A 227,594-nucleotide genomic window follows, 5' to 3' on the forward strand; every position below is an offset into this window, starting at 1 on the left:
GCAGGCGTCGCCGGTCTTTCCGACCGGGAGAACATATCTCGATTAGAATGTTTCGCCATCAAGACCGCACCCAGCATGTTCCCGAAGCTCAGCGACGGCATTATCCGCTCGGATGCGGCATCCAATTTCCATAGCGGCACCGGCGCGCTAGGCGGCTTCGTCCAACACGTTTTTAGATTACCGGCGCACTCGCAGGGGCGCGCTTTGAAGCTTCGGTACCGCGCCGCCAATCTAAAAACGCTCTTTATTATGTCGTGCACCACATAAGGCCAAGATGAGCGGTCTGGTCGAAGCGCTCCGAGGAGGGCCGTGACTATCTCTCGCTCAAGCTCGACGACCCCTCGTTCAACGCCCCGATCTACGCGAACCTGTTCGATGAGGAAAGCGGGGAAGGCTACACCCTCCTTTGGTCGCGGCCGCGCAAGAGCGGAGAGTGAGAGCAAGCTCTCAGGTCCCGCCCGGTCTTCTCCGGGCGGGGCCTTCCTTGGATCCGTCAGCCCGTCAGGCTTTGCCTTCCAATCGCATTGCGACCTTGCCGGTCGGCCGCTCCGGCCTCCGTTTAACTTTTTCTTTACTCAGGTTTCGCGCAAACGATTCGGCGCAGAAGCTCCATTCCCGCGTCACGGAGCGCTCGTCTGAGTCGCTGAAGAGTCAAGCTCGCAACAGCAAATTAGGTCAATAACGATCGGCGCGACTCGCTCTATAACTCTGCCCACAGAAAGTCTGGATGGTATCATGGAGCGGAATGATGGCGCATTCGTTCAACGCGTTTCACGATGAAGGCGCAACGCTCAAACGCATCTGCGTCGCTCAAGCGATCGTCAGCCTTTCGGCGCTGACATCGACTGCCCTGCTGCTATCGAAGCTCTTGCCGACGATGATGAATGACTTTCACTAAGTGATTATGGTGTCACTGCGTTGAAGACCGCCATCGTTTGGCCCAATCAGCAGTCAACAAATCAAAAGCCGAACCGCATAGCGCAAGGCGTATGCGATTCGGCTTAGGTGTCTTCGTTGCTCATCTAGTCAGAGCGGTTAAACCAACTACACCGGTGGCTCACCGCCCGGAGCGCCTCGATAGATGATAGCACGTTGTCACGGAAAGCAGCTACTTTTTCTTCTTTTTAGCTTTTTTCGCAGTCGTCTTTTTGGCCTTCTTCGCTTTCTTAGCCATGTGCCCTCCATGATTCACATCTGAAATAGTGCAGGCCGAGAATCGGCATGCACTACGGAAATATAACATCAAATTTGCAATATTGACATTGAGACATATCGCTCACCCGCTTAGAGCTTCCGAACCGCTTGTCTCTTCCAGGAGGCAATGCACGGCGCAAAAGAACATTGCCGCAACGCAATCCCTGAGGGCCGTTCTCTTGCCCCATTTGGGCCGAAGGATCCTCGCCGAAAAAGCTATCTGCGGGGGCGGCTATTGAATCATTCCGTCGGTTCTTCGCGTGGTCGCACCGACGCGCTTTCCTGTGGAGCCGCCGATTACGATGGGGCCGATTGGGCGTGGGAGTTCTTACGCCGAAATCAGGACTATATCGCCGATTGGCGACGCTCCGTTCCGCGGCACCTGCCATGCATTACGTTGAAGGACGGCACGCGGCTGTTGCGCCTCAGGCAGCGATTTCCGCGTGCGGAGAAGTGGGGGCTTTACGCCTTCGCCGATCCGAGACGCTGCGCCCTTGACGCAACCGTGGTCTGGCATGCCAATGCCTTGAAACGCGTGGTCCGGCTGAGTGCTAGGATGCCGAATGAGCACAGTGGTGCCATGACGCGCGCGCTCGCCGATTTCAATGGCGATCGACTAGCGGTGATTGATACCGAAGGCGTTCAGCACGTTTCGATCAAAGGCATGGGCGTTCGCGTCAATGTCGAAATCAAAGGCCTTTCCGTCCTGACCGCGCCATTTGCTGCGATCTTTGAACTCCATGACCTCGACGATCTCTCAGGGCAGACCGAGGTCCTGAAGCGTCTTCATCGGTTCACTGATACCAATGTTACAGCCCTTCAAAGATCAACTTTTTCAGGCGACGAACGCCTCCGCCAGGCCCTGATCGCGCTCGATGAAAGCCTGAACGGCAAGACGTATCGGCAGATCGCGATTACTCTCTTTGGAGATAAGAAAGTTGCTGAAGAATGGCTGGGGCCTAGTCAATTCTTGAAGGACCGCACGCGGCGCCTCGTCGCGAAAGGCACCGAGTTGATGAAGGGCGGTTATCGCGATCTCCTGAGTTAGACGATTCCGCCATTCTCGCTTTGACGAGTTTTGCTCGCGTGGGATGGCGAAACAAGGTCCGCCATCTTCGCCACTCCAAAAACAGTCCCGATCTGACGACGCTTCCCCTTGCACCTCTTGCTTGTGCGAGATTCGATAAGGGGACGTTGGACGATGACAAAAAGTGACGACAAAGAACCGGAAAAGCCGTTCCTCAACACGGTGGAAGCCGCCGCCTGGCTCCGGCTTACCAAAAACACCCTAGAGAAGATGCGGGTGAACGGCAGAGGGCCCGCTTACCGCAAGCACGGACGCTATGTCCGCTACCACATCGAAGATCTCGTCGAATGGTCGCAGGCAAGCAAGCGGAGGTCGACCTCCGATGCAGATTGATCGCACAAGACTGTGGCGGCAGGCCAGCATTCTTTCGGCCATGTGCGCCGGCATCATCACTCTTCTGATGTCCTCTGCACCCTCGGTGCCGCTCTTGATTTACAATGCATCCGGCAGCGCTCCGCTGGGGTTCTATTATCTGGAGCAACGCTTACCAGTGCGCGGCGAACTCGCCGTCTTCAAGCCGCCACCCGCGATCGAACTCTTGATCATCGCGCACAAAATCTTGCCTGTGCCGGTACCGCTTCTGAAGCGGGTCGAAGCGAGCGGTGGAGACGAAGTCTGCCGCGCGAAAGAGCCGATCGGCACCATGTCCATCAACGGCAAGGTCGTCGCTGAGGTACTGGAGAAGGACCGGGAGGGGCTGCCGCTTCCCTCCTGGGAAGGCTGCATGAGACTGGTCGAGGGGGAATTTTTCCTGCTGCAGCCGCATCCTCATTCGTTCGACTCGCGATACTTCGGGCCGGTCCTGCGTTGCGATGTCTTGGGCGTGGCGCACCCGCTCTGGACTTGGAAGTCGGATATTTGAAAGTGGCTCACGACGACGATCGTGCGCGTCGGAAAACGGGCGCGCACCTCTTCACCCTTGCCGCCGGGCCGCCCGTTCGGGCAGATCGCGAGCTCACGGGTCAAGCAAGCTCTTCCATTTAGATCAACGGTTGAAACGAACGAAGCGGGAGAGCAAGATAAAAGCACTGGCGCTCCACTGACTTTAAGTCGTTGCCTGCACATCCAAGAGTTGGCGACAGCACGGAGTGCGATGCCGCCAATTGCAGCTTAAGGCAATGCTGTCGTTCGTTGATGACGTCTGCGGCTTGGCAGGGGTGCAAAGGCTTCACATATCGCGGTCTTCCTGAAGGGGAGCTCGCGTCATGGGGGGCGTCGACGAGGACGAATTCGAAGTAAAGCTCGGCCGGATCGGTGACCGCAAAGCCAGGAGGGCCAAGAGTTATCTCCGGCGAGTGCGCCAGGCAGCTGAGAAGGCCGGCGGCAGTTCGAAGCGTGCATCGAACTTTTCGGGCGGCCGGATCGGCCGCGGATACGCGCAAGGCGCGGTGCTGGCCGGGAGAGGGCGGAGCAAGGGCCAGCGCAGGGTCGTCATCAAGGCCCGCATCGTGCGCATCAAGGCAGGCGACCCCGGAGCTATTCGGGCGCACTTGCGCTATGTGCAGCGCGACGGCGTCACGCGGGATGGTGAGCCGGGCGAGCTTTACGATACCACAAGCGACCGGGCCGAGGGCAAGGCATTCACGGAACGAAGCGCCGGCGATCGCCATCAGTTCCGCTTCATCGTGGCACCTGAGGATAGCGCGGAGCTTTCCGACCTGAAGCCTTTCATCCGCGACCTGATGCGGCAGATGGAAAGTGATCTGGGCACCCGGCTCGACTGGGTCGCGGCGGATCATTTCAACACGGGCCATCCGCATAGTCACATCGTCTTGCGCGGAAAGGGCGATGATGGACAGGACCTCATCATCGCCCGCGACTATATTGCTCACGGCTTGCGGGCGCGGGCAGCCGATCTCATCACCCGTGAACTCGGTCCGGAGACCGAAATCGAGGCCGCCCGCAAGCTGCAGCAGGAGGTCACGGCCGAGCGGTTTACGCGTCTTGACCGGGCGATCTTGCGCGATGGGCTGAATGGTGTCGTCGAACTCAGTGCGCGGCCGAAAGGAGATCCAGTCTGGAAGACCGCGCGAATGGGGCGGCTGCGAACGCTTGAGCGGATGGGGTTGGCGGAAGAGGCCAGTCCCGGCCGTTGGCGGATCGACGCCGGGCTCGAGGCCAAGCTCCGGCGCATGGGCGAGCGCGGCGACATCATCAAGACCATGCATCGCGAGCTTGCCGCGGCAGGAATTGCGCGGGCCGCCGGCAGCTACACCATCTTCGATCCGGGACAGGGCAGCCAGCGCCTGGTCGGGCGCGTCGTCGGCGAGGGGTTTTCGGACGAACTCAGGGAGCGTCGCTATGTGGTCCTCGATGGCATCGACGGGCGGACACACTACGCCGAGATCGGCAGTCTCTCGGCTGGCGATGAGCCGCCTGTCCGGAACACCATCGTAGAACTCAGATCGCGTGTTGCTGAGCCGCGCGAGATTGATCGGACCATCGCAAGGATCGCCGCCGCGCATCGCGGACGCTACAGCGAGCACTTGCACCATGAGTTCGACCGTCGGGCTTCCGGCGAGTTCGTCGCATCGCATGTACGGCGCCTGGAAGCGATGCGGCAGGAAGGTATCGTCAGCCGGCTCGCCGACGGAAGCTGGACGGTGGGCGATTATCTTGATCGGGCGCTTCAATACGAGAACCGCCAGCGCTCCCGCAATCCGGTTCGCCTTGCGGTGCTGTCATGGCAGAGGCTCGAGGATCTGCCACAGGCGGTGGGCGCCACCTGGATCGATCGCCAGCTTGTCGCCAGGACGCCCGAGGCGCTTGGGCCGGGCGGAATGGGTGCGGAGGTCGACGTGGCAATGCGGGCGAGACGGCAATGGCTGATCGAGCAGGGGCTCGCGCGCGAACAGGACGGGAAGCTGCGCTATGCGCGGGACTTGCTGCGGACCCTCGAGGCTCGTGAACTCCGCCAGACCGCTGCGGAGATTTCGGTGCGAACCGGCCTTGAACATCTCGAGGTCAAGGCGGGTGACAACGTCAGCGGCGTCTATCGGCGTATGCTGACGCTGAACAGCGGACGGTACGCGCTGATCGAGCGGTCCCACGATTTTGCGCTGGTGCCTTGGCGACCGGTGCTTGAGCGGGCGCGCGGGCAGCTCGTCACCGGTAGCGTCGGCGGTGAGGGGATTTCCTGGTCGATCGGAATGAAGCGCGGCATCGGACGCTAGTGAAACGTATCCGTCTTCGCCCAGCGCTCGCTGGTTCTCTCGGCAAGGTCCCATTTGCCCGTAGGCTTTTTTTCCGAGAAACCTTCTCAGGAACATGCGCTAAGATTCTGAAATCACGGATGGTTATACTACTCTTGCGAACTAGTATAACTTGCCCTTGCAGTCGGTATCCGCAGTTCGGTTGACGGTGAGTGAATCCGCCCCTGCGCGTCGACCAACTTATCTCGCCAAGTCGCGTGCATACCCAACCCCCCAAATTGCCCCCGGATTGGCCGGCTCGACGGCGCCTCAGCCGGGCGCTACCGCCGCGCGAGCCGCCAAAACCAATCCTGATCCAGTTTGGTCTCCCGGCCGATCTCGCGGACCGAGCTGCGCGCGCGATCAAAGATTGCGAAGCAAAGGCCTTCATCGTCGTGCCGGGCATAGTAGGCGATGCCGTCGGGATGAAGCGGGTGGTCGAACAGCGCCTTCGACCAGGCTTGGGGTGCATCGTAAGGGCAGTCCGCCATGCACCACCTCCGCAGTCGCGCCGAGGACGGCAAGCGAGGGGCCAGCGAGCCTGATCAGTTCAATATCTGCTGTAATTTCGAGACTAACGTATGCTTTGCGCCGGAGCAGGCTGGCATCGATCAGCGTTCGTCCCGGCACGCGGAGGAACGTTTCTGCGAAGGCGCCATGTGCTTCCCGAGCGGCATAGAGGACGCCGTAGCTCCCATCGGGGGCGTTCAGTCTGCCGAGACGCGAAGTGTCGAAAAAGATCGGATCGTACTCGGCCGTGTAGAACCGATGCACAACCGTGCCCCGCCGCAGTCGGACCGAGCGGGGACGACGGCGAGCCAGATCGTCCGGCGGCAGCGGTGCACTCACGCGCCTTGCTGAGCCATTCGCCGGGCGGCCTCAACCGCGAGTTCGACTTTGCCTTCCTTGAGCAGATCGATGGGTTTACGGCCGTTCAGCCGGTCATCGGGCTGAGCCAGGAAGTTCAGGACGCTCCAGGGATTGTCGGTCGGCAGTGCCTCATGAATGGCCTTGAGGCCGTCCACGACGGAGCCGTCCAGGTTGAACTGAAGGGTCGGGTAGCTGCGGTGATTGCTTGGGCCCGGAACGGCAAGCAAGCTGCCTTCCTGCACCCGCTTGTCGATGGCTTGGCGGGAGATGCCCCTCATCAGCGTCCTGACCTGCTCCAGATCATAGGCGCCCCCCGATCGTCGCAGGTCTTCCTGGGCGATACGAACGCCTTCGAGAACGGCCAGCGCGCGTGCATCGGGTTCAAACGCAGCCTTATTGACGACGGTCGGCTTGGCTGTACGGGCCTTTGAGAAGTACCGGACTTCGTAGCCAAACAACTTCTTGTGGCGTCGACGGAGCTTTTGCAGAGTAGTTCCGCTCTTGGAGACAATCGCTACCGCCGCATCCGGAGGAAGGGCAGTATGCAACTTTGTCAACTCTTACAATAATTATAGGTATTATAAGACCTCCAACCTTGGCCTCCGTATCGGCAAAGCACTTAGGGTAGATTCGGTTTCCCAAGGCTGCGGTGAAGCGGCGACGGAGATTGGTGATCTCCATGGGTAAGTATGCGCTTTGCGGCGTGAGCATAGTTGAAGAAGCTCTGTCACGTCGCGTCTCGCTGTCGCGTTTCCGCCTGGAAGCGAGTCGCGTTGTTCTCCACCGTGCTGAAGTAGCGACGGCGCCCACGCCGTGACCAAACCGACAATGAAATCCCAGGTGCGCCAATAGTTCACGGGTTGTTGAGGCGCTTGATGATCCTCTCCCCAACTTGATGCTCAAACCCTCGGTCTGATCGAGCTTGATCAATCACGCTCTCGCTGACGGCGCGATTTTTTATTTCGATTGAAGGCCAGCCGCATTCGCCGTTTCTTCGCGCCGTCAACGTTGTGCGGCGAATAGGGCGGCGAATGTATCCAGCGAAAATCTATGTCGGTCAGATCACGATCGTACTCGGCATCGTCTTCGCGTCGAGCTGGGGGGCGACGCAATGGACCGCGGCAGCTCTCGGCTTTCAGGAGCGGCTCGGTGCGCCCTGGTTCCTGATTGCAGGCTATCCGGTTTATCTGCCCTGGCGGTTGTTCGAATGGTGGTTCGCTTACGAGGCCTATGCGCCGGAAATCTTTGAAGAGGGCGGTGCCATCGCGGCAGGTGGTGGCATCGCAGGCGCAGTGTTTGCCATCCTCAACTCCGTGTGGCGGGCGCGGCAAAATCAGCTGGTGACGACCTACGGCTCGGCACGTTGGGCGACGCCCAAAGAGATCAAGGAGGCCGGCCTCTTCACGACCAAGGGCGTCTTTCTTGGACGGCTTGAGGACAGTTACCTGCGTCACGATGGCCCGGAGCACGTCATGTGCTTTGCGCCGACCCGCTCGGGAAAGGGCGTGGGGCTCGTGCTGCCGACGCTGTTGTCATGGACCTCCTCGGCGGTGGTGCATGACATCAAGGGTGAGAACTGGGAGCTAACTTCCGGCTGGCGCGCAACTTTCTCGCATTGCCTGTTGTTCAATCCGACCGACTCGAGGAGCGCCCGCTACAATCCGTTGCTCGAGGTCCGCAAGGGCGCTGCGGAAGTTCGGGATGTCCAGAACATCGCTGACATCCTGGTCGACCCGGAAGGCGCGCTGGAACGCCGCACCCATTGGGAAAAGACCAGCCATTCCCTGTTGGTCGGCGTGATCCTTCATGTTCTCTATGCGGAGGAGCAGAAGACGCTCACCCGCGTGACCGAGATCCTGGCCGATCCCGCGCAGTCCTTCGAGAAGACGCTGCGGATCATGATGGCCACGAACCATCTCGGAAGCGAGGCCGAGCCGAAGGTCCATCCCGTGGTTGCCGCCACCGCGCGCGAGCTTCTCAACAAGTCCGAGAACGAACGCTCGGGCGTGCTGTCGACAGCCGTAAGCTTTCTGGGACTCTACCGCGACCCCGTTGTCAGCCGGAACACCGAAAGCTGCGATTGGCGCATTGCCGATCTGGTTAGCGCCGAGAAACCTGTCACGCTTTACCTGGTCGTGCCGCCTTCGGACATCAGCCGCACCAAGCCACTGATCCGGCTGATCCTCAACCAGATCGGCCGGCGCTTGACCGAATCCTTGAACACGAAAGCGAGCGAGGCCAAGCAGCGCCAGCTCTTGCTGATGCTGGACGAATTCCCCGCGCTCGGCCGACTCGATTTCTTTGAGAGCGCGCTCGCCTTTATGGCCGGCTATGGCATCCGCGCCTTTTTGATCGCCCAGTCGCTCAATCAGATCGCGAAGGCCTATGGCGAGAACAATGCGATCCTGGACAATTGCCACGTTCGCATCGCGTTTGCGGCCAACGACGAGCGGACCGCAAAGCGCATTTCGGACGCGCTCGGCACCGCGACGGAGCTAAGAGCGCAGCGGAACTATGCCGGTCACCGGCTCGCGCCCTGGCTTGGCCACGTGATGGTCAGCCGCCAGGAAACCGCGCGGCCGCTGCTCACTCCCGGCGAAGTGATGCAGTTGCCGTCCGACCAGGCCATCGTGCTGGTTTCGGGCCTTGCGCCGGTTCGCGCCTCTAAGCTTCGGCACTACGAGGACGCCAATTTTGTAGGGCGTCTGCGTTCGCCGCCGCAGCTTGCCGCGGACGAGTATCACGACCGTCCGTCGGCACGTCCTAACGACTGGGCCTGTCAAATCCGCAACCTCGATCTTCGGCTAGCGACCCTGCCGTTCCGCGACCTCATGCAGGCCGAGGACGGCGGCCTCAAGCAGCAACTGCCGCTTTTTGAGGAAACCGCTCCCCATGCGGAGGCTACGAGGTTCGCCGAGGAGCGCTTGCTCGATGATGACGCAGACGTAGCCGCGGATCGCAATCAGATGCAGCGCGCGGCTAACGCCTCAAGCACTATCCGCCGTGCCCACGCTGTGACCCGCGACGACGATGACCTCCTTCCTGCGTTCTGACGGGAATCTCCAATGAAACCGAAACTCTCTGCCTACGTTTCTGACAGCGTGGCACAGCGGCTCGAGCTCGCCGCCAGGCGACCTGGAACCAACAAATCGGCGATTGTCGAAGCAGCGCTGGATCGCTTCCTCAATCCGGAACGGGACGCAAGCGGCGATGCGGCACTAATCCGCAGGCTAGACCGCATGAGCCGGCAGCTCGATCGTTCGGACCGCGATCTTTCGATCATGGCGGAAACCATTGCGCTGTTTGTCCGCTACTACCTGACCATCACGCCGCCTCTGCCTTCGCCCGATCAGGATGCGGCGCGCGCGCTTGGACGCGAGCGCTTCGAAATGTTCGTCGCCCAGGTCGGCAAACGCGTCGCGTCAGGCGGCCGGCTCGTTGCCGACGTCATGGAGCAGGTCTCAACGTCAAACCCGGATCTCTTCATGCGGCATATCGAGGAGGGCGCCCCGCTCGGCGCCAGCCCTCGTGCTGATGACAAATCCCGTTCGCAAGACGCGACGGGCGAGCAGCCGGGGCCGTCTCCGGCAGGGCGGGAGGAGGTCGGTTATGTCTGATCTTCTCTCGCCCGAAACCCGCGAACGACGCCGCGGCATGTTGCGGACAGCGATGGGGCCGGCGATCGCGCTGGCTCTCGAAGAGGCCGATGTCGTCGAAGTGATGGTCAATCCCGACGGCAGGCTCTGGCTCGACCGGCACGGGTCCGGGCGTGCGGATACTGGCGTGGTGCTGACGGCGCAGGAGGCCGAGCGGATCATCCGCCTGGTCGCGAGCCATGTTCGGGCTGAGGCAGGCGGATCATCTCCGATTGTTTCGGCCGAGCTTCCCGAAACCGGAGAGCGATTTGAAGGCGTCCTGCCGCCAGTCTCGCTTGCGCCGTGTTTTGCCATCCGTAAGCCCGCAACAACCACCTTCCGTCTCTCCGACTACATCAAGGCGCAGATTGCATCGCCCGTGATGGCCAAGGTGCTCACCGCCGCGGTGACAGAAGGCCGAAGCATTCTGGTTGCGGGCGGCACGGGATCGGGCAAGACCACGCTAGCCAATGCGCTTCTCGCCGAGATCGCCCGCCTTGATGAGCGAATCGTTATCATCGAGGACACGCGCGAGCTCCGCTGCGAGGCCAAGGATGCCGTGACGCTCCGAACCAAGCCTGGCGTGGCAAGCCTTGCCGATCTCGTGCGTTCCACGCTTCGCTTGCGTCCTGATCGCATCATTGTCGGCGAGGTGAGAGGCGCCGAAGCCCTCGACTTGCTCAAGGCCTGGAACACAGGTCATCCGGGCGGCATCGCCACGGTTCACGCCAATTCGGCGCGCGCGGCGCTCTACCGAATCGAGCAATTGATCCAGGAAGCCGTCGCCACCGTGCCGCGCCGGCTCATCGCCGAGGCGATTGATCTCATCGTCTTCATCAAGGGGCGGGGACCCGCGCGCCGGATCGAGGCAGTGGCCGAGCTCAAGGGCCTCGATCCTTCCGGTGACTACCTCCTGGAAACCCCACCTGGCCTTCCGAACACCAGCCACCGGCCTTAAGACCCACGGAGAGTGCGACATGCTCGTTTCACTGCGTTCAACTACGCGTTTCTTTTTTCACTTGGCTTACAGACCACTCCTCACGGAGTTCGGGACCGTCACCTGCGTACTTTTTACGGCGTCGGCGGCCCATGCCGCCGGGTCGGGCATGCCGTGGGAAGCTCCGCTGGAGCGCATCCTAGAATCCGTGCAGGGGCCGGTCGCCAAGATCGTCGCTGTCATCATCATCACCGTGACCGGGATATCGCTGGCCTTCGGCGATACCTCCGGCGGGTTTCGCAAGATGGTCCAGGTCGTGTTCGGCCTCTCGATTGCTTTTGCAGCGAGCTCCTTCTTCCTTTCGTTTTTCTCGTTCGGCGGCGGAGCGCTAATCTGATGCGCCCCGATGGTTTCGAACTCGTGCTTCACCGCTCGCTGACCGAACCCATCCTGATCGGTGGCGCGCCGCGCGCCGCTGCTATTCTGATCGGCACTCTCTCGGCCGTTCTGGCGCTGGGCCTGCGGCTTTGGCTTGCGGGTCTGGTGTTCTGGATCGTCGGCCACGGCATCGCGGTCTGGCTTGCCAAGCGCGATCCCGCCTTTGTCGAGGTCGCCGTCCGCCACACCAAGCATAAGGGCTGGCTCGCATGCTGAACTTAAGAGAATTCCGCAGCCATGCCTATCGCCTGGCCGATTGGCTGCCTTGGGCATGTCTGGTCGCGCCCGGCGTGGTCCTCAACAAGGACGGTAGCTTTCAGCGCACTGTTCGCTACCGGGGACCTGACCTCGACAGCGCAACCGAGGCCGAGCTCATGAGCGTGGTCTCGCGGGTCAACAACGTCCTGAAGCGCTTTGGCTCGGGCTGGGCGCTATTCTTTGACGCCTCGCGGATCGAGGCGTCGGAATACCCGCGCTCGCAGTTTCCCGAGGCCGTGTCCTGGCTCGTCGACGAGGAGCGGCGGGCCGCGTTCGAAAGCACGTCTGATGCCTGGTGGGACGATCCTTCACGTCCGCGCGGACAGCATTTTGAGAGCGTTCTGCATCTTACCTTGATGTACCTGCCGCCGGCAGAGCGCATGTCGCGGCTGGAGGGACTGTTTCTGGAGCGCCCGCGAGAGAAGCAGGCCGGGAGACGGAGCCGGCGTCAGCAACGTGCTGAGGTAGCTGTTCAGGCCGGACAATTCGACGGTGAGCAAAACGGCCGTGTTTCTGAAACTGTCGTTGAAGGTGGTCGGCCCCAGCCGTCGGGCGAGCACAGCTATTGGGACCACCTTGAGCGCTTTGTCCAGGAGACGGACCGGGCGATCGATCTCCTGTCTTCCGTCCTGCCCGAGATCTGGCCACTCAGCGACGAGGAGACGCTGACCTACCTGCATAGCTGTGTTTCGACCAAGCGCCACCCGGTCGCCGTTCCCAAAATTCCAGCCTATCTCGATTGTTTCCTTAGCGACGAGCCGTTGACCGGTGGATTGTCGCCGGCGATCGGCCGAAACCATCTTCGCGTGCTGACCGTGCTCGGCTTACCAGCTGTGACCTTTCCCGGCTTGCTTGATGAACTGAACCGGCTTGGCGTCGCCTATCGCTGGGCGACGCGATTCTTGCCGCTCGACCGCACACAGGCCCACGCCGCGTTGTCGCGGTACCGCCGTCAGTGGTTCGCCAAGCGCAAATCGTTAGGCGCAATCGTGAAGGAGGTCATGTTCAATGAGCAGGCGGCGCTCATTGACACGGACGCCAGCAACAAGGCCATCGATGCGGACGCCGCGCTCACTGAGCTTGGTGATGATCTCGTAGCATTCGGTTACATGACCACAACCATCGCTGTCAGCGATGAGGACGCGCGGTTCGCCGATGACAAGATCCACCTCGTCGAACGCGTTATCAATAGCCGCGGCTTCACCACCATCAGGGAAAGCGTCAATGCGGTCGAGGCCTGGCTCGGCGGACTGCCGGGCCAGGCCTATGCGAATATTCGTCAGCCAATCGTTCACACGCTCAATCTCGCCCATATGTGTCCGCTGTCGGCAGTGTGGGCTGGGCCGGAACGCTGTGAGCACCTCGATGGTCCGCCGCTTCTGATCGCCATAACCAAGGGCGCCACCCCATTCCGGCTCTCACTCCATGCCGGAGACGTCGGGCATACCATCGTCGTGGGGCCAACCGGCGCTGGCAAGTCAGTGCTGCTTTCGATGCTCGCGCTGCAGTTCCGCCGCTACCCGAATGCCCAGCTGATCACCTTCGACAAGGGCCGCTCTGCCCGTGCGACAACGCTTGCCCTGTCAGGGGCCTGGTATGAGCTGGGGGCCAAAGGCGGCATCGCGTTTCAGCCGCTGAAGGATGTGGCGGAGGAGGGCGCGCGGCTATGGGCGCTCGACTGGCTCTGCGGCGTGCTTGCGCACGAGCGCGTCATCGTGACCCCTGAGGTCAAGGAAACCGTCTGGTCTGCGCTCAAGAGCCTCGGCACCGCGCCGGTTTCCCAGCGCACGATGACCGGGCTTGTGGCGTTGCTGGCCCGCGATGCCCTGCGACAGGCGCTCCAGCCGTATACCCTCGAAGGGCCATACGGCCGTTTCCTCGATGCGGACGCCGACCGTCTCTCCAGCGCCGACGTTCTGACCTTCGAGATGGAGGAACTGATGGCGCTGCCCGGCTTGATCGCGCCCGTTCTCACCTATCTCTTCCATACCCTGGACGCGCGCTTTGACGGCCGACCAACCTTGCTCGTGCTCGATGAAGCCTGGGTCTTTCTCGACGACCCGCTGTTCTCCAGCCGAATCCGTGAATGGTTGAAGACGCTGCGCAAGAAGAATGTGGCGGTGATCTTCGCGACCCAGTCGCTGACCGATATCGCCGACAGCCAGATAGCGCCGGCGATCATCGAATCCTGTCCCACCCGGATATTCCTGCCGAACCCGCGCGCGCTCGAGCCGACCCAGACCGAAACCTATCGGCAGTTTGGCTTGAATGACACGCAAATCCGCCTAATCGCGGAGGCCTTTCCCAAGCGCGACTATTATCTGCAGTCGCGCGCCGGCAATCGCTTGTTCGAGCTTGGCCTTGGGCCAGTCGCACTTGCGCTCGTCGGAGCATCCTCGGCGGAAGACCAGCGCAGCATCGAAGCGGTCTTGGCCCGGTCTGGCCTTCATCATTTCGCCGAGCGCTATCTCGCTGAACGAGACCTGCACTGGGCCGCGAACCTGATCAGCACCTTCGAACAGGCTCACAAGGCCTAAGTTCAATCTCAACCTTCGGAGTAACTCATGCTCAAGGGCATCTGCCGCCTATGCTCCAACACAACCGTAGGAGCAGCAGTAACAATAGTTCTATCTCTCATCATCGCCGTGAACGGATCCCGACGGCTCGGAGCGCAAGTCATCGTGTTCGATCCATCGAACTACAGCCAGAACCTTCTGACTGCCGCAAGAGCGCTTGAGCAAATCAACAACCAAGTCAGGAGCTTGGAAAATCAGGCTCAATCACTTCTCAATCAGGCCAAACACCTTGCCGCTCTCCCAACGAGCGTGGTCGGTCAGCTCGCTTCGACGATCAGTCAGATGAACAGCTTGATTGCTCAGGCGAAGGGCATCTCATTCGATGTTCAGCGGACCCAACAGGATTTTGCCCGATTCTATCCTCGCCAGTATGGAGCGGCCACGTCGTCCAACAAGATGGTGCAGGACGCCACCACACGCTGGGACAATAGCTATGAGGGGCTGCAGCAGGCGCTCACGCTTCAATCGGCGATCGTCAGTACCCTGAGCCAGGATGGCCAGACGCTTCGTACGTTGATGGCAAGCTCATCGGGAGCGATCGGCTCGCTGCAAGCCCAGCAGTCGGGCAATGAATTGCTCGCCCTGCAGATAAAGCAGACATTGCAGACGCAGGCGCTGCTGGCAACCCAGGCACGCGCGGACACGTTGAGAGCGGCCGAGCAGCAGGCTTCCGTTGCGGCCGCCCGGGAGCGCTTCATCCGCTTCATCGGCGATGGCCAAGCCTACGCCGGCCGCAGATAGGAGAGGGCGCCATGGCTGATCTCTCCGTCATCGATCGCTTCACCGAAACCTTCTCGAGGTACATTGACTCGGGCTTTGGCTTTCTGTCCGGCGAAGTCTCGTTCTTGAGTTCGACGCTCGTCGTCATCGATCTCACGCTTGCCGGGCTTGCCTGGAGCGTGCGGGCCGACGACCAGATTCTGGTGACGCTCGCGAAGAAGGTGCTCTATGTTGGCGCGTTCGCCTTCATTATTATCAACTTCAAAAGCCTCGCCGATATCATCTTCAGCTCGTTCTCGAGCCTTGGCCTGAAGGCATCCGGCGGTACCCTTAGTGCCGCCGACCTGACCCGCCCGGGGTTTGTCGCTTCCGCCGGGTTTACTGCGGCGCATCCGCTTCTGGAGGAGACGAGTCAGTTCTCCGGCTTCGATGTGCTGACCAATTTGCCGACGATCCTGATCCTGTTGTTTTGTTGGATCCTGATCGTGCTGGCGTTCTTTGTGCTCTCGGTCCAGCTCTTCGTCACCCTGATCGAGTTCAAGCTGACCACGCTTGCGAGCTTCATTTTGGTGCCGTTCGCGCTCTGGGGCAAAACCGCGTTTCTGGCCGAGAAGACGCTCGGCAACGTCGTCGCCTCCGGCGTGAAGGTGATGGTGCTGGCAATCATCATCGGCATCGGTTCGACCATTTTCGGTCAACTCGCGAGCACCCTTACACGGCCCATCGACATTGCGTCGGCCATGAGCCTTCTGCTTGCGGCCCTGTCTCTATTTGGACTTGGAATCTTTGGTCCGGGCATTGCCGCAGGTCTTGTTTCGGGTGCGCCTCAACTGGGTGCGGGTGCTGCGGCCGGAACACTGGCAGGCGCCGCCGCTGTTGCAATTGGAGGAGGCGCCGCGGCAATGGGCGGCCTTCGCGCCACGGCGAGCGGATCAATGACGGCGGTCCGGTCAGCAGCGTCGTTGGCGGGAACCGGCTCGATAGCTGGCAGCGCAGCACGTGGTTCGGCCGTCGACCAACTGTCGAGTCCAGGCGGTGGTGGTGCAAGCGGTGGAGCGGAGGCATCTTCCGCCCAGCCATCAGCATCAACTGGACGGCAGCGGGCCAGCGAAGCTGCACGGGTTGCCGCCCATACGCTGAAGGATGGTGACAAGGGCGGACATTCGTCGGGTCCGAAGCTGGGGGAGGACTGACACATGGCTAGTCATCCCTTTCAACGTGTTTCTGTTCGATACGGCGAAACGCCAGAACCCGTGACGCCCTATCAGAAAGCGGCCCAGGTTTGGGACGAGCGGTTGGGGTCCGCGCGGGTTCAGGCGAGCAACTGGCGGCTTGCGGCGCTGGCGGCGACCGCTTTGTCCGGCCTGCTTGGATTGACGCTTCTGGTCGTGATCGGTCGCTCGGGAGTCGTTCCTTACGTGGTCGAGGTCGACCGCCTTGGCGAGGTACGTGCCGTTGGCCCGGCGCTTGAAGCGTATCAGCCCTCAGATGCACAGATCGCGCATTTTCTGGCGCGGTTCATTGAAAACGTGCGTTCCTTGTCGATCGATCCCATCATCGTGCGAAGCAACTGGCTGCGGGCCTACGACTTCGTCACCGATCGCGGTGCACTTGCCCTGAACGACTACGCGCGTGAAGCCGACCCGTTCGCGAAAATTGGCTCGAAAACAGTCACGGCCGAAGTCACCTCGGTGGTGCGCGCGTCCAGCGACAGTTTCGAGCTCCGCTGGAAGGAAAATACCTACGAGAACGGCTCGATTGCGAAGACCGAGCGTTTCACCGGGCTCGTGACCACGGTGCTCAAGCCGCCGACAGACGCCGAAACGCTGCGCAAGAATCCCCTCGGACTCTATGTCCATTCCCTCAACTGGTCGCGCGACCTCATTGGAGACGCCAAATGAATTCTGCTGCTACTAGTAAACTTGCGTCGGCCAGCGTCCTCGCCTTGTCGCTCATGCTCGGCGGATGCGCGACCAAGCTCAATCTTGAGGCTCCTTATGACGACATAACCTTTGAGCAAGCGGCCCCAGAAACTGATCCGCCAAAGGCGGTCCAGGTGGTGGAGACGCCAAAGATCCTGCCACTGCCCGGCCAGCTAAAGCCTTATCCGACGAAGGGCGGCAAGGAGGAAAAGCTCCCGCCGGAGCAGGCAATCGCGAAAGCCAACAAGGCGGCGCGGATGGAGCCGACTCGCGCCGGATACATCAATGCCATCCAGGTCTATCCCTGGACGGAGGGAGCCCTCTATCGGCTCTATGCAAGCCCCGAGAAGGTCTCGACCATCGCTCTGCAGCCGGGTGAGGAACTGATCGACGTCTCGACAGGCGATACGGTCCGGTGGGTCGTTGGTGATACCTTGAGCGGGCACGGCGGCGCCCGGCGGGTGCATATCCTGGTCAAGCCCACGCTGCCGGATATCCAGACCAACCTCGTGGTCCTGACGGACCGGCGCGCCTATCACCTGGAGCTTGTCTCTACCAAGCAAACCTATATGGCCTCGATCTCCTGGACCTATCCGACGGATACGCTGGTTGCGCTCCGCAAACAAAACGCATTGGCGGAGGCGAACCAGGAGCGCGTGGCGGATCGCGGGGTACGGCTCGACAGCTTGAACTTCCGTTACCGCATCGAAGGCGACGACCCGCCATGGCGGCCGCTACGCGCGTTCGATGATGGCCGCAAAGTCTACATCCAGATGCCGTTAGGCCTGTCCCAAGGCGAAGCTCCGCCACTGTTTGTTGCGGGCGCCGACGGTCGTCCAAATCTCGTGAACTACCGCGTCCGCGGTTCGTACTACATCGTCGATCGGATGTTTGGCGCCGCCGAGCTCCGCCTTGGGGAAAATCCCCAGCGTATCGTCCGGATCATCCGCATCGACGCGCGGCCGGTGTCGCAGGCCATCGGCTTCGGAGGCGCGTCATGAAGCCTGGACCAGATCAGGATCCGCCGGAGCCGCTGGAGCTGCGGGCACGGCCGCGGCCAATTCGGCGTCTCAACAGGCGCGCCCTCATGATCGGCTGTGCCGTCGCGGCACTGTTCGTTGCGGGGGCGACAATCATTGCGCTTCGGCCGCCTGCGTTCAGACAGGCCGAACGGTCGGAGCTCTACAACACGGATCGGAAGCAAACGGCCGAGGGCCTGAACAAGCTGCCAAAATCCTATGAGGAGTTGCCTCCCTCAACGCCGCGCCTGGGGCCGCCGTCGCCGGGGGATATTGGGCGCGCCTTCGCTGAGAACGAAAAGAAGGCCGGCACAGCGTCATCGGATCCAGGCTTCCGCACCAATCCGGAGGAGGACGCCGAGAGAGCCGAGCGCATCCGCCAGGCGCGCATCGCGCAGCAGGCCAAGGAGTCCGGATTGTTCTTCCGGCTGTCGGAGAAGCAGGACAAGCGAAAACAGGCGAACACTGCCGAGGTGGCAGCCAGTCCGGCCTCCGCATTCCGACCGCCGGCGGCTGATCAGGGACTATCGGCTGAAGAGCTGGCACAGGCGGCCCGGATGATGGTCGATCGCTCCAACGAGATCATTCCATCGTCACAGGCGCGAAAGCTCGCCTTTGTGGGTGCTAAAGCGGATACGGCGACCACCAACCCTCACGGGCTTACGGCGGCGCCTTCCAAATACGCCGTGATGGCGGGATCGATCATTCCAGCGAGCCTCGTCACAGGGCTGAATTCGGACTTGCCCGGTGCCACGATCGGCCAGGTCACCGAGAACGTGTACGACACCGTCACGGGCGAGCATCTCTTGATCCCGCAGGGGACGCGGCTGGTGGGCAAGTACGATAGTGTCATCGCCTTTGGCCAGAAGCGGGCGCTTGTGGTCTGGACGCGGCTGATCCTGCCAAACGGCAACTCGATCGTGATCGAGAACCTTCCGGCTACCGATGTCGCAGGCTATGCCGGGCTCGAGGATGAGGTCGATTTCCACACCTGGCAGATGCTAAAGGGCGTGGCTCTGGCGACGCTGATTGGGGTGGGAACCCAACTGTCAATCGGCAATGACGAAAGCGATCTCGTCAAGGCACTGCGCCAAAGCACTCAGCAAACGACCAATCGGGCGGGGCAGCGCCTGGTGGAGCGACAGCTTGACGTTCAGCCGACGATCACGGTTCGGCCCGGATGGCCGTTGCGGGTGATTGTTTCGAAGGACCTCGTGCTGAAGCCATATCAGGACGTTCAGACAGTGGCGAAGGGCAGGTGACGCATGAAGCTTGCGAAATTGCCTGATCGGACGCCAGTCAAGGTGAATGTCGTGCTGGCGCCGAGCCTTGCGAAGCGGCTGCGCGAATATGCTGATTTCTATGCTGAGACTTACGGAAGCCGGGAGGAGGTGACCGAGCTAATACCGTTCATGCTCGAGGCGTTTCTCGACGGTGATGTAGCTTTCAAGAAAGATAAAAAAAGGGTCGACCCTGCCAAGTCATCATCAAGTGAATGATAGGGGTCAAATTGATCCCACGGAGTTACGATTCAGCGCAGGTCTGCGCGAGTGCGGTCTTTACATGTTCAATGGATAGCTCCAGCGATCTCAAGAGCCCGCGCAGCTCGCTTGTCGATGCTTCCTCCAGATGAAGGTTGTTCGTGCTGACGGTCTCGACAATCAAACTATCTATTGAGGCGACCGAACAAGGGCTCACCAGATCAAAACCGGATGAATCGACGATCCGACTCACCACTTCACCGGAGGGACTAACCGCTGTGACGAAGTCCAATCCGGCTGCGACCTCCCGTTCGAGCACATGAACAGGAACCTCAACACCTGCCAAAATGTAGCCCAATCCCTCAGCTCGATAACCAACACGAAAGTACCGCCCGTCGGGCAGGGAGACCCGGTGGACGAAGGGTTCGACTGATTGGGGGGGCCCATTGGTCATCTGAAAGGATCCTCAACCAAGCCACTATAATACCTAGTATACTAGGTGGAGATCAAGTGACGTTTGGTGCCGTCATGCCGCATGAAGTTGCGGCGGATGGTAGCCAAAAATCTTCGGCGTCTACGACTGAAGAGCGGCCTTTCTCAAGAGGAATTGGCTGATCGCGCGGGCCTGAATCGTAACTACATCGGAATGATTGAGCGCGAGGAAAATGCACCGACCGTTGACGCTCTCGAACAAATTTCGGAAGCGCTCGCGATTGACCCTGTCGTGCTATTTCAGGACCGGTAGCTAGGGGCCATTGCTTCAACCATTCGATGGCCGACGGAGTCGAAGACGGTCGTTCTCGAGATCCGTTATATCTACGAGGCACAGCAGGGTGTCCCCAATCGACTCGGCTGAAAAAGGCCGGATGTCCATTCAGGGACAATAGTATTTTGATCCATCCGAGTAAGACACGTTCCCGTCCGCAAACCTGCGTTTCGCGCGCCAAACTGTGCCGGCCATCTGCATGGCCATTGCTGTATCATCCGATACCGGCGCTTTGTGACCGGTCTGCCCGTAACCGCCATGCGAAACGGTTGCCTTTGGCAAGGCCAGCGCTGCGTGCTTGGTTTCTTTGATGACAAGCGCGAAGCTGTTGAGCGTGATGCCCTGGCAACCTCCGCGATACGCGACTGACATGAGCTTTTGACACCAAAGCAGATTTATCCGAGATGATGCCTGCTGAAGCGGTTTCGCACCAACGCGCCACGTCCTGTGATGTCGCCAGATCCATCCTTCCTGAGGTTCTGGCCGCGAACCGCTTCGCAACCGGTTCATACGCAAGAACGCAACTGTAGTTCCATCTATACTCTCGCACTCGAAACCCAACCCATCAACAAGAGCGTAGAAGGCGTCATATGATCCGTCGTCGTTAGAATATCCGTTAAACACCGCCTGAGGGACCCTCAAACCACATGATGGATTACAATCGCTGGGGACGTCGGTTCTGCATCGCTGTGCTCGTCGTAAGTCTAAAAGCCTGAATCGAACCATGGGTCTCTTGCTCGCGCCCAAGTTTCGACCGCAGTATGCAACGTCGCGATCTCTGCTATGAGCTCCTGATCATTGTGGGTCTGCATGAACTCATCGGCATGCTTGTTGGGACGTCAACTCATATCCCAAGATGGAGTTGATAGCTTTTCAGGCCCAGGTGTTGCTCAGTGAGAACTGCAATAGGGAGCGTTTCACATCGACGTTCTCTACATAGAATGGACTTTACGCCGCGTTTTGGACGCCGATTTCCTCGGTGCATGGGGCAGTATCGCCCGCAACTTTACGCGGCCGCCTTCTTCAAGTGAGAACGCCCACGGCTCATGGGTTTCCGATTTGGCGATTCTGGAGGACAGGCCGGACATGCAATGATGCTTTCCGATCCAAGTTCCACGGAGCCTTCGGTCAAGCTGTCGAGCTGACCGGCGAGTAGGGCAGCGATCTGTTGGTCAAAGGCTTTGTGCGTGACTGCATACATGCCGCCGCGAGCTCCTTCGAAGCCACAATTCCAAGCGGCGAGAGCCTGCCCATACCGCAACGCTCCGCGCAAGCCTTGCGCACCGGCCTGCCGCAGTCCCGTTCGACCTTGCGCGGCAATCTTCGCGATAAGGCCTGCCGTACACCAGTCGCCCGAACCGCAGCTGTCTGTAAGACGTGGTGCAGCAATTGCGCTGAGATGAAGCCAGTTCGAAGCGGATCGCCCTAAACGGTGCCGGTATCTAAGACCTTGCTCACCTAGAGTCTGAATCTCAACCAGCGTTGCCGAACCGTCTTTCATCACACCCTGAACGCCAGCAAGCCGCTGGTCAGAATACTTGACAATATGCGCAAGGCTGACCGCTTCGGCAAAAAGCTTATCGGTTGCTTTGCTCGATGGCTCGAAGATAACCACAGCGCCTCGCTCGGCCGCTTGCGCGGCGAGCGTTAGCGTCGCCCGAGACACACGGTCCAGGAAAAATACTGACGCTCCGGTCAATGCTGGGGTCACTTTTTCAACGGCTTCGATCGTGACAGCCTTAAAGCCCGGTAACCATTGCCCGCATTGCGGGCATGACCAGGAGAACCGATGTTTGGGGCGGCCGTCGCGTCCGCGTCGGATCTCCTGGATAATAATAGGCGTATGTGCTGTCGGGCTGCAATTTGCATAGTCCATATGAACGCCCCACCGCGCCATGTCATCGCGAACACGGACCGACGCTGGATCGCCGTTCAGCCGCGCGATCGGATAGCTGTCCCAGCCGAGATAAGCCAGCGCCGAAAGGACATTACCGCACGTTCCGCCGGCCCATGAGCGAATGGGAGCTTGCGGATCCAAGCCGACGACCACATCGAGCGCAATCAGGCCAGCTCCAAAAGCTTTTGGTCGCACCACAGCAGTCATTTTGCAGTCATTCCCTCTATGAGTAGTACCGGCCGGGGCTGAGGATAGACATCCCCTTCCAACCAAATATGAACAAGATTCGGCGCAGCGATCTCCATGGGAACCGCCGAGCCCAGATCGTAGCCGATCGGCTCAAGATGCGCGACCGGCAAATCGCGCTCAAGCGCCGCCATCAACGCTCCTAAAGCCATAACTTTGCTTCCGAAGGGCGAGAGCACTACGAGTGAGCCGCCTGTCTCGGCGAAAACTGGCTTTCGTAGATCGTCAAGCCGAAGAATGGTTCTGTAGAGATCGACGGGGTCGCTCTCGTCCGCATAGACAATGTTGCGCGTATCAACAGACCAGGCACTTTCCAATTCCGTCAGGTACTCTTCAGCCAGGGCATCGACCATACGGGGATTCATCGCCGGAAATGGAAGAATAGGGCAGGTATCGTGCGGCGCCACGAAATCGTGCAAGCGGCCAAGCGCCCTTCGACGCCCAGCGGCAAGCTGAGGCAGCCAAAGCTTGGCCGCAGTGGCGAAGCCGTCTAGAGTTGAGCCTCCCTTAAAACCGTGCACATAGCCCGGCGAGTCGCTCGGGACCGACCGGATGTCAGCATCGAGCTTTGGATCGTGTGCGACGAAAACATGGAGATTTGCTGGACCCTTCCGGCGCTCGATGCGCTCCAAGAAATAACGGATAATTGGGAAGCTGGTGCCAACCGACAGCGCGCTAATATCGATCACGATGTCCGTGATACTATCGAATTGCAGGCGATTGAGGACCGCGACCACATTTCGGCCGCCGGTGACGGCACCGTCAGCGCCAAAGATGTTCACGGGCACGACTTCGCGATCGGCGATCGCCGCAAGAAGCGCATCGGTGTTCGCGCTCGCACGGTCAATCAAGCCTTGCGCCGCATTTGGACGATTCTCCTGGAAAAACATCGCTCGCACCGACGCTCCCGCTGCTACCAATCGCGAAGCAACAGTCCTCGATCGGGGGTCGAAGCCAGCGCCCGCCACAAACATGACGCGTCGATCTTTCAGAGCGAAGTATTCCGCGACGAACGCGTCAGCTTGCGCGCCGTGATGGGCGATACACGGATCCCAGCGACGGTCCCGCGCCATTCAGTCCTCGCTCAGAAAGCGCAGGAGGTCGTCGGCACGCCGTTCGAGAAAGCCTCCTCGCTTCAAGGTCAGCCCTTGATGAAGCAGAAACACACCCCCCAATTCGATTAGGCACCAGACCCGTTTTTTGGTGCCGTGGTTCGGCACAAGCACGAAAGCGTTGTAAGCTACTCCGAATTGCAGGACGCGCGCCAATTGTGGATGGGTTTCGGGAATCGCCTCGAATTCATCTTGCGGAATGCCGAATGCTGTCGCGCCGCCACCCAGAGAGGCATTACCTTCGAGACTCTTGGCCAGGCACTCGGTTGCGATCCCGTCGGCCATCCGACGGACCTGCTGGTGTTGCGGAAAGTCCCATTCCCGCACCATCTCGCCGGCGCGCTCGCGCAACAGTTTATGCTGAATCCCGCTCTTGAGTGTTGCTGCCTTGGCACGGATAAGTTGAGTTTCCGATTGCGATACGAGGCGCGCAGCCAGCTGTAGAAATTGCTCTGCATTTTCAGAGCTTGCGTCGCAAAGCGCGTCGATGCCGAAATAATACGGCCGATCCTGACGGTGCATCAGGTGAATGCGCGCACCGTCAGCGACGCCTGCGTCAGCCGTAAGTGGCCGGTTTGGTTCAGCATCATCACCGCCTTCTTCGAACAGGCCACGCTGTGGGGTACGCTTGGCGTAGCGCTCGAGCAAAATCGCGAGCATGGCGAGCCTCAAATCCTCGCCATCTTCTTCAGCGCCGGCCAGATAGGTCTCGATCTCTTGTTCTAACCCTCGCCGTCGCTCGGCGGAGACGCCGTAGCGGTGTTGCAAGACCTCCACTTGTTGGGCGAGCTTTTCGCGCTTTCCGGGAGGGATCGTTTCAGGGGCGGTTGCGAGCAAGTCGCCGAGATTATGAAGTCGTCGCCGGTTAAAAACCTCCATTTGACTGAGGTAACGGCCGGCCATGTCCTTCGCCATCTTGCGAAACGCGCGACGCTGGCCAGCGCGATCCTCGCTGCTCTGCATCCAGATGTCTGTGATCTCGCGAGTGTGCTTGAGACCAGGTTCCTCGGGCGCAGAGATCTTATCCAGCAATACGTCTGAGGGCGTCAGCGCGTCCAGACGCGTTAGCACCCATCTGGCGACCTTCATTTCGCGCCGCGTAAGCCACCGACGTAAGGCGGCGAGTTGCGTTGGATGCAGGCTATGGGCATCATCGAAAATGACCAGCGGTCTGAGATGCAATACCTGTTCGCCGTCTGTAACACGAAATGACTCGATCACATCGAACGGCCGATACACGGCAGCAGCTTCGCGGTCGATGTCTACGATATTGGGAGGCATCAACGCAGCCGAGATCTTATAAATTGCAAGCTCGACCTCGCGCGCGCGCTCAAGCAGGACAGGGCCTTGCGTCCCGCCAATCGCGGTGAGCGCGGCATCAGCGTCAGCGCGCGGAATGATTGCCACGCGATCGAGCGACACGCCAGCGGCTTGAATGTTCCGCAGCCAAGTCAGAACGGTCCGCGCCTGCAGCAGCGCTATCATCAGACCCGTCTTGAAATCCTCAGGATACGGGAATTCCCAGAACTCGCGATACTCGGTTTCCAGGGGCAACCTGCCGCCGATCACTGTTGGGCGTTCGTCCTCGATCGCTCCGCAGGCCGTCAAGGTGTCAATCAGCGCCTTATAGGTGTTCAGACCGCGGTTGCGAAGCAAGGTGGTCAGTGTGGAGAACTGAAAGAGCCGAGCAAGAGTGGTTTTTCCGCTGCCCGGCGTTCCGACGATCATCGCAAGCCTGTCATACAGTCGTCCCTCTTTGGCAGGCTTTTGGAAGAAGGTCGCAAGCGGCTCTGGCGTTACGACCGCCAAGAAAGCCTCGTCGTCGCGGAGATATTCGGTCGCTCGTTTCTCGAAAGGATTTGCCATGCCGTCTCTTCTTTAAGCGTGCCGCTGACGGCGACGAAAGAGGGGACGCATCGCCGGCACGGTTGCGCCATCGTGTTCGCCACCGTCGGTTTCGGCCCACAATAGCGCGACCGCGTTGTTGGGCGTGTTGTGCTCAAGCACCAGCGGAAGCGCACATCCGCCATAGCCGAGACCCAGATGGGTAACGCCACCAACCTCAGTATGCTTCGTCTGGATCTTTGGATCATAGTACTTCTGCGTCAGCCGAATGAATTCCGCATGCCGCCCATCAATGTCGATTGGCAAGTTCTCGGGTAGGATCGTGCCAAAGGAAGCGTGGACCTGCTTCGCCCATCCATCGCCATTGAGTGCCGGCAGTGCTTCTTGATGGCGCTGGACAATAGCTTGGGCGGCATCAGCCGAAGCAATATAATGGTGGATGCACAGTTCCCAATCCGGCGCGAGAACCCGATCACCACCCAGCGCCGCTGCCGCACCTTCTATCGACTCGCGGAACTTAATGAGCTTGCCCTTCCACTTCTGCTTTTCCTGGTCATACCGCAGGAACGTGGTCCCGGTACCGGTGAAATCGTCGATCAGATAGACCAAACGAAAGCGCGCTTCAGGATCGCTTAGGTCGGAGCGAAGATTTGCGAGCAGGTCGGCCCATTTGTCCTTGTCAACTTGTGTTGCGAGAACCAGCTGTTCATTGGAGATCAGCCCGACATTGGCATGGCGCACGGTGTCGATCCGCGCGCCGTCGCTCAGACCCATGAACAAAGTCTGCCGCCGAAGCCGCTCAGCTGCCGCGCGCGCATCGGCGTCCGCGAGAACACGGTAAGTCGGGATGCCTCGCTCCGCTGCAACCATGCTGGAAATGCGATCCCGAACGGTCCGGGGATAGAGCTGCTCCACGAGGCGCTGCATTTCGCCGGGACCAATGTAGACGAGTGTATGCCGGACGAAAGCATACGCGGTTTCGCGTTTCGCGGGCGCAAATTGCTGCAGCCAGGTCGCGAGGCTTTCGATAAATCGCATGCCGGCCTGAAAATCACGGTAGCCATCATACTTGAGCCGAGCCATGAGTCGGAGCCATTGGAATTCCTCTCGCGCCCGTTCATCGGGCCAATCCATAATCTGGCCTAGTATCTTGAGACCCAGATCTTGATTCATGTGAGAGCGCCCTCGGCGAAATGGAGGATGCCGTCACGTGCTTCCAGCGATGAGAGATATTCCAACGTGGCCGCAGGCCCGCGTTGTCCCGGCTCCGCCAGGTTCCAGCAGGTGGAGGGATCGACGCTAATCTCGTCAACACCGAGTGCGTAGGGACCGCGCAACAGTTCGTAGTCATTGCCGGGCCAGCGTCCCCGGTCACCGATAGCGAGCACTGGCGCGGTGCCGACCAAATTACGAAGCTGGGTCACGACACTTAGCTTCGAGACGCCGGCGGCGACGATGTCGACCGAATGACTCGACCTAGTGACCGTGACATCGGCCGTGCCAGTCATGATGATGACCTGCCGCGCCAAGTCCCAAAGCCGGCTTTCGGGCATGACACGGGTACCTTCCAGCGTAATTTGATAGCGACGCTCGGTTTGCCGCGCGAGTTGCGCGAGTTCAGGCTGATTGCGCAGCGCTGCGGCGAGCGGCGCAAGCGCCGCGCATGTGCCCTCCGAACCATCGGGGGCGTCGTCGTCGTTCAACAGTGCGATTTCGGCTCCATTGTAATAGCCGACCAGAATTCTATCCCAAAGCGTCTTCGGGATCCGAGCCCGGAGGTCTCGGCGCACCGATGCGCCGCGGCCGGTCGCTATAGCGACCCAAATACCCGCCGCCGCTATCCGTTCTAGCTGGGCGCTCATCGGCTGGGGGGCTGGTATGAACCGGTCGCGAGTGTCAACGACGGTGCCATCGTAATCGAGAACGACGCCAGCAAACGCTGCCGCGCGAAGTCCATCGCGGAAACTGTCGAGCGCGAGCCGCCATCGATCGAGTTCCCCGGCGGCCGTCATATGCGCGGGAGCGACGCCAGCCTTGCGCGCTATGGCTGCGGCGTCTCGCGGCGAGAGCCCGTTGAGGTTTCTCCCGCGCGCTGCACGAGGAAGCGGCAAGTTGTAAAGCTTGCGGCCAAAATCAGGCACGCCTGGTCGGCCCGGGTCGATGCCGCGCGCGCTACCGGCCCAGCCGCTGACACGGAAGGCTGCAACAAGAGCTGACAAGGCGGTAGCACAGGCTTGTCCAGAAAAGCTCAAATGTGCCTGAGTGATCTCCCGCGGGATCAATGCCAGCGTGCGCTCGGCTAAGGATCGGTCGGCATCGGTGATGAGAGCAAGGACCCCGCTCATCTCGCCTCGCTTTGCCAGCCAATGATGGCGGCCATGAGCAAAGTTGCGATAATCGGCGAGCTGCAAATTTCCGAGCGCGGCTTCTGTGAACTTCGACTCCAGATCAATTGCGCCAATGCGGGTCGAGGGGCCATAAAGGACAAGCGTCGTCGGCCGCGACCATAGCGGCTTGGTCTCGTCTTCCCAGGCTTCAGCTACACTCGAACCCTCGGTTAGGAGCAGGCGCAGACTCGTCATGGCATCGACCCACTCAGCTTCGCACCCGAATTCGGCTGCGTACGCCCGGGCAAGAAGCGCCGAAAAACCGAGCAGCGAGTTCGTAGCAAGGAAACCATCCTTGCCGGCTGGCGGCGGGTAGATAAGCAGGTCCACGAAAGGGTGCGCGCGGCAGAGTTCGGCCAGCGGGCTATCCTCGCGCCCGCACAAGACAGCTAGCTGCCGCGGTTCACGTTCGATAAGCGCCTTGGCGGCTGCGACGATGTCAACGTTGCCGCCGCTGGCGCTCAGCAGCCAAGTGCTGACTGTATGTTCGAGCGGTTCTTCGACGGCTTCCAGAGGTGTGGAAACGGCCGCCATCCGGGCCGTGAAGCGTTGGTGGAAATTTGCAAGCGCGTGGGCGGCTGTAAGGGAGCCGCCGGACCCGACGGCGCGCAAGGCGGACAGTCCAGCAGTCCGGACCGCTTTCCGCAGTCGTTTGATATCGGTTGACGCCGCCCATTCAAAGGTTTCGGCCAGCTTTGTCATTTCACTTGCGTACGGGCGCGCCATAGCCTTCCAGAACCTTCCATGGCCTGTTTTGAGCAGACTCTGCGTGAACAAAACGGGAACATACCATATGGCGACTCGCCTATACAACATGCAACTTAGCACAGGTCCGAAGAATGTAGTCTTCTTCGGACATTGACACGTCCGAAATATCCGCAATTCTTCGGACGTGCCCGATTCACGCAGCTCTGACATTCGCTCGCGTTTGCTCCAGCGCATCCAATCCAGCGGAGATACCGTATGGACGCCGGCGGACTTTGCGGACCTTGGTGGACGTGCCGCGGTAGACAAATCATTGCAACGACTCGCCGCCGCTGGAGAACTGCGTCGAATTGAGCGTGGCCTATATGATTGTCCGCACCGAACTCGAGTGGTTGGAAGCGATACGGTTCCTGATTATCGCGCCGTGATCCGCGCCGTAACCCGCCGCGATCAGGCCCGCTTTGTTGTTGATGGCATGACCGCTGCCAACGATCTCGGACTGACTACGGCCCTGCCATCCCGGATCGAAGTGCTGGTTGATACACGTCTCAAGCCAATCAAACTAGGCGCCCGCGAAATCCGGTTCAAGTCGGCGGCGCCCAAACGTCTCTTCTGGGCGGGTCGCCCCGCCATGCTCGTGGTCCAAGCGCTTCATTGGATGCAGGACGCCTTGGCTAATGCAGAGGAGCACGAGCGTGTGGTGGCGCATCTTCGTCGTCTCTTCGCCGACCCCGAAAATGGACCTGCGCTCTGCGACGACCTGCGCCACGGTTTCTCGGCGTTGCCCATTTGGATGCAGAACTTCCTGCGCGACTTGATTTCACCGGGTACTGCCGAAACCCGGTGAGATACCGTTATCTCACAACGGTGTGAGCGGTGCAGTATGGGGCGTGAAAATCGGCGAGTTCCGCAAGGAACGTTGGCCTGGTATATCAATGTGGAGGGCGGCGTCTCGCCTGCTCGGAGCTCGGCTAATCTTTTACGAGCGAGCCAATGAGTGCCCGCAATTTATCCTGCGGCGTTCCCTTCCCATTGAGAAATACTTCAAGCTCGATATGATGAGTGTCGCGCTTATAGCCATTGTCGTGGCGCAAAGACGTTTCGTGCAAAACCGCGACGGCGCCGGTATCGCGGTCTAGGATGAGCGAAAACCACTGCTCATCTCCCATGCCCTTTTCACTATGGAAAAACTCTAGGCTCTTAAATGCCATGTCGAATCCAGTTTTTTGCCGTGCGCGGTATTGAAATAGGAGCTGCGACCGCGCCGTCAACCTTTTCGAACTGAGATGCGGCCTGGCACGGCGTAGCCGATCGTGTCAGCAGTCGCCCAAAACTTCAAACGAGTCCGCCGCCTCCGATTTCGGAGATAGACTCGCGCATATCGCCGACGGACATGGCATCGCGTCCCTTTGGGAACGGAGGCTGCGAATTTTGTTGCGATCAAAGCAGATAAATAACGACTCTGGCGGACCTGACGCGATCATCTTTTCGGCGGGGCTCAGCGGCACAGGGTTCTTCGCTCGGATCCGAACAGGCACATGGAGGGGTCTGCCCTCGTCGTCCATGGTTGCAGAGTAAAGGGGGGCTACCGACGACTGTCTGAAGTCGTTGGGCTTTCGCTTTTGTGTCCCACGGCATGACCGGTCCCATCAGAAGGCCGGGGAGGCGGCAGCGCAAAACCTTCAGCATTTCCAGTGCCTCGGCTTGGCGGATGTTATAGCGGGAAGTCGTCGCAACCGAGCTAGGCTGCGAGGTAGTGATATCAGCGCTCTCGCTCTTGGTGACGTTGATGCCCCAGAGCTTCGCAAGCCGGTGAATCTCGTAGTCGTTCTCTGCGGTGATTGTGATTGTGCGCTTAGTCTTATTCGGCATTCGTTGTGTGTGTCTTTGTTGGTTATCTTCAGGCCCATCTGCTTCGCCTTGAAGTCGCGGGCAGCGCGGGCGTCCATCACAAACTGCCAGAGAGGCACGCCGGCCTCCATGTGGGCGGCGAAGGTTTCCCGCGTCTTCCGCAGCCTGATACAGAGCCGCCAGTTTGGCGGCGCACGCATCATGGGTAGTGTTCGCGTCCACTAGAACAGGGTCTCGTCGTCGATGGAGCGCCGGTCTGCGCGACGGCGGCATCGATCGCCTTGCTATTCAGCGCCTGATCTGCCGGCGACTGCCGAATGACGTCCTTCATCTTCTCGCTAAGGCCGTCGGATACGGACCGGTCGATCTCGTTGACGCCGATTCCTCGTTCTGTTGTTCCGCTTTCCTGGACGACTTTTCCAAATTTTGGAGCGCCGACGAATTACACTTGCTGCGTCGGGCAAAAAAGTAGTTCATATAGATCGTCTCCTTCGTCCCGCATAACTCGTTGTTCTGATAGCGGAAAATGCCGCTGTACGGGCCGCTTCGTTGCTTATCGTTGGGGGTGGATGAAATAACCATTGGTGTCGGATGAATCGTCAAATGGGATTTGCAAACGTGCAAAACCGATGGCGGTAGGTTGATGCGTTGTTTGCGGTTGACGGGCTCTGCCAGACTTAGGTGGTTTGGGATTTGGAGGTTGCCGTGAAGAAGGCGGTTACAAGACGAAGGGACGAAGGGCCCACTAGACCAAAGCTGATTATCGGCTTGGCCAACGTGCTCGCTCAGTCGGAAACCGTGTCCAGGGCGTTCGGCCCTGGGTGGGATTCATCTTCGTGCTCGCCACAGTTCTAGCGGCGGCGGCGGTCAGTGTAACGAGCTTGTTCCTGTTGGCAAAGGGTGTAGGGCGCGTCCTGGGAGTGTGAACCAGCAAAGCCTGATAGGTTGTGCGGGTGATTTGCTGCAGCTCGTGGATCAACCGATGGCCAAACCAAAAGACGTGAACCTCCAGGACTTTTTCATGAACAGCAATCTGGCTGTTCCCAAAACTCCTCCATGGATTCACAGCACGGCCTCAAGCCGGCTCATTCCGATCCTAAGGGAAGAAAAGCTCCTCGCCGTCAAGTGCAACGTCTTCAAGGGCGAAAAGCTTTGTTACCTCTTCGTCGGCCGCGCGGCCTATAAGGGCAAGGACGCGCTGAACCCCGAACCGTGGCAGCTGCCGTCCGTGTTTGTTATGAGGTTCAATACCCCACCGCCACTGAAGCGGATACACCCCTTCGACACAGGGGCTTTCAACAGGGGACGGATGCCCGACTACCTAACGACGTTCAAATTGGATGATTTCAATGTCGGTACCGATCAGGACCAGATTGGAAGGCTGATTTCTCTCTATTTCGAAACACCGCGGCGGTACGTCGACCGGGACGCTAACGACCAAAAGAAGCTGAAAGACGAGCATTTGCTCACCATGAGCCATGCCAAGGTTCTGGCAGTGGCGAAGCTGTACAAGGAAGGCTCGACCAAAAACTATGACGACCGGGCGGCGGCTATCGAGCTTCAGGTCGAAGAGGACATTCCGCTCAAGAAGGAAAACCTGCTGGGTGTCGTCATTCCGGAAGAATACACGCGGACGCCTGGCGTCAGACAATCCCTGAAGGACCTGACCAATGTGGTCGAAACCTATCGGCTGTTGCCACTGAACATCAGCCAACATTACGGCCTGATCTATGAGTGCGTGGAGCAGGTCTACAAGCGGGCAGGCATCAACCTTTGACTCCCGACGATCTGTTAGTCTGCGCTGCGATTCGACTATCGCCGGTCGACTCGATTGGCGTGCCCGTCTTCTTGGCTGGCAATTCGATGTACCTTCCAGAAATGGATGCTGACTTCAATATCAGCGCCTTCCTGCACTTCGAGAACGCAGACGGTTACGAGCTGACCTCCCTGATTCCCGATGCCTACGGGCAGCGGATGTTCCGCATCGGAGATCCTGCGCCCATTATCTTCTGGGTGGACCAGGCGCCGTACATCGTGGAGGGCGACGCGGAGAAGGCGAAGCTGGATGAAATCTTCGGCATCAGGGCGCGGACCCATCCCGTTCTGAAAGACCTCGGCGGGATGTTGCACGACGCCCGTACAGGAGTTTTCAAGCGCCAGCAGGAGGAGTGGCTGGCCAAGGAACTGGAGGTGTCTTACGGCGACGTATTCCTGGAGGCGCCGAGCCGGACGAAGTACTGGATACACCGCTACCGGGTGGCCCTCGAAAACGCCCGCCAGCTCACACAACCACCGCATCCGATCGATGTGCGCCTGCGACGGGCGTCCACGGAATGGCTGCAGAAGTTCGCCACCAAGGCTGAACTGCCGATGATAGCGTCACTGCTGGGTGAGGCCTCGCAAGGCATTTACTCGCTCCGCCAAATCACTGAAATCATGTTTGCCTATCTCAGCAATAAGCTTTCGACCGCGCGCTCCGCCGAGATCAACAAAATCGCCGCTGACGAGACCATCAGGGCTCTGTTCGCTCACGGCATGCATGAGTACTACATCAAGAACGGGTGGCCCAACGCGCCGTTCAACTACGCCAAGTTGGACTTCGTCGAAGTAATGAAACAGCGATTGGCACAGGGAAAGGAAAGCGGGACGTGGGAGGTGGCCCGCCAGCTCTCGAAGGTCCTGTTTGGCGACAGGGACGCCCCGACGGAAGTGGATGATGTGGCGCTGATGTACATCAGGCCGATCCTGGGGACCTATAAGAGCCTGCTGGGTGAGGCAGAGAGTAGGTACGCCTACAACGGCATGAAGTTTACCAGTGAGGGGCTGCTGGGCCACTCAAGGGCAATTGTCGATTGCTTCGATCGCGTTCAGGAACTGGGCTGCATTATGAACGGCGACGACCGCAAGAACGGCTCGATGATGGATGGCCGTTTCCAGGTCGATCAGTATCAGGTCAAATGGTATCGGGAATACTTGGAAAGCTGAGGCGCACTTAGTGGGCGATACCAGAAACTCTTAAGATTAGATATGCGAAGCCACACATGAGGCCGTAAAGGTCAAGCCGCTCATATCGGTTCTCCAACAGTCGGTCAACGAACAGGACGTAGCTCTTGCCCGCGGTCCTCAACTTCCCCCTCACGGCCAGCGATATCGCATAAGCGAAGAATTGCACCTGCTGATGCTCGAGGCGTTCAATGCCACGAATTCCATGCAGCTAGAACAGGCCGACTCCTCGTCGCCCATCAAACCATCAACCGCTGAAGATTGACCACTCTAAGTTCTGTCAGGCGCTGAAAGACGGAAGTCGCCTCCAATATGGAGGTAGCCGTCCGGTTGCACGGCGCGCTCGGCTTTGAGTACGGAGCCCACGCCCATAAGCTGAAGGCAGTCAAATACAAGTACGGCAAGCGGCTCAAGGAGATCGCCGGAGAACTGAAGTTAAATCCGCACTTCCGCCAGTGCCTTACCATGCTCGTTCTTCGTAAGCGCTTGGATGAATTCTTCCAGCGATGGCTGCGGCTCAGTTTGTAGCTTATGAAGCTCTTCGGGCTTCAGTTTAGTGTAGCGGCGCAGCGTACGCCAATCCTTATGACCGGTAACTAAAGCAACCTTTTCGATCGATAGCCCGGCCTCGAAGAGCCGGCTAGTGCCTTCGTGCCGCAGATCGTGAAAATGCAGATCCTCGATCTTCAACTCGTCGCAGGCTCGCGTGAAGGCCGCGCTCACTGAGCGATGGTTGTAAGGGAATACACGACCCAAGCCCCGAGTGATGATGCGCTGCTGGAGCATGATCTCCCACGCATCGTAGCCGGTCAGATTGAGAAGCGGGACCTTCTGATCGTTGCCATCCTTGGCCCGAGGATCCTTGCGGTCGCGAATGATCAGGAGCCGCTTTTGCATATCGACGCGGGCCAGTCGGGCCGGCAAATCTCTTCCTGCCGCATGGTCGTCGCCACAGCGTACCGAACGATGCGGCCCATCGGGATGAACTGCCGACGATTGGTTTCGAAGTATTCAATGAGCTCATCGAGCTCATCTTGGGTTGGCCGTCGGTCTCGCTCCTCCGAATTACCAACGAGTCCCAAATGCTTCATTGCAAAGCGTGCTAATCGAACCTCTTCAGCCGAGATCTCAACCGCGCACGGCGGCAGCATGTGTGGCGACAGTTCTGATGAATGAGAAGTCGATCGCCAGCGTGGCCGGCCCGGCACCTTGCTTCGCCCGCTTTCGACCGAATTCGATCAGTCGCTCACGATTGAGCTGGGACAACTTCACTGCCCCCAAGGACGCTTTCAGCGCATCTAAGACGGCCGCCTTGGAAGGTCGGGGAGGGCGGCCGACCTCGTGCATATCTTCGACGTGCAGATCGATGATGTCGCCGAACGTACGGACCTGTGCCGCAGCCTTCGGTTTCGGTGATCCACGGCGGTCAATGTTGCGCTCCATATTGAGCGCCCAACTTCGCCGTCCTTGCGCCGGCGGAAGGTCTCTGACACGTAGCGGTTCTTGCGGCGGACTTGGACGCGCCAGTTCCGGAGGGCAACTGAGTGAAGCTGGCCATGGCCGTGTGCACTCCCCAATTCGTGTGCGCTACGTGTGCACCGAGAGGTCAAAACGGGTACAAACGTGTGCAATTTCGGCTAGTTTGAGTGCACACGTTCGTGTTTCATCCTATTGAGAGCATAGGGTGAATCATTGAAATCGCAACACTATCGCTTTTCTGTGGCTCCGATGATGAATTGGACGCACGCCTCTTCGCCATGGCAGATTGGGGCGTGCCGGCGGCCTCCCAAACGCCTATCAACGAACGTGGCGCGAACAAATCACGATTGGTTTCTGTGGCGGTAGCTGAGGCGGTATCAAATCGTCACCCTTCAGAAACGTAATAAGCTCCTGTAATGACTGGTGGGCCCGGCAGGACTCGAACCTGCAACCAGACCGTTATGAGCGGCCGGCTCTAACCATTGAGCTACAGGCCCCGCCGCGAGCGGCCGGGGAGGCGGCCGGCAACGGTGCTGGCATCGTTTACAGGCATGACAGCGATACGGCAATGCCGGCTCCGGGCCGAAAACAGGCTTTCCCAAAGCCTTGCGCTTGCCATACAACCTCTATTGCATCATTCGTCGGGATACGCTTTGAGGCCAAAAATGAAACTTGCCGCTCGGATTGCCTGTGCCTGTCTCCTTCTTTTGGTTTTGGCGGGTGGCGCCTCGGCGCAGGATGGAGGCAAGGCCATTACCAAAACCACAATCAGCCTGGGGACCGCGACGCCGGGCGGCGGTTTCCCGGTCTACGGCAACGCCTTCGCCGAAATCCTGAATGCGGCCGATCCGGGGCTCTCGATCGAGCCGCGCAACACCAAGGGCTCCAGCGAAAACATCCCGTTCCTTGAATCCGACCAGCTCGACATCGCGCTGGTGGCCGGCGAGCCGTCCTACGAAGCCTTCATGGGCATCGGGCGGGCGGCGACAAAACTGAAGATCCTCACCGCGATGTATTCCAGTCCCGGCATGTTCGTGGTGCGTGCGGACAGTCCCTACAAGACGATCAGGGATCTGGTCGGCCAGCCGGTTGCCTTCGGCGCCAAGGGGTCGGGTCTTCCGATCCTGTCGCGCTACATGCTCGACGGAATCGGGCTGAAGCAGGACGAGGATTTCAAGTCGATCTATCTCGATCGCGCCGGCGATGGTCCCGCTATGGTGCAGGACGGCCGTGCGGCGGCGCTGTGGGGCGCGGGCGTCGGCTGGCCGGGTTTTGCTACGATGGTGCAAAGCCCCGGCGGCGCACGGTTCATCGCGCCCGACGCCAGCGAGATCGCGCGCATCCGCGCCAAGCATGCGTTCCTGAAACCTCTGACGGTCCCCGCCAACAGCTATCCGAACCAGCCGGCAGCGATCGATTCCGTCGGTTCATGGAGTTTTGTGCTCGCGCGCGAAAGCCTACCCGACGACGTCGCCTACCGGCTGGCGCGCACGCTGCACGGGGCCGAAGCCGCGCTGTGCAAGAAGCTGCCGCAGGCCTGTGAGACCACGGCCGCGAACACGGTCGCGGCCGCGCCGAACGCTGCGCTGATCCATCCCGGCGTGATGAAATATTTCCGCGAGGTTGGGGTGGTGAAGTAGCTTCGCCATCCGCGCCGCGTCCGGGACGCGCTTCTATTTCTTTGCCATCGCGCAGGCCGGATCCGGCGGGCCGAACGCTTCTTCGCCCGGGATCTTGGCGAGGATCTGATAGTAGTCCCACGGATATTTCGATTCCTCCGGTTTCTTGACCTGCACCAGCCACAGGTCATGCACCATCAGATTGTCCTCGCGCAGTTTGCCGTTGCGGGAGAAGAAATCCTCGATCGGCTTTTCGCGCATCTTCGCCGCCACTTTCAGCGGCTCGTCGGTGCCGGCCTCCTTGATGGCGTTGAGATAGTGTATCACCGAGGAATAGACGCCGGCCTGCCACATCGTCGGCATCCGGTTCATCTTGGCGAAATAGCGTTTTGACCATTCACGCGTCTTGTCGTCCATGTCCCAGTAGAACGAGGTCGTCAGCAACAGGCCTTGGGCTGCCGGCAATCCCAGCGAATGGATGTCGGTGATCAAGGCAAGCAGCGCCGCCATCTGCTGGCCGCCCTTGAACACGCCGAACTCGGCGGCGGTCTTGATTTCGTTCATGTTGTTCGGCGGACCGGCGGCGATGCCGATGATCTTTGCTTTCGAGGCCTGCGCCTGCAGTACGAAGGACGACAGGTCCGGCGTCGCGAGCGGCGGGCGCACCGCGCCCAGCACCTTGCCGCCATTGGCGGTGACGACGCTGGAGGCGTCGCGTTCGAGCGCGTGGCCGAACGCATAATCGTCGGTGATGAAGAACCAGCTGTCGCCGCCGCGCTTCACCACCGCCTGCGCGGTGCCTGCGGCGAGCGAACGGGTGTCGATCACCCACTGCATCGCGTAAGGCGAGCAGAATTTGCCATGGAAATCCGCGGCCAGCGTCGAATGCGTGATGAACAGCTTCTTCTTGTCATTGGCGATGTTCTGCACCGCAAGACCGACCGCCGACACCGGAACGTCGACGATCAAATCGACCTGATCGACGTCATACCAGCGCCGCGCGATGCCGCCGCCGATATCGGGCTTGAGCTGGTGGTCGCCGACGATGATGGTGATTGGCTTGCCCAGCACCGTGCCGCCGAAATCGTCGATCGCCATTTGCGCTGATGTGACCGAGCCCTGGCCGGTCGGCGTCGCCGCCGGGCCGTTCATATCGGTGAGGACGCCGATCTTGACCACATCGTCGGAAACTTGCGCGAGCGCGGCGGTCGATGCCAGCATCGCGGCCGCGACTATTCCCAGCCTGGATAGGTTCCTGGCGAACATCTGTTTCCTCCCTGGAAGCGGCACGTTGGCCGTTGGTTTTTGCAGGCGGTTTGATCCGCCAATTGGTCTCATTTGCAACTATTTTCGGCCGGCGTCAACGTGGTTCCGGGGAAAGGCCCGACGACGGGTTGCCCCGGTTCTGTTTATTTCCGGCCCGATTCAGGGCATAGCCGGGCCATGACCTCGCCCCAGCGCCTGCCGACCTCGCTGACGCCGCTCGATGTGGCGCTCGACGCCCTGCTGAACGGATTGGAACCGGTCGCACCGGTGGAAGTAACGCTCAAGGAAGCGCTGCGTTGCATCGCTGCCGGGATGCCGCCGCTGCCGGCTCATCCGCCGCGCGATACCGCGGCGGCGGACGGCTATGCATTTTGCGCACGCGATCTCGTCGGCGCATCCTCCTATTCACCGCTGCTCTTGTCCGCGCCGCCGGTTTGGGTCGAGGCCGGCGAGGCCATTCCGGAGGAATGCGACTGCGTTCTCGATTCCGATTCGGTCGATTTCTCCGGGCCGATGCCGCAGGTGCTGGCCGAGGCGATCCCGGGGCAGGGCGTGCGCCGGGCCGGCGGCGATATCGCGGCAGGCAGTCTCGTCGCGGAGGCCGGGCGGCGTGTGCTGCCGCGCGATCTCCTGATGGCGCGCGCCTCCGGAATAGGGCGCATGAAAGTCCGCCGTCCGCGGCTCGGCGTCGTCGATGTTCCCGGCGGCGCGGTGACGGCGGATCTGATTGCGGAGAGTGCGCGGGCGGAGGGCGCCGACGTCGTGTCGTCGACCGCCGCGGGCCGCGATGCCGGACCGATTGCGGCGGCACTTGCTGACGGCGCATATGATCTGCTCCTGATCGTCGGCGGCTCCGGCGTCGGCCGCACCGACGCGGCGGTGACGGCATTGGCTGCGCGCGGCGAAGTTTTCGCCCATGGCATTGCCCTGCTGCCCGGCCGTACCTCGGCCGTCGGACGCGTCGGCAAGACGCCCGTCGTGGTGCTGCCGGGCGCGCCGGATCAGGCTTTTGCGGCATGGTGGACGCTGGCGCTTCCTGTACTCGATCGCCTCTCGGGCCGAGCCTTGCGAAAATCAGTCAATTTGCCGCTGGCGCGCAAGATTGCATCTCAGGTTGGCATGGCCGAGATCGTGTTGCTGGAGCGGAAGCAGGATATGTGGACCCCGCTGGCGGTGGGCGAATTGTCGCTGGAGGCGATCGCCCGCGCCGAAGCCTGGCTCGTGGTATCAGGCGGCTCGGAAGGCTTTGCGGCCAGCGCGCCGGTGGATGCCTATATGTTGCGGGACTGACGGGACTGATATGAGTTCGGGAATGATCAATACGACCTCGCCCAGAGATCGCGACACTAACGAGCAGGACCAGTTCCTGACGATCCTGTCGCGTGAGGATGCGCTGGCGCGTTTCGAGGCCGCCTTGTTCCCGCGTGCGGTGCCGGCAGAGAAGCGCCCGCTCGCCGACGCACTCGGCTGCGCGCTTGCTAAAGACGTGGTGGCGCCGATCGACGTGCCGCCGTTCGACCGTTCCAATGTCGATGGCTTCGCGATGCGTTCCGCCGATCTCGCTTCGGCCGGCGAGGCTTCGCCGGTGCGCGTGATGCTGAACGATGAGGTGATCGCCTGCGGCACCGCGCCGACGCGGCCGGTATTGTCGGGAACAGCCACATCAATCGCGACCGGCGGTCCGGTGCCGCGCGGGGCAGATGCTGTCGTCATGGTCGAGCATACGCAGCCGGCGGGACATCGCGCGATCGAAATCCGCCGCGCTGCGTCGCCCGGACAATTCGTGTCCTATGCCGGTTCCGACATCGCCCGCGGCGAGGCGCTGCTGCGCGCCGGCACCATCATCGGCTCGCGCGAGATCGGCATGCTGGCGGCCTGCGGCATCGCGCATGTCACCGTCGCGCGGAGGCCGCGCGTTGCGATCATCTCCACCGGCGACGAATTGGTGCAGCCTGGCCAGCCGCTGCGCCCGGCTGCGATCTACGACACCAACGGCGCGATCGTGACAGCCGCGATCTCGGAGAACGGCGGCGAGGCGCATTTTCTAGGGGCGATCCCCGACGACGAAGCGCAACTTGAATCCGCGATGCGCGAGGCGCTCGCGACCAGCGACATGCTGGTGCTGTCGGGCGGCACGTCGAAGGGCGCGGGCGACGTTTCCCATCGCATCATCGGCCGGCTGGGCGAGCCCGGCATCATCGCGCATGGCGTGGCGCTGAAGCCGGGCAAGCCGCTGTGTCTTGCGGTATGCGACGGCAAGCCCGTCATCATCCTCCCGGGATTTCCGACCTCGGCGATGTTCACCTTCCACGACATGATCGTGCCGGTGCTGCGGCGGATGGCAGGCCTGCCGCAGCGTTCGGACGCCAAGGTCAATGCGCGCGTACCGGTGCGGATCGCCTCCGAACTCGGCCGCACCGAATTCGTCATGGTGTCGCTGGTCGAAGGGGCGGACAGGTTGATCGCCTACCCCACAGGCAAGGGCTCCGGCGCCATCACGTCCTTTGCGCAGGCCGACGGCTTTCTGCGCATCGATGCGCTGGCCGATCAGATGCCGGCCGGCAGCGAGGCCGAGGTGACGTTGTTCACGCCGCATGTGCGGGTGCCGGATCTCGTCATCGTCGGCAGCCACTGCACCGGGCTCGATCTCGTCACCGCGCCGATGGCGCACGCGGGCCTCGTCGTGCGCTCGATCGCCGTCGGCAGTCTTGGCGGGCTTTCGGCCGCCAAACGCGGCGAGTGCGACTTTGCGCCGATTCATTTATTCGACGAGAAGACCGAGACCTACAACACGCCCTATCTCACTGACGGGCTCGAACTTGTGCCGGGCTGGCGGCGCATGCAGGGCATCGTGTTCCGCAAGGGCGATCGGCGCTTCGAAGGTCTGAATGCTGAAGACGCGGTGCGTGCGGCGCTGGCCGATTCCGCCTGCATCATGGTCAATCGCAACCAGGGCGCGGGCACGCGGATACTGATCGACCGGCTGCTCGGCGGCGCGCGCCCGGACGGCTACTGGAATCAGCCGCGTTCGCACAATGCGGTGGCGGCTGCGGTCGCGCAGCATCGCGCCGATTGGGGCATGACCATTGCGCCGGTCGCGCATGCGTCAAACCTGGGTTTCATTCCCTTTGCCGAAGAGCATTATGATTTTGCGCTGGTGAAGGCGCGCAAGCAGCGGCCGGCGGTGCAGGCCTTCCTCGATGCGCTGGCATCGGAAGAGGGTCGCGCGGCGCTGAAGCTGGCGGGATTTCGGCCGGCCTGACGCGCGACATGTAAGAAGCCGTCATTAGAAACGGTTCGGGCAGGGACGGGAATGGCAAGACCGCTATCGATTGCGATCATCGGCGCCGGCATGGGTGGGCTCGCGACCGCCGCGGCGCTGCGGCGGGTGGGCATCGACGTCACCGTCTACGAGCAGGCCACGCAATTCGCGCGGATCGGCGCCGGCATCCAGATCGGCTGCAACGCCATGAAGGTGCTGCGTGGTCTCGGGCTGGAGGCAAGGCTGCGTGCGCAGTCTTTCTATCCGCGCTCCTGGAACAACCGCGACTGGCGCACCGGCGAAGTCAAGTTCGACATGATCTTCGGCGAGAGCGCGGAGCAGAAGTTCGGTGCGCCCTATCTGCTCGCGCATCGCGGCGATCTTCATGCGGCTCTCGCCAGCGCCGTTCCAGACGAGTGCGTCAAGCTCAACCACAAGCTGGTCGGGCTGGAGGAAACCGGCGAGGGCATCCGGCTCGCCTTTGCCAATGGCGCAACTGCAACAGCGGATGCCGTGGTTGGCGCTGACGGGATCCATTCCCTCGTGAGAGACGTTCTGTTCGGCGCCTCGCCGGTCAGCTTCACAGGACGGATCGCCTATCGCACCACCTATCCGGCCGCGCTGCTCGGCGGTGAAAAGATTGACGATTGCACCAAATGGTGGGGCGAGGACCGGCACATCGTCATCTATTACGTCAAGCCGGACCGCAGCGAGATCTACCTCGTCACCAGTCAGCCGGAGCCGGAGTTTCGGATCGAGTCCTGGTCGGCGAAGGGCGACGTCAGGGATTTGCGCAAGGCGTTCGCCGGCTTCGACCGACAAGTTGAACAGGTGCTGGCCGCATGCCCCGACGTGCACAAATGGGCGATCGTCGATCGCAACTCGCTGGAGCGATGGGCCGACCGCAATGTCACGCTGCTCGGTGACGCCTGCCACCCGATGACGCCCTACATGGCGCAAGGCGCGGCGATGGCGATCGAGGACGCGGCGGTATTGTCGCGCTGCCTTGACGGCGTCGAAAGGGAAGGCGTTGCGAACGCGTTTCGCCGCTTCGAGGCGACGCGTAAAGATCGGACCGCGCGCATCCAGCAGACCTCGCGGGCGAATACCTGGCTCAGCGGCAAGACCGATACCGATTGGGTCTACGGCTACGACGCCTGGACCGTGCCGCTGGCGGCGTAATTTTCCCTTAACCCTGAATGCGCAACAGCTCGCTGATGATCCGTGGCTTCATCCAGCCGACGTTATCCACGATCTCCCGGCGCAGGATGTCGTGCTCCGCCTCGTATTGCTCCCGGGTGATGCCTTGGCCGCCTGTCGCCGTAACTCCGAATGCTTCCAGCGCGACGTCATGACGTTGCTTCCAGTCGATCACGCGCTTGGTCATGACTTCCGTGATCGCCGGCACCGTACCGGGATGGCCTGCCAGATCACAGGCCTCCTTGGTACGTACATCCCCTGCCAGCATAAGTACGTTCCACTCATCGAACCCTATGAGCTTCATCTGGGCATACAGGAACGCACCATGTTCGCCGTCCCAGATCGTGTGGTCGATGACCAGAAAAGGTACGGCATGGCAGTAGCCATAGCGCGCCCTCATGTCGCGGTTGAAGGCTTCAGTGCGCTCATGTAGCCGCTGCTTGGCCGCCGCGAAGAGAGCGATATAGTCCTCTGCCGTCGGCAGGATGTTGCGCGCATCATCCGGGGCAAGACCAACTTCCCGCAGGAAGTTGCCGATCTTTGGATCGTCCCAGAGTTCCCTGGAGAAGACGCGGGTCACACCATCTGCGTCCGGTGTCGCGCGCATTGTCTCCTTGAATTCGGTAAAGCTTTGCGGCTTCCTGCGTCCGAATATTGCCATGGTGCCTCGCGCCTAATCCACCGCGATAACCCTATGGGCAAGCACATTAAATTGCATTTAATCTGAATCTGAAATCACGACCGAATTCTTCAATCTCCAGGTAGTTAAGCGGATTGCTTACCGAGCCCGCGGTCGTCCCCGCGAACGCGGGGACCCATACGCCGCGGCCCGGCTGATGAAAGGCGGTGGTTGACGTCCTGCTTAACTCACAACGTCCTGTGGTTATGGGTCCCCGCGCCACGTGCGCAATTGCGCACTAGGCGGGGACGACGAGGGAGAGAGTTGAGTCAACCCCCGTCCAGCGCCGCCAGCCGTTCTGCCTCGGCGATGTCATCCACGGTGTTGGCGTTGAAAAACGGATCGAGCGGTTCGACCGGCCACGTCACGGTGGCGAGTTTGTAGCGCGCGGTCCAGCGGTCGATCTTCCTGACGTCTTCGACGACAAGCGCGTGACGCAGCTCTTCGCGCAAGCCGACGCTCCATAGTCCGATCACCGGATGCGACTGTCCATCGGAGGCGGCGACGGCAAGCTCGGCCTTCTCCGCTTCGAGCGCAGCCTGCAGCCGCGACACCAGATCGCGCGGCAGGAAGGGGCAGTCGGCGGCGGCGCTGAGAACGAGTTTTACATCTGGCCGGTTGGCCGCAGCCCAGTCGAGCGCTGCGAGGACACCGGCGAGCGGACCGGGAAAATCCGCAACGCCGTCAGCGACGACTGGCAATCCGAACGCCGCAAAGCGCGCAGGATCGCCATTGGCGTTGAGGATGAGGCCGTCGCATTGCGGTTTCAACCGCGCGATCACGCGGTCGAGGATGGTGCGATCGGCAATGGTGCGCATCGGCTTGTCGCCGCCACCCATCCGTCGCGCAAGGCCCCCGGCGAGCAGCACGCCGGGAATTTTGACGGTCCCCGTCGCGTCAGTCATCGCTTTCACCCTTGCGCTTGTGCCGCGCGGATTCTTCCTCGACATAGTCGAGGTTCTGGTCGAACACGATCCGCTCCTGTCCCGACAGCGCGATGAAGCGTTTTCCCCGCGTGCGGCCGACCAGCGTCAGCCCGACCTGCCGCGCCAGCTCGACGCCCCACGCGGTGAAGCCAGAGCGCGAGACGAGAATGGGGATACCCATCCGCACCGTCTTGATCACCATCTCCGAAGTAAGGCGGCCGGTGGTGTAGAGGATCTTGTCGGCGGGATCGACGCCGTGGCGATAGATCCAGCCTGCGATCTTGTCGACCGCGTTATGGCGGCCGACGTCCTCGGTGTAGCACACCGGCGTGCCTTCCTTGCACAGCACGCAGCCATGGATCGCGCCGGCTTCCAGATAGAGCGAGGGCATGGTGTTGATCGCGTGCGTCATCTGGTAGAGCCAGGACGTGCGCAATTCCGCCTTTGGCAGCGCCACGCTTTCGACCGCTTCCAGCAGATCGCCAAATGCTGTGCCCTGCGCACAGCCCGAGGTTTGCGTGCGCTTCTTCAGTTTTGCCTCAAAGTTGGTGTGGTGCTCGGTGCGCACTACCACCACCTGAAGGTCGTCGTCATATTCGACCTCGGTGACGACGTCGTCGTATTTCAGCATGTTCTGGTTCAGGAGATAGCCGAGCGCGAGGTATTCCGGATAGTCGCCGATCGTCATCATGGTGACGATCTCCTGGGCGTTCAGGTACAGCGTCAGCGGCCGCTCCACCGGCACCCTGATCTCGACGGCGGCGCCGGCCTGGTCGGTCCCGGCGACGCGCTCGGTCAGCCGCGGATCCTCGGGATTCGGCACGATCAGGGGGGCGGGGGCTTTCTCGATTTTCATCATGTCCGCAGGTTAGCATGACAATGGCTGTCAGCCGATATAAAGCACCTTTGGAGAATGCCTAGCCCGGTCCGGCCAGGACAGCGGAGAATGCGATGAAAGTAATAGGCCTCGCGGGATGGAGCGGCGCCGGCAAGACCACCTTGCTGACGCGGGTGATCCCGCAATTGCAGAAACGGGGCCTGCGCGTATCCGTGATCAAGCACGCCCATCACGCCTTCGATGTCGACGTGCCCGGCAAGGATTCCTGGAAGCATCGCGAGGCCGGTGCGGCCGAAGTCCTGGTGTCGTCCAGCCAGCGCTGGGCCCTGATGCACGAGCTGCGCGGGGCCCGCGAGCCGCGGCTGCCGGAACTGCTGGCAAAGATGTCGCCGGTCGATCTCGTCGTCGTCGAGGGTTTCAAGCGCGAGCCGCACCGCAAAATCGAGATTTATCGCGCCGCGAATGAAAAACCGCTGCTGTTCCCCGACGATCCCGGCATTGTCGGCATCGCGACCGATACGGCGGTTGAAACCACGCTGCCGACCGCCCATCTCGACGATATCGAGGCGGTGGCGGCGATGATGCTGAAATCGGCGATATCGCTCGAGGACGTGCTGGCGAAATGCGAAGCTGAGGGCTGATCAGGCACATGGCGCAATTGTCCGACGATTGCTTTGCCTTCGGCGGGCCGATGATGTCGGTCGATGAGGCCGTGGGCCTCATTGCGACGCGCGTGACGCCGGTCGTGGATGTCGAGACGGTCATGCTTGCCCGCGCCGATGGCCGCATTCTCGCGCACGATATTTTGGCGCCGCTGCCGCTGCCACCCTTCACCAATTCCGCCGTCGACGGCTATGCGGTTTCGAGCCGCGACCTGCCGCAAAAGGAAGAACAGGCATTTCCGGTGATCGGCCGCGTTCAGGCGGGTAGCTCCACGCCTGCGCCGCTCAAGCCGGGGCAGGCGGTGCGCATCTTTACCGGCGCGCCTATGCCCGAAGGCGCCGATACTGTGTTTATGCAGGAAGACGTGCGCGTTGACGGCGAGGAGGTCGTGCTTCCTGCGGGCCTGAAGCCCGGCGCCAATGTGCGGCCCGCGGGCGAAGACATTCCGTCAGGCTTTGCGGCGCTGCAGGCCGGCCAGCGGCTGCGGCCGCAGGATGTTGCGCTTGCCGCGGCCTTCGGCCTGACAGAGCTCGATGTCGTCAGGCGCCTTCGCATCGCCGTGTTCTCCACCGGCAACGAACTGGCGTCGCCGGGCGAAGCGCGCGCCACGGCGCAATTGTTCGATTCCAACCGTTTCATGCTGATGGCGATGCTGTCGCGGCTCGGCTGCGAGGTCAGCGATCTCGGCATCCTCAGGGACGACCGCGCCGCGCTCGCGCGCGCCCTGCAAGACGTGGCCGGCACCCACGACCTGATCCTCACCACCGGCGGCGTTTCGACCGGCGAGGAGGACCACGTCAAGGCGAGCGTCGAAAGCGTCGGCAGGCTGGTGCTGTGGCGGATGGCGATCAAGCCGGGGCGCCCCGTCGCGATGGGCATCATCGGCGGCACGCCTTTCATCGGATTGCCCGGCAATCCGGTGGCGAGTTTTGTCACCTTCGTTCACGTGGTGCGCCCCACGATCCTGGCGCTGTCAGGTGCGCGGCCGGAGCCGCTGATGCCGATGCCGGTTCGCGCCGCCTTCAGCTACAAGAAGAAGATCGCGCGCCGCGAATATGTTCGCGTCAACCTGCGCAAGGCGGCGGACGGCGCGCTCGAAGCGGTGAAGTTTCCGCGCGAAGGTGCGGGCCTGTTGTCTTCGCTGGTCGATACCGATGGCCTGGTCGAACTCGGCGAACAGGTGACGCTGGTCGAGCCCGGCCAGACGGTCGGGTTTCTGTCTTATGCAGGTCTGATCTAGGAATGTAGGGTGGGCAAAGGAGCGTCAGCGACGTGCCCACCATCTATCATCTGGCGCGCTTCTAGATGGTGGGCACGCTTCCGCCTTCGCTCTTCGAGCTACGGCGGACAAGTCGCTTTGCCCATCCCACGGACCGTCCGTTGACGAAGCAGTTCTGCTTCGCCATGGTCGGCGCATGACGACGACAAAACTCGATCTTGCCGGGCTGAAATGCCCGCTTCCGGCGTTGAAGACGCGCAAGGCGCTGAAGACATTACCGCCCGGCGACAGGCTGGAAGTGCTCTGCACGGATCCGCTGTCGGTAATCGACATCCCGAATCTCATTCGCGAGACCGGCGACAAGGTCGAAATCACCGAGCGCAGCCAGGACCGTATCGTGTTTTTGATAGAGAAAACAGCAGGTTCCGTGGAAAAGGCAAATGCCTGAGCGGGACGGCTGGGGCAAAATCCTTGCTCGTCAATTAGACGACCGAGCGATTGCCGGGTGCGACATTCGGTCCTAGAAACCCCGGCATGAACTTCCCGACATCGAAGGCGAGCGCAGCGGTATCCCCTGCCACGATCAATGAACCTGCGGCAAAACTCGGCAAACCGGCCGGCAGCCCCGAGTTCAGCGCGCTGGCGCAGGCCTCGATCCTGATCGTCGATGACGAGCCCGGGATGCGCAATTTTCTCGTGCGCACGCTGGGGCCGCGCTGCAAGCATGTGGCGGAGGCGGCCGACACCGACGAAGCCTCGCGCCTGCTCGACAAGAGCCGATTCGACGTCGTCATCCTCGACAACATCATGCCGGGCAAGAATGGCGTCGACTGGCTCGCCGAGCAGCGCGCCGTCGGCTTCTTTGCCGACGCCATCCTCATCACCGCCTATGCCGATCTCGACACCGCCATTCAGGCGCTGCGCGCCGGCGCGGTCGATTTCGTGCTGAAACCGTTCCGCTCTAACCAGATCTTGAACGCGGTGGCGCGTTGTCTGGACCGGGTCCGGTTGCAGCGCGAGAATTATGTGCTGCGCTATGCGCTGCGCGCTTCCTCCGATCGCACGTTCCTGCGCGACAATCTGATCGGGACGTCACCGGCGACCCGCGGCGTGCGGGAAACCATTGCCCGCGTCGCCCGCCTTCCGACATCAATCCTGCTCACCGGCGAATCCGGAACCGGCAAGGAAGTCGCGGCGCGCTCGATTCATTCGCTGTCCGATCGCGCTGACAAGCCCTTCGTGCCGGTCAACTGTGCTGCGATTCCGCCCGAGATGATCGAGGCCGAACTGTTCGGCCACATCAAGGGAGCCTTCACCGGCGCAGACAGCGGGCGCGAGGGCCTGTTTCTCTATGCGCATGGCGGCACGCTGTTCCTGGATGAAATCGGCGAACTGCCGCTGCCGATGCAGAGCAAGTTGCTCCGCGTTCTGGAGGATCGCCGCGTTCGTCCCGTCGGCTCCGAGCGTGAGGTGCCGGTTGATCTTCGCCTCATCTTTGCGACCAATGCCGATCTGCAGAAGGGAGTAGAGAAGGGGCGCTTTCGGGCCGACCTCTATTATCGCCTGAACGTCATGCAGATTCATCTGCCGCTGCTGAAGGATCGCGGCGACGACGTGCAGGAACTCGCCGCGATCTTCATGAACAAGCTCTCGATACAGCTCGGTATGCCGCCGGTTGCGATCGGCAGCGCGGTCCGCGCCGCATTGGCAAGTTACGACTGGCCGGGCAATGTGCGGGAGCTACGCAATCTGATCGAACGCACGCTGATCCTCGGCGCGTTCCCGGACGATTTCGCCGGGCCGCGAAGCGATGGCCAGCCGGCCGCCGCCGATAGCCTGGCCGATCTGGAGCGCCGGCACATTCTTTCTGTCCTGAAAGAAACCGGCGGCAACCGTGAGGAAGCCGCGCGCCGGCTTGGAATCTCGCGCAAGACCATCGACCGCAAATGCGCGCTATGGAATGTCTGAGCGGGCAGGCAGCATGAACGAGCCGGCGCGCGGGCGCTCCGTTCGTTTTCGGCTGCTGGCGATCGCGCTGCTGCCCATGCTGGTCATCCTGCCGCTGCTGCTCGGGGTCGCCATTTATCGCTGGAATGCGAGGTTCGACGCCACGCTGATTTCGAAGGTGAATGGCGATCTCACCATCGCGCATCAGTATCTGGCCCGCATTCTGGAAAAGACCGGCGTTCAGATCCGCGCACTCGGCCTCTCCGCCCGCTTCCGCGATGTGGAAGAGCACGATCCGCTGTCCGCCGTGGCCGACCTGCTCGAAACTTCCCGCAAGGAGCTCGGTCTCGACTTTCTCTATCTGATGGACTCGAGCGGAAAGATCCTCGCCTCGTCACCCGCGTTTCCGGGACGGCCAAAGCGCGATTGGCCGATCATTACTTCGGCGTTGTCGGGGGAAGCGCCGTCCGCCGGCATCGACATCTTCACCAATGACGAGCTCGCGGCGATTTCGCCCGCGCTTGCCGAACGTGCGCGCCTCGATCTGGTGCCGACGCCGAACGCGGTGCCGACCGATCGCAGCACGGAAACGCACGGCATGGTCGTGCATGCGGCGAGCCGGGCGACGACCCCTGGGGGAGCGCCGGCTGCGTTGGTCGGGGGCATTCTGCTCAATCAGAATCTGGAGTTCATCGATACGATCAACGACCTCGTCTACCAGTCGGCCAGCCTCCCGGAGGGCAGCCAGGGAACGGCGACGCTGTTTCTGGACGACGTGCGGATTTCGACCAACGTCCGCCTGTTCGAGGGACGGCGCGCGCTGGGGACGCGGGTATCGGCAGCGGTCCGCTCTGCAGTGATGGGTGAGGGACGCACCTGGCTAGACAGCGCGTTCGTCGTCAACGACTGGTACATTTCAGCCTACGAGCCGCTCGTCGACAGCTATGGCAAGCGCGTCGGCATGCTCTATGTCGGGTTTCTGCAGAAACCGTTCAACGACGCGAAGTTTGAGACGCTCCTGATTATCGCGCTCGCATTCATCGTGATCACGGCAGCAACCGTGCCGATCTTCCTGCGCTGGGCGCAGTCGATATTCATGCCTCTCGAACGCGTCACGACGACGATCGGCGAAGTGGAGAGTGGCAATCTGTCCGCCCGCACCAAATTGCCGGCGTCGGGCGACGAGATCGGCCGCGTGGCGTTTCACCTCGATACCCTGCTCGACCAGATCCAGGAGCGCGACCGGCAATTGCGCGAGTGGAACGAGGAGTTGAATACGCGGGTCCGCGAGCGAACCAGGGATCTCGAGCATGCCAATCTGAAGCTGGAGGCGACTACCAAGCAGCTCATCATGTCCGAGAAGCTCGCCGCGATCGGCGAAATTACCGCCGGCGTGGCGCATGAGATCAACAATCCGATCGCGGTGATGCAGGGCAACCTCGACGTCATCCGCAGCGTGATCGGCGACGAGGCCGACAAGGCCAAGGTCGAGTTCCGCCTGCTGGATGAGCAGATTCACCGCATCAGCCAGATCGTCATGAAGCTGCTCCAGTTTGCGCGACCGGAGGAATACGCCGGCTATATCGAGCGCCACGCGCCGGGGAGCGTCGTTCAGGATTGTTTGCCGCTGGTCCAGCATCTCCTGAACAAGACTGAAATCAGGGTAGTGAGAGAAGATCGGGCGAGCCGCCTGGTCCTGATGAATCGCACCGAGCTTCAGCAGGTGGTGATCAATCTGATCGTCAACGCCATCCATGCCATGCCCGACGGCGGCACGCTGGCACTCCGCTCGTTCGACGCCGATCGCGACGGCAACGCGGGCATTTCAGTAGAAGTGGCCGACACCGGCATCGGCATGAACGCGGATGTCATGGACAAGGTGTTCGATCCCTTCTTCACGTCGAAACGCCGGGAAGGCACCGGCCTTGGTCTGTCCATCAGTCAGACGCTGGTGAAGCGCCAACGCGGCCATATCACTGTCGAAAGCCGGATCGGCGCGGGGAGCACATTCCGCGTATGGCTGCCGGAAGCGAGCTGACCGGACATTTTGTCCAAGGCGCGTCCGGACATTTTGTCCATGGCTGCGAGAATCCCTCCACTAAGTGATTGATTTTCCGTATCGCGCCATTTGGCACGCGGATTGCTGTCCCTCCAACCTAAGAGTTGAAATGGGGAGGGGGCGCGATGGCCGGATGTTCGGTCGCAAAGGGGGCGACAGCGCGAGCGAAGTCGTTCGCTGCTTGCGTCTTCCTGACGCGCTCGCACCGCACTCAAAACGATTTTGCCTCGAGACCAACTCCGATCGGTCGCGTGTGCGCCACACGTGCACGCACAGCGATCGGCGTTTCGCGGCTCACCTCACGCAATTCCCCAACTTTCCAACCGATGTGCCGGTAAGGCCACGAACCCGGAGGTTTTTTCTATGAGCACTGCCGATGTCACTCTTGCACCATCAGGTGCGCTCGGACTCCTTGACAAGGAGCGAACAATCGCAACCGCCGGCTTCAATCGCTGGCTGGTGCCTCCGGCGGCGCTTTGCATCCATCTCTGCATCGGCATGGCCTATGGCTTCAGCGTGTTCTGGCTGCCGCTGTCGCGCGCGCTCGGGATGAGCGCGCCGAAGGTATGCTCCGACATGACGCTGGTGCAGGAACTCTTCACCACCACCTGCGACTGGAAGGTCGCCAGCATGGGCTGGATGTACACGCTGTTCTTTGTGCTGCTCGGTATTGCCGCCGCGGTGTGGGGCGGCTGGCTCGAGCGCGTCGGCCCGCGCAAGGCGGGCTTCGTCTCGGCGCTGTGCTGGTGCGGTGGCCTGTTCCTCGGCGCGATCGGCATCTACACGCATCAGCTTTGGTTGCTGTGGCTCGGCTCGGGCGTGATCGGCGGCATCGGTCTTGGTCTCGGTTACATCTCGCCGGTGTCGACGCTGGTGAAATGGTTCCCTGACCGCCGCGGCATGGCGACCGGCATGGCCATCATGGGTTTTGGCGGCGGTGCCATGATCGGCGCGCCGCTGGCGAACCTGCTGATGAACTATTTCAAGTCGCCGACCTCGGTCGGCGTCTGGGAAACCTTCGTCGCAATGGGCGTCATCTATTTCGTGTTCATGATGATCGGCGCGTTCCGCTATCGCATTCCGCCGGCCGGCTGGCGGCCCGAGGGCTGGACGCCGCCGGCAAAAGCCAATGCGATGATCTCGCAGAACCACGTTCATCTGAAGGACGCGCACAAGACGCCGCAATTCTGGCTGATCTGGTGGGTGCTCTGCCTCAACGTGTCGGCGGGCATTGGCGTGATCGGCATGGCTTCGCCGATGCTGCAGGAAATCTTCGCCGGCAAGCTGATCGGATTGCCCGACGTCGGCTTCAACCAGCTCGACGCCACGCAGAAGGCGACGATCGCCGGCATCGCGGCCGGCTTCGCCGGACTGCTCTCGCTGTTCAACATCGGCGGCCGCTTCTTCTGGGCGTCGCTGTCGGACAAGATCGGCCGCAAGAACACCTATTATACGTTCTTCATCCTCGGCATCGTGCTCTACGCGCTGGCGCCGACCTTCGCCGCGATGGGTTCGAAGCTTTTGTTCGTGCTCGGCTTCGGCATCATCCTGTCGATGTATGGCGGCGGCTTCGCCACCGTGCCGGCCTATCTCGCCGACATGTTCGGCACCCAGTTCGTCGGCGCGATCCACGGCCGTCTGCTGACGGCCTGGTCGACGGCTGGCATCATCGGTCCCGTGGTCGTGAACTACATCCGCGAGTTCCAGCTTGCCGCCGGCGTTCCGCGCGACCAGCTCTACAACACCACGATGTACATCCTGTGCGCCATGCTGATCGCGGGCCTGATCTGCAACTACCTGATCAAGCCGGTCGATAAAAAATGGCACATGAGCGATGCCGAGGTCGCCAAGCTGCAGGCGGCAACGGCGACCGCGGGGGCATCGGGACCGTCGGGCTCCTATGGCATCGGATTTGGCGGGCTCGACGCCAAGGCCGCGCTGTTCTGGGCGTTTGTCGGCACCCCGCTGGCCTGGGGCGTGTGGAAGACGCTGGAAAGCGCCGTCAAGATACTTTGATGACGGAGGACGCCGCGGGGCCGCCAGTCAGCGTATCCCGCGGCACCTTCACCCGGGTTCCGCGCAGCGATCGATGCGTCTTCGCAATCGCAGCATGGGATGGCTTTATTGATCTTGCCGTCATTTCGCGGTCTCATTCGTGTAGACAGCGGGCGTGGGTCGAGAGCGGTGATTCCGCGGTCCCGCTCAAGTAAATCCTTGCCACAGCCTCATAATTCGCTTGGCATCTGGTATGCCAGAGATTAGAGTCGATCTAATTCAGGTTCAGAGAACGAGACGTATCAATGAATGTCCATGACGTACAAACGGTCCGTGCGTTCGAACATCCGGGCGCGGGACGGAAGCGGGCCAAGGCGACCCCCAAGGGGCGCCAGGTTGACCCCACCGCCGCCCACGAGATCGAGCTTCTGCTCGGCGAGCGGCCGCGGCGGCGCGATCTCCTGATCGAGCACCTGCACCTGATCCAGGACAAGTATCGCCAGATCTCGGCGGCGCATCTCGCAGCGCTGGCCGACGAGATGAAGCTGTCATTTGCGGAAGTATTCGAGACCGCGACCTTCTACGCGCATTTCGACGTGGTGAAGGAAGGCGAGCCTGATATCGCGCCGCTGACCATCCGCGTCTGCGACTCACTCACCTGCGCCATGATGGGCGCGGAAAAGCTGCTTAGCGAATTGCAGGACAAGTCCGGCCCTGGCATTCGCGTGGTGCGCGCGCCCTGCGTCGGATTCTGCGATAGTGCCCCGGTCGCCGAAGTCGGACACCGCTATGTACTCAATGCGACTTCGGCCGAGGTCCTCGATACCGCGGCGCGGGGCGAGACCCATCCAATCATCCCGTCCTACGTCGATTACGAGACCTATGTCAGCGAGGGCGGCTACAAGCTGCTTAGTGACTTGCGTGCGGGGCGGATCAGCAAGGAAGACATTCTCAAAGTTCTGGACGACTCCAGCCTGCGGGGGCTCGGCGGCGCCGGCTTTCCCACCGGCCGCAAATGGCGGGCAGTGCTGGGCGAGCCGGGTCCCCGGCTGATGGCCGTCAATGGCGACGAGGGCGAGCCCGGCACGTTCAAGGATCGCTTCTATCTGCTCCGCGACGTTCACCGTTTCCTCGAAGGGACGTTGATTGCGGCGCATATCATCGACGCGGAGGACGTCTACATCTATCTGCGTGACGAATATCCTGCCGCGCTCAAGCTGCTTCCGCTCGAGATTGCCAAGCTGCCCGCAGGCGGTCCGCGAATTCACATGCGTCGCGGCGCTGGCGCCTATATCTGCGGCGAGGAGTCCGCGCTGCTCGAGAGTCTTGAAGGCAAGCGCGGCTTGCCGCGGCACAAGCCACCCTATGCGTTCCAGGTCGGCCTGTTCGGCCTGCCGACGCTCATCAACAATGTCGAGACTTTGTTCTGGGTGCGCGACATCGTTGAGAAAGGCTCCGACTGGTGGAAGAGCCACGGCCGCAACGACCGTGTCGGGCTGCGCAGCTACTCGGTCTCTGGGCGCGTCAAGAATCCCGGCGTCAAGCTGGCACCGGCGGGTGTCACGGTGCGCGAACTGATTGACGAATTCTGCGGCGGCATGGCGGATGGACACACCTTCCACGCTTACCTGCCGGGCGGCGCATCGGGCGGCATCCTGCCAGCGTCGATGGACAACATCCCGCTCGATTTCGGCACGCTGGAAAAATACGGCTGCTTCATCGGTTCCGCCGCCGTCGTCATCATGTCCGAGCAGGACAGCGTGAAGGGCGCGGCGCTGAACCTGATGAAATTCTTCGAAGATGAGAGCTGCGGCCAGTGCACCCCGTGCCGCGTCGGCACCCAGAAGGCGGCGATCCTGATGGAAAAGCCGGTCTGGGATCGCGAGTTGCTCGACCAGTTGAGCCAGGCGATGCGCGATGCCTCGATTTGCGGGCTTGGACAAGCCGCCTCGAATCCGCTGACGTCAGTGATCAAATATTTTCCGGAAGAGTTCGTGCCGAAAGAGGCTGCGGAATGACCAAGATCAAGTTCGAACTCGACGGCAAGCAAGTCGAGGCCAACGCGGGCGAGACTATCTGGCAGGTGGCAAAACGCCACCAGAAGGAAATCCCGCATCTCTGCTATTCGCCTGAGCCTGACTACCGGCCTGACGGCAATTGCCGCGCCTGCATGGTCGAGATCGAGGGCGAGCGCGTGCTGGCGGCGTCCTGCAAGCGAACGCCAAGCGTCGGCATGAAGGTGAAGACCGAGAGCGCCCGCGCGGTCGCCGCGCAGAAGATGGTGATGGAATTGCTGGTCGCCGACCAGCCGGCGCGCGAGACCTCGCACGATCCCGATTCGAAGTTCTGGCACTGGGCCGAGAAGGTCGAGGTGACCGAGAGCCGTTTCCCGGCCGCCGAGCGCTGGCAGGGCGACACCAGCCATCCCGCGATGAGCGTCAATCTCGATGCCTGCATCCAGTGCGGCCTCTGCGTGCGCGCCTGCCGCGAGGTGCAGGTCAACGACGTCATCGGCATGGCCTATCGCAGCCACGAAGCCAAGATCGTGTTCGACTTCGACGATCCCATGGGTGAATCTACCTGCGTCGCCTGTGGCGAATGCGTGCAGGCCTGTCCGACCGGCGCTCTCATGCCCTCGGTGATGCTGGACGAGAACCAGACCCGCGTGACCTATGCCGACAAGAAGGTGGACTCGCTGTGCCCGTTCTGCGGCGTCGGCTGTCAGGTCACCTATCAGGTCAAGGACGAGAAGGTCATCTACGCCGAAGGCCGCGACGGCCCGGCCAACCACAACCGTCTCTGCGTCAAGGGCCGCTTCGGCTTCGACTACATCCATCATCCGCATCGGCTGACAAAACCGCTGGTGCGGCTGCCGAATGCGAAGAAGGACGCTAACGACCAGGTCGATCCGGCCAATCCGTTCACGCATTTCCGCGAAGCCTCGTGGGAAGAAGCGCTGGATATCGCCGCCAAGGGCCTCGTCAAGATCCGTGACGAGAAGGGCGTCAAGGCGCTGGCCGGTTTCGGCTCCGCCAAAGGCTCGAACGAAGAGGCGTATCTGTTCCAGAAGCTGGTGCGCACCGGCTTCGGCTCCAACAATGTCGACCACTGCACGCGGCTGTGCCACGCTTCATCAGTGGCCGCGCTGATGGAAGGGTTGAACTCGGGCGCGGTGTCGGCGCCGTTTGCGGCGGCGATGGACGCCGAAGTCATCATCGTGATCGGCGCCAACCCGACCGTGAACCATCCGGTTGCCGCGACCTACATCAAGAACGCAGCCAAGCGCGGCGCCAAGCTGATCGTGATGGATCCGCGCCGGCAGTCGCTGTCGCGCCACGCCTGGCGGCATCTGGCGTTCAAGCCCGGCAGCGACGTCGCGATGCTGAACGCGATGCTCCACACCATCATCACCGAAGGGCTGACCGACCAGCAATATATCGCGGGCTACACCGAAGGTTTTGATGAACTCGCCGAGCGCATCAAGGATTTCCCGCCGGAGAAGATGGAAGCGATCTGCGGCATTCCCGCAGAGACGCTGAAGGAAGTCGCGCGGGTCTATGCCCGCTCGCAGTCCTCGATCATCTTCTGGGGCATGGGCATCAGCCAGCACATCCACGGTACCGATAACGCGCGCTGCCTGATTGCGCTGGCGTTGACGACAGGCCAGGTCGGCCGTCCCGGCACCGGCCTGCATCCGCTGCGCGGCCAGAACAACGTGCAGGGCGCTTCCGACGCCGGCCTGATCCCGATGTTCCTGCCGGACTATCAGCCGGTCGGGCGCACCGATCTGCGTGAGCCCTTTGAAAAGCTCTGGCATCAGGACCTCGATCCGGTGCGCGGGTTGACCGTTGTCGAGATCATGAACGCGATCCACGCCGGCGAAATCACCGGCATGTATATCGAGGGCGAAAACCCTGCGATGTCCGACCCCGATCTGCAGCACGCGCGCGGTGCGCTGGCGATGCTCGATCATCTGGTCGTGCAGGATCTTTTCGTCACCGAAACCGCGTTCCATGCCGACGTGATCCTGCCGGCCTCGGCTTTTGCGGAGAAGAGCGGCACCTTCACCAACACCGACCGCCGCGTGCAGCTCGCGCGCGAGGTGATCCGGCCGCCGGGTGACGCGCGGCAGGATCTCTGGATCATCCAGGAGATCGGCAAGCGCATGGGCCTGCCCTGGAACTATGACGGTCCGGCCGATGTGTTCACCGAGATGACGCAGGTGATGCCGTCGCTGAACAACATCACCTGGGACCGGCTGGTGCGCGAGGGCGCGGTGACCTATCCGGTCGACGCTTCGGACAAGCCCGGCAACGAGATCATCTTCACCACGGGTTTCCCGACCGCGAGCGGCCGCGGCAAGATCGTGCCGGCCAAGGTGATCGCCCCCGACGAGGTGCCCGACACCGAATATCCGATGGTGCTGTCGACGGGCCGCGTGCTCGAACACTGGCACACGGGGTCGATGACTCGCCGCGCCAGCGTGCTCGACCAGATCGAGCCGGAGGCGGTGGCATTCATGTCGCCAAAGGATATGCGGCGCCTCAGCGTATGGCCCGGCGATTTCATCCGCCTGGAAACCCGCCGCGGCGCCGTCGAGGTCAAGGTGCGCTCTGACCGCGACGTGCCGGAGAACATGGTGTTCATGCCGTTCTGCTACGCGGAGGCGGCAGCAAACCTGTTGACCAACCCGGCGCTCGACCCGTTCGGCAAGATCCCCGAGTTCAAGTTCTGCGCCGTGCGCGCGGAGAAGGTGGAATTGCAGTCGGCGGCGGAGTAGCGCGGTCCTTGCGGACGGCCAGGTCTAGTAGCCCGGATGAGCGAAGCGATATCCGGGGCTCAACGTCCGCGCTTCACTGTGCGGGAAGGACGAAGACCTGGCCGGGATAGATCCGGTTGGGATTGCGGATTTGTCCCTTGTTAGCCTTGTAGATGACGGCGTAGCGCGTGCCCGCGCCGTAGGTGACCTGGCTGAGACGCCAGAGGCTATCACCGCGGGAGACGGTGGTGGTTGCGATCTTCGGCACCACCACGGTGGAGGGCGATGAGCTTCCGTCCGGCAAAACGGTAGCCCCTGCGGCCGCCAGTTGCGGACCGGCTGTGTCCGGGCGCTTGGCCGCGCTGGCCTGCGCCGACAACGACGCGGTCGTGTCGGGAACGTTGAACGGCACCTCGGCGCGTGCGCGGACCGTGCCGGAACTCGAGGCCTCGTCCACCCTGACACGGTAGCTGCCCGGTCCGACCCCTTCATTGATGGTGACTGCAAAACGTCCATCCGCGCCGGCCGTTACCGACGTCACAAAGCTGTCGTTGAGATAAAGCCTCAGCGCCGCGCCGGCGCGTGCCTGCCCGCTCGCATGGAACTTGCCGCTCGGCTCGATCTCGACCGTCTCCACGACCACTGCGCCGGCTGCCGGTTTTGGCGCATCCGGTTGCGACAGCACGACGGTGGGCTTGTTCGGCGTGACCAGCGCTACGACCGGCCGGTCAGTCGATTTCGGCTCCAGCGCCGCCGTCACGTGCTGCCTGGATGTGGCCATCGTGCCATCAGCCTGTTTCGAGCGCAGCGTCAGGTCGTAAGTGCCGGAAGGAAGCTTGGGCGGTACCATGACGAATTGTCCGGACTTATCAGCGACCGCGCGGTCATGCACTTCGCCATCGCGCAGCAGTTCCACCGTTGCGCCCGGCGTCGCCCGGCCCGCGATGACGGCGTCGCCTGTCGGCTCGATGCGGGCAACGTCGAACGTCGGCACGCCGTCACTGTTTTCGGGCGATGCGGGTGATCCGATCAGCGCGTCCACGACGGCGTTTGCTTCCGACTTGGCCGTTGCGAGCGCGGCCACTCGCGTATCAGCTGCAGGCTTCGAGGTCGCAGGCGCCGTCGTTGCAGCCATGGTGTCAGCCGGCGGCTCCCGGCGCACGTACTGAATGGCGAAGACGGCGCCACCGGCGGCTACAACCGCCACCAGGGGGAGGACTATTCGGCTAATCGATATGGCAGTCATGATGCTCACCCGCCTGCCGGATCGCTGGCGCGTCCGTAGTTTATACCGTCTTAAGCAGGGTGGGTACTGGTTTGCGCCCGGAAAATGCAGTCTTTTCGGCGCCTTAGAAGCCTACAACCAGCCGACGCGCCGGAACCGCCAGAATAGGGCTGCGCATACCAGCAGGATCGTGCTGATTACGCCAAAATAGCCATACTGCCACTCCAGCTCCGGCATATGCTTGAAGTTCATGCCGTAGATGCCGGCGATCGCCGTCGGGACTGCGATGATGGCGAGCCATGACGCCAGTTTCTTGGACACCGCGGTCTCCTGTGCCTGGCCGACCAGAAGGCTTGCCTCAAAGGCAAACGCCAGCACCTCGCGAAGCGAATCGATCTGCTCCTGCACCGTCCGGACGTGGTCCGTGACGTCGCGAAACAACGGCTGCATCGTGGATCGCACCATCGGCAGATTGTCATGCTCGAGCCGGCGGCAGACTTCCACCAGGGGCCCAACCGCATTGCGCAGCCGCAGCAGGTCGCGCCGGAGCAAATAGAGGCGCTCGATCTGCGCCTGCGTCATGGCGCTGGCGAGCACCTGCGCTTCCATCGCCTCGACTTCCTCCTGAATGGTTTCGAGCACGGGGGAGTAGTTGTCGACGATGAAGTCGAGGATGGCGTAGAGAATGTAATCCTCGCCCCGGGCCAGCGCCCGAGGGCAGCTTTCGCATCGTTCGCGCACCGGCTTGTAGGACGTCGAGGCGCCGTGCCGGACCGACACGATATATCCTTCGCCGACGAACAGATGCGTCTCGCCGAATGCGATGCTGTCACCCTCGAGCTGCGCGGTGCGCGCGACGATGAACAGCGCGTCGCCATATTGCTCGATCTTCGGTCGTTGATGGGCGTGGTCGGCATCCTCGATCGCAAGGTCATGCAGCTCGAACTGCCGCTGCACGCGGCGTAGCACGGCGATATCGGGTTCATGGAGTCCGATCCAGACCACGTGGTCGGGCTTGCTGCGCCAGCTCGAGGCTTCATCGATGGCGATGTTGGCGACACGCCGGCCTTCGACGTAGACGCCGGCTGCGACCACGCCGTCGGCGGCGATCGGCTCGGTTTTCGTAATGCCTGACGATGCGACGTTCATGGCTTCCACCCTCGATGATTGTTGCCGAACCTTGCTTCGCGGCGATGTTTTCGAATGAAGCTAGCACCATGGAATCCGCCGTCAATGCGATCGGGGCGACGATGTTCCCGCAAGCTCCTTCGACCATGCCGCTGGCGCGCCCTGTCAATCTTTATGCCGCGTCTATGCGAAAGGAACGCCGGGCCTCTCGAAATCCTATGCCTGCCTTTGCATGTTCGCTTATCCGGCGCGCGCTTCGCGCCGACATTGGGAAGACGAACATGACGCTTTTCTACACGCACCATGACCGGCGGTACGGCTCGGCGGGAGGCTTTTCCATCGGCCGCGCGGTACGCCGCCTGAGGACCGCACTGAAGACAATTCATCGCGCGATCGCCGCCGCAAAGATCCGGCGGCTGCGCAACGAATTGCGGCTGCACGCTGCAACGCGTGCGAAGTGGGCGCGCCCGCACCAACCCGAGCCGGAAGCGCATGGCGACCGGATTCCGCGTCAGCCGCTGCATCTCGGCGAGAAATGGGATTTCTGACATGCGACGATCAGTATCGGCGGCATCATTGCTGCGCGCGCTAACCCGCTTGCTGACCTGGTTTGGTAACGAGCCGGTCAGGATCTATCGCCCGGAAGCTCACTACATGCGTGGTCCAGGACCGGCGTGGCGGGCGAAGCACGGCGCGGTTGAGCAGATCTTCGCCGGAGGGGTGGGCGACGCTGTGCCGATCAATAATGGAAACGCGAGAAATGGATCGCTGTTCGTAGCACCACCAGTCCGGCGAGCAGCCCTCCTACCGAAAGCATCGCAAGCGCGCCCAGGCAGAATTTCTTGACTGTTGCCAACTGCCCGCCCGCATTGGCTTGTTGTAGTAGGGCACCACCGACAACACGGCATCTGCGCCGGCGCGCTTGGCCCGCATCGTCAACTCGATCGCGCGGTCGGTCGAATTGGATCCTGCGCCCGCAATGATGCGGGCGCGGCCTCGCGCGGTCTTGGCGGCGCAGCGAATAAGACGAAGCCTTTCTGTAGCCGTCAGCGTCGGGGCCTCGCCGGCAGTCTCGCCGACGACGATGGCCGAGGCACCAGCGTTGATCTGTCGCTCGCACAGCGCCGCGAAAGCGTCGAGATCGAGTTCGCCATCTTCGTCGAACGGGGTCGGAAGGTCGGCTATGTAGCCGGTAAGCCAACTTGCCGGGTTTGCCAATGCGGTCATCGCGGTTCAGGAAGTCCGGCCGAATTCGATACGGCTGCCGGCGGATCGATCGGCGGGGCATCGGCTGTCATGCATGTTGAGTTCGATTTCGCGCGACAATTCGATGACGGTCTCCGGGTGATGTCCGTTCTCGAACAGCGCGTATTTCAGCGCCTGGGCGCGATTGACGAACAGGCCGCCATAGAGGCCGTTCTGCTCCTGGGCGACCCACTGGCCGCGCCGGTTCCGGCCGATAAAGACGATGGTTGACGCGGCGCTGCACGATGGAGGTTCGACGACTTCACGTTGGTATTCCTTCACAAGACGAGGTAGGTGCCCTTGAATATCTTTGCGGATGGATATGAATTCGAGCGGAGTGCGCGAGCGATCTCATAAGGACCGCATAGGATCGCAATCGTTTTTCGGTGATTGGTCAGCCGAGGGCGCGGGTGAGCGCGCAGAGCGCGCCGTAGGCCGCCATCTCGTCCCAATGGTTGAGATCGCGATCGAGAAACCGTTCTTGCCGGATGCCGGCGATCGCGGCGCAGAGGACCGTGGCCATCCAGAATAGCGCCATCAGGCTTTGCTTCAATCCGATGCTGCCGAAGCCGGCGAAGGCGACCAGGACGAGCAGGCGGAGGCCAAACCGGACCAGGACCTGGGTCGATCGCAGTCGTTGCGGCAGGTTCGGCCAATGCTGCACGGAGGCCTCGCGTCAGGCGAAGTTGTCGGTGCAGACCGGCTGATACGACGTCGTCGCTTCCTGCGGCACGGCCGGGACGCTGGTCCGGCTCCGCGGCGTGCTGATGCGCCGGGCTTCGACGAAGGCGGTCAGGATCGCCAGCGCCAGGTCGGCGTGGCGGGCTTCAACCGATTGATCGAGCCAGTCGGGCAGCTCGCGCTGGCGCGACAGCGCGCAGTACCATTCGCCGTCGTCATAGGCGAGGCGGCGGATCTGCCATTGCGGCAGCTCCAGATCGATCAGCGCGAGCGCAGCGTCGGTCCATGCCTGCGGCTCGATCAGCCGCTCAATGCGGGCGGTCTTGCTGCTTTGACCGCTGGATGGAAAGCGGCGGCAGGTAGCGCGGATAATGTCGGACAGGAATTCGGCCGTGACGCGACCGGCGTCGCGAAGCCGGTCGCCGAGTTCGGCGGGGGCTTGCTGTTCTAATAGGAGTGACATGGCGTGATCTCGCTTATGGTGCGGCTGCCACTGCAACCGCGTCCCCAAACTGGCGATAACGCCATTTGAAAACGAGAGGAGGCGAGGGGCGGAGATATAGGGGGTTCATAAGGAAAGTGCCTGTCGTCCCTGCGAAAGCAGGGACCCCCGCGTGAGCGCTCCGCGCTCATCGCGATACCGCGTTGCTCTCTCGATAGGGCAGGGCGGCTGAGGATCTCCGCAAAAATGGCCTTCGGTGGCTGTGGGTCCCTGCTTTCGCAGGGACGACGGCGGGATCTTTATGAGAATCCTATAACGTCGCTATCCCTCCCGTCTCGAAAACCTATGCGCCCGGTGGCACCTCAGCCCGGTAAAGACGCGAAAACTCGTCCATTCGGTTCGCGGATCACGTCGCACAGGAACATTCCCATGTTGGACATTGTCATGCTGGCGCTCGCGCTCGGCTTCTTCGTGGCAGGCATCGGCTACGCCTATGCTTGCGAACGGCTCTAGAGGAGCAAGGCCATGATCTTCGATTACTCGCTTGCCGGTCTCGTCTCGCTAGGTCTGCTGTTCTACCTGACCTACGCATTGCTGCGGCCCGAGCGCTTCTGAGCCCGCCATGCTTACGCTGGTCGAAGTCGTCCTGGCGTTTGTCGTGACCTCCGCGCTTCTGATCGCGTTCATTCGCCTGCTGCTGCCTACAAGAAAATTCTGAAGGATTCCCGACAATGACCGTCATCGGCTGGATTCAAATTCTCCTGTACTGCGCGATCGTGATCGCGCTGGTCAAACCGCTCGGCTGGTACATGACCCGCGTCTTCAACGGCGAACCCACCTTTCTGTCCCCGGTGCTGCGCCCGGTCGAACGCGGGCTGTACTGGATCGGTGGCGTCGACGAAAAGCGTGAGCAGCACTGGCTGACCTATACGGTCGCGATGCTGCTGTTCCATGTCGGCGGCTTCCTCATCATTTATGGGCTGATGCGGCTGCAGGCGCTGTTGCCGTTTAATCCGGCGGAGCAATCCGCCGTCGCCCCGGATCTGTCCTTCAACACGGCGATCTCCTTCCTCACCAACACCAACTGGCAGAACTACGGCGGCGAGAGCACGCTGTCATATCTGACGCAGATGGTCGGTCTCACGCACCAGAATTTTCTGTCGGCCGCGACCGGCATTGCGCTCGCGGTGGCGCTGATCCGCGGCTTCTCCCGCTCCTCGATGCGCACCATCGGAAATTTCTGGGTCGATGTGACACGCTGCGCTCTCTATGTCTTGCTGCCGATCTGCATCGTCTACTCGCTGTTCCTGGTCTGGCAGGGCATGCCGCAGACGCTCGGGGCCTATGTCGAGGCGACGACGCTGGAAGGTGCCAAGCAGACCATCGCGGTCGGGCCGGTCGCATCGCAGGTCGCCATCAAAATGCTCGGCACCAATGGCGGCGGCTTCTTCAACGCCAATGCTGCGCATCCCTTCGAAAACCCGACCGCGCTGTCGAATTTCGTGCAGATGATCTCGATCTTCACGCTTGGCGCGGCGCTGACTAACGTGTTCGGCCGCATGGTCGGCAACCAGCGGCAGGGCTGGGCGATCCTTGCCGTGATGGGCGTGCTGTTCCTGTCGGGTGTGGCTGTCACCTATTGGGCCGAGGCCAACGGCACCTCAACGCTTGCCTCGCTCGGGCTGTCCGGCGGCAACATGGAAGGTAAGGAAGTCCGCTTCGGGATCGTTGCCTCCTCACTCTTCGCCGTCATCACCACGGCGGCCTCGTGCGGCGCGGTCAACGCCATGCATGACAGCTTCACCGCGCTCGGCGGCATGATCCCGCTGATCAACATGCAGCTCGGCGAAATCATCGTCGGCGGTGTCGGCGCCGGGCTTTACGGCATGCTGCTGTTCGTGGTGCTGGCGATCTTCGTCGCCGGTCTGATGGTCGGCCGCACGCCGGAATACGTCGGCAAGAAGATCGAGGCGCGCGAGGTCAAGATGGCGATGCTTGCCATTCTGATACTGCCGCTGATGTATCTCGGCTGGACCGCGGTCGCCGTGGTGCTGCCGTCGGCGGTGGCCTCGATGGCCAATGCCGGCCCGCATGGCTTTACCGAGGTGCTCTACGCCTTCACCTCGGCGACCGGCAATAACGGCTCGGCCTTCGGAGGCCTGACCGGCAACACCTTATTCTACAATCTGACGCTCGCCAGTTCGATGTTCGTCGGCCGCTTCTTCATGATCGTACCGGCGATGGCGCTGGCGGGCTCGCTTGCCGCCAAGAAGTCGATCCCGCCGTCGGCCGGCACGCTGCCGACCACCGGTGGCCTTTTCGTTGGTCTCGTCGTCGGCGTGATCCTGATCATTGGTGGGCTCACCTTCTTCCCGGCGCTGGCGCTCGGGCCGATCGTCGAGCACCTCGCAATGAATGCCAACACCCTGTTCTGATCGATTCCTCTTCGGAGTTTACGTCCATGGAAGCCATGAAACTGCAGAAGAAGGTGACGGCGTCGGCGATGCTCGACCCCAAGATCCTGGTACCTGCGATCAAATCGGCCTTCGTCAAGCTCGACCCGCGCCTGATGATCAAGAGCCCCGTCATGTTCGTGGTCGAGATCGTGGCAGCGCTGACCACGGTTATTTTCCTGCGCGACCTCGTCACCGGCGGTGCAAATCTCGGATTCACGTTCCAGATCATCCTGTGGCTGTGGTTCACGGTGCTGTTCGCCAATTTCGCCGAAGCCGTCGCCGAAGGCCGCGGCAAGGCGCAGGCCGAGTCGCTGAAGAAGACACGCACCGAGAGCCAAGCCAAGCTGCTGACGGGATCGGACAAGACCTTTCGTCTGGTGCCGGGCACCGCGCTCAAGGTCGGCGATATCGTGCTGGTCGAGGCCGGCGACAACATCCCCTCCGACGGCGAGGTGATCGAAGGCGTTGCCTCCGTCAACGAGGCCGCGATCACGGGTGAATCCGCGCCCGTGATCCGCGAGTCCGGCGGTGACCGCTCGGCGGTGACCGGCGGCACGCAGGTATTATCGGACTGGATCCGCGTCCGCATCACCGCGGCGCAAGGCTCGACCTTCATCGACCGCATGATCAAGCTGGTGGAGGGCGCCGAGCGGCAGAAGACGCCGAACGAGATCGCGCTCAACATCCTGCTCGCGGGGCTCACCATCATCTTCGTGTTCGCCACCGTAACGATCCCGAGCTATGCGGCCTATGCCGGCGGCTCGATTTCGGTGGTGGTGCTGGTGGCGCTGTTCGTGACGCTGATCCCGACCACCATCGGCGCGCTGTTATCCGCGATCGGCATTGCGGGCATGGACCGTCTGGTGCGCTTCAACGTGTTGGCGATGTCAGGCCGCGCGGTCGAGGCCGCCGGCGACGTCGATACGCTGCTGCTGGACAAGACCGGCACCATCACCCTCGGCAACCGGCAGGCGACGGCGTTTCGTCCCGTCCGTGGCGTCACCGAGCAGGAACTGGCGGATGCGGCACAGCTCGCCTCGCTTGCCGACGAGACGCCGGAAGGCCGTTCGATTGTCGTGCTGGCGAAAGAGAAATACGGCATCCGTGGCCGCGACATGAAGGAGCTCAATGCCACCTTCATTCCTTTCACCGCGCAAACCCGCATGAGCGGCATCGATGCCGGCTCTTCCTCCGTCCGCAAGGGCGCCGTGGACGCGATCCTGACCCATGTCGATGGCGGCGGCGCAGTTCGCACGGTAGCCTCGGGGAATGCCGTGCGTGCCTTGCAATCGGGCGTCATGTCGGAAGCGGGACGCGAGGTCCAGGCAATCGCCGACGATATCTCCAAAGCTGGCGGCACGCCGCTGGCGGTCGCCAAAGACGGCCGCCTGCTTGGCGTCGTGCACCTGAAGGACATCGTCAAGGGCGGCATCCGCGAGCGCTTTGCTGAGCTGCGCCGGATGGGCATCCGCACCGTAATGATCACCGGCGACAACCCGATGACGGCAGCCGCCATCGCCGCCGAAGCCGGCGTCGACGATTTCCTGGCGCAGGCGACACCGGAAGACAAGCTGAAGCTGATCCGCGACGAGCAGGCCAAGGGCAAATTGGTCGCGATGTGCGGCGACGGCACCAACGACGCCCCGGCGCTGGCGCAGGCCGATGTCGGCGTCGCCATGAATACCGGCACGCAGGCTGCGCGCGAGGCCGGCAACATGGTCGACCTCGATTCCAACCCCACCAAGCTGATCGAGGTGGTCGAGATCGGCAAGCAGTTGTTGATGACGCGTGGCGCGCTGACCACGTTCTCGATCGCCAATGACGTCGCAAAATATTTCGCCATCATCCCGGCAATGTTTCTGGCGTTCTATCCGCAGCTCGAGGTGCTCAACGTCATGCATCTAGCCAGCCCGCAGAGCGCGATCCTGTCGGCGATCATCTTCAATGCGCTGATCATCATCGCGCTGATTCCGCTGGCGCTGAAAGGCGTGGCATACCGCGCCGTCGGCGCTGGCGCGTTGTTGCGCCGTAACCTGCTGATCTACGGCCTCGGCGGCATCATCGTTCCCTTCATCGGCATCAAGGCCATCGACCTCGCGGCCGCGGCCTTGGGCCTGGCCTAACCCCGTCATTGCGAGCGAAGCGAAGCAATCCATCTCACCACACGAAGAAAAGCTGGATTGCTTCGTCGCTTCGCTCCCTTGCGCAAACGCTTCACGTTTGTCGCAGGCAATGACAGAGAACTAAGTAGACATACAATGCTCAGAGAAATTCGCCCCGCCATCCTCATCCTGCTTTTGCTTACGGCCATTACCGGCCTTGCCTATCCGCTTGCCATGACCGCGATTGCCGGCGCGATCTTTCCGAAGCAGGCGCAAGGCAGCCTGATCGAGAAGGACGGCAAGGTCGTCGGCTCCGCGCTGATCGGGCAGGAGTTCAAGACCGAAAAATATTTCCACGGCCGCCCGTCAGCGACCTCGGCGCCGGACCCGGCCGATTCCACCAAGACGGTCTCCGCGCCCTATAACGCCGCCAATTCCGGCGGCTCCAATCTCGGTCCCACCAGCAAGGCGCTGGCCGACCGGATCAAGGAAGACGTCGAGAAACTGAAGGCCGAAAACCCGTCCGCCGCCGTGCCGGTTGATCTCGTCACCACCTCCGGCAGTGGGCTCGATCCCGATATCTCGCCTGAGGGTGCGCTATTCCAGGTCTCGCGGGTGGCAAAGGCCCGCAACCTTCCGGAAGCCCGGGTCCGCCAGCTGGTCACGGAGCACATCCAGGGCCGCATGGCAGGATTGCTCGGCGAACCCCGCGTTAACGTATTGGCGTTGAATTTGGCATTGGACGAGGCTTCAAAATGAGACCCGCTAGGCCAGCCGAGGGGTGAGGGCTATATTGCTGCATGGTCCAAACCCGCCGCGACCCTGAACAGCGTCCTTCGCCGGAAGCCCTCCTGGAAGCGGCCCGGCGCGAGGACAGCCGCGCGGGACGGCTCAAGATCTTCGTCGGCGCCGCCCCCGGCGTCGGCAAGACCTACGAAATGCTGCAGAGCGCCCATGCCAGGAAGAAGGCCGGTGCCGATGTTGTCGTTGGCGTGGTCGAGACCCATGGCCGGGCGGAAACCGAGGCGCTTCTGAAGGGCCTCGAAGTGTTGCCGCGCAGGCGGCTCGCCTACAAGGAGCAGACGCTCGAGGAGATGGACCTCGACGCGCTGATCGCGCGGCGGCCGCAGATCGCGCTGGTCGACGAACTCGCCCATACCAACGCCCCGGGCAGCCGTCATCCCAAACGCTATCTCGACGTCGAGGAATTGCTGTCCCATGGCATCGACGTCTATACGGCCGTCAACATCCAGCACATCGAAAGCCTCAACGATGTGGTCGCGCAGATCACGCATGTGCGGGTGCGCGAGACCGTGCCGGACAAGGTGTTCGATCGCGCCGACGCCATCGAGCTGATCGACCTCACACCCGACGACCTGATCCAGCGGCTGAAGGAGGGCAAGGTCTATGTCCCCAAGCAGGCCGAGCGCGCGCTGGAGCATTATTTCTCGCCGGGCAATCTGACCGCGCTGCGCGAGCTGGCGCTGCGGCGTACTGCCGAACGGGTCGACGAGCAGTTGCTCACCCACATGCAGGCCAACGCCATCGACGGACCCTGGGCCGCTGGTGAGCGCATCCTGGTCTGCGTCAGCGAGGACCCGCGGGCGGCCGGGCTGGTGCGCTACACCAAGCGGCTGGCGGACCGGCTGCATGCGCAATGGACGGCGATCAGCATCGAGACGCGGCGCAGCCTGCAACTGACCGACGAGCAGCGTGACCGGCTGGCGGACACCATGCGGCTCGCCGAAGCGCTCGGGGCTGAGGCGCTGACCATCCCCGGCGTCGGCCGCCGCATTGCCGATGACGTTATCCATTTTGCGCACGCCAACAACGTCACGCAGATCATCATCGGCAAGTCGACGCGCTCGTGGTGGTTCGAGTTGACGCGCGGTTCTGTCGTGCACGATCTGGTGCGGCGTGCCGGCAACATCAGCGTCCACGTTATCGCCGGCGACGAGGAGAGAGTTGCGAAAACGGCGGTGCAGACCGCGGCGCGGCAGGAAGCTTTCAATCCGCGGCCCTATATGATGGCGCTGCTGTTCGTTGCGATCGGTCTTGCCGCCGCTACGTTGATCCGGCCCATGTTCGGCGGCATCGAGAACGTCGATCTGGTGTTTCTGACCGCGGTGGTCGCTGTCGCCGCGCGCTTCGGCCTTTGGCCATCGCTGTTAGCGAGCGTTGCGGCGTCGTTGTGCTACAATTTCTTCTTCCTGCCGCCGGTCTATACCTTCACCATCACCGATCCCACCAATGTCGCGGCGTTCTTTTTCTTCATGCTGATTGCGTTGCTCGTTTCCAACGTCGCGGCACGCGTGCGGTCGCAGGCCGATACCGCGATTGGCCGGGTGCGCACCACCGAATCGCTCTATGCCTTCAGCCGCAAGCTGGCCGGCACCGCAACGCTGGATGACGTGCTGTGGGCGACCGCCTACCAGACCGCGTTGATGCTGAAAGTGCGGGTGGTGTTGCTGCTGCCCGAAGAGGGCATGCTCATTGTGAAGTCAGGCTATCCGCCGGAAGATCAGCTCGACCAGGCCGATCTCGCCGCCGCCAACTGGGCCTGGAGCAACGATCGTCCCGCCGGGCGCGGCTCGGACACCTTGCCCGGCGCCAAGCGGCTGTTCCTGCCGATGCGGACCGGACGCGGCGCGATCGGCGTCATCGGCATCGACGACGACCGCACTGGCCCCTTGCTGACGCCGGATCAGCGCCGCCTGCTGGATGCGCTGGTCGACCAGGGTGCGCTCGCGATCGAGCGGGTGCTGCTGGTCGAGGACATGGACCGGGTCAAGCGCACGTCGGAATCCGACCGGCTACGCGGCGCGCTCCTGACCTCGATCTCGCATGACCTGAAGACGCCGCTGGCTTCGGTGCTCGGCGCCGCCAGCACCCTGCGCGATCTCGGCGCCGGCCTTAACGAGACGCAGAAGAACGAACTGCTCGCTACCATGATCGACGAATCCGAGCGGCTCAACCGTTTCATCGCCAACCTGCTCGACATGACCAAGCTCGAATCTGGCGCGATCGTCCCCAACACCGCGCGGCATGATATCGGCGAGATTGTCGGCAGCGCCTTGCGCCGCGCCGGCAAGATCCTCGTGCGTCACAAGGTGTCGCTGGAACTCAGCCCCAATCTGCCGATGCTGGAGCTCGATGCCGTGCTGTTCGAACAGGTGCTGTTCAACCTGCTCGACAACGCCGCCAAATACGCGCCGGCCGATACGACGATATCGATCAGGGGCGTGCGGGATCGGGAGTCGGTGCTGCTGCAGATCGTGGACGAGGGGCACGGCATTCCGCAGGCCGAACTGGAAAGTGTGTTCGACAAGTTCTATCGCGCGCAGAAGGGCGACCATGTCCGTCCGGGAACGGGTCTTGGTCTGGCGATCTCCCGCGGTTTCGTCGAGGCCATGCACGGTACGATCTCGGCCGCCAACCGCGCCGATCGCAGCGGCGCGGTAATAGCCATTCGGCTACCGGTACCGGCCACCGACAGCGCACTGGATACCGCCGCATGAACGCGTCCCCGATCAAGGTTCTGGTCATCGACGACGAGCCGCCGATCCGCAAGCTGTTGCGGATGGGGTTGAGCACGCAAGGCTACGACATTCTGGAAGCCTCCAACGGCAAGATCGCGCTGGAGAAGCTAGCCGAGGGACCGGCGCTGATCATCCTCGACCTGGGCCTGCCCGATATCCAGGGACATGATTTGCTGCGCATGATCCGTGGCCGCAATGAGAGCGTGCCGATCGTGGTGCTGTCGAGCCGCGGCGACGAGGCCGGCAAGGTGCAGGCGCTCGACCTCGGCGCCGACGATTATCTGACAAAACCGTTCGGCATGGACGAATTGCTGGCGCGGATGCGCGCGGCGCTGCGGCACCAATTGCAGGTGCAGGGCGAACGGCCGGTGTTTCGATCAGGCGATCTGTCCGTCGATCTGGTGCGCCGCATCGTCAAGACCGGCGAGCGCGAGGTGAAACTCTCGCCGAAAGAATATGAATTGCTGCGGGTGCTGGTGCAGCATGCCGGCAAGGTGCTGACCCATCGCTTTCTGTTGAAGGAGCTGTGGGACGAACTGACGGATGCGCAATATCTGCGCGTCTACGTTCGCCAGCTTCGACAGAAGATCGAAACCGATCCGGAGCGTCCGCAATTCGTGCTGACCGAGACCGGGATCGGCTACCGGTTGCGTGCGCCAGACTAAGCTGGCTTCTGGATCATGATCGGCATCGCTGCGCGGGACAGGCGGAAGCTAGAACCACGGCTCCTCATATGCCGGTTTGCCATCGATCAGGAGTCGCTTGATGGCGGCGCGTCCTGACGGCAGGACTGCCGCAACCACCGTCAGCTTGCTCTGATTGCGGAGCTGTTCGAGCTTGAGACCCTCACCTTCGGGGACGAAATAGCTCTCGAGATTGTAGCGAATCCGCAGCTTGTCGCAGAAGGCGCGCCCACTTGATTTGCAGGTGGCGCCATCGGCGACGCGGCCGCGGATCAGCACCTCGGGACTGGTAACCGCGACGGGTTCGGCATGTACCGAGACCGCTTGGTAGAGCCCGTCGCGATCAGGCGCGAGTTTTACGTACACCATCGGGTTGCGTGCACCGGTTGGCTGGTCCAAGAGCTTGCCTGCCGGCAATTGCGAAATGTCGTAGCCGAGGACAACATAGTCACCGCGCAGGAGATCGCGCGGATCGACAGGGCGGGTCTGCAGGGTTACTTCCGTTCCTTCGCGCAGAATTTGCACGCGATCGATGATCATCACCGTCAGGAGCGCGATCTGAATGAGGGCGGCAGCGCCGAACAGAACGGGCTTGGGGATACGTGCCAATCGTGCAGCGAGAGATGTTGCGGAGGCATTGATCATTCGCGGGTTCTCGGCAGCAAGCGATTCAGGACCAAAGCAAGCGCAACAGCGACAAGCCCGGCCGCGGCGAGGAACATTGAGCGGTGCAATAGCGAACCCTCCACCGTCCATGTGATTGCCGCGATAACGCCGGCGATCCCGAGCCAGCCGGCGACGATCCGCGGGCGCGCAGTATCAAGCATGGCGGAGGCGACAAGGCAGATCATGGCGCAGAGCACCAGGGCGTATGCGCGCCATGGCTCCCCCGCGTACGGCGGCGTCCAGACTGCTGATGCGAGAAGGACCAACCCAATCGCACTTGCGGCAAAGGCCGCGCCGGCCCGACGCGTCGTCGCCGCCGCTCCAAAGGCGAAGATTGCTCCTGCGATGCCGCATGAAATCGCCCAAAGCGGGTGGCTTACGACGTCGGCGTGGGCACGGAAAGCTTCGTTGGCCGTTGCCGCCTCCAGAATGGCGACGCCGGCTAACGATAAAGCCCCATAGGTCGACAGGACGGCTCCGGCGGAAGATGCCCTCTGCCATGGCGCCACGGCAAGGGCTAATCCCGCACCGAACAGCAGGGCTGCGCCGTCGGCGAGAACGTATGGCGATGCGGGGTCGGCGAGAAGCGCTGTCGCGAACCACCAGGGAAGCGCGGCCAGCGCGACGAGGTGGGCCGCCACGCGCGAGTTCCAGGCGAGCGCAAGGCCGCCGGCAGTGAGCCAGATCACCACGAACGAAAGATGCGGCGCGTCATGAGTTTCATAGACGCGCATGTTGCTCCATATGCACGCCGCCACCAGCGCAACCGCGAGCGCGCCACGCGAGCCGGTAAGCGCCGCTGCCACAAGCGCGCCTATCGCCCACAGCAGCATGCCGCCCGCAAAGTCCCCACCCAGATGATACATCTGGCCAACCAGGGCGATCGCGGCACCAAAGACGATCGCGCCCACGCTTGCGCAGAGGTCGGCGAGGACGGGCTGGCCCGCACGGGCGAACCAGGCGCCGAGGCCATGGGCACTGACGATGCCGGCAAGCAGAATTGCCAAACGCAACAGGCGTGCGAGTTCTATCCAATGGGCAGCAACGAAAGCCAGAAACGAAGCTGCGATCAGCAGCCCGCCGACGATGGCTACCACCACCGCGATGTTGATGCCGGGCGCGAGCGGCGGAAGTGTAACGCGGATCGCGGCGAGGGCTGCAGGCGTGATCACGCCATCGGCCTCCCATCGCGCAAGGTCAGCTTCGAGGCGCTGCCGATAGGCCCGGTCCAACATCATCGTGATTTACCGGGCCGTGCGCCGGCCGGCGTCAAGGCAGGTCAGGTGGCGGGCGACACCCTGGCGCGGTGCCTCCAGCTTCAAGATCAATTTCAGGCACGGCATTGATGATTCCCCAGTCGCTGGCCAACCTATCACCGTTCCGGTTGCATTGGAACAGCGCGTCGCCCGTCCGCAATGCGTGCTGAGGCAGACCGGCATCGGCTACCGGTTGCGCGCGCCGGATTGATTAGACCGCGACGGTGGTCGCGTCCCCGGTTCATCGTGCGGGTCAGCTTGCCCCATGCGATGCAACCGTAAAGTGGTATGCTCAATTGCGGGATTTGATCCAGACTGAGCTCGCGCGCGCAGGAAACTCAGGCAGGAGGAAGCACTGATATGGCTGAGAGCGTCATGTATCACGAAGGCAATCGGCAATTGCAGGATCAGTTCGACAGCCGCCGGATTTCGGATCGGCTGGAAGAGAAGCTGATGCGCAAGGAATTTTCGGCTGACGACAAGCAGTTCATCGAAAGCCTTCCTTACTTCTTCCTGGCGACGGCTGACGCCGGGGGCCGGCCCGATTGCTCGTTCAAGGGCGGTGCGCCGGGCTTTGTGCGCATCACCGGGCCTTCCGAGATCGCATTTCCGGACTATGACGGAAACGGCATGTTCAAGAGTCTCGGCAACATTGTCGCCAATGCCGATGTCGGCCTGCTGTTCATCGCCATGCACGACAAGCCGCGCCGCTTGCGCGTCAACGGCAGCGCCTGGGTGAGCGACAACGATCCGCTGCTGGCGGAGACCGTCGGCGCGCAGCTCATCGTTCGCGTTGCCGCGCGCGCGATCTTCCCGAACTGTCCGCGCTACATTCCGACGATGAGTTCGATCGAACCATCAATCTATGTGCCGCTCGCCGGACAGGATGCGCCGGAGCCGGCGTGGAAGGGCTTTGCGGATTTCAAGGACTGCATCCATCCAAGGCAACCGACATTCAAGGGGTGAGGACGGCAACAGCACGCCGGCAACGTGCTGACCCCATCGCTTCCTGCTCAAAGAGCTGTGGGAGAGCTGACCGACGCGCAATATCTGCGCGTCTATGTCCGCCAGCTCCGCCAGAAGATCGAAGCCGCCCCCGAGCGCCCGCAGTACCGAAACTCTAGGCCGGGACGACGAGTTGCGCGCGTGGTGAGGCAAGCCCTTCCCGAAGTCGAACTTCCGTTCCCCAACGAACGGGTGGCTATTCGATGAAGCCGGCCAGTCTCGGCAGCCACAGGCTGATGCTCGGGAAATAAATGCACAGCATCAAGCCGAGTGCCTGAAGCGCGACGAACGGATACATGGCCGTGAACACGTCGTTCATGGTGACGCCCGGCGGCGCCGTGCCCTTCATGTAGAACAGCGTCGCCCCGAACGGCGGCGTCATGAACGCGGTCTGCAGATTGACCGCAACCAGCGTGCCGAACCAGGTCATCAGGGCAGCGTTGTTGCCGATGTGGTCGGAAAAGTCGTACCTCAACAGGATCGGACCGAACACCGGCAGGACGATCAGGCAGATCTCGATCCACTCGAACGGGAAGCCGAGCAGGAAGATCAGAACCATGATGAAGCCGAGCATTTCCCACTTGGTATCGATGCCGAAATGGGTGAGCGTCGAGATCATCAGGTCGTCGCCACCGAGCACCCGGAACACGTAGGAGAAGCCGGTTGCGCCGAGGAAGATCAGGAACACGAGGCCGTTGGCGCGGCAGGAGGCATAGATCGCCTCGTTCATCATCTTGAACGTCATGCGCCGGTTCAGCGCGGCGATGAACATGGAGCCGAGCACGCCGACGGCACCGCTCTCCGTGGGCGTGGCCCAGCCGGCGAAGATCGAGCCGAGCACGATCACCAGCAGTGCCGTCATCGGGAACAGGCCCCGCCAGAGCGCGTACCAGAACGCACTGCGGGTCTGTGGCCCGTAACCGGGCGGCAGCTTCGGCGCGGCGCCCGGCCAGAAGATTGCGACGAGCACGATATAGACGAGGTAGAGGCCGGAGAGCAGGAAGCCCGGCATGATGGCGGCGAGAAACAGATTGCCTGCCGAGGTCGCCAGCATCTCCGCCATCACCACCAGCATGATGGCCGGCGGAATCAGGATGCCGAGCGTTCCGGCCGAGGCGATGGTGCCGATGGCAAGCCGCTTGTCGTAGCCCGCGGCTATCATCTGCGGCAGGGCGATCACCGACAGCGTGATGACAGCCGCGCCGACCACGCCGATCGGCGCCGCCAGGATCGTGCCCATCACCATCACGGACACCGCCAGCGCGCCCGGACACCGCTTGAGCAGGACCTCGGTTGCGTCCAGCATGTCCTTGGCGGAGCCCGATCGCTCCAGGATCGCGCCCATGAAGATGAACATGGGGATCGACGCCAGCACCGGATCGTTGGCGACCCCGCCCCACATGCGCAGTACGATATCGGACAGGCCGATCAGGTTGAAGGTGCCGAGCCAGGCGCCGAAGACGGCAAAGGCGAGCGCCAGTCCGCCCATGATGAACGCGACCGGGTAGCCGGTGAAAATGAAGAAAAACATCGACACGAACATGATCAGAGCGAGATTGTCGGCCAGCCAGTCGAGCACGTTAAAGTCCCCCGGTTGGGTTAGACGTCCGTAATCACCTGTCCGATTTGCAGATTGACTTCCCGCTCCGACTTTTGGCCGAACAGGAAGACGATGACGCGGAGCAGTACGCTGAGGATGCCGAGCACCACCATCCACAGGCCGGCAGCGTAGATGCCCTTGATGATCCAGCGGTGGGTCAACCCGACCGTGCTGTCGGACTGCTCGCCGAGCCGATAGGACTGTGCAACGAAATCCAGGCTGTAGTAGGCGACCAGCGCCATGTAGGGCAGCGCCAGCACGATGCAGCCGGCGAGCTCGATCCATGCCCTGCTGCGATACGACATCTTCTCGCTGAAGGTATCGACCCGCGGATGCGCGTTGATCGTGTAGCAGTAGCCCATCCAAAGCGAAAAGATCGCAGCGTGGAAGTGCCATTCCAGCTCTTGCAGCTTGGTGTACGGCAGTTGCAACCCAAACTTGCGCGCGACGACATCAAACGTGGTCACGCACGCCATGATGACGAGCAGCCAACCGGACGCCAGAGCAACAACCTCGAGCGCCCGCCGCATACTCTCGGCCAGCTTCAGCAATGCACTCATCGCGACAAAGTCCTGCTGTGGCTGCCGGGCTGTCCGGCTGATCTTGTCATCGGCGGACGAAGCCCAGCAGGAGCCGGCGCAGCCACGCGCTGCACCGGCTGCTTCCGCTCAATCCTTCTGGTAGGTGGCTTTCAACGTCTGCGACGCGCCCCAAACCGCGAACTTCTTGCGGTAGTCCAGGTAGTGGTCGGCGACCTTCTTGAACAGCGGGTCCTTGGCCGATTCCTCCGCCAGCACTTCCAGCCAGGCCTTCTCCAGCGTCGCCAGGTCCTGGTCGCTCCAGCGCTTGACCTGAACATTATACTTGTCGCGCATCTCGGCCATCGCCGCGAACTGGGCGTGGTCGCTTTCGGCGTAGTTGCGCATGATGGTTTCGCCGAGGGCGATCTCGATGATCGCCTTGTTCTGATCCGACAGCGCATCCCACGCCGCCTTGTTCATCAGGAGCTCGCCCACCGAGACCTGCTGATGCCAGCCGGGGAAATAGTTGTACTTGGCGATCTGATGGAAGCCCAACTTGGTGTCCATCGTCGGCATCGAGAACTCGGTCGCGTCGATCACGCCGCGCTCCAGCGCAGGATAGATGTCAGCCGCTGCCAGCAACTGGGTGGAGACGCCGAGCTTCTGCATCACCTGTGCGCCAAGGCCGAAGAACCGCATCTTCAGCCCCTTCAGTTCCTCGACCGACTTAACCTCCCTGCGGAACCAGCCGGATGTCTCAGGCGCGATGGCGCTGGAGTCGATCGCAATCAGGCCGTGCTTGGCGTAAATTTCATCGCGCAACTGGTTGCCGCCGCCGAACCACTTCCAGCCAAGGAACTCGCCGACGGGCGGGCCGAACGGCACGGTGGTGAAGAAGGCGAGTGCGGGATACTTGCCCGTGTGGTAGCCCGGCGTCGTCCAGCACGATTCGATCGAGCCCTTGGACACCGCGTCGAAGCACTCCAGCGGCGGGATCAGCGCGCCGGGCTCGTAGAACTTGATCTCCAACTTTCCGCCCGACAACCGCTCGACATTCTTCGTGAAGCGCACGCCCGGGGGGCCCAGGTGTGGCAGCTGGCTGCCGAACGCGCTCTGCATCTTCCAGCGGACTTTTTCCTGCGCGTTGGCATCTGTGGTCACCGCCGTGAGGGCCAAGGCGGCTAGTCCCGCGAATCCCAGTACCAGTGTGGATCTAATCATCGCAGCTCCTCCCTTCGTTTCACGCAGTGCCGGCGCCCGCGGCTCACACGGCCGCAAGGGTTGTTCGGCGGTACGTTCGATGAGGTGGCTACGTTTTCTTTTTGGCCTTGGAAGGCGCCGGGACGGACGTTGTCTCACCCCATTCCCAGCAACGTGGCATGAAGGCGCACAGCTGTCAAAAAAGCGCTTGGCAGACGACGCAATTTGCCGCCGCGTGTTATTCCTTCTACGTCCGTATCTGCCCGGAGCCGGTCGCAACGCCGATATGGTGCGCCGCGAAGATGCGAGCCATCACTAAGCAAGGATCTCATCCGGACAATTGTCGATTGGCCGGGAAGCCGGGAAGCGGCATGCGCGACTTAGCTATAGCCGTGCTTTGGGCGGCTCCAAGGGGCCTGGACCGTGCTCTAGTCTAGATCGCCGTCATCTCGCCCTTGGTCCAGGCTTCGCGCAGCTTGAATTTCTGGATCTTGCCCGATCCCGTCAGCGGGAACGCTTCCACCACGAACCAATGCTTCGGCGTCTTGTGCGGGGCGAGCGAGGCACGCATGTAGTCGATCAGCTCTTCCTTTTCGATTGTTACGCCGGGCGCCGGACGGATGAAGGCCGCGACCTCTTCACCCCACTTTTCGTGCGGAACGCCGACGACGGCGACTTCGCCGACCTTGGGATGGCGGAACAGCAGCTCCTCCAGCTCGCGCGGATAGATGTTCTCGCCGCCGCGGATGATCATGTCCTTGAGGCGGCCTTCCACCGTGCAGTAGCCGCGTGCGTCCATTGCGCAGAGATCGCCGCTATGCAGCCAGCCGTCCGCATCGATCGCGGCTGAGGTCGCATCAGGCATTTCGAAATATCCGAGCATCACGTGATAGCCGCGGGTACAGAATTCGCCGACAGTGCCGACCGGAACGGTCTCGCCGGTATTGGGGTCGATGATCTTGTTTTCCATATTGGGAAGCGGCAGGCCGATCGTATTGGCTTTGTCCTCGACGCTGTCGGTGGTGCGGGTTTGCGCGGCGACCGGCGAGCATTCGGTTTGGCCGAACACAATCGTGAAGGGGGCGCCGAGCTTTTCCTCCAATAGCCGGACCAGCGCGGCCGGCACCGTGGAGCCGCCGGAGCAGATCGCCTTGACCGATGAGAGGTCGGTCGCCGCGAATGTCGGGTGCTCCAGCATCGCGACCAGCATGGTGGGAACGCCGAGCATCGCATTGCCGCGATAGGTCCCGAGCATTTCCAGCACCAGTCCAGGCTCGAAGGCCTCGACCAGCACCTGCGTTGAGGCTTTCGACACCGCGCCGATCACGCAGCAGACGCAGCCGCCGGTATGAAACAGCGGCATGGTGGTGACGAATACGTCGCCGGGATCGACGCCCATGCGGTCGGCGGTGTCAGCGCCGTTGTTGAGCAATCCGCGATGACGGAGCAGGGCGCCCTTCGGAAAGCCCGTGGTGCCTGACGTGTACTGGATCATGACGGGGTCGTCGGGACTGACCGCCGGCAGCCTGATGTTCGCGTCGTCGCCTGCCGCGATGAACGCGTCCCAGTCGTCGAAGCAGATGATCTCGCGCAGTTCGGGGCAGTTCGGCGCCACGGCCTGCACCGTCTCGAGCATCGGGTTGCCGCGAAAACCGTTGACGACGAAGACGCTGGCCGAGCGCGACTGCTTCAGCACATACTCCACCTCGCGCGCGCGGAACGCCGGGTTCACGGTGACGAGGATCATGCCCGCCATGCCGGCGCCGAACTCGAGCATCACCCATTCCGGGAGGTTCTGTGCCCAGACGGCAATGCGCTCGCCCGGTTTGAAGCGCGTCAGCAGCGCGCGGGCGGTGCGCTGGGCTTCACGATAAAACTGTGCGTAGGTCCATTGCCGGCGCAGTTTCGGATCGGGGACGCCTGCAATCAGGGCCAGGCGATCGGGCGCCGCCTCAGCCGCCTTGCGCAGGAGATCGCCGAACGTCATCTCCCGCACCGCAGGTGTGGTTGGTCCTGCGACGTGCGACTTCGTCAATGTCATTAAATCCTCCCCGGTCCGGGGACGGCGCCGTTCTTGCTGCCGGCGTTTCAGTCGTCCCCCGGCGGCCAAAATGCCTTCCGTCGCCGGTCAATGCAAGCGGACTATGACGTGCGAGGAACTTTGCATGCCACCGGTAATTACTTTTTTTGCCAAACGGAGGAAAGCCGGAGGAAATCGATGGCACGCAGATATTCGAAGAAGGCGTCGACCGACGTCAGGCGCGCGATGAAGAAGCGCAAGGCTGGTACGCTGAAGAGCGGCCGCTCGGGCAGGAAGGTCAAGAGCCGTAAACAGGCGATTGCGATCGGACTGTCGGAGGCGAGGGCCAAGGGCAAGAAGGTGCCGAAGAAGGCATCGAAGAAGCGGAAGGCTTCGAAGAAAAAGGCGAAGAAGTCGAAGCGGAAGACGAAGCGGTAGGCGCGCTCGCTCACCAAACTCCGTCATGCCCGGGCAAAAGCGCGAAGCGCGTCTTCGCCCTAGACGTCCCGGGCATCTATGTTCTTTGTGGAGCTAAGGAAGAAAGGCGTGGATGGCCGGGACAAGCCCGGCCATGACGGTGGAGAAAGCATCACCCCGCCTTGCGGTGTCGGGCCGCGGACCGGTGCGCTTTCTTCGCCGTCCGGCGTGCCGGCGCCCGCCGCGCGGTCGAGCCATGCGCCCGCCGTTTCGCGGCGGATTTCCCCTTCAGGCTCGCCTTCAGCGCATCCATCAGGTTGATGACGTTGTCGGGCTTTTCCTCGCGCTCGGCGGCCTTGATCGGCTTGCCGGAGGCCTTGCGCCGCACCAGTGCCTTCAGCGCGTCCTCGTATTCGTCCTTGAACTTCGAGGGATCGAAATGCGCGGCTTTGGTGTGCAGGATGTGGCCCGCGAGTTCGACCATGTCCTTGGTGATCTTGGGCGTCTTGATGCCGTCGAAATAATCCTCCTCGTCGCGCAGCTCGTAAGGATAGCGCAGCGTGGTGCCGAGCAGGCCCTTGCCGAGCGGCTCGATCGCCATGACGTGCTCGCGGTTGGTCAGCACAATGCGCGCCAGCGCGACTCGTTCCTCGTCCTTCATGGCGTCGCGGATCACGGCGAAGGCGTCGACGGCGGCCTTGCCGTCGGGTGCGACGTAATAGGGATGGTTGTAATAGCGCTTGTCGATTTCGTCCCGAGGCACGAAGCTGTCGATCTCGATGGTGTGATTGCTCTCGATCTGGACGGCCTCTAGTTCCTCCTTTTCGATCTCGACATACTGGCCCTTTTTCAGCTCATAGCCGCGGCCCTTCTGGTCGCTCTCCACGACATCACCGGTCTCGGCATCGATCATCTGCTGCTTGAGCCGGTTGCCGGTCTCCCTGTTGATCATGTGAAAGCGGGTTTTCTCGACCGATGTCGAGGCCGGATACAGCACCACCGGACACGATACCAAAGAGAGTTTTAGCGTGCCTTTCCAGTACGCGCGCGGGGCCATTGCAATCTCCGGCATGGTTGGGTTTGGGAACTTCAACGGTTAGTATGGGTTTTCGTTCCGGATGCCGCCGTGCGAGCGGCCGTGAGGGTCGAGGTTTGCCGTGGCGTTGAAGAAACTCAGCACGTACCGAAAGAAGCGCGATTTCGGCAAGACGGCGGAGCCCTCGGGCGACGTCAAGGTCCAGCCTGCGAAGCAGCGGCGGTTCGTGATCCAGAAGCATGATGCAACACGCCTGCATTACGATCTCCGGCTGGAATTTGACGGCGTCTTCAAGTCCTGGGCGGTCACCAAGGGGCCGTCACTCGATCCGCATGACAAGCGGCTCGCGGTCGAGGTCGAGGATCACCCGCTCGATTACGGCGATTTCGAAGGCACCATTCCCGAAAGCGAATATGGCGGCGGCACCGTTCAGCTTTGGGATCGCGGCTACTGGGAATCCGATGATCCCGAGCGCGGCTTCAAGAAGGGCGATCTGAAGTTCACCCTGCACGGCGCCAAGCTGCACGGCAGCTGGGTGCTGGTGCGGATGAAGGGCGACCGCTACGGCGGCAAGCGCACCAACTGGCTTCTGATCAAGCACCGCGACGAGTTCGCGAAGGAAGGCGCGGCCAACGACATCCTGGAAGAGGACCGCTCCGTCGCTTCCGGGCGATCGATGGCGCAGATCGCCGAAGGCAAGGGCAGGGCGCCAAAGCCGTTCATGCTGGCCAAGGGCAAGACAAAGGCCGACGCAGTCTGGCACTCGAACCGGGGTGAAGCGGCTGACGCGCGCGCCAGCCGGAAAACGGCAGCCCTGCGCGCCACGCCGGAGACCAAGACCCGCGCGCCAGCGCCAAGCGCCAAGCCGAAGAAGGTTTCCTCGATGCCGGATTTCGTCGCGCCGCAGCTTTGCGCCTCTGTCGAGCGGCCGCCGAACGCGGAGGGCTGGTGCCATGAAGTCAAGTTCGACGGCTACCGCGTGCAGTTGCGGATCGAGGATGGCGATGTCGCGTTGTTGACGCGCAAAGGGTTGGACTGGGCCGACAAGTTCGGTGCCATCGCGAGAGCATCCAAGGCGCTGCCCGATGCGCTGATCGACGGCGAAATCGTCGCGCTGGACCGCAACGGCGTGCCCAGCTTCTCCGCTCTGCAGGCGGCGATCGCGGACAGCAAGACCGGCGACCTCATCTTCTTTGCGTTCGATCTCCTGTTTGCCAAAGGTGAGGATTTGCGCGCGCTGCCGCTGCGAGAACGCAAGGAACGCTTGAAGCGCCTGCTGGAGCGACGGAACGGAAAGGAAAAGCTGATCCGCTACGTCGATCATTTCGAGGATCGCGGCGATACCGTGCTGGAATCGGCAAGGAAACTGGAGCTGGAGGGCATCGTCTCCAAGAAACTGGATGCTCCCTACCGCTCGGGACGCACCGAGAGCTGGACCAAGGCCAAGATCCGCGGCGGGCAGGAGGTGGTGCTGGGTGGCTGGAAGACGACCAACGGCAAATTCCGCTCGCTGATGGCGGGCGTCTATCGCGGCGGTCATCTGGTGTTCGTCGGCCTCGTCGGCACCGGCTTCGGGCAGGACGTCGTCCGGCGCATCACGCCGGCGTTGAAGGCGGCTGCCTCGGACAAGAGCCCGTTCGGCGGCAAGGATGCGCCGAAGAAGACCCGTGACGTGCACTGGCTGAAGCCCGAACTGGTCGCCGAGGTCGAATTCGCCGGCTGGACCGATGGCGGCAACATCAGGCAGGCCGCGTTCAAGGGGCTGCGTCAGGACAAGCCGGCGAAGGAGATACGCGCGGAGAGGCCTGCCATGACTGGAATTGCAAAGCCCGTAACACGGTCCGCGAAATCATCGGCCAAATCCGCCGAGGTGATGGGTGTTACGATCTCAAAACCCGACAAGGCGCTGTGGCCCGATGGCGGCGACGGCGAGGGCGTCACCAAGCTCGATCTTGCACAATATTTCGAGTCGGTCGGCGAATGGATGATCGACCATCTCAGGGGCCGTCCGTGCTCGATCGTCCGCGCGCCCGACGGCATCAACGGCGAAAAATTCTTCCAGCGTCACGCCATGCAGGGCGGCTCCGACCTCCTGAAACTCGCCAAGGTCGCGGGCGACCGCAAACCCTATTTGCAGATCGATCAGGTCGAAGGATTGGCGGCGGTGGCGCAGATCGGCGGACTCGAACTGCATCCCTGGAATTGCGCGCCTGATGATTACGACAAGCCGGGGCGGCTGGTGTTCGATCTCGATCCAGCCCCGAACGTTGAATTTTCGGAAGTGATCGAGGCCGCAAAGGACATGCGCCAGCGGCTGACCGCCGTTGGCCTCGAAAGCTTCTGCAAAACCACCGGCGGCAAGGGACTGCACGTCGTGACGCCGCTGCTCCACGGCGCAGGGGACAAGGTCACGTGGAAGGAGGCCAAGGCCTTCGCGCAAGGCATCTGCCAGTGGATGGCGAATGATGATCCCGAGCGCTATCTGCTCAACATGTCAAAGAAGCTGCGCAAGGGAAAGATCTTCCTCGATTATCTGCGCAACGACCGGATGTCGACGGCGGTTGCCGCGCTGTCGCCGCGTGCACGCGAAGGCGCCACCGTGTCGATGCCGCTGACCTGGACGCAGGTGCGCGGTGACCTCGATCCGAAGAAGTACACGGTGCGTACAGTGCCGGGGCTGTTGGCGAAGACGAAAGCGTGGGATGGCTATGATGACGCGGCCGCGCCGATCAAGGCCGCGATGAAGAAGTTGGCCGGGAAGTAGGGTGGGAAAAGCGCAGCGTGCCCACCATTCTTATGATGCAAGAAAAGGTGGGCACAGCGCTGCGCGCCTTTGCCCACCCTACGATTTCGATCCGCTCAAAGCTTCCCGAGCAGAAGTAGGATCAGCAGGATCACGATCACCAGGCCCAGTCCGCCGCCGCCGTAGTAGCCGGTGCCATAGAACGGTCCGCCGCCGATGCCGCTGAAACCGCCCAACAGGGCGATGATGAGAATGATAAGAATGATGGTGCCGATTGACATGAGTCTCTCCTCAGCCCGATAGAGCCGTTGCGTTTGTTCTGCCCTGAGACGGTAATAACAAACCGGAATCTCCAAAGTTCCTTATTGCGCCGCGATAATCGGCGCGTCTCTTCTTTTCGAACCGCGTGCAATTACATGCATTCGGACAAGAGAGGGATTTCTGCGATGACCAAACCGCTGGTGGTTTCGATTCCGCATAGCCTCGGACGCGAAGAGGCCATGCGCCGCCTGAAGACGGGGCTTTCGCGCGCCGCTTCCAGCGTGCCGGTGCTGAGCGTCGATGAGGAGCGATGGGAAGACAACCGCATGATTTTTCGCGTGCGCGCGCTAGGCCAGGCGGCGGCCGGCCATGTCGATGTAACGGAGGATCATGTGCAGGTGGAAGTCGTGCTGCCATGGCTGTTGCAGCGCTTTGCCGAGGTGGCCCAGGCCACGATCCAGAACCGCGGCAAGCTGTTGCTGACCAAGAAAAGCTGACGGTGTCCTAAGCGCGCCCGCGCTTGCGTGCCGGCTTTGCCGCCCCGTTGAACCTCGCCCGCAGCACGGCGACCGGCAGGTGCGCCAGCAGATCCGACAGCCGTAACTGCGTGGCATCGGCGTCGGCAAAGCCTTCGACCGCATAGCCTCCGACATCAAGTGCGGCGTCATATTTCTCCGGACCAGGCCAATGCCTGCCGCTGTCGGTAAACGGCGCAAACCAGCGCGTGACCACAATGATCGCGGCCTCGCGGCCGCGCCGCCGGGCGAACGCGATGAAATGCTCGCGCTGCGGTCCGCTTACTTCCAACGGTTCGTAATCGCCGCTCGTGAATACATCGGCGAGTTCGGTCCGAAGCTTGAGCAGATGCCGTGTCCAGGCGAGCTTCAGATGACCGCTCGGCCACTTCTCGACCAGGCGGTCCCAATCCGGTTTCTCCAGCGCGTCGAGCCGCCCTGCGCGTTCGGCAAAGTCGACCGGCCGCCGGTTGTCTGGATCGACCAGTGAATAATCCCAAAGCTCCGTGCCCTGATAGAAATCCGGCACGCCCGGCATCATGGTCTTCAGCGTGATCTGACTGAGCGAGTTCAGCGCGCCCAGCAGCGACAGCCGCTGCGCGAGTGTTTGCAGCGAGTTCAGGAATTCGCCTGAGAGCGAAGGATCGAGAATTTTTTCGATGAAGTTTTTTACGCCCTCCTCATAGGCCGCGTGGGGATTGAGCCAGCTCGTTTCCTGCTTGCCCTCGCGCGCCGCCTTCAGCGCATATTCCTGCATCCGCTCCGGAAACGAGGCGTCGTCCGGCTGCCATGCCCCGAGCAGCGCCTGATACAGCATGTATTCGAACGTTGCCGAGGGCGCGCGCAGATTACCGTCGACCGAAAGATGCGGCGCGTTGAGCAGCTTCCATCGGGCCACCGCGCTGGTCCATTCGCCCGGAATTTCCGCCAGCGCCATGATGCGCGTACGCGCGTCCTCGCCGCGCTTGGTGTCATGCGTCGCGGTCGCCGTCATGCCATACGGCCATTCGCTGGCCCGGGCCCGCATCATCCCGTGAAATTCGTCGGCCGAAAGCGCTTCTGCGGCCGGATCGCCGCCGACCTCATTGAGCGCGAGCAGGCGGTAGTAACGATAGAACGTCGTGTCCTCCAGCGACTTCGCCATCATGGGACCGGTGAACTGCTGCACCTTCAACGCGAAACGTCTCACGCGCGGCGCGCTGTGATGTGGGCGGCCCGGCTTGATCAGGTCCATCGTCAGGGCGTCGCGGAGAAAGTCGAAAATGCCGTCGTCGGCGGCAAACCAGTCGGTGCGTGCCCGTTCGATCGTCTCCGAGATCAACTGGCGATCATGCGCGGATGGGCCTGAGGACGTCAGGTAGGTGCGGTACACCGGGAAGTGCAGCACGTAGAGTTCGAGTGCCTGCCGCAGGCTGTCGGCGGAATAGTCGCGGGTGGAGTAATGTCCGCTGGCAATCCGCGCCAACAGGCGCGTCAGCACCGTGAACTCGCTGGTCAGCAGCGTTTCCAGCACGCGGCCCTTGGCTTCCCTCAGGATCGGTTCGATCTGCGGCGATTGGTTGCTGATCTGCCGCCAGACCTCGTCGAGCGGCTCCAGGCCATGGCCGTCAGTCAGCACATGGGTGATAGCGTTCATCCACTCATAGCCGGTGGTGCCGTGAACGCCGGCGAATGACGGCAGCTTTTCCTGTTCGCCGAGAATCTTCTCGATCACTACGTAGAAGGGCCTGTTACGGCCGCCATGCGCGTCGCGGACCAACCGCCGCAGGCGCTGGAAGTACTGGACGGGATCGCGCAGGCCGTCGATGTGGTCGAGCCGCAACCCCTCAAGCTTTTCCTCCGCAATCAGCCGTTTGACCAGGCGATGGATCGCCTCGAAGGTGCCGGCGTCCTCGGCGCGCAAGCCCGCCAGCGTATTGATGTCGAAGAAGCGCCGGTAGTTGATGTCGCTGGAAGCGAGCCGCCAATGACCGAGCTTGTAGTGCTGGCGCTCCAGCAGATGATGCAGTGAAAGCGTTGCCGCCGTGCGGTCCGCTCCGGCGCGATAGGCTTGCAGCCCCCGGGCGATGATGTCAGAGGCTCCCGCGATGCCTTTCAGTTCGGCCTTGAAGGCAGGCGCTTCCTTGCGGTTGGGGCGTCGCGGTCCCTGATAACGGGAGGCCAGCGCAAGCATCGCCTTGCCGGATGCACTTTCCTCCGCGCCCGCCTCCTTGACGACCATGCGCAGGATTTCACCGTAGCGCTCGGGCGCGATCGGCAACCGATGCTCGAAATACCACGCCGAAAAGCTGCCTTCGCCGGCGTCATAGCGAAGCTCTATCTCGCCATTTTCCAGCGCCTGCCCGTAGGACGAGCCGATGATCGGCAGCAGCACGCCGCCGCGGGTGCGGTATGGCAACTGCTCCCAGTCGATGTCGAAGGAGGCCGCGTGCGGCGAGGCGGGGCCCCACTCCAGCACATCGAGCCACCATGGATTATCGTCATAGTGCACGCCGACATGGTTGGGCACGAAGTCGAGAATCAGACCGAGATCATGTTGCCGCAGCACGGCGCTCAGCCGTTCGAAGCCTTCCTCGTCGCCGAGCTCCGGATTGAACCGGGCGTGGTCGGTGACGTCGTAGCCATGCGTGCTGCCCTTGCGGGCCCGCATGAAGGGCGAGGCATAGAGATGGGTGATGCCGAGCGCCTTCAGGTAAGGCACCACGGAAGCGGCGGCGTCGAAATCGAAATCCGCCGACAATTGCAGGCGGTAGGTCGCGATCGGGATCGCCGGGGGCATTGTCCTATCCGATGCGCCAGAGCACCGTCCATGGCGGGACGCTGTCGCCCAACTCGCTGCCCCAGATCAGGGTTCCCGCCGGCCCATTGGGCGCATGGCTGATGGCCTGGTCCGACAGGTTGGCAACCAGGCGAAGTGTGGCGCCATCGCCCATCCGCCAATCGGCCGTCAGCAAACCATCGTCTGCCACCTGTGCCTTCCCGAAGGCGGCGCCCACCAGTCGGGGGACAATCTGTTGCTTCCGAATTCCCAGCAATTCTCGCACGAGCGTCAGACGTTTTCGTCCCGCGGGCGCCTCACGGCTATCCCAGTCGAGCACCGCAGCGTCCCTCGTCGAAGCCGCAAGCGCGTCGGGGACCTCATCGCCATATTCTTCATAGGCCCAGGCCAGTTCAACGCGGCGGCCCTTGCGGACGGCATCGGCGAGATCGCCGCTGAAATCGCAGAAGAACGGGAAGGGGACGGTCGAGCCCCATTCTTCGCCCATGAACAGCATGGGGATGTGAGGTGCGATCAGCAGGACCTGAAGCGCCGCCTCGATCATCCGCGCGTTGGCATTGCCTTCGAGGCGGTCGCCCAACGCGCGATTGCCGATCTGGTCGTGGTTCTGCAGGAAGTTGATGAAAGTGGTCGGTGCGAGATGGCCGCTCGGTTCGCCACGCTTGCCGCGGCGAAATTCCGATGGCTCGCCCTGATAGACGAAGCCGGAGGACAGCGAGCGCGCAATGTCAGACCTCGGCGAGCGCTGGTAGTCGACATAATAGCCCTGCTTTTCACCGGTCATCAGCACGCGCCAGGCGTGGTGATAGTCATCGTTCCACTGCGCGCGATACTTTCCCTGTGACGGGTCCTGCGTGGCGTCCAGAATGCTGGCGCGGTTGTCGCCGTTCTCCAGCACCAGGTGAATGTGCCGGCCGGTTTCCGCGGCGAGTTTGCCGGCGGCGGCGCTGAGATCATGCAGCAGCGACAGCCCGCCCGGCTCGACGATAGAGTTGACGGCATCGAGCCGCAGCCCATCGAAGCGATAGTCGCGCAGCCAGTGCAGCGCGTTCTCGATCGCGAAATCGCGGACTTCTTTCACGCGATAATCGATCGCGCTACCCCACGGCGTATGCGCTTCCGTGAAGAAGGAAGGCGCATAACAGCCGAGATAATTTCCTTCGGGGCCGAAATGGTTATAGACCACGTCGAGCATCACCATCAGCCCGCGCTGATGCGCCGCGTCGATCAGCGCCTTGAGATCTTCCGGCCGTCCATAGGCGCTGTCGGGCGCGTACCACAGCACGCCGTCATAGCCCCAGTTTCGAGAGCCCGCGAAGTCCGCCAGCGGCATCAATTCCAGTGCGGTAATGCCGGTCTCGACCAGATGATCGAGCCTGTCGATCATCGCGCGATAGCTGCCTTGTTCGGTGAAAGTCCCGACATGGGTCTCGACGATCACGGCCTCCTGCCACGGCCGTCCGCGCCAGTTCGTGGCGCGCCACGGATAGGCTTCATGATCGATCACTTCGCTCGGACCAAAGACGTCATCGGGCTGAAATTCCGACCCGGGATCCGGCACGTCGATCTCGTCATCGATGCGGAATTTGTAGCGCGCGCCAGCCTTCACGCCGGCGATGTCGGCCGTGAACCAGCCGTCCTCGCCGCGCGTCATCGCGTGAGGCTGCTCCAGCATGACATCGACGCGCTTCGCCGCCGGCGCCCACAGCCGAAACCGCGTGCCGTAATTTGCCAGACACGGACCGAATTGCCGGTCGTTCATGCCATGCCCGCAAAGGCAAGCACCGACCGCGGCGGCGCGCTGGTTGCGGCGCTCGAAGCGAATATGGTCGGGCTCAGCACGGCCTCCGTCGTGTTCAGCACCTGGTGCCAGTTTTTGTACTCGGGCATCTTGGGCAACGTAAAGGCGATCTCTTCGGGGGCCGCGTTCAGCACGATAAAGATCGGCGGCTGACCTTGTTCCATCGGCCCCAGCACAAAGGCGAGGAATCGTCCTTCCGGAAAATTCCAGTCGGCTTCCTGCATCTCCTCGGCTGCCGGCGTCAGCCACAGCACGCCATAGGAGCCATCTTTGCGCCGCCCGGAGAGCCAGCGCTGGCAGCGCAGTTGCGCGAAGCGCCGGCGCAGGGTCGTCATGTGGCCGATGAAATCGGTGAGGTCGTCGCCTGGCTTGCCGAGATTGTCCCAATTCACCCAGCCGATCTCGTTGTCCTGGCAATAAGCGTTGTTGTTGCCGTTCTGCGAATTGCCGACCTCGTCGCCGGCCAGCAGCAGGGGTGTGCCTTGCGAGAGGAAGAGGCAGGCGAGCTGGTTCTTGCGGAGCTGCCGGCGCAGCGCAACGATCGCGGCGTCGTCGGTCGGGCCCTCATGGCCGCAATTGTTGCTGTGGTTGTCGTTGGAGCCGTCGCGATTGTCCTCGCCGTTGGCTTCGTTGTGCTTGTCGTTGTAGCTGAACAGGTCGGCCAGCGTGAATCCGTCATGAACGGTGATGTGATTGACGCTGGCGCGCGTCGCGCGGTTGTCGTGATGGAACAGGTCGGATGAGGCGGTCATGCGGCGCGATACGTCGCCGATCAGGCTGCCTTCGCCGCTCCAGTAACGCCGCATCGCGCTGCGATAGCGGTCATTCCATTCCGACCACTGCGATGGAAACGCGCCGACCTGATAGCCGCCCATGCCGAGATCCCATGGCTCGGCGACGAGCTTGACGGTTGCCAGCACAGGGTCCTGCCGCACCGCGGTCAGAAACGAGGAATTGCGATCGTAGCCGTTCGGCCCGCGCGCCAGCGTGGTGGCGAGGTCGAAGCGGAAGCCGTCGACGTGGCAGACCTCGACCCAGTAGCGCAGCGAATCCATCACCATCTGCAGCACGCGCGGATGGGTGAGGTTGACCGAACTGCCGCAGCCGGTGAAGTCGTCGTAGTAGCGCGGATTGTCCTTGCTGAGCCAGTAATAGGACGCGTTGTCGATGCCGCGGAAACTCAGCGTGGGTCCGAGATGGTTACCCTCGGCGGTGTGGTTATAGACCACGTCGAGCATCACCTCGATGCCGGCGTCGTGCAGCCGCGCCACCGTGGTGCGGAACGCGTCGAGCGCGTTGTCCTGCGCATAGCGCGGCTCCGGCGCGAAGAACGCCAGCGTGTTGTAACCCCAGTAGTTGGCAAGCTTCCGCTCCACCAGCACCCGGTCGTCGATCAGCCCGTGGATCGGCAGCAGTTCGATGGTGGTGACGCCGAGCCGCTTCAGATGCTCGATCATCGCCGGCGAGCACAGCCCGCCATAGGTGCCGCGCCAGCCCGGCGCGACGTCGTCGCGCTTTTGCGTCAGGCCCTTGACGTGGGCCTCGTAGATGATGGTGTCTTCCCAGGAAATGTTCGGCCGTATCTCGCGGCGGCCCCAGTTGAAGGTCTCGTCGACCACGACCGCCTTCGGCATACCACGGGCATTGTCGCGGCGGTCGAACGAAAGATCCTCGCGCGCGCTCCCCGTTCGATAGCCGAAATGCGCGTCGCTCCACACCAGCCGGCCAGCGATCCGCTTGGCATAGGGATCGAGCAGCAGCTTGTTGGCGTTGAAGCGGTGGCCGCGCTCGGGCGCATAGGGGCCATGGACGCGATAGCCATAGAGCTGTCCGGGCGAGACGTCGTTGAGATAGCCGTGCCAGACGTCCTCGTTGCGCTCGGGCAGTTCGATCCGCTCGAGTTCGCGCCGGCCCTGGCCGTCGAACAGGCAAAGCTCGACCTTCTCCGCATTGGCCGAGAACAGCGCAAAGTTGGTGCCCCGTCCGTCCCAGCTTGCTCCGAGGCGGGCGGGGCTTCCCGCGGACAATCGCATGCGTCAGCTTTCCGGTACGAGAAAGATCGCGGCCAGCGGCGGGATGGTCAGACTGAGCTCGGGGATGCTCCCTTCGAGGGTGTGGACTTCGCCGACATTGCCGACATTGCTGCCGCCATAATGGCCGGAATCGGAATTGAGCGCTTCCTTCCACTTGCCGGCGAACGGCACCCGGACGCGGTATTTGTGATAGACGTTCGGCGAGAAGTTCACGACCACGAGACAGCGCGCGTGCGCGTCGTAACCCTTGCGCAGCCAGGCAAAGATATTGTTGCCGGAATCATGGGTGATCACCCATTCAAACCCCGCCTGGTTGCAGTCCATCTCGTGCAGCGCCGGCACGGCGCGATAGAGATGGTTAAGATCGCGGATCAGGTTCTGGATGCCGGCGTGCCGGTGTTGCCCCAGCAGGTGCCAGTCCAGCGAATGATCGTGATTCCACTCGCGCTCCTGGCCGAATTCGCAGCCCATGAACAAGAGCTTCTTGCCGGGATGGCCGAACATGAAGCTGTAATAGGCGCGTAGGTTTGCAAACCGCTGCCACTCGTCACCCGGCATGCGGCCGAGGATCGAGCGTTTGCCGTGCACGACTTCGTCATGCGACAGCGGCAGAATGAAGTTTTCCGAAAATGCATAATGCAGGCCGAACAGGACGTCGCCGTGATGGTGATTCCGGTACACCGGGTCCTTGCCGATATATTTCAGCGTATCGTGCATCCAGCCCATGTTCCATTTGAAGCCGAAGCCGAGCCCGCCATATTCGACCGGCTGCGAGACCTGCGGCCATGCGGTGGATTCCTCCGCGGCCGTAGTGGCTTCCGGAAAATGCCCGAACAGTTCGATGTTGAAGCGGCGCAGGAACTCGATGGCTTCGAGGTTCTCCCGGCCGCCATGCCGGTTCGGAATCCACTCGCCGGCGGGCCGGCTGTAGTCGAGGTAGAGCATCGAGGCGACGGCATCGACGCGCAGGCCGTCGACGCCGTAGCGATCGAACCAGAACAGCGCGTTGGAGACCAGGAAGTTGACCACTTCGGTGCGGCCGTAATTGTAGATCAGCGTGCCCCAGTCGAGGTGGCGGCCCTGCAGGGGATTGGCGTGTTCGTAGAGCGCGGTGCCGTCGAAATAGCCGAGCCCATGCGGATCGTCGGGAAAATGTCCGGGTACCCAGTCGAGCCAGACGCCGATCCCCTCGCGATGGCAGGCATCGACGAGGGCGGAAAAGTCTTCCGGCGGGCCGAACCGGCTGGTCGGTGCGTACAGGCCGGTCGGCTGATAGCCCCATGATCCGTCGAACGGATGTTCGCTGACGGGCAGAAACTCGATATGGGTAAAGCCCATATCCTTCACATAGGCCGGAAGCTGTTCGGCAAGATCGCGATAGCTGAGCCATTCGTTGCCGTGCTTGCGACGCCAGGAGCCGAGATGCACTTCGTAAATCGAGATCGGCGCGCCCACCGCGTTGATGCCCGATGGCGCGGGTCGCGGATGCGGGATCCTGCTTTCGTCGACGACGATCGAGGCCGTTGAGGGCCGGATCTCCGCCGCAAACGCCACCGGATCGGATTTCAGCGGCAGATGCCGCCCGTCGGAGCCGGTGATGTCGAACTTGTAGCGGTCGCCGGCGTGGGCATGGGGCACGAACAATTCCCAATAGCCGACACCGCGCACCCGCATCGGATGCCGCCGCGCATTCCAGAAATTGAAATCGCCGACCACGCTGACGGCCTTGGCATTCGGCGCCAGCACCACGAACGCCACGCCATCGACGCCATCGAGCGTCATCGGATGCGCGCCGAGCTTGTCGTAGATCCGCCGGTGGGTACCTTCGCCCAGCAGATAGAGATCGAAGTCGCTGAGCACAGGCGGGAAGCGGTAGGGATCGTCGAGATCGACGACGTTCTCGCCGAAGCGGGCGCGGAGCTGATAACGTTTGGAGCCGTTCGGCAGCGCACCTGCAAACAGCCCGGCATCGTGAATCCGTTGAAGTGGCGCCGTCTCGCCATGCTCGCCGATCGCCTCCACATTGGAAGCTTCGGGGATGAACGCGCGCACCACGGTGTGGCCGTCTTCGCTGTGCAAGCCGAGATAACGAAATGGATCGGAATGCTTGCCTTCGATGATTGCATAGGCCTCGGCGGGTAGCTTGGTCATGAGGCCTCGAAGGTCGGTTGTGACAACATTCTGATGATCCCGGTCAGCGGCACGCGCAGCCATTCCGGCCGGAACGACAGTTCGTGTTCGATCTCGTTCAAGGCCTTCTCGAGCAGGAAGAAGGTCATCAAGCCGTCTGCCGACTTCGGATCGGCCGGCCACAGCCGTCGATCGGTCATGGCCTCGTGGTAGGCGGAAAGAAATGCGGCCGTCGCCCGGTCGCGCCACTCGCCAAGCGCCGCGCCGAGCTTGCCGTGCTCATCGTGGGCCACTTTGAGCGCGCGCTCAAGGGCTGCGGTTGCCGAATAATCGATCGATCGAACCATGCTGGCGACATCGCGCGCCGCGGGCGCCTTGCGCCGGCGCTCGGCGATACTGCGCCGCGGCGCGCCCTCGAAGTCGACGATGAAGATATCGTCCTTGACGATCAGCAACTGACTGAGATCGAGATCGCCATGGCAGCGGATGTTGGCGGCATCGGCCTCGCGCAGCAGCAGCGTTTCCAGCCAATCCGGCATGGCCGGCTGCAATGCCAGCAGCTGGTCTGCCAGCGGACGGTCGGCTTCTTTCAGCGTCTCCCGCCTCAGCCGGAGCGTATCGAAAACGCGCCCGGCGCAGAGCATCAAATCGTCGATCCAGCGCTGCACGTCGTCGCGGCCGGTCGGCTCCGGCGCGAATTCGGCAAGCTCGCTGTTGCCGGCAAGCGCAATGTGCAACTCGGCCACGCGCCGCCCGGCCTGCGACATGTAACGAAGATAGGGGATCTCTTCCTCGCGCTCGCCGGGGTGCATGCTCGCCGCCAGCAGGCGCTGCTCTTCGACGAAGCGATCGAGATAGCCCGCGCTCAGGGTCCAGAGGTCGCCCTGATTGGCGACGAAGGCGTGAACGACGCCGATCGCGCTTTTCTCGTTGCCCTCGACCAGTTCGGCGCTGCCGAGCAGCGCCGGTGTGTTGGGGAAGTTTGCGACGTCGGTCAGGAAGCGGCCCATCTCGATTTCGGGATTGGGGCCGGCCTGGAGCGTCCGGTAGATCTTGACGACATAGTCGTTGTCCACCAGGGCAGTGCTGCGAGGCTGCCCGGAATCGACGATGCGGATGTGCTCAGGCTGCCGGATCGGCTTGTCGCTGAAGCGGTTGGTTGGCCGGAATTCAAGCCGCAAGCCCTGTTCGCTCTCGTCCACCGTCAGCGATTGCTGCAGATTGCGCAACAGCAACGCGATGAAGATCTGGTCGGTGGCGACGTCAAGCAGGGTGCCTTCGCGGGCTCCTTGCCGAACGGCAGCCAGCGCCTGCGGATTGTAGCGCTCGCGGTCGAAGCGTACCCACTCGATCTGCATCGGCAGCACGTAGCGCGTGCTGACGCCACGTTGCGTCGTTTCGAAAAAGGCGAGCCACGGCCGGTTGTCGCCGATGTCGCAGAACGGAATGGCCGAAGTCAGGGTCGGACGGATCGACTTGGGCGATCTTTCCGGATACCAGCGGCTGCGCGCCAGATGTCCCGGAAGCACGTCGCGCTCGAACACGCCGCGCTCGCGCGCCAGCGACACCCAGGTCGCGTTCAGCGGCACGACCAGCGTTTCGAATTCGGGCACTGCGCGCTGCGGCACCGGCGCCGACTTGTCGCGCTCCTGCAGTTCGAACCAGTAGAAGCCGTAAGGCGCCAGCGTGATCATATAGGGCAGTTCGCCGATCGCCGGGAAACGGGTACGGCCGAGCATTTCCAGCGGAATTCGATCCTTGAAGGCGGAAAGATCGAGTTCGGTCGCCTGCGCGGATCGCGACAGATTGGCGACGCACAGGATGACTTCGCCCTGGTACTGGCGCACATAGCACAGCACCGAGCGGTTCTCCGGGCGGATGAACGTCATGGTGCCGCGGCCGAAGGCGAGCGTGGATTTGCGGACCGCGATCAGCCGCTTGGTGGCCGAGAGCAGCGAGGAGAGGCTGCGCGACTGCGCTTCGACATTGACGGACTCATAACCATAGACGGGGTCCATGATGGTCGGCGCGTAGAGCCGCGCCGGATCGGCGCGCGAGAACCCGCCATTGCGGTCTGGCGTCCACTGCATCGGCGTGCGGACGCCGTTGCGGTCGCCGAGATAGATATTGTCGCCCATGCCGATCTCGTCGCCGTAATAGATGATCGGCGTGCCCGGGAACGAAAGTAGGAGCGAGTTCATCAATTCGATCTTGCGCCGGTCATTGTCCATCAAGGGCGCCAGCCGGCGGCGGATGCCGACATTGATGCGGGCGCGCGGATCGTTGGCGTAGGTCGACCACAGATAGTCGCGCTCGACGTCGGTGACCATTTCCAGCGTCAGTTCGTCGTGGTTGCGCAAGAACAGCGCCCACTGGCAGTTGCCCGGGATATCCGGCGTCTGGCGCAGGATGTCGGTGATGGGGAAACGGTCTTCCTGCGCGATCGCCATGTAGATGCGCGGCATCAGCGGAAAATGATAGGCCATGTGGCATTCGTCGCCGCGGCCGAAATATTCCTGCACGTCTTCCGGCCATTGATTGGCCTCGGCCAGCAGCACCTTGCCTTTGGCATAATTGTCGAGTTCGCGGCGCAGCCCTCTGATGACGGCATGCGTCTCGGGCAGGTTCTCGTTGTTGGTGCCGTCGCGCTCGCAGAGATAGGGGATAGCGTCGAGGCGGAAACCGTCGACGCCGGTGTCGAGCCAGCGCTTCATCACCTGCACCAGCGCGCTCACCACGCGTGGATTGTCGAAATTGAGGTCCGGCTGGTGCGAGAAGAAGCGATGCCAGTAAAACTGGCCGGCTTCCGGATCCCAGGTCCAGTTCGATTTCTCGGTATCGGTGAAGATGATCCGCGTGCCCGGATATTTCTGGTCGGTATCGCTCCAGACATACCAGTTGCGGGCACTCGAATTCGGGTCCGAGCGGCGGGCGCGCTTGAACCAGTCGTGCTGGTCGGAAGTGTGGTTGATGACGAGCTCGGTGATGACCCGCAAGCCACGCTTCTTGGCTTCCTGGATGAAGCGACGGAAATCCTTCATGGTCCCGAAATCGGGATTGATGTCGCCGTAATCGGCGATGTCATAGCCGTCGTCGCGGCCGGGGGAGGGGTAGAACGGCAACAGCCACAGCGTGGTGACGCCGAGATCCTGCAGATATCCCAGTTTCTCGGTCAGTCCGGCAAAGTCGCCGATGCCGTCATTGTTGCTGTCGGCGAAGGCCTTGACGTGGAGCTGATAGATAATCGCATCCTTGTACCAGAGCTCGTCGGTGACGGCCTCAGTGGCTGGTCCCCCCTTTGCTTCGACCACAAGGCTGCCATCCGGATTCAGCGGATAGGTACCGTCGATAGAAAGGGAGACGCCGGCGTTGGAGCTCTCGGCGGTTTGCGCTTTTTTGTTCACGGTGATGCCATTGCCATGGAAATGACGTCCCCGTTTCGTTTGCAGAAAGGGAGACGTTTCGAACTGAGATAGAAAGCCGCTCGACTCGCTTTGGTTCCCTTGGAACCGTTGCTGGGCCCGAGCGTTAGACACCGTCTATCTCCTTCCCGTAATTGGACAATTTCGCGACATCCGTTTGATGTTTGCGTGCAAAGTACGTGCCGAATGGACCTTTTTGCTCAAGCCAAAGCCCAGGGAATCCAGACCGAGTTCCTGGACGGTCAGGGTCACCGCCGTGTGACGGATGCCGCCGCGCTCAAAATCATTCTGGATGCCTTGCCGCCGCAGGCCCCGGGACCGCTGGTCGGCCATCCAGTCGTGGTCCGCTCCGGCCGGCCGTCGCGAACCGAGCTCCCGGCTACAGCCAGGCTTCCGGTGGAGTGGAAAATCGTTGCGGATTCGGGGCTTATCGCCAAGGGCGAGAGCTCGGATCATGCCATCGACTGGCCCAAGGACCTGCCGCCTGGCGTCTACCGGCTTCAGGTGAGCGACGCCTCGGCCGCCGAGGACGTGCCGCTGATTTCGGCGCCGGAAAGGGCGTTTGGCGGCGAGTTCGACCGTTGCTGGCTGCTTGCAGTCCAGCTTTACGGCGTCCGCTCCGCGCGCAACTGGGGCATGGGCGACTTCACCGACCTCGCCAGCCTGATCGAACTCGCCGATCATCTCGGCGCCGACGGCATCGGCCTCAATCCGCTGCATGCCCTGTTCGACGATCGCCCGGGCGATTGCAGCCCCTATTCGCCGAACAGCCGGCTGTTTCTCAACGCGCTCTATATCGACGTCGAAAAGCTTCCCGAATTTCAGCCCGATTCTGAAATCCGCGAGGCTTTGGCGCCGTTGCGGGCCGGAGAGGTCGTCGATTACGTCGGCGTCGCCGCTCTGAAGTGGCGGGCGCTCCGCAGGGCCTTTGGCGCTTTCAAGGCCAACGCCAAGCCGGGCCGCCAACAGGATTTTGACAAATTTCGCGCCGAGCGCGGCGCCTTGCTGTCGCACTTTGCCTGCTTCGAGGTGCTCCGGCACAAATTCGGCAAGCCGTGGTGGGAATGGCCGGAAGAGTGGCGGCGGCCAGACGATGCCAAATGTGCCGCCCTGCGCCAGGGGGAGGGCGCCCGCGAGATCGAGTTCGTCGAATTCGTGCAATGGACCGCCGACCGGCAGTTGGGAGCAGCGGCCGATCTGGCGAAACAGCTCGGCATGAAGGTCGGGCTCTATCTCGACGTCGCGGTCGGCGTGCAGGCCGATGGGTTCGACGCCTGGAACGAGCAGGTCGCGATATCCCGCCATCTCGGCGTCGGCGCGCCGCCCGATCCGCTCAACACCGCCGGCCAGACCTGGGGCCTCGCCGGCTTCAATGCCGTCGGGCTCGAGCTTGAGTCCTTTGCGCCATACCGCGACATGCTGCGCGCCGCGATGCGCCACGCCGGCGCCATCCGTCTCGACCATGTGCTCGGCCTGAAGCGGCTCTATCTGGTGCCGCAAGGCTTCAGCGCACGCGACGGCGTCTACGTCCAGATGCCGTTCGAGGCGCTGCTGGCAGTGACTGCGCAGGAAAGCGTTGCGAACCGCTGCGTCGTGATTGGCGAAGACCTCGGCACCGTGCCGGAAGGCTTTCGCGACCAGATCGCCGATTGGGGCATCTGGTCGTATCTCGTGATGATGTTCGAGCGCGACGACGGCGGCTCGTTCCGCCATATCGACCATTACTTGACCAATGCGCTCGTCACCTTCAACACCCACGATCTCTCGACCTATGCCGGCTGGCGCTCGTTCGGCGATCTCAAGCTGAAGCGCTCGCTCGGGATCGATCCCGGCGAGACCGACGATGCGCGCTGGCGTGCGCTGGCGATGCTGGACGACGTGCTGGGTCATCATACCATCGACCGCAACGATCTCTATTCGGTGGCGAATTTTCTGGCGCGCACCAGATCGCGGCTGCTCGCGATCTCGCTGGAGGACCTGCTCGGGGTGGTGGATCAACCCAACATTCCCGGCACCGTCGACGAGCATCCGAACTGGCGGCGCCGGCTTCCGGTGCCGATCGAGGAAACGACATCCTCGGTCGACGTCGCCGCACTCAAGGCGGCAACCCATGAGCGGTCGCGCGCTGCAATCTGATCAGACGGTGAAGCATCTTGCCATGCCGTATCGAAGACTATGGGCTGATCGGTGACTGCGAAACCGCGGCGCTGGTGGGCCGGGACGGATCGATCGACTGGCTGTGCTGGCCGGCCTTCGATTCCGATGCCTGCTTTGCCGCACTTCTCGGCACCGAGAAGCACGGCCGCTGGCTGATCGCACCGGTGGAGGAAGTTACCGGCACCTCGCGCCGCTATTGGGATGACACCCTGATCCTTCAAACCCGGTTCGAGACGGCTGACGGCGCGGTTGACCTGATCGATTTCATGCCGCCGCGCGGCAACGCCTCCGACGTGGTGCGGCTGGTGCGCGGCGTTCGCGGCCGGGTCAGGATGCACATGCAACTGGTGATCCGCTTCGGCTTCGGCACCGATATCCCCTGGGTCAAGAAAAGCGAAGACGGTTCGGCGCTGCTCGCGATCTGCGGGCAGGACATGACGGTGTTGCGGACGCCGGTCGAGACCCGCGGCGAGGACCTGACGACGGTCGCCGATTTCGAGGTCGGCGAGGGCGACACCGTTCCCTTCGTGCTCACCTATGGCCCTTCGCATCTGCCGGTGCCCAAGCCGATCGATCCTGCCTATGCGTTGAAGGACTCCGAAGCGTTCTGGACCGAATGGTGTAGCCGTTGCACCTACCAGGGCGAGTACCGCGACCTCGTGATGCGCTCGCTGATCACGCTGAAGGCGCAGACCTACGCCCCGACCGGCGGCATCGTCGCCGCGCCAACGACCTCGCTGCCGGAAAAGCTCGGTGGCGCCAGAAACTGGGACTATCGCTTCTGCTGGTTGCGCGACGCCACCTTTACGCTGCTGGCGCTGATGAATTCGGGCTACACGGAGGAAGCGTCGGCATGGCACCACTGGCTGTTACGGGCGGCGGCGGGTTCTCCCGCCAACATGCAGATCATGTACGGCATCATGGGCCAGCGCCGCCTCCTGGAATGGGAGGCCACATGGCTGCCTGGCTACGAAGGTGCAAAGCCAGTGCGGGTCGGCAATGCCGCCCACGCGCAACTGCAGCTCGACGTCTACGGTGAGTTGATCGACGCCTTTCACCAGTGGCGCGTGGCAAAACTCGAAATGGATGAAACCAGTTGGGCGATGGAATGCGCCGTGCTGCAGCACCTCGCCGGGCGATGGGACCAGCCGGATCACGGCATCTGGGAGCGCCGCGGCGCAGGCAGGCATTATGTCTCTTCGAAGGTGATGACGTGGGTCGCGTTCGACCGCGGCATCAAGAGCGCCGAGATGTTCGGCTTCAAGGCGCCGCTCGAGAAGTGGCGTGTGCTGCGCGACGCCATTCATCTCGACGTCTGCGCAAGAGGATTTGATCCCGAACTGAATTCCTTTGTCGAGTCCTACGGCTCGAAGATGCTCGACGCCAGCATCCTGCTGCTGCCGTCGGTCGGATTCCTGCCGCCGGAAGATCCGCGCGTCCGCGGCACGCTGGTCGCGGTCGAACGGCATCTGATGCGCGACGGTTTTGTGCTGCGGCACGATCCCCGCGAAGTGGAGCAGCAACCGGCCGAAGGCGCGTTCCTCGCCTGCACGCTATGGCTGGCGGACGCCTATGTGCTGGCGGGCGAGTTTGCTCATGCGCAGGACCTGTTTACCCGCGTGGTTGCGGTCGCCAACGATCTCGGCCTCCTGGCCGAGGAATACGATACGGCGGCCGGCCGCCAGACCGGCAATTTCCCGCAGGCGCTGACACACATCGCACTGATCAACACCGCGCACAATTTGAGTGCAACGAAGCAATCGACCGAGAAGCCGGCGAAGCAGCGATCGAAATAGCGGCCGCCGTCTTGCAGTTCGTAGGGTGGGCAAAGGAGCGACAGCGACGTGCCCACCATTTCACGCTCGCTCGTGATGGTGGGCACGCTACGCTTTGCCCACCCACCGACCTCCCGATGAAAATGCTTCGCCTATCCGAGCTGCAGCACCGTCTCGATCGCAGCGGCAAATCCGTCGCGCTCGTTGCTGCCGGTCACATGCGTCGCGTGCTGCTTGATGCCGTCGGCCGCATTGCCCATCGCAAATGAAATGCCGCTTCTGGCAAACATCGGAAGATCATTCTCCATGTCGCCGATGGTCGCGACCGCCGTGGCCGGAATGCCGAGCCGCCTGGTCATCGCATCCACGAAGGTGCCCTTGTCGTGACCGGGCGGCGTGACGTCGAGATAATAGGTCTGCGAGCGGACTGCGGTCGCCTCGGCGCCGACGGCTTCCCGCATCGCCGCCTCGCAACGCTTAAGCAGCGCCGCGTCCGAACTGGCGCCGACGATCTTGCAGGCTTCTCCGAGATGGGGCGTGAAATCCGGGATGATGGTCGGATCAGCCTTGATCGCGCGTTTCTCGTGGGAGACGTATTCGCCGTCGGGATTGCGGGTGTACCAGCGGTCGTTGCTGAACAACCAGATATCGACGCCGAACGCGTTGAGCACGTCGAGGCTGCGCTGCGCTATTGCAGGCGGAATCAAATGCTGCTCGATCGGCCTGAGCTTGTCGTCAACGATCGAGCTGCCGTTGAAGGCGCCGACGGGAAGCGTGATCGAAAGCGGCTCGATCAGAAAGCCCATGCCGATGGTCGGCCGGCTGGAGACGATGGTGAAGCCGATGCCGGCCGCATGCAGCCTGCGCACGGCGGCCTTTGCGCCATCAGTCAGAACTTTGTCCTTCGTCAACAGGGTGCCGTCGACGTCGGAAACTACAAGCGCGATACGGGTCATTGGGGAACCAGGTTCAATTGACTGACGATGTCATCCACGATTTTTTCGACCGGCGCATCGATCGATACCGTGATCGGCCGCTCGTTGGTGCCCGGCCGCTCCAGTGTCTTGAACTGGCTGGCGAGCAGGCCCGGCGGCATGAAGTGCCCCTTGCGGGCGGCAAGCCGGGCCGCGATCAGATCCTGCGCTCCATCGAGAAATACGATGCGGACATCGTCGCGGCCGTGCACGAGAACGTCGCGATAGGCACGCTTCAGCGCCGAGCATGCGATGACGGCGCGCTCACCGGCAGCGGAGAGGCGGTCGATCTCGTCGGCAATCGCCTGCAGCCACGGCCAGCGGTCCTCGTCCGTCAGCGGATGGCCGGCGCTCATCTTCGCGACGTTGCTTGCCGGGTGAAACCTGTCGCCGTCCTCGTAGCGCCAGCCGAGTCGTCTGGCGAGATGATCGGCGATGGTGCTCTTGCCCGAGCCGGAAACGCCCATCACTACCAGCGCACAAGGAGTCTTACTGCCCACCAAAATTCTCCGGAATCGCTGCCCGGTCCACCAGCCAGACCGTCTCGCCGGTGGATCGCGCGCGGTTGGCGGGCAGGTTCTCGCCTGCGAAGAGGCGCGTCAAGATCGCGCGCTTGTCGCGGCCGGAAACCTCGAACAGCATTTCGTGGCAGGAGGCGAGGGCGGGCAGCGTGAGGGTAACCCGCGGGACGAACGGCTCGACATTCGCCCGGGGAACGCCGACGACCCAGCGCGAAGTTTCGTCGAGCGCGAGGTCGCCGGGAAACAGCGACGCGGTATGGCCGTCGGGGCCGACGCCCATCAGCACGAGGTCGAACAGGGGGCGGGCGTCATCCAGCGTGTCTGCGCCATAGAACGACTGTAGTTCCTGTTCGTAAAGCGCTGCCCCCCGGTCGGGATCGGCCGGATCGGCCGTCGCGGTCGGAATCGGATGGATATTTGCCGCCGGCGCGCAGCTATCCAGAAAACTCTCTCGCGCCATGCCCATGTTGTTGAGCGGGTCATCAGCCGGCACGAAGCGTTCGTCGCCGATGAACCAATGCACACGCTGCCACGGGATCCGGCTTCGATAGGCGTCGGTCGCAAGCAACTGATAGAGCTGCTTCGGGCTCGATCCGCCGGTCAGGCAGATCGCCACGCGGCCGCTGTTGGCGGCGGTCCTGGCCAGCAAATGTTCGGCGGCGGTCGCCGCCATCGCCGCTGGATCGGCGACCGTGATCACGTGGCGGTTGTCGTTCGCTACCATCGCTCAGCCGAGTTTCCGCCAGCTACGGCCGTCGCGTTCAAGCAAATCGTTGGCTTCCTCCGGTCCTTCGCTGCCCGGTTCGTAAACCTTCAACCCCTTGCCGCCTGCCTTCTTCCACGCATCGAGGAACGGCTGCACCGCCTGCCAGCCGGCCTCGACGCTGTCGGCGCGCTGAAACAGGATGTTGTCGCCGATCATGCAGTCGTAGATCAGCGTCTCGTAGCCAGTAGAAGGTTCGGCCTTGAAGTAGTCCTTGTAACGGAACTTCATCTCGACGCCGTCGATGTTGATGTTCGGTCCCGGCACCTTGGTGTTGAACTGCAGCGCGATGCCTTCGGTCGGCTCGGTCGAGATGATGAGGTAGTTCTGCGACAGCCGGTCCACCGGCGTGTCGCGGAACATCGCGAACGGCGCCTGCTTGAACTTGATGGCGATTTCGGTGCGCTTGACGCCGAGCGCCTTGCCAGTGCGCAGGTAAAAAGGCACGCCGGCCCAGCGCCAGTTGTCGATGGTCAGCTTCAGCGCGGCATAGGTCTCGGTGGTGCTGCCCGGCGCGACGTCGGGGGTCTTGCGATAGTCGTCGATTTCAACATCGCCAATCTTGCCGCCCCGATATTGGCCGCGCACGGAATTTTGCAGCGCCTCTTGCTCGCTCTGGGTCTGGATCGCGGAAAGCACTTCGGCCTTTTCGGAGCGAACCGAATGCGCGTCGAATTTCACCGGCGGCTCCATCGTGACCAGCGACAGCAGCTGGAACAGATGGTTCGGCACCATGTCGCGCAACGCGCCGGTCGCGTCGTAAAAGCTGCCGCGATGCCCGACGCCGAGTTTTTCATCGACGGTGATCTGGATGTGGTCGATATGGTTGCGGTTCCAGATCGGCTCGAACATGCCATTGGCGAAGCGCAACACCAGGATGTTCTGCACCGTCTCCTTGCCGAGGTAATGATCGATCCGATAGATCTGGTGCTCTTCAACCAGTTTGAGCAATTCACTGTTGAGCGCCTTTGCCGAAGCGAGGTCGGTCCCGAACGGCTTTTCCACCACCAGCCGCCGCCATGCGCCGTTCTCCGCCAGCATGCCGGTGCGGCCGAGTTCACGGCTGATCGGCAGGAATGCGTTAGGCGGCGTCGCCAGATAGAACAGGCGATTGCCGCCGGTGTCTCGCGCGGCTTCGAGTTGGTCGAGCTGTTTGCTCATGGCGTCGAACGATTCAGGCTCCTTCGGATCGGCCTCGACGCAGGTCACGCATGCCAGGAGGCGCTGGGCAATTGCATCGTCCACGGCACGGGTCGCGAACTGGCGCAGGCCTTTCATCAGGCTGTCGCGCAGTTTGTCGCTCGTCATGCCCTTGCGGGCGACGCCGACCAGGCAGAACCTGTCCGGCAACAGATCGCTGGCGGCAAGGTTATAGAGCGCGGGAACGACCAGCCGGTGCGCGAGGTCGCCGGTCACGCCGAAAATGACGAAGGAGCAGGGATCGGGTTTCTTCTGCGCTATCTGACCGACCGCCATGACAGCTCAGGCCTTCGTGTCAGTTTTTTTCGGCGGCTCCTTGTGGCCGCCGAAACCAGCGCGCATCGCGGACAGGATCTTTTCCGCAAAGGTGTGATCCTTGCGCGAACGGAAGCGCGCATAGAGCGCCGCTGTCAGCACTTCCGCGGGCACGGCTTCGTCGATCGCGGCGTTGACGGTCCAGCGACCCTCACCGGAATCCTCCACAAAGCCGGAGTAATTATCCAGCGTCTGGTTTTCCGCGAGCGCCGATGCGGTGAGGTCGAGCAGCCAGGACGGGATCACGCTGCCGCGTCGCCACACCTCTGCGATATCGGCGATGTTCATGTCGAAGCGGTGTTCCGGCGGCAGCGCTTCGATATTGGCGTTCTTGAGAATGTCAAAACCTTCGGCATAGGCCTGCATCAGGCCGTATTCGATGCCGTTATGGATCATCTTGACGAAATGTCCGGCGCCGGACGGGCCGGCGTGAATGTAGCCCTGCTCGATGCGCGGGTCGCGGCCCTCGCGCCCTGGTGTGCGCGGGATATCGCCAACACCCGGCGCCAGTGTCTTGAAGATCGGATCGAGCCGGTCAACCACCGCCTTGTCGCCGCCGATCATCATGCAATAGCCGCGCTCGATACCCCAGACGCCGCCGCTGGTGCCGACGTCGAGATAATGCAGGCCCCTTGCTTTCAGCGCCGCGCCGCGGCGAACGTCGTCCTGCCAGAACGTGTTGCCGCCATCGATGATGGCGTCGCCAGGCTGCATCAGCTTTGCCAATGCCTCGATGGTCGCCTCGGTGATCTTGCCTGCCGGCAGCATCACCCAGGCGGTTCGCGGCTTCTCGAGCTTGGCCACGAAATCTTCCAGCGTATCAGCGCCGACGGCGCCTTCCGTGGCAAGCGCAGCGACCGCCTTCGCATCCTTGTCGTAGACCACGGCGGTGTGGCCGTTCTTCATCAGCCGGCGGACGATGTTGCCGCCCATCCGGCCGAGCCCGATCATGCCGAGTTGCATCTTCTGACTTTCCTAGCTGAGCGCTTCCGCAATCGCGGCATCGAGTGCAGACAATCCAGATCCGATGTCGCCCTTGAGATGGACGCGCAGCGCGCGCCGCCCACGTTCGGTGAGCACGTCGAAATCACCGCGCGCCTGCGCTGCCTTGACGATGCCGAAACTCGCCTTCTGTCCGGGCACCGGCAAATCCTCGGCATCGTCGGCCGTGATCTGCAGGAACACTCCGCTGTCGGGGCCGCCCTTGTAGGCCTGGCCGGTGGAGTGCAGGAAGCGCGGGCCGAATTCGGCGCAGGTTGCAACGTGATGCCTGTCGCGCACCGCGAGCCGCATCTTCTGCAGCGAGCCGATGGTGCCGGGGTCTCGCGCGATATAGGCGAGCAGGGCGACATAGTCGCCGCTCTCCGAACGTGAGAGATGTGCCTTGATCCACGAACCGAGCGTGCCGTCGGCGCCGGCCTTGCGCAGCTCGACGGCGTTGTGCGCGTCGGTGTAGAGATCGGCCTCGTCGGTCGAAATGATAGGCTTCTCCGCCGGCAGCGAGCCGGTCTTTTCGAACGCAGCCGTCAGTTCGCGGGTCTTGATCTTGGCTGCTTCCACATCAGGCTGGTTGAACGGATTGATCCCGAGGATCGCGCCCGCCACGGCGGTCGCCATCTCAAACCGGAAAAACTCCTGGCCGATGTGGTCGATCGACTTCATGACGATGCGGGCCACGGGATGCCCGGCCGCTTCCAGCGCCTTGAGCCGGTCGTCATGCGAGGCGTCGTCTTCACCTTCGGTGCGGATATCGATGAAGAAGCGGTCGTTGCCGTAAAGCGCGGGATCGCCGAGCGGTTCGCCGTCGATCGGGATCAGGCCCTTGCCGTCCTTGCCGGTGGATTCGGCAATCAGTTGCTCGGCCCAGGCGCCAAAATCGGCGACTTTCTCCGACGAAGTGATCGTCACCTTGTCGCGGCCTTCAAGGCCGGCAAGCCCCATCGCCAGCCCGAGCTGCACGCCGGGGTTTTCGTGCGGCGGCACGTCGGCGCCGCAGGAGCGCACCATTGCGAGCGCGTGCGTGATCAGGCTGCGAACGTCGATGCCGGCAGCCGCCGCTGGCACCAGCCCGAACGGCGACAGCACGGAGTAGCGTCCGCCGATCGCGGGATCGCCGTGGAAGATGCGGGCAAAGCCCTGTTTGATCGCGACCTTCTCCAGCGACGAGCCGGGATCTGTGACGGCGATGAAGCGGTGGCCGGCCTTGTCCTTGCCGATGGTCTTGGAGACACGATCGAAGAAATAATCCTTCATCACGTTCGGCTCGGTGGTGCCGCCCGATTTGCTGGAGACAATGAACAGCGTGTGGGCGAGATCGACGGTATCCTCCATCGCGCGCACCTGCGCAGGGTCGGTGGAGTCGAGCACATGCAGCTTCGGGAAACCGGATTTTTTGGCGAAAGTTTCCGCCAGCACTTCCGGCCCGAGGCTCGATCCGCCCATGCCGAGCACGACCGCATCGCTGAAATTCTGTCCCTTCACGCGGCGGGCAAAATCCTCGTAATCGGCGACGTCGGCGGCCGCGGGGCTGTTCAGCCAGCCCAGCCATTTGTTCTCGTCGTCATCGGTCCAGACCGATTGGTCCTTCTGCCACAGGCGGCGGATTGTAGCCGACGCGCGCCAGTCCTCGGTGCTCTTCTCCACGGCCTTCTTGATGCCGTCGCCAAGCGCGAGTTGCTGCCGATCGATGCCGCCTGCGAGCGATGTCGCACGCTTCTGCGCGACCGCGCCATAGAGCTTGTCGGCGGCATCGGCGAACAGCTTCACGCCGTCCCTGACCAGTTCTTTTGTGATGGCGTCGAGCGAGATGCCGGACTTTTCAAGCTCTTCCAGCACGCGCCTTGCGTCCTCGATATTCTCCTCGAGGCTGTCCCTCAGCTTGCCATGATCGCGGAACGCATCGAGCGTTGCCGGCGGCACGGTATTGACGGTGTTGGCGCCGATCAGTTCCTCGACATACAGCACGTCGCTGTAGTCCTTGTTCTTGGTGCCGGTGGACGCCCATAGCAAACGCTGCGGCTTTGCGCCCTTGGCCGCGAGCTTCTCCCAACGGGGTCCTGCGAACAGCCGCTTGTAGTCCTGATAGGCAAGCTTGGCGTTGGCGATGGCGACCTTGCCCTTCAGTGCACTCAGCCGCTCCTTCTCGCTGGGGTCATTGGCTTTTGCGATCTTGTCGTCGAGCTGCTTGTCGACCGCGGTATCGATACGGCTGACGAAGAAAGACGCGACACTGGCGACGGGCGCGGGATCGCCGCCATTGGCGACGTGCTTTTCCAGGCCGGCGATATAGGCCTCCGCCACTTCGCGATAGACGTCTTGCGAGAACAGCAGCGTGATGTTGATGCTGATGCCTTCGCCGATCAGATGTTCGATCGCGGGCAGGCCCTCCGGCGTGGCCGGCACCTTCACCATCAAGTTCTGCCGCTTGACGTCCTTCCAGAGCCGTTCGGCTTCCGCGATGGTCCCCTTGGTATCCATCGCCAGATAGGGCGAGACCTCGAGGCTGACGAAACCGTCATTGCCGTTCAAGCGGTCGTAAACCGGGCGCAGCACGTCAGCGGCACTCTGGATGTCCTCGACGGCGAGCGCCTCGAACAGGTCGGCGACGGGGCGGTCGCCCGCCTTCAGGGCGTGGCCGATTGCGCCGTCATATTCGTCCGAACTGCCGATCGCCTTTTCGAAGATCGAGGGGTTCGACGTCACGCCCTTGACACCGTCGGTATCGATCAGCGCCTTGAGGTCGCCCTTGGCGACGAAGCCGCGGGCGAGGAAGTCCAGCCAGATCGCCTGGCCATGGTTTTCGAGTGCTTTGACGGGATTCATGATGCCTGTTCTGTTCGGTCGGCTTTTTGGGTTTCCGGCAGCTTTCGGGGGCAGGGCCGGAAAGTCAACATTTGGTTGGGTGTGGCGCCGGATGGAATGGGGCGGTCCAGTACGATAACGCCATTGGCAGCGGTTCGATCCCGAAAATGGCTGTTCTCACAGCCCTCGATCCCAGCGGGGTCGGTCGAACCGGCTTCCGGAATTATGACACCAACGGGCACAAGCACGAAGTCGTGAAGGTGGCCGTCATGCGCTGTCGTTTTTCGCTGCCCGCCTGCCTCACGCTGTTGTGTAGCTTGCTGGCGCTTGGCCTGACCACGGCGGAAGCGGCCGGCATCGGCGTGCATATGAGGATTGATGCGCAAAACATTCCGCGGGCGATCGCAGGGGGACTCAACCCGCATGTCAGCGTGGGAGCGGGCGCGCAGGCGCCATAGCGACTGAGTCCGAGCACCCGAAGTATTCAGCCGGGCGGAGCGGGCGAAACTACGGCGACCAAATCGCTCAAATGAGCGATTGATGTGAAAGGTTCACGTCAAGCGGGAAGATCTGAAGGCCCAAGACCTCACGGTCTCACCGAAATCGCGCCCCACAGCATATTGCGTCGATGCATGAAATCTTTCCAGCCAAAGTAGTGTAGGTCACAGACCTAAGTAGTGAGGCGTACCAACCTATGTAGTATGGCTCATTTGTGCCGGAGTGCCGCAAGCTCCTTGCGATCCGTCACCAACTCGGAGCATTCGTGCAGATCGGAACGATCGACGCGGAAGATCTTGTCGTCGGCGCCGGCAACCAAATCATTGCTGGCGTCGTCGTCGGGCTTGTTACGCTCCCAGACGCGGAACGAATAATTGACGGTCTTGTCTTCCGGCGCGTCCTCTGCCGTCACCAGCAGCTTCATCGCGCTGACTTTCTGCTTCGGATGCTGCGCCAGATGGCTGGCGTCATAACGACGCACGAAGCAGGCATAGGTCTTCCGGCTGAGAGGGCCGCCGAACATTTGGGCATCGAACGTGGTGGCTCTGGCTTTGTCGACGCCTTCCTGGGCGTGGCAGGCATGGGCTCCGATGACGGAGGCAATTGCGGCGCCGATGCAGGCGTATTTCATGGCAGACTCGGGTTAAACGCGCGGCATGTTACTTTAGTTGCAGTTGGCGTCAGGTGCGTTCAACACCCAGTCCGCGATGAACGCGTGTTAATCTTGGCCTTATTTGCCGCTGCCCGGCCGTCCGAAGGTCACAAAAGGCCCCCGTTACCGCGCGTTCGAGCCGTTCAGAACCCCGAATTGCTCCGTTTGGCTGTTTCGGGTTTGCCAGGTGGATGCAGATTCGAGCCGCGCAGCCGCTCAGATTCCTTAAAAAATCCCTTACAGCGTGCTCAGTACTTACCCGGTAAAAAATGTTGCAGCACGGCTACAACGCGAGCGAAATGGCACCGTATCTTTACGAGGAGGAGGCCGTTAGCACGACTATTGCATTGCATTGTGAAGTCGCTCGCGTGTCCAATCGGTGCATGTGCTGATGGTGATTCGCGAACGGAAGCTGTGACGCTCCGACACTGGAACCCGAGTGGTGCGTCCGGCATTTACAGGTGACCATGGAGAGACGGATCATGTACAACGATTCTCTGTTCAATGCTTTCGCCCGGTCCTTCGAAGCTAGAAGCCAGACCGACATGTCGATGGCGGAATATCTGGAGTCGTGTCGAAGCGATCCGATGCGATATGCCAATGCAACCGAACGATTGCTAGCTGCGATCGGCGAGCCTCAGATGATTGACACGGCCAAGGATCCTCGCCTTGGCCGTATCTTTTTGAATCGCACGATGCGACTCTATCCGGCCTTCGCCGGTTTCTACGGCATGGAAGAAACGATCGAGCGTATCGTAGGCTTCTTCCGCCACGCGGCGCAGGGTCTCGAAGAGCGCAAGCAGATACTCTATCTGCTCGGGCCTGTCGGTGGCGGAAAATCCTCGCTCGCCGAACGCCTCAAGTCGTTGATGGAAGTCCACCCCATTTACGTGTTGAAGGCCGGCGACGAACTCAGTCCCGTGTTCGAAAGTCCGCTCAGCCTGTTCGATCCGGACGCGCTGGGACCGATGCTCGAGGAGAAGTACGGCATTCCGCGCCGCCGCCTCAGCGGACTGATGAGCCCGTGGTGCTATAAGCGCCTCGAATCCTTCGGTGGCGACATTTCGCAGTTCCGCGTCGCCAAGATCCAGCCGTCGCGGCTGCGCCAGATCGCGATTGCAAAGACCGAGCCCGGCGACGAAAACAACCAGGACATCTCGTCACTGGTCGGCAAGGTCGACATCCGCAAGCTGGAGACCTTCGCCCAGAACGATCCCGACGCTTACAGCTATTCGGGCGGCCTCAATCGCGCCAACCAGGGCATCCTCGAATTCGTCGAGATGTTCAAGGCGCCGATCAAGATGCTGCATCCGCTGCTGACGGCGACGCAGGAGGGCAACTATATCGGGACCGAGAACATCGGCGCGATCCCGTTCACCGGCGTCATTCTCGCCCATTCCAACGAGGCCGAATGGCAAAGCTTCAAGACCAACAAGAACAACGAGGCATTCATCGATCGTATCTGCGTCATCAAGGTGCCGTATAGCCTGCGCGTTACCGAGGAGCAGAAGATCTACGAGAAGCTGATCCAGGGCTCCGAACTCGCCACCGCGCCGTGCGCGCCGGCCACGCTGGAAACGCTGGCGCGCTTCTCGGTGATGTCGCGGTTGCGCAAGCACGAGAATTCGACCGTGTTTGCCAAGATGCGGATCTATGACGGTGACAGCCTGAAGGAATCCGATCCGAAGGCGCGCAGCGTTCAGGAATACAGGGATGCTGCCGGCGTCGATGAAGGCATGGACGGCGTTTCGACCCGCTTCGCCTTCAAGGTTCTCGCCGCGACTTTCAACCACGACACCAACGAGGTCGGTGCCGACGCGGTCCATTTGATGTACACGCTGGAGCAGTCGATCCGGCGCGAGCAGCTTCCCGACGAGGTCGAGAAGCGTTACCTCGAGTTCATCAAGGCTGAACTCGCGCCGCGCTATGCCGAATTCATCGGGCATGAGATCCAGAAGGCCTATCTGGAATCCTATTCGGACTACGGCCAAAATCTGTTCGATCGCTATGTCGATTATGCCGATGCCTGGATCGAGGATCAGGATTTCAAGGATCCCGACACCGGACAATTGCTCGATCGTGAACTGCTCAATCAGGAGTTGACCAAGATCGAGAAGCCGGCCGGCATCGCCAATCCGAAGGACTTCCGCAACGAGGTCGTCAAGTTCTCGCTGCGGTCGCGGGCCCAGAACAGCGGCAAGAATCCGTCATGGACCAGCTACGAGAAGATTCGCGAAGTGATCGAAAAGCGGATATTCTCCCAGGTCGAGGATCTGCTTCCCGTCATTTCGTTCGGTTCGAAGAAGGACGGCGAGACCGAGAAGAAGCATGGCGAGTTTGTCGCGCGCATGGTCGAACGCGGCTACACCGAGCGGCAAGTCCGCCGGCTGGTCGAGTGGTACATGCGCGTAAAACAGGCTGGCTGAGGCGGATGAAAACGTGGCCATTCACATCGTCGACCGGCGCCTGAATCCGGGTAGCAAGAGTCTGGAGAATCGCCAGCGCTTTCTGCGCCGGGCCAAGGCGCTGGTTCAAGGGGCCGTAAAGAAGTCATCGCAGGACCGGGACATCAAGGATGTCCTGGAAGGCGGCGAGGTCAGCGTGCCGATCGATGGCATGGACGAGCCGCGCTTTCGCCGCGAGGGCGGCACGCGCGACATGGTGCTGCCTGGAAACAAGAAGTTCATCGAGGGCGATATTCTTCCGCGGCCGAACCCGAGCGGTGGCAAGGGGAGGGGTGCGGGCGAGGGCGACAGTGAAGATACGTTCCGCTTCGTTCTCAGCCGCGACGAGTTTGTCGACCTGTTCCTGGACGACCTGGAATTGCCCGATCTCGCCAAGCGAAAGCTGGCCGAGGTGGAAAGCCAGGGCATTCGCCGGGCGGGTTACACAACCTCCGGCTCGCCCGCCAATATTTCGGTGAGCCGAACGGTAAGTCGCGCCCTGGCGCGGCGCGTGGCGCTGCGGCGGCCGAGGCCGGAGGTGCTGGCGGCGCTCGAGGCGGAGCTTGAGGATTGCCGCGACGAGGCGCGCCGCGCCGAACTCATGGCCGAGATCGAAGCCCTGAAGGCAAAGATACGCCGCATCCCGTTCATCGATCCGATCGACATCCGCTACCGGCGTTTCGAGACGGTGCCGAAGCCCGTGGCGCAGGCTGTCATGTTTTGCCTGATGGACGTCTCCGGCTCGATGACCGAGCATATGAAGGATCTCGCCAAGCGCTTCTATATGCTGCTCTACGTGTTCCTGAAGCGGCGCTATCGCCACGTCGAGATCGTTTTTATCCGGCACACCGACCGGGCCGAAGAGGTCGACGAACAGACGTTCTTTTACGGGCCGGCTTCCGGCGGCACGCTGGTATCGAGCGCGTTGCAGGCAATGCACGACATCGTGCGGTCGCGGTTCCGGCCGGACGACTGGAACATCTATGCTGCGCAGGCTTCCGACGGCGACAATTCCTACGCGGACGGCGAGGTCACGAGCCGGCTCCTGACCGACATGATCCTGCCGGTCACCCAGTTCTTTGCCTATCTGGAAGTCGGCCAGGAGAATGGCCTTAGCTACGAAATGCCCAATTCGTCGCTCTGGACCCTGTACGAGGGCCTGCGCGCGAGCGGCGCGCCGCTGTCGATGCGCAAGGTCAACGAGCGCAGCGAGATTTTCCCGGTATTCCACGATCTCTTCCAGCGCCGTAGCCAGCAGGAAAGGACCGGGTCATGACCGCGACCGACCAGTTGCTGTTTGAGGGGGCCGACTGGGACTTCCGGACGCTGCAGCGGATCTGCGACGCCTGCGAGCACGTTGCGCGAGACGAGTTGGGGCTCGACGTCTATCCCAACCAGATCGAGGTCATTACCGCCGAGCAGATGCTGGACGCGTATTCATCGGTTGGCATGCCGCTGTTCTACAAGCATTGGTCGTTCGGCAAGCACTTCGCCTTTCAGGAGGCGTCCTACCGCAAGGGGCTGATGGGGCTGGCCTACGAGATCGTCATCAACTCGTCGCCGTGCATTTCCTACCTGATGGAAGAAAATACCGCGACGATGCAGACGCTCGTGATCGCGCATGCTGCCTTCGGCCACAACCATTTCTTCAAGAACAACTACCTGTTCAAGCAATGGACCGATGCCGACGGCATTCTGGACTATCTCGAATTCGCCAAGCGCTATGTGGCGCATTGCGAGGAACGCCACGGCCGGCTGGCGGTCGAGCACACGCTTGATGCCGCGCACGCCCTGATGTCGCACGGCATCGATCGCTATCCCGGCAAGAAGAGTCTCGATCTTCGCGCCGAGGAAAAGCGGGCGGGCAGGCGCCGTGCGCACGAGGAGAGCGCATTCAACGATTTGTGGCGCACCGTCCCGGCCGGCAAAGTGAAGAGCGGCGCGATACTGGACGTCGAGCGCCGCCGCCAGATGCTCGGTCTGCCGCAGGAAAACCTGCTGTATTTTCTCGAGAAGACGGCGCCGCGCCTGCGTCCCTGGCAGCGCGAATTGCTGCGGATCGTGCGGCACATCGCGCAGTATTTCTATCCGCAGAGCCAGACCAAGGTGATGAACGAGGGCACGGCGACCTACGTTCACTATCGCATCATGAGCCGGCTGCATCAGCAGGGACGGCTTACGGACGGCAATTTCCTCGAATTCCTGCAGTCGCACACCAACGTGGTGTTCCAGCCCGAATTCGACGACCCGCGCTATTCCGGCTTCAATCCGTATGCGCTGGGATTTGCGATGATGCAGGACATCGAGCGCATCGTCACCAATCCCGAAGCCGAGGATCGCGAGTGGTTCCCGGATATCGCCGGGACGGGCGATACCATGGGCGTGTTGCGCGACATCTGGGCCAATTATCGCGATGAGAGCTTCATCAGCCAGTTCATGAGCCCGCGGCTGATGCGGCACTTCCGGATGTTCCATCTGCATGACGATCCGGAGGACCGGTCCGGTATCCTGGTCGACGCGATCCACAACGAGCGCGGCTACCGCCGGCTGCGGCGCGAACTGGCGCGGCAATACGATGTCGGCTTCATCGACGCGAACATTGAAGTCGTCGACGTCGACCTTGCCGGCGATCGCCGGCTGATGTTGCGCCATACCGTGGTAAAGGGCGCCCAGCTCAGCGAGGCCGACACCAAGCGCGTGCTGCAGCACCTTGCCGATCTCTGGAGCTACGACGTGTCGCTCGTCGAGAGCGACGCGTCCGGCACGGTGTTGAAGGAGTACGTCGCGAACCCACGGAACATCTCCGTGGCCGCATAGCTACCCGCGGCAGCATAGAGCCCGGTTCTGATTGAATCAGAACCGGGCTCTAGATTTTTGTTTTGACGCGTTTTCTTGACGCGAACCGGTGGTCCCCCACGGATCAAGTCCGAGGGCATGCTTCGCTCGAAAACGCTATGGTTACCGCAGGCTGGCGTTGATCTTTTCCAGCGCCGCCGTGCCGGGGCACAGATCCGTGGCTTCCAGCGTATTGAGCGGCGTCTCGACGGTGTCGAGATGGGTGTGGAGGTCTTCTGAGTCGGGATCGACATAGAGCAGCCCGGTCACCACCTGGCCCTTGGCGGCGTGCTTCTGCAGGAAGGTCATCGCCGCCAGCCGGTCGTTGGCGTCATAGTCGGCGTCGATCTTGCGCAGCGCCAGCCGCGTGCCGTCATGCTGCTCGACCACCTGCACCGTGCCCGGCGCGTAATCGACCGTGATCGGGTCGCGGCCGGTGAGCACGTCGAGGCGATTCACCGCGTCGTTGTGTTCGCGGACATAATCAAAACTCTTGGTCGAGCCGGCGTGGTTGTTGAAGGCGATGCAGGGGCTGATGACGTCGATGAAGGACGCGCCCTTGTGCCGGATCGCGGCCGCGATCAGTGGCACCAGTTGCGACTTGTCGCCGGAGAAGCTGCGCGCCACGAAGCTCGCGCCGAGTTGCAGGGCGATCGCCACCAGGTCGATGGCGTTGTCGGTGTTCATCACGCCCTTCTTGGACTTCGATCCGCGGTCGGCGGTCGCCGAGAACTGGCCCTTGGTCAGGCCATACACGCCGTTGTTCTCGACGATATAGGTCATGTTGACGCCGCGCCGGATCGAATGCGCGAACTGGCCGAAGCCGATCGAGGCACTGTCGCCGTCGCCGGAAACGCCGAGATAGATCAAATCGCGGTTGGCGAGGTTGGCGCCGGTCAGCACCGACGGCATGCGCCCGTGAACGGAATTGAAGCCGTGCGAATTGCCGAGAAAATAGTCCGGCGTCTTCGACGAGCAGCCGATGCCGGAAATTTTTGCCACCCGGTGCGGTTCGATCGAAAGTTCATAGCAGGCTTCGATAATCGAGGCGGTGATCGAGTCGTGGCCGCAGCCGGCGCACAGCGTCGAGATCTTGCCCTCGTAGTCACGGTGGGTGTAGCCGAGTTCGTTCTTCGGCAGGCCGGGATGATGAAACTTCGGTTTTGCGATGTAGGTCATGACACGGCCTTGCGGAGAGGGGTCACCTTGAGGTGGTCCTGGTGGTCGCCGATGGCATTGGCGATGAAGCGGGCAGTGATCGGCGTGCCGTCATAGTGCAGGATCGGCACCAACCGGACTGGATCGATGCCGTTCTCGTTGACGATCAACTGGCGAAGCTGGGCGTCGCGGTTCTGCTCGACCACGTAAACGAAATCATGGTCGGCAATGAAGCTCGCCACGCTGGAGTGGAACGGGAAGGCGCGGATGCGCATGCGATCGAGCTGATGCCCGCGGGATTCCAGCAAGCCGATCGCTTCGTCCATCGCAGGAGCGGTGGAGCCGAAATAGATCACGCCGTATTTGGTCGGCTTGGCGGCATTGGCCTGCAACGGCCGCGGCACCATGTCCTGCGCCGTCTCGAACTTGCGCACCAGCCGCTGCATGTTATCGGCGTAAACGGCGCCTTCTTCCGAGTAGCGCGCGTAACGGTCGCGCGAGGTGCCGCGGGTGAAGAACGAGCCCTTGGTGGGGTGCGTGCCGGGATAGGTGCGGTAGGGGATGCCGTCACCGTCGACGTCGAGATAGCGGCCGAAGTCGCGGCCGGGCTCATCGAGCATCTCCGCGGTCATCACCTTGCCGCGGTCATACTGCCGACCGTCATCCCACTTCAGCGGGCGGCACAGCCGGTGGTTCATGCCGATGTCGAGATCGAGCATCAGGAAGATCATGGTCTGCAGCCGGTCGGCGAGGTCGAACGACTGCGCCGCGAACTCGAATGCTTCGGCGGGATCTTCCGGGAACAGCAGGACGTGCTTGGTGTCGCCGTGCGAAGCATAGGCGCAGGCGATGATATCGCATTGCTGGGTGCGCGTCGGCATGCCCGTCGAGGGACCGGCGCGCTGGATGTTCATGATTACGGCCGGAATTTCCGCGAAGTAGGACAGGCCGATGAATTCGGTCATCAAGGAGATGCCGGGACCGGAAGTTGCGGTGAAGGCCCGCGCGCCATTCCAGGAGGCGCCGATCACGATGCCGATGGATGCGAGCTCATCCTCACCTTGCACGATCGCGTATTTCGCCTTGCCGGTGTCAGGATCGTGCCGCAGCTTCTTGCAGTGGCTCGTGAACGCCTCCGCCACCGACGACGACGGGGTGATTGGATACCAGGCGCAGACGGTGGCGCCGCCATAGACGGCGCCGAGCGCAGCCGCGCTGTTGCCTTCAATGAAGATGCGTTCGCCGACCTTGTCGGACTTCTTTACCCGCAGACCGATCGGGCATTTCAGGTTCTGCAGCGCCCAGTCGCGGCCGAGGTGCAGCGCATGCACGTTCGACGACAGCAGCTTTTCCTTGCCCTTGTACTGTTCGCCGATCAGTTGTTCGACCAATTTGGGATCGAGGTCGAGCAGGGCGCAGAGCGCGCCGAGATAGATGATGTTCTTGAACAGCTGGCGCTGGCGCGGATCGGTATAGGTCGAGTTGGTGATCGCGGTCAGCGGCACACCGATCACGTTGATATCGGCGCGGAATTTCGACGTCGGCATCGGCTTGGTCGAATCGTAGAACAGATAGCCGCCGGGCTCGATCGAGGCGACGTCCTTGTCCCAGGTCTGCGGGTTCATCGCCACCATCAGGTCGACGCCGCCGCGGGCGCCGAGATGGCCGTCTTCCGTCACCCGCACCTCGTACCAGGTCGGAAGCCCCTGGATGTTGGAGGGGAAGATGTTGCGCGGAGACACCGGCACGCCGTGGCGCAGGATCGAGCGCGCGAACAGCTCGTTGGCGCTCGCCGAACCCGAGCCGTTGACATTGGCGAAACGGACGACGAAGTCGTTTACGCTGCTGATCGGGCTTTGGTCTGGCATGGTGTTCCCGCGTAAGTCATATCGATGAGGTATTTCTGCATGTCCCAGGCACCGGTGGGACAACGCTCGGCGCACAGCCCGCAATGCAGGCAGACGTCCTCGTCCTTCACCATCACGCGGCCGGTCTTGAGCCCGTCGGCGACGTAGAGCGCCTGGTCGTGATGCGGCGAGGGCGCCTTCAGCCGCTGCCGCAGATCCTCTTCCTCGCCATTTTCTGTAAAGGTGATGCAGTCCATCGGACAGATGTCGACGCAGGCGTCGCATTCGATGCAGGCGGGCGCCGAGAACACGGTCTGCACATCGCAATTCAGGCAGCGTTGTGCCTCGCCGAGCGCGAGCTTGACGTCATAACCGAGCTCCACCTCGGTCCTGATATCCTTCAGCGCGATCACCTTGTCGCGATGCGGCACCTTGTAGCGCTTGTCGCCGGAAATGTCGTTGTCGTAGCTCCACTCGTGGATGCCCATCTTCTGCGACGAAACATGCACTTCGGGAAGCGGGCGCTCGGTGATTTCCTCGCCCGAGATCATCTTGTGGATCGACAGCGCAGCGTCGTGGCCGTGCGCGACCGCCCAGATGATGTTCTTTGGGCCGAACGCGGCGTCGCCGCCGAAAAAAACTTTCGGATTGGTCGAGACAAAGGTCTTCGCATCGACCTGCGGCATGTTCCACTTGTCGAACTCGATGCCGCAGTCGCGCTCGATCCAGGGAAACGCATTCTCCTGGCCGACTGCGACCAGCACGTCGTCGCAGGGGATGGTCTGATCCGGTTCGCCCGAGGGCACCAGGTTGCGGCGGCCCTTGGCGTCATATTCGGCCTTCACCTTCTGGAAGGTGACGCCGATGAGCTTGCCGCTCACATGCTTGAATCCCACCGGCACCATGTAATTGAGGATCGGAATATCCTCGTGAAGGGCGTCTTCCTTTTCCCAGGGGCTCGCCTTCATTTCCTCGAAGCCGGAGCGCACGATGACTTTCACGTCTGCGCCGCCGAGCCGGCGCGCGGTGCGGCAGCAATCCATCGCGGTGTTGCCGCCGCCAAGCACGATCACGCGGCGTCCGATCTTCTCGACATGGCCGAACGAAACCGACGCCAGCCATTCGATGCCGATATGGATATTGGCCGCCGCTTCCTTGCGGCCGGGAATGTCGAGTTCGCGGCCGCGCGGGGCGCCGGAGCCTATGAAGATCGCGTCGTAGTTTTCGTTGAGCAGCTTCTTCAGGCTGTCGATGCGATGCCCGCCCTTGAACTCGACGCCGAGGTCGAGGATGTAATCGGTTTCCTCGTCGATGACCGTGTCAGGCAGGCGGAACTTTGGAATCTGGCTCCGCATCATGCCGCCCGCCTTCGGATCGGCATCGAACACGGTGCAGTGATAGCCGAGCGGCGCGAGGTCGCGCGCCACCGCCAGCGAAGCAGGACCGCCGCCGACCAGGGCAATGCGCTTGCCGTTCCTGGCAAGCGGCTTCGGCATGCGGTGCTTGACGTCGTCCTTGAAGTCGGCGGCAACGCGCTTCAGGCGGCAGATCGCAACCGGCGTTTCCTCGACGCGGCCGCGGCGGCAGGCGGGCTCGCACGGACGATCGCAGGTGCGTCCCAGAATTCCGGGAAACACATTCGATTTCCAGTTGATCATATAGGCGTCGCTATAACGCCCCTCGGCAATCAAACGGATGTACTCGGGAACCGGTGTGTGCGCGGGGCAGGCCCATTGGCAATCGACCACTTTGTGAAAGTAGTCTGGCGCCGAAATATCAGTCGGTTTCATTCCTACCTTGTCCGCGTCAGCAATCGGAACGCGGCCTCATTTTGCCTTTCGAACGCTTAACGAGCGTTCTTGTGGTTTTTGAATTGGATCATAGGCTTATCTTATTAGAGCCATTCCAGACGCGGCACACAAGCCAATTCTGCGCGATCTTCAGCCTTCAACTGCATGGGAGCTTGGACTTAGCGTCGCAGCGTCAATGCGGCAGTGCAGCATGTGCAGTGCAGCTTCAACTTTCGAACACGGCAGGTTCGTGCATGTCGGGCAAACGAATGCACGCAGATGCGATGACGTGTGTTCAGACCAGTCGCAGAATGGCTCCCGTCGCCGCCAGAAGGACGACGACAATCCAGGGAGGCAGCTTCCAAACCGTCAACAGAAGGAAGCCCGTCAACGCCACGGCGAAATCGCGCGGGGTAAGCACGGCACTGGTCCACACCGGATTGTAGAGCGCAGCGCCAAGGATGCCGACGACAGCCGCATTGGTGCCGCGCATGGCGGCTTGCGCAGTGGGGCGCAGGCGCAGCGCGTCCCAATACGGGAGCATGCCGTAGACCAGCAGCAGTCCCGGCAGAGACAAGGCAATGAGCGCAATCGCCGCGCCGGCCAGGCCATTGGGGGCAGGTCCTATGGCGCCGAGGTAGGCCGCAAAGGTGAATAGCGGTCCGGGCACCGCTTGCGCCATGCCGTAGCCGGCGAGGAAATCCGCATTGCTGACCCAGCCCGGCGTCACGACTTCCGCCTGCAACAGCGGCAGCACGACATGGCCCCCGCCGAACACGAGGGAGCCGGAACGATAAAAGGCGTCGAAGAGGGCGAGGCCTTGCGAGCCGGTCCTTGCCGTCACCAGCGGCGTGATCAGGAACAGGACCCCGAACAGCACGAGCGCGACCGTGCTGTGTCGACGCGATACCGAAAAGCCGAGGTGGCCCGCGGGCATGGCCCCATTGCCGCGGCACAGCCAGAGCCCTGCCATGGCCCCAAGCGCGATGGCGCCGATCTGCCCAAACGATCCGCCGATGAAAACCACGATCGCAACGGCCGCAAGCGCGATCGCAGCCCGCGCGCGATCCGGCGTCAGGCTGTTTGCCATGCCCCAGATCGCCTGTGCGACCACGGCGACCGCGACCAGCTTCAGGCCGTGCAGAATCCCTTCGGCGAAGGGGCCCGTGAAGGCTGTCGCACCGAGCGCGAAGGCGAACAGGATGAGGGCCGACGGCATGGTGAAGGCAAACCACGCCGCAAGCCCGCCGAGCAGGCCGTTGCCGCGCAGAATGCCGAGAGTGAAACCAACCTGGCTGGAAGCCGGCCCCGGCAAGAACTGGCACAGCGCCACGATGTCCGCGTAGCTGCTTTCGCTGAGCCATTTTCGCCGCTCGACGAATTCGGCCCGGAAGTAACCGAGATGCGCGATCGGCCCGCCGAACGACGTCAGCCCCAGTTTGAGGAAGGCGGCGAAGACTTCGGCAACGCTGCCTGTGGCCTTGTCATTCATGGCATCGGGCCTCGATCCGCAGCCCTAGCCAAGGTCGCTCTTGGCGATATCCCACATCAGCCGGTAGACGCCGCTCGTGATCACGTGCGGCTTGAACACGGTATTGTCGAGAAACCGTATCTTCGCAGGCGGCACCGCGCCAACGTCGGTGGCGTCGATCAGCACGAACCAATCGCTGGCGCCGGGATTGGCAGCCGATGGATCGTCAGTAATCGGCTTCGACAGCGCCGGATCGCTCTCGATCAGGTGCATGGAGATGATGCCGTCGAGCGTGCTGGGGTCGAGTAGCTCTCGCAGTGCGGCGCGCAATTTGTCTTCGCCGCCTGCCGCAGGGCGCAGTCGGATGATACCGAGTGCCGCGCCGCGGCCGGTGCCCTGGCTGATCGTGATGCGCGCGACCGCCCGGATCATATTCTGAAAGCGGGCGATGTTGGCCTTCGACCACTCAGTTTGGTTCGCCAGTGCGGTGCGATAGGCGGGGCTGTCCAGCACCTCAAACGTTTCGGTGGAGTAGAGGCTGAGATATTTCGGATTGCCGTCCTGCGCGACATAGCGGCGGGCTTCGAGGAAGCCTGCGATCGCGACGCGCTCTTCGAGGTGTTCGCGATCGTACCAGCGATTGAACTCGGCTTCGTGTGCGGCGTCGATGTTCATCGACGTCAGCAGCATGCCTTTTCCGGCCATCGGCATTTTCTTGTTTCCTATTTGCCAGTTCTGGAAGCCATGTCCGCGATCGCCTTCATCACGGAGTCGCGGACGCCGGGATCGTACAGCGTGTGGCCGGCGCCCTCGACGAAACGGATCTCGGCCTCGCGCCAAAGGGCCGCGAGCGCATGCGAGGTCGCGGGTGGACACAGCAGGTCGTAGCGGCCCTGCACGATGATGCCGGGGATGCCTTTGAGCCTGCCTGCTTCCCGCAGCAACTGGTTCGGCTGCAAGAAGCAGTCATTGGCGAAGTAGTGCGCTTCCATGAACGGCGTGGCCGGCAGGCCCCGCGACGAACTGAGCGCCGCCAGTTCGAGGCGTGTGCGGTTCGGCGCGTGTTCGGAAAGAATGCGTTCGGTTTCGCCCCACGCCCGCGCTGCGGGAATATTCACGTCAGGATTGGGATCGAGGATACGGCGAAAATAGGCCTGGATCGGTTGAGCGCGTTCGTCTTCGGGCAGCACGCTCAGGAAATCGTCGTAAAGGCCGGGATAGAAACGCGGCAGCGTGTTGAGAAATCCGTTCTCGATTTCCTGGATCGTGCCCAGGAACGTTGCGCGCAGCACGATGCCGGTGACGCGGTCGGGATGCGCTTCCGCGTACGCCAGCGCCAGCGTCGCGCCCCAGGAGCCGCCGACGATCATCCAGCGCTCGAAGCCGAATTTCTCGCGGATCGCCTCCATGTCCGCGATCAGATGCGGCAGCGTGTTGGCTTCGCGGCGGCCCTTGGGGCGGCTGCGGCCGGCACCGCGCTGGTCGAACAGCACCGCGTGGAAGCGCTCGGGATCGAACAGCCGGCGATGGTCCGGTTGGCAGCCGCTGCCGGGCCCGCCATGCAGATAGACCGTGGCAATGCCATCGACGCGACCGACGCTTTCGACGTAGATATCGTGACCGTCGCTGACCGCGAACTGCTCCGACGTCAGCGGCGCAAACGGATCGGCGGGTTTGACGGATTTGCCGGCGTCGGCGTCAGGCGCCATGCTCGCCTTCCGTCTCCAGCGTGCCGCCGGCGAAATTGCGATAGAGAAAACGGTCCTGGTGGGCGGCAGCTTCGCGCTCGGCGTCCTTGAAGATCTGCTCGTGCATCGGCGACAGCGTGCAGGCCGGGTCGGTATTGCCGGCGTCGCCGGTCAGCGCAAAAGCCTGACAGCGGCAGCCGCCAAAGTCGATCTCGCGGAATTCGCAGCTCTTGCACGGCTCGGGCATCCAGCCGGTGCCGCGATAGCGGTTGAAGGCTTCAGAATTCTGCCAGATCCAGGCGATCGAATGATTTGAGCGCACGGATTCGAATTCGAGCCCGGTGATGCTCTCCGCCGCATGGCAGGGCAGCACCTTGCCCGCCGGCGAGATGTTGAAGAACTGCCGGCCCCAGCCGCCCATGCATTTCTTCGGCCGCAGCGCGTAGTAGTCCGGCACCACATAGTCGATGGCGAGAATGCCTTTCAGGCGCGTCGCGGCTTCCTCGACGATCCGGCTGGTCTCCTCGATCTGCTCGAGCGTCGGCATCAGGGCGGCGCGGTTCTTCAGCGCCCAGCCGTAATATTGGACATTGGCGACTTCGAGCCGGTCGGCGTCGAGATCGACCGCCATCTGGATGATGTCGGAGAGCTGGTGCAGGTTCTGGCGGTGCATGACGGCGTTCACCGTCAGCGGCATATCGAGCTCGCGCGTCCATTTCGCGGCCTCGATCTTCTTTTCGTGCGCGTTCTTCAATCCGGCGACGCGATCGGCCACCATGGGTTCGTTGCCTTGGAAACTGATCTGCACGTGGCAGAGGCCGGCATCGGCCAGCGCCGAAAGTTTTTCCTTTGTCAGTAGCACCGCTGACGTAATGAGGTTGCTGTACAGCCCGACGTCGGTCGCATGCTGCACCAGCTCCACCAGGTCCTTGCGCGCGGTCGGCTCGCCGCCGGAGAAATGGATCTGCAGCACGCCGATTTCGGCGAGCTCGCTCAGAACCTTCTTCCATTCCTCGGTGGTGAGTTCGCTGCCGCCACGGTCGAGTTCGATCGGGTTGGAGCAATAGGGGCATTGCAGCGGGCAGCGATGCGTCAGTTCGGCTAGCACCGCGAGGGGAATGCCGAACGTTTCCGCGGTCGAACGTTGCGATTCCAGAACCGCGAGCCCGTCACTGGGCGCGGCGCCGGCTGTTTTGCCATCTGCGAGAATGTCGCTCATGACGTCTTCTCACGCGCTTCGGTCAGGAAACCCTTGTCGGCAAGATCTTGCAGCATTCCGATGACGTCGGTTAAGATCGCCTCGCGCGGTGCGGCGTATTTGGCGGCGAGCTGATCGGCCATATCGCCGACGCTGCGCACGCCGTCGCAAAGCTGCAGCACCTCGACTGCGATTTCGTCCGGCGCCAGCACGCGCTCCGGTGCCAGGATCACCCAGACCTGCCGCGTCTCATCGAATTTCAGCCGGGCGTGCCGCGGCAATTTCGGCCGGCTCGCCTCGCTGACACTGATGTTGCGGCTCGCAGCCATCGATCGCTAGTCTCCTCCTGTCAGTCCCCTTGGGGCACGAACGCCCCGGGCGGAATGTGGCCTTCGACATAGGCATGATACAGCGCGTCGAGCTGAACCCATAGCACATTGGTCTTGAAGATCAGCGCATTGCAGACCGCCTCGCGCTCCGCCGGCGTCTTCGCATTTGCTTTCACGTATTCCAGGGCGAAGCCCGCATCGCGCGGCGCCTGCGTCAGGCGGCGGCTGAAGTAGCTCATGATATCAGGATTGACGAAATCATAGTGCTGCAGCATGCCGGAGATGCGTTCCTCATGCAGGTTCGGCGCGAACAGTTCCGTGAGCGAGGAGGCGATGGCCTCCAGCGGTGTCTTGTCGCGGCAGAAATGCACGTAGGCTTCCACCGCAAATCGCGTCGCGGGCAGGATGCCTTCGGTCGATTCCACATAGGCGCTGTCGAGCCCGAGCCCCTCGGTCAGCTTCAGCCAGCGCTCGATACCGCCTTCCGAGCCGATATCGCCGTCGTGATCCTCGATCCGGTGCCGCCATTCGATTCTTGTGGCGCGATCGCGGAACCGCGAGATCACCATCGCGTCCTTGAGCGGGATCGTGCTCTGGTAGAAATAGCGGTTCAGCGCCCAGGCCTGTACCTGTCCCTTGTTGAGCTTGCCGCCGTGCAGCAGCCGATGAAAGGGATGCAGATTGTGATAGCGCGTCGCGCCGATGTGGCGGAGCATCGCTTCGAGTTCATCGGCATTGTTTAGCGTGATGCCTTTGCCGATCGATAGGGCGGTCATTTCCACCTTGGCCATGACATTCACAGCGTGATCTCCGTTCCATCGGCGGGGATCTGCCAGCCCGCCTGTTCCAATTCCTTTCGCTCGTCCGAGCCGGAGAGCAGAGCAGGGTTGGAGTTGTTGATATGCAGGAACACCCTGCGGCCGATATCGAGGCCGGCAAGGCTCTCGATCGCGCCATGTTCGCCCGACATTGAAATATGGCCCATCCCTTGTCCCGTCTTGGTGCCGAGCCCCTGGACGATCAATTCGTCGTCGCGCCACACGGTGCCGTCGAAGAAGACCAGCGCCGCGCCCGCCAGGCGCGATTTGAGATCGTCGGTCACGTCAGCGCAGGCGGCCAGGAAATAGAAGTACTTGCCGCTGCGCTTGTCCAGGATCCTAAGCCCCAGCGTATCGCCGGCGGCGTCACCGCCCGCCGGATGCGCCTTGCCTTCGAGATACCACGCGCCCTTGCCGGGAACCGCGAAGGGAAGGATTTCCATGCCGGACGGTGAGCCGTCGGGCAGGGCGGGCTCGAACGCCCTGTCGACCTCGATCGGCCGCCGCTTCACGTTGTTTTCGCCCAGCACGTTAAAGATGCTGTTCGATCTCAAAATCGCAAGGACCCGCTCATGTGCATAGAGCGTGAAGGGCGATCCCTCGCGCATCGACAACAGCCCTGCGACCGCGTCGATTTCGCCATTGGTCAGGATCACGCCGGCGATCGGGCTGTGCCTGACCTGTCCGGCTTTGGGGTGAAGCTGCGGCGTCGCGATCACCTGCTGACGCAGGTCAGGCGAGGCGTTGACGAGATACCAGTGCGCACCGTCGGCGCTGACGGCGATCGAGGCCTGGGTACTGCGCTGTTCGGGATTTTCGCTTCGTGCCTTCCGGCACACCGGACATCCGCAGTTCCACTGCGGAACCCCGCCGCCTGCCGCGGCGCCCAGGACGACGACGCGAAGCATGATCCGTCTCCTGGAGCTTCCAGACTTGAAGAAACAAGCTGAACTACAAACGCCGCAAAGTGGACACCGGCGTCGGACACACTTCCGCTATCGGAACGTGTCAGGCCCGGAGGTCCACCTGCGTGAGATTATGAAACGCGCTACCGCTTACTTGCGGGCCGCGCACATATACATGTTGATTTCCATGCCGACCGATACTTCGACGATTTTCGGCGCTTTCCAGGCCATTTGCCTCTCCCTTTTGATACCGGGCGACCTCCGCCCTTCCAGGTTAAGGTAATGCGGATCAAAAAGTTCGCCAGTTAAATCTTTTGCCTGGAACCGCCATTTGTTTATGCTGCGCTGCAAAGGGATTTCACGGAGTTGTGCGGAGGGCCTCGGTCAAAACAACGTGGGATCAAGCGTTTCGCGGTTGTTCGCACCACCGCGAGTGGCAATTCTGGGTGCGACGGGGCGCTACCGGCTCCGGATAAAGAACTTGTGAGATAGTGAGGGCCTCCGGTTGCGGGGCCTCAACGGAGCCAGGTTTGTGCCGATGCCGCGATATTACTTCAACACCCGTATCGGCGATGAGCTGATTTCCGATCCTGACGGCGAAGTGCTTGTCGATCCCGATCGTGCCTGGGAAATGGCGCGCGCCATGATCCGGGAGCTGCTCAAGACCGACGGTGCCGATGGCGCGCTATTGAGCGCGATCATCGAGGTGACCGACGACGACGGCGAGATCGTGCTGGAGTTTCCGTTCGCGGAAGCGATCCTCGATGCCCCCGGCGCCTCGGTTACGAAGCACTGACATGCGATGAGGCCGGCCGGCGTCGGGCCGACCATTCGGCCGGCGCGGTTTCTGCGATGCATGTTTCCGGTTGCGCTTCGACAGAAAAATATCGGAGATTGCCGCTCGGAAAGCCACCAGCGTCGGCACCCTCATGTGCCGCGTGTAGAGAAATGGCTTCCGCCAGGGAGAAACGCCCATGATAAGTCATTCGTCGATGCCGCGCAGCCTGTTGCTGGCCGGCGCCTTTTTCGGTGCATTCACGTTTAGCGCCGCTGCCCAACAGCCTGCCGCACCGCCCGCTGCCGGCGCCCCGCCTGCGGCCGCGCCCGCACTTCCACCGGGGTCTCCGTTGATCGGGCGCCCCGCCGGCAACGAAGCCGCCGCCAAGCTCGCGCCGAATGCGCCGCCGCCGATACCCGCGGCGCCAGACAAGCTGCCGACGGCGAAGCTCAAGGTGCCGGCCGGCTTCAACATCGAGGTCTATGCCGCGGGCATGGCAAACGCGCGCTCGCTCGCCTTGGGCGACAAGGGCACGGTGTTTGTCGGCAGCCGCCTGGTCGACAAGGTCTATGCCATCGTCAACAAGGACGGCAAGCGCGAGGTCAAGGTGCTGGCCTCCGGCCTCTACCGCCCGAACGGTCTCGCCTTCAAGGATGGCACGCTCTACATCGCCGAACTGTCGAAGGTCTCCAAGATCGAGAAGGTCGAGGACAACCTGGACAACCCGCCGAAGCCGACCGTGATCTTCGACAAGCTGCCCAAGGACGAAGCCCATGGCTGGAAGTTCATCGGCATCGGTCCCGACAAAAAGCTCTACGTTCCGGTCGGCCAGCCCGGCAACAACGTGCTCAACGACGACGAGCATGGCCTGATCCACCGGATGAATCTCGACGGCTCGGGCGCGGAAGTGATCGCGCGGGGCGTTCGCAACACCGTCGGCTTCGACTGGCACCCCGAGACCAAGCAGCTCTACTTCACCGACAACGGGCGCGACTGGATGTCGGAAGACGTGCCGGAGGACGAACTGAACCGCATCACCAAGGTCGGCGAACATTTCGGCACGCCGTTCTGCCTGCAGGGCAACATTCTCGACCCCGAATTCGGCTGGGGTAAATCCTGCAGCGACTACACTGCCCCGGTTGGCCTGCTGGGCCCGCATTCCGCAGCGCTGGGCATGCGGTTCTACACCGGCAGCATGTTCCCGAAGACCTACAAGAACGTCGCCATCATCGCCCGGCACGGCTCCTGGAACAGGTCCAAGAAAGTTGGTGGCGACCTCGTCATCGCCAAGCTGAACAAGGACGGGACGATGAAGTCGATGGAGCCGTTCCTCACCGGCTTCGTGGAAGAGAACAAGTATATCGGCCGCCCGGTCGACGTGCTGCAGATGAAGGACGGCTCGCTGCTGGTCTCCGACGACTGGAACGGCGCCGTCTACCGCATCACCTACGGCAAGCAGAAGGTGGCGGGGAAGTCGTAGCTACCTCAAGTGATCTCTCACTTCGTGATGGCCGGGCTGAAGCGCGAAGCGCGTCTTCGCACAGATGTCCCGGCTATCCACGTCTTCGTTCCCTCGATCAGTCAAGACGTGGATGCCTGGCTTAAGGTCGGGCACAACGAGTTCAGCTGAAAAGTGCGTATCGATGCGTAAGACAATGATGGCGCTGATGTTTGCCTCCATCACGTTCTCTGCAGGTGCAGAGACCATTGAGGAGCGCACCGCGCCTTGTCAGGCCTGTCACGGCGAGAAGGGTCAATCCGAGACCGAGAATACCCCCTCGCTTGGCGGCCAGCATGCGCCGTATACGCTGATCCAGCTCTTCATGTTCCGCGAGAAGTTGCGCACCTTCGAGCCGATGAACGAGATGGCAAAGGCGTTGACCGACGATGATCTTCGCGTGTTTTCTGAATTCATCGCCAAGCTGCCGAAGCCGTCACCGCCGGCCGACGCCGGCGAGCCTGCGCGGCTGCAGCGGGGGCAGGCGCTGGTGCAGCAGCACCGCTGCGACACCTGCCACAATCCCGATCTTTCCGGCAAGGAGAACGTCCCGCGTATCGCCGCCCAGCGCGAGGACTACCTCGCCAAGACCCTTGGCGAGTACAAGGACAACAGCCGCCGCGGCTATGACGGCAGCATGGCCGACGTGATGGCCACGATCACATCAGAGCAGATCGCCGATCTCGCCTATTTCATCGCCCACGTGCGTTAGTTTCACCTCGCCCCGCTTGCGGGGAGAGGTCGGAACGCCATCGGCGATCCGGGTGAGGGGGTACAGGTCTCACGTCGTTCAGAACTCGCGGTGAGAGCCCCTCACCCCGACCCTCTCCCGTAAGAACGGGGAGAGGGAGCAGCGCTCGCCCGCCCGCAAACTCCAGCCGCTGGCATTGCCCTGCGCACGGCGCTACAAGGGCGGCAATCGAACGGAGTGCTACATGCAGGATCTATGGCGCCTGTCGGCCGCGGAAATGGCCGCGCTGATCAGGTCGAAGAAAGTCTCGGCGAAGGAGGCGGCAACCGCGGCGCTGGCGCGGCTGGACGCGGTCAACCCCAAAATCAACGCCGTCGTCGACCACCGGCCTGAGGATGTCCTGGCGCAGGCTTCCGCTGTCGATGCTGCCATCGGGCGAGGCGAAGACGCCGGCCCCCTTGGCGGCGTACCTGTGACGGTGAAGGTCAATATCGACCAGGAAGGCTTTGCAACCACCAACGGGCTGAAGCTGCAGCGCGACGCCATCGCCAAGAGCAACAGCCCCGTGATCGACAATTTGCGCAAGTCAGGCGCCGTCATCCTGGGGCGCACCAACTGCCCGGCGTTCTCCTATCGCTGGTTCACCACCAATCTCATTCATGGTGACACCAAGAATCCGCGCGATCCCTCGATCACGCCGGGCGGCTCGTCCGGTGGCGCGGGGGCTGCGGTCGCGGCCGGCATCGGGCATATCGCGCACGGCACCGACATCGCGGGATCGATCCGCTATCCGGCTTACGCCTGCGGCGTGCATGGCCTGCGGCCGACCATGGGACGCATCGCAGCGTTCAACGCGGCGCCCCCCGAACGGCCGATCGGGCCGCAGATCAGCGCGGTCTCGGGCCCGCTGGCCCGCACCATCGGCGATATCAGGATCGCGCTGGCCGCGATGTCGGCGGGGGATTATCGGGATCCCTGGTGGGTTCCGGCGCCGCTCGAAGGGCCGGCGATGCCCAAGCGCGTCGCGATGTGCCTCAACCCCGACGGCCTCGATCCCGTCCCCGAGGTGAAGGCCGCAGTCGCCGATGCCGGCAAGCGGCTCGCGCGCGCGGGCTGGATCGTCGAGGAAATCGCCAACACGCCGCCGCTGCGCGAGGCTGCCGATCTGCAGACGAAACTCTGGCTCGGCGACGGCTACGAGGCGCAATTGGAAGCCGCCGAGCGCGAGGGCGATCCCGGCGCACTGGCCTGCCTGTGCGGCAACCGCGCAAAAGTGCATCCGTTCGACCTGTCGAAGGCGCTGACGCGGCGCGCGACGCTGACGCGCGAATGGCTGGCGTTCTTCGAAAAATACGCCGTGCTGCTGATGCCGGTATCCGGCGAATTGCCGTTCCCCGATCAGCTCGACCGCAAGGACGAGGCGTCGTTTGCGCGCGTCTGGCATGCGCAATTGCCGCAGATCGCCATTCCCTTCATGGGGCTGCCCGGGCTGACGGTTTCGACCGGACTGGTGGGGCGCGTGCCCGTCGGCGTGCAACTGGTTGCCGGGCGTTACCGCGAGGACTTATGCCTTGCTGCCGGCGAGGCGATCGAAGCCGGCGGAACGCCGTCGGCAGCGATCGATCCGGCGGGCTGAATTGAACGAGGCCACGATGCCAGGCGTTTATGATTTTGCGGCGCAGTCGCTCGCCGGCGAAGAGGTTCCGCTGAAGCGGTTTGAAGGTCAGGTGCTCCTGATCGTCAACACCGCGAGCGCCTGCGGGTTCACGCCGCAGTACAAGGGTCTAGAGAAATTGCAACGTGAACTGGCGCCGCGCGGCTTTGCGGTGCTCGGCTTTCCCTGCAACCAGTTCGGCGCGCAGGAGCCGGGCGACGCCAAGCAGATCGAGGCGTTCTGCGAAACCAAATATGACGTGACGTTTCCGATGTTCGCCAAGATCGACGTCAACGGCAGCCATGCGCATCCGTTGTTCAACCATCTGAAGAATGAGAAATCGGGGCTGCTCGGTTCGTCGATCAAATGGAATTTCACCAAATTCCTGGTCGACCGATCGGGTAGGGTGGTCGGGCGCTATGCCCCGACCGTTACGCCCGAGGGGCTACGAAGAGAAATCGAGGCACTGCTGTGAGCGAGACCAACAAAGCGATGAACGACGAATTCCCCGACCGTCTCTCGGTCGATCCGAACAGCCCGTATTACAATGCCGATATCCTCTCGCGCGACGTCGGCATTCGCTTCAAGGGCGTCGAGAAGACCAATGTCGAGGAATACTGCATCAGCGAGGGCTGGGTGCGCGTCACCGCCGGCAACGCCAAGGACCGCTACGGCAACCCGCTGACCATCAAGGTGCACGGCCCGGTCGAGCCGTATTTCCGCGACAAGGCACCGTCCTGACGCGAAGCTGCTTCAGCCGTCATTGCGAGGAGCGAAGCGACGAAGCAATCCATTCTTCCCTTGCGGCGCTATGGATTGCTTCGCTTCGCTCGCAATGACGATGTAGAGGCAGCGTCACCACGAAAGTAGCCACCATGTCTGTCCGTATCGTCGACGTCTGCGAAATCACAAAACCGATCTCCTCGCCGATCCGCAACGCCTATATCGATTTCACCAAGATGACGACGAGCCTCGTCGCCGTCGTCACCGATGCCGTGCGCGATGGCAAGCGCGTGGTCGGCTACGGCTTCAATTCCAACGGCAGATACGGGCAGGGCGGCCTGATCCGCGAACGCTTCGCGCCGCGGCTGAAGGAGGCCGATCCGAAGAGCTTGCTTGACGCCGATGGCGGCAATCTCGATCCGGACAAGGTCTGGGCTGCCATGATGTCGAACGAGAAGCCGGGCGGCCACGGCGAGCGCTCGGTTGCCGTCGGCACCATCGACATGGCGGTGTGGGACGCGGTGGCGAAGATCGCCGGCAAGCCACTGTTTCGATTGCTCGCCGAACGCCACGGCCTTAAGGCCAACCCGCGCGTGTTCGTCTATGCCGCCGGTGGCTACTATTATCCGGGCAAGGATCTGTCGGCGCTGCGCGGCGAGATGCGCGGCTATCTCGACCGCGGCTACAACGTCGTGAAGATGAAGATCGGCGGGGCGCCGATCGCGGAAGACCGCGAACGGATCGAAGCCGTGCTGAAGGAGATCGGCAAGGACGCACAGCTCGCTGTCGACGCCAACGGCCGCTTCGATTTGGAGACCGCGATCGCGTATGCAAAAATGCTGCGGGAGTATCCGCTGTTCTGGTACGAGGAGGCCGGCGATCCCCTCGACTTCGCGCTGCAGGCCGCGTTGGCCGAATTCTATCCCGCAGCCATGGCGACTGGTGAAAACCTGTTCAGCCATCAGGACGCAAAGAATCTCATTCGCTATGGCGGCATGCGGCCGGACCGCGACTGGCTGCAATTCGACTGCGCGCTGTCCTACGGGCTGTGCGAATACCAGCGCACGCTGGCAGTTTTGAAAACCCACGGCTGGTCGCCGAGCCGCTGCGTCCCGCATGGCGGGCACCAGATGTCACTCAATATCGCGGCCGGTCTCGGCCTCGGCGGCAATGAGAGCTATCCTGATTTATTCCAGCCCTATGGCGGTTTCCCCGATGGTATAAGCGTCGAGCACGGCCACATCACCATGCCGGACCTGCCGGGCATCGGATTCGAGGGGAAGTCGGATCTCTACAAGGAGATGAAGGCGCTGGCAGCGTGAGGAAGATTGGCAGCCCAAAAATCTTGTGAAATTAGTAGTCATCGATCTCTGAAGGATGCCGCGATCTTGCCCAGTACACTTTCCCTTCCCCAACTCTCGCTCTCGAAGGACAAGATCCGGGTCTTGCTCCTCGAAGGGGTCAACGACAGCGCCGTGCAGATGATAGAGGCTGCGGGCTATTCCAGCATGACGCGCTTGTCCAAGGCTCTTGAGGGCGATGCACTCAAGGAAGCCATCAAAGGCGTGCACCTGCTGGGCATCCGCTCGCGCACGCAGATCACCACGGATGTTCTTGAGGCCGCGGACCGGCTCATCGCGATCGGATGCTTCAGCGTCGGCACTAATCAGGTGGATATTGACGCCGCGCGCCGAAGCGGGATTCCCGTGTTTAACGCCCCGTTTTCCAACACGCGAAGCGTGGCCGAACTGGTGATAGGCGAGATCGTCATCCTGCTGCGCCGGATCGTCTCGCGTTCCAACGCGGCCCACGAGGGGCGCTGGGACAAATCTGCAAACGACAGCTATGAGGTAAGGGGCAAGACGCTCGGCATCATTGGCTACGGCAATATCGGCTCTCAGCTCTCGAATCTCGCGGAAGCGCTGGGAATGAGGGTCATCTTCTACGATCACACGGACAGGCTTCGCCATGGCAACACCGAGCCGACCGCGAGCTTGCGTGATCTGCTGGCGCAAAGCGACGTTGTGACGTTGCATGTGCCGGAAACTCCAGCCACGCATGGGATGATCGGGCGTGAGGAAATTGCGGCGATCAAGCGCGGCGCGTATTTCATCAACAACAGTCGCGGCACGGTCGTTGACCTCGAGGCGCTCGCGGACGCGCTGCGCGAAGGCAGGCTTCGTGGTGCCGCGGTTGACGTTTTTCCGGTCGAGCCGCGTTCGAACGCAGATCGCTTCGTATCGCCGCTTCAGGGTCTGGAAAATGTTATTCTGACGCCGCACATCGGTGGTTCGACCGAAGAGGCACAAGAACGCATCGGGGCCGAAGTTGCACGCAAACTCGTCGATTACAGCGATTCCGGTTCGACGATGGGTGCTGTCAATTTCCCCCAGGTCCAGCTACCGCCGCGGCCATCGGGGACGCGGTTCATTCAGGTACAGCGCAATCTTCCGGGCATGCTGGGGCGTTTGAATGAAGTGCTTGCGCGCCACGCAGTCAACATTGCCGCTCAATACTACGAAACCGACCACGAGGTAGGCTATGTGGTCCTCGACGCTGATGCCTCCGCAGCCGACGGCCAGCGTGTGCTTGCAGACATCCGGTCTCTGGAGGGCACCATTCGCGCCCGGTTGCTCTATGAATACAAGATCTAAGCCTGGCTAAATCAAATCTGCGTAGGTTGGCGACCGAGAATTCCTGAACCCCGGCGGCTGGAGAAAGGCTACGACAGCCGCATATCCAGTAGCCGCCGGCCTTCGGTCTTGAGCATCTTCTTCACTGCGCTTGACGCGGCGATCTCGCCCTGGTTGGCGTAGGCCTCGTGGTTCTTCTCGATATCTTCGAGACGGTAGAGATAGTTGACCATGACGCCGGCCGACTCGCGCAGGCCCTTCGGCGAGAGGTCGCCGAGCCAGTTGATCTTCTCCAGCCGCGCGCCGTTGCCGATATGGAAGCGCGCCACCGAATCGATCAGCCGGCCTTTTGACGTGCGGGCTTTGAGGAAATAATGCGCGGCCAGCGGCTCCAGCACGGCGCGCAGTTGCGCAGTCAGCTCGGCATCCTCGAACCAGTCCGGTCTGTCGAGGCTTTCCAGCAGCGCGCGTTCATCATCGCTTAGCGGAACGTCGTCGGCCTGCTTCAGCCATTGCATGAAGCCCGGCACCGGCGACAGCGTAATGAACGTGTCCAGCTTCGGCAATTCGCGCCGCAATTCCTCGGCCACCTGCTTGATCAGGAAGCTGCCAAAGGAAATGCCGCCAAGTCCTTTTTGCGTATTCGAGATCGAATAGAACACGGCGGTGCGGGCGCGTTCGATCGGCACCGGCTGGCGCTCGGCGGCGAGCAGCGGCGCAATCGCGGTCGGAATCGCTTCGGTCAGCGCGACCTCGACGAAGATCAGCGGTTCGTCGGTAAGCTGGGGATGGAAGAAGGCGTAGCAGCGGCGGTCGACCGGGTCGATGCGGCGGCGCAAATCGTTCCAGTCGCGGATTTCGTGCACCGCCTCATAACGGATGATCTGTTCCAGAATATTCGCTGGCGTCGACCAGTCGATCCTGCGTAGCACGAGAAATCCCCTGTTGAACCAAGAAGACAGCAAATGCACTACGTCGCGGTCGAGCGCGGCCAGATCCTTGTTGCCCTTCGTCAGGGCAAGCAGGTCGGCGCGCATCGCCACCAGATCGCTGGTGCCGCCGGGCGCGCGGTTGAGCCGGCGGATCAGCTCCTGCCGCTGCGGCTCGGAAGCAAAGTGAAGATCGCTGGCATCGCTGTCGTTCGGCTGGCTGCGCCAGCTCTCGATCGCCTGCGACAGTTTTTCGCGGTCGGGGCCGAAGTCTCTCGCCAGCGTTTCGAAGAAGGTGAGCCGACCGGCGGCGTCGAGGTCGTGGTAGCGGTCGAGCACGTCGCGCGCCATCGCGGTGCCGGACGCTTCGCCGCGGCCGGACAGCAGCGCCTTGCATAATTCAAGCAGTTCAGAGGCGTCCTGGCGGGCGACTGAAGGCTCGCCCCGCCGAAGCAGCGTGCGACCACGTTCTGATATCGTCGAGAGAAGGTCGGAAAAAAAGGCGTTGGCCATGCGGTGGGTCGAATCCAGCTGATACTGCGGAGTCTTATATGAGATTTAGGATGCTGCCGATCACAATCAAGCGCATGGATCGTACGGAAATATGTCATGCTTTCAAGTCGGGCATTAGCATTACTCCTTCCCGGCAAATTCCGTCGGCGTTTTTCCGGTAACCTGCCGGAAGGCATGGGAAAACGCGGGCACGCTGGCATAGCCCAGATCCGAGGCAAGCTGCTTGACCGAGACGCCGGCGTCCGTCGACAGCTTCTCGATCGCGGCCGCGATGCGGGCGCGCTGGCACCAGCTCTTGAAGCTCAATTGCGTCTCCGACGAAAACAGCCGCGACAGCGTCCGCACCGAGGTGCCGACCTCCCGCGCCAGCGTCTCGATTTCGTGGTCACCGGTCGGGTCCGCGAGCACGATGTCGGCGGCGCGCCGGCAGCGCGGCTCATGTGGCAGCGGGATGAAGGTCGCGGAATCCTCCGCCTGGTCCAATTCCATCATCGCCAGCCGCAGCAGAAGCGTGGTTCGTTCACGGTCGCCGCGATCGTCGAACAATGCGAGAATGGTCTGGTGCAGGAGCGGCGACACCCGCACCACGAATTCCGCATCCAGACTGTGGCTGCGCGCCTCGCGCTGCAGCCAGTCGAGTTCGAAATAGAGCGTCCGCATCTCGATATCGGCGAGCACGTCGATCGCATGTTCCGATAGCGCAGGCACCCAGACCGCGCGGTCCGGCGGCACCAGCCAACGGCCTTTCGGCGTCGTCACCTGCATCGTCCCCCTGGCCGCATAGACGAGTTGCGCCTCGCGGTGCATGTGGGTGTCCAGCCGGACGCCCTTCCGGTAGCTGTTCGCAATCATGTGGATGCCGTCGCCGGTTGAGGTGCGGCGTCCGATAATGGCGGCAATTGGCTTTTCGGCGATATTCATTGGCGACATCCCGTCAGGACAACCCCGTATAACCTATTTCGGAAAATTGCGGGATTCGGGAATCGACCATGAACAGCCCCAGCCGGGTGATCACTTTCGTCAACGCCGCCCATTTCATCGACCATTATGCGATGCTGATTTTTGCCGCCGCCGTCATCATCATGGGGCCGGCGCTCGGCATGGCCTATTCGGAACTATTGCCTTACGCCACCCCGGGCTTCGTCGCCTTTGGCGCGGGCTCGCTCATCACCGGCTGGCTCGGCGACCGCTGGAGCCGCCGCCATATGATGGTGATCTTCTTCATTGGCATTGGCGCCTCGATGATCTCGGTCGGGTTCGTCTCGACCCCGCTGCAGCTCGGCGCGGCGCTGCTGGCGATCGGCCTGTTCGCCTCGATCTATCATCCGGTCGGCACCGCGATGATCGTGTCCTATGCGGACAAGCTCGGCCGCGAGATGGGCCTGAACGGCGTCTGGGGTAATCTCGGCGTGGCGTCCTCGGCGTTGGTTACCGGCGTGATCGGGCAATATCTCGGCTGGCGCTGGGCTTTTATCGTCCCCGGGATCGTCACGATCCTGCTCGGCGTGGCCTTTGCGCTGATGGTGGTGCACGAGGACCGAACCGGCACCAGGCAGGCGGCGGCGCAGGCCAGGGTGGCCAAGCAGGACATGTGGCGGGTGTTGCTGGCCTTGCTGATCGTGGTGATCGCGATATCCACCACGTTCAACGCCATCACCGTGGCGATGCCGAAACTGTTCGCCGAGCGGCTGGCCGGCATGACCAGCAGCCCGGCGTTGCTCGGGGTCATCGCGGCCGGCGTCTATGTCTTCGGCGCAATGACGCAGTATACCATCGGCAAGCTGATCGACCATTATTCGCTGAAGACGGTGATGCTGCCGCTGTCATTTTTGCTGGCGCCGTTCATGTATTTCGCAGCGACGCTGTCGAACCTTCCGCTGATCATCGCCTCCATCGGCATCGTGATGGGCGCGTTCGGGCAGGTCACCGTCAACGACGCCATGGTCGGCAAATACACCAGCGAGGAATGGCGCTCGCGCGCCTATTCGGTGCGCTACTTTATTGGCTTTACCGCGGCGGGTGCGTCCGTCGGCCTGGTGGCATGGCTTTACGAGAAGGGCGGCTTCGTCACCATGCTGCAGGCATTCGGCGCGCTGTGCCTGCTGGTGATCGTGGCGGCGCTCATCCTGCCGCAGGAGATCAAGGTGCCGGCGGCGCAGACCGCGCCGTGATCCTCATTCGATCGTCGGCAGCACCATGTGCAGGTGATGGTTCGAGATCTGCATCAGCCCCTCGAATGGATGGCTGAGATCGACGATCAGAAACAGCGCGCTCGATACCGAGAGCGCGAAAACAAGCGTTGACACAACGACGATCGGGCCCGGTTCGGCGAACAGGCTGAAGCTCGCGAAGATCACCACCAGCCAGAATACCAGCACGATGAAGAACGGCAGCGGTATGGCGTCGTCGGCCTGGGTGAACACGAGCAGCCGCGTCCGGCCCATGTCGGTGGTGATCTGGATGATGCGGGATTTCAGCGAGGTCTGTTCCGCGTTGGTCGGCTTCAGGCCTTCGACCGCATTGTAGAACCGTTCGGCGGTCTCGCTGATGACAAATGTCGATCCGCCGCCTGTGCCCGAGACGTTTTCCCGCCAGATGCGCAGCGTGGCCGACGGGATGATTTCCCGCAGCAGGGTGCGCGCCGCTTTCGCCTCCGTTCCGTATTTGGTCAGCATCTGGTCGACCAGCACCGCGTTGGTGCCGAGCTGCCGGATATTGCCGTTCTGGTTGTCATAGGTGTTTTTCGCCGAAGCGATCATCAGGCCGATCACGAGGGCGGCGAGGGTCGAGAGAAATCCGGCGCCCAGACGGATGGCTTCCTTGGAACCTCCCTCGAGCAGTTTGGCCGGCAGGGCCCGCCTTAGAAGCATGCCGATGGCCGCGCCGATCAGGACCGAGGCGAAAGAGACCAGAAACGCTGCGGTCGAACTCATGGTGTCATCACCCTGTCATGGCACAGGAGGGCTGGGCAGGGGTTATTGCATATCGGGGCGTGTGCGCCTGGGCTACCCGCGACGATTTGTTGCGGCGCAACAGATCAGGGTAACGTAGCCATATCAAACAGAACACTTGACCATCGCTACCCTCCTTGTGTGAGGTGAGGGCATGACCCGAATCCGGCTTTTCCTATTCATAATTGCGATATTGGTGCCTTCGCTGGCGGCAGCGCAGACCATGAAATTCGAGGAGGCCGGGGCCATGCTGGCCGCGAGCTGCGGCAAGGACATCGACGACAATTGCCGCGGCGTCAATTTCGACGCGACGCGTCTGAAGGAGTGCCTGGGTCGGAATCAGGACGTGGTGTCGGCGAAGTGCAGGGCCGATTATCCCCAGGCCCTCGGAGCCATCCAGCAACGCATTACCGCGCGCGCCTCGCTTGTAAAGCTGTGCAATTGGGAATTGAAACACCTGTGCGGCGAGGTTCGGCAGGATCCCGTCAAGGGTCTGCAATGTCTCTTGGAGTCGACCAAGAAGGCCACCCCGAACTGCAACAAGGCGATAAGCGCAGCGGGGTATCGCTGATGCTTTGGGGAAAGAATCCGCGCGGTATCGCTCTCGTGCTGGGTGCCGTGGCCCTGCTTGCCTTGCCGATGGCGGCGGGGCGGGCGCAAACGGCCATGTCGAGTGGTGATATCATTGAGAAGCTTGCCGTCGAGGCCGAGTCGGATATCGACCTGGCCGCCTTGCGCCAGCAGGCTGCCGATCGCATCAAGGCAAGAGCGGATGCCCAGCCGCAAAAGCGGCCACCGATCGCGCCGCAACTGACCAAACTGCCGCAACTCCGTTTCGACATCGTGTTCGACCAGGACTCGTCCCTGATCCGGCCGGCCTCCTATCAGACGGTCGGCAGCATCGCCGACGCGCTCACAGATCCGAAGACGCGACCGTATCGCTATCTGATCGTCGATCATGTCGAGTCTGCCGGAAGACGCGACCATAATCTGATCCTGAGCCAGCGGCGCGCCGAATCGGTCCGGGATGTGCTGGTGAACACCTTCAAGGTTTCACCGAAGCGATTGCAGGCGCTTGGACTCGGCGAAGAACAGTTGCAGGATGTCAATCGCCCGGCGTCGCCTGCCAATGCGCGCGTCCAGATCATGGCTATCGGCAAGTTCGAAACGGCCGAGCCGGCGACGCCCCCTGCAGCGGCACAAAAAGGCGCCGCTGCGGCAAAGAAAAAGAAGCGCTGATCATCCATGAAAGGGTGAGCGCGACGCCAGCCGCAGGCTGGGGAAGGAGCACCCGATGTTCAATCAACCCTCGCCGAAAATGGCCGCTCTCTTGCTCGGATTAACAGTGATGATGACGACGCCCGCCGCCGCCGATGCCTTGAAGGACGAGATCGCGCCGACCGGCAAGCTGCGGGTGGCGATTGCGATCAGTCCGGCCGGTGGCGCGTTCTGGTCGACCAAAACCGAAACTGGTTTTGCCGGCGTGCCGGTCGATCTCGGCAAGGCGATGGCGGAGCAGCTTGGCGTCCCCGTCGAATATGTCGCGCACAACAATTCCGGGCAGATCGTCGATGCGGCCTCGAAAGGCACCTGGGACATCACCTTCCTGCCGAAGGATCCGGAGCGTGAGGGCAGGATGTCGTTCGGGCCGATCTATGAGGTTGCGGACGCGACCTACATCGTCAAGCCAGGTTCGCAGATCACGAATTTCGCAACGCTCGATCAGCCCGGGATCAAGGTCGCCGCGGTCAACAACACGACCACGATGCGCGGCGCGATCGTGCATCTGAAGAATGCCAAGGTCACGGGCTACCAGACCTACGACGAGATCTTCGGCCTGCTCAAAGGCGGCGAGATCGACGCGTTCGCCCTGTCGCGCGACCAGCTCAACGCCATGGCAAAACAGATCCCGGGCACCCGCGTGCTGGACGAAACGTTCAAGCAGACCGTGACGGCGGTGGCTGTGCCGCCTAATCGTCCGCAGTCGCTGGCGTTCGCGATCAAGTTTCTGACCGAAGCGATCTCCAACGGCACGCTGCGCAAAGCCTATGACAATAACGGCCTGAAGGATCGGCCGGTGCGGACGCAGACGAAGTAAGCAACAGGCGTGTCCCACGTCATTCTCGGGCGCGCGTCGCGCGAGCTTTGATGTGCAATTGCACATCAGAGAATCCATTTCTCACCTTGCGTAGAAGCGGATTGGATTCCGGGCTTGATGCTTCGCATCGCGCCGGAATGACGATTTGTGGCGACCCGCGCGGGCAGGCGCCAACATCTGTGCAGCTGCACAAATACAAGGCATCCCAGCCCTGCCTTGATGTGCGCAAAAGTGGATTAAATCCGTAAAATCACGAGATATTTCGAGCCAATCCCCGAAAATCGGGGTTGGCACATCGATTGCTTAATCCTGTCTCAGTCAATGACGACTGCCGTCCTACGGATTGCCAAAGCCAGCGTTGGCGAAGGCACAGGGATCAAGCGGCCTCGCGTGAGGCGCTTCGAGCAGTCTTCGGGACCACTTCACGATAGCTCGCGCATCCTCAGTTCCTGATCGGGCGTGACGTGCGTCGTTCTGTGCCGTCCAAAGACGGCGCGGGATTCGTCGCGCACGAGGACGGCAAGATTTTCACATAATCGGTGCACGGCTGCGCAGCATCCGGCGCGCTTTAACGTTGTCTGGAAAAGGGGAACAGGAATGGCCTATCTCGCGCCTTCGGAATTCGTGACCAAGATGGTCGACGCCGGAGAATCCAAAATCTTCATGTCGACGCGCGATACGGTCATCCGCGCCTACATGGCCGGTGCGATCCTCTCGCTTGCCGCCGCGTTTGCGGTGACCGTCAACGTGCAGACCGGTGTGCCGATCGTTGGGGCCGCGCTGTTTCCGGTTGGCTTCTGCATGCTCTATCTACTCGGCTTCGACCTGCTCACCGGCGTGTTCGTGCTGGCGCCGCTGGCGCTGATCGACAAGCGCCCGGGCGTGACGCTCGGCGGCGTGCTGCGCAACTGGGGACTCGTCTTTGTCGGCAACTTCCTCGGCGCCTTCACGGTGGCGGTGATGATGGCGATCGTCTTCACCTTCGGCTTCTCGCAGCCGCCGGACAAGGTCGGCACGGTGATCGGCCACATCGGCGAAGGCCGCACGGTCGGCTATGCGGCGCACGGCGCGTCCGGCATGCTCACGCTGTTCATTCGCGGCGTGCTGTGTAACTGGATGGTCTCGGCCGGCGTCGTCGGTGCGATGATCTCCACCACCGTCAGCGGCAAGGTGATCGCGATGTGGATGCCGATCATGCTGTTCTTCTTCATGACCTTCGAGCATTCGATCGTGAACATGTTCCTGTTCCCGTCGGGCCTGTTGCTCGGCGCCAAGTTCACGATCATGGACTACCTGATCTGGAACGAGATCCCGACCGTGATCGGCAACCTCGTCGGCGGCCTCGCCTTCACCGGGCTGACGCTGTACGCGACGCATATCAAAACGGCGCCGAAGCGCGATGCCTCGCGGCAGCCGGCTTCCTCGCGCCTGGCGGCTTGATCTCGCGATGCGGATGGGTCTCTCTCCTTGCTGGGAGAGACCCATTGCGTGAAAGCCGGGAATGCCGCGCGAGCTGAAAATATCGGTAGGACAATTTTCCGATAAGGGAGCTAAGGAAACCAACCAGGATTTCCATGGCGTCCTGATTCCGGACGAGCCGCTGCTTAGCCTCAAGGGCATTTCCATCGTGCTGGCCGACGGCATCAGCACGAGCAAGGTGAGCCGGGTCGCGGCGGAATCGGCGGTCAAGGGGTTTTTGACTGACTATTACTGCACCTCGGAATCCTGGTCGGTGCGCACCTCGGCGCAGCGCGTGCTGGAGGCAACCAATTCCTGGCTGCATTCGCAGACGCGCAGCCAGTATGCCTATGACAAGGACCGCGGTTACGTCTGTACGCTTTCCGCCATCGTCATCAAGTCGACCACGGCGCATCTTTTTCACATCGGCGATTCCCGCATCTATCGTCTCTCCGGCAACACGCTGGAGCAGCTAACTAACGACCACCGCGTCGTCATCTCCTCCCAGCAGAGCTATCTCGGCCGGGCGCTCGGCGTAAATCCGCAAGTCGAGATCGACTACCAGATGCTGCGGCTCGAGCCGGGCGACGTCTTTGTGCTCGCGACCGACGGCATCTACGAGCATCTTAGCGCCCGTCGCATTGCAAAGGCGGTGAACGAAGGCGGCGCCGATCTCGACGCGGCCGCGAAGGGGATTGTCGACCAGGCTTTTGACGCTGGCAGCAAGGACAATCTCACCGTCCAGATCGTCCGTGTCGACGAAGTGCCCGACGGCGCCGCCGCCGAAGTGTTCGCGCAGTCGCATGAACTGCCGCTGCCGCCGCTGCTGGAGGCGCGGGCGGTGTTCGATGGTTATCGAATCGTCCGGGAGTTGCACGGCTCCAGCCGCAGTCACATCTATCTCGCCGTCGATATCGAAACCGACGCCGTGGTCACCATCAAGATTCCGTCGATCGATCTGCGCGACGATCCGGCTTATCTCAAGCGCTTCATGATGGAGGAGTGGGTGGCACGGCGGATTGACAGCCCGCATGTGCTGAAACCCTGCCTGCTGCAGCGAAAGCGCAATTTCCTGTACGTCACGACCGAATACATCGACGGGCAGACGCTGACGCAATGGATGATCGACAATCCAAAACCCAACCTGGAAACCGTGCGCGGCATCGTCGAGCAGATCGCCAAGGGGCTGCGCGCCTTCCACCGCAAGGAGATGCTGCATCAGGACATCAGGCCCGACAACATCATGATCGATGCCACGGGCACGGTGAAGATCATCGATTTCGGTTCGACCAGGATCACCGGCGTCATCGAGGCCGAGCCCTCCGGCAACCGCAACGACATTTTGGGTACTCAGCAATACACTGCACCAGAATACTTTCTTGGCGAGCCGCCGACGTCCCGCTCCGACCTGTTTTCGCTCGGCGTCATCACCTACCAGATGCTGACGGGAAAACTGCCCTACGGCTCGCAGATCGCGAATGCGCGGACGCGATCGCAGTTCAACAGGCTGGTCTACCGCCCGGCGTCGCATGGCGACCGCGACGTGCCGCAATGGATCGACGGCACGCTCGAGAAGGCGGTCCATCCCAATCCCTACAAGCGCTATGACAGCTTCTCGGAATTCCTGTTCGACCTGCGTCATCCCAATGCGAACTATCTCTCGACGTCATCGACGCCGCTGATCGAGCGCAACCCGCTGCTGTTCTGGAAAAGCACGACTGTCGTGCTGGCGCTCGCCGTGATCGTGCTGCTTGCCATGCAGCACGGGATGCATCGGTGACGGCTCGTGTCCCGGACGCGGTGCAGCGCAAAGCGCTGCATCCGGGGAACGCAGCGTTGACTAGTTCGTCGTAGTTCCCGCAATCGGGTCCATGCCACTCTTGACGATTTCGGCGCGCGCAGCGGGGGAGGCGAGGAACTTGATCAGCGCCTTTCCGGCATCCGGCTCTTTCGAGACGCTGGCGATCCCGGCGGAGAATATTGTGATCTTCTGCAACTCGTCCGGCAGCGGGCCGATGATGTCGATGCCTTCGACGGGTTTCAATTCGCTCATCTGCTGAAAGCCGATCTCGGCGTCGCCGCGTGCGACGATTTCACCGACGGGCGTGGCGGGAATCTTCCTGGCTTTGTCCTTCATTTCGTCGGCAATGCCGAGCTTTCCGAACATCTCGGTCGAGACATAGACGCCGCTGGCACTGTCCGAATAGGCGACGGTCTTCACCGCCAGCAGGGCGCGCTTGAGTGCATCGGGCGTCGAGATGTCCGGCTTCGGCATGCCTGACTTCACCGCAACGCCGATCGGCGATTTGACGAGATCGACGCTGCTGCCGGCGGCCACCTTGCCTTTCTTGGCGAGATCCTCGAGTGCATAGCCGACCATGATCAGGACATCAGCAGGCTCGCCGCGCTCCAGTCGCACCGGAATGGCATTGGTCGTCGTGCCCATCGAGGGACCATGGGCGGTCAGCACCTTGTGGCCCGTAGAGCGCTCGAATTCCGGCACCAGCGCCTTGTAGGCGGCCGCCAGCCCGCCCGAAATCATCACCCGCACCTCGGCGGCGCCGGCCGTGACCGAAAGCAGGATGACGCTAGGAATGGCGAGCGCGAAGGCGCGAAGATGGATCGAAAGCCGCATGATGATTCCTCCCGGACGACTCTTGAGCGGTCGGCCTTGGGCAGGTTTTACAGCGTGAGCGGGAAGTCGGCTAGAGCCGCGCGTCGGCAGTGCGTAGGGCGGGCAAAGGAGCGAAGCGACGTGCCCACCATTTCAGTCCCGATCGCTGATGCATGGTGGGCACGCTACGCTTTGCCCACCCTACGGCATCGCGCATGAGGCAACGAAACCTTCACGAATTCACGTGCACGAAATCCCGCAGCAGCGGATAGATCTCGTTGTTCCAGCGCTTTCCCGAAAACACGCCGTAATGGCCGACGCCGGCCTGCATGTGGTGTACCTTGCGATAGGCGCGCACGCCGGTGCAGAGGTCTTGCGCAGCCAGCGTCTGGCCGATCGAGCAGATGTCGTCCTTCTCGCCTTCCACCGTCATCAGGCCCATGCGCCTGATCGAAGCCGGGTTCACCGGCCGGCCGCGATGCATCAGTCTGCCTTGCGGCAACAGATGCTCCTGAAACACGTCGCGCACGGTCTCGATGTAGAATTCCGCAGGCAGGTCCATCACGGCAAAATATTCGTCGTAGAAGCTCTTGATGATTTCCGCCTTCTCCTTCTCGCCCTTGGCCAGATGATTGGCGAGCTCGATGTGCTGCTTGATGTGGCGTTCGAGATTCATCGATACGAAGGCGGTGAGCTGCACGAAGCCGGGATAGACCTTGCGGAAAGCGCCCTTGCACTGCACCGGCACGTAATTGATCAGGTTTTTTTCGAACCAGTTGATCGGCTTGCTCTTGGCGAATCCGTTGACCCTGGTCGGCTGGATCCGCGTGTCGATCGGCCCGGCCATCAGGGTCAGCGTCGCCGGGCGGGCGGGATGATTGTCTTCCGACATGACGGCAGCGGCGGCCAGCGCCGAGACCGACGGCTGGCAGATCGCCACCATGTGCGCGCGCGGACCGATCTTGTCGAGGAAGGTGATCAAATGATCGGTGTAATCCTCCAGGCCGAAGCGGCCGGCATGAAGCGGAATGTCGCGCGGGTTATGCCAATCGGTGATGTAGACGTCGTGGTCCTGCAGCAGCGTCTTCACGGTGCCGCGCAACAGGGTGGCGAAATGGCCGGACATCGGCGCCACCAGCAACAGCCGCGGCTGCTCCGGGGCGTTCTCCTTCTTGAAATGCAGCAGCGAGCCGAACGGGGTGGCGAAGGTGACCTCCTCGGTTACCTCCAGCTCCTGATTGCCGACCAGTACCCGGTCGATGCCGTAGGCAGGCCGCGCATAGGTGAGGGAGGAGCGCGAGATCAGTTCGAGCGAAGCGGCGAGCCGGTTAAATAACCTGTCGGAGACGCCCTGCGGCACCAGATTGAGATATTTCAGTCCCGCCGCGGCTCCGGTCCGCCATGGCGACGTCAGGTCCATGTGGTTCTGATAGGCTTGGTACATCATTGACATCATTCACGCCTGTCCCCGTCTTGTGATGCCATGCAATATCGACGCCAGAGCTGGCCTTGCCGCCTCTAAAACTGGCACGTGGCTTGCTCCGAAAATGCCCGACGCACAGGCATTGGGCGGCGGCGCGGCTGGCTGCCCATGCCTGCGCGGAGGCGTTTTGGGGTTCGAGGGAAGGCCATATGGCGAAGACCACACTGACCATCTCCAGCAAGAATTACTCGTCCTGGTCGCTGCGCGGCTGGCTGCTGGCGAAATTCTCAGGACTCGAGTTCGAGGAGGTCGTCACCGCCCCCGACGATGCGTCGGCGCGGGCCGAAATCCTGCTGCTGTCGTCGTCGATCCTGGTGCCGTGCCTGCGCCATGACGGCGCCACCATCTGGGATACGCTGGCGATCGCGGAATACCTCAACGAGGTCATGCCGGACGCCGGCCTCTTGCCCGCGGACCGTATCCAGCGTGCGCATTGCCGCTCGATCTGCGGCGAAATCCATTCGGGCTTCACCACGCTGCGCGCCTCGCTGCCGGTCAACCTGAAGGGCCATTTCCCGGGCTTCAAGATCTGGTCGCGCGCGCAGGCCGATATCGACCGGGTCTGCACCATCTGGCGCGAATGCCTTGCGGAATCCGGCGGACCGTTCCTGTTCGGCGAGCGCACCATGGCGGATGCGATGTATGCGCCCGTCGTCACCCGTTTCATGACCTATGACGTGAAGCTCGAACCCGGCCTTACGGCCCACGCCAGTACCATCATGGCGATGCCCGAGATGCAGGAATGGATCGAAGCCGCCAAGGCGGAGCCCGCCGACATCGAGGAGCTCGAGGTCGAATATTAGGCAGACCGCGCGCCGCCTTGCCCGATTGAAGGGCTCAAGCTTCGGGCAGGATAGCTCACGCCGCAGCCAGCTTCGACTGGCGCGCCGCTTGTCCCGCGGCCATGGGTCAACTGCGCTGAAGGCGGATTCCGGTCTCCCGCCAAATGCTTCGCGGCCTCGATGCCGGCGATCGCGGCATTGCAGCGCGACTGGCGTGGATTTCGCATAGCAACATGCAGCCGTGAACGCGACGATGCGACGCTGCCGAAAATTTGGACGCACTTCGCCGGGTCGCGATCTCGCAACGCGAACCGTGGAGGCTTCAATGAACAAGCAGGCTGTCGTCAGCAAATTCTCTCACGTCAAACCCGGCGATACCGAATTCAAGGGCGGGGGTCTGCGCGACTTCTTCCTGTATCGCGATCTCGGCATCGCCGATGCCACCGGCGGGCAGGTGATCTGCCATCTGGTCAAGGCCAACCCCGATCTGCCGCCTGAGGAGGGCACCGGCTGGCACAAGCACGAATGCGAATTCCAGATCGTCATCATGACCAGGGGCTGGGCGCGGTTCATGTATGAGGACAAGTCGACGCTCGTACAGGCCGGCGACGTCGTCCACCAACGGCCCGGCATCACGCATTACCTGTACGACTACTCGGAGGACATGGAGTATCTCGAGATCGTCAGCCCGGCCGATTTTAGAACTGTGGACGTGCCGCCGGCCATCGACAAGGTGCCGCCGCCAACTCCCTGGAAGTGACCGTCATGTCATCTCCCGAGGAATTAACGCTTGTCGTGGGCCGCTGGCTGCGGCCGATTGTGGCCATGCTCTATGTTGTACGCCGTCTGGCATGGCGGCCGACATCTAGCCGTGAACAACGGAGTACGGCGCTAAATCAGTGATTCGGGCGCGGTTCGTTCCACCCGCGTTCCGAACGTTAACATCCCGCGCGTTCCCGTCGCATTCTGGCACAATGCGCCGCTTGTCAGCCTCTGTCCGCGACGTTTTCAGGGCGGGCGCGCGGCAACCGCCAGCCGACCACAGTGGCCTCGACCATGCCGCCAGTCCTGTCATTGCGCCATTGGCCATCGATCCAGCGGCAGGCAAAGGGCAGTTGATAGGTTCCGCTGTGATCCTCGCAAAGAACTTCCACCGGTTGGTCTGTCGGCGGAGCCCCGTTCCCGTCGAACTGCGCCAGCCGCTTTTCACGCGTTGCCATACAATCAATCTCCATTGCCGCGGCCGGTTGAGGTTCGCGGCAAAATGCATCCCACCGTTAACGGGGTGAAGCACAACGCCTGAATGAGGTATCAGTATGGTATCACTGGGGTCGGGGGTCTGCTTCGTGCAAATTGCTGTGATAGACGTTCCCGTGCGTCAGATGCTTTTGGAACGAGGATGTGGATGATTGCTTCGATGACCAGGATCACCTTCGTCGCCTTCGCGCTGCTGATGGCGTCACTGCCAGTGACCGTTCACGCGCAGGACGTTCCCGGCATAGAGATCTGCACCGTCGAAAAGACGATGGAGCGCCGCACCTCTTGCCTGCAGAGCAATGTCGACTTCCTGCAGAAGACGATCACCAAGCTGACTACCGACCATCAGCAGAAAATCGATGCCGCCAACCGGCAGATCGAAGCGCTGAAGAACGCGGTCATTGGCTTGCAGAAGGTCGTGAGCGAGCAGGCGGCGCAGAACAAGTTGGCGGAAGACGCGAAGAAGGCCGCCACGCCTCCGGCGAAGGATGCCGCACCGGCAAAGGACGGCACGAAGTAGCGGCGGTCCGCGCGGGTTACGACACGCGGTATTGCTCCATCACGGCCTTGTCCGGTTCAAGCCCAAGTCCGGGTCCCTGCGGGACCTCGACGTCACCATTGGCATCGACGTCGATGCGGCCGCGCCACAGGCATGCGGCGCGCTTCATATAGAACACCTCGACGAAAGTGGCATCGTCGCGCAGCGACATCAACTGCAGCGTCGCCAGAAAGCCCGGCCCGAAGTACGGCGAATGCGGCGCGAGCCTGACGCCGAGTTCGTCGGCTAGGGCTGCGACCTTCAGATATTCAGTGATGCCGCCGACCTTGATGACGGAGGGTTGTGCATGGCTTACCGCGCCCGCACTCATCATCTGTCTGAATTGATGAACCGTGCAGGCGTTCTCGCCGGCCGCAATGTTGAGCCCGCCTTTGGCTCGCACTTCGGCGAGCGTTGCAAAATCTTCCGGCGGCCAGACCGGCTCCTCGATGAACATCGGCGCAGCGTTGCGGCAGGAATGCGCGAACGCGATCGCGGCCTCGCCATTCAGTGGACAGTTCATGTCGACCATCAGCGGAATGCCGGCGCCGATCGCCTGGCGCGCAGCAAATACCGCAGGCGTTGTGGTCTCATGCAATTTGATCGCCTTGTAACCTCGCCGCAGCGCGGTCTCGCATTCGCTTGCGATCAATTCGGGTTTGCCGATCCGCAGCAGGCTTGCATAGGCGGGAATCCGCGTGCGTTTCGCCGCGCCGATCAGCCGATGCAACGGCACGCCCTTCGCTTTGGCGGCAAGGTCCCACAGCGCGATATCGAGCGCCGATATCGCAAACATCGTGATGCCATAGCGGCCGAACAGATGCAGGTTGCGCTGGATCTGTTCCATGAAGGCGGGAATATCAGCCGCGTCGGGGACCTCGAGGCCCTGCGCCTGCGGCGCGATCATCTCCTCGATGGCGGTGTATGTCGTCCGTGGGCAAACATACGCAAACGCATCGCCCCAGCCGGTGATGCCGGCATCGGTGGAGACCTCGATCATGACGATCTCCAGCGCGGATATTGCGGAAGCGCCTTGCTTGAAGCTCGCCACCCCCGCGTCATAGGGGATGCGGATGTGGTGCGCCCGAACATTGGTGATCAGCATGGTTACCCCCAAAGCGCCCGACAGGGCGGGCCGATCATAGCAAGAAAGGCGCACCCGGATAGAACGGGATGCGCTTAATTGCGTCATTGCCAGTCACGTATGCGAGTGTCCCGTCAGCCCTGCGCGTCGGACGTGTCGATGTTTGCCGTATGCGGGCCTCGAATTCCAAGCGCTGCGATGCTAGAGTTTGCCAGAACAGCCCGGCTGAAAACCGCATGGCCTCTGACGCGACAGCGAACAGATCGACTGCGACCGATGGGAGCCGGCTGTCCGGCACCGAGGCCGCCGAGCACGAGCGCCAGTTTCGTGAAATCCTGGAGTTTAGTCCGGCGGCGTTGCTGGTCGTGGACGAGGATGGCCGGCTGCTGTTTCACAATGCGCGGCTGCGCGACCTGCTTGGTTACGATAAAGACGAACTTGCCGGCATCGACACCCGCAAGTTCTGGCACGATCTCGAGCAGCGTTCCCAGATCATCGCGTCGCTGCGCGACCGCGGCGGGCAACTTCTGAACGAGAAGGTGGTTTGGCGCACCAAGAGCGGTCAATTCCTGGATCTGCTGCTGACCTATGCGCAAGTGGCCTATCGTGGTGGCCACATCAGCTTCGTTGGCGGCAAGCGGGTGCTGTGGGTCTACGACGTTACGGCGCTGACCCGTCACGAGCTCCGGGTCGTCGAGCAGGAGCGTCAGCTCCGCGAAATCCTGGACTTTTGCCCGGCCGCAGTATGCGTCGTCGACGACGAAGGGCGTATCCTCTTCCACAACAGGCGCATGCGCGACCTGCTGGGCTATGAGAAGGAAGAGCTTGATCTGTTCGACACCAGGCTGTTCTGGGCACGACCTTGATCATCGGACGCGCATCATCGAGCAGTTACGGACGCACGGTGGTCAATTGCTGAACGAAGAAGTGATCTGGAAGAGCAAGCGGGGCGAGCTGCTCCACCTGCTGATTTCTTACGTGCAAGTCGCCTACCACGGCGGCCACGTCGCCGTATCCGGGGGCAAACGGCTGTTCTGGCTTTACGACATAACGCCGCTGCGTCGAGCGGAACAGGCGCGGCTGCGCAGCGAGCGCCGGTTAGCCGAAGCGATTGAAAGCATCTCGGAAGGTTTCGTTTGCTACGACGGGGAGGACCGGCTGGTCATCTGCAACTCATGCTACCGCGACTTGCTTTACCCAGACATGGAGATCGCATTGACTGCGGGGAAGACGTTCGAAAGCATCATCCGGAACGCCGCGGAGCGCGGCTATGTCACGGATGCAATAGGCCGCGTTGAGGAGTGGATAGCGGAGCGTTTGCGCCAGCATCGCAACCCGGGCGAGCCGCAGGTGCAACGCCGCAACAACGGCCGGTGGATCATGGTCAGCGAGCGCCGTACCGAAGATGGCGGCACGGTTGCGGTCTATTCCGACATCACGGAACTCAAGTAGCGTGAGCAGGACTTGACCGAGAAGTCCAACACGCTCGCGGCGCTATCATCGAAACTCGCCAAATATCTGGCACCCCAGGTCTACGACTCGATCTTCACCGGTCAGCAAGACGTCAAGATCGTCAGTAAACGCAAGAAGCTCAGCGTGTGCTTCTCCGACCTGGTCGGCTTCACCGAGATCACGGACAAGATGGAATCCGAAGACCTCACGCAGCTTCTCAATCACTATCTCACCGAAATGTCGAAGATCGCGCTGCAATACGGCGCCACGATCGACAAATACGTCGGCGACGCCATCGTCATGTTCTTTGGCGATCCGACAACGCTGGGCGTGAAGGAGGATGCGCTCGCCTGCGTCCAAATGGCGGTTGCCATGCAAAAGCGCGTCGGAGAGCTGGCTGAGGTCTGGCGCGACAGTGGCATTGAAGTGCCGCTTCGCTGTCGGATCGGTATTCACACCGGATATTGCACCGTGGGTAATTTCGGCAGCGACGACCGGATGGATTACACGATGGTCGGCGGCACGGTGAACCTCGCGTCACGGCTTGAGCATGAGGCGCCGCCCGGCGGCGTGCTGATCTCGTTCGAGACCCACGCGCACGTGAAGGACGACATGCTGTGCGAGGAGCGCGGCCACGTGCAGGTCAAGGGAATCGCGCAGCCGGTTGCGACTTATGGCGTGATTGGCTTGAAGCCGGCCGCGGAACAGGCCGGCACGACGCATTTGCGGCTCGAACTCGACGCGGATCGAATGTCCGACGACGAGCGCAAGGCGGCGGCGGACACGCTGCGCCGTGCGCTCGGATTGCTCGAGCATAGCGGCTAGGTCGCGCGGAACGGGTCGCTCTTCGAAACAGGTTCCATTTCCATCAAGCCGCGAGTACGAGAGCAAGGACGGTCAAATGAAGCGCGAAGCAACCGTTCATGATGCGGTGCTTCGCACGAAAGCTGTCAGTCATGAATCCGGCCCAGAAAGCGCTCTGGTACATCGAAAGCCATCTCGCCGAGCCTTTGACGCTCGACGACGTCGCTGGTGTTGCCGGCGTCTCGCGCTTCCATCTGGTGCGGGCGTTTGCCGCGGCCACCGGGTTTTCGGTCATGCGCTACGTGCGTGCCCGCCGGCTCAGCAAGGCGGCGCAGGCGCTCGCGGCCGGCGCGCCCGATATCCTCAGCCTCGCGCTGGATGCGGACTACAGCTCTCACGAAGCTTTCACCCGCGCGTTCCGCGACCACTTCGGCATGACGCCGGAGTCTGTTCGCGCCGGAGCGTGCCTCGATCGTCTCAAGCTTCAGGAGCCCATCGTCATGGATTCAACCCTGCTCGAAAACCTCAAGCCCCCGCGTTTCGAAACCTCAAAACCGTTGCTCGTCGCCGGCATCGGCGAGCGCTGCACGCATGAAAACGGCGGCGCCGGCATTCCCAATCAATGGCAGCGGTTCCACCAAAAGGTCGACGAAATTCCGGACCGCGTGGGCAAGGTCGCCTACGGCGTCTGCTGCAATGGCGACGATTCCGGCAATTTCGATTACATCGCCGGCGTCGAGGTCGCGGACTTCTCCGACCTGCCGCGCGAATTCGCGCGCGTGCGGATACCCGAGCAGAAATACGCGGTCTTCACCCATGCCGAGCACATCTCGACCATTCGCCGCACCGTCAACACGATCTGGAATCACTGGCTGCCGATCTCTGGGATGAAGGCCGCCGACGCGCCGAGTTTTGAGCGGTACGACGAAAAGTTCGATCCGGCCACCGGCAATGGCGGGCTGGAGATCTGGGTGCCGGTGCGGGAATAGCATCACCGCAATGCTGCCCTGCGCCACACAATCGCCCGTGGTTGCTTGGCAAGCGATATCGACTTTGCCATAACATCCGCAACGAAATGTTGCGCGTGCGGGGTCGAGCCTGAAATCCGCCTGCAGCCGAAAAGAGCCGGGAGGATTTTCATGGCCGATATTCGCGTTCTCGCCACCGATCTGGAGTTTCCGGAAGGCCCGGTGGTCATGCCCGACGGCTCGGTGGTGCTGGTCGAAATCCGGGGCAAGCGGCTGACGCGGGTTTATCCCGATGGACGGAAAGAGGTGGTCGCGCAGATTCCCGGCGGCCCCAATGGCGCGGCGCTTGGTCCTGACGGCAAGATGTACATCTGCAACAATGGCGGCTTTAGCTGGATTCCCACCGGCAAGATGATCATGCCGGGACCGCAGGCCGAGGATTACCTCGGCGGCTCGATCCAGCGGGTCGATCTGCAGAGCGGCAAGGTCGAGACCGTCGTCGACAGATGCGGCGAGCACGCCCTTCGCGGGCCGAATGACCTGGTGTTCGACAAGCACGGCGGGCTCTGGTTCTCCGATCTCGGCAAGCGACGCGCCCGCGAGATGGATGTCGGCGCGTTCTATTATCTCAAGCCGGGCATGAAGGAGATCGTCGAGGCCGTGCACGGCGTGCTGCCCGCCAACGGCATCGGCCTGTCGCCGGACGAGAAGACGGTCTACATCGCGGAGACGCCGACCGCGCGGCTGTGGGCCTATGAAATCGCCGAGCCCGGCACCATCAAGCCGCGCGACGTGATTTATCGCGGCGAACGCGGCAAGCCGATCGCGGGGCTCGGCGGCTACCAGATGTTCGACTCGATGGCGGTGGAGGCGGGCGGCAATGTCTGCGTGGCAACACTGGTCTCGGGCTGCATCTCGGTGATCGCGCCCGACGGCGCGCTGGTCGAGCAGGTGCCGACCGGCGACCGCGTCACCACCAATATCGCCTTCGGCGGGCCGGAGCTGAAAACCGCCTACATCACGCTGTCGGGCAAGGGCGAACTGATCGCGATGGACTGGGCGCGGCCGGGGCTGGCGCTGAATTTCTTGAACAAGTGATGGCATCCGTCATTGCGAGCGAAGCGACGAAGTGAGGTTCGTAGGGTGGGCAAAGTGCATTTGCGCCGTGCCCACCATCACACTCCGTGCAGGAGTGGTGGGCACGCTTCGCTTTGCCCACCCTACTTCGCTCGCTATGACGGTGTAAGAACGGAGTTATTGAATGGCTTTTCTTGAACCGGTTACCCTTCAAGGCGCGCATGCGCGCCTTGAGCCGCTGTCGCACGATCACATTGACGGACTCGTGGAAGCCGTGAAGGACGGCGAGCTATGGAAGCTCTGGTACACCGCCATCCCGACCGCCGAAAACATGAAAAAGGAAATCGACCGCCGCCTCGGGCTGTTCGCGGCCGGCTTGATGCTGCCGTTCACGGTGTACGACGCCGAAGGCAAGGTCGCGGGCATGACGACCTATATGAACGTCGATGCCGCCAACCGCCGCGTCGAGATCGGTTCGACCTGGTACGCCAAGCGTGTGCAGCGCAGCGCGCTCAATACGCAGTGCAAATTGCTGCTGCTGACGCACGCGTTCGAGAAACTCGATTGCATTGCGGTCGAGTTCCGCACGCATTTCTTCAATCACCAGAGCCGCCGAGGCATCGAGCGTCTGGGCGCCAAGCAGGACGGTATCCTGAGAAGCCACCAGATCGCGCCGAACGGTACGTTGCGCGACACCGTGGTTTACAGCATCATCGCCAGCGAATGGCCGACGGTGAAGGCGCATCTCACCTATCAACTCAACGAGAAGACGCGGTGAACAGGCCGCGCTAGAAACGATACGATGGAAACGTTCGATTACGTGATTATCGGCGCGGGCTCCGCAGGCAGCGTGCTCGCCAACCGGCTCAGCGAAGATTCAGCCACCCGCATCTGCGTGCTGGAAGCGGGGCCGACGGACTGGCACCCGTACATTCATCTGCCGGCCGGCTTCATCAAGACGTTCCACATGAAGAGCGTCAACTGGGGCTATCAGCAGGAGCCGGGCCCATGGACCGGCGGCCGCAGCATCTATGCGCCGCGCGGCAAGACGCTGGGCGGATCGTCCTCGATCAACGGCCATATCTACAACCGCGGCCAGCGCCAGGATTTCGACACCTGGGCGCAGCTCGGCAATCGCGGCTGGGGCTATCCGGACATACTGCCCTATTTCAAGCGGCTGGAGCGGCGGGTCGGCGAAGGCGACGAAACCTATCGCGGCCGCGATGGCAGTCTCACCGTCACCACCATGGATTGGAACGATCCGCTGTGCGAGGCCTTCATGGAAGGCGCCATGAGCCTCGGCATTCCGCGCAACCCCGATTACAACGGCGCGATACAGGAAGGCGTGTCCTACTGCCAGCGCACCATCGAGAAGGGCCTGCGCATGAGCGCGGCCAAGGCGTTCCTGCATCCGGCGCGCAAACGAGGGAATGTCGACGTGCGCACGCACGCGCATGTCACCAACATCATCTTCGAGGGCAAGCGCGCGGTCGGCGTGCGCTACCTCAAAGGCGGCAAGGGCGGCACCCCCGTCGAGGTGCGCGCCAACAAGGAAGTCATTCTATCCGGCGGCACTTACAATTCGCCGCAGGTATTGCAATTGTCCGGCGTCGGCTCGCCGGAATTGCTGCAATCGCACGGCATCGAGGTCCGTCACGCGCTGCCGGGCGTCGGCGAGGGCCTGCAGGATCATTATGCGCCGCGTTCGGTCGCGCGCGTCAAGAACATCAGGACCATCAATGAACTGCGGCGGGGCGTGAGCCTGTGGGTCGAGGCGCTGAAATGGGCGACGACGCGGCGCGGCCTGCTCTCGTTGTCGCCGACCATGGTCTATTGCTTCTGGCACTCGGGCGAGACCACGGAAAGCTCCGACCTGCAGCTCACCTTCACGCCGGCAAGCTACAAGGAAGGCGTGCAAGGCCAGCTCGAAGACGAGCCCGGCATGACGGTTGCCTCATGGCAGCAGCGTCCCGAGAGCCGCGGCTATGTCCGCATCCGCTCCGCCGATCCGTTCGCGCCGCCGATCATCCAGACCAATTATCTGGTCGAGGAGATCGATCGCCGCGTCGTCGTCGCCGGCATGAAGCTGGCGCGCCGGCTGCTGTCATCAGCGCCGCTCGCGCCCTATTACGCCTATGAGGATTTCCCGGGACCGAAGGTGCAGAGCGACGACGAATTTTTGGCCGCCGCCACCGAGCGTGGCACCACCACGTTCCATCCCGGCTGCACATGCCGCATGGGACCGGCGGATGCCAAATGGGCCGTGGTCGACGACCAGTTGCGTGTGCACGGATTGCAGGGGTTGCGCGTGGTCGACGCCTCGATCATGCCGCGGATGATCTCGGCCAATCTCAACGCCTCGACGCTGATGATCGCCGACAAGGCCTCCGACCTGATCCGCGGCAAGACCGCGCTGGAAGCGGTGAGGTTTCCGGTGCCGGCCTAGGCCGTGATGAAATCAGGCACTAGATACGACAGCAGCGCGGCACTGTGCACTCAAATTTGAATCGCCTCTCAACAGCCGGCCCTCTATGGTGCGCTTACGTCGCGCCTCGTGTTTCTGTCGATTGCTATCGTCCTGTCGCTGCTGCCGGTCGTCGCGCCGGCTGCGCCGGTTCATAAACGGCCGGCGCCACGCTGGCACGGATACGGCTTCCTGCCGGGCTATCATCAGCCACCGAATAACTTACGCCCAGAAAGCTTCGTCTTCGCGCATGGCGCGCCGCAACCAGCGCCCTTGGTATGTCGATCCAGTCCCAAGTTATTACGGGTGCGATGGCGCAAAGCCGACATTCGCGGGCATTTCGAGCCCCCGGGCGAGAACATCGTCGCGAACGTCATCAGTTGGTAACGCCAACAACTCCTAAGCATTCATCACTGCGAACGATTCACGGCCTGGACGCTTCGCGCGGATACCTTCGCTCCAACCAGTGTCAACGACTTCAGCCGTGAAGAGATGCGATGGAAACGAAATCCCGTGTCGGAAAACGGGTGGTTGGAACATCGGTCGTGCACTAGGTGAGAGGGACGATGTCACGCGGCAAGAGTTTGAACGCGAATCTGAGTTTACCGCTGAAGGCCGCGGCGTACGTTTCACTTACGAACTGTGGGGGCACACAATGGAGAAGGAATTACCAATGTCGAAGGAAGAGGAAAATAAAGCTGTTGTAGGCCGTTGGTTCAAGGAGTTCTGGGGCAATCCCTGGAACCCCGATATCGTCGACGAACTCGCTGCGCCTGACATACTGTTGCAGTATTCGCTGCATGAGCCGCGCCGCGGTCGCAAGGACGTGAAGGAATTCATGATTGGATTCCGCGATGCATTTCCAGATCTCAACTTTTGGGGCGCTGCGGACTTGATCGCGGAAGGCGATTACGTCGTCGGTCGTTGGGAAGGCGGCGGCACACACACCGGCTCTGCTTTCGATGACTTCATCGTCGGATCATTGCCGGCGGCTTCCGGTCGGAAAATGCGCTTCACCGGAATTACTGTGCTGCGCGTCGAGAACGGTAAAATCGTGGAAGAGGTCGGCCTGGACGACGGCGCGACCGCGCTGCAGCAGCTCAACATCTTGCGCGCGGCCTGATCAATCGTGATGGCCGTCTCCGACGGGGTTGGTAACAGCCATCCGGAAACGAGCCGGACCGGTGTCATTCCCCGGTGCGGTTCGCTGCCTGATGGGCCGCAGGCCGCGTTACTAAGAATCAATGAGGACAAGCTTCAATGAGTATGAGTCGCAAAGAACTAATGTTCGCCTCCGGCAATGATACGTGCGCTGCGTGGTTGTACCCCGCGGCGGCGGATAAAGGGGCGAGACCTATCATCGTCATGGCCCACGGATTGACCGGCACACGCCGAGACCGTCTTGGCGCGTTCGCCGAACGGTTTGCGGCCGCCGGTATCGCGGCGCTCGTTTTCGATTATCGAGGCTTTGGCGACAGCACGGGCGAGCCGGACCTATTCGAGCCTTCTCTTCAGTTGGAAGACTGGCGCGCTGCCATCGCGTTTGCTCGTTCTCTGCCCGATGTCGATGCCGGACGCGTGGCGACGTTTGGCTCCTCGTTGGGCGGGGGCAACGCGCTCGCCGCGGCAGCGGAGGACCCCAAGGTGGCCGCGGTTATCAGCCAGGTTCCATATCTCGACAGGGACACCCAGACCTACACCAAACCTCAGCACGTCGTGGAGGAAATGAAGGCTGCAGCAGTTGAAGGTCGCTATTTGGCTGCCGTTGGTCAGCCCCATGAGGCGGCATTCATTAGCGCGCCCGGAGCTGAGGTCGGTTGGCGTCGTGTTGTCGCAATCGGTGAGGAATCTCAGTGGCGAAACCGCGTCTCGGCGTCCTGGCTGCTAGGTCCTCCATATAGTCCTATCCGACATGCCGCCTCGCTTCACTGTCCTTGTTGGTTTGTGTCGCTGCGGACGATCAGGTTGCCAAGCCGGGGCCTGCAATTGAGGCCGCGCGCCAAGCGCCTAAAGGTGAGCTCCGCATCTATCCAGGCGTCGATCATTTCGACATCTACGATGGACCGTCCCACGAGGCAGTGGTCGCGGACGAGATCGAATTTCTTCACCGCCACCTTCTAGGCCGAAGCGGACATTCGGCATGCTGACGATGTTTGCTTAACGATGCGCTGCTTCCGACCGGTACAGCGTATCGATGGTGACGACGCCGACCGCGCGCGAGACGCAGGGGCAGATCTTGCGGTTGTCCTGCTTCTGCTGGTCGCTGAAGAACACATCGCGATGGTCGATCTCGCCTTCGACGGCAACGACGTCGACCGCGCAGACGCCGCATTCGCCGCGCTGGCAATCCGAAATCACCTCGAAGCCGGCACCGTTCAGCGCGTCGAGCATCGAGCTGTTCTGCGGCACGACGAGTTCGGTGTCGGACCCCTTCAGCCGCACGCGGAATTCGGCCGTCGGCTTCAATCCGCTGGAGCCGAAGGTCTCGTAGCGCAGGTCGGCCGGTGCGCGTCCCGCGCCGTTCCAGGCGCGCCGCGCGGCCTCCAGCATCCGCATCGGTCCGCACATGACGGCGATGGCATCGTCAGGCAAGGCGCGGAAGGTGGCATCGAGATCGAGCCGCGTGCCTTCATCGGAGGCGTGCACGATCAAGAGATCGCCGAGCAGCGCCGATAGCTCGTCGAGGAACGCGGCATCGCCGCGTGATTTGACGGCGTAGTGCAGGGGAGCGTCGATGTTCCGGCGGCGTAAGGAGGCTGCGATGCCAGTTATCGGCGTGATGCCGATGCCGCCGGCGATCAGGCAATAGTTCTTCCTCGTCCAGTCGATTTCGAGCAGGGACGCTGGATTTGACGTCTCGATCCGCGCGCCCGGCGTCAAGCTCCACATGCCGCGCGAGCCGCCGCGGCTGTCCGGCGCCAGCCGCACCGCGATCCGGTAGGTGCCGGCATCGCTGTTCTCCACCAGCGAATAGGAGCGCCGCGCGGGCTGTCCGTCGATCAGCACGGTCACGCCGATATGGCTGCCGGCCGGGTAGGGCGGCACGCGGCCGTTCTCGGGGCGCAGTCTGAATTCCCGGATCGTGGGCGTCACGTCGCTGACGGCTTCGACGGTGCACCAGCTCCATTGCTCGGCAAAACGCATGGGCGCTTTTTCCTATTCGGCTGACGATTTGAGCAAAGCGAGCGCAGGCATCAGTTCGAGATGCGTGCGGTTTCGGATCGCGAGCCGCAAATTGCGTGCAGCGAGGCGCGAATGCTCGCGCATCACGGCCTCGGCCCGCGCGCCCTCGCGGTTCTCGATGGCGTCGACCACGATGCGATGATGATCCTGTCCGAGCAGCAGGATCTGGTGCGCCTCGGGCAACGCCGACTGCGCCATCACGAAAGCGCTGGGCGAAGCGAACGGCAGCGCGGAGACGCGATCGATCTCCCGGATCAGCGGCGCGCTGGCGGATAGTTCGTTGAGCAGCGCATGAAAGCGCGCGTTCATGGTCACATAGGCGGAAAAGGCTTCGACCGAAATCGGGTCCTGGCGAACAAGCTGGTCGAGGTCGGCGAGGCACTCCTTCAATGGCTCGAGGCTGCGCGCGCTGACGCCGCGCTCGGCCGCAAAGCGGGCGGCGAGGCCCTCCAGCGTGCCGCGCAGCTCGATCGAATCCAGAATGTCGCGTTCGGTAAACGCCTTCACCATGAAGCCGCCGGAGGGGATCGCCTGCAACAGGCCTTCGTCCTCCAGCCGCACCAGCGCCAGCCGCACCGGCGTCCGCGAGACGCCTGTTATGTCGACCGCCTGCAGCTCGGAGATGCGTTCGCCCGGGCGCAGCCGCCCGGACAGGATCATATCGCGCAGCGCGAGTTGCGCGCGCACGGTCTGTGAGACGGAGCGTTCGGCGTCGCGCTCGCTCATCGCTTCACTCCGCCGCTTGCATGCTTTGCGGCGCGGTCTCGCGCGCGACCATGCGGTCGATCACGCGCCGCGCCCACATCGCACCGGCATCGATGTTGAGGTTGTAGAAGGTGCGGTCGGGATTCTCGTTCATGGCGCGCTGCTGCGCTTCGAGGATGATTTCATCCTCGTGGAAGATGCCGGCAACGCCCTCGCGGATTTCGGTGGTCAGCTTCTGCTCGGTCGTCCGGTAATTGCGGACGAAGGCCCAGAAATAGTGACAGGTGGTGTCGGTCTCCGGCGTCATGGTGTTGAGCACAAAACCGTTGACGCCCTGCGAACGGTCGCCCTCCGGCGCGCCGGTGCCGGCGGGTGCGACGCCGACGTCAATGTTGACGGTGCCGGGCGCCTGGAAGTTTATGATCTGCCAGCGGTCGACCGATCCCGGCTTCTGCAGCTGCGCCGCCCAGAACGGCGGGGCGTCGATGCCGTGCATCCAGCGCGTCACGGTCACGGTCTTGTCGCCATGGGTGACGGCGAACGGAGCTTCGGCGACGTGGTCATTGCCGATGCTGGAGCCATGCACGAAAGCCTCGTGGGTCAGGTCCATCAGATTGTCGACCACGAGGCGGTAGTCGCACTTCACATGAATGGTCTTGCCGTCGCCGGCCCAGGCCGGATCGTCGTTCCAGTGCATGTCAGGCACCAGCGCGGGATCGGCCAGCGCCGGATCGCCCATCCACAGCCAGATGAAACGGTCACGTTCGACCACGGGATAGGAGCGCACGCATGCCGACGGGTTGATGGTGTCCTGCGAAGGCATGTAAGTGCAGCGGCCCTGCGCGTTGAATTTCAGCCCGTGATAGCCGCAGACGACGGTGTCGCCATCGAGCCGTCCCTTCGATAGCGGCACCAGCCGGTGCCAGCAGGCGTCCTCCAGCGCGCAAACCTTGCCGTTGGACTGGCGGTACATCACGACATGCTTGCCGCAGATCGTGCGCGGAAACAGCGCGTGCTTGAGATCGACATCCCAGGCGGCGGCGTACCAGGAATTGAGCGGAAATGAGGACGGCATGGCTGCACTCCTTATTGAGTGCAGTATGCATACAGGAATTGCGATTGGATGGCAAATATTGCACATTAGTGGTGTTAAATTACCATTCAAGTATACATACTCTTTGTGAGCTATCTCATTTCGCCAGCTCCGGTTTGCCATCACCTTGATCGCAGGCAGAGCGGAAGCTTCTGCGCGGCAGACCTGCACGCGTCATCGAAGGAAGTGACCGCTGCGCTACCTGGGCAACGGTGGACGAAGGCTGCGTCTATCCAAGCCCGTGACCAATGGGGAGCTCGGCTTTCGGAAGATTCGGCTGCCCCAAAATAATGCGGAGATAGGAGGCGCGATGACATCTCAAGTATCGGCCCTCAGGCTTTTCGACCTCATCCAGTCGCACCGTGTGACCGCGGTGATCTACGTGGCCGCCAGACTCGGGCTCGCCGAACTGTTGAGCTACGGTCCGCAGACGCCTGCCAAGCTCGCAAAGGCAACAGGCGCGGATGAACGCGCGCTTGGACGTCTGCTCACCGCGCTCTCCACCATCGGCATATGTTCGCGAACCGGCGAAGATAGCTATGCGTTAACGGAAGTGGGCGCCTGCCTCGATGGCTCTGCGGAGCATTCGGTCAAGGGCTGGGCAATCCTCGAGACCGAACTGCTTTCAAAATCCTGGAGCGGAATGCTTGAATCCATCATGACCGGCAAGACCGTAGCGCAACTGCAAGGCGTCGATGACAGCTTCGAGCTGATGGGCCGGACGCCGGAGCTCGTGGACAAATTCAATGCGGCGATGGTGGAGCTTACCCGTCTTGTCACACCGAATGTCCTTCAGTCCTATGACTTCAGCGGGATACGCCACCTGATGGACGTCGGCGGCGGGTCCGGCGAATTGCTCGGCGCCATCGCACAGCAAAACCGGAAACTGCGCGGAACTGTTTTCGACCTTCCGAGGTGCGCCGAGGCCGCAAGCAAGCATCTCCGGCAGGCCGGCGTCGGTGACCGCGTGGAATTTGTGGCCGGCGATTTCTTCAAGACCGTGCCGGCGATCGCAGACGCGATCATCCTCAAGAGCATCATTCACGACTGGGACGATGCGCGCAGCATCACGATCCTGCAAAACTGTCGCAAGGCGCTCCCGAATGCAGGCAAGCTGTTTCTGGTGGAGAGGCTGATGCCGGAGACGCCAACCATGGCGGATGAGGACAGGGAGCAGGCGTTGAGCGATCTGAACATGCTGCGCGGGCCCGGAGGGCTCGAGCGCACCGAGGGTCAGTACCGCGAATTGCTTAACCGAAGCGGCTTCGATCCGGTTACGACCTATTCAGCCGGCCGCTTCAACCTGATTGAGGCGTGTCCTCGTTGAGGCCCGCCGAGTGATGGGATGTCGCTGTCACTCGGCGTCAGGCGCCAGCCTCAGCCGTAAACGAACGCCTTGTCCTTGAGGTCGATGGCCGGGAATTCGTCCTTCTCGGCCCAGTAATCCTGGTTGTGCTGCCATTCCGGCTTTTCGCCGCGCTTGGGCAGAAGGTGCATGCCGCGCATCATGTAGCCGGGATTGAAGTTTTCGGGATCGATCCAGGGCAACAGCGGCATGTTGTGGTCTTCGGGACGCAGCTGCGGCGCCACCTTTTTCGCGCCGGTCTCTTTCATATGCGTGAGCAGCCGGCAGACGAAGTCGGCGACCAGGTCGACGCGCAGCGTCCAGCTCGCGCGGAAATAGCCGAACACCCAGACGAGGTTGGGCACGCCGGTGAACATCATGCCGCGATAGGTCACGGTATCGGCGAAGTCGAGCGCCTTGCCGTCGACGGCAAACTCGATGTCGCCATTGGCGCAGAGGTTGAAGCCGGTCGCGGTCACGATGATGTCGGCTTCCAGCTCCTTGCCGGACTTCAGCAGGATTCCCTTTTCGGTGAAGCGGTCGATCTCGTCGGTGACGACGGAGGCCTTGCCGGACTTGATGCCCTGGAACAGGTCGCCATCGGGAATGAACGCGATGCGCTGCCGCCATGGCCGGTACTTTGGCGTGAAGTGGGTCGCGATGTCGTAGTCCTTGCCTAGATAGGCTTCGACCGCCGACAGCAGATCCTTCTTGGCCGCTTCCGGCTCCTCGAAGGTCTTGCGGGTGAAGGCGTCCTGGTCGAACAGGATTTTTCGCCGCGTGATCTCGTGGATCCACTTTTCATCGACCTGCAACTGGCGCAGCTGCTCGGCGATTTCGATCGCGTTGCGCCCGGTGCGGAAATAGGTCGGAGAACGCTGCAGCATGGTGATATCAGCGCAATCGTTAGCCATCGCCGGGATCAGCGTCGCCGCCGTGGCGCCCGAGCCGATCACGATCACGCGCTTGTTCTTGTAGTCGAGGTCTTCAGGCCATTTCTGCGGATGCACGATCCGACCCTTGAACCTGGCCATGTCCTGCCACTCCGGCGTATAGCCCTCGGTGTGGCGGTAATAGCCCTGGCACATCCAGAAGAAATTGGTGGTGAAGCGGAGTTTTTCGCCGGTGTCGGTACGGACAGCCTCGATGGTCCAGAGGTTTTCCGCGCTCGACCATTTCGCCGAGGTGATGGTGTGCTGATAGCGGATGTGAGGCGCGAGATCGTTCTCCTCGATCACGTCGCCCATGTATTTCAAGATTTCGGCGGCGCTCGCGATCGGCGCTGTCGTCCATGGCTTGAAGCGGTAGCCGAAGGTGTGCAGATCGCTGTCGGAGCGAATGCCCGGATAGCGGTGGGTGGTCCACGTGCCGCCAAAAGTCTTCTGGGCTTCCAGCGCGACGAAGCTCGTTCCCGGGCATTGCGTGGTGAGGTGGTAGGCGGCGCCAACGCCGGAAATGCCAGCGCCGGCGATCAGGACGTCGAAATGCTCGGTCGTGCGGGGCGAAGTCGCGTCGATCTGGGTTTGAACGTTCATCTTCCCTGTTCTTTTTTCGTTTGTTGTGTTCTGAAAAGTAAAACGCCAGAGCCTTGGGTTCTGGCGCCGTAGTCGTCAGCGAATTACACTTCGCGGCGGCTGAGGAAGGCCAGCCGCTCGAACAGGTGCACGTCCTGTTCGTTCTTGAGCAGCGCACCGTGCAGCGGCGGGATCAGCTTGCGCGGGTCGCGCTCCCTCAGCATTTCCGGGGTGATGTCCTCGTTGAGCAGCAGCTTGAGCCAGTCGAGCAATTCCGAGGTCGAGGGCTTCTTCTTCAAGCCCGGCACTTCGCGCACCTCGAAGAAGATGCGCAAGGCTTCTTCCACCAGCCGCCTCTTGATGCCGGGGAAGTGCACGTCGACGATCCGGCCCATGGTGTCGGCGTCGGGGAACTTGATGTAGTGGAAGAAGCAGCGGCGCAGGAACGCGTCCGGCAATTCCTTCTCGTTGTTCGAGGTGATCATCACGATCGGGCGCAGGCTCGCCTTGATGTTCTCGCCGGTCTCGTAGACGAAGAATTCCATGCGATCGAGTTCAAGCAGCAGGTCGTTGGGGAATTCGATGTCGGCCTTGTCGATTTCGTCGATCAGCAGCACCGGACGCTTGTCGTGGGTGAAGGCTTCCCACAATTTGCCGCGCTTGATGTAGTTCGAGATGTCCGAGACCCTGCTGTCGCCGAGTTGGCTGTCACGCAGGCGCGAAACCGCGTCGTATTCGTACAGACCCTGCTGCGCCTTGGTGGTGGACTTGATGTGCCAGGTCAAAAGCGGCGCGCCGAGCGCCTTGGCGACTTCCTCCGCCAGCACGGTCTTGCCGGTGCCGGGCTCGCCCTTGATCAGCAGCGGGCGCTCGAGCACGATCGAGGCGTTGACGGCGACCTTGAGGTCGTCGGTGGCGACATAGTCCTTGGTGCCGGTAAATTTCATCTATCCGTTTGCCTTGTTGCTCGTTCTTGGGCCGCTGGCGGCCTGAACAGTAAACGACCGCCGGTCCGGCGGTCGCGATTGAAATTGATGCGCTTATCCTCAGCGTCTGATCAGCGACAGGATCACCAGGATGATCACCGCGCCGATGGTGGCGTTGATGATATCGCGGACCCAGCCCACGCCGAGGCTGACGCCCAGTTGCGGCAACAGCCAGCTCGCCAGCAGCGCGCCGATGATGCCGACGACGATGTTGCCGATCAGCCCGAAGCCTGCACCGCGGACGATCAGCCCGGCAAGCCAGCCCGCGATACCGCCGATGATCAGCGCCGCAATGATGCCCATTGAATTTCCCCTGCCGGAATAAACCCTTTATGGTTCAATTGTAATTGAAAAAGCCTCCCGGTCTAGGCCTGACTGCTATGCACCGGCCCTTGACGTGTGCTGGCCCTTGACGTGCGCGGTCCGGCGGGCAATCTGTATCCTATGTTCCTGCAATTCTTCACATCGCTGCGCGACGCGCAGGTCCCGGTGACCCTGCGCGAATATCTGACGCTGATGGAGGCGCTCGACGCCGACCTCGCCGATCAGACGGTCGAGAATTTCTACTACCTGTCGCGCGCCGCCTTGGTGAAGGACGAGCGCAACCTCGACAAGTTCGACCGCGTCTTCGGCACCGTGTTCAAGGGGCTGGAAAGCCTGCTGGACGCCATGGAGAAGGCGGACATTCCCGCCGAATGGCTGAAGAAGCTCGCGGAAAAATACCTCACCGAGGAAGAGAAGAAGCAGATCGAGGCGATGGGCTGGGACAAGCTCATGGAGACGCTTCGTCAGCGCCTGAAGGAACAGCAAGGCCGCCACCAGGGCGGCAACAAGTGGATCGGCACCGCCGGCACCTCGCCGTTCGGCGCCCACGGCTACAATCCGGAAGGCGTTCGGATCGGGCAGGAAAAGAACCGCAACAACCGCGCCGTGAAGGTGTGGGACAAGCGCGAATTCAAGGATCTCGACGGCAACGTCGAGCTCGGCATTCGCAACATCAAGATCGCGCTGCGACGCCTGCGAAAATTCGCGCGCACCGGCGCGCCCGACGAACTCGATCTCGACACCACGATCCGGGAAACCGCCAACCACGGCTATCTCGACGTGCACATGCGGCCAGAGCGGCGCAACGCGGTGAAGGTCTTGGTGTTCTTCGATATCGGCGGCTCGATGGATTCCCATATCGAGCAGGTCGAGGAACTGTTCTCGGCGGCGAAGTCCGAGTTCAAGCACATGGAGTATTTCTACTTCCACAACTGCCTCTATGAAGGCGTTTGGAAGCAGAACAAGCGCCGCTTCACCGATCGCACGCCGACCTGGGATGTGCTGCACAAATATCCGCACGACTACAAGGTGGTGTTCGTCGGCGACGCCTCGATGTCGCCGTACGAGATCATGGTGCCGGGCGGCTCGGTCGAGCATGTCAACGAGGAGGCCGGCTCGGTCTGGCTCGATCGCATCACGCGCACCTATCCGCATGCGGTGTGGCTCAATCCGGTGGCGCAGAAGCACTGGGATTATTCGGAATCCACCACCATCATCCGCCGGCTGTTTTCGGAGCGCATGTACCCGATCACGATCGAAGGCCTCGAAGGCGCGATGAAGGAATTGGTGCGGTAGGTTCGTCATCGCGACGAACGTCTGGCAACAACGACGCCGACAACAACAAAGGTGCGATCAATGCCCCAGACCATTCACCGCGGCATCAAATCCCTGATCGACGAGGCCAATGCCGCGATCGAGACCGTCAGCGCCACTGACGCCATCAAGGCCGCGCAGGACCCCAATGTCGTGATCGTCGATATCAGAGACCCGCGCGAGATCGAACGCGAGGGCAAGATTCCCGGCGCCTTCTCCTGCACCCGCGGCATGCTTGAATTCTGGATCGATCCGCAAAGCCCCTACGCCAAGCCGATCTTCCAGGAGGACAAGAAGTTCATCTTCCACTGCGCCGGCGGCCTGCGCTCGGCGCTCGCGGCCAAGACCGCGCAGGACATGGGCCTGAAGCCGGTCGCCCATATGGGCGGCGGTTTTGCCGCCTGGCGCGACGCCGGCGGCCCGGTCGAGAAGTGGGAGCCGAAGAAGGGGTAGTTCGGAACTGTTGTTCGTTATCTCCGTCATGCCCTGGTAAAAGCGCGAAGCGCGTCTTCGCGCTAGATGTCCCGGGCATCCACGTCTTTGCAGCGACGCACACAAGATAAGACGTGGATGGCCGGGACGAGCCCGGCCATGACGAATGCTGAAAGGATTTTGACATGCCCGCCACCACTGATCCGCTCGTTTCCACCGAATGGGTCGCCGCGCACCTGAATGATCCCGCCGTCAAGGTGATCGACGCCTCGTTCAAGATGCCGGGCGTGCTGCCGCTGCCGAAAGACGATTATCTCGCCTCGCATATCCCGGGCGCGGTGTTCTTCGACGTCGACGCGGTGTCCGACCATTCCAACCCGCTGCCGCACATGTTTCCTTCCGCCGAACAATTCGGCCGCGACGTCGGCGGGCTCGGGATCGGCAATGACGACACCGTCGTGCTCTACGATTCCGGCGGCTGGGTCGCCGCACCGCGGGTGTGGTGGATGTTCCTGTCGTTCGGCAAGGACGTGCGCATACTCAATGGCGGCTTGAAGAAGTGGATCGCCGAGGGCCGCAACGTCGAGAAGGGCGAGGTGGCACTGAGGCCTGCGACGTTCAGGGCGACGTTCGATGCGCGGCGCACGCGTAGCATGCAGCAGTTGGTTGCTAATCTCGCAAGCCGCGCCGAGCAGGTGATCGACGCGCGCGCCAACGAACGCTATCAGGGCCAGGTGGCCGAGCCACGACCGGGCCTTCGCTCCGGGCATATCCCCGGCAGTTTCAGTCTGCCCTACAACAATCTGTTCGATGCTGCGACCGGTACGATGAAATCGCTGGACGAATTGCGGGCGGCATTCTCAGGCGCAGGCGTGAAGCTCGATGCGCCCATCGTGACGAGTTGCGGATCCGGCGTCAGCGCCGCCGTGCTGACGCTTGCGCTCTATCGTCTCGGCGTCGAGAATCCGGCGCTCTATGACGGCTCGTGGACCGAGTGGGGCGCAGCCGACGGCCCGCCGGTCGCGACCGGCCCGGCCTGATTCCTGATCCGGAAGCTAGCGCGTCGCGCGTGCGAGGGGGAATTGCGCGAACGGGTTGGCCTGCAGTTGCTGTTGAGCCAGCGCCGCCTCTCGTGCCAGACGCGCCCGCCGTACCGCGATCCGCCGCCGTTCCTGCGCCCGCTCCGCGGCCCGTTTTTTGACGGCGCTGTGATCCGGCTTCGCTTCCGTCGTCTTCGCTTCCGTCGTTTTGACTTCCGCTGCGTTGGCCGCCGCCTTTTCGTCGACGATGACGGCGGGACCGCCGAGCGTTGCAATCTGCGTCGCGGCGAGGTTGCCGTCGAATGAATAGATATCCGTCGCCGGTGCCGGCGGGGTGGCCGCGGCCGGCTCTGGCGTTTCCGGGATGGCGGCGAGCTTTACTTCCGCAGTGGCCGCGGGCGTTTCGGTTTCGGCCGCGGGGGCCGGAGCGGCCGGTATCTCCGCGCTTGCCTCCTTCGCCGGGTCTTCCGGCTTTGCCGCTTCGACCTGCATCGGCTCGGCCGGGCTCACGGCTGCCAGTTTCTCGGGCTCTGCCGCAGCGGCGTCCGGGGTCTGCCCGGCCGGCGCCTGGACATCAGGGGTTGCTTCCGGAAGGGCGGCGACCGGGGCATTCTCCGCCGGTTTCTCTGCGACCGGCGGATCGATGCGCAGCAGCGCCAGCGTCGGCGGCGGGCCGTCATTCCGGCGGGCAAACATCGGCTCGGCCATCACCCGCCGCGAGGGAAGGTTGGCAAATTCCTCATGCGCGGCGCGCAACAGGGCGGCGGCGCCAAGCCCAAAAATCAGGACCGACGTCGACAGGACGATCGCGGTGAACAAGAAACGAAAGCCGGGTAGCATGGACTCGAGTTCCACCCCTCCTTGTGTCTGGAGGGTTATTGAAGCCACAAGGGAACGCGGTGACCACTCTGAAGCCGATTCGCGTGGGGTGAGCACGGTGCGAATCAGGCCGATTTGAGAGTATCTCAACGCCCGGCGGCTTTTTGTTACAAAATCTGCGGTTTGGAGTCGTCCACCGCCCAACAAGCGCGATTTTGGGCGTGCTGAGGCATCTTTGCCGCAGCCTGGTTGCGATCACAAATGGCTGGCAGGGGCCGAATTTCGCGGACTTGTCTTGAATGTGCCGCTATCTTCCGGCATCTGCCGTTAACCGTCCGGTGGGGCTTGGGGTCTATATAAAAGGCGATGATGAATAACCGCATTCTGACGATTTGTGCCGCCATTGCCGCTAGCATGGCTGGAACTTCGCTCGCCCATGCGCAACAGGGCTATCCCGCCCAAGGTCAAGGCTACCAAGGCCAAGCCTATTCGACGGCTCCAGGACCGTATGTGCAAGGTGGTTATGCGGTTGATGAGCGCCGCCGCCCCGGTGAACCCGATTTCGACGCACTGGACGACGATGACGATGCGCCGAACGGTCAGAACTCGGCCGCGCTGCCGCCGCCCGGCCCGGTGATGTCGCCCAGTGATCCCCGCTATGGCCGCCCGGCCGCTGCCCCCGTTTATTCAGACCGTGGCGCTCCGACGCCCACGGGTCCGATCCTTTCTCCCGACGATCCGCGCTATGGCCGCCCAGCCGGTGCTCCGGTTTATTCGGACCGTGGCGCTCCGACGCCGACGGGCCCGGTCGTTTCACCCGACGATCCGCGTTATGGCCGCCCAGCCGGTCCGCCGCAGGTGATCTATGCGGACCGCCCGCCCGGTCAGCAGCCGGCCTATTCGGATCGCGGCGATAGCCGCATTCCCGGCGCCAGCATTGTCTATCCGAACGACGACCGCACTGGCCTGCGCCCGCCGGGGGCGATCGGCGCTGCACCGGCGCCCGCGCCTGGTGCTACCGGCGCGCTCCCCCAACCGCAGCAACCCGCCGTCGGCGCCGACGGCAGGCCGGTGCAGCTTGCTGCGCTGCCGCCGGAAGAGCAGCCGGAAGTGGGTCCTGCGCAGCTTCCGCCGCACCTGCGCCGCCAGGAAGTGGCCTTCGCGACCAAGGAGCCCGCGGGCACCATCGTCGTCGATACCGCCAACACCCACCTCTATTACGTGCTCGGTGGCGGACGCGCGGTCCGCTACGGCGTCCGCGTCGGCCGCGACGGTTTTACCTGGAACGGCGTGCAGAAGGTCAGCCGCAAGGCCGAGTGGCCGGATTGGCATCCGCCGACCGAGATGATCGAGCGTCAGCCCTACCTGCCGCGCTTCATGGCCGGCGGCCCCGGCAATCCGCTCGGCGCGCGCGCCATGTATCTGGGCTCGACCATCTACCGCATCCACGGCACCAACCAGCCCTCGACGATCGGCAAGTTCGTCTCCTCGGGTTGCATCGGCATGCTGAACGAGGACGTCTCCGACCTGTTCGAGCGCGCCAAGGTTGGCACCCGCGTGGTGGTGATGCCCGGCAGCCCGCCGCCCGCCAACACCGCAAGCGCGTCGGCCGCCCCGCCGCCCGGTGGCCCCGCCGCCGCAGCGGGCCCTGCACCGTCGTCACAGGCCCAACTGGCGCCGGTTCCCGGCGCGCAGCCGACGGTCGTCCCGCCGCTGCCCGCCCCGGTCACGATCCGCTAAGCGGATCGTTGCGCGAAAAGCGTTTGAGGCGCGCCGAGAGCGCGCCTTTTTGTTGGGTCATCAGCCCCGGCCTGAAAGTTCCGCAACTCGCACAGTTTTCCGCCGTCGCCACATTCGCACGCTTGAATTCACATTCGCTCCGACTACCTGCCGGTCGGTCGCAACGAATGTGAGGATCACGCCATGCGAATTCTTGTTGCGGGTGCCACTGGCGCCATCGGCCTCGAGCTCGTTCCGCAGCTGGTTGCAGCCGGTCATACCGTTGTCGGCACGACGCGAACAGCGGCGAAAGCCGAGCTCATCAAGCGGATGGGCGCGGAACCTGCAATCGCCGATGGGCTCGACGCTCCGGCCATTCGCGCCGCCGTAATCGACACGAAGCCCGACATCGTCATCGATCAGATGACCGATCTGGCTGATGTCACGGATCTCAGGCATTTCGATCGCGCGTTCGCCACCACCAACCGGTTGCGCACGCAAGGCACCGATTTCCTGTTGGCGGCCGCCCGCGAGGCCGGCGTGAAGCGCTTCATCGCCCAGAGCTTCTGTGGCTGGACTTCCGGCCGCGGCGGCGAATCGATCAAGACGGAGGCCGATGCGCTCGATTCCGATCCGCCGGAGGAACTGCGCCGCACGCTGGACGCGATTCAGTATCTCGAGGACGCCGTCACCAGCTTGGCGAACCCCGAAGGGATCGTCTTGCGATATGGATCGTTCTACGGTCCCAACACCGGGATGCTCTCTCCTGCGATGATCGACCAGGTGCGCCGCCGCCGCGTGCCGCTGATCGGCGGTGGTGGCGGACAGTGGTCGTTCATCCACGTCGAGGATGCGGCTGCCGCTACCGTTGCCGCCATCGAGCGCGGCAAGCCCGGCGAGATCTACAACATCGTCGACGACGAACCGGCTGATGTCAGCGAATGGCTGCCCACCCTTGCCACCCTGGTCGGGGCCAGGCCGCCGATTCGCGTGCCGGCCTGGCTTGGCCGGTTGTTCGCCGGCGAGCACCTGGTTTCGATGATGACCGAGGTGCGGGCAGGCTCCAACGCCAAGGCCAGGCAGGAGCTCGACTGGCGGCCGGCGCATCCGTCGTGGCGCGAGGGCTTTGCCGAGATCGCGAGCCGGGCCACCACGCAACATGCTGCGTGAGCTTGCTTAAGCCAGCCGCTGCTTCGGCTCACCCTTGAACCAGGCGTCGATGCCCTCGACCATCTGCTGGTAGTGGTTTCGAAAGCTGTCCCCGGTGACGTAGCCGAGATGCGGCGTCAGCACCATGTTGTCGAGCTTGCGGAAGGGGTGGTCGACCGGCAGCGGCTCGACCGAGAACACGTCGACGCCGGCGCCGGCGATCTTCTTTTGCGTCAGCGCTTCCAACAGCGCGCCTTCATCGACGATCGGCCCGCGCGCGGTGTTGACGAGGTAGGCGGTCGGCTTCATCCGCGCCAGCTCCGCAGCTCCGACCAGCCCGCGCGAGCGCTGGCTCAGCACCACATGGATGGTGACGATGTCGGCGGTCGAAAACAGCTCGTCCTTGCTCACATAGCTGACGCCGACTTCCTTGCACTTCTCCGGCGTGAGGTTCGGGCTCCAGGCGATGACGTTCATGCCGAAGGCCTGCGCCAGCTTCGACACCTTGGTGCCGAGCTTGCCGAGGCCGATCACCCCGAGCGTCCGGCCCTCGATCTCCATGCCGACGAATTTCTGCAAAGGCTCGCCGGCATGCATGCGGGCGTTTTCGCGGCCGATATTGCGGGTCAGCTCCAGGATCAGGCCCATGGTGAGCGGCGCGGTCGGGTCGCGGCCCCATTGGGTGCCGCACAGCGTAACCTTGTGGTCCTTGGCAGCTTCCATGTCGATGGCGGCATTGCGCATGCCGGAGGTGATCAGGAGCTTCAGGTTGGGCAGGCTTGCAAACATGGTGCGCGGGAACGGGGTGCGTTCGCGCATCGCGCAGATGATCTCGAAATCCTTCAGCGCGCTGGCCGCCGTTTCGGCGTTCGCAAACGGCTGGTTGAACACGGTGACGTCGACGCGGTCGGAGACTTTGGACCAGTCGGCGACCGAGAGCGCCACATTGAGATAGTCGTCGAGGATTGCACAGCGCAGCCGCGTCATGAGGATGGTCCGTTGATGGCGAGAATGACGGCGGGATGGCCGTCGGGGAAGGTCGCCATGGTTGCGCGCAATTAAGGGCTGCGCAAGCGGACTTAAACGAGGGGCTGCCTCAAATAACCGGATAGCTCAGTTCGAACCGCCGGGATGCTTGGCGCGCCAGGCCGGACCCGGGCCGCGCATATAGTGCTGTTCCGGGCGGTAGGGGTCGAACGCCTTGGCGATGAACTGGCGCAAGAAGGTGCGGAGCTCTGCCAACGGTTTTGCCAGTCCGGCGCTAGCATGCGCCGGGGAGGAAAGGGATGCCGAACCGATCGTAGCCATGACGCGGGCCCTTCGTTTTCAGTCGCGGCGGCTGGCCGCAAAACGCCTTTTTCGGCGCTGAGAACGACTTTTCGCCTGATTTATTAAAAGAAGGTTTCAATTGTCTGGATCTCGGCCCACATGGTGACCAACCCGTATTCATCCGTGGTGAACGGATGGAAAACGGGGTTCCCGTGGTTGCCCTTTGGTGGCCGCGCCGCTACATCAGCGGCAGCAAATCTCCGTAAAATCCAACCGTTTCCAGGGATCGCGATGGCTCGCCAGTTCGTCTATTTCATGCAGGGTTTGACCAAGAGCTATCCAACCCGGAAGGTGCTCGATAACGTCCATCTCTCGTTCTACCCCGACGCCAAGATCGGCGTGCTCGGCGTCAACGGCTCCGGCAAGTCGACGCTGCTCAAGATCATGGCCGGCCTCGACAAGGAGTATAATGGCGAGGCCTGGGTCGCCGAGGGTGCCCGCGTCGGCTATCTCGAGCAGGAGCCGCACCTCGATCCTTCCAAGTCGGTTCGCGAGAACGTCATGGAGGGCGTCGCCAAGCAGAAGGCGATCCTCGATCGCTACAACGAACTGGCGATGAACTATTCGGATGAGACCGCCGACGAGATGACCAAGTTGCAGGACGAGATCGAGGCCGCAGGCCTCTGGGATCTCGACAGCAAGGTCGACCAGGCGATGGACGCGCTGCGCTGCCCGCCCGACGATGCCGATGTGACCAAGCTTTCGGGCGGCGAGCGCCGTCGCGTCGCGCTCTGCAAGCTGCTGCTCGACCAGCCGGAACTCCTGCTGCTGGACGAGCCGACCAACCATCTCGACGCCGAGTCGGTGTCGTGGCTGGAAGGCCATTTGCGCAACTATCCCGGCGCGATCCTGATCGTGACCCACGACCGCTATTTCCTCGACAATGTCACGGGGTGGATCCTCGAACTCGATCGCGGCAAGGGTATTCCCTACGAGGGCAATTACTCGTCCTGGCTGGTGCAGAAGCAGAAGCGCCTCGAACAGGAGGGCCGCGAGGATGCCGCGCACCAGAAGACCCTTGCCCGCGAGCAGGAGTGGATCGCGTCCTCGCCGAAGGCGCGCCAGGCCAAGTCCAAGGCGCGCTACCAGCGCTATGAGGATCTGTTGAAGCAGGCGAGCGAGAAGCAGACCACGACCGCGCAGATCACCATTCCCGTGGCCGAGCGGCTCGGCCAGAACGTCGTCGACTTCGAAGGGCTCCACAAGAGCTTCGGCGACCGCATGCTGATCGAGGATCTCACCTTCAAGCTGCCGCCGGGCGGCATCGTCGGCGTGATCGGCGCGAACGGCGCCGGCAAGACCACGCTGTTCCGGATGATCACCGGGCAGGAGAAGCCGGACCAGGGCACCATTACCGTCGGCGAAAGCGTGCACCTCGGCTACGTCGATCAGTCGCGCGACGATCTCGACGGCAAGAAAAACGTTTGGGAGGAGATTTCCGGCGGCAACGAACTGATCCTGCTCGGCAAGCGCGAGGTGAACTCGCGCGGCTATTGCTCCTCGTTCAACTTCAAGGGCGCCGACCAGCAGAAGAAGGTTGGCGCGCTGTCGGGCGGTGAGCGCAACCGCGTGCATCTGGCCAAGATGCTCAAATCCGGCGCCAACGTGCTGCTGCTCGACGAACCGACCAACGATCTCGACGTCGATACGCTGCGCGCGCTGGAAGAGGCGCTGGAGGATTTCGCCGGCTGCGCCGTCATCATCAGCCACGATCGCTGGTTCCTCGACCGCATCGCCACGCACATCCTGTCCTTCGAAGGCGACAGCCATGTCGAATGGTTCGAAGGCAACTTCCAGGACTATGAGAAGGACAAGATGCGGCGGTTGGGGCAGGACAGCATCATCCCGCATCGCGTGAAGTACAAGAAATTGACGCGGTGATTTCAGGCAAAGGCCGATGCGTTCGGGCCGGGGAAGAAGTCGGCTAACAAGTGTCGTCTCTGCGAACGCAGGGACCCATGCGTGAGCGCCCCGCGCTCATCGCGATACCGCGTGATCTATCGGTAAAGCGTGGTGGCTGACACTCTGCGTTAATCAACTAGGACTGTGGGCTACTGAAGCGAAGCTATCTCCCCGCCTGCCCTTCACACCGGCCGCGGCGTATGGGCCCCTGCGTCCGCAGGGGCGACAGGTTGATAGGTTGTTCTCGCCTTTCCCCACGGTCGTCCCTGCGAACGCAGGGACCCATACCGCGTGATCTATCGATATGGCAGTATCGCCGATGCCTTCTAACGCAACTGCGTTCGGCGGCTATGGGTTCTGCGTTCGCAGGGACGACCCTGTCGCTAGACTGCCTGAGGGGCGCGCAACACCGCTATTTTGCCTTGAAGCTGCGGCTAACGTGACGATCCGGTAATATGCGCTGCGGCCAGTTGTCGCTTCACACCGCGGTCAGATTGCGTAGATATAGGCCTCCTTCCGCAATTCGAATCCCTGCAGCGAGCCTTCCCTGATGTCCCTTACTCCCGAAACACCCTTGCCGCCCAAAGCTCAGAGGAAGGCATTGCGTCCGGTCCCGCTGCTGATCTTCAGCTCCCGCTGGCTGCAACTGCCGCTCTATCTTGGCCTGATCGTCGCGCAGGGCGTCTATGTGGTGCTGTTTCTGAAGGAGTTGTGGCACCTGTTCGCCCACGCCTTCGATTTCAGCGAGCAGCAGATCATGCTCGCGGTATTGGGCCTGATCGACGTGGTGATGATTTCCAACCTGCTGGTGATGGTCATCGTCGGCGGCTACGAGACGTTCGTTTCCCGTCTCAATCTGGAAGGACACCCCGATCAGCCGGAATGGCTCAGCCACGTCAACGCCAGCGTGCTCAAGATCAAGCTCGCGATGGCGATCATCGGCATCTCGTCGATCCATCTTTTGCGTACCTTCATCGAGGCCGGTGGATTGGCCTCGGGAAAGTCCTCCTATACCGAGACCGGCGTGATGTGGCAGACCATCATCCACACGGTTTTCATTCTGTCGGCGATCGGCATTGCCTATGTCGACAAGCTGTCGAATAGTTCCTCCGAACAAGCCAAACAGGCTGTCTCGCATTGATGGGCAACGCGGCGATCGACAGGATTCCGATTTGCGACAGAGGTTGATAGCCGCGGTTCTGATACTGGCAGCGATGACGCCGGGCGCGGCGCGCCCGGTTCACGCCGCCGACGCGGCCTTCACCCAGTTCATTGCCTCGCTGTGGCCGGAGGCCCAGGCGGCCGGCGTGTCGCGCGCGACGTTCGATGCCGAGACGAAGGGGCTCGAGCCCGATTACAAATTGCCCGATCTCTTGCTGCCGGGCCGGCCCGCCACCGGCGCGCCGTCGCAGGCCGAGTTCGTGCAGGTGCCGGCCGACTACGTGAAGGAAGCCTCGATCGCGCGGTTGGCGGCGGAGGGGCAGAAGCTGATGCAGAAGCATCGCGCGGCCCTGAACGAAATTGAAAAGCGTTTCGGCGTTCCTTCAAGCGTCGTGCTCGCGATCTGGGGCCGCGAGACGGACTATGGCCGCTACCGGCTACCCTATGACACGCTGCGCGTCGTCGCCACGCAGGCTTATGTCGGCCGGCGCAAGGACCAGTATCGGGGCGAGTTCATTCTGGCGCTGAAGCTTCTCGGTGAGGGCGCCGTGGCGCGCAGAGATTTTCGCTCATCCTGGGCCGGCGCGACGGGCCTCACGCAATTCCTGCCGTCCGAGTACTACAAGCACGGCGTCGATCTGGACGGCGATGGCAAAGTCGACATCTGGAATTCGGTGCCGGATGCGCTGGCCGCCGCCGCGCAGCAGCTCGTCAACAAGGGCTGGCAGGCGGGCGTGCGCTGGGCCTACGAGGTGAAGGCGCCCGCCAATGTCGATTGCACCATGGGCGTGCCGGAGGTGACCAAGCCGATCGCCGAATGGCTGCGCGCGGGTTTTGTGCCGGTGCGCGGACAGAAACTGAGCGCGGCCGAGCAGGCGCAGCCGGCCTCGCTGTTGCAGGTGGAGGGCATCTACGGCCCGGCGTTCCTGACCACGAAGAACTACTTCGTCATCAAGGAATACAATTTCTCCGACTTATATGTGCTGTTCGTCGGCCATCTCGCCGACCGCATGACCAACCCGCAGCCGTTCGCGACGCCGTGGTCGGCCTCGACGCAGTTGCGCTCCGCGGATGTCGAAGCCATGCAGCGCCATCTGACGCGCATCGGCCTCTACAAGGACAAGCTGGACGGCAAGGCCGGCATGCTGACCCGCGCAGCGCTCGGCGCGTATCAGAAGTCCGCCGGCCTCAAGGTCGACTGCTGGCCAAGCGAAGCAGTGCTGCGCGCGATGGGTGGGGGGCGTTAGCCGCTGTGTACCCTCATCGTGGGGAGAGGTGCGCTGTTTCTTTTCGTAGCGCGGATGAGAGCGAAAATTGTCACGACGAGATCGGATCACCCTCCCCTGGAGGGGGAGGGTCGGCTCGCATGAGCGCAGCGAAATGCGAGACGGGGTGGGGTGATCTCTCAACTCGGGCACTGTTGGACGTGGAGAGACCATCACCCCACCCCGCCGCTCATTTCATGAGCGTCGACCCTCCCCCTCCAGGGGAGGGTAAGAAGTAACGCAGCCACAAAGAAAAAGCCCGGCCGAGATATCGGCCGGGCTTTCGATCAAGACGCAGCTCGCGCCGATCGATCAGATCAGTGGCAGACCTCGACGCGGCGATAGCGCCAGTCATAGCCGTCCCAGAAGCGCTCGCGAACCATGCGGCACGCCGGGTAGGGCGCTTCTTCCACATACACCGGTCCGCCGTAGGCCGGGCGGCTGGAGGCGATTGCGCCACCGATGATCGCGCCGCCGAGCAAGCCGGCCGCCACGCCTGCGGCAACGCCGCGCTGTGCGCTTGCGGGTGTCGAGGCAAGCGAGCCGGCAATCGTTGCGACCGCGACCAAGGCAGCAAATGTCTTCTTCATGTCCTGGGCTCTCCTGGGGTGGCGCCTTCGAGCGCCGGGTTTAGGGATGACTCACACGCTGTTTCGAACTGCCGCTTCGCTAAAAAAGCGCACATGGGTCAATCGAAAGTAAACGTTGCCGAAGCGTGGCCGGAAAAAGAGGTCTTTTTCGGGCCGAAAATGGCGTGCATTCCGGAAAAGCCGCGCTGTTCCGGAATGCTGGATGCAATTTAATGAAGATGAACGGCAGTTCGCTAGTCGCAAACCCTGACATCGCGGACCCGCCAGCCATAACCGTCCCAGAAGCGCTGCCGCTGCCAGATGCAGGATTCGCCGTAGCCGGGATCGACGACATAGGCCGGGCGGCCATAGCCGGGCGCATAATAGCCCGGGCCATAATAGTAGCCGTTCTGCGAAGCAATCGCGCCGCCGACGATGGCGCCGCCGATCAATCCAGCCGCGACGCCCGCCGCGACACCACGCTGCGCATGGGCGGGAGCCGGGATCGCCACGGCGGAAACGGTCAATGCTGCGGCGGCACCGAGCGCCATCAATGTCTTCTTCATGGCCTCACCTTTCTCGTGGGAAGCAGGGAACGTTAAGTCCATCACAGAGAAAAGTTCCACATTTCGCTTGAATGATCAATGAACGGCCCGGTGGGCTGGGCGACGAAAATGCGAGGGCTGGGGCGTGACGGTGCAAAGATACCAAAGCTCCTTGGCTCGCTCTGGCGTGAAAGGACGTAAATGAGCGGAACGGCGGCATTCATGGTGGCGGTCGGCGGCGCGTCGCTGATCTGCTACCTCTTGATGAACAGGGTACAAAACCGCGGGACCCGGCGCGAGAGCGCGGGTGACGGCGCTTACTCCGGCAGTGGCGGCAGCGACAGTTCCAGCTCAAACGGCTGGAGCCTGTTTTCCTGGAGCAGCAGCGAAAGCTCTTCGCCCCATGATTCCGCTTCGTCCCGCGACAGCGGAGGGGGCGGCGATGGCGGCGGTGGTGGCGATTGATGCCGAAAACACTGGAAAATCAGCACAGGATTTACCGCAACACCGCTGTTTAGATTCATTCCAGTATTTCCCGCGCATCAGTTTGGAATTGCTTGAAAATGCGGCTTTTCCTTTTGCATCTCGTCGCGCTCTTAAATATCGATGAGGTGGCATCACCAAGGGTTCTAGCGGTTTCATGATTGTCTGTTCCTGCAACGTCCTGAGCGACCACGATGTCCGGAGTGCCGTGAGTGCGGCTTCGGACCTGCCGCGAAATCCCAAACAGATTTACGGTTGCCTCGGCTGCAGCGCCGAATGCGGTCGCTGCGCGCGCACCATCAAGACCATCATCGACGAAGCGCTCGGCGCCTGCGCCAAGGAATGCTGTTCCGGTTGTCCCCACAGCCGCCACGCGGCCAACGACGAGCCCGCGCAGGAAGCGGCCCCGGCCTTCGCGCTCGCGGCCTGCTGAAAACCCCTTAAAATCCACCGATTTACGCCGTTCCCACCGCTTTTTTCGCGGAACAGTTGCTCTCGGCTCCAAACTGATTTAGAACCGTTATTAGAAACGTTCTAAAGTTAGGGTCAGGCCGTCTTTGGCCTGAAAAAATCGGAGTGGACCATGCAGGGCGATCCCAAAGTCATCGACTATCTCAACAAGGGCCTGCGCAGCGAGCTCACCGCGATCAACCAGTACTGGCTGCATTACCGGCTCCTGAACAATTGGGGCCTTTTGGAAATGGCCAAGGTCTGGCGCAAGGAATCCATCGAGGAGATGGAGCACGCCGACAAGTTCACCGACCGGATACTGTTCCTCGACGGCTTCCCCAACATGCAGGTGCTCGATCCCTTGCGCATCGGCCAGAACGTCAGGGAAATCATCGAATGCGATCTCGCCTCCGAGATCGCTGCGCGCACGCTCTACCAGGAAGCCGCAACCTACTGCCATAGCGTGAAGGACTACGTCTCACGCGACCTGTTCGAGAAGTTGATGAAGGACGAGGAACATCACATCGATTTCCTCGAAACCCAACTCGACCTGATCCAGCGCATCGGGCTCGAGCTCTACACGCAGAAGCATGTCGGCGGCCTGGAGAACGGGGACTGAGTGTTTCGCTCGCTTTAGCAACTCCATCGTCATGGCCGGGCTTGTCCCGGCCATCCACGTCTTGGGTTCGACGCGCAAGTAAGTCGTGGATGCCCGGGTCAAGCCCGGGCATGACGACGAGAGAGCAATCTCAAAGCTGCGTCTTGTAGCGCTCGTAAATCACGTCCTGGCTTTCGCGCTCGCCGAGGCCGGTCTGGTCGTGGATCACTTCGCCGATGCTCGGCATCACCGAGCGCTCGACCCGCTCACCCGCCCATAGTTTTGAGCGCATCAGCGCCTTGCCGCAGTGGAAATAGACCTCCCTCACGTCGATGCGCAGCACCGCGCGCGGCGGCTTGCCGAACTCCACCATCGAGGCCATCAGCTCCGGGTCGACAGACACTTTGCCCCTGCCGCCGACGCGCAGCGTCTCGTCGATGCCGGGGACGAAGAAGATCAGTTGCACGAAGCCTGATCCCTCGACGATGTTGCGAAAACTGTCGATGCGGTTGTTGCCCGAGCGATCCGGCATCAGCAGCAGGTTCGCTCCCGCGACATGGATGAAGCCGGGATTGCCGCCGCGCGGCGATGCATCGACGCTGCCGTCCGAGCCTGAGGTGGCCAGCACGCAGAACGGCGACATGCCGATGAACTTCTTCGCGTGGGCGTCGATCTCCGGCCGCGCCTTGGCGATCACGCGGGGCGAGGGCGCGGGATAGATCGTGGCGAGGTCGTCGGCGGAAAAATCGGTCACGGGCGGCTCCGTTCAGTTTCGTCCAAGATTATCATCCCGTGGCACGGGCGTCATCTCGAGAGAATCTAGACCGCGTCCGCCGGCACGAAGCAGCTGATGATGATGCTGCCGCGGTGGTGCACGTACCACACCACGGCTTCGCCGATCGGGTTGCCCTGATCGCGAATGACCGCGCGCTCGGGCACCTGCATCCATTGGCCCTCGATCGGAACCCAATAGGCGCCGGCGCGAACGTCGTAGCTGGTGCGATGCCCGTCCGACTCGTCGCAGCAGGGCACGCCGTTCGGTGCAATCACGCTCTTGAACCAAGCGCGGATATCAGGCGGCACATGGCCGAACTGGCCTCTGTCGACGGCGAGCGTCGTGCTGGCCAGCATCGCCAGAAAGGCGATCAAAACGAATTGCGCGAGCCTCCGCATCCGATCCTCCGCTGTGTTCCCCTTGTCCTCGCGAGCATGCGACCCACGAATCGTACCCCGGACAATTCAACCGGACTCCGCTTGCGGATGCGCGCTCAAATAATATGCGATGGGGTCGTTCCCGAATTGATGCGTTGCGAAATCAGAACTTCTGGCGGATCGTCCTGTACACAGATTTGATGCGAGCCGCGGCTGGCTCTGCACTCGCGCCGAACTGGTAGCTGCCTCTAATAGTGGCAGCACGAACGTGCTATCGACCGGTCTCGCCGCCCGTGGTTGGTGGAAGCAGCCGCTCCACGGTCATCACCACGATTGGAAATGCCTTGGGCACGAACCCGAAGATTGCGATAGCCTTGCTTTCACCCGTGGGATTGCTGTTTGCGCTCCCGGTCTTGCTCTGGGCTTTCAGCTTCACCGAACGCTTCGGGCTGGAGAAATGCAGCATCGGCTCAATTGGCGATGCTGAATATCAGAACATATTGTCGCGAGCCGGCGCGCAACACTGGACGGTATGGCCTGGTCTGTCGAACGGGGTGTTTTGGCCGTCGGACAGGGGCTTTCGAGGCCCGACGGAATCTTTCAACAGCAATCTGAATGATCAGCTTCTCTCGCACATCAGAGAGCTTGCTGGATCCGATCCGTCCGTTAATCGCCAACTGGCCTCGGCCCATGCCGTGATGCGGAGCATGGGCGCGGAATACGTCCAAACTCAGGAAATGCCGGACATGCGCCGGGATCGCACCAGTTCGCGCGTCTACTTCACATACTACTTGCCGCAGGTGCGTTTCGCGCCTGCGTGTGTTCTTTGCCTGATATGGTGGTACACGACCCTTGACGTGATCTTCTCTCATGACCTCGCCACCGACCGCTACGAGTTGCAGGCAATGAACGTTCTGCACGCTGGTCTGAAAGGTAGCCCTGACCAGAACAGGGCGCGCAACGTCCCATGGGGTAGCTGCCCTCAGTTTCGAAGATAATTCCGACGACATCGCGCCTTTGCTTCCATCGAAATCGGGTTCACATCGCCCGCTGCGGCGCGGTCTGCAGCAGTTCCTCCAGCTGCTTCTTGTAGAACTTCGCATTGCCGGTCGTGAGATGGCCCCGCGTTTCGCTCGAGGCAGGGATTAGGAACAGGCGGCCGTTCTTGACGCGCTTCATCGCGGCATCCGTGACGCCGGTTTCCGGCGGATTGCGCTCGTCGTCGGCGGCATTGATCAAGAGCAGCGTCGCTTCGATCTTCTCGAGCGCGGGCGCAGGATTGCAATCGTGCGAGGCCTCCCACTGGTAGATGAAGTCGTTGGCATCGGCGGTGATGGCGGTGGCCAGCCGGTCATCGACCATCTTGTCGGCCTTCGCCGCCGTCGGCGCCAGCGCCTGATAGGCCAGCGTGCCGCCGCCGGTCGCAATGCCAAAGGCGTTGATGGCGTATTTCATCATGCGCGGCTGGGTGATGTAGTTGCCGCGATTGTAATCGGGATCGTTCTTGATCGTTTCCAGCATCATCCGCCGCAGCATCCAGTTGCGCGCCGCCATCTCGGTCGGCTGCGACGCCATCGGCACCAGCGCGTCCATGAATTGCGGATATTTGCCGCCCCAGATCCAGGTGTGCATGCCGCCCATCGAATTGCCGATGACGAGCCGCAGATGTTTTACGCCGAGCCCTTCCTTGACCAGGCGGTATTGCGCGTCGACCATGTCCTCGTAATTGTATCTGGGAAATGCGGTCTTCATGCCGTCGGAGGGTTTTGACGATTTGCCGTGGCCGAGACCATCGGGAATGATGATGTAGTATTTCGCAGCATCCAGCGGCTGGCCGGGACCGAACAATTCGCCGCCAAAACCCGGCGTCAGCATGCTGGCGGCCGAGCCGCCCGAGCCGTGCAGCACCAGCACCGGCTGTCCTGTCGGCTCGCCGATCGTGGTGTAGTGCAGCCGCAGCTCCGGCATCGTCTCGCCGGTGTGCAATTTGAAGTCCCTGGCGATCCAGTCGCCTTGTTTCGGCGCGGGATAATCGGCGGCAAAAGCGGTGAAGGAGGTCAGGGCCAAAGCGGCGGCCGACAAGGCGGCGTACGGCAAATTCATGATGGTCTCCCCCACGGGCGCGGCTGTCTTTGCGGACCGCTTGGCAGGGAGCCTAGAGCCTTTTCCGTTCCGATGGAATCGGAACGGGACTCTAGATTTTTGATTTGACGCGTTTTCTTGACGCGAACCGGTCTCCACTTCGCTGGAAAACGCTCCAGCACACCGGCTATTTCATCGTCACCAGATCGCGGAACTAACCCTCGACTTCGGTTTCCGGCCGGTCATTGCCGGCGGCGGTCTCGGAGTGCCATCGTCCATCCGGGGTTTCGTATTCGATCATCTCCGTGCGGCCAGGCACCCGCTGCTCGGCGGCCGCGCGCCGGGCGGCCGCCAGCGCCGCGGCGCGGTTCGGAAACGGTTCGGAAAACACGCCGTTGACGGTATAGGCCCAGCCGCCGTCATGCTCGACGATCTTGTAGGTCACATGGGTCATCGGGAACTCGCTGTTTGCAGGTGCCGACAGGGGTGAACGCGCCGTGTGATTCATGACAGAATAGGCCACGCCGTCGGATTTTGCACCGGCCGTTCGTCCTTGACCGACGACTGGTGCAGAGGAGAAAATCATGTGCCGCAACATCAAGACCCTATTCAATTTTGATCCCCCGGCTACCCACGCCGAAATCCATGCTTCCGCGCTGCAATTCGTGCGCAAGCTTTCCGGCTTCAATTCGCCGTCGCAGGCCAACGCCGAGGCGTTCAACCGCGCGGTTTCCGAAGTGTCCGACAGCGCGCGGCGCTTGCTGGCCTCGCTGCAGACCAACGCCGCGCCGCGCGACCGCGAGATCGAGGCCGAGAAGGCGAGGGAGCGCTCGCGGGCTAGGTTCGGCTAGGCGTGGACGCACAGCGGATGTATCGATCATCCGCACCGCGGCCAGCGCATCCATGATCCGACCCCAGATGCCAGCCCTGCCGCAGCCGACACGTACGGGTTGCGCAATGAGCCGGCCTAACGGTTGACGCTTGGCCGACCTTCAAACAAGTCAATTCTCTTATCGTGCGACGATCTCACAAACGCCCTAGGGCTGCTGTGCTCCTGCCTCCCTTCCGTCAAACCAGGATCGCCTCTTCCTTCAAGAATTTGGAAGAACCGTCGGTGGAGGTACCAATGTTATACTCGCAAAGCCCACCACTGACAGCCGATGAACCTTCGTCCGGCGGGTTTGCGCGCGATCCGGACGTCCGATCCGATCAGCGCGTTGGTAGACGGCGCGTGAAGCCGTCGATCGATCCTCCCCATCACTACCGCTTCGGGGAGGGGCCGCTGGCGAGTGGCCGGCCGTCGGTTGGCAGGCGAATATTCCGCTCCCTTACCCGGTTTTCTATTGCGGTTCTCATCGGTGTCGGCGCAACGCTTGGCTGGCAGTCCTACGGTGATGCAGCAAAGGAAATGCTGGTAGCCCGGGCTCCGGCGCTGGCCTGGGTGGTATCCGTTTCGACGACGAAGCCGCCAGTCGTAGCCGCAACTTCCACTGACCCGATCCAGCAGCTTGCGCCCTTGGCATCCAATCTCGATGTCGTGCGGCGCAGCGTAGAACAACTCGCTGCCAAGCAAGAACAGATGGCCCAGAACATTGCGGCGCTACGGGCTGCTGAGGAGAACTTCAGACAGAAGATGTCATCCACGCCTCCGGCCCCGGCCCAGCAGGCGGCCTCCATCCCGCAGCCCAAACCTCCGCAACCCAAGATCGACTCTCGCCTGCCGCCTTCCGGACCACAGCTCTCGCGCTGACGGCCCGGATCGCCGGCGGCGATCGCTCAGCCTTGATCAGCGGCTGGGAGGCGACAAGCGCATCGTTGAGTTGACCGCCTCGCCAGTCCCAGGGGTGAGCCAATTTTGGCAGACTCGACCCGACGACCGTGCTAAGGTTTATGTTCTTGGGTCGATCGCCGGTCTCCCGGATTGAGGTGCTGCGTGTCTACGGTTACGCCTTTCCCAGGACCTTCGCACCCGCCGAACACCAGCCAGGATGATTTCGAGCGTGAGGTCGCTGCCCGCTTTGGCCTTGTTCCGAATTTTTTCCGATCTGCACCGGACGCACCTTTGGTCGTTCGCGAATTGTGGCTGTTCGCGAAGTCGGCCTATCTGGACAGCCCCATCCCAACGCTGTTCAAGGAACGGCTCTTTGTCTATCTCTCCCGCTTTTGCGAAGTTCGCTACTGCATTACGCGACACTGCGGCTTCCTATTGGGACTAGGTCGGTCGGCCGGCGATCCAGACGCACCGGTGATGACGATTGCCCAGGTGGTTCGTCTGCTCCAGCGCCCCATACCTTCCGATGAACACGTTGGTGAGGCGCTCGCCCGCCTAGAAGCCGTCGCAGGACCGATCGATTGGCCCTCACCCGAGACCTCCTACGATGAGGACCTTCTAACTGCGGCCACCGTGCTTTTTCTTCAACCAGCGCGCGCCGACCGAGCGAAGCAAGCACTGCGCACCGCGCTTGGCGGCGAAAAATTCGAGCTGCTGATCGGGTTTCTGACGTTTATCCGGTCAGCTCACTATTGGACATTGATGCATCCGGAGTTGGCCCTTGAAGACGACGTAAAGGAGCTGCTGCGCGAGCATGAGAAACTCGCCAAGCTGCTGTTGGAAGATTCTGAAGCTGGCCGTTGTGAAATGGGGACACGGCTGTTTGAGGAACTCGCATCCCTACGCGAACTCAACGAACGAGACGAGCTTAGAAAGGCAAAGCTTGCCCTTGAAGAGAGCGGACGGCAAAAAGACCTGCTGATGAAGGAGATCGATCACCGCATCAAAAACAGCCTGCAGATTGTGTCGAGCCTACTGTACATGCACGCCAACACCGCCGGCGACGCTGCAGGTCAATTCCACAATGCCGCCGCGCGGGTTGCGGCTATCGCCGCCGTTCATAAACAACTTCATAGATCTGACGACGTCGGAACGGTCGCGCTTGATCAATATCTCATAGACCTTTGCCGGGAAATCACAGCGGCATCGAGCAGCCTCGATCAAGCCTGGACGCTGGACGTCGACGCCGACCCGCTCGTCATCCGAACTGATCTCGCGGTGCCGCTTGGCCTTATCGTCAACGAACTGGTCACGAACGCCCTTCAGCATTCGCGACCTTCGAGCGGAGGCGGGCGCGTGCAGATTGTGCTTAAAACCTCGCCCGGCAGTTTTTCAATCACTGTCTCCGATGAGGGCAATGGCCCGCCGCTACCCGCCGAGACGCAAACCTCTGGACTCGGCGCTCGAATGGTTCAGGCGTTCGCTAGCCAAATCGAGGCCACGATCACAAAAGGGCGCAGCCCTGAAGGTTATGCCGTTATGGTAACGGTCCCTCGTCGCGCGGATGCCCTCGATCAAACGTAGGGTGCCGATCGATCCGGATTCGACACCTCTTGTTGGCTCATCGCCTGAGGCTGGGATTGTCCGTGATTGGCGCTGCTCAGGCTACCGGGGCACCACCTGCCCGACCGTTGCCGATGAGGCAGCAGGGGGCGATTTCACCGAAGCTTCTCCGTGCGCATCGCTCGTTGTAATGGTTGCGACGACGTCGGCGGCTATCGTTTCAAGCAATGCGACTTCGTTTTCTTCCAGCGCGCGGGGTTCTGAGTCGAGAATGCACAGCGCTCCGATTATCAGACCGTCGGCCGCACGTAGCGGCGCGCCGGCATAGAAGCGCATGTTCCATTGGTCTATCGTCTCGTTATCGGCAAAGCGCGGGTCGCGCTCGATATCCGAAACCACCAGCGTCTCCTCGTTAGCCACAACGTAGTTGCAGATCGCGTGTTCGCGGTCCATCGGCAGCAGCGTGCCTGTATCGTCGGTGATGGCATTTGGCAACTTGCCACTTTGTCCGACGAAGTATTCTCGGTCCTTATCGATGGTGGTGATCACGGCAAGGCTGGTGTTGAATACGTCGGCCGCGCGTTTGGCGAGTGCATCCAGAGCTTCACGTTTGTCACCCTCCAAGACCCCGGTCGCTTTGAGCGCGTCGACACGCTCTGCGTCGTTGTCAGGTATGGGGGCTTGCTGGGCTGCCTTGGCTTCTTCAGGAGCGACGATGCGGTGAATACGACGAACCGCCTCATCAACCGAAGTCACGACAGCATCGGCTTTGAGCGCTGCGAGGGATTCGTCAGTCAACAGTTCTGGCGGCGCGTTCCATAGCGCAAGGACGATGCGCATATTCGGCCATCGTCTTCGCAGACGTCGGCAGGCGTGGCGAGCGGGAATGGCCGGATTCGGCGTAAAGTAACTGAGGCAGACAATGTCTGCGCTCTTCAGGTCGAGCTTGGCCAGATAGTCGGCATTGATGCTTGCAGCGGGTTGGGAAGCTGCGGCGATTCCTGCGAAAGAGAGCGCATGGGCCAGCATCTCGCCGGCGAGGGCATCGATCTCCCATTTCCCTCCGATGCACAGGACCCTAGGCTTTGCCTCCGGACTCAGGGAGGAGGGGTATTGATCCTTCAGGTCGTCGAGCAGCGTATCCATTCCGCTTGCCAGGCGCAGCCGGTGCTCGGCGCTCGCGTTCTGCAGATATTCCTCGCTTGCCAGACGAAGGACCTCAATGCCGATTTCATCATAGAATGATACGATCGAAGATTTTTCGATCTCGGTGCTTGCGATCTCGACAGCTTCGTCGGCATCATCTGCAATCAGCCGCTGATAGATGCGGGCCGGAACATCCAGTGCAGGCGTCGAGCCGAGCATGGTGGCGAGGAAGCGCAACTGCGGCAGATTGCGCCCAAGAACCAGCAGACAAACCGTGAGGGGGGTGGAGAGGATCAGCCCTACGGGACCCCAAAGCGCTGTCCATAATATGGCCGCGGCGATCAGCGCTATGGCCGACAGGCCGGTACTGGAACCATAGAGCAGCGGCTCGACAATGTTGTTGCTTGTCAACTCGAGGACGACGATCAGCGCAACAGTCCAAAGCAGCATGCTCCAGCCGCTGTCGACGGCAAAGGCGAGCGCGACTGGAAAGATCGCAGCAATCAGCGGGCCGACATAGGGGACGAAGCGCATGACCGCGCCGACGGCGCCCCACAGCAGGGCGCCGGGTACGCCGATGATCCAGAGGCCGGCAGCTAGCGGCACGCCGTAGCTGACGTTTACGAGTAGCTGCATCAGAAGGTATCTGCTGATACGTGCGCCAGCCTCCTGAATCGCGTCGGTCGAGCGATGGAAGTTCCCTCCCAACAGCCGCAGAAGCCGGTCGCGAAGATCGCCGATATCAAGCAGCGCCAGAAAGACGAAGATCAGGATGATGCCGGCGGTCGCCAGGGGCTCCGCTGAGCGCACAACCCAGGCAAATACCTGCTCGAACGGCGTTTGCGGTGTGGGGACGATTTCGACGCGCTGCGGGACGGGGCCGTCCGCGGGCTTAGTGTCCTTTGACTCCACCTCCTTCTGTAAGCGTTCGACGGTTCTCAGGACGCCGTCTAAAAATCCCGGTGCTTTGAGATTTTGGCGCAGATCCGACAGCTTCGTCAGTATCGTCGATTGATAGGCCGGCAATTCGACCGCGATCGAACGGACCTGGGCGCCGAGAATGACGCCTAGTCCTGCCAGAGCGCACACGACGGTCACCATGACCAGGCTCGTCGCGAGCAGTCTGGGCAGGCCTCGTCGGACAAACCAGGTGACCGGCGGGTTCAGTGCGAAAGTGATGAGGAAGGCGATCGCGAGCGGTATGAGGATATCGCGGCCGTAGTACAGGCCGGCAAGAAGGATAGCGGCCGTCACCAGGGCGGCCGCGATTTTCACAATATCCAGATCGCGAGACGTGACCGAATCCCCGCGGACTCGGCTTGGTAGAACCCTTGGGGCTGTGGGCAAATTAGGCATTTTGCTCCGCCTCACACCAAAACGCGAACGGACCCGGCAAGTTCCCCTTATGCCATTCGTCCCGCGAGTTGGGCACGCGCAATAACTGAGCCGGGCTCCCTGTGGGCATATCCGACAAAGCACCCTCACTACGCTTGAACTGGAAATGAGGGGGAATTCTCCAGGTTCAGTTCGTCGGGCCTGGGGGCATCGATTACGTCAACCCTGGAGACGATCCGAGCAAGAAGCAATCGCAGCCCGGATTCGGCATTGAAGTGCCCTTCCCAAAAGGTGCTCTCCACTGCCGACGTAATGATCGAATAAGGAGGCTGCATGCTGCGGTGCATGAGTCCGGAGCTAGCACTTTTCGGACCTCACCCGATGTCCGACGTGAGTCCGGAATGCGCATCCAAGCGGAAGTCCGCCAGCCACTCTGGATTTATGGGGTCACAGCCGCCCGGTTCCGGCGTGGCGTGATGCACCTCACGGTGCAACGGGGCGGTGGCGTCCAGGATGGTATCGGATGTCAGCCATCGGAGGGATGCCATGGATCAGGCAAAGCGATTGAAGCTCGCCGCCGTTTTCTTCACCATCTTCTGGATCGGCGGGATGCTGTGGTGGAGCGGCGAATATCATCCCGCCTACATCATCCTTCTTGCCGTTTGCGGGACCATCGGAGGCTATCTCTGGTACCTTGCCATGCGCTGGGTATTTCAGCACATGCACCTGCTCAACGGCGATTATGGCGGCGGCCGGGAGACGCCGTGAGGCGGTGACGCGTTCGTCGACTGCTGTTAATTTCCTCTCCGCAACGTCTGTGTCGAGCGCAGCGCCACGCTGTTGTTCCACGCCGGCCACGACCGCCAGCGCAATATCCATGCGGGCTCCACGCATCGGATGTTGAGCGCTTACAATGCGAAACTGCGCAAGTATCTCATCGACAATCATTACATGGAGACGCTGGCGTTTCACACCATTCCGGGCAGCACGATCATCGACCGGTTCGGCTACCGGGAATGTCCGCGCCAGTAGCCGTCGCGAGATCAGGCGGCGTCCCACTTCACCGGCAGATTGAGTAATCCCCGAAACGCCCAGCCGCCGATTCGCACCGGTTCGCTCTCGTCCAGCCGCAGGCCCTTCAGCCGCGCGAACGCGCTCGGCAGCGCGACGTCGGCCACCATGGCGCGGGAGGCGAACGCGCCGGCGCAATAATGCGGCCCGGCGCCGAAGGCGATGCTCTTCTGGGTGTCGCGGGTGATGTCGAAACGATCCGGCTCGGCAAAGCAGGCCTCGTCGCGATTGGCCGAGCCGAACATGAAGAACACGCGGTCTTCCGGCTCGAAGTCGATGCCTGCATAGGTCCACGGCTTGGCGACGCGTCGCGGCGACATGCCGATCGGCGCGATCCAGCGCGCGTATTCCTCAAATACGTCGAGCCACTTCGCCCTGCCGTCCTGAACCAGCGCGAGCTGTTCGGGATGCGTCAGCAACGCCCAGGTCGCGCCTGCTATCGCATCGCGCGGCTCGTTCTGCCCGCCCGAAATCGCAAGCTTGATGTTGGCGCGGATGCTTTCCATGTTCTGGCCTGACGCCAGCAGCACGCTCAGGATCGAGGTGTTCGGGTGTTTCTTCACCACCGGAATCATGTCGTCGATCGCGGCATCGATGCCTGATGTCGCCGCATGGCAGCGCGCCTCGACCTCCTTGTTGCCGGTGTAATTGGCGATGCCGTCGATCATCGCCTGCGACCACGCGTCCATGTCCTGGTAGCGCATGTTGGTCAAACCAGTGACGTCCTTCAGGCATTCGGCCGACAGCGGCAGCGCCAGCGCCTTGCAGAGATCGGCAGCGCCTTTCGGCGCGAGCTCGTCGAGGATGCGGTCCGCATGAGCCTGAAATTGTCGGACCCAGGTGTCGCGTACCGTGCGCGGCGACACCGCGGGAAACATCGCGTGCCGCTCGCTCATGTGCGCATCGCCATCCTTGCGCATCATGTTGTGGCCCATCAGCACGTTCATCAGCCCGTTCGGCTGGTGCGAGGAGAACACGTCGATGCGCTTCTCCTGGGTGAAGATGTCGTCGCGGCGGGTGAACACGGTGGAGCCCAACTGCGGCACGAACGCGATCGGCGCTTCCTTCCGCATCTTCGCCAGTGCGGGATAGGGATCGGCCCAGAACGAGGGGACGTCGATGTCGAAATGCGGGGCGTTGGACATGATGTGCTCACACAGCTCGGTAACCGCCGTCGACCATCACGATCGATCCGGATACGTAAGCCGAAAGATCGGAGGCGAGGAAGATCGCGGGGCCGACGATATCTTCCGCTGTGCCGGCGCGCCCCAGCGGGGTGTGGTCCATGAAGGTCTTCACAAGGTCCGGATTGTTGGCGCGGGCATTGGCGTTCAGCGGCGTTGCGATGAAGCCCGGGCCGATCGCGTTGACGCGGACGCCTTCCTTGCCGAGTTCGGCGGCGAGCGCCTTGGTGAAGCCGAGCACGCCGTGCTTGGAGGCGGTGTAGGCCGGCGAGCTTGGCGTGCGCACATGCACGAAGGACTGGATCGAGCCGATATTGACGATGCGTCCCTTGCTGGCGCGCAAGGGCGCGAGGAACGCATGCGTCACATTGAAGACGCCGGTGAGGTTGATCGCGATGATGTCTTCCCAGTCGTTGATCACGGCGTCCGCCGCGCCCAGCATGCCGTTGCGGCGGACGATGCCGGCATTGTTGACGAGGATCGAGACCTGTCCGACCTTGTCGGCGATCTGTTTTGCCATTGCGACGCAGTCCTCGCGTTTGGCGACATCGAGCGGAAAGCTTTCAGCACTTCCGCCAGCGTCGCGGATTTCCTTCGCGGCCTCGGCCGCCGCCTTCTCCTCCCTGTCGAGCAGCACGACGCGCGCGCCCTCGCGGGCATAGCCGGCCGCGATGGCGCGCCCGATCCCGGAGCCTGCACCGGTGACGACGGCGATGTGATTCTGGAGAAGGGGCATGGGGCGTTCCTCTGCTTTTGGTTTTGGCGGAGGATAGCAAGCGTACCCGTTAGTACAAGATCCGTAGGATGGGTAGAGCGTAGCGAAACCCATCGATGGCTACAGATGAGCGAAAAGATGGGTATCGCTTCGCTCCACCCATCCTACGGAACCATAACGACGCTACAGCTTGCAGGTAATGTAGCCCGGATGGAGCGCAGCGAAATCCGGGGGACCGGCCTCACTCGGACAGATTTCCCCGGATTGCGCTTCGCTCCATCCGGGCTACGACGAAATCAAAGCGAGCAGGTGCCGTTGCGCAAGAGGCCATCCTTGAAGGCCAGCGCGTCGCCGAAGGTCGGCACTTCACTGCGTACGATCACGGTGTAATTCCCGGGATACGGCGCGGTCGGGATGCTCTGGTCCCAGATCTGGCAGAAGCCGGAATCCTGCCAGCGGATCAGGTGATAGGCGGCCTGCGCCGGGCTCGACGCGGCAAGTGCGGTGAAGCCGATGCCGGCAACGGCGCAGAGGGCAAAAATACGACGCATCTTCAATCTCCTGTTTGGAACACGGGCTCTCGCGCCCGGATCCCCCTTGAGTAGCGGGCAAGGCGAGAAGGTTCAAAGGCGCAAACCGCGAAGTGGAATGGGTTAGCGAAATCCTCAACCGCTGTTATGATTCAGCCCCGGCCGCGGGGCGATGCCATTGTCGTGAAGGAGGCGAAGCATGATGCAAGCAGCAAGCCCATGGCGCGCGCTAAGCCCGCGCAGCCGCGCAAGCGCCGTGCTGACCATGCTGTGCGCGGTAGCCGCGCTATCGTTTCCATCGGGCGGATCGCCGGCCGCCGCGCCGATCGCGGTGGCGGTGGCGGATTTCGATTATTTCGACACCTCGGGAGAAGTCGCGGACCAGAGCGCGGAGCATCGCGCCCGCGTGGCGTCGTTTGCAAAGTTGCTGCGCGATAATCTGGCGGCCCAGGGCGATTATCGCGTGGTGCCGATCGAATGCCCCGATCATCCCTGCACCGCCACCAGCATGTCGCAGGAGGTTTTCATCGCCGCCGTCCGCCGCGCCGGCGCGCGGCTCGTGGTCTATGGCGGCATCCGCAAGATGAGCACGCTGGTGCAATGGGGCGAAATCCAGCTGCTGGACCTCGAAGCCGAGAAATTGTTGATGCGGCGAACGGTGACGTTCCGCGGCGACAACGATGCCGCCTATCGCCATGCCGCCGATTTCGTCAGCAATACGCTGAAGGAAACGATGCCGAAGCCGTGACGCATCACCGCGGCTGAAGCTGCGCTACGCACTCGATCTCGATCAGCATTTTCGGATCGGGCAGCGCCTGCACCACGCAGGTGGTACGGGCGGGGTAGGGCGCGGGTCCGAAGGCGGAGGCATACAGCACGTTCATCGCGGCGACGTCGGAGGCGCGCGTCAGCAGCACGTTGACCTTGACGAGATCGCGAAACGTCGCGCCCGCCTCGTCGAGTACGCGCTTGATGTTGGCGACGACGAAGCCGAACTGTGCCTCGAAACCATCAGCCAGCGCGCCCTTGTCGTCAAAACCCGGAATGCCCGAGACGAACAGCAGGTCGCCTGTGCGCGCGGCGAAGGAGAGTGGCGGGGACTTGACGCCGGCGGGCGGCGCGAAGTGCTGGATCGGGGCCATGGGACACCTTCATGAATGGGTTCGGTGCTTTGAGCCTAACGCGCCGCTGCCTCGCTGGAAAGGCAGCGGCGCTGCGCTTGCGACCCGCCGATAGGACTGAAAAAGCTTGATGCCGGTACGAGGAGATCCCCGGAGGAGATACTAGCGCAAGATGATCGCGGCGAGCGTAATGCAGTTCACAGGCGCGATAATTTTCGTTCGCTTGTGCACGTTTGCATATCGGCATCTCGGCCAGATTTTGATGAAATTGTGTCTTGCCCGCCGTCATGCGCCGGCGCGCGGGCCATCAATACGCTTTTCCCGTCCGCCCGATAAGGTACAATCGGCTCGTCACGACTCAATCGGTGCCGCACGCTGGCCCGCCAATTCCGCACCAATTTTTCCCTGGAGAAAATATCCATGAAGATGCCATCCGCCCTCCGTGCCGCCATGCTCGCGCTTGCGGCCCTCGTGGGCGTTACACTGTCCTCCGCCGTGCGTGCCGACGAAGGTTTCGTGCAGCTCACGATCTACAAGGCGGGCTGGGTGATCGGTGGCTCCGGCGGCAGCGGCGTGCTGGATTTCCGCGGACGGCGCTATCGGCTTTCGACCGGCGGGCTGGACTACGGCTTCGTGTTCGGCGGCTCGAAGACGATACTGCGCGGCCGCGTCAGCAACATCTATCGTCCCTCCGACGTCGCCGGCGTCTACGGCGCGGCCGGCGCGGGCCTTGCGGTGGGCCGCGGCGCGCGCGCGATCGTGCTGTCCAACCAGAAGGGTGCGGTGCTCGAATTGACCGGACACCAGGTGGGATTGATGGCGAACGCAGATCTCAGCGGATTAGCGATTACGATGCGGTAACTTGTAGGGTGGGCAAAGGCGCGAAGCGCCGTGCCCACCATCCAGCACATCGCGCGAAATGGTGGGCACGCTTCGCTTTGCCCACCCTACGGCGCCGGATCAAAATGGTGGGCACCTGGCGATGAATCGGGAAGAATTGGTCGCCGCTTACACGTCCCCTAGCCGCCACTATCACAACCTCGCGCATATCGAGGACTGTCTCGGTGCGCTCGCGCACGTCGAAAATCTTTCGGCGCTCGATCACGAAATTCTGTCCGCGGCGATCTGGTGGCACGATGTCGTCTATGACGCGACACGCTCGGACAATGAAGAACTCAGTGCCCGGTTGGCCGAACAGCACGTTCGCGAGGATATTCGTCAGGAAGTCGGCCGCCTGATCCGTCTAACCAAGACACATGACGTCCAGCCCGACGATCGCCTTGGCGCCATCCTGATCTCGATCGACCTCAGCATCCTGGGCGCGGAGCCCGCACGCTATGACGCCTACGCCGCGGCGATCCGGCAGGAGTTCATCCATGTGCCGGAGGGCGACTATCGCGCCGGCCGCGCCAAGGTGCTCGGCCAGTTCGCTGCACGGCCGGTCATCTTTCCCGATACGGCTTTTGCCACGAGATATGACCGGCAGGCCCGCGAAAACCTCGCGCGCGAACTGGCTTCGTTGCGCTGACGGCTGTAATTACCTCACCCCGAGAAAATCCCGCTTGCCGATCTCCACGCCGTTGTGCCGCAAAATGCCGTGCGCCGTGGCAGCATGAAAATAGAAATTCGGGAAGGCGAAGTTGGCGAGATATTGCTGGCCCTTCATCGTCATGGTGTTGCTCGGGCCGATGGGAAACGTCACTTCGCGCGTATCGCCACCGTCGAACTGCGCCGGCTTGAACGACTTCACATAGTCGATTGTCTTTGCAATCCGCTGCTGCAACTCTTCAAAGCTCTTCTCGGTATCGGGCGTAGACGGCACCTCGCTGCCGGTGAGGCGCGCGCAGGTTTTTGCAGCGAAATCGCAGACCGTCTGGATCTGGCGCGTCAGCGGATACATGTCGGGATAGAGCCGGGCATTGAGCAGCACCTCGGGCTGGATGTTCTTCGCCTTGCAATGCGCTTCCGCCTTGGTGAGCAGGCCGGAAAGGCTGCCGAGAATCTGCAGGAAGGCGGGCACGGTTAAGTCGTGGAAAGACATGTGATGCTCTTTTCGTGATGTGGAATGAGGCCTCGGGAGAATGAGACGCTTTTCGAGATGGGGAGCTGTGAGAGAAATACAACTCTTGCAGCCTGCGGATCACGAACCCGTAGCCCGGATGGAACGAAGCGCAATCCGGGGTTCTGTATACGCGGCACCGTCCCGGATTTCGCTTCGCTCCATCCGGGCTACGGCTACAACTACCGCGCCGCCGGCATCGCCGAGGCGGCCGGCTGCGCCTGTACGCCGGGCCCGCGCATCCGTGCCAGCAATTCCGCCGTCGGCCAGGAATCCGCCGGCAGGCCGTATTTGATCTGCATCGCCTTCACCGCCGTGCGGCTCAACTGTCCCATCACGCCGTCGACCTTGCCGACATTGAAGCCCACGCGCACCAACAGCTGCTGCAGCTCCTTCAGCTCGTTTAACGGCAGTTGTGCCACCGGTGCGGTAGGCTGCCGCATCGGCGGGGCGCCGGCGATGCGGCTGGCGAGATAGGCCGCGGTGGTCGAATAGATCAGCGAGTTGTTCCACTCGGTGTAGGCGGCGAAATTCGCGTACGCCAGAAACGCCGGTCCCGTGCGGCCCATCGGCAAGAGCAGCGACGCCGGCATGTCGTCGTTCGGTAGCGGCCTGCCGTCGGGATAGGTGACGCCGAGCTGCGCGAATTTTGCGCGCGACAGTTTGACGGTGAGGTCAGCCTGGTCCCACGGGAAATTCGCCGGCGCGCGCACTTCCTGCAGCCACGGCTCGCCGCGCCGCCACTTCAATCCGTTGGCGATGTAGTTCGCGGTCGAGCCGATCACGTCGGGTGCGCTGCGCAGCATGTCGCGGTGGCCGTCGCCGTCATAGTCCACCGCATAGTTGAAGTAATGCGTCGGCAAAAATTGCGCCTGGCCGAGTTCGCCGGCCCATGAGCCGATCATCTCGCTTGGCTTGAGATCGCCGCGGTCGATGATCTTCAAGGCGGCGATGGTTTCCTTCTGGAACATCTCCGAGCGGCGGCAGTCATAAGCCAGCGAAACCAGCGACGGCAGCGTATGCAGCTTGCCCAACTCGGCGCCAAAACTGCTCTCCAGCCCCCAGAACGCGGCGATCACGGCGGGCGGCACGCCATATTCTTTCTCGGCGCGGTTGAACGCTGCCGCATGCATCCGGACTCTCGCCTGCGCATTTTTCGCCGCGCCCTCGGACGCCCTGTTCCGTGAGAATTCGGTGAACACCTGGCCGAACACGCGCTGGCCGCGGTCGCGGTTGACGATGCTTTGGTCGTAGGTGAGGTAGGCTGCGGCCTCGGCCAGCGCGCGCTGCGACACGCCCTCCGCCAGCGCCTGCTGCTTGAGGTCGGCAAGGAAGCGGTCGAACGACATGCCGTTGTGACAGGCCGCCGCGCGGGGCGAGCGCGGAGCGGCGGCCGGCTGCTGCTGCCCCGGTACCGGTGCGACCGCCGGCCTCGGCGCCGCCGCGGGGCGGGCGGGGGCCGGTTGGGCGATGGCGAGGGATGAAAGTGTCAGGGACGCAGCGGCGGCAACGAGGAATCGGAAAAGCGGCATCGATGTCACCGGAGCAAAAGCAGGAACCGTAGGGTGGGCAAAGCGAAGCGTGCCCACCATTTCGCGGGAATTCCACAAGGTCAATCGATTCGGTGGGCACGGCGCAAGTGCGCCTTTGCCCACCCTACGGCCCCGGAGCAATCAAGCCCCGCCGCGCGCATAGGAGCCTGCCGTATCAACCTGATCTCGCAGGCTGTTCCAATCGTTGATCCCCGTGTAGGCTTGTCGCGCTGCCGGGCCAATATAAGGCCATCGCCCCTATCGGGCGGGCGGACAAAAGGGAGATGGCGGGAAGACCATGATGGAACTCCGATATCTGGCGCCTGATACGCTTGATGAAGCGGTCGGCGCATTTGCGAAAGCCGGCAGCGCCGCGCGCATCCTGGCCGGCGGCACGGATTTGCTGGTGCAGATGCGATCCGGAATGCTCAAGCCCGGCGTGATCGTCGACATCAAGAAAATCCCCGAGATGACGGGAATCGAGCAGGCGGCCGATGGCGGCTTTCGCATCGGCGCCGCCGTCTCCGGCATGGCGCTCGCGGAACACAAGAGCTTTGGCAAGGTCTGGCCCGGCGTGCTGGAGGCCATCAACCTGATCGGTTCCAAGCAGGTGCAGGGCCGGGCGTCCGCGGGCGGCAATCTCTGCAACGGCTCGCCCGCCGGCGACAGCGTGCCCGCGATGGTCGCGGCCGGCGCCATCGTCACCGTGCAGGGCCCGGGCGGCCGCCGCGAGATGAGGGTCGAAGACGTTCCCGCCGGTCCCGGCCGCACCAACTTCAAACCCGGTGAGATTCTTGTGAGCTTCACGCTGCCGCCGCGTCCACCCGGCTCCAGCGACGCGTACTTGCGCATGATCCCGCGTACCGAAATGGACATCGCCGTCGTCGGCATTGGCGTCAGCGTGACGATCAAGGACGGCACCGTCACCGCCGCCCGCGTCGGCTTGGGTGCGGTCGCGCCGACCGTGCTGCTGGTCGAAGACGCCGCCAAGGCGCTGATCGGCTCAAAGCTCGACGATGCTGCGCTCGCCAAGGCGGCCGCCGCGTGCTCCGCCGCGTGCCGTCCGATCGACGACAAGCGCGGCACCATTGCCTACCGCACCAAAGTGGCCGGCGTGCTGCTCAAGCGCACCGCTGCGATCGCCGCCCAACGCGCTCAAGGGAAATAGAACTCAATGGCCAAAGTTCACGTCACCACGTCAATCAACGGCGAGCCGATGGAATTTCTGTGCGAGCCATCAGACACCATGCTCGATGCGCTGCGCGGTCCGTTGGCGCTCACCGGTTCCAAGGAAGGCTGCGCCTCCGGCGATTGCGGCGCCTGCTCGATCACGCTCGACGATCGCCTGATCTGCTCCTGCCTGATGCTCGCGGTCGAAGCGCAGGACCACGAGATCCGCACCATCGAAGGCATGGCGCAGGGCGACAAGCTGCATCCGCTGCAGCAGAAGTTTCTGGAAATGGCCGCACTTCAATGCGGCATCTGCACATCAGGCATGCTGGTCGCCTCCGACGCGCTGCTCAAGAAGAATCCGGAGCCGAGCGAGGAGGAAGTCCGCTTCTGGCTCGCCGGCAATCTCTGCCGGTGCACCGGCTATGACAAGATCGTCCGCGCGGTGATGGAAACCGCCGCCGAAATGCGCGCCCAATAAAGCTGGAGCCAGCCCAATGAATCTCGTCACCAACAACAAGTGGATCGGCCAGCGCACCATCCGTCCTGACGGCATGGACAAGGTCACCGGCCGCGCCCAGTTCGCCGCCGACACCACCATGCCCGGCATGATCTGGGGCAAGGTTCTGCGCAGCCCGCACCCGCATGCGCGCATCCGGTCGATCGACACCTCGAAGGCCGAGAAGCTGCCGGGCGTAAAAGCCGTCGTCACTTCGAAGGACATCGTCGATTTCCCGATCGACAAGGGCGCGGTCATGCTGGGCATCCAGGACATGCGCTGGATGTGCCGCAACGTGATGGCACGCGACAAGGCGCTGTTCCCTGGACACCCCATAGCGGCCGTGGCCGCGACCACGGAAGCGATCGCAGCGGAAGCCTGCAAGCTGATCGAGGTCGACTACGAGGTGCTGCCGTGGTCGATCGAGATCGACGACGCGATTCTGCCCGATGCGCCCATCCTGCACGAGTTCAACAAGTTCGACGGCAAGCCGTCCAACATCGCCGGCCGCCTCGAGCACAAAAAGGGCGACATCGCGGATGGTTTCAAGAAGGCCGATGTCATCATTGAACGCACCTTCACCACGCGTCCCGTTCATCAGGGCTATATCGAGCCGCATGCCTGCCTGATCTCGGTTGCGCCCGACGGCAAGACCACGATCTGGAGCTCCAGCCAGGGCCAGTTCATGGTGCGCGCGATGACGGCCTATCTCACCGGCATTCCGCAGAGCGACATCCGCGCCATCCCCGCCGAGATCGGCGGCGGCTTTGGCGGCAAGACCATCGTCTATCTCGAACCGCTCGCGACGCTGCTCGCCAAAAAATCCGGCCGTCCGGTGAAGATGGTGATGACGCGCGAGGAAGTGATGCGCGCGACCGGCCCCACCTCAGGCTCGAAGAGCACGGTGAAGATCGGCGCGACCAGGGACGGCAAGATCGTCGCCGCGCACGGCACCTTCTATCTGCAGGCCGGCGCGTTCCCGGGCTCGCCGATCCGCGGCGCCGCCGGCTGCAGCTTCACGCCGTACGACATTCCGAACCTGCTCTCCGAAGGCTACGACGTCTGCTCCAACCGCTCGAAAGTCGCGGCCTATCGTGCGCCCGGCGCGCCGATCGGCGCCTATGCGGTGGAATGCGTGATGGATGAAGTCGCCGAAGCCTTGAAGATGGACCCGCTCGACTTCCGCCTGAAGAACGCCGCAAAGGAAGGAACGAAAGCCGCGCACGGCCCGGTGTTCCCGCGCATCGGCTATATCGAGACCGTGGAAGCGGCGAAGAATTCCGATCACTACAAGGCGCCGCTCGGCAAGCTTCAGGGCAGGGGCGTCGCTAGCGGCTTCTGGTTCAATGCCGGCGGCGAATCCTCCGCGCAAGTCAACATCACCGAGGACGGCAACGTCGTCGTCACCACCGGTCACCCTGATATTGGCGGTTCGCGCGCGGGCATCGCCAACATCTGCGCCGAACTACTCGGCATCGACTACCGCCGCGTCTCCGTCATCATCGGCGACACGCAGACGATTGGCTTTTCCAACCTCACCGGTGGCAGCCGCGTGCTGTTCGCTTCGTCGATTGTCGTGACACAGTCGACCGAAAAGATCATCCAGACGCTGCGCGAGCGCGCCGCGAAGATCTGGGAGATCGATCCCGAAGCGGTGAAGTGGGAGAACGGCGCGGCGCATCCGGTGAGCCCGAACGCCGGCCAGTTCGAACCGCTGACGCTGGAAGAGCTCGCCGAGAAGGCGCCCGCGATGGGCGGCCCGATCGGCGCCGGCGTGCAGCTCAACACCACGGGCGCAGACGGCGGCTTCGGCACGCATGTCTGCGACGTCGAGGTCGATGTCGATCTCGGCATCGCGCGCGTCATTCGCTACACCGCCGTGCAGGATGTCGGCCGCGCCATTCACCCCGGCTATGTCGAGGGCCAGCTCCAGGGCGGCGTTGCCCAAGGCATCGGCTGGGCACTGAACGAGGAATACATCTACACCAAGGAAGGCAAGGTCGATAACCCCGGCTTCCTCGACTATCGCATGCCGGTCTGCTCGGACCTGCCGATGCTCGATTGCATCATGGTCGAAGTGCCGAACCCGAAGCACCCGCAAGGCGTCAAGGGCGTCGGCGAAGTGCCGCTGGTCCCCGTGATGGCGGCAGTCGCCAACGCCATCTACAACGCGCTCGGAAAACGTTTCTACGCCCTGCCGATGTCTCCGCCGAAGGTACTGGAGGTGCTGGAGGCGCCGACGCAGCAGGCTGCGGAGTAGGATGAGCTTCGTAGGATGGGTAGAGCGCAGCGATACCCATCAATTGTCGCCAATCGGACGAATTGATGGGTATCGCTTCGCTCCACCCATCCTACGGGACTATCGGCCGGTAAAAATGAGTGACGTGCTTCCCTATCGCACCATGGCGTACAACAACGCCTGGGCAAACCACCGGCTCCTCACCGCCTGCGCGCGGCTGACGCCGGAGGAGTTCACCGCAAAGCGAACCGGCTTCTTTCCAAGCCTGCGCGCCACGCTCAACCACATCCTGATCATCGACCATTTTTACGTCGACGCGATGGAAGGCGGCACGCTCGGCCCGGCCGCCTTCGCGGATCAAGAGCCTTGCGCAACGGTCACAGCGCTGAAGGAAGCCCAGGCCGCAGTCGATCGGCGTTTGCTCAAGGTTGTCGAAGCGCTCGACGGCGCCGGACTGCAGCGCATCGTCTCCGTGCATCGCGGCACCTCCATCCAGCGCGAGCGGATGGACCGATTGCTCCTGCACCTGTTCCAGCACCAGGTGCACCATCGCGGCCAGGCCCACAGCATGCTCAGCGGCACGTCGGTGAGCCCGCCTCAACTCGACGAATTCTTCTCGGCGGGTGAGGCGCCGCTGCGGGCGGCGGAGTTCGCGGAATTGGGCTGGACGGAGGAACGGATATGGGGCGAGCCGGACGGTGAGGTTTGAACGAGCGTAGCCCGGATCAGCGGAGCGACATCCGGGACCTTTATTGTCCCATTCCCCGCATATCGCGGAGCCTGTCATCGAGCGCGCATTTGCGCGACCCGTTGGCGCATGCGGGCTACTGGATCACTTGATCTTATTGATCCGCCGCAAATCCTGATCGATCCGCGACTGCCATCCGGGGCCGCCAGCCTTGTATTTCTCGATCACCTGGCCGGATAGCCGCAACGACACTAGCTTTTTCGTCGGGGCCTTGTTTGGTCCGCGGCCACGCCGGATCGATGCTGCAAGCTCCGGCAGCGCTTCAGCGAAGGGCTTCGCCTTCGACATCTGTTCGTCGGTGAGTTCGGGATTGTCGGAGACCGCATCCCAATCCTTCCGGCTGTATCCCTTTCCGGTCTTGTAGGTCTTAGCCATCGAGGAGCTTCCTTTCCTTACGGCTCGCGGGGCGCATGCTGACGATACTCACGCCTTCCGAGCCGAGAGCGACGAACACCACGACAACAATGCCGTTCGCGAGACGTCCCACGGCGATCAGCCGGTTGCCTTTGCCCGGCACGATTACGGATCGTTCGAAAAACGTTTCATCCAGATCAGCGAAGTCGAGGCCATCGTGCTTGGCGATGTTGGCAAGGCGCTTCGGTTCGTCCCAAACGATCTTCACGAATATATTGTATCTACAAAATAACTGGAGTCAATGGCTTCGGCCCCAAGGCATTGGTTGGCAACTGTATGGTGCTGCATTCCGTTCCCCGCATGTCGCGGAGCCGTCATCCGGCGCGTTCGCGCGACCCGTTGGCGCATGCAGGCTAGACGATGCCGGCTTCACCTGAAGATCAATCAACCCAGCGGGATCAGGACGCAGAGCGTCAAGGTGATCCCGAGCATAAGCCGCCCAAATTTCTCCAGCGATGAAATCTGCGAGGGATCACGATCCGGCTGGCGATCCAGCCAGCGGCGGAAGACGGCTAGCGGCCAACCGAAGAGCCAACCAAAGATCAGGCCGAAGAGACGTACGACACCTTCAGGCAAATCCACTGCGTATCACTCTGTTCTCAAACGATTGGGCAGCCCATTTTGAACGTCGTGATAAGGGCGTCTATGATGGCGGGCCCGTGGAGATGCAAACGTGAACGATCAAAATCCTCCTTCCACTTCCCCCTTCCAGTCCATCCGCGCCGTCGACTACACCGTCATCATCGTGCGCGACATGGCGGCGATGCGCCGCTTCTATGAGGGCATCCTCCGCTTATCCCTGACGCGGGAGCTTTCGGCGGGATGGATCGAATATCAGATCGGCGGCAACACGCTCGCGCTGTCGCGGCCGGGCCGGACGGCGAAGGATGCGCCGACGCCCACCGGCAGCGCTTCGCTGCAGCTCGCGTTCAAGGTCGCGGTTGATGACGTCGATCGCTGCGCCGACGAACTGCTGCGGCACGGCGTCGATCTGCTGGAGCCGCCGACGAACCAGCCGTTCGGTCATCGCACGCTGTTCTTCAGGGATCCCGATGGGAATCTGCTGGAGGTGTATGCGGAGATCTGATGCGGGGGAGAACCGTAGCCCGGATGGAGCGCAGCGCAATCCGGGACAGGTCGTTTCGCGGAGATAGTCCCCGGATTTCGCTGCGCTCCATCCGGGCTACGGCAGGCGTTGTGCCGCCCGCGTTGCTGCGCTCAGTTCAGCGTCAGCCACACCAGGTTGCCGTCGTGGTGGCAGGTATTGCAGTGCGCCGGCTGGTTGAAGGTGTTGGCGAGCTGCCATTCCTGCGCTTCGTTGCTCCATTGCGCGGTGGCGTGGCAGATGATGTCGTCGGAACCGCAGGCGGCGCAGACCGGCGTGGAACGGGCAGCCCGATTCGTCACCTTCCGCTCGACCGGCTGCGGCCGGTCCTGTGGGATCCGGTCTTGACTGACCCGGTCCTGGACGATTTCGAACGGGTTCATCAGCTTAACGCGTCGCAACATTGGGCCTGCATCCATCCGCGAGTTCTGAGAATCGCTTGCTTTGAATCGCTTGCTTTCAAACTAGCGAATCGGCTTGGCCGTTCCATCGCAAAATTGAGGAATACCCACGTTTTAAATGTGATCGTCACCAGCGGGACACAGAAGCGGCTTTCCGGCGGGAGAAAGCGGTCCATTGATGCATCGCACTGCGCCAATGACGTGAGAGACCTAAAAAGATCGAACCTGTGGACATGCGCAAGCGAAACGGCCCGGCATCGATGCCGGGCCGCGCTACGCGCGGACCCGTCGGCACCTCCTCACCATGAGGGTTCAGAGTCCTCCGGCCGCTGCGTAAACAGCCGCCAATTCGCCGGCGACGGAGGCAAAACGAATTCGTCTCCGAGGAGAGCGCGGCATAAGCCGTCAAACCATTGCGCAGGGAAGGCCGGATGCCCCGGCTGATACCTGTATGCTCGTGTGCGTTTTCTCTGCGCTTATTGCACACGAGACCGCAGTGCCAGCCAGCACCCGGCCTTCCCTGCGCCCTCTGATTTCTGGGGGCTGAGAATTCCAGCACAACTTGGGCGCAACGCGCCGCGGGAATGCAAGCCCATATCCATCCGTCGTCCCTGCGAACGCAGGGACCCATAGCCACAGGGAGCAGTATTTTGCGCGCTCTTCGCTCCATCGTGCTTCAACAACAATGGCCGCGGCGTATGGGTCCCTGGTGGGCACGCTGCGCTTTGCCCACCCTACATTCCCGCAATGACGACTACACCCTCACAACTCCCGCGCATTCGAAAACGCAAACGACGACACCCGCCGCGTGTTCTCATCCAAAATCAGCGTCCGCGTGATCGGCGGCTCGGCGCGCTGGCTGCAGTTTTCGCGTTCGCAAAGCCGGCAGTTGACGCCGATCGGCGTACCCTCGGCCTTGTCCAGATCCATGCCGGCGGCGTAGACGAGTTTCGACGCATGACGGATTTCACAACCAAGGCCGATCGCAAAGCGCGGCTGCGGTTGCGGGTGCGGGGCGATCGGCCGGCGCACCATCTGCGCGATCGAGAAGTAGCGGGTGCCGTCGGGCAGTTCGATCACCTGCTTGAGCAGGCGGTCGGGCGTGTCGAAGGTCGAGTGCACGTTCCACAGCGGGCAGGTGCCGCCGAATTTCGAGAACGGGAACGTGCCGGAGGAGAATCTTTTGGAGACGTTGCCGGCATTGTCGACGCGCAGCAGGAAGAATGGCACGCCGCGCGCGTTCGGCCGCTGCAGCGTGGTGAGGCGGTGGCACACCTGTTCGAACCCGGCGTTGAAGCGCTGCGCCAGCACGTGCACGTCGTAGTTCAGCGCCTCGGCCGCGGCGTGGAACGGCTGATAGGGCATCATCACGGCGGCGGCGAAGTAATTCGCCAGCGTAATGCGGTAGAGCCGGCGCGGCGTGTCGTCGAGCGGTCCGGCGCGATTGACGATGGCGTCGATCGCCGCGCCGCATTCGGCGAGGCCGATCTGCAGCGCGAGCTGGAAGGCGCGGCCGGAGCCGTCGACCAATTCGGAGATCAGAAGCTGCCGGCGGTGCCGGTCGAACCGCCGCAGCGTCTCGCGCATCACGTCGACTGGCATGATGCGGGTGACGATCGAATGCTTTTCGCGCAGCCGCGCCGAAAGTGCTGCGAACAGTTCCTCGGCGGAGGCGTTGAGTTCGTCGCGCAGGTTTTCCGCGGCCTGTTCGAGCTCCGGGAAATAGTTGCGGTTGGCCTCGATCAGGTCGCGGACGCGCTCGATCGGGTTGGCCTCGAAGCGGGAACCCTCGTCGCGGTCCGCCATCTGCGCTGCGACCAGCGTCTCGCCGCGGCGGGCCTCAGTATAGGCGGCGTACAGGCGCTGCAGGGAGTGCGTCACCCCGGGGCAGAGTTCGGCGAGGTCGCGCAGTTCCTGCTTCGGCAGGTCTATCTGCCGGAACAGCGGATCGGAGAAGATCTCGTTCAGTTCGGCGAAAAAACGATCCTCGTCGGCGGTGGCGAGGTCGCGCAAATCGAGGTCATAGGTTTCGGCCAGCCGCAGCAGGATCTGCGCCGTCACCGGGCGCTGGTTCCGCTCTATCAGGTTGATATAGCTCGGAGAAATGCCCAGCCCCTCGGCGATCTGGGTCTGCGACAGTCCGAGTTGCTGGCGGATCCGCCGGAATCGGGGGCCGACGAAGAGCTTCTTTCCGGAGTCGGTGGCCATGGCAGGTTCCCTAACCTGATTGTGACAAAATTTACAAAGTGACATCTATGACAAGTTCATATGTTACATGACATCACCATTCGAAATCAAGGCATCTATACGAATTGAGCAGTTTGGCGTTTAGCTCTCAGGCACATTTCGCAACGCACTGTCACGAATGTCGATAAGGATGATGAACATGAACTACCAGCCACGTGGGATCAGCGACCCGGCTATCCAGGGACCGGCTTCCTATCTGAGCGAGGTTGGAGCTGCCGAGGCGCTCCTCGAGACCCAGCCGACCTGGAACGGCGTCACCGCCGAAGCCGTGGCGCGGATGCGCCTGCAGAACCGCTTCAAGACCGGCCTGGACATCGCCCGCTACACCGCGGCGCTGATGCGCGCCGATATGGCTGCCTATGACGCCGATCCCACCAAGTACACCCAGTCGCTCGGTTGCTGGCATGGCTTCATCGCGCAGCAGAAGCTGATTTCGGTCAAGAAGCATTTCGGCAAGACCGATCGCCGCTATCTGTATCTCTCGGGCTGGATGATCGCAGCACTTCGCTCCGAGTTCGGGCCGCTGCCTGACCAGTCGATGCACGAGAAGACCTCGGTGCCGGCGCTGATCGAAGAGCTCTACACCTTCCTCCGTCAGGCGGACTCCCGTGAGCTCAATGATATCTTCCGCGCCATCGACGTCGCCCGCAAGGCAGGCGACAAGGCGAAGGAAAAGGAACTGATCGAAAAGGTCGACAACTTCCAGACTCATGTCGTGCCCGTCATCGCTGACATCGATGCCGGTTTCGGCAATGCGGAGGCGACCTATCTGCTCGCAAAGAAGATGATTGAAGCGGGTGCGTGCGCTCTGCAGATCGAAAATCAGGTCTCCGACGAAAAGCAGTGCGGCCACCAGGACGGCAAGGTGACTGTGCCGCACGAGGTGTTCCTGGCGAAGATCCGGGCCTGCCGCCATGCGTTCCTCGAACTGGGCGTCGAAGACGGCATCATCGTGACCCGCACCGACTCGCTGGGTGCCGGTCTCACGCAGCAGATCGCCGTGAGCCACAAGCCCGGCGACCTCGGCGATCAGTACAACAGCTTCCTGGATTGCGAGGAAGTGACCGCCGCCAACGCGAAGAACGGCGATGTCATCATCAATCGCAACGGCAAGATGATGCGTCCGAAGCGGCTTGCCAGCAACCTCTACCAGTTCCGTGCCGGCACGGGTGAAGATCGCTGCGTGCTCGACAGCATCACCTCGCTGCAGAACGGTGCCGACCTGTTGTGGATCGAGACCGAGAAGCCGCATATCGAGCAGATCGCCAAGATGGTCGACCGCATTCGCGAGGTCATTCCGAACGCGAAGCTGGCCTACAACAACTCGCCCTCGTTCAACTGGACGCTCAACTTCCGTTGGCAGGTGTACGACGCGATGAAGGAAGCCGGCAAGGATGTCAGCAAGTACAATCGGGCCGACCTGATGAAGCCGGAATACGACGATACGCCGCTGGGCATTGAAGCCGACGAGCGCATCCGCACCTTCCAGGCTGATTCAGCAAAGCGCGCCGGCATCTTCCACCATCTGATCACGTTGCCGACCTATCACACGGCGGCTCTGTCGACTGATAATCTCGCGAAGGAGTATTTCGGCGAGCAGGGCATGCTGGGCTATGTGAAGAACGTTCAGCGTCAGGAGATCCGTCAGGGCATCGCCTGTGCAAAGCATCAGAACATGGCCGGCTCCGATATCGGTGACGAACACAAGGAATACTTCGCCGGGGAAGCCGCCCTGAAGGCGGGCGGCGCCCACAACACGATGAACCAGTTCGGCTAACGGTAACAGCAGGAGACTAGTCATGACGAAGAGCAATTTCTGGGTGATTGGCGGCGAGTTCGGATCGATGAACTTCCACAAGCTCGTGGAAGGCTCGGCGCAGGTACAGGGACCCTTCAAGACCCGCAAAGAGGCCGAGGATGCCTGGCGCACGGTCTCGGAAGAGAACCGTCACAAGGCCGGTGTGCGCTTTTCGATCGTCGAAGAGCCCTCCCGCGTCTCGGCCTGAGCGCCTGCTGCCAATAAGAGTTAGGGAAACCCCCAAGGACAGGCGGCCCCATCCGGATAAACCGGGTGGGGCCGTTTGCGTTCTTCTCCCTCTCCCGCTTGCGGGGGCGAGACGAGCCGAGCTCGCTCTGGGAGGGCCGGGGTGGGGGTGCCGCCGCGGGCTCGAAACCCAGTGGATCGCTAACCCATTGCAAACAAACAGCCATTGCGCGCAACATAGTTACTGCTAGGTTAACCGGGCCCACCCTCCCAGGATAAAGGCGGCTTACGATGTCAAACGCGCAAAACACCGGCAACGAGGCCCGCGACATGCGACCGACGCGGCTGCGCGACGCGCTCCGCCAGGCCCGCATCGAGGCCGCCGACCGCACCGGCGTCGTGGTCGAACTGCGCGACGCCGAAGTCGCCCGGCTCGAGATCCTGAACGAGGCGCTCGATCCGCTGTTCGCAGAGGTGCCGGAGCAGGTCGACCTGTTCGATCGCGGCGTCAGCCAGGGCGAGACGCCGCGGCTGTGGATCGATGTGGTGGCGCATGTGGTGATGGGGCGCGACAAGCGCATCTACCGCTTCGTGCAGGATACGCGCTTCGGCCGCATCGTGATCGCCGAGTCGCATGACGTGCCTGTCATCGTCGATGCCGTCACCGGCTATGTCGCGCGCCGCATGATCGAGCGCGAGCATGCGATGGTGGCAATGCAGGCGGCCGAGCCTGCGGTGGAGAAGAAGCCGCGCCGCCGCGGCTTCGGCATGTTCGTGCTCGGCTTCGCGCTGGGCGCGGTGGCGCTATTCGGATTGGCGCTGTATGCGAGTCTGAAGAATCTGTAGCGGCGCCGGCAACATTCGGGGGGCATCGTGGCAGCTGCCTCTAGAGCAGCGTCGCCTGCTTGATCTGCTTGACGCGGAAGTCGGCGTCGATGGCGCGCACGGTGTGCACGCAGCGCCATTGATCGCCGTCGCGCGCGATCGAAAACAGATTGTACGCCGCGGCCGGATAATGCCGGTGCGCCAGCGCCGACGCCGACGGCACGCCGACCGCGGGGATCTGGCGGTCGGCGCCTTCGAGCCATATCGTCGAATGGATGTGGTCGTGGCCGTGCAGGACCAGTTCCACGCCGCGCCGCTTCAGCACGGCACGAAGCGCCATCGAGTCGGTCAGGCGCTTCATCCGCGAACCCGAGTGCAGGGGATGATGAACCAGCAGCACCCGGAAGGCCTCATCGGCGGACATCTGCGCCAGATGGCGATCGAGCGCATCGAGCTGCGCGCGGCCAAGCCGGCCGGTCGCCATCAATGGCAGCGTCGGCACCGCCGAGGACACGCCGATCAGCACCAGCGGGCCACGCCGGCGCACGAACGGAAACGGCATGCCGTCCGCCGCAGCATCGCCGCGCAGATATTGCTCGAACGCACCGGCGAACCGATGCCGCGTCGCCCGCACATAGGCGTCGTGATTGCCGGGAACGACCGTGACCCGTTGCGGCGTGCCGACGCTTTCGAGCCAGACCTGGGCCGGGGTGAATTCCGCCTCCAGCGCCAGGTTGACGAGATCGCCGGTCACCGCGATGTGGTCCGGCCGCTGCGCCTGCATGTCGGCGACCAGCGCGTCCAGCACCTCGCGGCGGTGATATTTGTGGCGGTTGCGGGTCCAGTTGAGATAACCGAGCGCACGCTTGCCGGCGAGATCGCGAAGCCGCGCCGCAGGCAGGGGCGGTATATGCGGATCGGACAGATGCGCCAGCGTGAAGGTATCGGTCATTCGCGCTCCGCCGCATTCCCTGTGATATAGAGCCGTCGCACGATCATGTCGGCGATATAAGGATCAAACGTGATAGCTGTCCATCCGAGGTTTGCGTGACGGCGCTGCAGCACTTGCGAAAACGCTTCGGACCGCAATTGCGGCGGGTCTTCCACCTCTATTGGCGGATGGCCCGCGGCATGACGCTCGGGGTTCGTGGTGTGGTGCTCGACGGCGACGACAAGGTGTTCCTGGTCAGGCACAGCTATGTCGCCGGCTGGCACCTGCCGGGCGGCGGGGTCGAGGTCGGCGAGACCTTCCTCGAAGCCTTGCGGCGGGAGTTGATGGAAGAGGGGCGGATCGAACTGACCGGGGAGCCGATCCTGCATGGCCTGTTCTTCAACGGCCACGTCTCCCGTCGCGACCACGTCGCGGTCTATGTCATCAGGCAGTTCCGGCAGGACCGCCTGCCGAAGCCCAACCTCGAGATCGTCGAGTGCGGGTTCTACGCGGCCGAGGCGTTGCCGGCCGACACGACCAGAGGTACGCGGCTGCGGATCGCGGAAGTGCTCGGCGGCGCGGTACTGATCCCTACCTGGCGCTGAGCCTGTGATGGTCCTCCGTTGCGTCCCGGCCCCGCACCGCCTAGAAGCGGAGAGGTTGGGGCAGTTGTCGGTTTGACATGGGCAGGATGAGATTCTTCAAAATTTTTTGCGGCGTCGGTTTCCTCGTGGTGCTGGCCAGCAACATCTGGACCATTTCGAGCTGGAGCGAAAGCCGCGGGGTCTATGACGACGTTTGCTATCTGCGGCAGGCACATCTGTTCGAGAGGTTCGGCCTGCACGGCATCGACACCAACATCACCTTCGACGACGATCATTATCTCAAGAACAGTCTGAAGGCGATCGGCTTTGCGGAATGGAACGACGTGAAGCGTATGCCCTGTCACACCTTCATTCCGGCTACCGACAAACACGTCTTGCAGTATCCGCCGGGGACGGGATTCACGCTGGCGCTGTTTCCCAGCGGACTGCAGGTGATCCCGCTCTACGTCCTGACGTCGGTCGTCGCTGTCGGTTTTGCATTCATCGCGCTCGCCCGCGCTTCGACATTCTACCTGCTGACGTTGGTGGCCGCGTTCGGCGATGCCGCGATTTATCTGATGATCAATCCGACCAAAGCCAGCTATTCGATGGCGCCAACCATGATAGTTTGCGCGCTTGTGGGTTTTCTGACGGCGAAGCTGTTCAACTGCCAGTCGTGGCGTCGGTTCGTGTTGTGGGCACTGGTGGGCCTCTTAATCGGCTTATCCGTCAATTTCCGTCTGCCCAATTTGTTTCTGGCGGCGGGCTATTGCCTGTATCTTGCCGGCGCGTTCCTGCTGGCGCGCAGCAGGGAGACTTTCCTGCAGGGGGCATCGTTCGGCATTGCCTTCCTGATCGGGCTTGCGCCGACCTTGATCGCGAATGCGATCAACGCGGGTAGTCCGCTCTCGACCACCTATGGCAGCGTCGACGTCACCCCGCCCGAGTTGAATCCGGCCGTGCTCTTGAGCTATCTCGTTGACGTTCAATTCACTTTACTGGCGATATCGGCCGCCTGGACCGCCTGGCTCTGGCGTCTGGATCGGGGCCGCGCCCGACAGGTCGCCCTTCTGGTCGCCGTAAACCTCGCGGTAAATCTGATTTTCTTCATGACCCATCCGATATTCACGCCATACTATATCATTCCGATCGACATGCTCTCGCTCTGGACTTTGCTGTTCGCAACGCTCGATCTGCGCGGCGAACGGGTCGCCGAAGGTGCGGCCTTCCCTCAACCGGCCAACGCCTGATTGCGGTATGACGCGCCATGGACGAACTTAATTCGGTGAGCGTGCGATGACGGTACCAGCGCTGCGGGTTGCGGTTCTGGTGCCGTGCTTCAATGAGGAAGCCGCAGTCGCCGCCGTGGTCTCCGATTTCCGCAAGGCGCTGCCGACGGCTGAGATTTTCGTCTACGACAATAATTCCAGGGACCGCACTGTCGAGGTGGCGCGCGCGGCCGGCGCCATCGTGCGCAGCGAGCGCCGCCAGGGCAAGGGGCATGTGGTGCGCCGCATGTTCGCCGACATCGATGCCGACATATACGTGCTGGTGGATGGCGACGCGACCTATGATGCCCCGAGCGCCCCGCGCATGATCGATGCGCTGGTCAACGATCATCTCGATATGGTGGTGGGCTTTCGCGTCGACCAGTCGGTCGCCGCCTACCGTCCCGGTCACCGCACCGGCAACTGGATGCTGACGAGCTTCCTTTCCGCGGTGTTCGGCCAGGCGTTCAAGGATATCCTTTCCGGCTACCGCGTATTCTCGCGCCGCTTCGTCAAATCCTTTCCGGTGCTGTCAGACGGTTTCGAGATCGAAACCGAGCTCAGCGTGCATGCGCTCGAACTGGCGCTGCCGGTGGTGGAAATCGAGACACCTTATTATGCCCGCCCCGAGGGATCGTTCAGCAAGCTGAACACCTGGCGCGACGGTTTCCGGATTCTCGGTACCATCCTGAAGCTGTACCGGTCGGAAAAGCCGCTGCGGTTCTTCACACTCATCGGCATCTTCCTGATGCTGGCCTCGATCGGTCTCGCGATCCCCGTGGTCATCACCTTTCTCGAGGAAGGCGTCGTGCCGCGGCTGCCCACAGCAGTGCTGTCGATGGGCCTGATGATCGTGGCGGTGCTGTCGGTATCTTCGGGGCTGGTGCTGGATACGGTGACGCGCGGCCGCCGAGAGATGAAGCTTTTGGCCTATCTGTCCCAGCCGGCCATCAAAAGCGATTAAGGCAATACGGGGATTGCCGCCTCCGGCAATGGACCGCGGCGCCGCCAGATGCTATCTCGCGCCCCATCATGAGCGAACTTGACGTCACCATACTGGCCGAAACACCCAAGGACGCGCAGGCGATCGAACGCCTGCACGAGCGCACGTTCGGTCCCGGCCGTTTCGTGCTGAGCGCCTACCGCCTGCGCGAGCATGTCGATCATCTTCTCGAGCTGTCGTTCACGGCGCGGATCGGCACATTGCTGGTCGGCTCTGTACGGCAATTGCCGATCTGTATCGGCGATACGCCGGCCCTGATGCTCGGGCCGTTGACGGTCGAGCCGCCGTTCCGAAAGCGCGGCGTCGGCCGCATGCTGCTCGATCGCTCGCTGCAGGACGCCAAGGCCAAGGGCCATCGCCTGGTCATTCTGGTCGGCGACGAACCCTATTACAGCCGCGTCGGCTTCAAGGTGGTGCCGAAGGGACGAGTGATCATGCCGGGTCCCGTCGATTACAGCCGCCTCCTGGTAGCGGAACTGGTCGAGGGGGCCTTTGAAGGCGTCTCCGGAGATATCCGGCCGGACTGGAGCAAGGCGCGGTAGCGTTGCGCATCGGCCGGGACGGTCGAGCCGCTCGGCGTCGTTCGAGCATTATCGGTTCTGATTGAATCAGAACCGAAGCTCTAGATTCTTGTTTTGACGCGTTTTCTTCACGCGAACCGGTATCCACTTCGCTCGAAAACGCTATAGCAAGTCAGTGAGACGGTTTCTTTCTGACGCCGGTCGTCTCGGCCGCAGATCGTGTCCCTCCCGCCGCCTGCTGCAGTTCGTGCCGGAATTCCTCGCGCTTTTCGTGGATGGACGCGACGACCAGCCCCATTGCCACGCCGAGGCCGATCAGGGCTGCTTCTGATAACAACAGGCTTGCTTCGATGGTCTCGGGCACGGCGTCGGTGACGCCGATCTGATAAAGATGCCGCGCATGCTCGGCGTCACGGGCGCGCGACACCACCAGCATGTCCTCCCTGAGCGCGCGGACCTGCGCGACAATTTCGTCGATGCCTTTGGCTTCGCCAATGGTGACGATCACTGCCGCGGCCTCCATGAGGCCGCAACTCTTCAAGAACTCCGGATTTGTCGCGTCCCCATAATAGACGGTGCGACCCTGCCGTCGCTGCTCTGGAACAGCACCGGCGTCATTATCGACGGCGATGTACTGGAATTGGTGCCGATCGAGCATGGAGCAGACGACCTGTCCCACTCGGCCATGTCCTATGACAATCGCATGGTTGGCGCCGCCGCTCGGCGCAACGGCAAGTTCGGGATCGAGCGGCTTGTCTTCGCGTACCATCGGCGCAAGCCGCCGCGCGACGTGAGAAAGTGCGGGAATGAGCACCATGGTCAGGGACGTCAGTGCGACCGTGAAGCTCGACACCTTGGCATCGATCAGACCGAACGTTGTCGCCATGCCGATCGCGACGAAGGCGAACTCGCCGCCCGGGCCGAGCAGGAGGCCCGTTTCGATGGCCGCTCGCCAGGAAAGGCGAAACAGCCGGGCGAGGGCGATGAGGATGACGGATTTCACGGCAACGAGCCCGATGGCGGCCCCAATCAACAAAACGGGATCGCGGGCAAGCTCACGGAAATCGATGTTCATGCCGACCGTAAAAAAGAACAGGCCGAGCAGGATACCCTTGAAAGGATCGATGGCGGTCTCGATCGCCTTGCGGAATTCGGTTTCGGCGAGCAGCAGGCCGGCGACAAAGGCGCCGAGCGCCATCGAGAAGCCCGCCACGGCTGCAGCTACCCCGGCTGCAACGATCACGAACAGCGTAGTCGCTACGAACACATCGCTCATACCGGCTGATGCGACCAGACGGAAGAGGGGGCGCATTACGACGCGACCCACGATGACGATCACGCCGAGCACGAGCGCGGCGTTCGTCAGCGCCAGGACGAGTGTCGCGACGACCGAGCCGGCCTCACCGGTGCCGAAGATCGAGATGAAAAGCAGGAGCGGAGCAACCGCCAGATCCTGCGCCAGCAAGGTTGCGAAGCTGGCCCGTCCCGCACTTGTGGTCAACCGTCCCTGCCTGGAAAGCACTTCGATGACGATGGCGGTTGAGGACAAAGCGAGGCACGCACCAAGGATGAGCGCTACCGGCGGCGTGCTGCCTGCCAGGGCCGCGATGCTGGCGATCACCGCAGTCGAAAGCGCGATTTGCAAGCCGCCGAGCCCGAAGATCAGGCGGCGCATCGACTTCAGACGCTCATACGATAGCTCCATCCCGATCAGGAACAGCAGGAACACGATGCCAAGGTCGGCAATGCCGGAGACGTTTTTGGCGTCGACGACGGTCAACCAATAGAGAAACGGAAAGCTTCCGATGAACGATCCCAGTCCGAGGGGACCCAGGATCGCGCCGGCTCCGAGGTAACCCAGAACGGGACTGAGGCCGAACCGCCGTACCAGGGGAATGACCACGCCGGCGGTGCCGAGCAAAACGAGAGCGTCGCTATAGACGTGGATATTGATCGGCGCCGGCATCGATCCTTGTTCATCCGCTGTGCGAGATACATGTGACGGAAGATCGACCGTGGCAGCCGCCGTCATGCAGACGTTAGCCGGTACGACCGGCTAACGCCACCCATCAGCACCCGCCCTAGAACTTCAGATTGGCAAACGCGCGCACGCCAATGCCCGGCATCAGAACCTGGTCCTTGGTGTAGGACACCGAGTTACGGATGTTCTCGTTCAACAGGTTGTTGCCGACGAGCCCGACCGTCATTTCCCGCGCGCCGAACCAGGACGGATCGAGCTTCGTCCTGTAGCTGACCTCCGCCTTCAACAGATTATAGCCCGCGGTCGGTGTCTCGCCGATCGGGGCGATATCGTTCTGCGCGAAGGCGTGCAGCAGGTTGACCCGTGTCAGCCAGTTGGCATCGCGCCAGAACAGGCCGCCACCGACACGCACCGGTGGGATGCGCGGAACGTTGGTGCCGTCGCTGAAGGTCGCGCGCACGACGTCGAACTGGTTCTCGATGCCCCAGATGCCGCCGTTGAGCGGGCCGATGTCCAACTGGCTCTGGAACTCGCCACCGCGGAAGGTCGCGTCGCGTTGCGAATAGATCGCCTGGTTCAGTTCGAGCGGAGCAGCGGGATCGGCAGGGCCGACACAGGCGACATCCTCGCAGGTGTTGCCGGTGAGACGACGGAAAATGAAGCCGTTGAATTTGGTGTAGTAGGCGGTTGCTTCGAACCTGAAAGGCCCGGTCGCCTTCCGCAATCCGATCTCGATCGATTTGGCGGTTTCGATGCCGAGATTGGGATTACCGATATCGAACGTGGCGGTCGCATCGTGCCCGCCGCGCGAAAACAATTCCGCCGGCTTGGGTGCGCGCTCGGCGTATTGAGCGGTGATGCTGGCAACCAGTTGGCCCGGAAGATCCTGGATCAAGCCGATGCTTGCGCTCTTCGGCGTGAAGCTCAGATTACGCGCCGTCGGTGGACCGATATCGCCGGGATTGGCGTTGAGGTCGAACAGCTCCGGAATGAATGCCGGCGTGGTTCCACTGAGACTGACGTGCTCGATACGGCCGGCAATCTGCGCCTTGGTTGAGTCAGTGAACTTGAACTCGTTGAAGACGTAGCCGGCGACCCTGTTGTTCTTGTTAGGATCAAACAACCCGTTGAGCGGGCTGGTTGGATCGTCCGGACTCGGCGCCGTCAGTTCCTGATGCCCGGCCTGAAGGCCGAACGCCGTCGTGACGGCCGCAAAGCGCGCGTTGAACGGCGTCATCTGCACCTCGACGCGTCCTTCCTGCTCCTTGTTGGTAAAGGTCTGCCGCACGCCGAGGGACGAGAGATCGGCGGGGTCCGCGAGCCCGATCTCGTTGTGCTTGTAATCGGTGGCGCCGGCCCAGAAACGTACCGCGTCGATCGCCGCCGCGTCCGGCCTGTATTCTCCCTTGGCCGTGAATTTGGTTTGGCGCGCGTCGATGCGGGTCTGGTGATCGGCGCCGTCGATGCCGGGAATGCGATAAAGCGTGTCGTTCTGCGTGATCGCCGCGCCGATGAAGCCGCCCTGGAAGATGTAAGAGCCGCCGATCGACGCGCCATCCGCCTGCATCGCCGAATTCGGCTGCCGGCCGTTGACCGGGCGGGTCTGGTCGAACAAATACGGATAGCCCGGAATGCTGTAATCGCTGGCCTTGCGGCCATAGGCGTCGGCATGAACAGCGAAATTGCCACCGCCGGCATCGAGCAGAATGCCGCCATCGACACCGCGGTCGACGGAACTGACGGCCGTTCGGGTTTCGACCGTAACGCAGGAAGGTGATCCCACATTTGCGAGTGGCGCCTTCGCCGGCAGTCCGTAGGTCTGGAACGGTGCGGCCGCGCATGTTGGCAAGGCGTCCGGGATGCGGTTGTTGGTTGCGCTGACGACGCCGCCGATCGATGTCGATCCGTACCGCATCGCCGCCGGTCCGCGGATGACTTCGACCTGGTTTGTCGCCAGTGGATCGACCGGAACGAAATGGTCTTCGCCAAGATCGGAAGCGCCGCCGGCGTTGGTGCCATTTTCGACGATGCCGACGCGATTGACGTCGAGGCCGCGGATGACCGGCCGGCTCGAAGCGCCGGGGGCGAAGCTGGAGCCGGTGATGCCGGGCTTCGAGAACAGGAGATCCCCAAGCTGGGCGGTGCCTTGGCGGCGGATTTCCTCGTTGGGCACGACGGTGACGGTGGCGAACTGGTCGGTGACGACGGGCAGTACGCCCTGTTGGGGCGTGGCTGCGACCGGTGTGGCCTGCGGCTCTGCCGCTGGTTGCCGGTTCTGGCCGGGCACGGCACGGGCGACGCGCGCTGGCGTTCGCGACGGCACGGGTTTGCGCCGCACGATGGGGCTCGGTGCCGTCACGGTGATTTCAGGCAGTGGTGTCGATGCCGATGGCGCTGCCGCGTTCTGCGCCAGCGCGCTGTCCGCCATCGCGCACAGCAATAGCCCGCTTGCTCCACCGAAATGGAACGCTCGTTTCTTCCTAGATGTCATTGTCCCGATCCTGATCCCGTCGAAGTGCGACGGATCGATTCCGATTTTCCCTCGGTGGATCAGCCGCGTGGCGCGGCGATCCCCCTCGGAAAGTGCATCAATCAATCGAGGTCAGGAGACGGGAGGTGCGCGGGAGCGGAATGGAGGATGGAGCGCACTGAGATGCGCGAATTCGGCGTCCGTGGCCAGGTACAGAAGCTCGATCGCCTGCGGCAGCTCCAGCAGGGGCGATGTGGTGAACAGGAAATTGTTGGCAAGGGAGATGACGGAGCAGATTACGCAGGCGTGGGCCGTGTGCTGGTCGTTATCGTGATCAGAAGGCTGTTGCTGCTGGGCCGTTTCGCCGGCTGCAACAAGCGCCGCCTGTTCCGTGGCGTAGGTCAGACCGGCATCCGAGAGGCCGATCTGGACGTTCTGCGCGGCGGCCTCATGGAAATGCCCGAACGACAGCGCAAACTGGATCGCGAGCGCAAACAGCGCCAGCCGCGAGCCGTGCTTGAGGTGTTTCCGGAACCAGTTCACGACGAATTGCGCCTTCCCCGAACGGCCAAGGTGCCTGTAAAGCCGTCTTGGCCGCCCAATGTTATATTATAACATCGGAAGGGAAGGGGGATGTCAACCGTAGCTCAGGCGAGCCGCCGAAATCCGCGGAGGGTTGTGTGCTCGGCGCAACGGCCGAGTGATCGTAGCCCGGATGAAGCGGAGCGTAATCCGGGATAAGTCCATCGATCCGGGAAAGAGCCTCGGATTGCGCTTCGCTTCATCCGGGCTACGAGGCTTCGTCAAGCCGACAACGCGCCATGCCTCAGCGCCCCTCGCGCACCCAGGTCGCCGCGAACGCGCCGAGCAGCAACAACAGCCCGACCAGCCCCGCGAACATCGGCAGCACGCCGACGCCCTTGACGACGCTGGCATCGCGCATCTTCACTCCCATCCAGCCGTCGCCGTGGAAGATGCCGGAGGCGCGCACCGGCACCACGCGGGGGAGATCGATGCTGCCGCCATCGGCCACGCGGCGGGCGTCGCCGCCGGTCGCCTGCGCCAGCGGCTTCAGCATCTCGGTGGTCGAGGTGACTTCCGAAAATTCCTTCGGGTTGGTCGGCCCGACATTGATCAGGGCTTTCAGCGCGCCGTCGGTTGCCTGCCACAGCCCGAGTTCGTTAGCGGGAAGGGTGGAGCGCCAGGTGCCGGGGTCGCTTGCCGTCAGTGTGAGTTCTTTCGTGGCGCCACTCGGTGACGTCACGGTCACCGGCGGCACGTTGTCGGCCATGGTCTGACGCAGCACCACGAGATCCTTGCCCTGGATCTGCAGGCGCAGTGCCTCTTCGTCGAGCTCAGGCTGCTTCATCAGCCAGTGCGACGTCCGCCGCAGCAGATCCAGGTGCGGTCCGCCGCCTTCAAAGCCGCGTGCCCAGAGCCAGATGTGATCCGACAGCAGCAGCGCGACCCGGCCTTCGCCGAAGCGCGACAGCAGCAGCAGCGGCTTGCCGTCGGCGCCGGTCATCACGGGCGCGCCGATCGCGTTGCGCGTTTCCACCGTGCGGAAGAAGCGGCTCCAGCGCGGTGGCTCGCTCGCAGAGCCTTCAAGGCCGCGCGTCACCGGATGGCGCTTACCGGCATCGCTCAATTGCGCATAGAACGGTTTTTCAGTGACGCCGACCGGTTCTGCCGGCAACACCGTATCCAAGGGCGTGCGCCAGATGCTTGTGGTGGAGGCGTAGTCGGGACCGGCCGACACCAGCACCGCGCCGCCGCCGCGGACATAGCGCGCGATGTTGTCGAAATAGGCGATCGGCAGCACGCCCTGGCGGGCGTAACGGTCAAAGATGATCAGCTGGAATTCGTTGATCTTCTGCTGGAACAATTCCCGCGTCGGAAACGCGATCAGCGACAATTCGTTGATCGGCGTACCGTCCTGCTTCTCCGGCGGGCGCAAAATCGTGAAATGCACAAGGTCGATGCTGGCGTCGGACTTCAGCAGATTGCGCCAGGTGCGTTCGCCGGAATGCGGCTCGCCGGATACCAGCAGCACGCGGAGCTTGTCGCGCACGCCTTCGATCGCGACCACGGCGCGGTTGTTCACCAGCGTCAGTTCGTTCTCGAGCGGCGAGGCTTCGATCTCGACGATGTTCGAGCCGGCATGCTTGATGTCGACCTCGACATTGACGGTCTGTCCGCTCGACAGCGTGCGCTCGTTGATCACCTCGCCGTCGCGGCGTACCACGATCCTGGCGCGCTGGCCGGTGACGCCCTGGTCGTCGAGCCGGTAGGTGATGGTCTGGGGCTGTCCGACGATGCCGAAACGCGGCGCGGCCGAAATCGCGATACGGCGGTCGCGCTCGTCCTTGCGGCCTGTGACGAGCGCGTGCACCGGCGCCTGGAAGCCGAGGGCGGCGGCATTGGCGGGAATGTCATGCACCCGGCCATCCGTGATCAGGAACGCGCCGGCGACGCGGTCGACGGGAACGTCCGACATTGCCGAGGACAGCGCGCCGAACAGTTTGGTGCCGTCGGTCTCGCCGTCGGCCTGTCCGGCCTCGACGACGCGGACTTCCAGCCCCTTGATCTTCTTCAGCGTATCGACCAGCGCCTCCTGCGCCTTGGCCGTCTCCTGGTTGCGGGTGCCGAAATTCTGGCTCGGGCTCTTGTCGATCACGACGGCGGCGACCGAGGACAACGGCTCGCGGTCTTCGCGCGTGAAGGAGGGATTGGCGAGCGCCAGCAGGATCAGCGCCAGCGCCGCGACGCGCACGGCGGCGCCGCGCGACCGCCCGAGCAGCAGCAGCACCGAGATCGCGACGATCGCGGCGAGCGCGATCCACAGCACGAGTGTCGGAACGAGGGGAGTGAACGCGATGCCGTACTGCATGCTCTATTGTCCCAACCGCTCGATCAGGGCCGGCGCGTGCACCTGATCGGCCTTGTAGTTGCCGGTCAGGGTGTACATCACGATGTTGACGCCGGAGCGGAACGCGAATTCGCGCTGGCGCGGTTCGCCCGGGGTCAGCGGCAGCATCGCCTGCCCGTCCGGACGGTGCGCCCAGGCGCCGGCGAGATCATTTGAGGTGATGATGATGGGCGAGACGCCGTCGCCGCCGCGTGCCGGGCGCGAGGCTGCGTCGTCGTCATCCTCGCGCGGCAGGGTCTCGACCCAGGTCTGGCCCGTGTTGAAGCGGCCGGGGAAGTCGCGCAGCAGGTAAAACGTCTTGGTCAGCACGTGCTCGCGCGGCACCGGTTCCAGTTCCGGCACGTCGAGAGAGGAAAGAATTTCACGCAAGGTGCGCATGCCCGGCGTCTGCGCCGCGCCGTTCTCGCCCGGCGGCGCCTCGATGGCGTCGCGGGTATCGAACAGCACCGTGCCGCCCTGTTTCATGTAGGCGTCGATGCGGTTGATGGCATCCTGCGGCGGTTTCGGCGCGCCCGGCACCACCGGCCAGTAGATCAGCGGAAAGAATGCCAGTTCATCGCGCGCGGGATCGACGCCGACGGGATCGCCGGCCTCCAGTGCGGTGCGTTGCGCCAGGAACAGCGTCAGCCCGGCCATGCCGGCCTTGACGATGGAATCGACGTCGGCGTTTCCCGTGACGACATAGGCAAGGCGCGTCTGCGATACCGATTTGATGGCGAATTCATCGTTGCCCTGGGCGCGCGTCTGCGAAGGCGCGATCGGAGCCGCGGACAAGATTACGGCCAACAGAACGCTGGCGGTCGCCGTGCGCCGCCGCCACAACGCGGCAAGGCCCGCGCCCAGCATCGCGACCACGATCGCGTCGATCAGGAACAGCGCCAGCGACGACGACAGCAGGATGCCGCGCAGATCGCGCGGTTCGGCGTTGGTGTAACTGGCGCGTTGCGCGCGCAAGGAGGACGTATCGAGCGGCGCGATGCGATCGGCCGAGGCCAGCGTGTTGACCGCGATCGGGCCATCGGCCGGGCCGTAGAAGCCTGGCGGATGATCCGGCGTGGCGCGGTCGCGATAATCCGCCGGCATCGGCTTGGCGGCCGAGGGCGGCGGTCCGAAGGCGCCGAAACCGTCGAGGATGCGCAGCGGCGCCACGGTCTCGACATTGGTCGCCTCGCTTGCAACGCCCGCGCCGGGCTTCGACGTGTAGCCGGACATGTCGACCATCCGCCGCAGCATCTCGACGAAGCTGCCGGACATCGGCAGGTCCGACCAGCGCGAGTCGGCGCCGATATGGAACAGGCTGACAATGCCCCTGCCGCGATGCTCACCGGTCACCAGCGGGGTGCCGTCTTCCAGCGACGCCCAGGTCTTGGTTGCGAGCACCGCATCCGGCTCGGCCAGCACCTGCCGGTTCACGGTGACGTCCTTGGGCACGGCGAGGCCCGCGAACGGACCGTCGGCGGCGAAGGAAGCCAGATGCTGCGGCTTTTCCCAGGTCAGGCTGCCGCCGAGGATGCGGCCGCCGCGACGCAGTTTCACCGGCACCAAATCGTCATCGGCCTGCGCCAGACGGGGGCCAGCGAAACGTACCAGCACGCCGCCCTGATCGATCCATGCGTTCAGCCGCTCGCGGATTTCCGGCGACAGCGTGCCGACATCGGCGAGCACGATCATCGGCAACCGCTGATCGAGGAATTGCGCGATCACCTGTTGCGCCGCGCCGCGATCGCCGAGCCGCACGTCGGCGAATGGCGACAAGGCGCGGGTCAGATAGAAGGTCGATGCCAATAGCGGCTGGGCGGTATCGCTGGTCGCGCCGGTGACAACCCCGACGGCGCGCCGCCGCCATCGCTTGTCGAGCAGTTGCACCGCGCCGGCCGATCGTTCGCCCGATATTTCCAGCCGCGAAATGTCGTTGCGCAGTTCGACGGGCAGGTCGAACGCCGCTTCGCTCTCGCGATCCTGCATGCCAAAAGCGTAGCGTGCCTCGCCGATCGGCGAACCCTTGGCGTCGATCGCGCGAACCTCGCCGGCGGCGACGCCGCCGGTGGTGCGCAGCACCTTGACCGTCATCTTCGCCGCGGCGTTTTCAGCGGCGACCAGCGCCTGCGCGGGAGCCGCGCCGCCCTCGAACACCGTCAGCTTGCGGTCGCCGATGGTCTTGCCGAGATTTTCGACAAACTCAGTACCGCGCCCGGTATCGACGCCGTCGGACAGCCATGCGATCTCGGCATCTCCGGTGCTCTTCAGGAAGCGGTCGAGCGAGCCAAGCGTGTCGACGCGATCGACCGAATAGGGCTTTGGCGCAATCTGACGCAGCGCGACCCGCGCCGTGCCGGCCGGCATCAGCGTGATGTCGCGCGCGGTCTCGGAGAGCGGAACGAGCGCAACGCCGCGGCGGTCGTTGTCCGCGTTGGCGATCAGTTCGTCCGCGGCCTTGACCCGCGTGTCCCAGCTTGCAGCCGCGCTCCAGCCGTCGTCGAGCAGGATCACCAATGGCGCGTTGCTGCCGCCGACCCCGGTCTGCGGATTCCAGATCGGGCCGGCTGCGGCTAGAATGACCAGAGCGGCGGCGGCGAGACGCAGCAGGGTCAGCCACCACGGCGTCCGCGACGGCGTTTCTTCCTTCGGCTTGATGTCGAACAACAGCCGCGTCGGCGGAAACTCGATCCGCCTCGGTCGCGGCGGCATGACGCGCAGCAGCCACCACAGCACCGGCAGGCTCAACAGGCCCAGCAGCAGCAGCGGTTGCGCAAAGGTGAGGGGGAGCCCCGCGATCATGCGCTACGCCCCGCTTTGACGGTTGAGCCTCGCGCGCTTCCCTTGGCTACCATCATGCCCGAATGCAGGAACAGCAGGAGTTCGGCGGCGGAACGGCTGGTGGTGTGGGTCGAGAACAACCAGTCGAGCTTGTTGGTCTCGCTGCGGATCTCGTCGCGATGCAGTGCGACGCGCGCGACATAGTCGCTGGCCCAGCTCTCGGCGCGGCCGGCGGTGATGACGCCAAAACCTTCCGGCTCGACGAATTCGACCCGGCCGGCGTAGGGAAAAGTTTCTTCGGCGGGATCGACCACCTGGATCAGAGAGCCATGGGCGCCGGAGGCCGAAAGCCCTGCGAGCATCGCCCTGATTTCGCTCATCGGCGACCAGAAGTCGGACAGCACCACAATTTCAGCCAGCGCCGACGGGACAAAGGACGGCGGCAGGCTCGCGCGCACCGCATCGTCGTGCAGCATCGCCTGCGCCATCTTGTCGATCACGTTGCGGCTTGCGGTCGGGCTCATCAGGCCGGGAATGCCGACGCGTTCGCCGCCCGAAACCAGCAGTTCGGCGAGTGCAAATGTAACGATCAGCCCACGCTCCAGCTTGCTGTCGCGCGCACCTTTGGATGCAAACGCCATCGACGGCGAGCGGTCGGGCCACAGCCACACGGTGTGGGCGGCCTCCCATTCCTGCTCGCGGACATAGAGATGATCGTCGCGCGCCGAGCGGCGCCAGTCGACGTTCTGCGACGGCTCGCCGGAGACGAAGCGGCGATACTGCCAGAAGCTCTCGCCGGCGCCGGCGCGGCGCCTGCCATGCAGGCCATGGATGACGTTGGCAGCGATACGGCGGGCTTCGAGCACGAGACGGGGGAGCGAAGCGGCGAGCGTTCGGCTTTCGCCATCGGCACGTCGGATTGCTAGAAGCTCCCTGGTCTCGTGGCTGGTCTCTGCGGCCATCAACCGATCCGCGTCTTCAATTGCCTGATTACGTCGGGAATGGTGCGGCCTTCCGCACGCGCCGAGAACGTCAGCGCCATGCGGTGCTTGAGAATGGGTTCGGCGAGATCGAGCACGTCGTCGATCGAGGGCGCGAGGCGGCCGTCGAGCAATGCACGGGCGCGAACCGCCAGCATCAGCGACTGGCTGGCGCGCGGGCCCGGCCCCCAGGCGATCAGCTTGTCGCCGCCATCTTCGGAACTCGGGCGCGCGGCGCGAACCAGCGACAGAATCGCCTCGACGACGCTGTCGCCGACCGGCAGGCGCCGCACCAGCCGCTGCGCCGCGATCAGGATTTCCGCGTCCATCGAGGCCTTGGCGAGCGTCTCTTCCGCGCCCGTCGTTTCAAACAGGATGCGGCGTTCGGCGTCGCGATCGGGATAATCGACGTCGATCTCCATCAGGAAGCGGTCGAGCTGCGCCTCGGGCAGCGGATAGGTGCCTTCCTGCTCCAGCGGGTTTTGCGTGGCGAGCACATGGAAGGGCTTCGGCAGATCATGCCGCGCGCCTGCAACGGTGATGTGCTGTTCCTGCATGGCTTGCAGCAGCGCCGATTGCGTACGCGGGCTGGCGCGGTTGATTTCGTCGGCCATCAGGAGTTGCGCGAACACCGGTCCCGAGATGAAGCGGAACGACCGCTTGCCGGAATTGCTCTCGTCCAGCACCTCGGCGCCCAGAATATCCGAAGGCATCAGGTCCGGCGTGAACTGGATGCGCTTGGCGTCCAGCCCGAGCGTGATGCCCAGCGTTTCAACGAGCTTGGTCTTGGCGAGGCCGGGAACACCGATCAGCAGCGCGTGGCCGCCGGACAGGATCGTCACCAGGGTGTTTTCGATCACCCGGTCCTGGCCGAAGATGACGGTGGAGATCGCCTCCTTTGCGGCGCGAATCTGGCCGGCGACCTGTTCGGCCGACCGGACGATCGCGTCCTCGAGTTTCTCGACACCGTCTGCACTCGCCATGTCTTTCTCCTTCAACCGTCTAACCGCTTCATGACACTGCTGGTTGCATCGTCATGCCACGAGCCTCATGCTAAACCTGTGCAAAGGCCATGTATTCGTTGAATTAAACTATCCCCACATTATCGGTATTTCGGGGTATGAACGGCATCACGATGTGGCGACTTGATCCGCATTAGTACGGACGCAAATCGTCGGGAACACATATCTCGGTATATGTGCACCAATCGTGCCAGATGAGGCGCCGAGACTCAGGGCAAACAATGGCGAAGCAAGGGCAAACCGGCACTCAGGGCCTCGAAGGACTAACTGTCGCTGCGAGGGAAGCCACCAACGCGACCCCCGCCAGCAAGGGGCTGCCTCCGGTACATCTGTGGAATCCGCCGTTCTGCGGCGATCTCGACATGCGAATCGCCAGCGATGGCACGTGGTTCTACATGGGCACGCCGATCGGGCGGCCGGCGCTGGTGCGGCTGTTTTCGACCATTCTCAAGCGCGAGGACGGCAAGCACTTTCTCGTGACCCCGGTCGAGAAGGTCGGCATCCGCGTCGACGATGCGCCGTTCATGGCGGTGGAGATGCAAAACGAGGCCGGCGATCGCGGCCGGCTGCTGCGCTTTCGCACCAACGTTGACGACTGGGTGCCATGCGATTCCGGCCACCGCCTGCGGTTCGAGATGGCCGCCGACGGCGGGTTGACGCCCTACCTTCACGTCCGCGCCGATCTGTGGGCGAAAGTGACCCGCGCGCTCTATTACGATCTGGTTGACATGGGGGAAGAGCGGGTGGTCGATGGTCAGCCGATGTTCGGCATCGAGTCCGGCGGCGAGTTCTTTACGATGGCGGACGCGAAGCAGGTGAGGGACGCGGTTTGAACGAGCCGATACTGAAAAAGATGGAGGCGGCTCCGATCAGTTCGGCGGAGTTTTTCACGCGGAGCCAGGCGCGGCTGAATTTCGACGTGCCGCCCGGCCTAATCGATCCCGATATCGTTCCGAAAACCGGCGACGCGGGTAACGATCGCATGCTCGAGATCGTGGCGCGCGAGCAGCCGGTGCGCCCGGCGGCGGTGCTGATCCCGGTGGTCGATCACCGAGAGCCGACCGTGTTGCTGACGCAGCGCTCGCCGCATCTCTCCAGCCACGCCGGCCAGATTTCCTTTCCGGGCGGCAAGATCGACGCGACCGATGCCTCGCCGCTCGACGCCGCCCTGCGCGAGGCGGAGGAGGAAGTCGGCCTCAAGCGCGACTTTATCGAGCCGATCGGCTATCTCGACCTCTATGGAACCGCATTCGGGTTTCGCATCCTGCCGACAGTGGCGCGCGTCAAGCCCGGCTTCAAGCTGACGATCAACGAAGGCGAGGTGGTCGACGCCTTCGAGGTGCCGCTGGCGTTCCTGATGAATCCCGAGAACCATCAGATCCATTCCAAGGAATTCCGCGGCATGGAGCGCTCCTATTACGCCATGCCGTTCGCCGAGCGTTACATCTGGGGCGCGACCGCAGGCATCCTGCGCGTACTGTATGAGCGGATTTATCTCGCATGATCCGTCCGATTCTGACCGAGGTCGCGATTTTCCTGATCCCGTTCGTGGCCTATGCGCTGTTCCTGATTGCTACCCGTTCCCAAGTGTTGGTGTTGTCCGCCTGGCCTGCGCATCTTGTCGCCAAACTGGTGCTGGGATCGCTGCTGCTGGTCGTGATCAGTTTCGTCTTTCTCGCGCAATTCTCCGGCGCGCCGCCGGATTCGACCTACGTTCCCGCGCATCTCGAAGACGGCAAGCTGGTTGACGGAGTCGAGAAATGAGCGAGGCCCGCGTGCTGTCGGACGCGCCGTGGCTCAGATCCGGTCCGGCCGCGCGCGTGCTCGCGTTACTCAATGGCGATGGCGAGGAAGCCCGCGTGGTCGGCGGTGCCGTGCGCAATGCGTTGCTGAATATTCCCCTGGGCGACATCGACATCGCGACGACGGCGCTGCCCGACGAGGTCGTCCGCCGCGCCAAGGCAGCCGGCATCAAATGCGTGCCGACCGGCATAGACCACGGCACGGTCACGCTGGTCGTCGAATCGCATCCGTTCGAGGTCACGAGCTTGCGCGAGGATACCGAGACCTTTGGCCGCAAGGCCAGGGTTGCATTCGGGCGCGACTGGGTTCGCGATGCGGAACGGCGCGACTTCACCATCAACGGGCTTTCCGTCGATGCCGACGGCATCGTGCACGACCATGTCGGCGGGCTTGCCGATATCGAAGCCAAACGCGTGCGCTTCATCGGCGATGCCAACCAGCGCATCGCCGAGGATTATTTGCGCATCCTGCGCTTCTTCCGCATGCATGCCGCCTACGGGGCGGGTGAGCCTGACCGTGCCGGATATCTCGCCTGCATCGACGGGCGTGCGGGACTTTCGAGCCTCTCCGCCGAACGCGTGCGCATGGAAATGTTGAAGCTGTTGATCGCGGAAGGCGCCGCGGTTGCGGTGCAGGCGATGGCGGATGCCGGCCTGCTGCTGTCGATCTTCGGCGGCGTCGCCTATACCGGAGCGTTCGCGGCGATGATCGCGGTCGAACACGCGTTAGGGCTGCCGCCGAACGCCGCGCGCCGGCTCGCCGCGCTCACGGTGGCCGTCACCGAGGACGCCAGGCGCATCTCGGCGCGGCTTCGCCTTTCCAACGCGGAAACCAAGGCGCTGGACTCGATGGGCCATCGCTGGTGGCGGCTCGCCAACAAGGACGACGTGCGGGCGCGGCAGCTGCTTTATCGGCTCGGCGAGGATCCCTATCGCGACCGGCTGATGCTGGCGTGGGCGCGGGCAGGCGGCGTCGACAATGG

General features: G+C 62.5%; 208 protein-coding genes, 1 tRNA gene and 4 pseudogenes (1 of these 213 running past the window's edge). 117 read left to right on the forward strand and 96 right to left on the reverse strand.

Annotated elements, in window-relative coordinates; all coding sequences use genetic code 11:
* From IVB22_RS24400 to rlxS, 7 genes and pseudogenes are all read left to right on the forward strand, one after another.
* Positions 1–267 (forward strand): hypothetical protein (locus IVB22_RS24400; RefSeq protein WP_247519804.1); only part of this gene is annotated, 267 nt, incomplete at its 5' end.
* Between the two features lie 11 nt (positions 268–278).
* Positions 279–437: pseudogene (locus IVB22_RS24405) on the forward strand (DUF736 domain-containing protein); the annotation flags it as partial.
* Positions 438–727: 290 nt separating this feature from the next.
* Positions 728–898, forward strand: a complete 171-nt coding sequence (locus IVB22_RS24410; RefSeq protein ID WP_247519805.1) for a hypothetical protein — start codon at positions 728–730, stop codon at positions 896–898.
* A gap of 531 nt (positions 899–1,429) precedes the next feature.
* Positions 1,430–2,242 (forward strand): DUF2285 domain-containing protein, encoded by an 813-nt coding sequence (locus tag IVB22_RS24415; protein ID WP_247519806.1) that lies wholly within the window; start codon positions 1,430–1,432, stop codon positions 2,240–2,242.
* A gap of 153 nt (positions 2,243–2,395) precedes the next feature.
* A complete protein-coding gene (locus IVB22_RS24420; protein WP_247513406.1) occupies positions 2,396–2,614 on the forward strand; it encodes a helix-turn-helix domain-containing protein in 219 nt (72 codons plus the stop codon).
* Complete coding sequence (locus IVB22_RS24425) at positions 2,604–3,143, forward strand: S26 family signal peptidase (protein ID WP_247519807.1); 540 nt, start codon at positions 2,604–2,606, stop codon at positions 3,141–3,143. The genes IVB22_RS24420 and IVB22_RS24425 overlap by 11 nt, the downstream gene beginning before the upstream one ends.
* A 343-nt stretch (positions 3,144–3,486) precedes the next feature.
* Complete coding sequence (gene rlxS / locus IVB22_RS24430; protein WP_247519808.1) at positions 3,487–5,454, forward strand: relaxase/mobilization nuclease RlxS; 1,968 nt, start codon at positions 3,487–3,489, stop codon at positions 5,452–5,454.
* Between the two features lie 299 nt (positions 5,455–5,753).
* Here the strand turns inward: rlxS and IVB22_RS41240 are convergent, their stop codons facing one another.
* The 3 genes and pseudogenes from IVB22_RS41240 to IVB22_RS24440 all read right to left on the reverse strand — a co-directional run bounded on the left by IVB22_RS41240 (position 5,754) and on the right by IVB22_RS24440 (position 6,890).
* Positions 5,754–5,963, reverse strand: coding sequence for an RES domain-containing protein (locus IVB22_RS41240; protein WP_253075345.1), 210 nt, complete (start codon positions 5,961–5,963; stop codon positions 5,754–5,756).
* A gap of 106 nt (positions 5,964–6,069) precedes the next feature.
* Positions 6,070–6,321, reverse strand: a pseudogene (locus tag IVB22_RS41655) (RES domain-containing protein); the annotation flags it as partial.
* Complete coding sequence (locus IVB22_RS24440) at positions 6,318–6,890, reverse strand: hypothetical protein (protein ID WP_247519809.1); 573 nt, start codon at positions 6,888–6,890, stop codon at positions 6,318–6,320. The gene IVB22_RS24440 and the pseudogene IVB22_RS41655, both read right to left, overlap by 4 nt.
* A gap of 483 nt (positions 6,891–7,373) precedes the next feature.
* On the opposite strand from IVB22_RS24440, the gene IVB22_RS24445 reads away from it, so the two are divergent.
* The 12 genes from IVB22_RS24445 (at position 7,374) to IVB22_RS24500 (ending at position 19,346) form a co-directional block, all read left to right on the forward strand.
* Positions 7,374–9,395: a conjugal transfer protein TraG gene (locus tag IVB22_RS24445; RefSeq protein ID WP_247519810.1), complete on the forward strand. Its 2,022-nt coding sequence runs from the start codon at positions 7,374–7,376 to the stop codon at positions 9,393–9,395.
* 12 nt (positions 9,396–9,407) lie between these two features.
* Positions 9,408–9,959: a CopG family transcriptional regulator gene (locus tag IVB22_RS24450; RefSeq protein WP_247519811.1), complete on the forward strand. Its 552-nt coding sequence runs from the start codon at positions 9,408–9,410 to the stop codon at positions 9,957–9,959.
* Positions 9,952–10,935 (forward strand): P-type conjugative transfer ATPase TrbB, encoded by a 984-nt coding sequence (gene trbB, locus IVB22_RS24455; protein WP_247519812.1) that lies wholly within the window; start codon positions 9,952–9,954, stop codon positions 10,933–10,935. Before IVB22_RS24450 ends, trbB begins: the two co-directional genes overlap by 8 nt.
* 61 nt (positions 10,936–10,996) lie before the next feature.
* Positions 10,997–11,311, forward strand: coding sequence for a TrbC/VirB2 family protein (locus IVB22_RS24460; RefSeq protein WP_374207666.1), 315 nt, complete (start codon positions 10,997–10,999; stop codon positions 11,309–11,311).
* Entirely contained in the window at positions 11,311–11,568 is a 258-nt protein-coding gene (locus IVB22_RS24465; protein WP_247519814.1) for a VirB3 family type IV secretion system protein, read from the forward strand. Before IVB22_RS24460 ends, IVB22_RS24465 begins: the two co-directional genes overlap by 1 nt.
* Positions 11,562–14,147 carry a conjugal transfer protein TrbE gene (gene trbE / locus IVB22_RS24470; RefSeq protein ID WP_247519815.1) on the forward strand — a complete coding sequence of 862 codons (2,586 nt, stop codon included), beginning with the start codon at positions 11,562–11,564 and terminating at the stop codon, positions 14,145–14,147. The genes IVB22_RS24465 and trbE overlap by 7 nt, the downstream gene beginning before the upstream one ends.
* 27 nt (positions 14,148–14,174) lie before the next feature.
* Positions 14,175–14,927: a P-type conjugative transfer protein TrbJ gene (gene trbJ / locus IVB22_RS24475; protein ID WP_247519816.1), complete on the forward strand. Its 753-nt coding sequence runs from the start codon at positions 14,175–14,177 to the stop codon at positions 14,925–14,927.
* Positions 14,928–14,938: 11 nt separating this feature from the next.
* Complete coding sequence (trbL, locus tag IVB22_RS24480) at positions 14,939–16,099, forward strand: P-type conjugative transfer protein TrbL (protein ID WP_247519817.1); 1,161 nt, start codon at positions 14,939–14,941, stop codon at positions 16,097–16,099.
* A gap of 3 nt (positions 16,100–16,102) precedes the next feature.
* A complete protein-coding gene (gene trbF, locus IVB22_RS24485; protein WP_247519818.1) occupies positions 16,103–16,807 on the forward strand; it encodes a conjugal transfer protein TrbF in 705 nt (234 codons plus the stop codon).
* Positions 16,804–17,829, forward strand: coding sequence for a P-type conjugative transfer protein TrbG (gene trbG, locus IVB22_RS24490; RefSeq protein WP_247519819.1), 1,026 nt, complete (start codon positions 16,804–16,806; stop codon positions 17,827–17,829). The genes trbF and trbG overlap by 4 nt, the downstream gene beginning before the upstream one ends.
* A complete protein-coding gene (locus IVB22_RS24495; RefSeq protein WP_247519820.1) occupies positions 17,826–19,109 on the forward strand; it encodes a TrbI/VirB10 family protein in 1,284 nt (427 codons plus the stop codon). Before trbG ends, IVB22_RS24495 begins: the two co-directional genes overlap by 4 nt.
* 3 nt (positions 19,110–19,112) lie before the next feature.
* Positions 19,113–19,346: a DUF2274 domain-containing protein gene (locus IVB22_RS24500; protein WP_247519821.1), complete on the forward strand. Its 234-nt coding sequence runs from the start codon at positions 19,113–19,115 to the stop codon at positions 19,344–19,346.
* A gap of 25 nt (positions 19,347–19,371) precedes the next feature.
* On the opposite strand, the gene IVB22_RS24505 is transcribed toward IVB22_RS24500, so the two are convergent.
* Positions 19,372–19,782: a hypothetical protein gene (locus tag IVB22_RS24505; RefSeq protein ID WP_247519822.1), complete on the reverse strand. Its 411-nt coding sequence runs from the start codon at positions 19,780–19,782 to the stop codon at positions 19,372–19,374.
* 96 nt (positions 19,783–19,878) lie between these two features.
* On the opposite strand from IVB22_RS24505, the gene IVB22_RS24510 reads away from it, so the two are divergent.
* Complete coding sequence (locus IVB22_RS24510) at positions 19,879–20,073, forward strand: helix-turn-helix transcriptional regulator (protein ID WP_308200451.1); 195 nt, start codon at positions 19,879–19,881, stop codon at positions 20,071–20,073.
* A gap of 1,027 nt (positions 20,074–21,100) precedes the next feature.
* On the opposite strand, the gene IVB22_RS24515 is transcribed toward IVB22_RS24510, so the two are convergent.
* From IVB22_RS24515 to IVB22_RS24535, 5 genes are read right to left on the reverse strand one after another with little or no spacing between them, the layout of a single operon-like run.
* Positions 21,101–22,198, reverse strand: a complete 1,098-nt coding sequence (locus IVB22_RS24515) for a PfkB family carbohydrate kinase (RefSeq protein ID WP_247519824.1) — start codon at positions 22,196–22,198, stop codon at positions 21,101–21,103.
* Entirely contained in the window at positions 22,195–23,310 is a 1,116-nt protein-coding gene (locus tag IVB22_RS24520) for a hypothetical protein (RefSeq protein ID WP_247519825.1), read from the reverse strand. Before IVB22_RS24520 ends, IVB22_RS24515 begins: the two co-directional genes overlap by 4 nt.
* Entirely contained in the window at positions 23,311–25,215 is a 1,905-nt protein-coding gene (locus tag IVB22_RS24525) for a hypothetical protein (RefSeq protein ID WP_247519826.1), read from the reverse strand.
* Between the two features lie 12 nt (positions 25,216–25,227).
* A complete protein-coding gene (locus IVB22_RS24530; protein ID WP_247519827.1) occupies positions 25,228–26,367 on the reverse strand; it encodes a hypothetical protein in 1,140 nt (379 codons plus the stop codon).
* Positions 26,364–28,283 carry a sucrose-6-phosphate hydrolase gene (locus tag IVB22_RS24535; protein WP_247519828.1) on the reverse strand — a complete coding sequence of 640 codons (1,920 nt, stop codon included), beginning with the start codon at positions 28,281–28,283 and terminating at the stop codon, positions 26,364–26,366. Before IVB22_RS24535 ends, IVB22_RS24530 begins: the two co-directional genes overlap by 4 nt.
* A gap of 190 nt (positions 28,284–28,473) precedes the next feature.
* Between IVB22_RS24535 and IVB22_RS24540 the strand changes: the two genes are divergently transcribed.
* Positions 28,474–29,133, forward strand: a complete 660-nt coding sequence (locus tag IVB22_RS24540; protein ID WP_247519829.1) for a DUF6088 family protein — start codon at positions 28,474–28,476, stop codon at positions 29,131–29,133.
* A gap of 124 nt (positions 29,134–29,257) precedes the next feature.
* On the opposite strand, the gene IVB22_RS24545 is transcribed toward IVB22_RS24540, so the two are convergent.
* Positions 29,258–29,497: a hypothetical protein gene (locus tag IVB22_RS24545; protein WP_247519830.1), complete on the reverse strand. Its 240-nt coding sequence runs from the start codon at positions 29,495–29,497 to the stop codon at positions 29,258–29,260.
* 1,622 nt (positions 29,498–31,119) lie between these two features.
* Between IVB22_RS24545 and IVB22_RS24550 the strand changes: the two genes are divergently transcribed.
* Positions 31,120–31,914 (forward strand): hypothetical protein, encoded by a 795-nt coding sequence (locus IVB22_RS24550; RefSeq protein ID WP_247519831.1) that lies wholly within the window; start codon positions 31,120–31,122, stop codon positions 31,912–31,914.
* Entirely contained in the window at positions 31,911–33,122 is a 1,212-nt protein-coding gene (locus IVB22_RS24555; protein ID WP_247519832.1) for a hypothetical protein, read from the forward strand. Before IVB22_RS24550 ends, IVB22_RS24555 begins: the two co-directional genes overlap by 4 nt.
* A gap of 453 nt (positions 33,123–33,575) precedes the next feature.
* Here IVB22_RS24555 and IVB22_RS24560 read toward each other — a convergent pair whose 3' ends face one another.
* The 3 genes from IVB22_RS24560 to IVB22_RS24570 form a co-directional block, all read right to left on the reverse strand.
* Positions 33,576–34,064 carry a tyrosine-type recombinase/integrase gene (locus IVB22_RS24560; RefSeq protein WP_247519833.1) on the reverse strand — a complete coding sequence of 163 codons (489 nt, stop codon included), beginning with the start codon at positions 34,062–34,064 and terminating at the stop codon, positions 33,576–33,578.
* Positions 34,065–34,268: 204 nt separating this feature from the next.
* The gene (locus IVB22_RS24565; RefSeq protein ID WP_247519834.1) at positions 34,269–34,583 is read right to left on the reverse strand and encodes a hypothetical protein; all 315 of its coding nucleotides are present in this window, start codon (positions 34,581–34,583) and stop codon (positions 34,269–34,271) included.
* Between the two features lie 457 nt (positions 34,584–35,040).
* A tRNA-Ile gene (locus IVB22_RS24570) sits at positions 35,041–35,116 on the reverse strand.
* Positions 35,117–35,284: 168 nt separating this feature from the next.
* Here IVB22_RS24570 and IVB22_RS24575 point away from each other — a divergent pair.
* Positions 35,285–36,259 carry a TAXI family TRAP transporter solute-binding subunit gene (locus tag IVB22_RS24575; protein WP_247519835.1) on the forward strand — a complete coding sequence of 325 codons (975 nt, stop codon included), beginning with the start codon at positions 35,285–35,287 and terminating at the stop codon, positions 36,257–36,259.
* A gap of 33 nt (positions 36,260–36,292) precedes the next feature.
* On the opposite strand, the gene IVB22_RS24580 is transcribed toward IVB22_RS24575, so the two are convergent.
* Positions 36,293–37,504 (reverse strand): ABC transporter substrate-binding protein, encoded by a 1,212-nt coding sequence (locus IVB22_RS24580; RefSeq protein ID WP_247519836.1) that lies wholly within the window; start codon positions 37,502–37,504, stop codon positions 36,293–36,295.
* A 177-nt stretch (positions 37,505–37,681) separates the two neighbouring features.
* Between IVB22_RS24580 and IVB22_RS24585 the strand changes: the two genes are divergently transcribed.
* Genes IVB22_RS24585 through IVB22_RS24595 form a run of 3 tightly spaced genes read left to right on the forward strand, consistent with a single transcriptional unit; the run spans position 37,682 to position 41,948 of the window.
* Positions 37,682–38,794: a molybdopterin-binding protein gene (locus IVB22_RS24585; RefSeq protein WP_247519837.1), complete on the forward strand. Its 1,113-nt coding sequence runs from the start codon at positions 37,682–37,684 to the stop codon at positions 38,792–38,794.
* Positions 38,795–38,816: 22 nt separating this feature from the next.
* Positions 38,817–40,766, forward strand: coding sequence for a molybdopterin biosynthesis protein (locus IVB22_RS24590; protein ID WP_247519838.1), 1,950 nt, complete (start codon positions 38,817–38,819; stop codon positions 40,764–40,766).
* Positions 40,767–40,817: 51 nt separating this feature from the next.
* Positions 40,818–41,948 carry an FAD-dependent monooxygenase gene (locus IVB22_RS24595; protein WP_247519839.1) on the forward strand — a complete coding sequence of 377 codons (1,131 nt, stop codon included), beginning with the start codon at positions 40,818–40,820 and terminating at the stop codon, positions 41,946–41,948.
* Positions 41,949–41,955: 7 nt separating this feature from the next.
* Here IVB22_RS24595 and IVB22_RS24600 read toward each other — a convergent pair whose 3' ends face one another.
* The 3 genes from IVB22_RS24600 to IVB22_RS24610 form a co-directional block, all read right to left on the reverse strand.
* Positions 41,956–42,627 (reverse strand): hypothetical protein, encoded by a 672-nt coding sequence (locus tag IVB22_RS24600; RefSeq protein WP_247519840.1) that lies wholly within the window; start codon positions 42,625–42,627, stop codon positions 41,956–41,958.
* 287 nt (positions 42,628–42,914) lie between these two features.
* Complete coding sequence (mobA, locus tag IVB22_RS24605; protein WP_247519841.1) at positions 42,915–43,550, reverse strand: molybdenum cofactor guanylyltransferase MobA; 636 nt, start codon at positions 43,548–43,550, stop codon at positions 42,915–42,917.
* Entirely contained in the window at positions 43,543–44,430 is an 888-nt protein-coding gene (locus IVB22_RS24610) for a formate dehydrogenase accessory sulfurtransferase FdhD (RefSeq protein WP_247519842.1), read from the reverse strand. Before IVB22_RS24610 ends, mobA begins: the two co-directional genes overlap by 8 nt.
* A 92-nt stretch (positions 44,431–44,522) precedes the next feature.
* Between IVB22_RS24610 and mobB the strand changes: the two genes are divergently transcribed.
* The 8 genes from mobB (at position 44,523) to fdhF (ending at position 57,072) form a co-directional block, all read left to right on the forward strand.
* Positions 44,523–45,050 carry a molybdopterin-guanine dinucleotide biosynthesis protein B gene (mobB, locus tag IVB22_RS24615; RefSeq protein ID WP_247519843.1) on the forward strand — a complete coding sequence of 176 codons (528 nt, stop codon included), beginning with the start codon at positions 44,523–44,525 and terminating at the stop codon, positions 45,048–45,050.
* Between the two features lie 8 nt (positions 45,051–45,058).
* Complete coding sequence (gene glp, locus IVB22_RS24620; protein WP_247519844.1) at positions 45,059–46,312, forward strand: gephyrin-like molybdotransferase Glp; 1,254 nt, start codon at positions 45,059–45,061, stop codon at positions 46,310–46,312.
* A 175-nt stretch (positions 46,313–46,487) separates the two neighbouring features.
* On the forward strand, positions 46,488–46,739 hold the full coding sequence (locus tag IVB22_RS24625) for a sulfurtransferase TusA family protein (RefSeq protein WP_247519845.1): 252 nt from the start codon (positions 46,488–46,490) through the stop codon (positions 46,737–46,739).
* A gap of 86 nt (positions 46,740–46,825) precedes the next feature.
* Positions 46,826–48,259, forward strand: a complete 1,434-nt coding sequence (locus IVB22_RS24630) for a sigma-54 dependent transcriptional regulator (RefSeq protein WP_247519846.1) — start codon at positions 46,826–46,828, stop codon at positions 48,257–48,259.
* Positions 48,260–48,272: 13 nt separating this feature from the next.
* Positions 48,273–50,276 carry a HAMP domain-containing sensor histidine kinase gene (locus tag IVB22_RS24635; protein ID WP_247519847.1) on the forward strand — a complete coding sequence of 668 codons (2,004 nt, stop codon included), beginning with the start codon at positions 48,273–48,275 and terminating at the stop codon, positions 50,274–50,276.
* 384 nt (positions 50,277–50,660) lie between these two features.
* Positions 50,661–52,313 (forward strand): OFA family MFS transporter, encoded by a 1,653-nt coding sequence (locus tag IVB22_RS24640; protein ID WP_247519848.1) that lies wholly within the window; start codon positions 50,661–50,663, stop codon positions 52,311–52,313.
* A 284-nt stretch (positions 52,314–52,597) separates the two neighbouring features.
* Entirely contained in the window at positions 52,598–54,310 is a 1,713-nt protein-coding gene (locus IVB22_RS24645) for an NADH-ubiquinone oxidoreductase-F iron-sulfur binding region domain-containing protein (protein ID WP_247519849.1), read from the forward strand.
* Entirely contained in the window at positions 54,307–57,072 is a 2,766-nt protein-coding gene (gene fdhF / locus IVB22_RS24650) for a formate dehydrogenase subunit alpha (protein ID WP_247519850.1), read from the forward strand. The genes IVB22_RS24645 and fdhF overlap by 4 nt, the downstream gene beginning before the upstream one ends.
* A gap of 73 nt (positions 57,073–57,145) precedes the next feature.
* Here the strand turns inward: fdhF and IVB22_RS24655 are convergent, their stop codons facing one another.
* Positions 57,146–58,297, reverse strand: coding sequence for a LysM peptidoglycan-binding domain-containing protein (locus IVB22_RS24655; RefSeq protein ID WP_247519851.1), 1,152 nt, complete (start codon positions 58,295–58,297; stop codon positions 57,146–57,148).
* 111 nt (positions 58,298–58,408) lie between these two features.
* Entirely contained in the window at positions 58,409–59,425 is a 1,017-nt protein-coding gene (locus IVB22_RS24660; protein WP_247519852.1) for a magnesium and cobalt transport protein CorA, read from the reverse strand.
* 260 nt (positions 59,426–59,685) lie between these two features.
* Between IVB22_RS24660 and IVB22_RS24665 the strand changes: the two genes are divergently transcribed.
* Positions 59,686–59,952 carry a hypothetical protein gene (locus IVB22_RS24665; protein WP_247519853.1) on the forward strand — a complete coding sequence of 89 codons (267 nt, stop codon included), beginning with the start codon at positions 59,686–59,688 and terminating at the stop codon, positions 59,950–59,952.
* 256 nt (positions 59,953–60,208) lie between these two features.
* Here IVB22_RS24665 and IVB22_RS24670 read toward each other — a convergent pair whose 3' ends face one another.
* From IVB22_RS24670 to IVB22_RS24685, 4 genes are all read right to left on the reverse strand, one after another.
* On the reverse strand, positions 60,209–60,631 hold the full coding sequence (locus IVB22_RS24670; protein ID WP_308200453.1) for a dihydrodipicolinate synthase family protein: 423 nt from the start codon (positions 60,629–60,631) through the stop codon (positions 60,209–60,211).
* Between the two features lie 6 nt (positions 60,632–60,637).
* Positions 60,638–60,931, reverse strand: coding sequence for a hypothetical protein (locus IVB22_RS24675; protein ID WP_247519854.1), 294 nt, complete (start codon positions 60,929–60,931; stop codon positions 60,638–60,640).
* Between the two features lie 112 nt (positions 60,932–61,043).
* The gene (locus IVB22_RS24680) at positions 61,044–61,313 is read right to left on the reverse strand and encodes a hypothetical protein (RefSeq protein ID WP_247519855.1); all 270 of its coding nucleotides are present in this window, start codon (positions 61,311–61,313) and stop codon (positions 61,044–61,046) included.
* 12 nt (positions 61,314–61,325) lie between these two features.
* Positions 61,326–61,793: a hypothetical protein gene (locus IVB22_RS24685; protein ID WP_247519856.1), complete on the reverse strand. Its 468-nt coding sequence runs from the start codon at positions 61,791–61,793 to the stop codon at positions 61,326–61,328.
* A gap of 504 nt (positions 61,794–62,297) precedes the next feature.
* On the opposite strand from IVB22_RS24685, the gene IVB22_RS24690 reads away from it, so the two are divergent.
* The 6 genes from IVB22_RS24690 (at position 62,298) to IVB22_RS24715 (ending at position 70,534) form a co-directional block, all read left to right on the forward strand.
* On the forward strand, positions 62,298–62,387 hold the full coding sequence (locus IVB22_RS24690) for a K(+)-transporting ATPase subunit F (RefSeq protein ID WP_016846764.1): 90 nt from the start codon (positions 62,298–62,300) through the stop codon (positions 62,385–62,387).
* A 116-nt stretch (positions 62,388–62,503) separates the two neighbouring features.
* Positions 62,504–64,207, forward strand: a complete 1,704-nt coding sequence (gene kdpA / locus IVB22_RS24695) for a potassium-transporting ATPase subunit KdpA (protein ID WP_247519857.1) — start codon at positions 62,504–62,506, stop codon at positions 64,205–64,207.
* A gap of 26 nt (positions 64,208–64,233) precedes the next feature.
* Positions 64,234–66,351, forward strand: a complete 2,118-nt coding sequence (gene kdpB, locus IVB22_RS24700; protein ID WP_247519858.1) for a potassium-transporting ATPase subunit KdpB — start codon at positions 64,234–64,236, stop codon at positions 66,349–66,351.
* A 135-nt stretch (positions 66,352–66,486) separates the two neighbouring features.
* Positions 66,487–67,089 (forward strand): K(+)-transporting ATPase subunit C, encoded by a 603-nt coding sequence (locus tag IVB22_RS24705; protein ID WP_247519859.1) that lies wholly within the window; start codon positions 66,487–66,489, stop codon positions 67,087–67,089.
* 41 nt (positions 67,090–67,130) lie between these two features.
* Positions 67,131–69,848, forward strand: coding sequence for a sensor histidine kinase KdpD (locus IVB22_RS24710; protein WP_247519860.1), 2,718 nt, complete (start codon positions 67,131–67,133; stop codon positions 69,846–69,848).
* Positions 69,845–70,534: a response regulator gene (locus IVB22_RS24715; RefSeq protein WP_247519861.1), complete on the forward strand. Its 690-nt coding sequence runs from the start codon at positions 69,845–69,847 to the stop codon at positions 70,532–70,534. Before IVB22_RS24710 ends, IVB22_RS24715 begins: the two co-directional genes overlap by 4 nt.
* Positions 70,535–70,582: 48 nt before the next feature.
* Here the strand turns inward: IVB22_RS24715 and IVB22_RS24720 are convergent, their stop codons facing one another.
* Together IVB22_RS24720 and IVB22_RS24725 are read right to left on the reverse strand one after the other, a co-directional pair.
* Complete coding sequence (locus tag IVB22_RS24720; RefSeq protein ID WP_247519862.1) at positions 70,583–71,197, reverse strand: GDYXXLXY domain-containing protein; 615 nt, start codon at positions 71,195–71,197, stop codon at positions 70,583–70,585.
* Positions 71,194–72,456 (reverse strand): DUF2157 domain-containing protein, encoded by a 1,263-nt coding sequence (locus IVB22_RS24725; RefSeq protein ID WP_247519863.1) that lies wholly within the window; start codon positions 72,454–72,456, stop codon positions 71,194–71,196. Before IVB22_RS24725 ends, IVB22_RS24720 begins: the two co-directional genes overlap by 4 nt.
* Positions 72,457–72,834: 378 nt before the next feature.
* Here IVB22_RS24725 and IVB22_RS24730 point away from each other — a divergent pair, with 378 nt between their 5' ends.
* Together IVB22_RS24730 and IVB22_RS24735 are read left to right on the forward strand one after the other, a co-directional pair.
* Complete coding sequence (locus IVB22_RS24730) at positions 72,835–73,440, forward strand: pyridoxamine 5'-phosphate oxidase family protein (protein ID WP_247519864.1); 606 nt, start codon at positions 72,835–72,837, stop codon at positions 73,438–73,440.
* Between the two features lie 9 nt (positions 73,441–73,449).
* Positions 73,450–73,686: pseudogene (locus IVB22_RS24735) on the forward strand (helix-turn-helix domain-containing protein); the annotation flags it as partial.
* On the opposite strand, the gene IVB22_RS24740 reads toward IVB22_RS24735, so the two are convergent.
* The 4 genes from IVB22_RS24740 to IVB22_RS24755 all read right to left on the reverse strand — a co-directional run bounded on the left by IVB22_RS24740 (position 73,676) and on the right by IVB22_RS24755 (position 78,841).
* Entirely contained in the window at positions 73,676–75,058 is a 1,383-nt protein-coding gene (locus IVB22_RS24740; protein ID WP_247519865.1) for a TRAP transporter large permease subunit, read from the reverse strand. The pseudogene IVB22_RS24735 and the gene IVB22_RS24740 sit on opposite strands and share 11 nt — an antisense overlap.
* A gap of 20 nt (positions 75,059–75,078) precedes the next feature.
* Positions 75,079–75,639, reverse strand: coding sequence for a TRAP transporter small permease subunit (locus IVB22_RS24745; RefSeq protein WP_247519866.1), 561 nt, complete (start codon positions 75,637–75,639; stop codon positions 75,079–75,081).
* Positions 75,640–75,747: 108 nt separating this feature from the next.
* Positions 75,748–76,821 (reverse strand): TRAP transporter substrate-binding protein, encoded by a 1,074-nt coding sequence (locus IVB22_RS24750; RefSeq protein WP_247519867.1) that lies wholly within the window; start codon positions 76,819–76,821, stop codon positions 75,748–75,750.
* A gap of 412 nt (positions 76,822–77,233) precedes the next feature.
* On the reverse strand, positions 77,234–78,841 hold the full coding sequence (locus IVB22_RS24755) for an AMP-binding protein (protein WP_247519868.1): 1,608 nt from the start codon (positions 78,839–78,841) through the stop codon (positions 77,234–77,236).
* A 225-nt stretch (positions 78,842–79,066) separates the two neighbouring features.
* On the opposite strand from IVB22_RS24755, the gene IVB22_RS24760 reads away from it, so the two are divergent.
* Positions 79,067–79,258, forward strand: a complete 192-nt coding sequence (locus IVB22_RS24760) for a DUF6496 domain-containing protein (RefSeq protein WP_247520118.1) — start codon at positions 79,067–79,069, stop codon at positions 79,256–79,258.
* Between the two features lie 151 nt (positions 79,259–79,409).
* Here the strand turns inward: IVB22_RS24760 and IVB22_RS24765 are convergent, their stop codons facing one another.
* On the reverse strand, positions 79,410–80,294 hold the full coding sequence (locus tag IVB22_RS24765) for a Ku protein (protein ID WP_247519869.1): 885 nt from the start codon (positions 80,292–80,294) through the stop codon (positions 79,410–79,412).
* A 100-nt stretch (positions 80,295–80,394) separates the two neighbouring features.
* Between IVB22_RS24765 and ligD the strand changes: the two genes are divergently transcribed.
* Positions 80,395–83,037 (forward strand): DNA ligase D, encoded by a 2,643-nt coding sequence (gene ligD, locus IVB22_RS24770; RefSeq protein ID WP_247519870.1) that lies wholly within the window; start codon positions 80,395–80,397, stop codon positions 83,035–83,037.
* 95 nt (positions 83,038–83,132) lie between these two features.
* Here ligD and IVB22_RS24775 read toward each other — a convergent pair whose 3' ends face one another.
* Positions 83,133–83,297, reverse strand: a complete 165-nt coding sequence (locus IVB22_RS24775; protein WP_065752791.1) for a DUF3309 family protein — start codon at positions 83,295–83,297, stop codon at positions 83,133–83,135.
* Positions 83,298–83,462: 165 nt separating this feature from the next.
* On the opposite strand from IVB22_RS24775, the gene IVB22_RS24780 reads away from it, so the two are divergent.
* The gene (locus tag IVB22_RS24780; RefSeq protein WP_247519871.1) at positions 83,463–83,774 is read left to right on the forward strand and encodes a polyhydroxyalkanoic acid system family protein; all 312 of its coding nucleotides are present in this window, start codon (positions 83,463–83,465) and stop codon (positions 83,772–83,774) included.
* Positions 83,775–83,781: 7 nt separating this feature from the next.
* Here IVB22_RS24780 and treY read toward each other — a convergent pair whose 3' ends face one another.
* The 5 genes from treY to treS are packed head-to-tail and all read right to left on the reverse strand — an operon-like array spanning position 83,782 to position 95,846.
* A complete protein-coding gene (gene treY / locus IVB22_RS24785; RefSeq protein WP_247519872.1) occupies positions 83,782–86,571 on the reverse strand; it encodes a malto-oligosyltrehalose synthase in 2,790 nt (929 codons plus the stop codon).
* A gap of 4 nt (positions 86,572–86,575) precedes the next feature.
* A complete protein-coding gene (gene treZ, locus IVB22_RS24790; protein WP_247519873.1) occupies positions 86,576–88,333 on the reverse strand; it encodes a malto-oligosyltrehalose trehalohydrolase in 1,758 nt (585 codons plus the stop codon).
* Complete coding sequence (glgX, locus tag IVB22_RS24795; protein WP_247519874.1) at positions 88,330–90,405, reverse strand: glycogen debranching protein GlgX; 2,076 nt, start codon at positions 90,403–90,405, stop codon at positions 88,330–88,332. The genes treZ and glgX overlap by 4 nt, the downstream gene beginning before the upstream one ends.
* Before the next feature lie 3 nt (positions 90,406–90,408).
* A complete protein-coding gene (gene glgB, locus IVB22_RS24800) occupies positions 90,409–92,556 on the reverse strand; it encodes a 1,4-alpha-glucan branching protein GlgB (RefSeq protein ID WP_247519875.1) in 2,148 nt (715 codons plus the stop codon).
* The gene (gene treS / locus IVB22_RS24805) at positions 92,553–95,846 is read right to left on the reverse strand and encodes a maltose alpha-D-glucosyltransferase (protein WP_247520119.1); all 3,294 of its coding nucleotides are present in this window, start codon (positions 95,844–95,846) and stop codon (positions 92,553–92,555) included. Before treS ends, glgB begins: the two co-directional genes overlap by 4 nt.
* A gap of 297 nt (positions 95,847–96,143) precedes the next feature.
* Between treS and malQ the strand changes: the two genes are divergently transcribed.
* Positions 96,144–98,093 (forward strand): 4-alpha-glucanotransferase, encoded by a 1,950-nt coding sequence (gene malQ / locus IVB22_RS24810; protein ID WP_247519876.1) that lies wholly within the window; start codon positions 96,144–96,146, stop codon positions 98,091–98,093.
* A gap of 17 nt (positions 98,094–98,110) precedes the next feature.
* A complete protein-coding gene (locus IVB22_RS24815) occupies positions 98,111–99,910 on the forward strand; it encodes a glycoside hydrolase family 15 protein (RefSeq protein WP_247519877.1) in 1,800 nt (599 codons plus the stop codon).
* A gap of 131 nt (positions 99,911–100,041) precedes the next feature.
* Here IVB22_RS24815 and IVB22_RS24820 read toward each other — a convergent pair whose 3' ends face one another.
* Genes IVB22_RS24820 through IVB22_RS24845 form a run of 6 tightly spaced genes read right to left on the reverse strand, consistent with a single transcriptional unit; the run spans position 100,042 to position 107,484 of the window.
* The gene (locus IVB22_RS24820; protein WP_247519878.1) at positions 100,042–100,845 is read right to left on the reverse strand and encodes an HAD family hydrolase; all 804 of its coding nucleotides are present in this window, start codon (positions 100,843–100,845) and stop codon (positions 100,042–100,044) included.
* Entirely contained in the window at positions 100,842–101,330 is a 489-nt protein-coding gene (locus IVB22_RS24825; protein WP_374207667.1) for a gluconokinase, read from the reverse strand. Before IVB22_RS24825 ends, IVB22_RS24820 begins: the two co-directional genes overlap by 4 nt.
* 22 nt (positions 101,331–101,352) lie before the next feature.
* Positions 101,353–102,108 carry a 6-phosphogluconolactonase gene (gene pgl, locus IVB22_RS24830; protein ID WP_247519880.1) on the reverse strand — a complete coding sequence of 252 codons (756 nt, stop codon included), beginning with the start codon at positions 102,106–102,108 and terminating at the stop codon, positions 101,353–101,355.
* A 3-nt stretch (positions 102,109–102,111) separates the two neighbouring features.
* Positions 102,112–103,623 carry a glucose-6-phosphate dehydrogenase gene (gene zwf, locus IVB22_RS24835; protein ID WP_247519881.1) on the reverse strand — a complete coding sequence of 504 codons (1,512 nt, stop codon included), beginning with the start codon at positions 103,621–103,623 and terminating at the stop codon, positions 102,112–102,114.
* A 6-nt stretch (positions 103,624–103,629) separates the two neighbouring features.
* On the reverse strand, positions 103,630–104,625 hold the full coding sequence (gnd, locus tag IVB22_RS24840; RefSeq protein WP_247519882.1) for a phosphogluconate dehydrogenase (NAD(+)-dependent, decarboxylating): 996 nt from the start codon (positions 104,623–104,625) through the stop codon (positions 103,630–103,632).
* Positions 104,626–104,637: 12 nt separating this feature from the next.
* Positions 104,638–107,484: a bifunctional transaldolase/phosoglucose isomerase gene (locus IVB22_RS24845; RefSeq protein WP_247519883.1), complete on the reverse strand. Its 2,847-nt coding sequence runs from the start codon at positions 107,482–107,484 to the stop codon at positions 104,638–104,640.
* Positions 107,485–107,630: 146 nt separating this feature from the next.
* On the opposite strand from IVB22_RS24845, the gene IVB22_RS24850 reads away from it, so the two are divergent.
* The gene (locus tag IVB22_RS24850) at positions 107,631–107,921 is read left to right on the forward strand and encodes a hypothetical protein (protein ID WP_247519884.1); all 291 of its coding nucleotides are present in this window, start codon (positions 107,631–107,633) and stop codon (positions 107,919–107,921) included.
* Between the two features lie 248 nt (positions 107,922–108,169).
* Here the strand turns inward: IVB22_RS24850 and IVB22_RS24855 are convergent, their stop codons facing one another.
* Positions 108,170–108,592 (reverse strand): hypothetical protein, encoded by a 423-nt coding sequence (locus tag IVB22_RS24855; protein ID WP_247519885.1) that lies wholly within the window; start codon positions 108,590–108,592, stop codon positions 108,170–108,172.
* A gap of 503 nt (positions 108,593–109,095) precedes the next feature.
* Between IVB22_RS24855 and IVB22_RS24860 the strand changes: the two genes are divergently transcribed.
* Genes IVB22_RS24860 through IVB22_RS24870 form a run of 3 tightly spaced genes read left to right on the forward strand, consistent with a single transcriptional unit; the run spans position 109,096 to position 113,874 of the window.
* Complete coding sequence (locus IVB22_RS24860) at positions 109,096–111,039, forward strand: PrkA family serine protein kinase (RefSeq protein WP_247519886.1); 1,944 nt, start codon at positions 109,096–109,098, stop codon at positions 111,037–111,039.
* Positions 111,040–111,052: 13 nt separating this feature from the next.
* Positions 111,053–112,333: a YeaH/YhbH family protein gene (locus IVB22_RS24865; protein ID WP_247519887.1), complete on the forward strand. Its 1,281-nt coding sequence runs from the start codon at positions 111,053–111,055 to the stop codon at positions 112,331–112,333.
* On the forward strand, positions 112,330–113,874 hold the full coding sequence (locus tag IVB22_RS24870) for a SpoVR family protein (protein ID WP_247519888.1): 1,545 nt from the start codon (positions 112,330–112,332) through the stop codon (positions 113,872–113,874). The genes IVB22_RS24865 and IVB22_RS24870 overlap by 4 nt, the downstream gene beginning before the upstream one ends.
* A gap of 141 nt (positions 113,875–114,015) precedes the next feature.
* Here the strand turns inward: IVB22_RS24870 and IVB22_RS24875 are convergent, their stop codons facing one another.
* The 11 genes from IVB22_RS24875 to pqqA form a co-directional block, all read right to left on the reverse strand.
* Positions 114,016–115,071: a 2-oxoacid:ferredoxin oxidoreductase subunit beta gene (locus IVB22_RS24875; RefSeq protein ID WP_247519889.1), complete on the reverse strand. Its 1,056-nt coding sequence runs from the start codon at positions 115,069–115,071 to the stop codon at positions 114,016–114,018.
* On the reverse strand, positions 115,068–116,918 hold the full coding sequence (locus IVB22_RS24880) for a 2-oxoacid:acceptor oxidoreductase subunit alpha (protein WP_247519890.1): 1,851 nt from the start codon (positions 116,916–116,918) through the stop codon (positions 115,068–115,070). Before IVB22_RS24880 ends, IVB22_RS24875 begins: the two co-directional genes overlap by 4 nt.
* Entirely contained in the window at positions 116,888–118,687 is a 1,800-nt protein-coding gene (locus tag IVB22_RS24885; RefSeq protein WP_247519891.1) for an FAD-dependent oxidoreductase, read from the reverse strand. The genes IVB22_RS24880 and IVB22_RS24885 overlap by 31 nt, the downstream gene beginning before the upstream one ends.
* 295 nt (positions 118,688–118,982) lie before the next feature.
* Entirely contained in the window at positions 118,983–120,179 is a 1,197-nt protein-coding gene (chrA, locus tag IVB22_RS24890; RefSeq protein ID WP_247519892.1) for a chromate efflux transporter, read from the reverse strand.
* A gap of 24 nt (positions 120,180–120,203) precedes the next feature.
* Positions 120,204–120,869 (reverse strand): DUF4286 family protein, encoded by a 666-nt coding sequence (locus tag IVB22_RS24895; RefSeq protein WP_247519893.1) that lies wholly within the window; start codon positions 120,867–120,869, stop codon positions 120,204–120,206.
* A gap of 11 nt (positions 120,870–120,880) precedes the next feature.
* A complete protein-coding gene (gene pip / locus IVB22_RS24900) occupies positions 120,881–121,867 on the reverse strand; it encodes a prolyl aminopeptidase (protein WP_247519894.1) in 987 nt (328 codons plus the stop codon).
* Positions 121,857–123,065, reverse strand: a complete 1,209-nt coding sequence (gene pqqE, locus IVB22_RS24905; RefSeq protein WP_247519895.1) for a pyrroloquinoline quinone biosynthesis protein PqqE — start codon at positions 123,063–123,065, stop codon at positions 121,857–121,859. Before pqqE ends, pip begins: the two co-directional genes overlap by 11 nt.
* Positions 123,062–123,373 (reverse strand): pyrroloquinoline quinone biosynthesis peptide chaperone PqqD, encoded by a 312-nt coding sequence (pqqD, locus tag IVB22_RS24910; protein WP_247519896.1) that lies wholly within the window; start codon positions 123,371–123,373, stop codon positions 123,062–123,064. The genes pqqE and pqqD overlap by 4 nt, the downstream gene beginning before the upstream one ends.
* 20 nt (positions 123,374–123,393) lie before the next feature.
* On the reverse strand, positions 123,394–124,149 hold the full coding sequence (gene pqqC / locus IVB22_RS24915; protein ID WP_247520120.1) for a pyrroloquinoline-quinone synthase PqqC: 756 nt from the start codon (positions 124,147–124,149) through the stop codon (positions 123,394–123,396).
* A 20-nt stretch (positions 124,150–124,169) separates the two neighbouring features.
* Positions 124,170–125,099, reverse strand: a complete 930-nt coding sequence (gene pqqB / locus IVB22_RS24920) for a pyrroloquinoline quinone biosynthesis protein PqqB (RefSeq protein WP_247519897.1) — start codon at positions 125,097–125,099, stop codon at positions 124,170–124,172.
* Positions 125,100–125,246: 147 nt separating this feature from the next.
* Positions 125,247–125,327: a pyrroloquinoline quinone precursor peptide PqqA gene (gene pqqA / locus IVB22_RS24925; RefSeq protein ID WP_247520121.1), complete on the reverse strand. Its 81-nt coding sequence runs from the start codon at positions 125,325–125,327 to the stop codon at positions 125,247–125,249.
* Positions 125,328–125,634: 307 nt separating this feature from the next.
* Here pqqA and IVB22_RS24930 point away from each other — a divergent pair, with 307 nt between their 5' ends.
* From IVB22_RS24930 to serA, 8 genes are all read left to right on the forward strand, one after another.
* Positions 125,635–125,892 (forward strand): hypothetical protein, encoded by a 258-nt coding sequence (locus IVB22_RS24930; protein ID WP_108518973.1) that lies wholly within the window; start codon positions 125,635–125,637, stop codon positions 125,890–125,892.
* Positions 125,893–126,070: 178 nt separating this feature from the next.
* Complete coding sequence (locus tag IVB22_RS24935) at positions 126,071–127,354, forward strand: sorbosone dehydrogenase family protein (protein WP_247519898.1); 1,284 nt, start codon at positions 126,071–126,073, stop codon at positions 127,352–127,354.
* A gap of 163 nt (positions 127,355–127,517) precedes the next feature.
* A complete protein-coding gene (locus tag IVB22_RS24940) occupies positions 127,518–128,084 on the forward strand; it encodes a c-type cytochrome (RefSeq protein WP_247519899.1) in 567 nt (188 codons plus the stop codon).
* Positions 128,085–128,307: 223 nt separating this feature from the next.
* Positions 128,308–129,699: an amidase family protein gene (locus IVB22_RS24945; protein ID WP_247519900.1), complete on the forward strand. Its 1,392-nt coding sequence runs from the start codon at positions 128,308–128,310 to the stop codon at positions 129,697–129,699.
* Between the two features lie 16 nt (positions 129,700–129,715).
* On the forward strand, positions 129,716–130,192 hold the full coding sequence (locus tag IVB22_RS24950) for a glutathione peroxidase (RefSeq protein WP_247519901.1): 477 nt from the start codon (positions 129,716–129,718) through the stop codon (positions 130,190–130,192).
* Complete coding sequence (locus IVB22_RS24955) at positions 130,189–130,458, forward strand: DUF3297 family protein (RefSeq protein WP_247519902.1); 270 nt, start codon at positions 130,189–130,191, stop codon at positions 130,456–130,458. Before IVB22_RS24950 ends, IVB22_RS24955 begins: the two co-directional genes overlap by 4 nt.
* A 134-nt stretch (positions 130,459–130,592) precedes the next feature.
* On the forward strand, positions 130,593–131,762 hold the full coding sequence (locus tag IVB22_RS24960; protein ID WP_247519903.1) for a mandelate racemase/muconate lactonizing enzyme family protein: 1,170 nt from the start codon (positions 130,593–130,595) through the stop codon (positions 131,760–131,762).
* A gap of 66 nt (positions 131,763–131,828) precedes the next feature.
* Positions 131,829–133,094: a phosphoglycerate dehydrogenase gene (gene serA, locus IVB22_RS24965; protein WP_247520122.1), complete on the forward strand. Its 1,266-nt coding sequence runs from the start codon at positions 131,829–131,831 to the stop codon at positions 133,092–133,094.
* A 68-nt stretch (positions 133,095–133,162) separates the two neighbouring features.
* On the opposite strand, the gene IVB22_RS24970 is transcribed toward serA, so the two are convergent.
* Positions 133,163–134,515, reverse strand: a complete 1,353-nt coding sequence (locus IVB22_RS24970) for a malonyl-CoA decarboxylase (RefSeq protein ID WP_247519904.1) — start codon at positions 134,513–134,515, stop codon at positions 133,163–133,165.
* A gap of 120 nt (positions 134,516–134,635) precedes the next feature.
* A complete protein-coding gene (locus tag IVB22_RS24975; protein WP_247519905.1) occupies positions 134,636–135,436 on the reverse strand; it encodes a helix-turn-helix transcriptional regulator in 801 nt (266 codons plus the stop codon).
* A gap of 68 nt (positions 135,437–135,504) precedes the next feature.
* On the opposite strand from IVB22_RS24975, the gene IVB22_RS24980 reads away from it, so the two are divergent.
* Positions 135,505–136,686 carry an MFS transporter gene (locus IVB22_RS24980; protein WP_247519906.1) on the forward strand — a complete coding sequence of 394 codons (1,182 nt, stop codon included), beginning with the start codon at positions 135,505–135,507 and terminating at the stop codon, positions 136,684–136,686.
* A 3-nt stretch (positions 136,687–136,689) separates the two neighbouring features.
* Here the strand turns inward: IVB22_RS24980 and IVB22_RS24985 are convergent, their stop codons facing one another.
* Positions 136,690–137,448, reverse strand: coding sequence for a DUF4239 domain-containing protein (locus IVB22_RS24985; RefSeq protein ID WP_247519907.1), 759 nt, complete (start codon positions 137,446–137,448; stop codon positions 136,690–136,692).
* A 172-nt stretch (positions 137,449–137,620) separates the two neighbouring features.
* Between IVB22_RS24985 and IVB22_RS24990 the strand changes: the two genes are divergently transcribed.
* From IVB22_RS24990 to IVB22_RS25010, 5 genes are all read left to right on the forward strand, one after another.
* On the forward strand, positions 137,621–138,037 hold the full coding sequence (locus tag IVB22_RS24990; protein ID WP_247519908.1) for a hypothetical protein: 417 nt from the start codon (positions 137,621–137,623) through the stop codon (positions 138,035–138,037).
* Positions 137,965–138,705, forward strand: coding sequence for an OmpA family protein (locus IVB22_RS24995; protein WP_247519909.1), 741 nt, complete (start codon positions 137,965–137,967; stop codon positions 138,703–138,705). Before IVB22_RS24990 ends, IVB22_RS24995 begins: the two co-directional genes overlap by 73 nt.
* A 112-nt stretch (positions 138,706–138,817) precedes the next feature.
* Positions 138,818–139,564: a transporter substrate-binding domain-containing protein gene (locus tag IVB22_RS25000; RefSeq protein ID WP_247520123.1), complete on the forward strand. Its 747-nt coding sequence runs from the start codon at positions 138,818–138,820 to the stop codon at positions 139,562–139,564.
* Between the two features lie 597 nt (positions 139,565–140,161).
* Entirely contained in the window at positions 140,162–141,004 is an 843-nt protein-coding gene (locus IVB22_RS25005; RefSeq protein WP_247519910.1) for a formate/nitrite transporter family protein, read from the forward strand.
* Between the two features lie 61 nt (positions 141,005–141,065).
* On the forward strand, positions 141,066–142,802 hold the full coding sequence (locus IVB22_RS25010; RefSeq protein WP_247519911.1) for a bifunctional protein-serine/threonine kinase/phosphatase: 1,737 nt from the start codon (positions 141,066–141,068) through the stop codon (positions 142,800–142,802).
* 60 nt (positions 142,803–142,862) lie between these two features.
* On the opposite strand, the gene IVB22_RS25015 is transcribed toward IVB22_RS25010, so the two are convergent.
* Together IVB22_RS25015 and IVB22_RS25020 are read right to left on the reverse strand one after the other, a co-directional pair.
* On the reverse strand, positions 142,863–143,657 hold the full coding sequence (locus tag IVB22_RS25015; protein WP_247519912.1) for a substrate-binding domain-containing protein: 795 nt from the start codon (positions 143,655–143,657) through the stop codon (positions 142,863–142,865).
* A 211-nt stretch (positions 143,658–143,868) separates the two neighbouring features.
* Positions 143,869–145,092, reverse strand: a complete 1,224-nt coding sequence (locus IVB22_RS25020; RefSeq protein WP_247519913.1) for a polyhydroxyalkanoate depolymerase — start codon at positions 145,090–145,092, stop codon at positions 143,869–143,871.
* 176 nt (positions 145,093–145,268) lie between these two features.
* Between IVB22_RS25020 and IVB22_RS25025 the strand changes: the two genes are divergently transcribed.
* Together IVB22_RS25025 and IVB22_RS25030 are read left to right on the forward strand one after the other, a co-directional pair.
* Positions 145,269–145,922: a glutathione S-transferase family protein gene (locus IVB22_RS25025; RefSeq protein WP_247519914.1), complete on the forward strand. Its 654-nt coding sequence runs from the start codon at positions 145,269–145,271 to the stop codon at positions 145,920–145,922.
* A 304-nt stretch (positions 145,923–146,226) separates the two neighbouring features.
* The gene (locus IVB22_RS25030; protein WP_247519915.1) at positions 146,227–146,661 is read left to right on the forward strand and encodes a cupin domain-containing protein; all 435 of its coding nucleotides are present in this window, start codon (positions 146,227–146,229) and stop codon (positions 146,659–146,661) included.
* A 226-nt stretch (positions 146,662–146,887) separates the two neighbouring features.
* On the opposite strand, the gene IVB22_RS25035 is transcribed toward IVB22_RS25030, so the two are convergent.
* Entirely contained in the window at positions 146,888–147,121 is a 234-nt protein-coding gene (locus tag IVB22_RS25035; protein WP_214492240.1) for a hypothetical protein, read from the reverse strand.
* A gap of 197 nt (positions 147,122–147,318) precedes the next feature.
* Here IVB22_RS25035 and IVB22_RS25040 point away from each other — a divergent pair, with 197 nt between their 5' ends.
* Positions 147,319–147,678: a hypothetical protein gene (locus IVB22_RS25040; RefSeq protein ID WP_247519916.1), complete on the forward strand. Its 360-nt coding sequence runs from the start codon at positions 147,319–147,321 to the stop codon at positions 147,676–147,678.
* 16 nt (positions 147,679–147,694) lie between these two features.
* Here the strand turns inward: IVB22_RS25040 and IVB22_RS25045 are convergent, their stop codons facing one another.
* A complete protein-coding gene (locus IVB22_RS25045) occupies positions 147,695–148,801 on the reverse strand; it encodes a mandelate racemase/muconate lactonizing enzyme family protein (RefSeq protein WP_247519917.1) in 1,107 nt (368 codons plus the stop codon).
* A gap of 215 nt (positions 148,802–149,016) precedes the next feature.
* Here IVB22_RS25045 and IVB22_RS25050 point away from each other — a divergent pair, with 215 nt between their 5' ends.
* From IVB22_RS25050 to IVB22_RS25090, 9 genes and pseudogenes are all read left to right on the forward strand, one after another.
* Positions 149,017–149,646: a PAS domain S-box protein gene (locus tag IVB22_RS25050; protein ID WP_247519918.1), complete on the forward strand. Its 630-nt coding sequence runs from the start codon at positions 149,017–149,019 to the stop codon at positions 149,644–149,646.
* Between the two features lie 190 nt (positions 149,647–149,836).
* Positions 149,837–151,057 (forward strand): annotated as a pseudogene (locus IVB22_RS25055) (adenylate/guanylate cyclase domain-containing protein); the annotation flags it as partial.
* A 131-nt stretch (positions 151,058–151,188) separates the two neighbouring features.
* A complete protein-coding gene (locus IVB22_RS25060; protein ID WP_247519919.1) occupies positions 151,189–152,025 on the forward strand; it encodes an AraC family transcriptional regulator in 837 nt (278 codons plus the stop codon).
* Positions 152,026–152,175: 150 nt separating this feature from the next.
* A complete protein-coding gene (locus IVB22_RS25065; RefSeq protein ID WP_247519920.1) occupies positions 152,176–153,102 on the forward strand; it encodes an SMP-30/gluconolactonase/LRE family protein in 927 nt (308 codons plus the stop codon).
* A 163-nt stretch (positions 153,103–153,265) separates the two neighbouring features.
* On the forward strand, positions 153,266–153,859 hold the full coding sequence (locus IVB22_RS25070) for a GNAT family N-acetyltransferase (RefSeq protein WP_247519921.1): 594 nt from the start codon (positions 153,266–153,268) through the stop codon (positions 153,857–153,859).
* 24 nt (positions 153,860–153,883) lie between these two features.
* A complete protein-coding gene (locus tag IVB22_RS25075) occupies positions 153,884–155,527 on the forward strand; it encodes a GMC family oxidoreductase (RefSeq protein WP_247519922.1) in 1,644 nt (547 codons plus the stop codon).
* A 108-nt stretch (positions 155,528–155,635) separates the two neighbouring features.
* The gene (locus IVB22_RS25080; RefSeq protein ID WP_247519923.1) at positions 155,636–155,932 is read left to right on the forward strand and encodes a hypothetical protein; all 297 of its coding nucleotides are present in this window, start codon (positions 155,636–155,638) and stop codon (positions 155,930–155,932) included.
* A gap of 286 nt (positions 155,933–156,218) precedes the next feature.
* Positions 156,219–156,668: an ester cyclase gene (locus IVB22_RS25085; RefSeq protein ID WP_247520124.1), complete on the forward strand. Its 450-nt coding sequence runs from the start codon at positions 156,219–156,221 to the stop codon at positions 156,666–156,668.
* 137 nt (positions 156,669–156,805) lie between these two features.
* Positions 156,806–157,666, forward strand: coding sequence for an alpha/beta hydrolase (locus tag IVB22_RS25090; RefSeq protein WP_247519924.1), 861 nt, complete (start codon positions 156,806–156,808; stop codon positions 157,664–157,666).
* Positions 157,667–157,702: 36 nt separating this feature from the next.
* Here IVB22_RS25090 and IVB22_RS25095 read toward each other — a convergent pair whose 3' ends face one another.
* Genes IVB22_RS25095 through IVB22_RS25105 form a run of 3 tightly spaced genes read right to left on the reverse strand, consistent with a single transcriptional unit; the run spans position 157,703 to position 160,508 of the window.
* A complete protein-coding gene (locus IVB22_RS25095) occupies positions 157,703–158,689 on the reverse strand; it encodes a PDR/VanB family oxidoreductase (RefSeq protein ID WP_247519925.1) in 987 nt (328 codons plus the stop codon).
* A 12-nt stretch (positions 158,690–158,701) separates the two neighbouring features.
* Positions 158,702–159,454: a GntR family transcriptional regulator gene (locus IVB22_RS25100; protein WP_247519926.1), complete on the reverse strand. Its 753-nt coding sequence runs from the start codon at positions 159,452–159,454 to the stop codon at positions 158,702–158,704.
* Between the two features lie 4 nt (positions 159,455–159,458).
* Positions 159,459–160,508: an aromatic ring-hydroxylating dioxygenase subunit alpha gene (locus IVB22_RS25105; protein WP_247519927.1), complete on the reverse strand. Its 1,050-nt coding sequence runs from the start codon at positions 160,506–160,508 to the stop codon at positions 159,459–159,461.
* Positions 160,509–160,836: 328 nt separating this feature from the next.
* Between IVB22_RS25105 and IVB22_RS25110 the strand changes: the two genes are divergently transcribed.
* Positions 160,837–161,853 (forward strand): acetylserotonin O-methyltransferase, encoded by a 1,017-nt coding sequence (locus IVB22_RS25110; RefSeq protein ID WP_247519928.1) that lies wholly within the window; start codon positions 160,837–160,839, stop codon positions 161,851–161,853.
* A gap of 50 nt (positions 161,854–161,903) precedes the next feature.
* Here IVB22_RS25110 and IVB22_RS25115 read toward each other — a convergent pair whose 3' ends face one another.
* The 3 genes from IVB22_RS25115 to IVB22_RS25125 form a co-directional block, all read right to left on the reverse strand.
* On the reverse strand, positions 161,904–163,406 hold the full coding sequence (locus tag IVB22_RS25115; RefSeq protein WP_247519929.1) for an NAD(P)/FAD-dependent oxidoreductase: 1,503 nt from the start codon (positions 163,404–163,406) through the stop codon (positions 161,904–161,906).
* An 83-nt stretch (positions 163,407–163,489) separates the two neighbouring features.
* Positions 163,490–164,332, reverse strand: coding sequence for a MoxR family ATPase (locus IVB22_RS25120; protein WP_247519930.1), 843 nt, complete (start codon positions 164,330–164,332; stop codon positions 163,490–163,492).
* Positions 164,333–164,431: 99 nt separating this feature from the next.
* Positions 164,432–164,674, reverse strand: coding sequence for a GlsB/YeaQ/YmgE family stress response membrane protein (locus tag IVB22_RS25125; RefSeq protein WP_057850027.1), 243 nt, complete (start codon positions 164,672–164,674; stop codon positions 164,432–164,434).
* Positions 164,675–164,815: 141 nt separating this feature from the next.
* On the opposite strand from IVB22_RS25125, the gene IVB22_RS25130 reads away from it, so the two are divergent.
* From IVB22_RS25130 to sseA, 3 genes are all read left to right on the forward strand, one after another.
* Positions 164,816–165,991: a VWA domain-containing protein gene (locus IVB22_RS25130; RefSeq protein ID WP_247519931.1), complete on the forward strand. Its 1,176-nt coding sequence runs from the start codon at positions 164,816–164,818 to the stop codon at positions 165,989–165,991.
* A 60-nt stretch (positions 165,992–166,051) separates the two neighbouring features.
* Entirely contained in the window at positions 166,052–166,462 is a 411-nt protein-coding gene (locus IVB22_RS25135) for a rhodanese-like domain-containing protein (protein ID WP_247519932.1), read from the forward strand.
* Between the two features lie 164 nt (positions 166,463–166,626).
* Entirely contained in the window at positions 166,627–167,481 is an 855-nt protein-coding gene (gene sseA / locus IVB22_RS25140; RefSeq protein WP_247519933.1) for a 3-mercaptopyruvate sulfurtransferase, read from the forward strand.
* A 15-nt stretch (positions 167,482–167,496) separates the two neighbouring features.
* Here sseA and IVB22_RS25145 read toward each other — a convergent pair whose 3' ends face one another.
* Positions 167,497–168,336, reverse strand: a complete 840-nt coding sequence (locus tag IVB22_RS25145; protein WP_247519934.1) for a hypothetical protein — start codon at positions 168,334–168,336, stop codon at positions 167,497–167,499.
* Positions 168,337–168,666: 330 nt separating this feature from the next.
* On the opposite strand from IVB22_RS25145, the gene IVB22_RS25150 reads away from it, so the two are divergent.
* Together IVB22_RS25150 and IVB22_RS25155 are read left to right on the forward strand one after the other, a co-directional pair.
* Positions 168,667–170,040 carry a L,D-transpeptidase gene (locus tag IVB22_RS25150; protein ID WP_247519935.1) on the forward strand — a complete coding sequence of 458 codons (1,374 nt, stop codon included), beginning with the start codon at positions 168,667–168,669 and terminating at the stop codon, positions 170,038–170,040.
* A 183-nt stretch (positions 170,041–170,223) separates the two neighbouring features.
* The gene (locus IVB22_RS25155; RefSeq protein ID WP_247519936.1) at positions 170,224–171,189 is read left to right on the forward strand and encodes an NAD(P)-dependent oxidoreductase; all 966 of its coding nucleotides are present in this window, start codon (positions 170,224–170,226) and stop codon (positions 171,187–171,189) included.
* 6 nt (positions 171,190–171,195) lie between these two features.
* Here the strand turns inward: IVB22_RS25155 and IVB22_RS25160 are convergent, their stop codons facing one another.
* Together IVB22_RS25160 and IVB22_RS25165 are read right to left on the reverse strand one after the other, a co-directional pair.
* Positions 171,196–172,155, reverse strand: coding sequence for a D-2-hydroxyacid dehydrogenase family protein (locus IVB22_RS25160; protein ID WP_247519937.1), 960 nt, complete (start codon positions 172,153–172,155; stop codon positions 171,196–171,198).
* Between the two features lie 126 nt (positions 172,156–172,281).
* Entirely contained in the window at positions 172,282–172,476 is a 195-nt protein-coding gene (locus IVB22_RS25165; protein WP_247519938.1) for a hypothetical protein, read from the reverse strand.
* A gap of 252 nt (positions 172,477–172,728) precedes the next feature.
* Between IVB22_RS25165 and ettA the strand changes: the two genes are divergently transcribed.
* The 3 genes from ettA (at position 172,729) to IVB22_RS25180 (ending at position 176,807) form a co-directional block, all read left to right on the forward strand.
* Positions 172,729–174,378, forward strand: a complete 1,650-nt coding sequence (gene ettA, locus IVB22_RS25170; protein ID WP_247519939.1) for an energy-dependent translational throttle protein EttA — start codon at positions 172,729–172,731, stop codon at positions 174,376–174,378.
* Between the two features lie 571 nt (positions 174,379–174,949).
* Entirely contained in the window at positions 174,950–175,540 is a 591-nt protein-coding gene (locus IVB22_RS25175) for a TIGR00645 family protein (protein ID WP_247519940.1), read from the forward strand.
* A gap of 73 nt (positions 175,541–175,613) precedes the next feature.
* Positions 175,614–176,807: a lytic murein transglycosylase gene (locus IVB22_RS25180; RefSeq protein ID WP_247520125.1), complete on the forward strand. Its 1,194-nt coding sequence runs from the start codon at positions 175,614–175,616 to the stop codon at positions 176,805–176,807.
* A gap of 335 nt (positions 176,808–177,142) precedes the next feature.
* Here the strand turns inward: IVB22_RS25180 and IVB22_RS25185 are convergent, their stop codons facing one another.
* Both IVB22_RS25185 and IVB22_RS25190 read right to left on the reverse strand, forming a co-directional pair.
* Entirely contained in the window at positions 177,143–177,415 is a 273-nt protein-coding gene (locus tag IVB22_RS25185) for a hypothetical protein (RefSeq protein ID WP_247519941.1), read from the reverse strand.
* Positions 177,416–177,648: 233 nt separating this feature from the next.
* On the reverse strand, positions 177,649–177,960 hold the full coding sequence (locus IVB22_RS25190; protein ID WP_247519942.1) for a hypothetical protein: 312 nt from the start codon (positions 177,958–177,960) through the stop codon (positions 177,649–177,651).
* Between the two features lie 180 nt (positions 177,961–178,140).
* Here IVB22_RS25190 and IVB22_RS25195 point away from each other — a divergent pair, with 180 nt between their 5' ends.
* From IVB22_RS25195 to bfr, 4 genes are all read left to right on the forward strand, one after another.
* Positions 178,141–178,404 (forward strand): hypothetical protein, encoded by a 264-nt coding sequence (locus tag IVB22_RS25195; RefSeq protein ID WP_247519943.1) that lies wholly within the window; start codon positions 178,141–178,143, stop codon positions 178,402–178,404.
* Positions 178,382–178,549, forward strand: coding sequence for a hypothetical protein (locus tag IVB22_RS25200; RefSeq protein WP_247519944.1), 168 nt, complete (start codon positions 178,382–178,384; stop codon positions 178,547–178,549). Before IVB22_RS25195 ends, IVB22_RS25200 begins: the two co-directional genes overlap by 23 nt.
* A 30-nt stretch (positions 178,550–178,579) precedes the next feature.
* Positions 178,580–178,855, forward strand: a complete 276-nt coding sequence (locus IVB22_RS25205; RefSeq protein ID WP_247519945.1) for a bacterioferritin-associated ferredoxin — start codon at positions 178,580–178,582, stop codon at positions 178,853–178,855.
* 150 nt (positions 178,856–179,005) lie between these two features.
* A complete protein-coding gene (bfr, locus tag IVB22_RS25210; RefSeq protein WP_247519946.1) occupies positions 179,006–179,491 on the forward strand; it encodes a bacterioferritin in 486 nt (161 codons plus the stop codon).
* 130 nt (positions 179,492–179,621) lie between these two features.
* Here bfr and IVB22_RS25215 read toward each other — a convergent pair whose 3' ends face one another.
* Together IVB22_RS25215 and IVB22_RS25220 are read right to left on the reverse strand one after the other, a co-directional pair.
* A complete protein-coding gene (locus tag IVB22_RS25215) occupies positions 179,622–180,224 on the reverse strand; it encodes an MSMEG_1061 family FMN-dependent PPOX-type flavoprotein (RefSeq protein WP_247519947.1) in 603 nt (200 codons plus the stop codon).
* 65 nt (positions 180,225–180,289) lie between these two features.
* The gene (locus IVB22_RS25220) at positions 180,290–180,643 is read right to left on the reverse strand and encodes a hypothetical protein (RefSeq protein ID WP_247519948.1); all 354 of its coding nucleotides are present in this window, start codon (positions 180,641–180,643) and stop codon (positions 180,290–180,292) included.
* Positions 180,644–180,966: 323 nt separating this feature from the next.
* On the opposite strand from IVB22_RS25220, the gene IVB22_RS25225 reads away from it, so the two are divergent.
* Positions 180,967–181,620, forward strand: coding sequence for a hypothetical protein (locus IVB22_RS25225; protein ID WP_247519949.1), 654 nt, complete (start codon positions 180,967–180,969; stop codon positions 181,618–181,620).
* A gap of 40 nt (positions 181,621–181,660) precedes the next feature.
* On the opposite strand, the gene IVB22_RS25230 is transcribed toward IVB22_RS25225, so the two are convergent.
* Both IVB22_RS25230 and IVB22_RS25235 read right to left on the reverse strand, forming a co-directional pair.
* Positions 181,661–182,725 carry an alpha/beta fold hydrolase gene (locus IVB22_RS25230; RefSeq protein WP_247519950.1) on the reverse strand — a complete coding sequence of 355 codons (1,065 nt, stop codon included), beginning with the start codon at positions 182,723–182,725 and terminating at the stop codon, positions 181,661–181,663.
* Positions 182,726–182,918: 193 nt separating this feature from the next.
* Entirely contained in the window at positions 182,919–183,158 is a 240-nt protein-coding gene (locus tag IVB22_RS25235; RefSeq protein ID WP_247519951.1) for a DUF2188 domain-containing protein, read from the reverse strand.
* A 130-nt stretch (positions 183,159–183,288) separates the two neighbouring features.
* Here IVB22_RS25235 and IVB22_RS25240 point away from each other — a divergent pair, with 130 nt between their 5' ends.
* The 3 genes from IVB22_RS25240 to IVB22_RS41660 all read left to right on the forward strand — a co-directional run bounded on the left by IVB22_RS25240 (position 183,289) and on the right by IVB22_RS41660 (position 186,059).
* Complete coding sequence (locus IVB22_RS25240) at positions 183,289–183,555, forward strand: DUF2277 domain-containing protein (protein ID WP_214492275.1); 267 nt, start codon at positions 183,289–183,291, stop codon at positions 183,553–183,555.
* A 380-nt stretch (positions 183,556–183,935) separates the two neighbouring features.
* Positions 183,936–184,454 (forward strand): hypothetical protein, encoded by a 519-nt coding sequence (locus IVB22_RS25245; RefSeq protein WP_247519952.1) that lies wholly within the window; start codon positions 183,936–183,938, stop codon positions 184,452–184,454.
* Positions 184,455–184,637: 183 nt separating this feature from the next.
* Positions 184,638–186,059, forward strand: a complete 1,422-nt coding sequence (locus IVB22_RS41660; protein ID WP_247519953.1) for a sensor histidine kinase — start codon at positions 184,638–184,640, stop codon at positions 186,057–186,059.
* 81 nt (positions 186,060–186,140) lie between these two features.
* Here the strand turns inward: IVB22_RS41660 and IVB22_RS25255 are convergent, their stop codons facing one another.
* A complete protein-coding gene (locus IVB22_RS25255; RefSeq protein ID WP_247519954.1) occupies positions 186,141–188,459 on the reverse strand; it encodes an AI-2E family transporter in 2,319 nt (772 codons plus the stop codon).
* A gap of 606 nt (positions 188,460–189,065) precedes the next feature.
* Between IVB22_RS25255 and IVB22_RS25260 the strand changes: the two genes are divergently transcribed.
* Both IVB22_RS25260 and IVB22_RS41415 read left to right on the forward strand, forming a co-directional pair.
* A complete protein-coding gene (locus tag IVB22_RS25260; protein ID WP_247519955.1) occupies positions 189,066–189,287 on the forward strand; it encodes a hypothetical protein in 222 nt (73 codons plus the stop codon).
* Positions 189,288–189,419: 132 nt separating this feature from the next.
* Positions 189,420–189,551, forward strand: a complete 132-nt coding sequence (locus IVB22_RS41415) for a hypothetical protein (protein WP_256467449.1) — start codon at positions 189,420–189,422, stop codon at positions 189,549–189,551.
* 11 nt (positions 189,552–189,562) lie between these two features.
* Here the strand turns inward: IVB22_RS41415 and IVB22_RS25265 are convergent, their stop codons facing one another.
* The 3 genes from IVB22_RS25265 to IVB22_RS25275 all read right to left on the reverse strand — a co-directional run bounded on the left by IVB22_RS25265 (position 189,563) and on the right by IVB22_RS25275 (position 192,040).
* The gene (locus tag IVB22_RS25265) at positions 189,563–190,735 is read right to left on the reverse strand and encodes a cytochrome P450 (protein ID WP_247519956.1); all 1,173 of its coding nucleotides are present in this window, start codon (positions 190,733–190,735) and stop codon (positions 189,563–189,565) included.
* Between the two features lie 7 nt (positions 190,736–190,742).
* Positions 190,743–191,510 carry an SDR family NAD(P)-dependent oxidoreductase gene (locus IVB22_RS25270; RefSeq protein ID WP_247519957.1) on the reverse strand — a complete coding sequence of 256 codons (768 nt, stop codon included), beginning with the start codon at positions 191,508–191,510 and terminating at the stop codon, positions 190,743–190,745.
* 275 nt (positions 191,511–191,785) lie between these two features.
* On the reverse strand, positions 191,786–192,040 hold the full coding sequence (locus IVB22_RS25275) for a hypothetical protein (protein ID WP_247519958.1): 255 nt from the start codon (positions 192,038–192,040) through the stop codon (positions 191,786–191,788).
* A gap of 178 nt (positions 192,041–192,218) precedes the next feature.
* On the opposite strand from IVB22_RS25275, the gene IVB22_RS25280 reads away from it, so the two are divergent.
* Positions 192,219–192,767 (forward strand): DUF2380 domain-containing protein, encoded by a 549-nt coding sequence (locus tag IVB22_RS25280; protein ID WP_247519959.1) that lies wholly within the window; start codon positions 192,219–192,221, stop codon positions 192,765–192,767.
* Between the two features lie 4 nt (positions 192,768–192,771).
* On the opposite strand, the gene IVB22_RS25285 is transcribed toward IVB22_RS25280, so the two are convergent.
* A complete protein-coding gene (locus IVB22_RS25285; protein ID WP_247519960.1) occupies positions 192,772–193,161 on the reverse strand; it encodes a RidA family protein in 390 nt (129 codons plus the stop codon).
* A 399-nt stretch (positions 193,162–193,560) separates the two neighbouring features.
* On the opposite strand from IVB22_RS25285, the gene IVB22_RS25290 reads away from it, so the two are divergent.
* Both IVB22_RS25290 and IVB22_RS25295 read left to right on the forward strand, forming a co-directional pair.
* Positions 193,561–194,001, forward strand: coding sequence for a hypothetical protein (locus IVB22_RS25290; protein WP_247519961.1), 441 nt, complete (start codon positions 193,561–193,563; stop codon positions 193,999–194,001).
* 121 nt (positions 194,002–194,122) lie between these two features.
* Complete coding sequence (locus IVB22_RS25295) at positions 194,123–194,668, forward strand: phosphohydrolase (protein ID WP_247519962.1); 546 nt, start codon at positions 194,123–194,125, stop codon at positions 194,666–194,668.
* A gap of 9 nt (positions 194,669–194,677) precedes the next feature.
* On the opposite strand, the gene IVB22_RS25300 is transcribed toward IVB22_RS25295, so the two are convergent.
* Both IVB22_RS25300 and IVB22_RS25305 read right to left on the reverse strand, forming a co-directional pair.
* Positions 194,678–195,181, reverse strand: coding sequence for a DUF1993 family protein (locus tag IVB22_RS25300; protein ID WP_247519963.1), 504 nt, complete (start codon positions 195,179–195,181; stop codon positions 194,678–194,680).
* Between the two features lie 200 nt (positions 195,182–195,381).
* Positions 195,382–196,731 carry a lytic murein transglycosylase gene (locus tag IVB22_RS25305; RefSeq protein ID WP_247519964.1) on the reverse strand — a complete coding sequence of 450 codons (1,350 nt, stop codon included), beginning with the start codon at positions 196,729–196,731 and terminating at the stop codon, positions 195,382–195,384.
* Positions 196,732–197,029: 298 nt separating this feature from the next.
* On the opposite strand from IVB22_RS25305, the gene IVB22_RS25310 reads away from it, so the two are divergent.
* From IVB22_RS25310 to IVB22_RS25325, 4 genes are all read left to right on the forward strand, one after another.
* A complete protein-coding gene (locus IVB22_RS25310) occupies positions 197,030–197,899 on the forward strand; it encodes a xanthine dehydrogenase family protein subunit M (protein WP_247519965.1) in 870 nt (289 codons plus the stop codon).
* 6 nt (positions 197,900–197,905) lie between these two features.
* Positions 197,906–198,382 carry a (2Fe-2S)-binding protein gene (locus IVB22_RS25315; protein WP_247519966.1) on the forward strand — a complete coding sequence of 159 codons (477 nt, stop codon included), beginning with the start codon at positions 197,906–197,908 and terminating at the stop codon, positions 198,380–198,382.
* A 16-nt stretch (positions 198,383–198,398) separates the two neighbouring features.
* Positions 198,399–200,660 carry a xanthine dehydrogenase family protein molybdopterin-binding subunit gene (locus IVB22_RS25320; RefSeq protein ID WP_247519967.1) on the forward strand — a complete coding sequence of 754 codons (2,262 nt, stop codon included), beginning with the start codon at positions 198,399–198,401 and terminating at the stop codon, positions 200,658–200,660.
* A 115-nt stretch (positions 200,661–200,775) separates the two neighbouring features.
* Positions 200,776–201,348 (forward strand): DinB family protein, encoded by a 573-nt coding sequence (locus IVB22_RS25325; RefSeq protein WP_247519968.1) that lies wholly within the window; start codon positions 200,776–200,778, stop codon positions 201,346–201,348.
* A gap of 123 nt (positions 201,349–201,471) precedes the next feature.
* Here the strand turns inward: IVB22_RS25325 and IVB22_RS25330 are convergent, their stop codons facing one another.
* The 3 genes from IVB22_RS25330 to IVB22_RS25340 form a co-directional block, all read right to left on the reverse strand.
* On the reverse strand, positions 201,472–201,762 hold the full coding sequence (locus IVB22_RS25330; protein ID WP_247519969.1) for a BrnA antitoxin family protein: 291 nt from the start codon (positions 201,760–201,762) through the stop codon (positions 201,472–201,474).
* Positions 201,755–202,009, reverse strand: a complete 255-nt coding sequence (locus IVB22_RS25335) for a BrnT family toxin (protein WP_247519970.1) — start codon at positions 202,007–202,009, stop codon at positions 201,755–201,757. Before IVB22_RS25335 ends, IVB22_RS25330 begins: the two co-directional genes overlap by 8 nt.
* Before the next feature lie 176 nt (positions 202,010–202,185).
* Positions 202,186–202,383, reverse strand: a complete 198-nt coding sequence (locus IVB22_RS25340) for a hypothetical protein (RefSeq protein ID WP_247519971.1) — start codon at positions 202,381–202,383, stop codon at positions 202,186–202,188.
* A gap of 91 nt (positions 202,384–202,474) precedes the next feature.
* Between IVB22_RS25340 and IVB22_RS25345 the strand changes: the two genes are divergently transcribed.
* Positions 202,475–202,888, forward strand: a complete 414-nt coding sequence (locus tag IVB22_RS25345) for a VOC family protein (protein WP_247519972.1) — start codon at positions 202,475–202,477, stop codon at positions 202,886–202,888.
* 131 nt (positions 202,889–203,019) lie between these two features.
* Here the strand turns inward: IVB22_RS25345 and IVB22_RS25350 are convergent, their stop codons facing one another.
* Both IVB22_RS25350 and IVB22_RS25355 read right to left on the reverse strand, forming a co-directional pair.
* The gene (locus IVB22_RS25350) at positions 203,020–203,310 is read right to left on the reverse strand and encodes a hypothetical protein (protein ID WP_247519973.1); all 291 of its coding nucleotides are present in this window, start codon (positions 203,308–203,310) and stop codon (positions 203,020–203,022) included.
* A 759-nt stretch (positions 203,311–204,069) separates the two neighbouring features.
* Positions 204,070–205,515 carry a short-chain fatty acyl-CoA regulator family protein gene (locus IVB22_RS25355; protein ID WP_247519974.1) on the reverse strand — a complete coding sequence of 482 codons (1,446 nt, stop codon included), beginning with the start codon at positions 205,513–205,515 and terminating at the stop codon, positions 204,070–204,072.
* A 178-nt stretch (positions 205,516–205,693) separates the two neighbouring features.
* Here IVB22_RS25355 and IVB22_RS25360 point away from each other — a divergent pair, with 178 nt between their 5' ends.
* The 3 genes from IVB22_RS25360 to IVB22_RS25370 all read left to right on the forward strand — a co-directional run bounded on the left by IVB22_RS25360 (position 205,694) and on the right by IVB22_RS25370 (position 208,384).
* On the forward strand, positions 205,694–207,331 hold the full coding sequence (locus IVB22_RS25360; RefSeq protein ID WP_247519975.1) for an isocitrate lyase: 1,638 nt from the start codon (positions 205,694–205,696) through the stop codon (positions 207,329–207,331).
* Positions 207,332–207,353: 22 nt separating this feature from the next.
* Complete coding sequence (locus tag IVB22_RS25365) at positions 207,354–207,560, forward strand: hypothetical protein (protein WP_138834393.1); 207 nt, start codon at positions 207,354–207,356, stop codon at positions 207,558–207,560.
* Positions 207,561–207,829: 269 nt separating this feature from the next.
* The gene (locus tag IVB22_RS25370) at positions 207,830–208,384 is read left to right on the forward strand and encodes a hypothetical protein (RefSeq protein ID WP_247519976.1); all 555 of its coding nucleotides are present in this window, start codon (positions 207,830–207,832) and stop codon (positions 208,382–208,384) included.
* A gap of 40 nt (positions 208,385–208,424) precedes the next feature.
* Here IVB22_RS25370 and IVB22_RS25375 read toward each other — a convergent pair whose 3' ends face one another.
* Entirely contained in the window at positions 208,425–209,315 is an 891-nt protein-coding gene (locus IVB22_RS25375) for a metallophosphoesterase (RefSeq protein ID WP_247519977.1), read from the reverse strand.
* Between the two features lie 95 nt (positions 209,316–209,410).
* Between IVB22_RS25375 and IVB22_RS25380 the strand changes: the two genes are divergently transcribed.
* From IVB22_RS25380 to IVB22_RS25395, 4 genes are all read left to right on the forward strand, one after another.
* Entirely contained in the window at positions 209,411–209,899 is a 489-nt protein-coding gene (locus tag IVB22_RS25380; RefSeq protein WP_247519978.1) for an NUDIX domain-containing protein, read from the forward strand.
* 86 nt (positions 209,900–209,985) lie between these two features.
* Entirely contained in the window at positions 209,986–211,128 is a 1,143-nt protein-coding gene (locus IVB22_RS25385) for a hypothetical protein (protein ID WP_247519979.1), read from the forward strand.
* A gap of 46 nt (positions 211,129–211,174) precedes the next feature.
* Entirely contained in the window at positions 211,175–212,110 is a 936-nt protein-coding gene (locus IVB22_RS25390; protein WP_247519980.1) for a glycosyltransferase family 2 protein, read from the forward strand.
* Between the two features lie 68 nt (positions 212,111–212,178).
* Complete coding sequence (locus IVB22_RS25395) at positions 212,179–212,691, forward strand: GNAT family N-acetyltransferase (RefSeq protein WP_247519981.1); 513 nt, start codon at positions 212,179–212,181, stop codon at positions 212,689–212,691.
* A gap of 151 nt (positions 212,692–212,842) precedes the next feature.
* Here the strand turns inward: IVB22_RS25395 and IVB22_RS25400 are convergent, their stop codons facing one another.
* From IVB22_RS25400 to IVB22_RS25430, 7 genes are all read right to left on the reverse strand, one after another.
* A complete protein-coding gene (locus IVB22_RS25400; RefSeq protein ID WP_247519982.1) occupies positions 212,843–214,636 on the reverse strand; it encodes a cation:proton antiporter in 1,794 nt (597 codons plus the stop codon).
* 115 nt (positions 214,637–214,751) lie between these two features.
* Entirely contained in the window at positions 214,752–217,142 is a 2,391-nt protein-coding gene (locus IVB22_RS25405; protein ID WP_247519983.1) for a TonB-dependent receptor, read from the reverse strand.
* Between the two features lie 111 nt (positions 217,143–217,253).
* Positions 217,254–217,664, reverse strand: coding sequence for a DUF2946 domain-containing protein (locus tag IVB22_RS25410; protein WP_247519984.1), 411 nt, complete (start codon positions 217,662–217,664; stop codon positions 217,254–217,256).
* Between the two features lie 283 nt (positions 217,665–217,947).
* Positions 217,948–220,011 (reverse strand): hypothetical protein, encoded by a 2,064-nt coding sequence (locus IVB22_RS25415; protein ID WP_247519985.1) that lies wholly within the window; start codon positions 220,009–220,011, stop codon positions 217,948–217,950.
* A gap of 3 nt (positions 220,012–220,014) precedes the next feature.
* Complete coding sequence (locus IVB22_RS25420; protein WP_247520126.1) at positions 220,015–222,825, reverse strand: DUF4159 domain-containing protein; 2,811 nt, start codon at positions 222,823–222,825, stop codon at positions 220,015–220,017.
* Positions 222,825–223,769: a DUF58 domain-containing protein gene (locus tag IVB22_RS25425; protein ID WP_247519986.1), complete on the reverse strand. Its 945-nt coding sequence runs from the start codon at positions 223,767–223,769 to the stop codon at positions 222,825–222,827. Before IVB22_RS25425 ends, IVB22_RS25420 begins: the two co-directional genes overlap by 1 nt.
* Entirely contained in the window at positions 223,769–224,770 is a 1,002-nt protein-coding gene (locus tag IVB22_RS25430) for a MoxR family ATPase (RefSeq protein ID WP_247519987.1), read from the reverse strand. The genes IVB22_RS25425 and IVB22_RS25430 overlap by 1 nt, the downstream gene beginning before the upstream one ends.
* A gap of 260 nt (positions 224,771–225,030) precedes the next feature.
* Here IVB22_RS25430 and IVB22_RS25435 point away from each other — a divergent pair, with 260 nt between their 5' ends.
* The 4 genes in view from IVB22_RS25435 to IVB22_RS25450 are tightly spaced (at most 20 nt apart) and all read left to right on the forward strand, a layout consistent with a single transcriptional unit that may run on beyond the window.
* Positions 225,031–225,642 carry a DUF1285 domain-containing protein gene (locus tag IVB22_RS25435; RefSeq protein ID WP_247519988.1) on the forward strand — a complete coding sequence of 204 codons (612 nt, stop codon included), beginning with the start codon at positions 225,031–225,033 and terminating at the stop codon, positions 225,640–225,642.
* 20 nt (positions 225,643–225,662) lie between these two features.
* Positions 225,663–226,313 (forward strand): CoA pyrophosphatase, encoded by a 651-nt coding sequence (locus IVB22_RS25440; protein WP_374207669.1) that lies wholly within the window; start codon positions 225,663–225,665, stop codon positions 226,311–226,313.
* Positions 226,310–226,573 carry a DUF6111 family protein gene (locus IVB22_RS25445; RefSeq protein ID WP_247519990.1) on the forward strand — a complete coding sequence of 88 codons (264 nt, stop codon included), beginning with the start codon at positions 226,310–226,312 and terminating at the stop codon, positions 226,571–226,573. Before IVB22_RS25440 ends, IVB22_RS25445 begins: the two co-directional genes overlap by 4 nt.
* On the forward strand, positions 226,570–227,594 hold the 5' portion of the coding sequence (locus IVB22_RS25450) for a CCA tRNA nucleotidyltransferase (RefSeq protein ID WP_247519991.1). Its footprint extends 235 nt past the window's final position; the window shows 1,025 of its 1,260 coding nt (coding positions 1–1,025); its start codon is at positions 226,570–226,572; its stop codon lies beyond the right edge, outside the window. The genes IVB22_RS25445 and IVB22_RS25450 overlap by 4 nt, the downstream gene beginning before the upstream one ends.

This window comes from Bradyrhizobium sp. 190 (assembly GCF_023073415.1).
In the GTDB taxonomy this organism is placed as follows: domain Bacteria; phylum Pseudomonadota; class Alphaproteobacteria; order Rhizobiales; family Xanthobacteraceae; genus Bradyrhizobium.

Excerpts from the sequence above, each read along its gene's own strand:
- IVB22_RS25185 (WP_247519941.1), bottom strand. The coding sequence starts at position 177,415 with ATGAAGAAGACATTTGCTGCCTTGGTCGCGGTCGCAACGATTGCCGGC.
- IVB22_RS24820 (WP_247519878.1), bottom strand. The coding sequence starts at position 100,845 with ATGACCCGTATCGCGCTTGTAGTTTCCGACGTCGACGGCACCCTGTTG.
- IVB22_RS24420 (WP_247513406.1), top strand. The coding sequence starts at position 2,396 with ATGACAAAAAGTGACGACAAAGAACCGGAAAAGCCGTTCCTCAACACG.
- IVB22_RS25200 (WP_247519944.1), top strand. The coding sequence starts at position 178,382 with ATGGCGGCGGTGGTGGCGATTGATGCCGAAAACACTGGAAAATCAGCA.
- IVB22_RS25300 (WP_247519963.1), bottom strand. The coding sequence starts at position 195,181 with ATGTCTTTCCACGACTTAACCGTGCCCGCCTTCCTGCAGATTCTCGGC.
- IVB22_RS24880 (WP_247519890.1), bottom strand. The coding sequence starts at position 116,918 with ATGCCAGACCAAAGCCCGATCAGCAGCGTAAACGACTTCGTCGTCCGT.
- mobA (WP_247519841.1), bottom strand. The coding sequence starts at position 43,550 with ATGACTGACGCGACGGGGACCGTCAAAATTCCCGGCGTGCTGCTCGCC.
- IVB22_RS25320 (WP_247519967.1), top strand. The coding sequence starts at position 198,399 with ATGAATCTCGTCACCAACAACAAGTGGATCGGCCAGCGCACCATCCGT.
- IVB22_RS25165 (WP_247519938.1), bottom strand. The coding sequence starts at position 172,476 with ATGGCTACGATCGGTTCGGCATCCCTTTCCTCCCCGGCGCATGCTAGC.
- IVB22_RS24510 (WP_308200451.1), top strand. The coding sequence starts at position 19,879 with ATGGTAGCCAAAAATCTTCGGCGTCTACGACTGAAGAGCGGCCTTTCT.
- IVB22_RS24885 (WP_247519891.1), bottom strand. The coding sequence starts at position 118,687 with ATGAAACCGACTGATATTTCGGCGCCAGACTACTTTCACAAAGTGGTC.
- trbJ (WP_247519816.1), top strand. The coding sequence starts at position 14,175 with ATGCTCAAGGGCATCTGCCGCCTATGCTCCAACACAACCGTAGGAGCA.
- IVB22_RS25235 (WP_247519951.1), bottom strand. The coding sequence starts at position 183,158 with ATGACCCATGTGACCTACAAGATCGTCGAGCATGACGGCGGCTGGGCC.
- IVB22_RS25260 (WP_247519955.1), top strand. The coding sequence starts at position 189,066 with ATGGATCAGGCAAAGCGATTGAAGCTCGCCGCCGTTTTCTTCACCATC.
- IVB22_RS25375 (WP_247519977.1), bottom strand. The coding sequence starts at position 209,315 with ATGACCGATACCTTCACGCTGGCGCATCTGTCCGATCCGCATATACCG.
- IVB22_RS24665 (WP_247519853.1), top strand. The coding sequence starts at position 59,686 with ATGACGCTTTTCTACACGCACCATGACCGGCGGTACGGCTCGGCGGGA.
- IVB22_RS25160 (WP_247519937.1), bottom strand. The coding sequence starts at position 172,155 with ATGACGCGGCTGCGCTGTGCAATCCTCGACGACTATCTCAATGTGGCG.
- IVB22_RS25270 (WP_247519957.1), bottom strand. The coding sequence starts at position 191,510 with ATGCCCCTTCTCCAGAATCACATCGCCGTCGTCACCGGTGCAGGCTCC.
- IVB22_RS25125 (WP_057850027.1), bottom strand. The coding sequence starts at position 164,674 with ATGGGCATCATTGCGGCGCTGATCATCGGCGGTATCGCGGGCTGGCTT.
- trbE (WP_247519815.1), top strand. The coding sequence starts at position 11,562 with ATGCTGAACTTAAGAGAATTCCGCAGCCATGCCTATCGCCTGGCCGAT.
- chrA (WP_247519892.1), bottom strand. The coding sequence starts at position 120,179 with ATGAATGACAAGGCCACAGGCAGCGTTGCCGAAGTCTTCGCCGCCTTC.
- IVB22_RS24530 (WP_247519827.1), bottom strand. The coding sequence starts at position 26,367 with ATGAATCAAGATCTGGGTCTCAAGATACTAGGCCAGATTATGGATTGG.
- IVB22_RS25005 (WP_247519910.1), top strand. The coding sequence starts at position 140,162 with ATGGCCTATCTCGCGCCTTCGGAATTCGTGACCAAGATGGTCGACGCC.
- IVB22_RS25115 (WP_247519929.1), bottom strand. The coding sequence starts at position 163,406 with ATGAACGTTCAAACCCAGATCGACGCGACTTCGCCCCGCACGACCGAG.
- IVB22_RS24515 (WP_247519824.1), bottom strand. The coding sequence starts at position 22,198 with ATGACTGCTGTGGTGCGACCAAAAGCTTTTGGAGCTGGCCTGATTGCG.
- IVB22_RS25030 (WP_247519915.1), top strand. The coding sequence starts at position 146,227 with ATGAACAAGCAGGCTGTCGTCAGCAAATTCTCTCACGTCAAACCCGGC.
- IVB22_RS25175 (WP_247519940.1), top strand. The coding sequence starts at position 174,950 with ATGTCCCTTACTCCCGAAACACCCTTGCCGCCCAAAGCTCAGAGGAAG.
- IVB22_RS24600 (WP_247519840.1), bottom strand. The coding sequence starts at position 42,627 with ATGGCAATATTCGGACGCAGGAAGCCGCAAAGCTTTACCGAATTCAAG.
- IVB22_RS24765 (WP_247519869.1), bottom strand. The coding sequence starts at position 80,294 with ATGGCCCCGCGCGCGTACTGGAAAGGCACGCTAAAACTCTCTTTGGTA.
- IVB22_RS24585 (WP_247519837.1), top strand. The coding sequence starts at position 37,682 with ATGACCTCGCCCCAGCGCCTGCCGACCTCGCTGACGCCGCTCGATGTG.
- IVB22_RS25370 (WP_247519976.1), top strand. The coding sequence starts at position 207,830 with ATGTCAAACGCGCAAAACACCGGCAACGAGGCCCGCGACATGCGACCG.
- sseA (WP_247519933.1), top strand. The coding sequence starts at position 166,627 with ATGCCCGCCACCACTGATCCGCTCGTTTCCACCGAATGGGTCGCCGCG.
- IVB22_RS25265 (WP_247519956.1), bottom strand. The coding sequence starts at position 190,735 with ATGTCCAACGCCCCGCATTTCGACATCGACGTCCCCTCGTTCTGGGCC.
- IVB22_RS25295 (WP_247519962.1), top strand. The coding sequence starts at position 194,123 with ATGAATCGGGAAGAATTGGTCGCCGCTTACACGTCCCCTAGCCGCCAC.
- IVB22_RS25280 (WP_247519959.1), top strand. The coding sequence starts at position 192,219 with ATGATGCAAGCAGCAAGCCCATGGCGCGCGCTAAGCCCGCGCAGCCGC.
- IVB22_RS25435 (WP_247519988.1), top strand. The coding sequence starts at position 225,031 with ATGGCGAAGCAAGGGCAAACCGGCACTCAGGGCCTCGAAGGACTAACT.
- IVB22_RS24445 (WP_247519810.1), top strand. The coding sequence starts at position 7,374 with ATGTATCCAGCGAAAATCTATGTCGGTCAGATCACGATCGTACTCGGC.
- IVB22_RS24985 (WP_247519907.1), bottom strand. The coding sequence starts at position 137,448 with ATGAGTTCGACCGCAGCGTTTCTGGTCTCTTTCGCCTCGGTCCTGATC.
- pgl (WP_247519880.1), bottom strand. The coding sequence starts at position 102,108 with ATGGTAGCGAACGACAACCGCCACGTGATCACGGTCGCCGATCCAGCG.
- IVB22_RS24935 (WP_247519898.1), top strand. The coding sequence starts at position 126,071 with ATGATAAGTCATTCGTCGATGCCGCGCAGCCTGTTGCTGGCCGGCGCC.
- ettA (WP_247519939.1), top strand. The coding sequence starts at position 172,729 with ATGGCTCGCCAGTTCGTCTATTTCATGCAGGGTTTGACCAAGAGCTAT.
- IVB22_RS24655 (WP_247519851.1), bottom strand. The coding sequence starts at position 58,297 with ATGACTGCCATATCGATTAGCCGAATAGTCCTCCCCCTGGTGGCGGTT.
- IVB22_RS25155 (WP_247519936.1), top strand. The coding sequence starts at position 170,224 with ATGCGAATTCTTGTTGCGGGTGCCACTGGCGCCATCGGCCTCGAGCTC.
- IVB22_RS24870 (WP_247519888.1), top strand. The coding sequence starts at position 112,330 with ATGACCGCGACCGACCAGTTGCTGTTTGAGGGGGCCGACTGGGACTTC.
- IVB22_RS24750 (WP_247519867.1), bottom strand. The coding sequence starts at position 76,821 with ATGATTAGATCCACACTGGTACTGGGATTCGCGGGACTAGCCGCCTTG.
- IVB22_RS24595 (WP_247519839.1), top strand. The coding sequence starts at position 40,818 with ATGGCAAGACCGCTATCGATTGCGATCATCGGCGCCGGCATGGGTGGG.
- IVB22_RS25050 (WP_247519918.1), top strand. The coding sequence starts at position 149,017 with ATGGCCTCTGACGCGACAGCGAACAGATCGACTGCGACCGATGGGAGC.
- IVB22_RS24495 (WP_247519820.1), top strand. The coding sequence starts at position 17,826 with ATGAAGCCTGGACCAGATCAGGATCCGCCGGAGCCGCTGGAGCTGCGG.
- IVB22_RS24465 (WP_247519814.1), top strand. The coding sequence starts at position 11,311 with ATGCGCCCCGATGGTTTCGAACTCGTGCTTCACCGCTCGCTGACCGAA.
- IVB22_RS25095 (WP_247519925.1), bottom strand. The coding sequence starts at position 158,689 with ATGCGTTTTGCCGAGCAATGGAGCTGGTGCACCGTCGAAGCCGTCAGC.
- IVB22_RS24950 (WP_247519901.1), top strand. The coding sequence starts at position 129,716 with ATGCCAGGCGTTTATGATTTTGCGGCGCAGTCGCTCGCCGGCGAAGAG.
- IVB22_RS25015 (WP_247519912.1), bottom strand. The coding sequence starts at position 143,657 with ATGCGGCTTTCGATCCATCTTCGCGCCTTCGCGCTCGCCATTCCTAGC.
- IVB22_RS24535 (WP_247519828.1), bottom strand. The coding sequence starts at position 28,283 with ATGACAAAGCTGGCCGAAACCTTTGAATGGGCGGCGTCAACCGATATC.
- IVB22_RS24520 (WP_247519825.1), bottom strand. The coding sequence starts at position 23,310 with ATGGCGCGGGACCGTCGCTGGGATCCGTGTATCGCCCATCACGGCGCG.
- IVB22_RS25190 (WP_247519942.1), bottom strand. The coding sequence starts at position 177,960 with ATGAAGAAGACATTGATGGCGCTCGGTGCCGCCGCAGCATTGACCGTT.
- IVB22_RS25430 (WP_247519987.1), bottom strand. The coding sequence starts at position 224,770 with ATGGCGAGTGCAGACGGTGTCGAGAAACTCGAGGACGCGATCGTCCGG.
- IVB22_RS25385 (WP_247519979.1), top strand. The coding sequence starts at position 209,986 with ATGAGATTCTTCAAAATTTTTTGCGGCGTCGGTTTCCTCGTGGTGCTG.
- trbF (WP_247519818.1), top strand. The coding sequence starts at position 16,103 with ATGGCTAGTCATCCCTTTCAACGTGTTTCTGTTCGATACGGCGAAACG.
- IVB22_RS25360 (WP_247519975.1), top strand. The coding sequence starts at position 205,694 with ATGAACTACCAGCCACGTGGGATCAGCGACCCGGCTATCCAGGGACCG.
- pqqC (WP_247520120.1), bottom strand. The coding sequence starts at position 124,149 with ATGACCGCCCTATCGATCGGCAAAGGCATCACGCTAAACAATGCCGAT.
- IVB22_RS24970 (WP_247519904.1), bottom strand. The coding sequence starts at position 134,515 with ATGGCCAACGCCTTTTTTTCCGACCTTCTCTCGACGATATCAGAACGT.
- glp (WP_247519844.1), top strand. The coding sequence starts at position 45,059 with ATGGCGCAATTGTCCGACGATTGCTTTGCCTTCGGCGGGCCGATGATG.
- IVB22_RS24505 (WP_247519822.1), bottom strand. The coding sequence starts at position 19,782 with ATGACCAATGGGCCCCCCCAATCAGTCGAACCCTTCGTCCACCGGGTC.
- IVB22_RS25195 (WP_247519943.1), top strand. The coding sequence starts at position 178,141 with ATGAGCGGAACGGCGGCATTCATGGTGGCGGTCGGCGGCGCGTCGCTG.
- IVB22_RS24450 (WP_247519811.1), top strand. The coding sequence starts at position 9,408 with ATGAAACCGAAACTCTCTGCCTACGTTTCTGACAGCGTGGCACAGCGG.
- IVB22_RS24640 (WP_247519848.1), top strand. The coding sequence starts at position 50,661 with ATGAGCACTGCCGATGTCACTCTTGCACCATCAGGTGCGCTCGGACTC.
- trbG (WP_247519819.1), top strand. The coding sequence starts at position 16,804 with ATGAATTCTGCTGCTACTAGTAAACTTGCGTCGGCCAGCGTCCTCGCC.
- IVB22_RS25305 (WP_247519964.1), bottom strand. The coding sequence starts at position 196,731 with ATGCCGCTTTTCCGATTCCTCGTTGCCGCCGCTGCGTCCCTGACACTT.
- IVB22_RS24825 (WP_374207667.1), bottom strand. The coding sequence starts at position 101,330 with ATGGGCGTTTCCGGCTCGGGCAAGAGCACCATCGCCGATCATCTCGCC.
- IVB22_RS24960 (WP_247519903.1), top strand. The coding sequence starts at position 130,593 with ATGTCTGTCCGTATCGTCGACGTCTGCGAAATCACAAAACCGATCTCC.
- IVB22_RS25000 (WP_247520123.1), top strand. The coding sequence starts at position 138,818 with ATGACGACGCCCGCCGCCGCCGATGCCTTGAAGGACGAGATCGCGCCG.
- IVB22_RS25290 (WP_247519961.1), top strand. The coding sequence starts at position 193,561 with ATGAAGATGCCATCCGCCCTCCGTGCCGCCATGCTCGCGCTTGCGGCC.
- glgB (WP_247519875.1), bottom strand. The coding sequence starts at position 92,556 with ATGACCAAGCTACCCGCCGAGGCCTATGCAATCATCGAAGGCAAGCAT.
- IVB22_RS25275 (WP_247519958.1), bottom strand. The coding sequence starts at position 192,040 with ATGCGTCGTATTTTTGCCCTCTGCGCCGTTGCCGGCATCGGCTTCACC.
- IVB22_RS24775 (WP_065752791.1), bottom strand. The coding sequence starts at position 83,297 with ATGTCAATCGGCACCATCATTCTTATCATTCTCATCATCGCCCTGTTG.
- pqqD (WP_247519896.1), bottom strand. The coding sequence starts at position 123,373 with ATGGCTGCGAGCCGCAACATCAGTGTCAGCGAGGCGAGCCGGCCGAAA.
- IVB22_RS25365 (WP_138834393.1), top strand. The coding sequence starts at position 207,354 with ATGACGAAGAGCAATTTCTGGGTGATTGGCGGCGAGTTCGGATCGATG.
- IVB22_RS24990 (WP_247519908.1), top strand. The coding sequence starts at position 137,621 with ATGACCCGAATCCGGCTTTTCCTATTCATAATTGCGATATTGGTGCCT.
- IVB22_RS25400 (WP_247519982.1), bottom strand. The coding sequence starts at position 214,636 with ATGCCGGCGCCGATCAATATCCACGTCTATAGCGACGCTCTCGTTTTG.
- IVB22_RS25085 (WP_247520124.1), top strand. The coding sequence starts at position 156,219 with ATGTCGAAGGAAGAGGAAAATAAAGCTGTTGTAGGCCGTTGGTTCAAG.
- IVB22_RS24875 (WP_247519889.1), bottom strand. The coding sequence starts at position 115,071 with ATGACCTACATCGCAAAACCGAAGTTTCATCATCCCGGCCTGCCGAAG.
- IVB22_RS25415 (WP_247519985.1), bottom strand. The coding sequence starts at position 220,011 with ATGCAGTACGGCATCGCGTTCACTCCCCTCGTTCCGACACTCGTGCTG.
- IVB22_RS25035 (WP_214492240.1), bottom strand. The coding sequence starts at position 147,121 with ATGGCAACGCGTGAAAAGCGGCTGGCGCAGTTCGACGGGAACGGGGCT.
- IVB22_RS24590 (WP_247519838.1), top strand. The coding sequence starts at position 38,817 with ATGATCAATACGACCTCGCCCAGAGATCGCGACACTAACGAGCAGGAC.
- IVB22_RS24705 (WP_247519859.1), top strand. The coding sequence starts at position 66,487 with ATGCTCAGAGAAATTCGCCCCGCCATCCTCATCCTGCTTTTGCTTACG.
- IVB22_RS25180 (WP_247520125.1), top strand. The coding sequence starts at position 175,614 with ATGACGCCGGGCGCGGCGCGCCCGGTTCACGCCGCCGACGCGGCCTTC.
- IVB22_RS24895 (WP_247519893.1), bottom strand. The coding sequence starts at position 120,869 with ATGCCGATGGCCGGAAAAGGCATGCTGCTGACGTCGATGAACATCGAC.
- pqqA (WP_247520121.1), bottom strand. The coding sequence starts at position 125,327 with ATGGCCTGGAAAGCGCCGAAAATCGTCGAAGTATCGGTCGGCATGGAA.
- IVB22_RS25025 (WP_247519914.1), top strand. The coding sequence starts at position 145,269 with ATGGCGAAGACCACACTGACCATCTCCAGCAAGAATTACTCGTCCTGG.
- pqqB (WP_247519897.1), bottom strand. The coding sequence starts at position 125,099 with ATGCTTCGCGTCGTCGTCCTGGGCGCCGCGGCAGGCGGCGGGGTTCCG.
- IVB22_RS24670 (WP_308200453.1), bottom strand. The coding sequence starts at position 60,631 with ATGACCGCATTGGCAAACCCGGCAAGTTGGCTTACCGGCTACATAGCC.
- IVB22_RS24635 (WP_247519847.1), top strand. The coding sequence starts at position 48,273 with ATGAACGAGCCGGCGCGCGGGCGCTCCGTTCGTTTTCGGCTGCTGGCG.
- IVB22_RS24550 (WP_247519831.1), top strand. The coding sequence starts at position 31,120 with ATGGCCAAACCAAAAGACGTGAACCTCCAGGACTTTTTCATGAACAGC.
- IVB22_RS25310 (WP_247519965.1), top strand. The coding sequence starts at position 197,030 with ATGATGGAACTCCGATATCTGGCGCCTGATACGCTTGATGAAGCGGTC.
- IVB22_RS25120 (WP_247519930.1), bottom strand. The coding sequence starts at position 164,332 with ATGAAATTTACCGGCACCAAGGACTATGTCGCCACCGACGACCTCAAG.
- IVB22_RS25130 (WP_247519931.1), top strand. The coding sequence starts at position 164,816 with ATGTTCCTGCAATTCTTCACATCGCTGCGCGACGCGCAGGTCCCGGTG.
- mobB (WP_247519843.1), top strand. The coding sequence starts at position 44,523 with ATGAAAGTAATAGGCCTCGCGGGATGGAGCGGCGCCGGCAAGACCACC.
- IVB22_RS24410 (WP_247519805.1), top strand. The coding sequence starts at position 728 with ATGGTATCATGGAGCGGAATGATGGCGCATTCGTTCAACGCGTTTCAC.
- IVB22_RS25315 (WP_247519966.1), top strand. The coding sequence starts at position 197,906 with ATGGCCAAAGTTCACGTCACCACGTCAATCAACGGCGAGCCGATGGAA.
- IVB22_RS24715 (WP_247519861.1), top strand. The coding sequence starts at position 69,845 with ATGAACGCGTCCCCGATCAAGGTTCTGGTCATCGACGACGAGCCGCCG.
- IVB22_RS24850 (WP_247519884.1), top strand. The coding sequence starts at position 107,631 with ATGGCTGTTCTCACAGCCCTCGATCCCAGCGGGGTCGGTCGAACCGGC.
- IVB22_RS25205 (WP_247519945.1), top strand. The coding sequence starts at position 178,580 with ATGATTGTCTGTTCCTGCAACGTCCTGAGCGACCACGATGTCCGGAGT.
- IVB22_RS41240 (WP_253075345.1), bottom strand. The coding sequence starts at position 5,963 with ATGGCGGACTGCCCTTACGATGCACCCCAAGCCTGGTCGAAGGCGCTG.
- IVB22_RS24725 (WP_247519863.1), bottom strand. The coding sequence starts at position 72,456 with ATGATGTTGGACCGGGCCTATCGGCAGCGCCTCGAAGCTGACCTTGCG.
- IVB22_RS25325 (WP_247519968.1), top strand. The coding sequence starts at position 200,776 with ATGAGTGACGTGCTTCCCTATCGCACCATGGCGTACAACAACGCCTGG.
- IVB22_RS24755 (WP_247519868.1), bottom strand. The coding sequence starts at position 78,841 with ATGACATTGACGAAGTCGCACGTCGCAGGACCAACCACACCTGCGGTG.
- IVB22_RS25070 (WP_247519921.1), top strand. The coding sequence starts at position 153,266 with ATGGCTTTTCTTGAACCGGTTACCCTTCAAGGCGCGCATGCGCGCCTT.
- zwf (WP_247519881.1), bottom strand. The coding sequence starts at position 103,623 with ATGGCGGTCGGTCAGATAGCGCAGAAGAAACCCGATCCCTGCTCCTTC.
- IVB22_RS25090 (WP_247519924.1), top strand. The coding sequence starts at position 156,806 with ATGAGTATGAGTCGCAAAGAACTAATGTTCGCCTCCGGCAATGATACG.
- IVB22_RS25220 (WP_247519948.1), bottom strand. The coding sequence starts at position 180,643 with ATGCGGAGGCTCGCGCAATTCGTTTTGATCGCCTTTCTGGCGATGCTG.
- treY (WP_247519872.1), bottom strand. The coding sequence starts at position 86,571 with ATGCCCCCGGCGATCCCGATCGCGACCTACCGCCTGCAATTGTCGGCG.
- IVB22_RS25135 (WP_247519932.1), top strand. The coding sequence starts at position 166,052 with ATGCCCCAGACCATTCACCGCGGCATCAAATCCCTGATCGACGAGGCC.
- IVB22_RS24565 (WP_247519834.1), bottom strand. The coding sequence starts at position 34,583 with ATGGAGCGCAACATTGACCGCCGTGGATCACCGAAACCGAAGGCTGCG.
- IVB22_RS25040 (WP_247519916.1), top strand. The coding sequence starts at position 147,319 with ATGACCAGGATCACCTTCGTCGCCTTCGCGCTGCTGATGGCGTCACTG.
- IVB22_RS25425 (WP_247519986.1), bottom strand. The coding sequence starts at position 223,769 with ATGGCCGCAGAGACCAGCCACGAGACCAGGGAGCTTCTAGCAATCCGA.
- IVB22_RS25240 (WP_214492275.1), top strand. The coding sequence starts at position 183,289 with ATGTGCCGCAACATCAAGACCCTATTCAATTTTGATCCCCCGGCTACC.
- trbB (WP_247519812.1), top strand. The coding sequence starts at position 9,952 with ATGTCTGATCTTCTCTCGCCCGAAACCCGCGAACGACGCCGCGGCATG.
- trbL (WP_247519817.1), top strand. The coding sequence starts at position 14,939 with ATGGCTGATCTCTCCGTCATCGATCGCTTCACCGAAACCTTCTCGAGG.
- IVB22_RS24500 (WP_247519821.1), top strand. The coding sequence starts at position 19,113 with ATGAAGCTTGCGAAATTGCCTGATCGGACGCCAGTCAAGGTGAATGTC.
- IVB22_RS24685 (WP_247519856.1), bottom strand. The coding sequence starts at position 61,793 with ATGTCACTCCTATTAGAACAGCAAGCCCCCGCCGAACTCGGCGACCGG.
- IVB22_RS24855 (WP_247519885.1), bottom strand. The coding sequence starts at position 108,592 with ATGAAATACGCCTGCATCGGCGCCGCAATTGCCTCCGTCATCGGAGCC.
- treZ (WP_247519873.1), bottom strand. The coding sequence starts at position 88,333 with ATGAACGACCGGCAATTCGGTCCGTGTCTGGCAAATTACGGCACGCGG.
- gnd (WP_247519882.1), bottom strand. The coding sequence starts at position 104,625 with ATGCAACTCGGCATGATCGGGCTCGGCCGGATGGGCGGCAACATCGTC.
- IVB22_RS24780 (WP_247519871.1), top strand. The coding sequence starts at position 83,463 with ATGACCAAACCGCTGGTGGTTTCGATTCCGCATAGCCTCGGACGCGAA.
- IVB22_RS24580 (WP_247519836.1), bottom strand. The coding sequence starts at position 37,504 with ATGTTCGCCAGGAACCTATCCAGGCTGGGAATAGTCGCGGCCGCGATG.
- IVB22_RS25405 (WP_247519983.1), bottom strand. The coding sequence starts at position 217,142 with ATGACATCTAGGAAGAAACGAGCGTTCCATTTCGGTGGAGCAAGCGGG.
- IVB22_RS25060 (WP_247519919.1), top strand. The coding sequence starts at position 151,189 with ATGAATCCGGCCCAGAAAGCGCTCTGGTACATCGAAAGCCATCTCGCC.
- IVB22_RS24845 (WP_247519883.1), bottom strand. The coding sequence starts at position 107,484 with ATGAATCCCGTCAAAGCACTCGAAAACCATGGCCAGGCGATCTGGCTG.
- IVB22_RS24525 (WP_247519826.1), bottom strand. The coding sequence starts at position 25,215 with ATGGCAAATCCTTTCGAGAAACGAGCGACCGAATATCTCCGCGACGAC.
- IVB22_RS25100 (WP_247519926.1), bottom strand. The coding sequence starts at position 159,454 with ATGAGCGAGCGCGACGCCGAACGCTCCGTCTCACAGACCGTGCGCGCG.
- IVB22_RS24995 (WP_247519909.1), top strand. The coding sequence starts at position 137,965 with ATGTCTCTTGGAGTCGACCAAGAAGGCCACCCCGAACTGCAACAAGGC.
- IVB22_RS25020 (WP_247519913.1), bottom strand. The coding sequence starts at position 145,092 with ATGATGTCAATGATGTACCAAGCCTATCAGAACCACATGGACCTGACG.
- glgX (WP_247519874.1), bottom strand. The coding sequence starts at position 90,405 with ATGCGATTGTCCGCGGGAAGCCCCGCCCGCCTCGGAGCAAGCTGGGAC.
- bfr (WP_247519946.1), top strand. The coding sequence starts at position 179,006 with ATGCAGGGCGATCCCAAAGTCATCGACTATCTCAACAAGGGCCTGCGC.
- IVB22_RS24730 (WP_247519864.1), top strand. The coding sequence starts at position 72,835 with ATGGCTGAGAGCGTCATGTATCACGAAGGCAATCGGCAATTGCAGGAT.
- IVB22_RS24760 (WP_247520118.1), top strand. The coding sequence starts at position 79,067 with ATGAAGAAGCGCAAGGCTGGTACGCTGAAGAGCGGCCGCTCGGGCAGG.
- IVB22_RS24975 (WP_247519905.1), bottom strand. The coding sequence starts at position 135,436 with ATGAATATCGCCGAAAAGCCAATTGCCGCCATTATCGGACGCCGCACC.
- IVB22_RS24610 (WP_247519842.1), bottom strand. The coding sequence starts at position 44,430 with ATGATGAAAATCGAGAAAGCCCCCGCCCCCCTGATCGTGCCGAATCCC.
- IVB22_RS24720 (WP_247519862.1), bottom strand. The coding sequence starts at position 71,197 with ATGATCAATGCCTCCGCAACATCTCTCGCTGCACGATTGGCACGTATC.
- IVB22_RS24645 (WP_247519849.1), top strand. The coding sequence starts at position 52,598 with ATGAATGTCCATGACGTACAAACGGTCCGTGCGTTCGAACATCCGGGC.
- pqqE (WP_247519895.1), bottom strand. The coding sequence starts at position 123,065 with ATGAGCGACATTCTCGCAGATGGCAAAACAGCCGGCGCCGCGCCCAGT.
- IVB22_RS24545 (WP_247519830.1), bottom strand. The coding sequence starts at position 29,497 with ATGGCATTTAAGAGCCTAGAGTTTTTCCATAGTGAAAAGGGCATGGGA.
- IVB22_RS25355 (WP_247519974.1), bottom strand. The coding sequence starts at position 205,515 with ATGGCCACCGACTCCGGAAAGAAGCTCTTCGTCGGCCCCCGATTCCGG.
- malQ (WP_247519876.1), top strand. The coding sequence starts at position 96,144 with ATGGACCTTTTTGCTCAAGCCAAAGCCCAGGGAATCCAGACCGAGTTC.
- IVB22_RS25010 (WP_247519911.1), top strand. The coding sequence starts at position 141,066 with ATGCCGCGCGAGCTGAAAATATCGGTAGGACAATTTTCCGATAAGGGA.
- IVB22_RS24575 (WP_247519835.1), top strand. The coding sequence starts at position 35,285 with ATGAAACTTGCCGCTCGGATTGCCTGTGCCTGTCTCCTTCTTTTGGTT.
- IVB22_RS25105 (WP_247519927.1), bottom strand. The coding sequence starts at position 160,508 with ATGCCGTCCTCATTTCCGCTCAATTCCTGGTACGCCGCCGCCTGGGAT.
- pip (WP_247519894.1), bottom strand. The coding sequence starts at position 121,867 with ATGGCGCCTGACGCCGACGCCGGCAAATCCGTCAAACCCGCCGATCCG.
- IVB22_RS24860 (WP_247519886.1), top strand. The coding sequence starts at position 109,096 with ATGTACAACGATTCTCTGTTCAATGCTTTCGCCCGGTCCTTCGAAGCT.
- IVB22_RS25285 (WP_247519960.1), bottom strand. The coding sequence starts at position 193,161 with ATGGCCCCGATCCAGCACTTCGCGCCGCCCGCCGGCGTCAAGTCCCCG.
- IVB22_RS24945 (WP_247519900.1), top strand. The coding sequence starts at position 128,308 with ATGCAGGATCTATGGCGCCTGTCGGCCGCGGAAATGGCCGCGCTGATC.
- IVB22_RS25230 (WP_247519950.1), bottom strand. The coding sequence starts at position 182,725 with ATGAATTTGCCGTACGCCGCCTTGTCGGCCGCCGCTTTGGCCCTGACC.
- IVB22_RS25045 (WP_247519917.1), bottom strand. The coding sequence starts at position 148,801 with ATGCTGATCACCAATGTTCGGGCGCACCACATCCGCATCCCCTATGAC.
- IVB22_RS25150 (WP_247519935.1), top strand. The coding sequence starts at position 168,667 with ATGATGAATAACCGCATTCTGACGATTTGTGCCGCCATTGCCGCTAGC.
- IVB22_RS24625 (WP_247519845.1), top strand. The coding sequence starts at position 46,488 with ATGACGACGACAAAACTCGATCTTGCCGGGCTGAAATGCCCGCTTCCG.
- IVB22_RS24425 (WP_247519807.1), top strand. The coding sequence starts at position 2,604 with ATGCAGATTGATCGCACAAGACTGTGGCGGCAGGCCAGCATTCTTTCG.
- IVB22_RS25075 (WP_247519922.1), top strand. The coding sequence starts at position 153,884 with ATGGAAACGTTCGATTACGTGATTATCGGCGCGGGCTCCGCAGGCAGC.
- IVB22_RS24980 (WP_247519906.1), top strand. The coding sequence starts at position 135,505 with ATGAACAGCCCCAGCCGGGTGATCACTTTCGTCAACGCCGCCCATTTC.
- fdhF (WP_247519850.1), top strand. The coding sequence starts at position 54,307 with ATGACCAAGATCAAGTTCGAACTCGACGGCAAGCAAGTCGAGGCCAAC.
- IVB22_RS25395 (WP_247519981.1), top strand. The coding sequence starts at position 212,179 with ATGAGCGAACTTGACGTCACCATACTGGCCGAAACACCCAAGGACGCG.
- IVB22_RS24630 (WP_247519846.1), top strand. The coding sequence starts at position 46,826 with ATGAACTTCCCGACATCGAAGGCGAGCGCAGCGGTATCCCCTGCCACG.
- IVB22_RS24710 (WP_247519860.1), top strand. The coding sequence starts at position 67,131 with ATGGTCCAAACCCGCCGCGACCCTGAACAGCGTCCTTCGCCGGAAGCC.
- IVB22_RS24940 (WP_247519899.1), top strand. The coding sequence starts at position 127,518 with ATGCGTAAGACAATGATGGCGCTGATGTTTGCCTCCATCACGTTCTCT.
- IVB22_RS24690 (WP_016846764.1), top strand. The coding sequence starts at position 62,298 with ATGATCTTCGATTACTCGCTTGCCGGTCTCGTCTCGCTAGGTCTGCTG.
- IVB22_RS25110 (WP_247519928.1), top strand. The coding sequence starts at position 160,837 with ATGACATCTCAAGTATCGGCCCTCAGGCTTTTCGACCTCATCCAGTCG.
- kdpB (WP_247519858.1), top strand. The coding sequence starts at position 64,234 with ATGGAAGCCATGAAACTGCAGAAGAAGGTGACGGCGTCGGCGATGCTC.
- IVB22_RS25390 (WP_247519980.1), top strand. The coding sequence starts at position 211,175 with ATGACGGTACCAGCGCTGCGGGTTGCGGTTCTGGTGCCGTGCTTCAAT.
- IVB22_RS25440 (WP_374207669.1), top strand. The coding sequence starts at position 225,663 with ATGGAGGCGGCTCCGATCAGTTCGGCGGAGTTTTTCACGCGGAGCCAG.
- IVB22_RS24930 (WP_108518973.1), top strand. The coding sequence starts at position 125,635 with ATGCCGCGATATTACTTCAACACCCGTATCGGCGATGAGCTGATTTCC.
- kdpA (WP_247519857.1), top strand. The coding sequence starts at position 62,504 with ATGACCGTCATCGGCTGGATTCAAATTCTCCTGTACTGCGCGATCGTG.
- rlxS (WP_247519808.1), top strand. The coding sequence starts at position 3,487 with ATGGGGGGCGTCGACGAGGACGAATTCGAAGTAAAGCTCGGCCGGATC.
- IVB22_RS25330 (WP_247519969.1), bottom strand. The coding sequence starts at position 201,762 with ATGGCTAAGACCTACAAGACCGGAAAGGGATACAGCCGGAAGGATTGG.
- IVB22_RS25350 (WP_247519973.1), bottom strand. The coding sequence starts at position 203,310 with ATGTTGCGACGCGTTAAGCTGATGAACCCGTTCGAAATCGTCCAGGAC.
- IVB22_RS24745 (WP_247519866.1), bottom strand. The coding sequence starts at position 75,639 with ATGAGTGCATTGCTGAAGCTGGCCGAGAGTATGCGGCGGGCGCTCGAG.
- IVB22_RS25445 (WP_247519990.1), top strand. The coding sequence starts at position 226,310 with ATGATCCGTCCGATTCTGACCGAGGTCGCGATTTTCCTGATCCCGTTC.
- IVB22_RS24660 (WP_247519852.1), bottom strand. The coding sequence starts at position 59,425 with ATGAACGTCGCATCGTCAGGCATTACGAAAACCGAGCCGATCGCCGCC.
- IVB22_RS25065 (WP_247519920.1), top strand. The coding sequence starts at position 152,176 with ATGGCCGATATTCGCGTTCTCGCCACCGATCTGGAGTTTCCGGAAGGC.